Genomic DNA, 230686 nt, shown 5'->3' with positions numbered 1-230686 from the left:
TCCGCGACCCACGCTTCATCGAAGAAATCGAAGAGATCATGAAAGACTTCCGAGCCTTCCGTGATGAACAAGAAACCCACATCCCCGACTGATCCATCATGGAAGATACCTACCGCACCATCAGCGACCTCTCCGAAGGCTACTACACCGAGAAGCGCAGCCGCTTTCTCTCCTTCGCCCTACCCGCCCGCACCCCCGACGAAGTCAAGACCCAGGTCGACGCCTATCGCAAAAAGTACTACGACGCCCGACACGTCTGCTGGGCCTACATGCTCGGCCCCGACCGCACTACCTTCCGCGCCAACGACGACGGCGAACCCTCCTCCACGGCTGGCAAGCCCATCCTCGGCCAAATCAACTCCAACAACCTGACCGACATCCTCATCATCGTCGTCCGCTACTTCGGCGGCATCGAACTCGGCACCAGCGGCCTCATCGTAGCCTACCGCACCGCCGCCGCCGAAGCCATCGCCGCCGCCCGCATCGAGGAACGCACCATCGACGAAACCATTACCATCACCTTCGAATACCCTCATCTCAACAGTGTCATGCGCATCGTAAAAGAAGACAAGCCCGACGTCCTCACACAATCCTTCGAGCTCACCTGCGAGATGACGCTCCGCATCCGACAAAGCCGCATGGACGCCCTAAAGAGCCGTCTACTGAAAGTGGACAGTCTTCGCATCGTCTAAGTCATCACGCATCCATCGCCAATTATTGAAAGAAAAAAGAGAAAGGATGTTTGCAGGATTCGAAAGTGCCTCTATCTTTGCGCTCGCAAAATGAAAACGCGGGCGGTCCTAACGGTCTGATAGGCGTGATTTCTGAGCGAAGAATTGGCCTGTTCGTCTATCGGCTAGGACGCAAGATTTTCATTCTTGAAAGAGGGGTTCGACTCCCCTACGGGCTACCAAATACGAATCAGATAAAAGAAGAAATAGATTAATAGATAACGATGGCAAATCACAAATCATCTATCAAGAGGATACGTCAGACAAAAACGCGCTGCGCACAAAATCGTTACGGTGCCAAGACGATGCGTAATGCGGTGAAGAAATTGCGTGGCACAGAAGATAAGAATGAGGCAACAGCCATGTATCCGAAAGTGTGCGCAATGCTTGATAAGCTGGCGAAAAAGAATGTGATTCATAAGAACAAAGCAGGCAACCTGAAGTCAAAGTTGGCCAAACATGTCAACGCATTGGCTTAACATCTGGGAAAGTGCCTGAAAGAGGAAAAAGAAAAGAAGGACGTCTAAGTCCACTGTTATATTGGTATCAAAGGCCTGTTCGTCTATCGGCTAGGACGTGAGATTCTCATTCTCAAAAGAGGGGTTCGATTCCCCTACGGGCTACATCAAGGCTGAAAGGCGTCAATCGTCTTTCGGCCTTTTTTTCATGCAGTTAGCCATCTCCCAACCCTGCTCTTTCGGAGGGGAACGGCTATATTTGTTTCCGTATTTGATAATGAATAAAGAGAGGAAATCAACATGAGTGACGAAGAAATAAAAGCAGCAAGCGAGGAATACTCTTCCAAGAACATCCAAGTGCTCGAGGGGTTGGAGGCCGTCCGTAAACGCCCAGCCATGTACATCGGCGACACAAGCGAGAAGGGACTCCACCACTTGGTTTACGAGGTGGTAGACAACTCCATCGACGAAGCACTGGCCGGCTTCTGCAAGAATATCGATGTCGTGATCCGTGAGGATAATTCGATCAGCGTGACAGATGATGGGCGAGGCATTCCGGTCGATTACCACGAGAAGGAAGGTAAGTCGGCATTGGAGGTCGTGCTGACTGTACTCCATGCCGGAGGTAAGTTTGACAAGGGCACCTATAAAGTGTCTGGTGGACTGCACGGCGTCGGTGTCTCGTGTGTCAACGCGCTGTCGACCCACCTGAAAGCCGAAGTGCACCGTAACGGAAAAGTCTATGTACAAGAGTTCTCCTGCGGCAAGCCGCTGGCTGATATCCGGATAACGGGTGACAGCGATCGTACTGGGACAACCATAGAGTTCAAACCGGACGCGTCAATCTTTACCGTGACCGAATACAAATACGACATCCTCGCCAACCGACTCCGCGAGCTGGCCTTCCTGAACGCTGGCATCCGACTGACATTGACCGATCGCCGCGAGGTGAAGCCGGACGGGACGTATAAATCCGAAGTCTTCTATTCGCACGAAGGACTGAAGGAGTTTGTGCGCTACATCGACAAGTCGAAAGAGGCGCTGATCCACGATGTGATCCATATCGTCACTGAGAAACAAGGCATCCCCGTCGAAGTGGCCATGACCTACAACACGTCGTACAACGAAAGCGTCTTCTCCTACGTGAACGACATCAACACGATCGAGGGCGGCACACACCTCTCTGGCTTCCGACGCGGACTAACACGTACGCTGAAGAAATATGCCGAAGACTCTAAGCTGCTGGAGAAGGCCAAGGTGGAGATCCAAGGCGACGACTTCCGCGAAGGCCTCACAGCCGTGATTTCGATCAAGGTGGCCGAGCCACAGTTCGAGGGGCAGACCAAGACGAAGCTCGGAAACAACGAGGTGATGGGCGCTGTCGATATGGCTGTAGGCGAGGCGCTCGGCAACTATTTGGAGGAGCACCCGAAAGAGGCCAAAACGATCGTCGACAAGGTGATCCTCGCTGCCACAGCACGTCAAGCGGCACGCAAGGCGCGCGAGATGGTGCAACGTAAGTCGCCCCTCTCGGGCGGTGGACTGCCCGGTAAGCTGGCCGACTGCTCTTCGAAAGACGCTGCCATCTGCGAGCTGTTCCTCGTCGAGGGAGACTCCGCCGGTGGCACAGCCAAGCAAGGACGCGACAGAAACTTCCAAGCCATCCTGCCGCTCCGCGGTAAGATCCTCAACGTGGAGAAGGCCATGGAGCACCGTGTGTTCGAGAGCGAGGAGATCCAAAACATCTTCAAGGCAATGGGCGTTTCAATCGGCACCGAGGACGACCCGAAGGAGCTGAACCTATCGAAGCTCCGTTACCACAAGGTGATCATCATGACCGATGCCGACGTGGACGGTAGCCACATTGCCACCCTGATCCTCACCTTCTTCTTCCGTCGCATGCGCGGACTGATCGAGAAAGGGTACGTCTACCTCGCCACCCCGCCGCTTTACCTCTGCAAGAAGGGCAAGGTGGAGGAGTATTGCTGGACTGAACAGCAGCGCCAGAAGTTCATCGACGCCTACGGCGGCGGCAACGAGAACCAAATCCATACGCAGCGCTACAAAGGTCTCGGTGAGATGAACGATCACCAGCTTTGGGATACGACGATGAACCCCGAAAACCGTACCCTCAAGCAGATCACCATTGACAACGCTATCGAGGCCGACGCCATCTTCTCCATGCTCATGGGCGAGGACGTCGGGCCACGCCGCGAGTTCATCGAGGAAAATGCGACGTACGCAAACATCGACGCATAACACCGACTTCGCATAGCACCACGCTGCGGAGTCTTTTACATAAACCATCAAACGACAGAGGGCAATCGCCATGCGAGGTGCCCTCTTCTTTTTCTCCCATTCAAACCCAACATGTCACTCACTTTAAAAGAACTATTTGCGCAGGTTGACCGCGCCTCAGCTGTCGACACTGCCACCCCCACACGCCCACGCATAGGTATTTCCGTGAACCGACGAGACGGCAAAGAGATGCTCGCCGACCCCTATTTCCAGTCTGTCATCCTGGCCGGTGGTGCCCCCGTACTCGTGCCCGCAACAACCGAGCTGAGCGTCCTCACCACGATTGTCGAAGGTCTCGACGGCCTGCTTCTGACTGGCGGCGGCGACATCAGTCCCGACCTGCTTGGCGAGACGCCCCACCCGTCGATCGAGGACGTCGATCCGATCCGCGACACCAGCGAGCTGCAACTGATCCGCTTGGCCCACCAACGCGGCCTCCCCATCTTCGGCATCTGTCGCGGCCATCAGCTCATCAATGTGGCCTTTGGCGGCACGCTCTACCAAGACCTTCCCTCGCAGTTTCCAAGCCCCGTATTGCCACATAGTCAGGCGGAAGCACGCGATGTTATCACGCAGTCTGTCACTCTCACTGCCCCAGATTCCGAGCTGCAACGCGCAATGGGGCTCGACGCCACGACGCGTACCGCACCCATCCCCGTCAACTCGCTCCACCACCAAGCCGTCCGCGACCTGGCCCCCGGTTTCATCGCCACGGCCGAGGCGCCCGACGGCGTCAACGAGGCGATGGAGCACCCCGAATACCCCATCCTCAGCGTCCAGTGGCACCCCGAATGGCTCGCCACCACCGGCCACGAGGCGATGCTCAACCTCTTCCGTCATCTTGTCAGCCGTGCACGCCGCTACGCCCACGCCCGACGCCTGCACCACACCATGATCACCCTCGACTCGCACACCGACACGCCCATGCTCTTCGACGCCTTCGACCTCGGACGCAAAGAGGGTGGCCGGGTCAACCTGCCGCTCATGCGCGAGGGACGGCTCGACGCTGTCGTCATGGCCGCCTACCTCCCCCAAGACGAGCGCAACGACGAGGCGCACCGCCGCGCTTTCGACTATGCCGTCGAGCGACTCACACACGTTGAGGAGCAGGCCATCCGCTACCCTAACCTCCTCGACATCGCTCGCTCTACGGACGACCTCCGCCGCCTCAAGCGCGAGGGCCGACGCGCCATCATCCCCGCCGTCGAAAACGGTTACGCCATCGGCCGCGACCTCTCCCGACTGCACGCATTCAAGCGTATGGGCGTGGCGTACATGACACTCTGTCACAACGGAGACAACGAACTCTGCGACTCTGCCGCCGGACAAGGCGAGTGGGGCGGCCTCAGTCCCTTCGGGCGCGAGGTGGTGGCAGAGATGAACCGCATCGGCATGATGATCGACGTATCGCACGCTGCTGATGCCACTTTCGACGATGTTATTCGCCTCAGCCGGCGCCCCATCGTCGCCACCCATTCCTCCTGCCGCGCCCTCTGTGACCATCGCCGCAACTTAGACGACGACCGCATCCGCGCCCTGGCCGCAACGGGCGGCGTGATGCAGATCTGCCTTTATGGCGGATTCATCAACCACGACCATCCCGACGGCGCCACCCTCAGCGATGCCGTCCGCCACATCCTGCACGTCGTCCGGCTCGTCGGCCCGAATCACGTCGGCATCGGCTCCGACTTCGACGGCGGCGGCGGGCTCATCGGCTGCCAATCGGCCGGCGAGATGCTCCAAATCACCCTCCGTCTCCTTGCCGAGGGTCTCTCCGACGCCGACATCGCCAACATCTGGGGCGGTAACTTCATGCGCGTCATGGACGCCCAGCGCCTGCCCCTCGCATAGCGCGCACACTGGGGGGTGCATTCCTTCTCGGAAGCCTTCCTAAGCCATCGCGGGCAATGGGCAATCTTGCATCATCCGCACGCAGACCTCAGGGGCATACCTTATATATACAGCCGGCTGGCGCCATCTCATTCTTGCGCCTACTTTTGCCGCCAAACCATAATATTCTGACAGATGAGAATTATTGTATTAGCTAAGCAGGTGCCGGACACGCGTAACGTCGGGAAGGACGCGATGAAGGCGGACGGCACCATCAATCGCGCAGCGCTGCCGGCCATCTTCAACCCCGAAGACCTCAGCGCGCTGGAGCAGGCGCTGCGACTGAAAGAACGCTACCCCGGATCGACCGTCACGCTCCTCACCATGGGGCCGGGACGCGCCGCCGAGATCATCCGCGAGGGGCTTTATCGCGGGGCGGACGACGGGGTGCTCCTCACCGATCGCGCCTTCGCCGGCGCCGACACCCTGGCCACCTCGTATGCCTTGGCCATGGCGATCCGCAAGATCGGCGACTTCGACCTGATCGTCGGCGGACGGCAGGCTATCGACGGCGACACGGCCCAGGTGGGTCCGCAAGTGGCGGAGAAGCTCGGGCTGTCACAGATCACGTATGCAGAGGAGATTGTCGGCGTCACGGACGGACGCATCACGGTGCGACGCAAGATCCCCGGAGGCGTGGAGACGGTCGAAGGGCCGCTGCCCATCGTAGTCACGGTGAACGGATCGGCCGCAGCATGCAGGCCGCGTAACGCGCGACTCGTGCAGAAGTACAAGCACGCGCTGGGTGCGCAAGAGAAAGCCGAGCGCACAAAGGGTGCCTCCCTCCCCTACGCCGAGCTCTACGAATCGCGCCCGTACCTGAACCTCGTCGAGTGGTCCGTGGCAGACGTCAATGGCGACGTCTCCCAGTGCGGCCTCTCAGGCTCACCGACGAAGGTGAAAACGATCGAAAACATCGTCTTCCAAGCCAAAGAGAGTCGCTCGCTGACGGACTCGGACGCTGACATTGAAGCGTTGATGAAGGAATTAATTAGTAATCACACCATCGGATGACGCCCTTTCGGTCTATGGTGCATTCCTTTCTTCCTTTTCTTGCCTTGATGCAAGAAAAGGAAGCGAAAAGAAAATCAAGGCCTCAGGGAGGCCGGCCAACTTGGCCGGATACGAAATCGAATGTGCCGGATGACCGATGAGAGGATTCCATAATCCATAAAGAGAAATAGCACTATGAATAACGTTTTTGTCTACTGCGAAATAGAAGAAGGAACCGTAGCCGACGTCAGTCAGGAGCTGCTCACCAAGGGGCGCGCGCTGGCTGATCAGCTGGGTTGTAAGCTCGAGGCCGTGGCCGCCGGGAGCGGACTGGATGGCATCGAACGACAGATCGTGCCTTACGGCGTCGACGTGTTGCACGTCTTTGACGACCCGCGTCTGGCCCCCTACACCTCACTGCCTCACACGGCCGTGCTCATCAAGCTCTTCAAGGAAGAACAACCGCAGATCGCCCTGATGGGCGCCACCGTCATCGGTCGCGACCTCGGGCCACGCGTCTCGTCGGCCCTCACCAGCGGACTTACCGCCGACTGTACGGCCCTGGAGATCGGCACGTACGAAGACCGCAAGGCCGGCCGCACCTACGAGAATCTGCTCTACCAAATCCGCCCCGCATTCGGCGGCAACATCGTCGCCACCATCATCAACCCCGACCACCGGCCACAGATGGCCACCGTACGCGAGGGCGTGATGAAGAAGGAGGTGCGCGACGCGAACTATCGCGGCGAAGTCATCCGTCACAACACGAGCGACTACATCACCGACGAGGACTGCGTGGTGAAGGTCATCGAGCGACACGTGGAGAAGGCGAAGAACAACCTCAAGGGCTCGCCCATCGTTGTGGCCGGCGGCTACGGCGTGGGATCGAAGGAGAACTTCCAGCTGCTCTTCGACCTGGCCAAGGAGCTGCACGCCGAGGTGGGCGCCTCACGCGCCGCCGTCGACGCGGGCTTCACCGACCACGACCGGCAGATCGGACAGACGGGCGTCACCGTGCGACCCAAGCTCTACATCGCCTGCGGCATCTCGGGCCAGATCCAGCACATCGCCGGCATGCAAGAGAGCGCCATCATCATCTCCATCAACAGCGACCCCGAGGCGCCGATCAATGCCATCGCGGACTACGTGATCACGGGCACCGTGGAGAGCGTCCTGCCGCGCATGATCAAGTATTACAAGAAGAACAGCAAATAATAAGGAAGCATCATGGCAAACTTTTATACCGATACGCCCTCGCTCCGCCACCACCTGCACCACCCACTCATGCGCCGCATCGTGGAGCTGAAGGAGCGTAATTTCAGAGATAAAGACACGTACGACTACGCGCCGGTCGACTTTGACGACGCGATGGACAGCTACGAGCGCGTCCTGGAGATGGTCGGCGAGATCAGCGCCGACGTCATCGCGCCGAACGCCGAGGGCGTCGACCACGACGGCCCGACGGTGGCAGGCGGTCGCGTGACGTACGCCCCAGGCACGCAGGAGAACCTCGACGCCGTGCGCCGTGCCGGACTCATGGGCATGGCCATGCCGCGCCGCTACGGCGGGCTGAACTTCCCCATCGTGCCCTACATCATGGCCGCCGACATCGTCTCGCGCGCCGACGCAGGCTTCGAGAACCTCTGGGGCTTGCAGGACTGCGCCGAGACGCTCTACGAGTTCGGCAACGAGGATCAGCACAGCCGCTACATCCCGCGCGTCTGCGCCGGCGAAACGATGTCGATGGACCTCACCGAGCCCGACGCCGGCAGCGACCTGCAGTCCGTCATGCTCAAGGCCACCTACGACGAGGCCTCGCAGTGCTGGCGACTGAACGGCGTGAAGCGCTTCATCACCAACGGCGACTCGGACATCCACCTCGTCCTGGCCCGCTCCGAAGAGGGCACCCGCGACGGCCGCGGCCTCTCCATGTTCATCTACGACAAGCGCAACGGCGGCGTCAATGTCCGCCGCATCGAGAATAAGATGGGCATCAAGGGATCGCCCACCTGCGAGCTGGTCTTCAACAACGCCCCCGCCGAGCTGTGCGGCGAGCGTCGCCTGGGCCTGATTAAATACGTCATGGCGCTCATGAACGGCGCCCGCCTCGGCATCATGGCGCAGGCCGTGGGCCTCTGCGAGGCCGCCTGGCGCGAAGCCGACAAGTACGCCCACGAACGCCGGCAGTTCGGCCGCGCCATCATCGAGTTCCCCGCCGTCTACGAGATGCTCGCCCTCATGCGTGCCCGCGCCGACGCCACCCGCGCCATGCTCTACGAGACGGCCCGCTACGTGGACATCTACAAGGCCCTCGACGACATCGCCCGCGAACGCAAGCTGACGCCCGACGAGCGCAAGGAGCAGAAGCGCTACGCCAAGCTGGCCGACGCCTTCACGCCGATGGGCAAGGGCATGTCGACCGAGTTCGCCAACCGCAACACGTACGACGCCATCCAGGTGCACGGCGGATCGGGCTTTATGAAGGACTACACCTGCGAACGCCTCTACCGCGACGCCCGCATCACGAACATCTACGAGGGCACCACGCAGCTGCAAGTCGTGGCCGCCATCCGCCACGTCACCACCGGCACCTACCTCGCCCGCCTGCGCGAATACGAAGCCGAGACCTATCGCCCCGAGCTCTCCGACCTGCACGCGCAGCTCCGGGAGATGACCGACACGTACGAAGGGCTTGTGGCCCGCGTCACGGAGCCTAAGGATGCGGAGCTGCTCGACTTCATGGCGCGCCGCTTAGTCGAGGCCGCCACGCATTGCGTCTTCGGCTACCTGCTCCTCCAGAGCGCCAACACGGACGACTCGTTCACGCCCTCGGCGCGCGTCTACGTCCGCTACGGCGCCGCCGAGATCGCCCAGATCCGCAGCTTCATCGAGGACTTCCGCCCCGAGTCGCTCTCGGATTACAAGGCATAAACGATACACAAAGAAGAAGCCCCTCTTTTTACCGGAGGAGATTTCATTTTTATTTAGGTACGCCGGATCTGCTGTGAAGCACGTCCGGCTTTTTTTATGCCCCGACCGGATGGGGGCATCAGGGATGCCTGCCAAGTTTTCCTGGTACCCGTGTAGGGGCGGCCCCTGCCGGGGCAAGGAAGTTTGGCCTGGTACCTCATGTAGGGGCGTATCGAATACGCCCTCCAGACATCCCGCAGGGATGAATGATCAGGCGACCGGGGGCGGGTGTGGGGGTAGCCGAATCGTTCTACATTTGTCGCCGCTGACGCGGGCAGAGGCTCGTTTAATCGCTATTTGAATCACGTTTGAATGCTCGCACGCCGTGCAAAGGGCAAAACCCGGTGAGTTTTGGTACTCGCACGCCGTGCAAGGGGTAAAACCCGGTGAGTTTCGGTACTCGCACGCCGTGCAAAGGGCAAAACCCGGCGAGTTTTGGTACTCGCATGCCGTGCAAAGGGCAAAACCCGGTGAGTTTTGGTACTCGCATGCCGTGCAAAGGGCAAAACCCGGTGAGTTTTGGTACTCGCACGGCATGCAAAGGGCAAAACCCGGCGAGTTTTGGTACTCGCATGCCGTGCAAAGGGCAAAACCCGGCGAGTTTTGGTACTCGCATGCCGTGCAAAGGGCAAAACCCGGTGAGTTTTGGTACTCGCACGCCGTGCAAGGGGTAAAACACAGTTAAAAGGCGCCCGTCATGGATCAGCAACGACATATAACCAATTCACTTTTCAATCAACCAATCACTTACAGAATCAGTATGGAAGAATTTATCGAAGTCAATTCCTTAGGAAAGAAAAAGCTCGACAACGGGCTGCACGTGGGTTTCCACAGAGACGCGTACGATTTGGTCAACGCCTGTGAGGTCGCCAAAATCGGCATCACGGAAGCCAGGAAACAGGAATGGAAAGAGAATCTCGACCTCGAAGGCGACATCAACCAAGAGTCAACGGCTGATTACATCACCAAAGAGATCGACAAAAAGGACGAGGCGCGCGACAAGCTCATCTCCTTCCTCTTTGCCATGATCCGCGATTATCGGCTGTCGCCCGAGAACGACGAGGCTATCGCTGCCGAAAAGCTGGTCCTCCTCATCAAGCCTTACAGCAAGCTACAGCGCGAATCGCTCCGCCGCGAAACGGATCACATCGACGGCCTGATCACAGACCTGAAGAAGCCGGAAAATGCGGCGCTCATCACCACCCTACGGCTCACGCCGATCGTGACGAAATTGGAGGCCGCCAACACAGCTTTCCGCAACCTCTTTATGCAGAACGTGAAGAAGGATCGCCGCAGCAACCTACCCACGGCCGCCGAGGTACGTCCCAAGACCGACGCCGCCTATGACCGCATCATCTTTATGATCCGCGCCGCCTATCTCTCCGGCGCCACCCCCGTGGATCGGGCTGTAATCAAGACTTTGATTCACGACCTGAACAATTTGGTGGATAGGACAGATACGGAGTATCGCCAGAGCCTCGCCCAGCGTAAGGCCGCCGGGGACAAGCAACCCAAGGAACCCAAACAGCCCAAGGAACCTAAGCAACCTAAGGATCCCAAGCCAGCGCCCGACCCGAAGCAACCGGAACAGCCTAAGCAGCCCGAGAAGCCGAAGGATCCGAAGAAACCCGACGACGGCAATCCTGACATCAAGCTGCCGGAGGAATAGAGGTGGTTGTTGGGGGCTGAAGCCCCGTTTAGTCGTTGGTTTGTTTATCTGTTGATGTACCCGTAGTTGACAGCGACTCAGGTAAACAAACACCTAAACAAATCAACAGAGGGCGAAGCCCCCAACAACCCTATGACAAAGCCCCGACCCTTGCTCATCCAAAGAGCGGAGGATCGGGGCTTGCGATTATGTGCCAGAGGATGGCGCTATCGGTCGCCTACTTGAACTGGTAGAACCAGAAGGGGAAGCCGGGCATTTTGATCACGGCGCCGTCGCTGGCCTTACCCGTCTTCGGGTCGTAGGTGTAGAAGCCCGTCTCCTTATCGCCCCAAACGGAGAAGACAATCAGGTCGTTGTAAGTGGAGACGTGTGTGGAGTAGGCGCAGCTGTGGGGGATGGGCAACTTCTTGACCGTCTTGGCGCGGAGGTCGATCTCGACGGAGATCACCGAGCGGTCGCGCAGCCAGTTGGGCTTCGTCTTGTCGGCCCAATAGTTGGGCATGTCGGCCATGCCGTAGAGCTTGCCGTTGCCCGCATAATAGACGCAGGCTAACCACCTCATCTTGCCCGTCTCGCCCTCGATCGCTTGATCGTTGAGCACCCAGTTGTAGGTGGGGTCGATCTCGGTCGCACCCTTCTTGATGCGCACGATGCCGGTCTTGTATTTCGGATCGGTGGAGAAGGAGCCGCTGGCCACATAGTAGACGTCGCCCTGCTCGTCCTTGAAGACGTTCTTCTGCACGCCGTAGGGGTAGCCGAGGCTGGAGAGCCCCGAGGCAGAGTCCTTGATGCGCTTGATCACCTTGTTCGTCTTCAGGTCGATGAGCAGGAGGTCGATGCCCGGATCGCCGATGGGCATGCGTTGGGTGTTGACCTGCCAGAGGGGGACGTACATCGTCTCGCCATCGAAGAAGAGGGAGCCGAACTGCGGCACAGACAAGCCTTTGTCGGCATAGGCGCTGAGGTCGATCTCGCCCGTGAGCTTCATCGTGGTGGGGTTAAAGATGAGCAGCTTGCCCACCACTGTACTGAGGAAGCCCTTTTCGGCGGAGTAGATGCGGCCATGCATGGAGACACTGTTGACGGGTAGCAGCAACTCGGCCACCTTGTTGAGGGCACCGTCGGCGGTGCGTTCCCACTTGGCGAAGATGTTCGACTGGCCATACTGCGGGATGGTGAAGATGTAGTTACCGAGCACATCCATCGGGGGCATGCCGAAGCCGATCTGGCGCGCCTTGGAGTTGTCGATCGTTCGCGGCGTGATGCCGTCGACAAGTTGCATCCAAGCGGTGCCAGACTGTCCGTCGGGGTTAGTGAGCATGGAGACGACGGCCACGTCGCCCTTCGCACCACCAGGCGTCGGCGGGTTCGGATTGGGTTTGGGGGTAGGCGTGTCTTCTTTGCACCCTGTCCAAGTCAGGGTCATTGCGGCAAGCACAGCAAGGCCTGCCATTCGGAATACATTCGTTGTTTTCATCTTGTTATACATATGAATTAGGTTTTACTTGAGTACGTAGCGCAGGCGGAGGGAATAGGTTCGCCCGGGCTGCGGATAGTTGAACTCGCTGAAGAGCTTGGCGCCGGTGGCGTTGCCCACCTTACCGGAGAGGATGATGCGGCCATCCATGAGGCTGTATTCCAGCCCAAGGTCGAGGCGCATGGAGCGCGGGATGCGGCGCTCTTGGTGGATGCTCTGCTCAAAGTCGTAGAAGTATTCCTCCACGAAGGAGGCATCGGCAAAGAGGCGCATGTTGGTGCGCTTCGTGCCGAAGAGATTCTCACGGTGATACTCTAATCCGGCGTTGGCCAGGAAGTAGGGGATGTTGGGCATGCGCAGATGCCGGGTGGGGTTGGGGGCCTTGCTGTCGGGCTCGTATTCACGGACGTCGCGGAGGTCTTGAAAGGTGACGTTGGCGTAGCCGTACAACCAGGGCAAGACGTCGGCCTTTACCTCAGCCTCGACGCCGAGGGTGCGCATTTCGCCGAAGTTCTCGTAGCGCGTCTGCGTATAGTTCTGCGTTTGGCGGATCATGTCGCGGAGGTAATTGCCGAAGAGGTTGACCTCTAACTGGAAGATGCCGTTCGGTATGCGCCGATCCCAAAGCGTACCGAGGTTGACGTTGACGCCGCGCTCGGGCCGGAGGTCGCCCGACGGGGAGAGGAGGTAGCCGTCGCCGATCAGCTCGTTTTCGGTCGGGGTGCGCACCTCGTAAGCCACGGAGAACTTGCCCATCCACTCAGGCATAAAGCGGTAACGCAAGGCATCGCTGATACCCCAATAATGCTTTTCGAGGTGGATAGGTATCTCGTCGTGCCCCCCATAGACTTCGCGAAGGATGGTCTTCATGGAGTAGAAGTAGTACTTACCGGTGAGGGAGTTGAGCAGGCGGTCGTTGTTCGACTTGTAGTCGTAACTCAGGCCGACGACGAGGCTATTCATGCGGCTATCGTAGTTCATCTTGTAACCCATCGCACGGTCTCGGAGGGTGTCCTTGGGATGCCCATTGGCGTATCGCTGGAGCAGGTTCAGGTTGATGGCGTTCCGGGCCGAGAGGATGTAGTTCAGGTTGAGCTTCGTGCCGACGTGAAACTTATCGAGGGTGCTGTTGGAGGGCGCTGCGCCGATCTCGCCGCCCAGTGGATGGACGGGGATGTAGGGCTTCATGTCCCAATCGTAGCGGTGCATGGCGGTATCGATGAAATGGTATCGCGAGAAGGCGGAGGCGCCCTTGAAGTCGAGATCGAGTCCTTCGACAAGGAAGTTTTTCTTCTTCAGCTCCAGCTCCATCACCCCGACTTTCGATCGGCTGTGGGCATGCTGAATGTTGTAATAGACGCCCTGTATCTGCTTGCTATTGATGAGGCCCTCGAAGTTGATCTTCAGCTCGTCGAAATACCACTTGCGGGCCTTGATGCCGATGGCACCAGCGGCAGAGCTGAAGCGGTCGTGATCGCGCTTGATGAGTAGCCCCTTCTGGTAGGGCGACTCCATCGTGTAGTCATTGTCCGAATAGGTGTAGAAGCCGCCACCACCGATCTCGAGGCCTGCGTTGGCCAGGTTACGCTTGACGACGGCTGTGGCTTTGTGAGTATTGAAGGACTCGATGGCATAGGAGAGGTCGAGGTAGCGCGGCGGGTATTCCTTGAGCACGATGTTGATGGCGCCGCCCATCGCGGAGCCGCCAAACTTGGCCGGGACGACGCCCTTGTAGATCTCAATCCGCTCGATCATACTGACGGGAATGTCGTTGATATCGATAAAGTCGGAGTGATCGTTCATGGGCGATTCGTCGATAAAGAAGCCAATGCGTTTACCCTCGAGTCCACGCACGGAAAGGCGTGAAACGCTGCCCACGCCGCCCTGCGAGCGAAGGGTGACGCCCATCGTCTTGCTCAAAATGTCGCTCACATCGCTCACCGAACCGGCCAGCTGATCGGCCGAAAGGACGGTGACGGGCATAGCCTGTTCGCGCAGCTGGCGGGCCTCGCTCTTGGCTGTGACGATCACTTCGCCGAGCGACTTGGACTCGCCCTTGAGGCGCACTTTCAGCCGCCGCGTCTCCCCCTCACGCAGGGTGATCTGTTCGGTGCGGCTCTCGTAGCCCATATAATCGAAGCGTACCGTATAGCTGCCCGCGCGAAGGCCGTCAAGGGTAAAATCACCGTTGCGCCCGGCCACTTCGCCGCGCTTCAGTTGCTCGATATAGGCGCTAGCACCGATAAGCGGCTCCTCGTTAGCGGCATCGATCACGACGCCCGTGATGCGTGCCGTCTGCGCCTCCATCTGTCCCCAAGCGAGGGCAGCGAAACAGGCTATCCATATCCATAAGAAGGTTCTTCTTGTTGTCATCATGCTATTCACGTTAAAAATAGGGCCGCAAAGGTAGGACAGGGCGCTACGCATTCACAATCCCTAATAATTGGGAGGGGGCGTCTGCGGACGCCGGCGAAGTTTGCCGGATAACCCGGGGCCAGATGATTGTACCCGGGTAGGGGCGGCCCCTGCGGGGGCAGCGAAGTTTGCCGGATACATGTAGGGGCGCAAAAGCATACGCCCCCCAGACATCCCGCAGGGATGAATGATTGTCCCCGTGGTAGGGGCGGCCCCTGCGGGGGCAGCGAAGTTTGGCCGGGTACCCGTGTAGGGGCGAATTGCATTCGCCCCCCAGACATCCCGCAGGGATGAATGATTGTCCCCGGGTTGGGGCGCACATTACGAAAGGGCTGCGCAGGTGTTGCGTGGTCGTCTCACACACTACGACGAGGCTGTGCAGGTGGTGCATGGTCGTCTCACACACTACGACGAGGCTATGCAGGTGGTGCATGGTCATTTCACACACTGCGACGACGCTGTGCAGGTGTTGCGTAGTCGTTTCACACACTGCGACGACGCCGCGCAGGTGTTGCGTAGTCATTTCACACATTGCGAAAGGGCTGTGCAGATGTTGCATGGTCGTTTCGCACACTGCGAAGGGGCTGCGCAGGTGTTGCGTGATCGTTTCACACACTGCGGCGGGGTTGCGCAGGTGTTGCGTGGCCGTTTCGCACACTGCAGCGGGGCTGTGCAGGTGTTGCATAGTCGTTTCACACACTGCGACGACGCTGCGCAGGTGTTGCGTGGTCATTTCACACACTGCGACGAGGCTGTGCAATGGGGCGTATGCAATACGCCCCTACCCGGGTACACGTAGGGCGTATGCTTTTGCGCCCCTATATGTACCCGGCCAAATTCGCAGACGCCCGCAGACGGTTACATTTGCGCGCTTTTCACAGTAAATACAGTCAGAGATGAAGCTGAAATTGATCTATCCGAAATGGAAGAAACTAAAGGGCCAAACCACATTCAACCTGCCCCCACACGGGCCGGTCGTGTTTGCAGCCACCTTGCCCGAGGACGTCGACGTGTCGTTCACGGACGAGAATGTCGAAGCGCTCGACTATGACGAGGCGTGCGACCTCGTAGCCATATCCATGATGCTCAGCACGCAGGTCAAACGCGGCTGGGCCATCGCGGACGAATACCGCCGACGCGGCAAAAAGGTGCTCTTCGGGGGCATATCGACCATGCTGCACGCCGAAGAGACGATGGAGCATGCCGACGCCGTCTTCCTCGGCGAATCCGAGGGCCGCATGCAGGAGGTGATCGACGACTTCCGCCGCGGCTGTCTCAAGCGCGTCTATAACTACATGACCCGCCAGCCGGCCATCGAGGACGTCGGCCCCGCCCGCCACGACCTCTACAAGCGCCACCTCTACAACCATAAGGGCGTGCAGATGGTCGACCTCTTTCACGCCTCGCGCGGCTGCCGTTTCAGCTGCTATCCCTGCGCCGTGACCTACCTCGGCGGGCGCATCTTCCGCCCCCGGCCGATGGATAAGGTGATCGAAGACCTCGCCTCGATCGACAACAACCGCCTCTTCATCGTCGACAACTCACTGGCCCAAAACAAGCAGTGGGAGATGGATCTCTTTCGCGAGATGATCCCCTTCAAAAAGAAGTGGATCAGCCACACCATCGAGGACGATCCGAAGGTGCTCGACCTGGCCGCACAGGCCGGCGCCTGGTACGTCTATCAGGCCGTCTACGACACCTCGAACTACATCCGCGAGCGCGTCAAGCGTTACCACGACCACGGCATCGGCGTCGAAGGCACCATCCTGCTGGGCCTCGACAACCAGTCCGAAGACGACATCAAGCGCCTCATCGACTTTCTCCTCGAGATCGACCTCGACCTGGCCGAGTTCACCGTCATGACGCCCTTCCCCCACACCAAGGGCTACGACGACTACCTCCGTCAGGGGCGCATCTTCGACTTCGATTGGGATCACTACAACGCCGGACAGGTCGTCTTCCACCCCAAACAGATGTCCGCCGAACGGCTCCAAGAGCTTTACGAATACGCCTGGGACACGTTCTATCACGACGAGAGTCAGGAGCAGAAGATGTTCCGCCTCTTCACGCAAGTCGTCATGCGCGAGATGGAGGACGGCACCTTCCGCCCCCGCAATCGCGCGTTGGCCAACAAGTCGTTCGGCCGCGACGTAGTCCGCAACATCAAAGCCAGCTGACCGACGGAGACCCACACAGAATGGCACGCACACTCACGGTTGCAGTCTTTTATTACACCCAGACCGGGCAGGCACTCGCCATCGCCCGGAGCCTCTGTGCGCCGCTTGAGGCGGCCGGCTGTCGGGTCGTTACGCAGGAGATCCGCCCCGTGACGGCTTACCCCTACCCGTGGTCGTCGGAGGCCTTCTTTCAAGTCTTTCCCGAGTCGCGCCTCGGCATTGCCTGCGCCATCGAGCCGGTGGATCTGAGCGGTGCGGTGGCCGAGGCCGACCTCGTCCTCGTGGTCGGTCAAAGCTGGTACCTCTCGCTCTCCACGCCGCTGCACGCCTTCTTCCAGTCGCCCGATGTGCGCGCCTACCTCCACGGCCGACCCGTCGTCTTTGTCAACGGTTGCCGCAACATGTGGGTGATGACGCAAAGCGAAACGCGTCGTTACCTGCGCGAGATTGGCGCCCGCTACGTCGGCTTCATCGAGCTGCACGACCGTGCGCCGAACCTCGTCAGCGTGCTGACCATCATCCGCTGGCTGTTCTACGGACGCAAGGAGGCCACTCGCCTCTTGCCCGCCGCGGGCGTCTCGCAGCGCGACGTGGCCGACGCCGATCGCTTCGGCCTCATCCTCCTCCGCACGCTCTACGACGGGCAGTGGGAGCAGCTTCAGGAGCGACTCATGCGCGAGGGCGCCGTCACCTTCATTCCCCAGCTCTACTTTATTGAGCGCAACGGCTACCGCATGTGGGGCCGTTGGGCCCACTTCGTACGGCATCGGGGCGGCGCGGGCGATCCGCGTCGGCAGGGACGGCTGCGGCTCTTCAAGGCCTACCTCTTTTTCGTGTTATACGCCGTCTCCCCCTTCGGCCTACTGTTTTATGGACTCACCTACCCACTGCGCCGCGCCGCGTTAAAGAAGGCCCGCCAAGAAGTATGCTACGAATTGTCCTAATACATGTACCCGGCAAACTTGGCCGGCACCCCTGGTGCCTTGATTTTCTTTTGCCTCCTTTTCTTTCATCAAGGAAAGAAAAGGAGTGGGGCCCGGGGGCAACGCCCCCAACGCCTAAACAGCTAAACATCCCCAACACCTAAACATCCCCAACAATGGAATACATCTATATCACCCACCTCTCCACCTTCTTCCCCAACGCGCCGGTGCGCAACGAAGAGATGGAGGATTATATCGGACTCGTTAATCCGAAATCGTCCATCGCCAAGCGATTGGTTTTAGAGAAGAACGGCATCCGCAGCCGCTATTACGCATTAGACAAGAGCGGCCGCGTGACGCACACGAACGTCGAGATGGCCGCGCTGGCCGTGCGACATCTGCTCGCGGAGGCCGCGATGACGCCCTCGGACATCGACCTGCTGGCCTGCGGCACCGCCTCGCCCGAACAGCTCATGCCCTCGCACGGCGTGATGGTGCACGGCGCACTCGGTGGCGATGGCGGCGCGGAGGTGGTCTCCTTCGCCGGATCGTGTTGCACGGGTATGCACGCGCTGAAGTACGCCTGGCTCTCGATGCGCACGGGCGACGCCCAGCGGGCCGTGTGCGTGGCTTCGGAGCGACTCTCGGCCTGGATGCAGGCGCGTTATTTCGAACGGGAGGCGGAGCTGATCGACCAGCTGATGGAGAAGCCTATCTTGGCCTTCGAAAAGGAGTTTCTGCGCTGGATGCTGTCGGACGGCAGCGCGGCGCTGTTGCTCGGGTACGAACCGCCGACGGACGGTCGGCTGGCCTTCCGCATCGAATGGATCGAGGGCACGTCGTACGCCGATCGGGTGGAGACGTGCATGTATGCCGGTGGGGAGAAGGACGCCGAGGGGCAGCTCGTCGGTTGGGCGCAACACCCCGAGGCCGAATGGCTGTCGCGATCGCTCTTCGCCCTGAAGCAGGACACGCGCATCCTGGAGCGCAACATCATCACGCTGGGCGGCGACTTCCTCCGCCGGGTAATGAAAAAGCGCGCCTTCGATCTCTCGTCGGTCGACTGGTTCCTGCCGCACCTCTCGTCGATGTATTTCAAGAAGAAGATCGAGGCCGAGCTGGAGCGTATGGGATACGACATCCCCGCCGAACGCTGGTACGTCAACCTGCCCGAGATCGGCAACGTGGCCTCTGTCTCGGCCTTCGCCATGCTCGACGGGCTGCGCCAGACGGGGCGACTGCGGCCCGGGCAACGCATCCTGCTGATGGTGCCCGAGAGCGCCCGCTTCTCGTATTCCTACGCGCTGCTGACGGTGGTATAAACCCTCTCGTTAGTCTTCCGAAAACGTTTGCAGCGTTCCTGCAAAGACCCCAAAGGGAAAAATGGAGCTTGCAGAACTTCTGCAAACGCCCAAAAGGGAAAAATGGAGCTTGCAGAACTCCTGCAAATGCCCAAAAGAGAAAAATGGAGCTTGCAGAACTTCTGCAAATGCCCAAAAGAAGAAAATGGAGTTTGCAGAACTTCTGCAAACGCCAAAAAGGAGAAATCGGAGCTTGCAGAACTTCTGCAAATGCTCAAAAGAGAAAAATGGAGCTTGCAGGACTTCTGCAAATGCCCAAAAGAGAAAAATGGAGCTTGCAGAACTTCTGCAAACGCCAAAAAGGAGAAATCGGAGCTTGCAGAACTTCTGCAAACGCCAAAAAGTTTTTCGAGGCACTTGCGGGGTTCCCGCAAACACCAAAAAGTTTTTCAAGGCACTTGCGGAGTTCCCGCAAACGCCAAAAAGTTTTTCGAGGCACTTGCGGAGTTCCCGCAAACGCCAAAAAGTTTTTCGAGGCACTTGCGGGGTTCCTGCAAACTCCAAAAAGTTTTTCGGAGGCACTTGCGGAGTTCCCGCAAACGCTTTCATGAATGATTAGAACAAAACGCATAAGAGATGACGATAAACGAAGTACCCCAAGACTTAAAATACATGGCCGGCGGCGTGATCCGCGACGTGGCGTATGCCGTCGATGAGGACGGGCGCTACCAGAGCGTCGTCAGCGACGGCTGGACGGTGAAGAATGATGTGCTGGAGCTCGTCTGGGACGACATCCGCGCCTCCTGCGAGGCCATCCGCGAGCAGGTGCTCCGCCACGAGGCCAGTCCGCTGGCTTACCACATGACGAAGAACCTGCAAGACGTCAGCATGCTGGCCGCCTACGCCGACATACCCAAACGCAAGGTGAAGAAACACCTCACCTACGACGCCTTTATGCAGCTCGACGACCGCACCCTGGAGCGATATGCCGACGCGCTGCGCATCACCGTGGACGAACTGAGGAGTGTGTGATGGAGGTCTTTGAAAAAGAGCTCCATTGCGGAGCAATGAGAGACTTTGCAGAGTGGTGCAGATGCAAGGCGTCCGAGACCGATGGCGAAGGGAGTGTACTTAAGTACATAACCGAGCCAGAGTGTCGAAGGCAACGCAGCAGATGCGCTGCTATGCAAACGTCTTCGATTGAAATAGCTTTTGACCACCGCCCCAGCGCCCACTGCGAGAATGGCGTCACCCGCAACCTGCTGCATTTCTACGGCTACGACTACTCCGAGCCGCTCGTCTTCGGCCTCTCCGCCTCGCTCTACTTCGTCCATCTGCCCTTCGTCCGCCTGGCCGGCTTCCCCGTGACGTCGTTCCGCCCCCTGCCCGGCATGATCTTCTCACGCACCACGCGCCTGCTCGGCTTCGGTACGCGGCAACACATCTACTTCAACCACTCGCGGGCCGAACGCAAGCTCGACCGCCTGCTGGCCGAGGGCACACCCACGGGCGTCGTGGTGAGCATGTACTTCCTGCCCTACATGCCTGCGGAATACCGCTTCCATTTCAATGCGCACAACATTGCCGTCTTTGGCAAGGATGGCGACGACTACCTGGTCAGCGACCCGATCGCGATGGAGAAGGTGCGACTCTCGGCGCGCGACATGATGCGCGCCCGCTTCGCCCGCGGCACCTATCCGCCCATGGGCAAGCTCTACTACATCCGCTCGCTGCCCCGGCACACGCCCGACCTGCCGCCGCTTGTGCGCCGCGCCATCCTCACGAACTGCAACCGCATGATCCATCAGCCCGGGCCGATGCCTTGGGTGGGCATCAACACGTTCGACTATCTCGGCCGACAAATCCCCCGCTTCCCGCAGCAGTACGGGCCAAAGCGAGCCGCGCTCCATTTGGCGCAACTGATCCGCATGATGGAGGAGATCGGCACCGGCGGCGCCGGCTTCCGCTTCCTCTACGCCGCCTTCCTGCAAGAGGCCGCCGACGTGACTGGCATCCCCGCCCTCAACGAGCTATCCGCCCGCCTGACCGACATCGGCGACCAATGGCGACGCTTCGCCGCCAACGCCGGGCGCGTCTGCAAGAACCGCTCGTCGGCCGACGTTGACTACCGCACGCTCGGCGCCGATCTGAAGGCCATCGGCGGCATGGAACGTACACTCTTCACGGATCTGGAACGGGTAGTGAGAAGTAGTAAAGGGTAGTGAGAAGTAGTTTGAAGTAGTAGAAAGTAGGAGCAGGCCTGTCTGTCCGCCCGATTTTTCACACCCTCTTGGTACCCGGCCAAATTGGCCGGCGTCCCTGACGCCTTGATCTTCTTTTGCTTCTTTTCTTCCACCAAGGGAAGAAAAGAAGACCGTAGAGGCGCATCGTATATGCCCCGGCTCCCGGCACTTGTAACTCGTAACCATTCACTCGTAACTATACATGACATCTGCCATCGACATCCGCGACCTCCGCAAGACGTATCGCGGCGCCGCTGCACCGTCTGTCGACGGACTCACGCTGCACGTCTCCGAGGGCGAATTCTTCGGGCTACTCGGCCCCAATGGCGCAGGCAAGACGACGACGCTCTCCATCCTCGCCGGCCTCCTACCGTTCGACGGCGGCACGGTGCATCTCTGCGGCCTCGACATACGCCGCGACCGTGCCCGCATCCGTCCGCTGATCGGCGTCGTGCCGCAAGACATTGCCCTCTATCCCGAACTCACCGCCGCAGAGAACCTTCACTTCTTCGGTCGCATGCACGGCCTGCCCACCCGCACGCTCCGCGAACGCATCGACACGGATGTGAACCGCCTCGACCTCCGCGCCCACCTGCACAAACGCATCGAACACCTCTCTGGCGGCATGAAGCGCAAGCTCAACCTCCTCGTCGCCTTGCTCCATCGCCCCCGTATCCTCTTCCTCGACGAGCCGACCGTGGGCGTCGATGTGCATTCCCGGCAAGAGATCATCGCGCACCTCCGCGCCCTCAACACCGACGGCATGACGATCATCTACACCTCGCACGATATGGTCGAGGCCGAGCGACTCTGCACCCGCGTAGCCCTCATGAACCGCGGCGCAACCGTCTGCGAAGGCACGCCCGACGCCTTGCTTGCCGAGGCGCGCATGCCCTCGCTCGAAGCCCTCTTTATCGCCCGGACGGAGGAGGCCGGACGCGCATGAAGCTCGCCGCATTATTCCGCAAAGACCTGCTGCTGCTCCTGCGCGATCCGTGGGGGCTCGTCTTACTGTTCCTGATGCCGTGGGCGCTCGTGATCCTTATGGCCAGCTTGCAGGACAGCACCTTCCGCACCCTCGACGAACAGCACATCCCCCTCCTCTTGCTGAACGAAGACGCCGATTCGCTCGGCAACACCGTCAGCCGCGAGCTAGCCGATAGCCACCTCTTCGACATTACCTCCACGGCGCCCGACGGTCAGCCGCTGACAGCCGAGGCGGTGGAAACGGCCGTGGCGCGGGGCGATTACCTGATCGGCGTCGTCATCCCGTCCGGCACCACCGACCGTCTGCGGCAACGCGTAGCGCGAGGCGTCGCACAAGCCTTCGGTGGCGAAGAGGATAGCGTGAGTGAATCCGAGGCAGACACCCTCTCGGCTCAACCGCTTGAGATCCGTCTATGGGTCGACCCGACCGCAAAGCCGTCCTTTCGGGCCACGCTGCTCAGCGCCGTCCGCGAACACATGCTCACGGTCCAGAATCGGCTCCTGCTCGGTGAAATCTCGCGTCACGTCAACCGCCTTATCCCTATGCCCATCGATTTAGAGATGGAGACGGAAGGCTGGATCACGGTCCAAGAGTCCTACGCCCGCACCTCCTCCACCACCGACCTGCTGCCTAACGCTACGCAGCACAACGTGCCGGCCTGGAGCATGTTCGCCGTCTTCTTCATCGTCATCTCGCTGGCCGGGAACATGATCCGCGAGCGCGAAACGGGCTGCTTTGCTCGCCTCCTGACCATGCCCTGTCCCTACGCCCTCTACCTCACGGGCAAGGTGCTCGTCCACCTCCTCGTCTGCCTCTTGCAGCTCGCCCTGCTTCTCCTCACCGGCCTCTACCTCATGCCCCACCTCGGCCTACCGCCCCTCCGCCTCGGCCACGACCATGTCGCCCTCGCCCTGATGTGCATCGCCGTCTCGCTGTCGGCTGTGGGTTACGGCTTGGCCATCGGCAGTGTAGCCCGCACGGCACAACAGGCGAGCATCTTCGGCGCCGTGTCCGTCGTCATCTTGGCGGCCATCGGCGGCGTGTGGATCCCCACGTTCGTCATGCCACCCCTTATGCGCACCGTCGCCCGCATTTCACCCCTGAACTGGGGATTGGAAGGCTTCAACACGCTCTTCGTACGGGGCGGCGGACTGTCGGATGTGGCCCCCTATGCCGCAGCCTCACTCGTTTTCTTCGCCATCATGCTCGGCGTGGCGATCGTCAGACGGAAAATGAAAAGCTAACAGAGAGAAGTGGCCGGTGAACCGGCAAAACGGCCTACCTGCATCGGCGGGTATAACGTGAGTTCGGCCTAAGAACTTGCAAGCCTCCAAGAAATAAGCAACAGGCATTGCGCAGGTTGCGCCAATCCCAAAGCTTTTACCGAGACGGCGGCGCAGGTTGCGCAACTCCCAAAGCATTTGCCGCGACGTCTGCGCAGGTTGCGCAACTCCCAAAGCATTTGCCGCGACGTCTGCGCAGGTTGCGCCGATCCCAAAGCATTTGCCGAGACAGCGGCGCAGGTTGCGCAACTCCCAAAGCATTTGCCGCGACGTCTGCGCAGGTTGCGCAACTCCCAAAGCATTTACCGCGACGTCTGCGCAGGTTGCGCAACTCCCAAAGCATTTGCCGCGACATCGGCGCAGGTTGCGCCGCTATGCGAAGGTCTCCCCTCTGTAATCGATGAACTTGATCAGCTTACGGCTCGTCGGTGGCATCTGCTTGCGGGCGATCAGCTCAGCCGGCGCGAAGACAATGTCCGGCGCAACACGCACTTTGGACCGAAAGAGATCTTTGAGACGCTTCTCGAAGCCTTCGTCAGCCGACTCGCCGGCACCGACCAGGATGCGTATGCCGTCCGTGCCGATGGCGTTGGTGTAGACTTCGACGATGTAGTTCGTGACTTCGGGCACGTTGTCGAGGATGTCGTAGAGGGCGGCCGGATAGAGCGCTGTGCCCTTGAATTTGATCATCTGCCCTTTGCGACCGATGATCGGGCCGACACGTAACGAGTGACGGCCGCAGGCGCAGGGATCTTCGAAATGGCGGCAGACGTCGCCCGTCTTGAAACGGACAACTGGCATACCCTCCACGCCCAGGGTGGTGATGGTAATCTCGCCTGGCTCGTCGGGGCCGACGGGGCGGTTGTCGTCGTCGAGAAACTCCACGATGGTCAAGTCGGGCTTGTGGTGCGAGCCGCATTGATGTTCGCACTCCATGAAGGACGATTGCATCTCGGTGGAGGCATAGTTGACGTGTAGCGACAGCTCGGGCCAGAGATCGTGAATCTTGCGGCCGAGTAGGTTCAGCTCGTGGGTGTCGGTGCGGACTGTTTCGCCGACACAGAAGGCGCGGCGGAGGCTACAGTTCCGGTAATCGATGCCTTGAGCGCGGGCGTAGTCGATCAATTTGAGGATGAAGGAGGGTACGCACACGCAGACGGTCGGGCGGAGACGCCGGATCATGTTCCATTGCAGTTCGGGGATGCCGTTGCCCACGCGGACGATGGCCGACCCGAGGCGGAAGCTGCCCAGGAGGCACGCTTGACCGGCCATGAAGCAGCGGTCGTTGGTGGCCATGAGTTGGATGACATCGTCCGGGCGACAGCCGCAGATCTCGTACGAGAGGTATTCGCTGAGCGCGAGGCGATCGAGGTCGTGGCGGGTGTCGGCGAAGGTGACCGGCTCGCCGAGGGTGCCGGAGGTGGTGACGTAGTCGAGGATCTCGGTGCGGGGGACGCAGAGGAAATCCTCGTTGTGGCGTTGGAGGTCTTCCTTGGTCGTGACGGGGAGTCGCACGAGGTCTTCGAGGCGCCGGATGCTGCTGACGTCGATGCCGGCTTCGGCGAATCGGCGGCGGTAGAAGGGCGACCGTTCATTGACGTAAGCCAGTGTCTCGACGAGGCACTGCTCTTGATAGGCTTTGATCTCCGCCTGAGGGAGATACTGAAAGGCTACACTATCCATGATGTGACACGAAAAATAAAAAGCTACAAACGAGCGATCGGCAGGCGGCCGCCCACCGATCGAAGCCGCCGATGGTTACTGGCAATGCTGCTTCATGAGACGTTCGACCACGGGATCGCCCAGCTCTTTGGCGCGTTCGAAGGCCCGACAGCCCTCGGCCTTCTTTCCGCTGCGGACGAGGCAGAGCCCGAGCAGACGGTGGCCCGCCGAGAAGTCGGGGGCCTGCGCAATGCAGCGCTCCAGGCTCTGTCGGGCCTTGGCGAAGTCCTGCTTGCGGAGGTAGATGGAGCCCTCTTCGGCCAGGTAGAGCGCGTTGTTGGGGTCGCCCTCGAGTGCGAGGCGGATGTCGGAGAGGGCGCCGTCCATATCGTTCGCCCGGAACTTAGCCTGCTCGCGGTAGTAGTAGAAGCGCGGCAAGACTTCGCCACCCGTGAGGGCATAGTAGCGGTCGTACAGCTTTACGGCCTCAGCGAATTGGCCGCGGCGCATGCGCATATCGACGGCGTCCATGATGTACGTGGCCGCGTCGGTCGGGTTGACGCCCGTGGCGCGTGTGATGGCGCTATCCATGAGCATAAACATGCGGGTGGTGTCGGGGGCCTCGAGCTGCTCCTCGGTCTTGGCGGCCATGTAAAACGAAGAGGCCGAGGCGCCGGGGCCTTGATTGACGCGTGCATAGTCGGCGGCCGCCTTGGGGTAGTCGCCGCGGAAAAAGGCGATGTCGGCCTCGAGCTGTCGGTAGAGGGGGCGGTCGTCTGCGGCGATGGCCTTAGCGATCCAGTCGGCGGCGCGGTCCATCGTCCAGCCGGGAGCCGTGAGGGTGGAGTCGGCGGCGGAGACGCCATAGATGAGCTTCGCGTGGTTGTAGTAGCCCTCGGCGACATTGTCTCCGAACAGCTTCTGCGCCGACGCTAAGTCCGCCTCAGCCCGGCTGAGCAGCTGCTGCTCGGTGCCCACGTCGGAGAGCTTTTTCCGCTGGTAGACGTAGTGCGAAGCCCGCGTCAGGTAACCATCCGGGGAGCTGGGGAAGGTGGCGATGAAGTCGTCCAGGGTGGCGAGATAGGCGTGCGCGTCCTGCTGGGCGGCGTAGAGCATGAGGGCCACGAGCGCCTCGTCGGCCGAGCTGGCCCAAGCCGTCCGGATGCCGATGGAGGAGTAGACTTTGTTCAGGACATCGGTTGCCGCCGGCCGCAGACTCATGATGTAAGCCAGATCAATGCCGTACGTCTTGCCCTTGCCCGAGGCGTCGGCCTGCGCCAGGGCAAACGCCTGGCCGCCCTCGTTCAGCAGCGGCGCACTGACCTGTTCGCGCGTGAGGGGCATGTCGACGCGGTAGTAGCCATACTGTTCCTTGATGCGGGTCACCTCCGAGATCGGGCCCACGGCCGGCGCCGCGCCCTTAGCCGACGAGGCGGGGATGAGGTAAGCCCGATCTCCGACGGCGGGCTGGCTCACGGCTGGGGTCAAGCCGGGCAGTTTCTTCTGCGAGCTAACCTTGAACCGGATCACGTCGTACAGATCATCCGCGCCGAGGATGCAGACCACCGGCAGGCGCCCGCCGTCGGCATCGATCACCGTGGCCCGATCGGCGCCTATAAATAAGGTATAGTTAGAGACGGCCTCGCCCTGGTCGCCCACAAAAAATCCCGTGCCGCGCGTGACATTGCCACTCTTGTCCGTGGCCTCAATCGTAAAGACCGACCGCCGCGCCCGTTCGGCCCACTTCGGCGCTTTCTGCGCCAGCAACATTCCGCCGCTCTGAATCAAGATCAAAGCGCACACTAACCAACTCGTCTTATTCATCTTATCCGTATTAAAATTCATGGGCGCAAAAGTACGCCGTCCTTCATTTCCTCTTTCCCATCGCCGGCCGCGGGTCAGTCCGTGCCGTCCAAGCGCGATCCATCGGCGGCCGCCAAGCCCCCGAAGCCGCCAAAAAAATGCACAGATGGGGCGTCTGAGCAAAAAGACGCCTCGTTGGAAACCATTTTGAGGGTGTCTGAGCAAAAAGACGCCCCGTTGGAAACCATTTTGAGGGTGTCTGAGCAAAAAGACGCCCCGTTGGAAACCATTTTGAGGGTGTCTGAGCAAAAAGACGCCCCGTTGGAAACCATTTTGAGGGTGTCTGAGCAAAAAGACGCCCCGTTGGAAACCATTTTGAGGGTGTCTGAGCAAAAAGACGCCCCGTCGGAGTGTCCAACGGGGGCGTCCGAGCAAAAAGACGCCCCATTGGAAACCATTTTGAGGGTGTCTGACCGCCAGCCGCTCCCGTTGGACATTCCGACAAGGGCACCCAAGCGTCAGCCGCTCCCATTGGAAAACATTTTAGGGGCGAATGGGTGTCATCGGCCCATAAAATGGTTTCCGACAAGGGCGCCCAAGCGTCAGCCGCTCCCATTGGAAAACATTTTAGAGGCGAATGGGTGTCATCGGCCCATAAAATGGTTTCCGACGGGGGCGAATGGGCGTCGGGCGCACGTATCGGAAAACATTCCGGGGGCGAATGAACGTCGGCGGCCATTGTCGGACGTCCGTGTAGGGGCGCAAAAGCATACGCCCCCCATATTTCCGGTAGGAAACAATAGCGCCCAACAGGCATCCGCCGCAATTGGATTCCATTTTATAGGCGGATGGGCGTCGACCGCCGCCGTCGGATTTGTCCCCTACGGGGTCATTTGAAGGGGCGTATGCAATACGCCCCTACCCTACCGGCGGATGGGACGCGATGACCTATAAAATAGATTCCGACTGGGGGCGAACGAACGACAGCGGCCATTGTCGGACATCCGTGTAGGGGCGTATTGCATACGCCCCCCATGTTCCCGGTAGGAAACAATAGCGCCTATCGGGTATCCGCCGCCGTCGGAAACCATTTCGGAGGCGAATGGGCGTCGGGCGCCGCCGTCGGATTTGTCCCCTACGGGGCCATTTGAAGGGGCGTATGCAATACGCCCCTACCCTACCGGCGGATGGGACGCGATGGCCTATAAAATGGATTCCGACGGGGGCGAATGAACGACAGCGGCCATTGTCGGACGTCCGTGTAGGGGCGCAAAAGCATACGCCCCCTCATGTTCCCGGTAGGGAACAATAGCGCCCGACAGGTATCCGCCGCAATCGGGAAACATTTCGGGGGCGAACAAACGTCAGCGGCCATTGTCGGACGTCCGTGTAGGGGCGTATTGCATACGCCCCCATGTTCATGGCCGAGAACAATAGCGCCCGACAGAGATCCGCCGCAATCGAAAAACATTTTGGGGGCGAATGAACGTCAGGCGCCGCCGTCGGATTTGTCCCCTGCGGGGCCATTTGAAGGGGCGTATGCAATACGCCCCTACCCTACCGGCGGATGGGACGCGATGGCCTATAAAATGGTTTCCGACGGGGGCGGATGAACGATAGCGGCCATTGTCGAACGTCCGTGTAGGGGCGTATTGCATACGCCCCCGATGTTCCCGGCAGGGAACAATAGCGCCCAACAGGGACCCGCCGCCGTCGGATTTGTCCCCTGCGGGGCCATTTGAAGGGGCGTATGCAATACGCCCCTACCCTACCGGCGGATGGGACGCGGTGGCCCGTGAAATGGTTTCCGACAGAGGCGAATGGACGACAGCGGCCATTGTCGAACGTCCGTGTAGGGGCGTATTGCATACGCCTCCCATGTTCATGGCCGAGAACAATAGCGCCCGACAGGTATCCGCCGCAATCGGATTCCATTTTATAGGCGGATGGGTGTCGACCGCCGCCGTCGGATTTGTCCCCTGCGGGGATATCTGAAGGGGCGTATGCAATACGCCCCTACCCTACCGGCGGATGGGCGTCGGGCGCACACATCGGAAACCATTTCGGGGGCCAATGGATAGCGGTGGCCCGTAAAAAGGTTTCTGACGGAAGCGAATCAGCGTTTTGGGCGCCTATTAGATTCCAAGTTATAAGCAAATGAATGCTGATGGCTTACGAAACAACATCCGACGACGGGCTACTGGAGGCGAAAGTTCAATTTGTAATTTATTTTTCCTCCAACTGAATGAATAACAGAAAGATTCAAGCTATCTTTGCAATGGAAAAGCTGGAAACAAGCAGCTAAAACGGATTTATTTACTCGCAACAATACACGATACACTTATGGGTGAAAGAATGAAAATGAAGCAAGAGAAAGCTGAGGCCTTGAAGCAGACTATCCTGAACGTGGCCTACGAGCTGTTCCTGACGCACGGATACGAAAAGGTCTGTCTGGCAGACATTGAGCAGGGCGCGGGAGCGACCCGCGGAAGCCTCATCTACCATTACCGGAGCAAAGAGACCCTGCTCCTACTCACCTCGGAGAAGTTCATCGCCGACTTTTTCCGCGACACCTGCCCCGACGAGGAGGTGATAAACAGCCGGACGCCGCTGAAGGACTATCTGAAGGCGTTCGTCCAGATGGTAGAAGCGCAGGTCAGGCATTTCAAGGAGAACATAGTCAAAGACACGAAGGTCACGTCGGCCTCGTCGATCAACTTCATGATTCACCTCTGCACCCTGAGTGCCTCCTTCAAACGGGCGCTGCAAGCGTTCCACACGACGCAACTGGGCTACTGGTCGGAGGTCATCAACCGGGCCAAGGCGTGCGGCGAAATCCGCCAGGCGCTCAGTACCGTCACCCTGGGCGACACCTTCGTCCACATCCTTTCCGGTATCATCTTCCAGAGCGCCGTCTGCCACCAAGAGATCCCCCTCGACCAGCTCCAAGACGAGTGGGACAACTTCTACCAGACTACCATCGAGGCGTAGTGTCCGCCCCGCCTCGGCCCGTGCGCCGGCGACAACGTGCACGACGTGGGCCGACGATTGCACACGGCCCCCGAACCTATATGCCCCCTGCGGAAACGTCTGGGGGCATGTTCATTTTCGTCCCTACCCCTACCCGCCGATGGGCGACGGCGGCCGCCGGCGGGGGGTGTCGGCGGGAGCCACGGAGCGAAAGAAGCTCCAGCCATGAAGGAAAATAGACCGAATAGTATGCAGGTTGCTCTCGCCCTGCTTATTTTTGGGGTCGACAAGCCGAACGAGGCTATCCATCTACAACCCTTTAACCCCCATTCAACCATTCCCGCTTATGATCCAGAAAACGAACAAGAACGAACTGAGAAAGACTGAGACAAAAGGCCGCATTCTCTGGGCCGCATTCAAGCTGTTCCTGGCACACGGATACCATGCCGTCAGCTTTATGAGCATCGAACAAGTATCCCAAGTCACCAGAGGGGCCATCTTCTATCATTTCAGAAACAAAGAAGATCTGCTCAGGGGCGTAGCAGAGAAATTCGTCATCGACTTTTTGCAGAGTAGCCCCTCGGCGGACGAGATCATAGACGACCAGACGCCCTTGAGGAGCTTCTTGGACGCACAGATCCGCCAAATAGAACAGCGGGTGCAGCTCTTCCTTGAACAAGTGGGCCCAGATAGTGACATTACGTCGGCCGATTTCATGAGTTTCCTGCTTTTCATCAACAAGTACGTAGCCGGTATCAAGCGGAAGCTCCAGGCGTACGAAGAGGCGCAAGCGCAGTGCTGGTCGGAGGCCATCCATCAAGGTCAGGAACGCGGCGAGATCCGGAAAGAGGTCGACACCGAGACCCTGTACAACGCCTTCCACTCCGTCTATGTCGGCATAGCGTTTCACGGCGCCGTCATCCACCAGCAGTTCGTCCTCGACCAGCTGCGCAAAGAGTGGGACTTCCTCTATCAGTTGGCCGCCGCCCATTAGCCGCCGCCCCCCCAATCGAAGGGGCGGGGCCATCCCATGTTATTTCTATAGATCCAAACACCATAAAACCCCTTCACGTGATGAAAACGAATCGCTTTTTTCGGCAGACAGCTCTCCTGCCGATCCTTGCAGCAAGCCTGCTGCTCACCGTTGCCGCCCGTGCACAACAGGGCATCACCGGCCGACTGACGAACGCCGCCGGCCAGCCCGTGGCACAGGCCGCCCTGATCCTCTCCGCCCCCGATTCCACCTACTTGGAGTCGGCCGTGAGCGAAGACGACGGCACCTTCCGCCTGCTTTCCACGGCCCGTCCCTACCTGCTCAGCGTGCAGCATTTGGCTTACGAGACACGCACCATCGCGGACTCTCGGAGCGACCTCGGCACGATCGTGCTGGAGCTCAAGGCGCAGACGCTCGAGGAGGTCGTCGTGCGCGCCGAACGCCCCATCGTCCGCGTGCAGAACGGCCGCCTGAGCTTTACACCGCAAGGCCTTACAAAATCGAAGATCCTCGCCACCGCCTTCGACCTCCTGGCCGAGACCCCAGGCCTGAAATCGACCGACGGCGAGTCAATCCGCCTCATCGCAATGGACCAGGCGCCCAGCCTGCTCATCAACGGTCGCCCCTCCACCCGCGATGCGGCCGCCACGCTGCTTTATGTAAAGTCACTGCCCGCCGATCGCGTCCTCCGCATCGAGGTGGCCCACACCGCGCCGCCGGAATGGAACGTCAAGGGCGCAGCCGTCAACATCATCCTCAAGGAGGGCCTCTCCGACCGCCTCACGGCGCAAGTCCAGACGCAGTGGGACAACAAACACGCGAACCGCTTCACCCAAACGGCTTCCGTTATGTATGCCTCGGGCAAGTTCTCCGCTGACCTACTCTACCGCCTGAGTTCCGGGCACGAGATCAGTCGGACAAACATGTACGTGCGGCACGCCGTCGGCAGCGACACGACCGAAATCCGCAACCACACCGACTACCGCTCGCACACCCCCGCCACCCATGACCTCTACCTGAACCTCGACTACGCCTTGGCCGACCGCCACCGCCTCAGCGTCTACTACAACGCACGGGTGACGCCCAACGAAACGTTTGACGACCGCTCCGTCAGCACCCTCACCGGCCGCAGCGATCAGCACGGCACCCTCCGTGACCACCTCCAAAGCATCGCAGCCGAATACATCCTCCGCGGATGGCGCGCAGGAGCGGAATACCTCTACTCCAACAGCCGGAGGGACTACACGGGTACCGTCGCCGGTCGCCCCATCGCCTATGATCGCTTCCAACGCATCGACCGACTGCACGGCTACCTCCGCGGGCGCCACGCACTCTCCGAACGGATCAGCCTGCGCTACGGCGCCGACTACACCCGCACCCGCAACCACAGCGAACAGACCGGCGCCGCGCCCGTCACGTCCGACGAAGACATCGCCAACGCCTACGTGGGCACGGACATCTCCTTTGCGGGCGACCGCGCGAACCTCTCCGCCTCCCTCGCCGGCGAAGGCTACCGCATCCGGGACTACCGTCGGCAGTCGATCCTCCCCGACGTTTCCATTAGCTATACCCCGACGGACGACCACGCCCTCACTCTCGGCTGGCAGGCCTTCCACAACTACCCCGCTTACTGGTATCGCCAGACGTACCGCCGCGAGGTGGACGGCTACGAGGTTAACCTCGGCAACCCCGACCTGCGCGTGGCCCGATACAACATCGCAAGCCTGAACTACGTCTACCGCTCGCGCTACGCCTTCAACGTCTACTACTACCACGTCCGCGACGCCTTCTTCACGCAGCTCTACCAGTCGCCCGACCGCCTCGAGCTGATCAAGCAAATCACCAACACAGATTTGTCGCATGTCTGGGTGCTATCGGCTTCCGTCCCGGTCACCATCGGCGGCCGCTGGTTCCTGACCTTCGCCCCCACGGCCTACCACGAGCACTACCGGACGGAGCACTGGCACGATCTTTCCTTCGACGTCGCAGGTTGGGCGGGCGGTATGAACGTCAGCAGCCAGCTCAGCCTCCTCTCCCGCCCCCGCCTGACCTTCACCACCGACGGCTATTACTACTCCGGCGGCCGACAAGGCATACAGAAATCCAGCGAGAGCTGGGGCGTCAATGCGGGTCTACAATTAGCACTGCTCAAGGAGGAATCGCTGCTGATCGCTCTCAACGTGAACGACCTCTTCGAGAGCGCCACGCCGATAGCCCGCACCCGATATCAGTCGCAGTGGAGCGACTACGACTACACAGGCGGGATCAGTCGCTCCGTCATGCTCCGCCTCACCTACCGCTTCAGCCGTTACAAGGAGAAGCAGCGCCGCGAGGCCGATCGCTCACGAATAGGCATCCAGTGAGCGCAAGACGTGGGTCTTGCCCACAAAGAACAAGTCCTGCCGGCGGGAGAAATGGCGTATGCTTTTGCGCCTCTCTTCCCACCGGCAGGACTCGTTCGTTTTTAGTTTTCCGTAGTTAGTTCTTCCTCTTCCCGTGTCGCCACAGCTGATAGCTGTTGATGATGTTTTGCCAGAGGATGTAACCCGACGGTGCGACAGCCGTCAGCGGATGGAGGTACGTCTGGGCCATCCAAATGGCAAGGATCGTATTCTTCTGCCCGAGGCCTTGGCCGGACGAGATCGGATCACCGTAACGACGGCCGATGCACCGTCCGATGAGGAATTGCGCCACGCACAGCACGAGCGAGACGAGGAGTAGCCCCACTACCGTCCTCGGATTCTCGCCGCCGTGCTCGATCAGGAAGCGAACAGTGACCGACGTGACGATGAACAGCGAAAAGGCCCACAGATAAAACGACATGCGGGGCGCACGGAGCATGACGCGCCGCAATCCGGGCGCAAACCGACGGATGGCGAAGGCCGTGAACAGAGGTAATAGGAGGAGCGTAAAGACGCGTTTGCAGACGTACAGGAGCGCCTGAATGAAGGGCAGGTTTTCGCTGCCGTAAATGCCGATCAGGGAGAAGTAGACGGGAGCGACGGGCGCCACGGTGACGTTGCAGAGGATGACGTAGGAAGTGAGGAAGCCCACGTCGCCGCCCAACATACCCGTGACGACAGGCGCGGAGGCGGCCGTAGGCGTCAGCAGACAGAGCAGGGCGCCGCTGGCGATGATCCGGTCGACGGGGTGCAACAGCAGGTAGAGGCCGCCGCTGCCCATCAGTTGGACAAGCAGCAGCCACACGTGCTCACGACGCAGACGGATGTCGCCCGGCTCGATCTTGCTGAAGGTGAAGAGTAGCATGGCGAAGATCAAGTACGGCGTCAGGAAGGCCAGGCGGCTGACCCACGGATAGGTCAGCGCACCGGCCAACATGGCGATCGGCAGCATCCAGTCTTTGAAAAACTTCAGCATCCCTCCGCGCCCTTTCAGTCGATGGGAATGTATTGCACGAAGGCCTCGATGGCTTCGTAAGCCGCCAGCCCGAGGTGCTTGTACATCTCGGCCGTGGCGCGGTTGCGATCCTCGGCGCGCTGCCAGAAGAGTCGCTCGTCGTCGCCGAGGTACGGCGCGCTCTCGGCCTGCGACTGGTGCTTGAGGATGGCGTTACGCTTGTAGCGCAGCTCCTCGGGACTGATGGGCACAGCCATCTCGATATGGTCCATCTCCCACTCGGCCCACGCACCGCGGTACATCCAAATGCGGCAATCCTTCAGCCATTCCTCGCCCTTCATCTCGTCCACGGCGGCCAGGACGGCGTCGAGGCAGACCTTGTGCGTACCGTGCGGGTCGGCCAGGTCACCGGCCACGAACATCTGGTGCGGCTTGACCTCCGTCAGTAGTTGCTTGACGATGTCCACGTCGCGCTGCCCGAGCGGATTCTTCTTCACAAGCCCCGTCTCGTAGAAGGGCAGGTCGAGGAAGTGCACATGCTCATCCTTCACGCCCGAATAACGGCAGCCGTGGCGCGCCTCCTCGCGGCGGATCGTGCCCTTCATGAAGAGCACATCGGGGCGCTCAGGCTGGCCGTCCTCCTTCTTTTCGTAACGCAGATAGCGGATAATCTCCTCAGCCTTCTCACGAATGGGGGTCTCGCCCGGTGCGTAGCGCTCGCTGACGTCGCGCAGATACTCGCAATAGCGGATCACCTCGTCGTCGCCCACGGCAATGTTGCCCGACGTCTCGTAAGCCACGTGCACCTCATGCTGCTGGTCGCAGAGTCGGCGCAGTGTGCCGCCCATCGAGATCACGTCGTCGTCCGGGTGCGGACTGAAGACGATGACACGCTTCGGGTAGGGCTTAGCGCGCTCCGGACGGTTCGAGTCGTCGGCGTTGGGTTTGCCGCCCGGCCAACCCGTGATGGTGTGCTGAATGTCGTTGAAGATGCGAATGTTCACGTTGTAGGCCGAGCCGTAGAGGGCCAGCAGTTCGCCTAATCCGTGCTCGCTGTAATCCTTGTTGGTGAGCTTCAGGATGGGCTTATCGGTCTGCGCACAAAGCCAAACGATGGCGCGGCGAATCAGCTTATTATCCCACACGCACGGCGTGACGAGCCACGGGTGACTGATGCGTGTCAGTTGACCCGCAGCCGAGAGGTCGATCACGACCTTGGCGTTCGGGTGGTGTTGTAGACAGGTGGACGGCACGGCATCGCTCGCGGGGGCCTCGATCGTCTCACGGATGATCCGTGATTTGTTTTCTCCCCACGCCACGAGCACCACTTTGGCCGCCTCCATGAGCGTACCGAGGCCCATCGTGATCACGCCCGCGGGCACATTGTCGATCGACCGGAAGAGCTGCGCTGACTCCTTGCGCGAGGTGTCGTCCATGAGCACGAGGTGTGTACGCGAGCTAACGGACGTACCGGCGCTATTCACGCCAATCGTCCCCGCCTGCCCCACGCCGAGCAGCATGCAGTCGATGCCGCCACACTCGCGGATGCGCTGTTCGTAACGCCGGCAGAAGTCGTAGATGTCGTTCTTATCGATGAATCCGTCGGGGCTGTAGACGTTGCCCTTGGGGATGTCGACATGGTCAAGGAAGACCTCGCGCAGGAGGTGCATGTTGCTGTATGCCTCGTTCGCGAGCGGATAGAACTCGTAGATGAGGAAGACGACCACGTTGCGCAGGCTGAGTCCCTCCTCGCGGTGCATACGGATCAGCTGTCGGAAGATGGGGTACGGCGACCGTCCGCCAGGCACGGCCAGAACAAACTGTTTGCCCTCGCGTTGGCGTTCGCGGATGCTGGTGGCCAGTTCGCGGGCCAACTCTCCAGCGCCCTCCTCCATGGTGGCGTAGATATGCGTCCGGACCTTCTCGAATCGGGTCAGGAGGCTGTATTCATAGGCGTTCTCCGGTTTGTAATACTTCTCCGGGACGCGTGTCAGGGTAATCTGTGAGCTCAGGTTATTTCTCATTGCTGTATATATAAATGTATGATTCGGGCGCCAAAAGTAGCCGCGGGCGGCAAACTTCCCCGGCCCCGGTGTGGCCTTGATCTTCTTTTGCATCCTTTTCTTTCATCACGGGCAGAAAAGGATGTGGAAAGCAGGGATACCCTCGCTTATTCCTTCCCCTATATAAATAGGTATAGCAACCGCGCCACATTTCGGGTCACGTGAGTGCGAGGGCCGCCCCGTCATGCGACATTTTCACGTCGCTGCGTGCCAGCGGGCCCGTCATGCGACATTTTGGAGAGCCTGCGTGCCAGCGGAGCCGTCATGCCGCATTTTGGAGAGCCTGCGTGCCAGCGGCCTCGTCATGCGACATTTTGGAGAGCCTGCGTGCCAGCGGAGCCGTCATGCCGCATTTTGGAGAGCCTGCGTGCCAGCGGCCTCGTCATGCGACATTTTGAGGAGCCTGCGTACCAGCGGAGCCGTCAAGCGACTTTTTGGAGAGCCTGCGTGCCAGCGGCCTCGTCAAGCGACTTTTTGAGGAGCCTGCGTGCCAGCGGAGCTGTCAAGCGACTTTTTCGCGTCGCTGCGTGCCAGCGGAGCCGTCAAGCGACTTTTTCGCGCCACTTACGACCCAGCGGCCCCGTCAAGCGACTTTTTAGCGCCGCTGCGTGCCAGCGGAGCTGTCAAGCGACTTTTTAGCGCCACTTACGACCCAGCGGCCCCGTCAAGCGACTTTTTGGAGAGCCTGCGTGCCAGCGGAGCCGTCAAGCGGCTTGGCGACGTATGAAAGGCAGAAGATGTAGAGCGTCACGCCCACGATTCGTGCCATAATGACAGTGCTACGGCGTTCTGCAACGGGTCGGCACGGGGGCGTGGACAGGCCTCCGGCTCCGAGCGGTCGGTGGAATTGCCGTAACTTTGTGGCATCAAAACAGTAAACAGATACACTCTAACAAGAAAATATCGTCGTTATGGACAGTAAGATTCAGGAATTGACCGAGAAAATTTATCGGGAAGGCGTGGAGAAAGGCAACGAGGAGGCCGGGCGCATCGTGGCTGACGCCAAGGAGAAAGAGGCGAGCATGCTGCGCGAAGCGCGCACGGAGGCCGACGCCATCGTAGAACAGGCACGCCGAGAGGCGGACGAACTGCGTAAGAACACGGAGGCAGAACTCCGGATGTATGCCGCGCAGGCCGTGGAGGCGCTCAAAACGGAGGTGGCCGACCTCGTCACCGACCGCGTGGTGCGGAAGGAAGTGAAGGCCGCCACGGGGGACGCCGACTTCATGCGGCAGATGATGCTCGAAATCGCTCGCGAATGGGCGAAAAACGGCGAGATGACCATCCAAACCTCCGACGCCGACAAACTGTCAGCCTATTTCAAGGCTAAGGCTGCGGAGCTGCTCCAGGGCGGCGTGCGGATCGAGGAGGTGAACGGCCACAAGACTTCGTTTGCCATCGCCCCGGCCGACGGATCGTTCAAGGTGCAGTTCGGCGAGGCGGAGTTCGTGGAGTATTTCAAGGAGTTCCTGCGCCCGCAGCTGATTGAGATGCTGTTCTCGAAATGAGCAAATACTATTACCTGATCGCGGGGCTGCCCGAGGTGGCTCTGGACGACGGAAGGCGCCCCTACACGGTGGCGGACTTCAAGGCGGAGGTGATGCCGATGCTTTCGGCCACGGATCGCCCGCTGTTTTCCTGCTTTTTCCTTCAATATGACAACCGGAACGTGCTGTCGATGCTGCAACACGCGGAGACGGCATGGGACGCGCGCGGAACGGTGACTCGTGACGAAGCGGAGGCGGTGCTGACGGCCCTGAAGACGGAGGAGGCCCTGCCGCGGACGTCGCTGCCGGCGTATCTCGTGGACTTCATGCGGGAGTATCTCCAGGTTGCAGAAGAGGGGCGGGAGATGGACGCAGTGGTGTGGCAAGACCGACTCTCGGCGCGCTATTTCCGCTATGCGATGGGCTCGAAGAACGCGTTCGTGAGCGCATGGTATGAGCTGAATCTGAACATGGCCAACGTGCTGACGGCGATCACCTGTCGGAGGCATGACTTGGACCGCGCGGAGTATGTCGTGCCGGGCAACGAGACGGCCGAACTGCTCCGCACGTCGAATGCGCGCGACTTTGGGCTGGGCGAATCGTTGGACTACCTGCCGGAGCTGATGCGCGTGGCCGAAGAGACGGATTTGCTGATGCGCGAACGGAGGTTAGACGTGATGAAATGGAACTGGTTAGAGGAGGAGACGTTCTTCCGAACGTTCGACTTCGAGAGCGTCTTTGCTTACCTGCTGCGCCTGGAGATGCTTGAGCGGTGGGCAACGCTCGACGCGGCCGCGGGCGAGAAGACATTCCGCAGCATGGTGGGCGCGCTCAAGAAGGGCAGCGCCGCGGTGCTGGACGAATTCAAACGAAATCATACAAAATAGATACTACAGAGAATGACAACAAAGGGAACTGTGAAGGGCATCGTGTCGAACCTGGTCACTGTGGAAGTGGACGGGCCGGTGTCTCAAAACGAAATATGCTACATCACCGTGGGCGGTGTGCGTCTGATGGCCGAGGTGATCAAGGTGATCGGGCGCAACGCCTATGTGCAGGTCTTCGAGAGCACACGCGGCATGCGCGTGGGCGACGAGGCGGAGTTCATGGGCCATATGTTAGAGGTGACGCTCGGGCCGGGTATGCTCTCGCGCAACTACGACGGGCTGCAAAACGATCTGGACAAGATGGACGGCGTCTTCCTCAAACGCGGCGAATACACCTACCCGCTCGACAACGACCGGCTGTGGGACTTCAAGCCGCTGGCTAAGGCCGGCGACACGGTCGAGGCCGGCGCGTGGCTCGGCGAGGTGGAAGAGAACGCGCAGCCGCACCGCATCATGGTGCCGTTCAAGTTTGAGGGTACATATAAGGTAAAGTCAGTGGTAGCTGCGGGCAAGTATCCCGTGACGCACACCATCGCCGTACTGACGGACGAACAGGGTGCGGAGCATGAGGTAACGATGATCCAAAAGTGGCCGGTGAAGCGCGCCATCACGTGTTACAAGGAGAAGCCGCGGCCGTACAAGTTGCTCGAAACAGGCGTGCGCATCATCGACACGGTGAACCCGATCGTCGAGGGCGGCACGGGCTTCATCCCCGGGCCGTTCGGAACGGGCAAGACGGTGCTTCAGCACGCCATCTCGAAGCAGGCCGAGGCGGACATTGTGATCATCGCGGCCTGCGGCGAACGTGCCAACGAGATAGTGGAAATCTTCGTAGAGTTCCCCGAGCTGGTCGATCCGCACACAGGCCGCAAGCTGATGGAGCGCACGATCATCATCGCCAACACCTCGAACATGCCCGTGGCTGCGCGTGAGGCATCGGTCTACACGGCCATGACTATCGCAGAGTATTACCGCAGCATGGGGCTGAAGGTGCTGCTTATGGCCGACTCCACATCGCGCTGGGCACAAGCACTCCGCGAGATGTCTAACCGACTCGAAGAGCTGCCGGGACCGGACGCCTTCCCGATGGACTTGTCTGCGATCGTGGCCAACTTCTACGCTCGCGCCGGCATGGTGGTGTTGAATAATGGAAAGACCGGTTCGGTGACGTTCATCGGTACCGTATCGCCTGCGGGTGGTAACCTGAAAGAGCCGGTGACGGAGAACACGAAGAAGGTGGCACGTTGTTTCTACGCCCTCGAGCAGGCACGCGCCGACCGCAAGCGCTACCCGGCCGTCAACCCGATCGACAGCTATTCGAAATACTTGGAGTACCCCGAGTTTGAGGCCTATGTCTCAGAACACATCTCGCCAGAATGGCTCGGCATGGTGAACGAGGTGAAGACGCGTATGCTGCGCGGCAAGGAAATCGCGGAGCAGATCAACATCTTGGGCGACGACGGTGTGCCGGTGGATTACCACGTGACGTTCTGGAAGTCGGAGCTGATCGACTTCGTCATCCTGCAGCAAGACGCCTTCGACGCCACCGACTCCGTGACGCCGCTCGAGCGACAGGAATACATGATGAAGCGCGTGATCGACATCTGCCACCAAGACTTTGCCTTCGACAACTTCAGCGAGGTGACGGACTACTTCAAGCGACTGATCAACGTGCTCAAGCAGATGAACTATTCGGAGTTCCGCAGCGAACAGTTCGAGAATTACAGCCGGCAGGCCGAGACGCTCCTTCAGGAGGCTGCCGCCGAGTCGAAACAATAAGAATCAAGTGAGATATGGCAACAAAAGCATTTCAAAAGATATTTACGAAGATCACGCAGATCACCAAAGCGACCTGTTCGCTGAAGGCTACGGGCGTGGGCTACGACGAACTGGCTTCAGTGGACGGCAAGCTGGCGCAGGTGGTGAAGATCGCCGGCGACGAGGTGACACTGCAAGTGTTCTCCGGCACCGAAGGCATTCGCACGAACGCCGAAGTGGTGTTCATGGGCAAAGCACCGTCACTCAAAGTGGGCGACCAGCTGGCAGGACGTTTCTTCAATGCCTATGGCGACCCCGTGGACGGCGGCCCCGTACCCGAGGGGCGTGAGGTGGAGATTGGTGGACCGTCAGTAAACCCTGTGCGCCGTAAGCAGCCGTCAGAATTGATCGCTACAGGTATCGCCGGCATCGACCTGAACAATACGCTCGTGACCGGGCAAAAGATCCCCTTCTTCGCCGATCCCGATCAGCCGTTCAACGAGGTGATGGCCATGGTGGCCCTGCGCGCCCAGTCGGACAAGATCGTCCTCGGCGGCATGGGTATGACGAACGACGACTACCTCTTTTTCAAGAACACCTTCAGCAATGCCGGTGCACTCGACCGCATTGTCAGCTTCATCAATACAACGGAAGACCCGTCGGTAGAGCGCATCCTCGTGCCTGACATGGCGCTGGCAGCCGCGGAATATTTTGCCGTAGAGAAGCACGAGAAGGTCTTGGTGCTGCTGACCGACATGACGAACTATGCCGACGCGCTCTCCATCGTGTCGAACCGTATGGATCAAATCCCCTCGAAAGACTCCATGCCGGGCTCGCTCTACTCTGACCTGGCCAAGATCTACGAGAAGGCCGTGCAGTTCCCCGACGGCGGATCGATCACCATCATCGCCGTGACGACGCTCTCCGGGGGCGACATCACGCACGCCGTGCCCGACAACACGGGTTACATCACCGAGGGACAGCTTTATCTGCGCCGTGACAGCGACGTGGGCAAGGTCATCGTCGACCCGTTCCGCTCACTCTCCCGACTGAAGCAGTTGGTGACGGGTAAGAAGACGCGTGAGGATCACCCGCAGGTGATGAACGCCGCCGTCCGACTCTATGCCGACGCCGCCGATGCCAAAACGAAATTGGAGAACGGTTTCGACCTAACCGATTACGACAACCGCGCCCTGGCCTTCGCCCGCGACTACTCCGAGAAGCTCCTTGCCATCGACGTCAACCTCAACACGACGGAAATGCTCGACGTGGCGTGGACCCTCTTTGCCAAGCATTTCAAGCAGGAGGAGGTCAACATCAAACAGGCGCTTGTGGACAAGTATTGGCCGACGGCGAAATGAGCGAACGCTTCGCAGTGAACTGTCATGGCTATTAAATTTCAATACAACAAGACCTCCCTTCAGGGCCTCGATAAGCAACTGAAGGTGCGCGAACGTGCCCTGCCTACCATCAAAAGTAAGGAGAGCGCGCTGCGTATGGAGGTGAAACGAACGAAAGGCGAAGCTGCGGCGTTGGAGGATCGGTTAGAGAACGAGATTCGGAACTATGAGTACATGATGGCGCTCTGGAACGAGTTCCGCCCCGAACTGATCTCCGTGGAGGACGTCCGACTGTCAGCCCGAAAGATCGCCGGCGTGCCCATCCCGGTGCTCGACGGCGTAGAGTTTCGCATCGCCCGCTACAGCCTCTTCAGCGCCCCCTCGTGGTACGCTGACGGCATCGAGCTACTCAAGACAATGGCCGAAACGGGTATCGAAGCAGAGTTCACCAACCTGAAACTCGACATGCTTGAACGTGCCCGCCGACGCACCACACAGAAGCTGAACCTTTTCGAAAAGGTGCAGATCCCCGGCTACAAGGACGCCATCCGTAAGATCAAGCGCTTTATGGAAGACGAAGAGAGCCTCTCCAAATCGTCGCAGAAGATTATGCGCGCCAATCAAGAAAAACGTAACGCGAAGGAGGCAGAAGCATGATTGTAAAAATGAGCAAGTACGCCTTCATGGTGTACCATAAAGAATATGACGCCTTCCTGGAACTGCTGCGCTCCTTAGGCGTGGTGCATATCCGGGAAACAAAGTCGGAGAAAGACGACGCGGGGCTGCAACGCCTCATGGCCGAGCGCAAACGCCTCGAAAGCGAGATGCGCCAGTTGAAGCACACGCAGGAGAGTCGCCTCGAAGCCCTCAAGGCCGACGCGAAAGCCACCGGTAACAAGGCGAAAGTCACGCTGCCCCTCGCCCCTGAGCGACCCGTGACGGCCGACGAGGGCGCCGCTCTGTTAGACCGGATCGACAACCTACGCGACCGGATCGAAAAGGCTCAGGCCGCTGAGCAGGCCACAGAGAAAGATCTCGCCACAATGCAAGTCTGGGGTGAGTTCGACTACGCCAACCTACGTCGCCTCCGCGAAGCAGGCCACGAAGTCACCTTCTTCTCCTGCCCCGCTGCACGCTACGACGAAGCCTGGGAGACGGACTTCTATGCCGTTCCCATCGCCACCGCACAGTCGGCCACCTACTTCATCACCATCACACCCATAGGCAGCCCGATCGAGATCGACGCCGAACGGGTGCGTATGCCAGAGAAGGACCTCCGCGCCCTCCGTGACATGCGCGAGGCACAGCGTCGCCAGCGCGAGGAGTTGAACGCTGAGCTGTTGGCCGTCGCTCTCAACGACTACCGCACGCTCGAAGCCTACGGCCGACTGCTTGAAAACGAGTACACGTGGGACAACGCCAAGGTGCAAACCGAACGCGAGGCTGACGACCGACTCATGCTCCTCGAGGGGTGGATCCCCACGGCTGAGGCGCAGTCGCTCGAGTCGGCCCTCGACCGCGGCGACTACTACTGCCGCAAGCTCAAGATCAGCGATGAGGACGACATCCCCATCGAACTGAAGAACAACCGCTTCAACCGACTCTTCGAGCCTATCACCCGGCTTTACTCCCTGCCCAACGCCCACGAGTTCGACTCCACGCCCCTCTTCGCCCCCTTCTTCATGCTCTTCTTCGGCATCTGTTTCGGCGACGGCGGCTACGGGCTCCTACTCCTTCTCCTGGGCACACTGATGAAGCGGAAGGCCAAAGCCGACATGAAACCGATCCTCTCGCTCCTCCAGTGTTTCGGCATCGCTACGTTAGTCGTGGGCACCCTTTCTGGCTCCTTCTTCGGCGTCAACATCGCCGAGATCCCCGCTCTGGCGAGCGTCAAGCGTTACTTCCTGACGAGCGACAACATCATGACCCTCTCGCTCGTCATCGGCTTCATCCATGTGCTCTATGGCAAGTTTGTGGCCGCGATGAAGGTCAAGGTGCAGCGCGGACTCAAGTACAGCCTCGCCGCCTTCGCGTGGGTCTTCCTCATCTTGGCGCTGGCGCTGGCCGTCGGACTGCCGATGATGAATATCCACCTGCCGCAACCCGTCGTTTACGCCCTCTATGGCGTGGCCGGCGTCGGCGCCCTCATCGCCTTCTTCTACAACTCGCCCGGCAAGAACGTCTTCCTCAATTTCGGTTCGGGCATTTGGGCGACGTACAACACCGCATCCGGCCTTCTGGGCGACACCCTCTCCTACATCCGACTCTACGCCATCGGCCTGACCGGATCCCTGCTGGGTGGTGTCTTCAACACGATGGCCGTCGACATGACCGCCACCATGCCCATCTGGGTGCGCTGGCTACCGATGCTCCTCATCCTGCTCGTCGGCCACGCCCTCAACATCGGCCTGAGCATGGTCAGCTCGCTGGTTCACCCCATGCGTCTGATCTACGTGGAGTACTATAAGAACTCGGAATTTGAAGGCGGCGGCACCGCCTACGCTCCCTTCCGGAAAATATGAATCAATGAATAGAATAATAGAATAATAGAACCTCAAAAACAAAGTATTTAGAATTATGGGACCAGTATTATTAGCGTATGTAGGAGTAGCACTGATGGTCGGCCTGAGCGGCATCGGCAGTGCATTTGGATTGACAATTTGCGGTAACGCCGTAGTGGGAGCGATGAAGAAAGCCCCAGAGAAAATGGGTACATACATCGCCCTGAGCGCCCTGCCCAGTTCGCAGGGACTTTACGGCTTCGTAGCCTATATGATGGTGCAAAAATTCCTCGTTGCTGACATGCCTTGGGTTACGGCCGCCGGTATCTTCGGTGCCGGACTGATCATGGGCTTTGCCGGCTTCTACTCATCCATTCGTCAGGCACACGTTTGCGCCAACGGTATCGCCGCCACCGGCGCCGGCCACAACGTCTTTGCCGCCACGATGGTTATGGCCGTATTCCCCGAGCTCTACGCCATCCTCGCCCTCGTTGTGTCCATCCTGATATCGTTCACCTTCCCCGCTGTGGCAGCCTAATTGCCCTCCAAAAGGAATCATCAGCCCCCTCCTCTCCCCCAAAGAGCGAGGGGGCTTTTTTGTGCAATCAGAGAAAAAATAGGGGTCGAGATTTGGAGAAGTGAATCGAAGCACTACTTTTGCAGCCGTAATCGTTCGACGGAATGATGATTTTTGACTCCGTAGCTCAGTTGGTAGAGCAAATGACTCTTAATCATTGGGTCGAGAGTTCGAGCCTCTCCGGGGTCACACCGAAACAATTTCTTCCGATTGAATAGATAAAAGCAAAGGCTGCGCTGGTTCATCCAGTGCAGCCTTTTTGTTTTCACCCCTTCGCCTCCTGAATCCGATCCGCACCCTCCCGCCGGCGCATGACACCCACCGACAACGCCTCCACCCTCCCCTCCTGACGCAACGCTATCACCACGAATCCCGCAAGGCCATTTCCACTTTACGAAGCCCCCAAACCAAATCTGGTGGCTCCAGATTCAACCCGCGAAGCCTTCATCGCCTTTTCCACAACGTCATTTTCAATCCGCAAAGCCTCCAAACCAAACGCCGCGAAGCCATTTTCAATCTGTGAAGTGTCCACTGTCAAAGGAATCACTAATTCGTGATATCACATGAAGAATAATAGCATCTCCTATAACTTATTCTGCACGCACATACATCTGAGGATATAATATATACGATTACATGCGCTCACAAGAACATAAATCACATTGTAAACGACTCACCATGATCACATATAGATCTATTCAACTTGTTATACTATTCCTCATCCACACATACTCTTATAAATATAGCATTCTTCTATAACCCATGCGCACATGTGTATATTATAAGTATATCATACATGCAATCATGATATCACATAAAGAATAATCATATCTCATGCGATTTATCCTGTATACATCTATATATGAGAATACAATTTACACAGATTGTTGTGTTCACAAGATTATAAATCGTATTATATATAATCATTCGTGATTACACATGAATCTATTTCACTCATTGTACTATATTTTATCCACGCGTGCTATTATGAATATAACACTTATCTTTAATTCATGCGCGCATTCGTATATTATGAGTATATCATCCAGACCTTCGTGACATCACAAAAACATGGGTAAAATCTGGTTGATGTCTTCATTGATTGAAAATGGCTTCGCGGAGGTTTGGTTGAAGGCTTCACGGATAGGAAATGGGGACACCGTGGTTCGGTAGATGCCTTCACGGATAGGAAATGGGGGTACAGCGGTTTGGTTGATGCCTTCACGGATTGGAAATGAGGCCACGGAGGTTCGGACGAGAGGTTCGCATGTTCAAAATGGCTTCGCGGAGGTTTCGGCGGAGGCTTCGCGGGGGCACGACAGAGCCGCAGGATCGGCCGTGGAAGCCGCCGCGCCACAAAGGCCTCTTGAAAGTTTTCCTACTTTTGTCCCCGTCGATCAGCACGATAGCCCCCACTTATCGAAACAAATGAGGGGAGCCTATACGGTTGCCAATCGACCTTTTTCTTTTTTGAAAGATGCACATTCAAACAATCTGCGCAAAAAACAAAGTGGTGGTAAACGGAACGATTAGAAACAAGCTGTGGAGCGTGCTTATCGTCTCCATCCTCTGCACGTTGTGGTGTGCTCCACAGCTGCAGGCGAGTAAGAAAACATTCACTGTGGTGATCGACGCTGGACATGGCGGACGCGATCCCGGCGCCAGGGGGCGCAAAACGAACGAGAAGAACATCAATTTGGCTATCGCCAAAAGGCTGGGCGAGATGATCGCCGAGGGGCACAAGGACGTCAAGGTGATCTACACGCGGACAGGCGACAAATTTGTGGGCTTGGAGACGCGTGCCAACATAGCCAACCACAACAACGCCAACCTCTTTATTTCCATCCATACCAATTCGCTGAAGCACGGCAGTTCTGTCCGGGGCACGGAAACGTATACCCTGGGATTGGCGCAAACGAAGGAGAATCTGGACGTGGCGATGCTGGAAAATTCCGCCATCCTACTGGAGGACAATTACAAGAAGCGCTACGAAAACTTCAACCCCAATTCCTCAGAGTCGTACATCATGTTCGACCTGATTCAGAATAAAAACATGGCGCAAAGCATCGCACTGGCCACTGAAATTCAGCGTGGATTCGAGCAAGCGGGGCGGAGAAATCGTGGTGTGCGGCAGGCTGGATTCTTGGTACTGAAGGCGACCAGCATGCCTAGTGTGCTCGTTGAGGTAGGCTACATTTCAAACCCTGACGAGGAGAGTTACATGGCCTCCGACAAGGGGCGCACAGAGTTGGCGCGGGCTATTTATAACGCGTTCGGACGCTACAAACGCGACTATGAACGCAAGCAGGGCCAGGGCGTAAGCCGTAAAGAGGCTCCGGAAAAGAAGAAAGAGGAGCCGAAAAGCTCGCCCACAAGTCGTAGCTCGTCGTCATCACGGTCGAGTGTGTCGGTGCAGTTTGATGGTCCGGCACGTAGCGTGGTGGGCGAGAGCCGCCATTCGTCAACAAGCAGCAGCGGGGTCGTTTACAAGGTGCAGATCTTGACTTCTGACAAACCACTACCGGACAATGCCCGAGCCTTCAAAGGCCGTCGCACGAGCTATTACCGCGAGGGAGGCAAGTATAAATACACGTGTGGCGAGACGACGGAGTTCAAAGACATACAGCGGCTCCATCGGGAACTCCAGAAGGATTTCCCCAACGCTTTCATTATCCGCATGAAGGACGGAAAGCGGCTGAAATAACCGGAGAGAGACAGATCTATAACAGAAATATGAAGATGAAGTTTTCCAAAGAGGTGACGATCGGCCTTGTGACGATCATCAGCCTGACATTACTTTACTTGGGTGTCAATTACCTGAAGGGGATCAACCTGTTCCGCCCCGTCAACCGCTATTTCGTGGCCTGCACGAACGTGAAGGACGTAACGATTTCCAGCCCTGTCTACGTCGAGGGCTTCAAGGTAGGACTGGTGAGAAACATCTTTTACGACTATTCGACAACGAACCGGATACTCGTTGAGATCAACCTCGAAAAGAGTATGCGCATCAATCGGGGCAGTTACGTATCGCTGGAAAAGACCCTCCTCAGCGGTGCTGAACTGCATATCCAACTCAATAAATATGTGGACGAATACCTGCAATCAGGCGACACCATCGAGGGACGTCAGCCGGAGAGTCTGATGTCGACCGTGCAGGACCAAATGCTGCCGCAGGTGATGGCACTCTTGCCGAAGCTGGATTCGATCCTGGCCGGACTGCAAGTGCTGGTCAACCATCCTGCGCTGACACAGTCGCTGGAGAATATCGAGCGAACGACGGCTGGGCTGGAGCAATCGTCTCGACAGCTGAACCGGCTATTGCAAAGGGATGTGCCGGCCATTGCGGGCAACCTCAACACGGCTTCGGCCAACTTCTCAGCCCTGAGTGGCGATCTGCGCACGCTGGATCTGAACGGCACCGTGCAGTCGCTCAATCAGACCATCGGCAACCTGAATCAGACGACGGCTAAGCTGAACGCGAAAGACAATTCGATGGGGCTGCTGCTCAACGACACGTCGCTCTATCAGAATCTCAATCAGACCGTCGGAAGCGCCAACAATCTGCTGATTGACTTTAAGCAGAACCCGAAACGCTACGTGCGCTTCTCGCTCTTCTGACCTCCGCAACTCGTCCCCCGCATACCAAACAGAAATCCCCCCTTCCACCATCGGCAGAAGGGGGGATTTCTCTATTTAACGGAGAGAGCGGTTTATCGCTCTACGTTCAGTGCGAGCTCTATTTTGGTCGACTTCTCCACCACATTAGCTAGCCCAGCCTGTAGACCTTTCAATACCTGGGGAGGCATACCGCCAGCCATCGAGAAGAGCGCGGGGAGGTAGTTGCGCATGGCCTTGATCGTCTCGGTGTCGAGATAGAAACGGGCGCTGTTGCCACTGATGGCATAGCGTACGGGGACACCGTCCTTCAGCGCAGCCTTGATCTGCGTCAACGTCTGAGCATCGACGTTCTTCAACTCAGAAAAAGTCTTGTCGGTGAAGTAGAGCATCAGGCGACCGTTACCTTCGTCCTTGTAGGTGGCATAGCCCTCAGAGACGGCTGTGGTCTTCTTCGCCGCGTCCGTATAGACGGTGGTTTTCACCTTACCATCGGACGTCAAAGTCACGCCTTGCAGAGCATTGCCAATTAAGTTGCTGAGCATCGGTGTGAGGTAGCCAGAGAGCATACTGGCGGGAAATTTCCGCCCCATCATCTCCAGCGTAAGGTCGCTCGGTGCTTCCCATACAACCTCTGTATGGCCCTTCTCCTTCAGCTTCCATGTGCCAGCTAACTCGCTCGTTTTCGGGTCGTCATTCTTACTGCAACTGCCCAGGAGCAACCCCATGCAGAGGATCAGTGCTCCGTAGATCAAATTCTTTCTCATCATTTCTTTCTTTTCTATTTATGATTAATTAAGTCGGGGCAAAGTTATTACATTTGCCTCCCGAAAAATTATTGCACCATGAAACAGTATGATTTCAATGAGTTTATCGAGAGAACAAACACTGATTCTATTAAGTATGACGCACTGACGGAGAACTTCGGGCGAGATGGTCTGATGCCACTTTGGGTGGCTGACATGGACTTCCGAACGCCGGACTTCATCCTCGATGCGCTGCGCCGACGCTGTGAGCACCCTGTGTTCGGGTATACGTTTCCGTCGTCGGCGTACTACGACGCCATCATTCGCTGGGTGCACGACCTGCATGGGTGGGACATCCGCCGCGAATGGATCTCTTACATCCCGGGGATTGTCAAGGGCTTTGCCTTCGTGATCGATCACTTCACAAAGCCCGGTGACCGTATCATCATTCAGCCGCCCGTCTATCATCCCTTCCGCCTTGTGCCCGAGGGCATGCAGCGCGAGGTGATCACCAACCCGCTGCGGCTGGTTGACGGTGTGTATGAGATGGATTTTGAGCAATTGGAATCCATCATCGACGATCGTTGCAAGCTGCTCATCCTCTCCAATCCGCACAACCCCGCGGGCATCGTGTGGTCTAAGGAGACGCTGCAGCGACTGGCATCCATCTGCGTGCGCCACAACCTGATGGTCGTCTCGGACGAGATCCACGCCGAAATGGCCTTCCCGGGCTTCCGCCATTACCCCTTCCCGACCGTATCGGACGAGGCAGCGGCGTGCAGCATTCTCTTCACGGCCCCGAGCAAAACGTTCAACATTGCCGGCATCGTCTCCTCGTACGCCATCGTACCGAACGACCGTCTGCGGCAGGCTTTCTATTCGTTCCTCGAAGCGGGCGAGTTCAACCATGGGACGATCTTCGCTTACGAGGCTACCAAGGCGGCCTACACCCCGGAAGGCGCCGAATGGCGACGGCAAATGCTGGCCTACGTGTGGGAGAACGTGGCGTTTGTTGAGGCGTACCTCCGGGAGCGATTACCCAAGGTGAAGGTCTATCGACCGCAAGCGTCGTTCCTCGTCTGGCTCGACTGTCGTGGGCTGGGACTGTCGCACGACGAACTGATCCAGCTCTTTGTCGACCGTGCACGGCTGGCACTCAATGATGGCGCCATGTTTGGCCATGAGGGTACGGGCTTCATGCGACTCAACGTCGGCTGTCCGCGTGCCACGCTTCAGACGGCGCTCGACCGATTGACCGAGGCAGTAAACGGGAAGTAATCCCGTGCTCCGACCATCTTTAGCGTGTGTCCCACGATCCGTGTGGGGCACACGCTTTTTTATTCCCTTGGTTGAAAGAAGGAGGGGCGCTTGTTCAGGCTGAGCTGCGGGCAAAATGTCCGCTGAAATACCTTTGCGGCATGGAAAAACGAGAACTAACCCTCTTGGGTAAGAAGACGGACTACCGTCAAGATTATGCGCCCGAGGTGCTGGAGGCCTTCACCAACCGCCACCCGGAGCGTGATTACCGCGTGCACTTCGACTGCCCCGAGTTCACCAGCCTCTGCCCCATCACGGGCCAGCCAGATTTCGCCACGATCACGATCGACTACATCCCGGACGTGAAGATGGTCGAGAGTAAAAGCCTCAAGCTCTACCTCTTCAGCTTCCGCACACACGGAGCCTTCCACGAGGATTGTGTGAACCTGATCATGAAGGATCTGATCCGGCTCATGGATCCGAAGTACATCGAAGTGCGGGGCATCTTCACGCCACGCGGAGGCATCAGCATCCACCCACTCTGCACCTACGGCCGACCTGGCACACGGTACGAGGCACTGGCCGAGCGGCGGCTGTTCGACAGCGGGCCACTATAGTGAGCTAAGGGTGTGCCGTAGTGAGCTAAAAACGAGAAGTCCTGCCGACGGGAGTGCTGAGGTGTATCACATACACCCCCACCCCACGTCCGGCAGGACTTCTTTCCTTCTTAGTTGCCCGGAGGGGAGCTCAGCTCAGGTAGTCCGGTTCCCTCTCGCCCACCAAAGTGCGGAGCGTCTGCTTGACGATGCGCCACTGGGTGAAGAGATCATGCTCGGGCACATGATCGAAATCGTGCATCGGGCTTTTGCAGAAGAACGAGAGCCATGTCTGGATCCCACTCATGCCAGCCCTTGCAGCCAGATCGCTGAAGAGCACCAGGTCGAGGGCTATGGGCGCAGCCAGGATGGAGTCGCGGCAGAGGAAGTTCACCTTGATCTCCATCGGATAGCCCATCCAACCGAAGAGGTCGATGTTGTCCCAGGCCTCCTTATTGTCCCTGCGGGGCGGATAGTAGTTGATGCGCACCTTGTGATAGATGTCCTTATAAAGATCGGGCTGCTCATCGGCGTCAAGGATACTTTCGATGACGGAGAGCTTGCTCACCTCCTTCGTTTTGAAGTTGTCCGGATCGTCCAGCACCTCACCATCGCGGTTGCCGAGGATGTTGGTGGAGAACCACCCGCTGACGCCCAGCAGGCGCGTCTTAAACATCGGCGCCAAGACGGTCTTCATCAGCGTCTGCCCGCTCTTGAAGTCCTTACCGGCGATGGGCACGTGTTTCTGCGCGGCCAACTCCCACATGGCGGGAATGTCGACGCATAGATTCGGCGCGCCCATGATGAAGGGTACGCCCTCGGACAGGGCGGCGTAGGCGTAGCACATACTGGGCGAGATCACCTCCGTATTGTTCGCATCGATGGCACGGTCGAGCGACTCGAGCGAGCGATGCTCGTCGGTCATGGGCAGGAAGATCTCCGTGCTGGCGGCCCAGAGGACAACTGCACGACTGCATTTGTTGTCCGCCATGAAACGGCGGATGTCACCACGCAGGTGTTCAATCATCTCCCGACGCGTAGCACCCTGCAGCGTGTGTGTGCCATGCAGCCGCTTGGCCCAACGCGGGTCAAAGGCAGCGGCCATCGGTCGGATGGCGGCCAGCTCGTCGGCCACGCCCTTCAGATCCTTCTCACTCAGCACCTCGGCGCATCGTGCGGCTTCGAGGGCGTTATCAGGGAAGATGTCCCACCCGCCAAAGACGAGGCTGTCCAGCCCTGCTATGGGGACCATCTCTTTGATCAGTTGCTCGCGACCATCCTGCCTGCGCATACGGCCCATCTGCGTCACTGATCCAATCGGCTTAGCCAGCCCACGTCGGGCGGCCATCACGCCGGCAATCATCGTGGTGGATACGGCTCCGCCCACGCCCGCTATCAGGACGGCTAAGCGTCCATCGGCAGCTTTCAATTCCTGTTTCATTTTATCTATCGTGTGTCTACCTCTAATGAGTTACCTCCATAAAAGACAAAACCGGGATGAAGGCTCCCGGTTTCATTCTGCGTTAGTTCTTCTTCTGCAATAAATCCCTGATCTCCGTCAGCAGTTGCACGTCAGCAGGTGGTGCCTCGGGCGCTGCAGGAGCTTCCTCCTTCTTCTTGTTGAACTTGTTGACCGCCTTGAGCAGCATGAAGATGGCAAAGGCGATGATCAAGAAGTCGAAGATGACTTGGATGAAGTTGCCGTAACGCAACGCGACCTCCGGTGTGACTACGTTCTCACCGTCCATCACGGCCTGTTTGAAGACAATCTTCAGGTCGGTGAAGTTTACACCCCCCAACAGTACACCAATCGGCGGCATAAGTATGTCCTCCACAAACGAAGATACGATCTTCCCGAAGGCTCCACCGATCACGATACCTACAGCCATGTCGAGCACGTTGCCGCGCATGGCAAATTCCTTGAACTCTTTTATCAATCCCATATAACGATGTATAGTTTATTTGGTTCTCAACGCATTGGGACGGTCTGAAGGGGCCGTCTCAAATTGTTGGCGCAAAGATAGAGCGTTTTTGCGCGGTGCAAAAGCAGCGTTCATGGTGCAGATTCCGTCCGCCGCGGCGCTGTGGAAATCACACCGCGGGGGCCTGTTGCGCGATCGGTCCACGTTCCAACTTCATACGGAGTCGGTAAAAATGTGAATCCGCCACGGCCGCCACCCCCTTTTTCTACTTTTGCCGCACGAAAAAATACCCCTGTCATGCTGAATAAGAGTTTAGTTTCCATCGATCAATGTACGAAGGCAGACATTCTGCGCATCATCGGCAATGCCGCCCGGTTTGAAGCACGTCCGAACCGCGACCTCCTGCGTGGGCGCGTCGTTGCCACACTTTTCTTCGAGCCTTCCACCCGCACGCGGCTCAGCTTTGAGACGTCGGTCAATAGGCTCGGCGGACGCGTCATTGGCTTCCAAGACGCATCGACCACCAGCTCCACCAAGGGCGAGACGCTCAAAGACACCATCCTCATGGTCAGTAACTACGCGGACGTCATCATCATGCGCCACTATTTAGAGGGGGCCGTGCGCTACGCCTCGGAGGTGACGGATGTGCCCCTGATCAACGCTGGCGACGGCGCCAACCAACACCCCTCGCAGACGCTGCTCGATCTCTACTCGATCCAGAAAACGCAAGGGAGGTTGGACAACCTGACCGTGACGATGGTGGGCGACCTGAAGTATGGTCGTACGGTCCACTCGCTGATTGTCGGCCTGTCGCACTTCCACCCCACGTTCCACTTCGTTGCGCCCCACGAGCTCTCTATGCCGGAGGAGCAGAAGCAGTTCTGTCGGGCGCACAACATTGCGTTTCATGAGCACACCGTGTTCTCGGAGGAGATCATCAACCAGACCGATATACTCTATATGACCCGTGTGCAACGGGAGCGCTTCACGGATCCTATGGAATATGAGCGTGTAAAAAATGTCTACATCCTGCATCGGCGCATGCTTGATGGATCGCGGGAGAACCTACGCGTGCTGCACCCGCTGCCCCGCGTGAACGAGATCTCGTACGACGTGGACGACAGTCCCAAGGCCTACTACATTCAGCAGGCCCGCAACGGACTCTTCACCCGCGAAGCGATCATCTGCGACGTGCTCGGCATCGAAGTAGACGACTAACCCACCCCACCGCGCTTATACATCTATAATATACATACGACCCATGTCTGAACAGAAGAAAAGAACCGAACTGCAAGTGGCCGCGATCGAGAACGGATCGGTACTCGACCATATTCCATCCGAGCACCTTTTCAAGGTGGCGCAACTGTTAGGTCTTGAACATATGGACCATCGCATCACGATCGGGAATAATCTAAAGAGCTCCAAGATGGGGCATAAGGGCGTGATCAAGATCGCAGATAAATTTTTTGAGGAGGATGAGATTAACCGCATTGCCGTAGTGGCGCCCAATGTGGTGCTGAACACCATCCGCGACTATGAAGTGGTGGAAAAACGTCGCGTGGAGCTACCCGACGAGCTGACGGACATTATTCGTTGCAACAACCCGAAGTGCATCACGAACAATGAACCGATGAAGTCGCGCTTTTACGTCACGGACAAGGAGTGCGGCACGGTGCAGTGTCGTTACTGCGAGCATAAGATTCACCGTGACGAGATCGTACTGAAGTAGCGGCTCGATGAACGGCGGACGAGGCGCACGACGGACCTTGCGGACCATCGGCACGCTGCTCTGGGTCATGCTCTGCATGACCGGGGCACGGGCCCAGACGACGGAGGTCGGTAGCGACCGCCTACGCCTTGGCGTGAAGGTCGGCGTCTGCGCCTTGCAACCGGATCTGACGGCCATCCATCCGGGCGGCGCAGGGACAACCGTAAGCGACGTGGCGGTACACTCCGGTGTGGGACACACGGCGGAGGTGTCGCTGCGCATCGGCATACGGCGCGTCTTCCTGCAGCCTGCCGTGGGGTGGAGCCGGTCGGAGAGCCGCATCGGGTTCAACCTACTCTCCGCCTCCCCGGGCGCCGTGCCGGTGGCCTATTTCCCGCAGTCGATGACGCTGCGCGAGCTTCGTCTGGAGGCCCCCATTGTTATCGGTTGCCACTTGGTGCAGCAGTCGCCCTTCCAACTCAGCCTCATGGGTGGGGTAAAAATGAAGTACAATTATCGGGTACGCCTCACGCCTGACACCCCTGAGACCTCTTTTGACTTCCGCGGTGATGATTCGCCGCGCCATTGGTCGGTCTGCGCCGCGCTGGAGGTGCGCATCGACCGCCTCACCTTCGATGTCGGCTATGAATACGGCATGAATAGCCTGCACGCCGACTTAGGCGCTTACACCTACGGCGCCTCCACCTTGCCCCCTGCACCCATGCGCATCAGTCGACGCACCAGTGGACTCAGTATGTCCGTGGGGGTGATGTTCTGAAACTAAACACAACTGACGACTTACGAATAACGACTGACAGCCATCACTATGAATGAAAATGACCTCTTTTTTTCCCGCACCGAGCTGCTTATCGGGCGGGAGGCCATGCTGCGGATGGAGCGCGCGCGCGTGATTCTGTTCGGCGTGGGCGGCGTGGGTAGCTGGTGTGCCGAGGGCTTGGTGCGCTCGGGTGTCCGCCGACTGACGTTGGTGGACTCTGACCGTGTAAGCCCTACCAATATCAACCGCCAGCTGCCAGCCACGCGGCAGACGGTGGGGCGCGTGAAGGTGGACGTCCTCAAGGAGCGCCTCGCTGAGATCAACCCCGAGGCCGCGATCGACGCCATCGCAGGTGTGTACAATGCCGACACCTCGGCGTCGTTCGGTCTGGAGCAATACGATTACATCATCGACGCCATCGATAGCCTCCAGGAAAAAGTGCACCTCATCCGCACGGCTACACGCCTGCCGCAAGCCACTTTCTTCTCCAGCATGGGCGCCGCACTCAAGGCCGATCCGCAGCGAATCCGCGTGGCCAAATTCCGCCGCGTGGCGGGCTGCCCATTAGCGGCTGCGCTGCGCCGTCAGCTCAAACAGGGCGAACCACCTGCGCGCGACTTCCTCTGCGTCTACAGCGACGAAGTGCTCGAAAATCAGGGTGCACCATCCGCCTCGCTCGACGGCGCCAACTCGGCACCGGTCTCCACTTGGGACGCCCGCAAGGCACGCATCAATGGCACGTTGGCGCACATCACGGCCATCTTCGGCTTCACACTCTCTGGACTCGTTATACAAGACATCATACACAAAACCTCTGACTCACATGTGGGATAAACTCTATTACGGCAATTCGCTCCGAGATTGGGGCATATCGCTGCTGATCATCGTCGGCGTACTAATTGTCAACAAACTGATTTCGATCATCAACCGACGCGTCGTGCGCCGCATTGCGGAACGTAGCCGCACGCGCATTGACGATCTGCTCTCCGATGCACTCGAACCGCCCATCCTGCTCGGCGTGATACTGTTCGCTGTATGGATCTCGCTGGGGAGGCTGGATCTGGGCGTGAAGTTTCATCACTTTTTGCGCAACGCGTACGAGGTGCTCGTCACGCTCAACGTCACGTGGCTCTTCGCGCGTGTCATCGCCCGCCTGATCGAATCCGTGTTTACACCACGCGACGGGTCGGCCACCACGAGACTGAACATCAACACGCATCTCATCCCGCTGATTAAGCGCGGCGTGCTGATTGTTGTGTGGGCCATCGGTATCGTTATGGCCCTACACAATATAGGTGTGACCGTCACCACGCTGATGGGTACGCTCGGCATTGGCGGTATGGCCTTCGCCTTAGCGTCGCAAGACACGATCAAAAACATTTTTGGCGGTGTCACCATCTTCACGGATCAAACGTTTCAAATTGGTGACATCATCCGCATTGGCGACACGGAGGGGACGGTAGTAGACGTGGGTCTTCGCAGTACGCGCCTTCGCACCTACGACGGCCAGTTGGTGATCTTGCCTAACTCGCAACTGATCGACGCGGTAGTGACGAACATCTCCTCCGAGCCCGGGCGCCGCGTGGTGATTGATCTGGGGCTTACTTATGACACCTCTCCAGAGAAAATGCGTCAGGCGATGGCGATCCTCAGCAGCATGGACGACCGTGTACGTGGCGTGGAGCCTGGCAGCATCATAGCGGCCTTTGTCGCCTTTGCCGATTCATCGCTCACCATCCGGCTCATTTACTTCATCCGCAAATCGGCTGACATCTTAGGCACCCAAACGGAGGTCAACTTCGATATACTTTCGCAGTTCAATGCAGCCGGGCTTAACTTCGCCTTCCCCTCGCGTACGGTATACATCGATAAGGGGAGTGATCCATCGTAACGATTCATCCCATTACGTCTATACGTCGAAATAAAAAGAGAGGGAAGGCAGTATTCCACGCGAATACGGTCTTCCCTCTCCACTTTTTTGATAGCATAAAAATAGATCGAGGAAAATAGCAATATGTAAGTAAGATGCACCGATGATTACAATCAAAAGTGCAAACAGGTAACTGCATATAGCTATCGAATAAAATCAAGACATATATCATGCTACACTTTCCCACTTTTGAATGTGATCGAAGCAACAATCGCGCAACATGGTTACATATCGCGCAGTGATCGATGGAGTAAAATTGCAACAGGTTTACACCATATACACCTATCCATAGAGCGGCCTACATGATAAGTAATACGCGCGCAGTGATCAACGATGAGTGCATGCTGCATAATTGTTTATCGCGCAGAGATCAAGAATGGGACCATGCGACAATGTGCGATATACGCAGATGGTCAGAGGAAGCGTCTATCTACTTGCTAACTCGAAAACAAGGAAGAAATGGGCTAAAATCCGTGATTCGGGCCATGTATTTCACCAGAAATGGCTCCCGAAGGCGGTTTTTGGGCGTAAACCCGAGAAGAAACGGGCCTGAAACAGGGCTTTGGGGAGCGTCCGAGGAGCAAAACGGGGCCGTGAGGCGGGCTGTAGGTGCAAAACGAGGAGGCGATGCGCCCCGGGGCAATCGGTGGGAATACCTACTTTTGCGACCTCATCAATAATAGATTAAGCTAACAATGAAGTACAACACTGCCGAGAAACATTTGGCACAGCCTGAGTATGGGCGCAACGTTCAAAACCTGGTCGACTACTGCGTGACGATCGAAGACCGAGAGGAGCGCAACCGCTGTGCAAACGCGATTATCTCGATCATGGGCAACCTGTATCCCCAACAGCGCGACACGAACGACTTCAAGCATATTCTCTGGGATCATCTGGCCATTATGTCAGGCTTCAAGTTGGATGTGGACTACCCTTACGAGGTGGTTAAGGAGGCGGATTTGGAGACGCGGCCGCCGCGCATTCCGTACGTCAGCACCCGCATCCGGTCGCGCCAATATGGCAAGATCATGGAGCAGATGGTGGGCAAGGCGACGGAGATGGAGAACAGCGAGGCGAAGGACTACCTGGTGCGGTCGCTGGCGAACCAAATGAAGCGCTCCTACGTGACGTGGAATAACAAAGACACGGTGAGCGACGCGAAGATCTTCAAGGACTTGGCGCAGCTGTCCGACGGGCTGATCGACCTCAAGGAGGGCGACCTGAAGCTGATCGATGGACGCGAGCTGCAACAGGTGGCCGCAGCGGCGCAGCACCAGAACAAGAGCAAGAAATTCCGCAAGAAGAAATGAGCTCGTTCGTGATTGAGGGGGGGCACCGGATGCGGGGTGAGATCACGCCGCAAGGGGCCAAGAATGAGGCGCTGGAAGTGATCTGCGCCACGCTGCTGACGAGCGAGAAGATGGAGATCCGGAACGTGCCCGACATTCTGGACGTGGCCAACCTGATCCGCCTGCTGGCCGACATGGGCGTGAAGGTGGAGCATGTGGCGAAGGGTGCATACACGTTTCAGGCGGACGCGATCGACCTGAATTATTTGGAGACGGATGACTTCCTGCGTCGGGCGGGATCGCTGCGCGGGTCGGTGATGATGACCGGGCCGCTGTTGGCACGCTTCGGTCGGGCTGTGCTGCCCAACGTGGGTGGTGACAAGATCGGGCGACGGCGCCTCGACACACACATCTTGGGCTTCCGCAAGCTCGGCGCAGAGATGATCTACCATACGGCACGTCGCACGGGAGAGCTACGGGCAGAAAAGCTCCGTGGCACCTATATGCTGCTCGACGAAGCCTCGCTGACGGGAACGGCCAACATCCTCATGGCGGCCGTCATGGCCGAAGGCGTGACGACGATCTACAATGCGGCGTGCGAACCCTACATCCAGCAGCTCTCCGCGATGCTGATCCGCATGGGGGCGAAGATCTCGGGCGTGGGGTCGAACTTGCTGACCGTGGAGGGCGTGGGCTCGCTGCGGGGAACGACACACACCGTGCTGCCGGACATGATCGAGGTGGGCAGTTTTATCGGTATGGCCGCCATGACAGGCTCCGACCTGCGCATCAAGAACGTGAACTACGACCAGCTGGGGATCATCCCCGACGCCTTCCGTCGGTTGGGGATACAGATGACGCAGGAGGGCGACGACATTCATGTGCCGACGCATGAGGCGTACGAGATCGAGACCTTCATGGACGGCTCGATCATGACGATTGCCGATGCGCCGTGGCCGGGATTGACGCCGGACTTGCTGAGCGTGATCCTCGTCGTGGCGACGCAGGCGCGGGGCAGCGTGTTGATCCACCAAAAGATGTTCGAGAGCCGGCTCTTCTTCGTCGATAAGTTGATCGACATGGGCGCGCAGATCATTCTTTGCGACCCGCATCGGGCGACAGTCATCGGGCTGGGGCACCGCTTCCGGTTGCGCGGAGGAAAGATGACGTCGCCAGACATTCGCGCCGGTATCGCCCTGCTGATCGCCGCTATGAGCGCCGACGGAACGAGTCGGATGGACAACATCGAGCAGATCGACCGCGGCTACCAACACATCGACCAACGACTAAACGCCCTGGGGGCCTGCATCACGCGGGTGGATTGACGAACGCGGGAAGAGCTACAAGAGAACGCATGATTCGGAAAGAGGAAGTCACGGCCGTCGGTGAGCTTGTCAAGCCGCACGGCATCGCCGGTGAGATGGTGATGACGACGATGTACGATGGGCTGTTTGACGACATGGAGGATCCCTACCTCATTTGCGACATGGACGGCATCCTCGTGCCATTTTATATCGAGAGTTATCGCCCGCGGGGCGGCAGTTCGCTGCTGGTGAAGTTGGACGATGTGGACGACGATCGAGCCGCGCGGCGATTGGCCCATCACACGGTGTATTACCCCATCGACCGCCTGCCAGAGGATGATCCCGAAGGCGACGAACCGACGTGGGAGCGCTTCGTGGGCTATCAGCTGACGGACGCCGCGGGACACGCGGTGGGTACGGTGGACGGCGTAGATACATCGACGGCCAACGTGCTGTTTAGCGTCGATCGCGAGGGAGAAGAGTTACTGATCCCGGTGGCGCCAGAGGTGGTGCGCACGGTGGATCACGCCGCGCGACGCATCGCGGTGGATATACCCGAGGGACTGTTGGATTTGAACTAACCTGTTATGAAGAAGAGAGAGAAAAAGGCGGCGAGCCATAACGCGAAAAAGAAATCGTTTTGGAAGCGTATCCGCTTCAAGTATAAGCTGTCGTTCATCAACGAATCGACGCTGGACGAGGTGTTCAGCTTTCGAGTTTCGCAGCTGTGGTTTTTCTCTGCCGTCTGCCTGTTTGCGCTCAGCCTGATCATCATCACCTCGCTCATCATCATCACCACACCGATCCGCAACTATCTGCCTGGCTACCTCGACGCCGAGGTGCGTCGTGAGATCGTGCAAAGCGCCGTCAAGGCAGACTCGCTCGACGCGGCGCTGAAGCTACAACAGCGCTATCTGAGCAACGTCACGGCCATCATCACCGGCAAGATGAAGCCCGACTCTATTCACGCCGTCGACTCGTCATCCTACATCAACGCCGACTACAACATTCCCCGCTCGAAGGACGAAGCGGCCTTCGTCAAGAAGTATGAGGAAGAGGAGAAGTACAACCTCAGCTCCACCAACGCTCCACGGCTGACCGAAAACGCCTTCTTCTACAAGCCCGTCAACGGTGTCATCTCGTCGCATTACAACATCGAAAAGCGTCACTACGGCGTTGATCTCGTGGCCGGGATCAAGGAGAGCGTCGTGTCCACGCTGGAAGGCACCGTCATCTACACCGGCAACGACCCGGCCTTTGGCAACGTGATCGCCGTGCAGCACAAGAACGGCTTCACGTCCGTCTACAAACACAACGACATGCTACTGAAGGATGTCGGCGATCATGTAGTGGCCGGCGAGGCCATCGCACTGGTCGGTAACACCGGCAGACTCTCCACAGGCCCGCACCTGCACTTCGAGCTGTGGTATCGCGGCACGTCAGTCAACCCCGAAGAATACATTGCGTTCTGACAAACATGCATAAAAGACAAATTGCCCTGCTGGGCTCCACCGGCTCGATCGGCACACAGGCGCTCGACGTCGTCCGGGACAATACGGATCGCTTCGAGATCTACGCCCTCGTGGCACGACAAAACGTCGACTTACTCGCCCAACAGGCACGCGAATTCCGGCCCGAGGTGGTCGTGATTGCCGACGAACAGTATTACGCGCCGCTCAAGGAGGCGCTTGCCGACCTGCCGATGAAAGTGTGGGCGGGCGCGGATGCCATCGCCGACGTGGTGCAGATGGCGCCGGTCGACGTGGTGCTCACGGCGATGGTCGGCTATGCCGGGCTTCGTCCGACGCTCGCCGCACTGGAGGCGGGCAAGGCCGTGGCGCTGGCCAACAAGGAGACGCTGGTTGTGGCTGGCGAACTCGTCACGGCCACGGCTCGACGCACGGGCGCGCCGATCCTGCCTGTCGACTCGGAGCATTCGGCCATCTTCCAATGCCTCGTCGGACAAGACGCGAGCGCGGTGGAGAAGGTGATCCTCACGGCTTCCGGCGGACCATTCCGCACGACGACGCGCGAGGCGTTGGCCGACGTGACTCCGGCTGAGGCGCTGCGTCACCCGAACTGGTCGATGGGCGCCAAGGTGACGATCGATTCGGCGTCGATGATGAACAAAGGCTTCGAGATGATCGAGGCGAGGTGGCTGTTCGGCCTGCTGCCCGAGCAGATTGAGGTCGTGGTGCACCCGCAGTCGATCGTCCACTCGATGGTGCAGTTTGCCGACGGCGCCGTGATGGCTCAGCTGGGGACGCCCGACATGCACCTGCCTATCGCCTACGCCTTGGCCTACCCGCACCGACTGCGAAGCGCCACGCCACGGCTTGACTTCGCCCAACTCTCGACGCTCACCTTCGAGGCGCCCGACAGGGAGCGCTTCCGCAACTTGGACTACGCCTACGAGGCGGCCCGTCGCGGTGGCAACATGCCCTGCATCCTCAACGCCGCCGACGAGGTGGCCGTCGCGGCCTTCCTCAGCGGAAAGATCGGCTTCCTGGCTATGAGCAACCTCATCGCCGAAACGATGGCCCGCACGACGTTCATCGCCACACCGACGTACGACGATTACGTGCAGACCGACGCCGAAGCTCGGCGCATTGCAACAGAAATAACAGGTAGTCAGAAGTAGAATGGCTTCAAACTACTCCCCCTAACTACCCCCTACTACTTCTAACTACCCTTTGACTACCCAGGGCGAAAGCCCCGCAACTACCGCGGCCGCAGGCCGCATAACTACCCCTAACTACTCAGAGATAAATGGAAACCTTTTTGATCAAAGCCCTACAGCTCATCCTCAGCCTATCGATTCTTGTGCTGGTGCATGAGTTCGGGCATTTCCTCTTCGCCCGCCTCTTCAAGGTGCGCGTTGAGAAGTTCTACCTCTTCTTCGACCCCTGGTTCGCCCTGTTCCGGTTCAAACCCAAAAACAGCGACACGGAATACGGCGTCGGCTGGCTACCCCTCGGCGGATACTGTAAGATCTCCGGCATGATCGACGAATCGATGGACAAGGAGCAGATGGCGCAGCCCCCGCAGCCGTGGGAGTTTCGCTCCAAGCCGGCCGGACAACGGCTGCTGATCATGGTCGGCGGCGTGCTCTTCAACTTCCTCCTGGCCATCTTCATCTACTCGATGGTGCTCTTCACGTGGGGCGACACGTACCTGCCGCTCCGGAACGTCACGGCCGGCATGGAGTTCAGCCAGACGTTCCGCGAGATCGGCTTCCGCAACGGCGACATCCTGCTGCGCGCCGACGAGGAGCCTCTGGAGCGGCTGGACGAACACTGCTTGCGCCAGGTGGTCGGTGCGCGCACCGTCACCGTGCTGCGCGATGGACAGGAGACGGCCATCGCCATCCCTGCCGACGCCATGCAGCGTCTGCTCCGCAACAAGGATGGCTTCGCCAACTATCGCTATCCGGCGGTCATTAACAAGGTCGTTGCCGAGACGGCTCAGCAGGCCGGGCTGCGCGAGGGCGACCGCATAACGGCCGTCGACACCGTCGCCAGCGTGGCCTTCTCCGACCTCCGCGAGCAACTCTACGCCGACCGCGGACGCGAGGCCACGCTGCGCATTGTGCGTGCGGACGGCTCCACGGCGCAGATCATGGTGCCGATCGACTCGGCCGGCCATATCGGCGTGCAGATGCGTTCGCCGCTGTCGCTTTACGAGACCACGACGCGCACCTACAACCTCTTCACGGCCTTCCCCGCCGGCGTCGCCTTGGGCTGGAACACGCTCACGGGCTACGTGGGCGACATGAAGTACGTCTTCACCCGCGAGGGCGCCTCGTCGATCGGCGGCTTCGGCACGATCGGCAACATCTTCCCTGCGGCTTGGGACTCGCGCACGTTCTGGATGCTGACGGCCTTCCTGAGCGTCATCCTGGCCTTCATGAACATCCTGCCCATCCCGGCGCTCGACGGCGGGCACATCATGTTCTTGCTCTACGAGGTGGTGACGCGTCGCAAGCCGTCGGATAAGTTCCTCGAGTACGCCCAGATCGTGGGCATGGTGCTGCTCTTCGGCCTCCTGCTCTACGCCAACGGCAACGACGTGCTGCGCTTCTTCTTCCGAAGTTGAGCCCCCCCTTGCGGCTGCCGGCGAGGCGGCTGCGGGCACCGACGAATAATGCCGGATACATGATGAGGGAGGACGCTCCCCACATGTACCCGGCATTTCTTTGTCCGCCCCCGGCCCAACGAGGGCCAATGGATGCGCCCCAATCGGTGCGTCACCGCCCTCCGTCATTCCTCCGACTGATCGTCGTCAGGCTTCGCCGCGCCCCGCTTCCGCTGCCCGACCTTCTTGTTGTACGTCGTCTTGTAAGCGGCCGTCACCTTGTTCAAATCCTTGATCAGGGCACCGATCGCGGCGCGGTCTTCCTCATTGGCGGCATGCAAGAAAGCGGCTTCGATGTAGCAGCAAACGACGTCGTAAGCCTCGCTCGTCTCGGCGCGTGCCACGCGCGCATTGGGCAGATCTTCCCTCGGCGACTCCACCTGCCGCTGGAGGCGAAGCGCAACGAAGGAGTCGTTCAGGGCGAAAAGTTCCGTAAAGGAGTCGGTGAGTCCCAGCGTGGCGATGTCGTCCGTCAGTGTGCGCACGTCTTCCTTCAACCCTCGGATGTCAGCCGACTCCTCATCAAATGAGGCCCGCTGGATATTCGCGTAAGGCTTCAGCACACGTGCCAAGCGTGCGGCGGCCTCGGCCGTAGACTTTTTGGGCGATAGTTTTTGGCCGCGGACGATGGCAAAAATGCTCGTCAGCATCTTGTCTCGCTCTTTGTCGAGATCGCTCAGCTGCGTGACAAAAGCCGATTCTTTCACCGTCTTATTCACCTTCACCTCCCGGCTCAGCCGCCCGTTCCATATTTCCATCAGTCCAGCGGGAAATTTCAGTTTCGCCTGATCAAAATCCTTGATTCGATTGTATTGCTCATACTGAAACTCTACATGCAGCGCGATGGTAAAGTTCCATCCGCCGCGCTCTTCGATTTTAGCGACCTCTGGCAGGTCATTGCTTGTCGTTGTCATATGTATCTCGTCGTTTTAATGATCCCCAAAGGTCATTTTATTCGTTTGAACTCAAACAGGCGCCTGTTTACCATTGCACAGATTGCGTAGGCTCAAACAGGCGCCTGTTTACCATTACACAAATTGCAGGAGCCTAAACAGGCGCCTGTTTACCATTGCGCAGATTGCGTAGACCCAAACAGGCGCCTGTTTACCGTTACACAAATTGCAGGAGCCCAAACAGGCGCCTGTTTGACTTCGCGCTGGCCTCTGCCGAGGTAGGGAAGTTTTTCCTGGTACCCGGCCAAACTTCGCTGCCCCCGCAGGGGCCCTGTTTACCGTTACACAAATTGCAGGGAGCCCAAACAGGCGCCTGTTTGGCTTCTTAGTGCGTCATTTCTCCGTGTCCTTATACATGGCCTCAATCTCGGCGGCGTAGCGACGGGCGATGGCGCCACGACGGAGCTTGAGGGTGTCGGTCAATTCGCCGTCCTGGATGGTGAAGGGGCGCTGGAGAAGGGTGAAACGCTTGATCTTCTCGAACGAGGCGAAATGCTGCTGTGCCTCCTCGATGAGCGAACGGTAGAAGCGGATGATGTCCTCACGGGCGATGAGATCGGCACGGTCGGTGAAGGCTATGCCGCGGGCGCGGGCATGGGCCTCGAGGGCGTCGAAGGCAGGCACGATGAGGGCGCTGACGAACTTGCGCTCGTCGGCTATGACGGCGCACTGCTCGATGTAGGGGTTGCCGCCGAGGCTCATCTCGATCGCTTGCGGGGCGATGTATTTGCCGTTCGAGGTCTTGAAGAGATCCTTAATGCGCTCTTGGAAGAAGAGCGTGCAGCCGTCCTCCCCGAGCCTACCCGCGTCGCCGGTGCGGAAGTATCCGTCGGGCGTGAAGGCGCGGCGGGTCTCTTCGGGCTTACGGTAATACTCGCGCATGATGGTCTTGCCGCGGACAAGGATCTCGTTGTTCTCCGGATCGATACGGACGTCGATGTCGGGCATGAGGGTGCCAATGGAGCCGAGGGTGTAGCCCACGGTGGGGTAGCAGCAGACGGTGGCGGAGGTTTCGGAGAGGCCGTAGCCGTAGACGATGGGAATGTCGACGGAGAGGAGGAACTCGGCGATCTCGTCCGAGAGGGGCGCGCCGGCCACGGGGAAGATGTTGCCGCGCTCGATGCCGACGGCGCGTTTGAGGGCGCTGTAGACCGTCTTTTGGTAGAAGGCGAACTTGAGGGCCAGCGTGCGGGGAGGCGTCTCGCCCGTACGGCGATAGTTGAGGACATACTCGCGGCCGGTGCGGAGGGCGTCACGCAGGAGGCGCTGCATAGGCCCGGCGGCGCGGGTGAGGCGTTCGTTGGCGCCGGCGTAGACCTTCTCCCAGAAGCGCGGCACGTTGCACATGAGCGTGGGCCGCACTTCGAGCAGCGTCTGGCGGATCATTTTCGGGTCGCGGTTGATGGCGATGCGTACGCCGCGGCAGAGGCAGAAGTTGGTCCAGCCCTTCTCGAAGATGTGGACGAGTGGTAGGAAGCACATGGAGAGGTCACGCTCGGTGACCATCGGCAGACGGAGGGTGTGAATGCGCATCATCTCGCGAAAGTTGGCGTGAGTGATGACGACGCCCTTGGGCTCGCCCGTCGTACCGGAGGTGTAGATGATGAGGGCCACGTCGTCGTCGGTGGCCTCGTTGCGGCGGATGCGCGCGGCGGTTTCGGCGCGGGCGTTGTCACCGAGGCGGACGAACTCCTCGAAGAAGACGCTCGTCTCGTCGGTGGGATAACGGACGACGCTGCGGTCGAAGATGACGATCTTCCGGAGCGTGTCGCCCATCTCCTGTTGCGCCTTGTAGGCGTTGTTGTACTGCTGCTGTTCGCCGACGAAGAGCAGTCGGATGTTGGCGTCGCGGACGATGTATTTGATCTGGTCGGGCGATCCGGTGGGGTACATGGGCACTTCCACGGCGCGAGCGCCATAGGCACCGAAGGCGGTGTAGAAGTACTGGGGCATATTGGGGGCATAGATGCCGATGTTTTCCTGCACGCCGATGCCGTACTCGATGAGTGCCTGCGAGGTGAGTCGGACGCGGTCGGCAAAGGCGTTCCAGGAGATGCCGAGCCACTTGCCGGTGCGTGGATCGCGATGAAGCAGGGCGACGCGTTGGCCGTAGCGTTCGGCCTGATGGTGGATTAGTTCTGCGAAATGGGGAATCATAGTGAGCGAAAAACTAAAAGTGAAAGACTGTGGGGGGGAGAGAATGAGGGAATGAAAAACGAAAGGTGCTACTTGCCGCTGCCACAGATGTATCGCCCTGTGAAGCCGGTGATTTCGATGCCGAGACCTGATCTGGTTACACCATTACTCTTATAAAGGATTTTCCAATTCTTACGAGTGGCGTTTCGGCCGTTCGCGGCCAACACTTTGGGCTTGTCTGGATCGGGGGCGTCATCCCAATCATCTGTCCACGCAGGGAATAGCTCGCCGGGCTCCTTAGCGGTTCGATCGGGCAGGGCGCAATAGATGCGATCGAGAGCGGCGGCAGTCAACTGGTTTCCGTAACACTGCAGCAACTCGAGGGATTGATTGGCGCTCAAATCGAGCGTTGTAAGCCGGTTTTCGGAGCAGCGCAACGACTTCAGCGCCGTGTTCTGACTGAGGTCGAGTTGGATGATTTTGTTTTGCTGGCAATTGAGTTCCTCTAGTGCAGTGTGGGGACGGATATCCAACGCGGTCAGCTTGTTTCCCGAACAGATGAGACGGGTCAAGGCCGTGTTGCGGCTGACATCAATCGACCGGAACTCATTGGCAAAGCAGTTCAAATCAGTCAAAGCCGTGTTTCGGCTGACGTCGAGCAGGGTCAGTTGATTGATGCAGCAATCGAGCGACTTTAATGCGGTGTTTCGGCTCACGTCGATCTGTGAGAGGCCGTTTTCAGAGCAGCTCAACGAGATTAAGGCCGTGTTGTGGCTCACGTCAATCGTCCCCAATGCATTACTCGAACAGTCGAGCACCTTCAGCGCCGTATTACGACTCACATCCAATGTGGTCAAACCGTTGTGTGAACAGTTAAGCTCCTCCAGCCCGGTGTTCCAGCTCACGTCGAGCAGTGAGATCATGTTGTTCGTACAGTCGAGCGTCTTCAATCCCTGATTGTGGCTGATGTTGAGGTTGCTCACAGGGCCCTGCACGCCGCCGTTGAAGTCGAGTGGACCGAAGTCGACAAACGGTTCGTGACCAGCGGCGTAGCAATTCAGTCCGTTTACATTGCCATAGATCGTCATGGTGGACGTCTTCGGTAGGTAGACGTACTGTGTACCTACAGCGTCGCGCTCTCGAGAGTGAACCATAATGGTGCTGCAAATATTACCATAGACGATTTCCACCGGCGTATTGTCGGTGTCGGCTGTGAGATAGAAGTAGGCTCTTTTATCTTCGGGATCTAAGGAGAAAGCCGATTCAGCGTCCGGATCGCTTGTGATGGTGAGGACGATGTAGCGATCCCTATTCACCGTTTGAGCGGAGAGGGTAGCGGAAATGAAGGCTGTAGCAAAAAGGATAGTGAGCCACTGCGCTGTTAATTTGGTGGGGTTCATATAAAGGAGCTAAAAACTAAAAGTGAAAGACTATGGGGGAGAATGAGGAACGAAAATGATCCGGGTACATGGTCGAGATTATTTCCCTGCCCCGGCAGGGGCCGTCAGGGACGCTGGCCAAGTTCTCCTCTGAGATTGATGTAGCGCGTGCGGCCATCGAGTTTGAGGGGTTTGCACGGTTTGCTCTCGTTGTGATAGCGATCGACGGCGGTGACGACGTAGGTGTAGGGGAGCTCGAGGTCGCTGTCGCGAAGCTGGAAAGAGGGCTCGCCGGTGATGGCGACGATCATAGAGGCACGGCTGATGTCGCGGCGTTCGCCGAGGGGGAAGCGATAGACGACGTAACGCATGGGCGTCTTACGGGGTGCGCGAGGATCCTGCGGGGCGATGTCCCACACGAGGCGCGTGGCGCCGTCCGTCTGCGCGATGCGGAGGTTCTGCACGGCGTCGGGTCGGTCGGTGTAGGCTTTGGAGAGCGGCGGAGTGAGCGCGGGGTAGCGGTGCCAGATGCGGCGGAGGCTGTCGGCCACGTGACCGTTGTTGCGCAGCAGTTCGCCGGCGGGCCAGAAGATGTGTCCGTCGACGCGCTTCGCCTCGCGCTCCTCGATCATCTTTTGCGCCAGTTGCCCGGCCTTCATGGTGCGGGCCACGTCCTGCCCGATGTAGAGCGGAGTGCGCGTCTTGAGGCCGCTCCACCAGTGGATGAGCGTCGAGTAGTCGGCCGACTTGTGGCCGATCTCCCAATAGAGCTGCGGGGCGCAGTAGTCGATCCAGCCGTTCTTCATCCACAGCACCACGTCGGCATAGAGGTCGTCGTAGTCTTGCAGCCCGCGCGTGTCGCTGCCGTGGCGGTCGGACGACTTGTTGCGGTAGATGCCGAAGGGGCTGACGCCAAAGCTGACCCACGGCTTGGCCGAGGCTACGGTCATCTTCAGCTCGCGGATCAGGAGGTTGATGTTGTTGCGGCGCCAGTCATCGCGGCGGTTGGCGGAGAAGCCCGCGGGCGGACCGTAGCGGGAGAAGCTCTCCTCGTCCGGGAAGGGCTCGCCGGCGACGGGGTAGGGGTAGAAATAGTCGTCGATATGGATGCCGTCGATGTCGTAACGGGTGACGATGTCGCGCACCACGCCGCAGATGAAGAGGCGGCAGTCGGGGATGCCGGGATCGAAGAGCGTCATGCGGTTATAGCGCACGAACCACTCGGGATGGCGGCGGTAGATGTGCGTTTCGGCAAAGTCCTCAAAGTCCGTTGCGCCGGCGCGATAGGGGTTGAGCCAGGCGTGAAACTCCAGCCCGCGCAGGTGGCAGGCTTCGATGAGGTAGGCCAGCGGATCGAACGCCTCGTCCTCGGGCGCTTCGCCCTGGCGACCCGTCAGCCAACGGCTCCAGGGCTCGTAGCGGGAGGGGTAGAAGGCGTCGGCCTCGGGGCGGATTTGGAAGAAGATGGCGTTGATGCCATAGCGTTTCAGGCGGTCGAGGCGCTGATCCATGAGCGCGCGAAAGTCGTCGGCCGAGAGTCCGCGGTAGTCGTTCTGGTAGATGGTCTGAAACCACGCGCCGCGAAATTCGCGTTTGGGATAGATGCGTTTTTCCTGCTTCACGAGGCGCGATGTGGTGCATGCGCCGAGGCTCAGGAGCAGGGCGAGGGCAAGGAGTAGTTTGTTGCGCATAAGGGTAGATGATTAGTGATTCGTTTCGGCGATGATCTCCTCGAGTCCGCGGCGGAGGTTGTATTCGGGCGTGAAGCCCAGCTCGTGGCGCAGGGGGCTGACGTCGCAGATCCAGTTGCGTTGCTTGAGGATGTGATACTTGTCGGTGTTGAGCGTGGCGGGTCGGCCGGTCATGCGCCCGATGGCCTCGGAGACGGTGCAGACCACGCGCGCCAACCAGAGCGGGATGCGGGCGTGGAGGACGTGCCGACGGTGGAGCAGCTCCTGGATGAGGCCGGCGAACTCGTCGTCGGTGTAGACGTCGCCGTCGGCCACGAAGTAGCTGCGGCCTACGGCCTCGGGGCGCTCGAGGGCCAGCCGGACGACGCGCGCCAGGTCACGAGCGTAGATGAACGTGAGGCGCTGGGGCGTGCGGCCGATCTTGAAGTCGAAGCCCGCGCGGATGCTCTCGATCTCCATTCCATAGTCGCGGTCGCCGGGTCCGTAGACGCCCGTGGGCCGGAGGATGGTGTAGGGGATCGTCGTCTGCTCGCGGACGCACTGCTCGGCGGCCAGTTTGCTGCGGCCGTAGATCGATTCGGGCCGAGGCTCATCGTCGGCCGAGATGGGTCGGAAGGTGCGTTCGTCGCCGCGGCCGAAGGCGCTGAGGCTGCTCATCAGCACAAAGCGATCGGGGCGCGTGGCCTGGCCGCCGGCGTTGAGGGCAGCCAGAAGGCGGCGGGTGTATTCGGTGTTGACCTCGAAGAAGTCGGCCGGGCGGACGGTCTTCGTCACGCCCGCGTTGTGGACCACGCCGTCCCACCGCCCATGCTCGGCCGCATGTTCGCGCACTTGGGCGGCGAGCGCCTCGGCGTCGGCATAACGGAGGTCGATCAGGTGAACGCGGTCTTTGGGCAACCGGCCGATGGAGCTGCTGCGTCGCACGCCCGCCCAGACCTCATATCCGCCCTCCAGCGCCTCCCGGACAAGGTGTCCGCCGATGAATCCGCTGGCTCCAGTGATCAGTATCTTTTTCATGCCCGCAAAGGTAGGATGGCTGCGGCCTTCAGCGAGGCCGGTACACAAGCCTGCAAATCGCGGGGCCGTGTGAATTAGATTTATGGAGATTCCATAGAGTCATTCGGCGGCAGAAAGGCGTTTTGCGAGATTATCCTCCTTTTCCCGCCGCGCGAAACCGATCTCCGAAACTTTTAGACGCCTTCCCGCCGCACGAAGCCGTTTTCCGAGGCATTTTTCCCCTTTCCCGCCGCGGGAAATGACTTTTCGAAGAATTTTCCCCGTTTCCCGTCGCAAAAAGTGACTTTTCGGAGAATTTGATCGATTTCCCGCCTCATTTTGGCGTTTCCAGAAAATTTTGATCGATTTCGTGCGGCGGGAAGGCATTTCGCAAAGTCCGAGATCGGTCTCGCGTTTCATTTTGGCGTTTCGAGAGACCGGAAATCGGCTTTGCATTTCAGGAGACAGAATAACGAAGAGCCAAGCCGTGCCGACCTTCGTTTTTAGAGGCCAAACGGAAATGACATCACAAATAATCGTCCCAATCAATTGTTAGGAGATATCCGGGGTAGGGACGCATCGCATACGCCTATGAGCATGCAAGCCCCCCCAATACACCGAATCCCCGACACGGGCCTTTACGAGGCTGTGCCGGGGATTCTTTTATAAAGGTGGGGCGGACCCTCTCTCAGTATCCACCCACACCCGAGGACACTAACAGAAGCGTCCCCATATGGACTCATGCTTACTTCACAATCACCTTATGAACGGAGCCGTCCTTGAGGGTGATCACGTATGCACCGCGACTCATCGGGATCGACGTGTCGCCTTCGGGCAAGTCTACCTTACGAACAAGCTGTCCAGCTACGGAGTAGATGCTGGCGATGTCAGCACGATCAACGCGGATGTAGATCATCTCGCCGTGCGACCAAACGGCCGTGCCTGCCAACAGTTGGTTGGAGACGTAGTCCGGGCCGATCGACAGCGTGATATCCTGCTGTACGTTCGGAACGACATACTCGTATTCACCGTTGGCATTCTTTGTGCCCGTCAGCATTTCCGGTACACCGTTTACTGTACGGTTCGTGCGTACGGCCAGCGGCTTGGAACCTGAATAGGTGGCCTTGAACTTGAAGTTGCCACGGCTCTTCACATCCCAAATACCTGCGCCTGGATCTGTCTTCACGCCTGATACGGATGGGAGCGTCACCGTGCGATTGATATCTACCGGTTGAGCATCACCAACGCAGACGTAGACAACACCATCCGTTCCAAGGTTCAGGTGCAGCGGATACTCCTCGCCATCGATTTTCACCTTACGTGGATTGAGCTTGAGTTGGTTCAAGCTGTTCGGCGTAACCGACTTGTAATAGATGATCGGATAGCAGCGCTTTTCGATCTTCTCGCAAGGACGAATCTCGATGTTCACGTCTACCGAACCGTAGGTCGTCAGACGATCTACCTCGATGGCGTCGCTGTATTCACCGTTCAGACCCTTCGACGTACCCACGGAGAAGTGCAGCTGTGCACCGACGTCGAGACGAAGATCCTTCATACGTTGCGTACCACACATCTGCTCATAGCACATGCCTTTGAGACGCAGCGAGGTGAAGCCCGCGTTCAGGTGTCCGCCATTCTCTACGTGCACATCAGAGTGGATGAAACCGAAACCACCGAAGATGGACGTCGTGATCACGTCGAGTGCCAAGTCGTCCGAAGTCCAAAGCTCACTATACGGGGTACCGCACGCGCCAATCGGCTCCATGTGCAGGTGCTTGGTATAAATACCGGCATAATCCTTCGAACCCATCTGCTCCTCAGAGATCAGCTCGAGGTGAGCGTCACGCTCGTGCTTCTCGTCGGCGAAGAGGTCTACTTGGTTGCGGATCTTAAACGTATCGGTACGAATCTGTGCGTTCTGTACCGCACCACCCTTCACGTGGTCGAACGAGTCAGTGAGGCAGGTGAGGACGGTATGATCGAAGATAACCGTATTGAGGCGCTCCATATATGCGTCGTCGCCAAACTTGATCGTGATTGTATCCAACATATGCAGCGGATCCTTGCTGAAGCGGATGTAACGATAGCAGGGTACGCACTCGGTGATGGCGTCGCAATCGTCCTTTTTCGCTTCAACGAACGGAGGCGTCTTACGCATGTGACCGAACTTCATAATCGGCAGATCTTTGTGGAGACCACTCCAAGTGGAGAGCTTTATGTTCTTACCTTTCTTGATGAAGTCGCTATGGAAGATCAAACTATCGGCCTTCAGCGTAATTTCAGTCTTAGAGCCCTTATCTTTTTCCGAATCAAGAGTCATATCACCAAACGTCTCTATTACCGGTGACCAAAGCATAACCTCTTGGTTGTGCGCTTCGATATAAGCATCGTCGTGGAAAGTCATACGCGAAACCATATGCAGGTAATCGTGTCCGCAGTTCGTTCCGTCGCACGGTGTGGGGCAAGTCGGCGTATTCTCGAAAATGTTCACGTTCCAGTTACCCTTGTTGGCTTGGGTCTTCATGAAGAGACCGTAGCCCGTGACTGTCTCACCGTGCAGGGTGCCTGTACCCGGTACGCTACCCATACCGTCACCGCTACCACCGAGATACTCAAACCTCTTGTAGACGTCGATGTAGTCCGAAGCCACAGCTGCAAAACCACCCTTGGTGATAGCCGTTCCGTTGGCATCCTTATCAAACTTCATCAAGAACTTACGAGCCTTGTTTTCGCTTGAGATTGCATCGCAATGAAGATCATCACCGCATCCACCAAGTGCTCCGCCAATATATCCTTCGCCTACCTTCTTCAGACTGCCATCATTGCACTTTTCATAATCCTTGCTCAGGAACGGATCATGACGCGTACCAATGTTTTGCAGACCTCCATAGTTCAACTTGATGTTATTGTCTGCACCGACAAATACGCTACCGCTTGCACCGTGTGCTTTGAATTCAAAATCTTGCAGATAGACGTTGTTACGTTCTTCTTTACAACCACAGAAGTCACTGTGCTCCAAATCGGCAATATTTTCGATCTGCGCCAAGAAGAGCAAGCTACCCGTCATCGTATCTACGTTGAACGGATTACGCATATCAATGTCGCCAAAGCGTGTGCGGAAGACTACATTGCCCGTAGAACTCGGATCCTCGAAGCTCAGGTAAGCACCCTTGTTGAAGATGATGTTACCACGGTTACCGGCATCTACCGTCAGATCGCCCTTACCACCACGATAGAACAACCCCCAGTCATGATTATTCGTCGCTATAGTATTGGCTCCGGGATAGGGACGATTACAGTGGTTTACACCGGAGATAATACCTGCATTCTCGTAGTACTGCAAAGCACGCCCGGAGCGATTGTGGAGTATGCTATCGCCTTCATTACCGCAACGCCAAAGACCGGAGAATGGTATTGAGATCACGGTCGGGTGATCACTACCCGTCGGTTGATTAACGGCAATGTGTGAGAAGTAGATATTACCACCAGCCAGTCTCGATCCATCATCCGGTACGGAATTGCGATCCGTTTTCTCTTCCCAACCAGCCTTGATCCACAAGTGACCCTTCGTATTGGTACTTGGAATCGTGTAGATAAACCGGTTCTTATCATATGACACATTGTTTGCCAATGGGTGAATACACGACGCAGACGGTCTCTGCTGCATGATATAGCCATTGTTCATTGTGGCTACGTATTGATAGGGATTCTGCGTCGGGGTATTGTCGTTATATCCAAGATAGATATCGCCCTTGTGCGAGATGATCTCCATCGTATCACCCGTAGAGGCCTCATCCACGTAGTCCAGCATGGCTGTCCAAATATGGTTTTCGGCTTTCAGCTGCGTCATGCCAGCTGCCGTGTTGTTACGATTGATTCGAACAGAGTCGAAGAAGTGGATATTACCACGACGACCGGTAGTAGTAAAGTTCCCTGGAGATGCATGTGTCGCATCATGGCGCCAATCCTCAGCGAGGAAGGAGATTGTGCTATCACTCTTGTAGGCAATCGTTACGGGGCGCTCCGTCTGGATATACCCACCGCGGGAGAGCCATGTCAACGGACCTGCCGAAGTGGCAGCTCCATAGGCAAAGTCTACACGTCCCACCGTATTGATGTTACGTTCAGCCTCCCATAAGGTGATGGTCTTCGATGATTGTGGAACGGAGAACGTGATCGGAGCCTGGCGTGAGTCGCAGGTTCCGTTGGCTGCGTCCTGATTGGAGAGGATGTCATTCTCCGCATAGAGGTAGATCAACGATCCAGCATCCTGACCTTTACCCGTAGGCTCGGTATAATTAAAGGTGTGCTCCACATCGATGTTATTATTCGTATTAAACGTACCACAACCTGCCCAGAGCTTCGTAAGCGCTGCACCGGTATTGCTGCGCTCGAGGTTCACCAATGAGTTGGTCAGGATATAGCCATTCCGTGCATGCAGCACGACCGTGTCATTCACTTCAGTCTCGACCTTGAATTCATTTCTCAGAGACGGATGATTGTTTTCATACTCTCCAGTCACACCGCCCAACGTGATATTTCGGACAGCTAACAGACCAAGGCTGGCCCAGTCTTTCGCATTGCTCGTAAACTGGAAATGTACGGCATTGTGCGTCGTAATGTCCCGTCCGGCTTGCCAGATCGTGCGTCCTGCACCTTCCTGTTTGAAGTTCACACCATTCGTGAGCGTAGATGGATGATTCTTTCCAAGATAAGTATGGATATCATTCCCTGCATACCACGTAATGTTTCCCGACGCAGTGTTTGTGCTTTCAAAGTCCGTCTTGCTGCGGGTAATGATGTCGTGGTTCGCATGCCAGATTACGTCGCCTTCCTTTTCGTTCTTGAATGTAACCAAGAAATGGTCGGAGCCATCCGCACCAGTACCACCGTTGTTCGTCAGAATGTCGTTGCAAGCATGCCATTCCATGTTGTACTTGCTCGCTTGATTGTGGAACTCGATCTTGCTCTTTGTGAGAATGTCGTTTCCTGCCTTCCATGCATTTCTACCTGCAGTGGCAGTTGTCTGCTCAAACTTGATCAGTTCGTTACCTGCACTTGTAATGATATTGCCAGCGGCCAGCCAAGTCATCGTACCCGCACCGTTAGCTTCTGTCGAACTATTGGTAAATGTGATACCGCCACTTCCAGCTTTTGCATCGATGTTACCCTTAGCATGCCAGTTTGTGCGACCCGTTCCAGTCTGTTCAAACTTCAAAGCGTTACTGCCATTTACAACATTGAGCGTAGTGGCCTCCCAGAGCATATTGCCTTTTCCGGTGGACTTCCACTCTACGGTGTTCAACTCATGTCCTGAGCTACCAGCCTGTATCGTACCTATTGCACGCCAATACATATTGCCATCTGAGGTTTCCCACTTAGCCGTGACATCGTTTGTGGTGATATTGCCTCCAGCATTCCAGAAAATGCGATCGCCTGCGGTCGATGTGGCGCTCTTCCAGTTTGTTGTGTTGCCTGTGCCCAGCGTAATGTTTCCATTGGCCAGCCATGAAGCCGTAGCCGTACCGGTGGCGGAAGCACCAACCTCCCACTTAAGCGTTTTGCCGTTTCCGGTAGTGATGTTGCCCATCGCTTGCCAGCGTGCATAACCTGAGCTATTCACCTTTACCTCACTATCATCTAAACTCTTGATGTGTCCGCCACCCATAAAATTAAGAGGCGTACAGTCGCCAGCATAAGGCTGTCCGGTAATAGCGCCCTGTAAGCCATATCTAATGTCCGGCCCTAAGTGCGGAATGCGCTCATACTTTTCCGTTCTACACCAAGAATAGGTGGGCTGTGGGCAAAGCGTTGGCCATGTTAAGGCGGCTAAAGTGGGCGTACTTCCAGCACCATCAAAGCCGAATACATTATAGTTACCGGATCCGTTTACTTTGACATCCTCTTTCACCTTCAGCTCAACTACGCCACCCATCAATGAAGTGTTCCCAGCGGCCATTGTGATCACGTGCGCAGAGCCGGTATTCATCGTAAAGGTACCTTTGGCCATCAGCAAGATATTACCACCTGCACCCGTTGCTGGAATCTTGTTTTTGAAGTCCACGTTGCCCATCGTATTAAAGATTTGCAACTTGCCTGCAGACATCGCAGTTGGGAGGGTCATCGTGGTTTCTACCGTGATGTTATTGGTGCCGTAGTTACCTACGTTAGCCGTTCCAGTAGCAGGAATACATACACCGGTATACACGTTCGCCCCTCTTCCGGAAAATCCGTAAGGGTAAGTATTGGTACCACCTGTAGGCGCTTTGACCGTCATCTTGTTTTGACCCTGAGTGGCTGCGCCCATCAGAATCGTACCACCCGTTGCACTGGTTATGATAGCACTTGCTCCGGGAACGAAATCGCCCTGAATACCCAACACAGCGTCTGTACCTAATTCTGCACCACCGGCTGTACCCCAATTGATCGTACCATTACTTACAATGCTCGCTGCATCAAAGTTCTTATCGTTCATCAAGGTATAATAGGCCGCCGGCAAGTTCAGTGTGGCATGTGAATTAGTATGACCTCCTGCACCCACACTATAGGTACCGATACCTGTCAATCGAACATGGCCTCCAGCTAATAATGTGATTATACCAGGGACGTAGCCACCTTGTGTAGATGCCGTAGAAGTGTATTGAACGGATGGCCAAGAACCAGAACTCTGTAGATGAGAAGTGCCAGACCAATACCAACATGAAGCTGGACAAGTCCCTGGTGTGGAAAGTGTGTAGAAATAATAGTACCAAGGGTTGTCCAAGAATTGAAAGCCTTCCAACTGCCAAGGGGATCCGCTTGATGAGCCTGCATCGACTGTGATATGCGTTGCGGCACTATATACAGAAGCAGGAACGGATGATCCTATATGTCGGACACCAGTACCATCAGGAACTGATGGACCACTTGTAGGGGCAATGAGGGAAGTACTACCTCCAGCATTACAATGAGGAGAGGTCCATGACCCTCCCACGGAAGCCACATTCGCAGCATTTACGACGATATTGTTCGTATTCCCGACTGTGACACGTCCATTTCCAGGGTTTGCCCAGGCCACCGTTCCACCCCACCATCCGGCATTTGCACCACGAGGGGTAATTGTACCAGTCTCTCCCGGGCCAAAGTTATTATCCGGATTGCTCCAGCCGCCTGAACCAATCGTATAATGAGCGCTACATGATGAACTGTTATATGGACCTCCGGTATCGTGCCCATGCATAGTTTGCCCCCACGCGACTCCGCCGCTGCTGCCGAAGAGGAGCGCTGCGGCGATGAGGGGTTTGACTACTGAAATAAGTTGTTTCTTTTCCATACCTGTATCTGTTTTTGAAGTTTGAAAATGAGGTTCCCCCGCGGCCTCTCTACATTCCCCTTGCGGGGCGAAGAGAGGCGTGCGGAGGTGACCCGTTATGAAATTACTTGAGTTATCAATTAGGAATGCGTAAGGGGGAAAGACCGACAGTTCTTCGGAGTGGGCCGCCCCTCGCCTCTGACGAATGTCGCGTCCGGGGGAGGGGGGCGCCATTGCTCCTAACCATCTAATCGTGTGTGTACGTTTACTCTTCGGGCAAATGAATCTCCGGCGTTCCGCCGCCACCCGCTTCGGGCTTTTTCGGAGGCTCGGGAGTGCCACCGCCGCCCGTTTCGGGCTGCTTGGGCTTCTCCGGCGTGCCGCCGCCACCGGCCTCGGGTTGCTTGGGCTTGCCGTCCTCAGGCAGACGAATGTCCGGATCGTTGTCTTTGGGTTTGCGCGGCTTTTTGGGCTCTTTCGGCTCCTTGGGTGCGTTGGGATCGTCGGGGGCCTTGTCGCTGCGGTCGTTGCGATAGGTGGCTGCGGCGGACTTGACCATCTCGTTGATGTCGAGGTAGAGCGTGTCCCAAGTGGGGAGATCCTTCATGGCCTCGAGCAGGTTGAGGTAAGCCGTGAGGGCCTTCTGGAGACGCGCCCGAGCAGCTGTGGCTGGGGGCAGTTTGCGCAGTTCTGCGTTGGCTTCGGCCTGCACGGCGTAGAGGTCTTCGAAGGCGTTCTGACGTTTTTTCAGCTCCTCGTAAGCGGGTTTGAACTTGAGGGCCTCGAAGCGAGCCTCGTTTTCAGGCTTGTCCAACTCCTTGAAGATGACGACCATCTGCGCCGTCTCAGCCACATAATTCATGCGCTCTACGTTGGCGCCATACTGTTCGAACACCTTGTAGAGGGCTGCCGCATCGGCGGCGTTAGGCAGGGGTAGCTCTTTGTAGCCCTTGAGTAAGGTGCGGAGGGCGGTGAACGTCTTGTCGCGCGCCACGTCTGCGGCCACGATTTCGTTGCCCTTCCCGCTGTAGGTCAGTTTGCCGTAAAGGTCTTCGAACTCTTTCGACTCCTTTTCAAGCGACTTGAGCAGTTCGTGCTCCTCAACAATCTTGAATTTTCCGTTCTTGGACGATTTGACTACGCGCTGTGCCAAACCGCCTAAAGCTCTGGTTGATAGTCTTGTTAATGCTATATTCATCGTCTATATCATAAAATAAAATTCTGCTCTGCATTACCCTTCCATACTCCTACGGCAACCTCCCGCAATCTACTGGAAACCTTCGTAAGCCTCCGAAAGCCTCCTGCAACTTGCGGGAGATGTTTGTACCCCTACGGAGTATCTCCTGCAACTTGTGGGAGATGTTTGTACCCCTACGGAGTATCTCCTGCAACTTGCGGGAGATGTTTGTACCCCTACGGAGTATCTCCTGCAACTTGCGGGAGATGTTTGTACCCCTACGGAGTATCTCCTGCAACTTGCGGGAGATGTTTGTAGCCCTACAGTGATCTCCTGCAACTTGCTGGAGACGTCCGTACCCCTACGCTGGTCGCTCGGAGCCGGGCTAAAAAGACATTTGTTAATCGGGACAAGGCAAAAATGTGACCGCCGACGACAGGGTGTAGTTTGCTCTCGTCGACCATCGGATGTCCGGATGCATGTGGTTGCTATGTTTGTTAGGAAGCCCATCTTGTCTATTCCTTCGAGAAGTGACGGGGCAAAGTTAAGTGCATAATAACAACAAAACCAAAAGGATTTTGCGACGAATAAAGATTATGTAACCCTGAGGAGGATTGTATCCTCGCAGAATCAGTACGTTACGAACTGAATTTGGAATATAAAGGTCTGGCTACGGTTCTGGCTTTATGAACCAAAGGAGGTATTTTCTGAACATCGCGTCGGGCTATTCCTGCGGGAGGCGAGGCATAGAAAGGGAGCGAAAGGGTAAGAATCAAGAGAGGCGGACACCTCGGTGGGTGTCCGCCTCTTTTTCCACAGGTTTCTGCGGGCTATACCGCATACTGCATCGCGATAGGTGCAGCGGGGGCAGCTTCCTGCCTTTCGCGCTCCGCAATGCGCCGCAAATCGTTTTCGTAGGCGGCTTGCAGGTTAGTCCAGAGCGTCGCATCGATATGTAGCGCCTGCTCCAGCCTCTGAGCAAGGTCAGGCGTAAAGTCTCGTCGCCCCTTCAATAAAGAAGTCAGTACGGAGCGCTCGATGCCCAGTTGCCCTGCAAATGCCTTCCGACTGATCCGACGAGCCTTCAACTCCTCCCAAAGGATCTCGCCCGGATGGATAGCGATAGCGGGTATGATGTCGTCGTAATTGACCCCCTTGTAATCATCTCTTGTTTCCATAATGCGTGTCGTCTAATTCTATTATGTATATCTCAATCCCATTCTCATTCTCCGTAAAGATCAATCGCTCTACAGCGCCGTTTGCGATTCTGACCGAGCTTTTGCCTTTATAGTCGCCATGCTTCAGCTTTTCATAATGCAGAAAAGAGATCTCAGGCAACAGGCTCACATGACTGGCTGTCTTTAGGGCATTGATAGCCTTTATCAACCCACGGTAGAGGTCTTTCGATCGTTCTATCTTTCTATAGTGTCTATTCTTCTTTGTATGAATAAGCTCCTCCAAGTCCTGGTCTAAAATCACAACATTCATAGTCGTCTATTTTCATTGGTAGTACAAAGATAGTGCTATTCTTTGGGGCCTCTATCTCTGTAAAAGATACCATCCGGACGCATGTAGAAACAAAAACGGGGGTCATATCACAATAGCTTCCCGTGGCGGGAGGGATAGCGCTACGGTCCATGTCTCTCTATGAATGCGTCTGTTTGTCGTCGCTTGAAAAGGTTGTCTGGAGGCATATGCAATCGTTCCTCTCTTCGAAAGGGCACAAAAAAAGATCCTGCCGGAGGGGGGGTAACGCCCGCTTCTTTGCGAGCCGTCCACTCCGGCAGGATCATGGGTCAGGAAGCGGTGCCCTCGAGGGGAGGGAGCGTTCCTTTTTATCGGTGCTTACTTCTTCAGCAACAGTCCGCGAGCCACCTCATCGGCCGTTTCCGAGCCCATCAGATAGTCCACCACGGCCATGCCGAAAGCATAGACCATGCCTGGCTATTTGTTTGACAATAGTTTCTTTTGTGCCAAACTCGCATATTAGTGAGTCTTGTCGTATTAATTGCAGATGCTTTTCCGATACTGATCCCTGCTATTGAATTTGTTACGAGTGTATCGTCGATGGTTCAATTTGTATTTAAAAAGGAGGTCTATATGGATAAGGCAAATTATAAATTGGGCGTGATGGGGAACCTGGCAGCACGATTCCGTCGGATTTTATCTGCATAGTTCGTAAGGCTACAATATATGAGAGTTCCCCAACGCTGCCACCAATAAAGAGGCTCACTAAAAAAGTGAGCCTCTTCTTTTGAAGACATCTATGTTACCACAAAAAAATCCTGCCGGAGGGGGGAGTAACGCCCGCTTCTTTGCGAGCCGTCCACTCCGGCAGGATCATGGGTCAGGAAGCGGTGCCCTCGAGGGGAGAGGGCGTTCCTTTTTATCGGTGCTTACTTCTTCAGCAACAGTCCGCGAGCCACCTCATCGGCCGTTTCCGAGCCCATCAGATAGTCCACCACGGCCACGCCGAAAGCATAGACCATGCCCGGCCCGCGTCCGGTGATGATGTTTTCCTCTTTGACCGTGTCAGCCTCCACCACGGTTGCGCCCGTGAGGTATTGCTCGAAGCCGGGGTAACACGTGGCGCGACGTCCGCGGAGCAGCCCCAGTCCGCCGAGCACGAGTGGCGCGGCGCAGATAGCGGCCACTAATCGGCCCTTCTCGTAATGGCGGACGATAGCCTTCTTCAAGTCTTCATAATCGTTGAGCATGGGCCCACCACCGGGCAGCACGAGTGCGTCCGCGTCGGTCAGGTCGATGTCCTCAAAGAGTGCGTCTGTCACGACAGGGATGCCATGCCCACCCGTAACCGTTCGATCGCCGGTCATTGAAACCGTGACCGTCTCTACATTCCCGCGACGCAGCACGTCCGTCGTGCCGATGGCTTCGGTCTCTTCGAAGCCCGTCGCAAAAAACACATATGCCTTCTTTCTCATTGTTGGTAGATATTATGATGGATGTAAATGAATAGCTGAAGGGCTTACTTCAGTCTGAACATGTAAGTGATTGTTCCGCTCTGATTGTTCGTGCCCTCGATGCTGTTGAACTTGGCGCGACGGGCAGCTTCGACGGCGCTGCGGCGCATGGAAGCGTTGTCGATGTTCGTGCCCTTGCCGATGTCGGCAGCGATGACGTTACCCGCCGGATCGACCACGATGTTGACCACGATGCGACCTTCCTCTTGCACCGTGTAGGCCGGATGCGGCAGGCCTCCCGCTCCGATAGATCGGCCACTTAAGCTGAACCCCGTGCCAACGCCTTTGTTGGCACCCCGATCAGCGTTGCCGAGGGGACTGCCCTGGTTGCCAGTGGTCGTCTTGCCCGTGCCTTGACTTGAATTGTTCTTACCGAAAGCACCCGCCACACGGTCACGAATAGCCTGCTCTTTCTTGCGTTGCTCCTCGGCTTGACGGCGACGCTCGGCCTCGGCTTTGCGTTCTGCTTCGGCTTTCCGTTCAGCCTCTTTGCGTCGGGCCTCGTCTTGTCGGCGGCGCTCCGTGTCTTGACGCTGACGCTCCTCTTGTTGCTTGCGTAGTTCCTCCTGTCGGCGTGCTTCTTCTTTCCGCTTCCGCTCTTGCTCTTTCTTCCGCTGTTGGGCCAAGGCCACGGACTCTTCTTGGTCTTGTGTGATGAGCTTTTCCGGTTGCTTGGGTGTGGGAGGAGTAGGAGGCGTAGGTGGAGCGGGGGGCGTAGGAGGCGGAGGGACGACGGTCTCCTCTTGCACCTCTTCCGTCGGTTCGTCCTGCGCAGGCTCGCCCTCCGGCTCAAACGTTCCGGTGGCCTCGTCTATCGTGCCGAAGTTCACCATCACACCGCCATCTTCCTCCGGCTCCACGGCTTTCAGCACCGTGAAATAGAGGATCAGCAGGATGACGGCGTGGAAAAGGATCGATCCGACAATAGCCAGCAGGTTGTTTTTCTTCAGCTTCATGGCGTGCGCTCCGGTGGACGGGTGGCGAGCACCACCTTATATTTATTCTCGTTGGCCAGGTTCAGCACGCTCACGATCTGACCGTAAGGGACGGTCTCGTCGGCATAGAGGGCGACGAACATCTCCGGGTCGGCCTCGTATTGCTCTTGCAGGAAGGGGGCGATGTCTTCAAAGGCCACCTGCTGCTCGCGTTGGTTGCCTGCCGCGACGTAGAAATTCCCTTCCGCGTCGATTGTCACGCGTGTGATGGGTTTGGCTGCCGTCTGTTTCTGCGCCTGCGGCAAGGTCAGCTTGATCGCGTTCGGCACCACTACCGTAGAGGTCACCATGAAGAAGATCAGCAGCAGGAAGATGACGTCCGTCATCGAGGCCATGCTGAAGGCTTCATTCACTTTCGTTTTTCGTTTCAGTGCCATGACGTCGTTAGTGTGCAGGTTCGTTCAACAGATCCATGAACTCCATCGTGCTTGCCTCAAGTTTATTGACCACGTTCTCCACGCGAGCCACTAAATAGTTGTATGCAAACAGAGCGATGATACCGACCACAAGTCCGCCGACCGTAGTCACAAGTGCCTCGTAGATACCGCCTGAGAGCAGCGTCACGTCCACATTGGTTCCCGCGTTAGCCATGTCGTAGAAGGCGCGCACCATACCCGTAACCGTCCCAAGGAATCCCAGCATAGGTGCACCCGCTGCGGTAGTTGCGATGACAGGGAAGCCACGTTCGAGTTTCGAAATCTCAATGTTGCCCGCGTTTTCGATGGCAGCCAGCACATCAGCGGTAGGCCGACCCAGGCGGAGGATGCCTTTCTCAATCATGCGAGCGGCAGGGGTTGGCGTCGTCCGACAGAGGTTGAGCGCCTGATCGATCTTGCCTTCATAAATGTAGTCGCGGATACGGTTCATAAACGTTTCGTCGTTTCGTCCCGCCTGGCGGATCACGAGCAGTCGCTGAATAAAGAAGTAGATGGCCACCAATGAGAGCACCAGTAGGACGCCCATAATCCATCCGCCCTTCATGGCGAGATCGATGATATTGATTTGAGCCTGTGCTTGTGCGGCGTCGGCCGCGATTTCAGTTGCTGCATCGGCGGCTTCTTCCGTAGCCACTTGCGCGAAGAGGAATAAGATGTTCATATCGTTTCTAATTCTGTGTTGTATGGGGTTACTGTTAAATGCGGCTTCAAGACGGGAAGGACAGAGCGGGGGACTTGCCCTACACTCCCCCCCCGAATAACTATTTCGGTTCTCCTTTCAAGCAGGCCTTGTAGAGGCCAATGGTTCGCTCCAGTCCGTAATAGAGTGCGTCGCAGATCAAGGCATGGCCGATCGAGACTTCCTCAATCCACGGCAGGTGCGAAGCAAAGAAGGCTAAGTTTTGCAGGCTCAGATCGTGCCCTGCATTGACACCGAGGCCGAGGCTTTTCGCCCGCTTTGCCGCTTCCACAAAGGGTGCTATGGCGTGGTCTCGATTGCTGTTATATCCGTTGGCATAGGGTTCGGTGTAGAGTTCGATGCGATCCGTCCCCGTTTTGGCTGCCCATTCGATATTCTCCAGATCCGTCTCCACAAAGAGCGACGTCCGAATGCCGTGGCCTGTGAATGTGTCCACCAGTTCGCTCAGTTGGTTAAAGTGCTCCTTTACGTTCCAACCCGCGTTGGACGTCAGCACGTCTGGCGCGTCGGGCACCAGCGTCACCTGCGTCGGCTTTACGGTGAGCACCAGATCGACGAACGACTGGATGGGATAACCTTCAATGTTCAGTTCTGTTTTGATGATCGGCTTGAGCGCATAGACATCGTTATATCGGATGTGTCGCTCGTCCGGGCGCGGGTGCACGGTAATGCCCTGTGCCCCGTAGGCTTCGCAATCTTTAGCGATCTGCACCACATCGGGCACGTTTCCGCCACGTGCATTGCGAAGAGTCGCTGCTTTGTTGATATTGACACTTAACTTAATCATGTGAAAAAAATCTGGTTCTGCTATGTTCCTTACATTTGTACGTCTAAAAAATGCAGCGCAAAAGTAGGACGATTCGGGAGGGAACGAAACAAAGTCATACAATTAAAAATCAGAATATGAAGATCGGAATATTCGGCTGTGGATATAGGCCGGATAAGCTGCCCTTGTTGCAGCGACTGTTTGAGAAACTGAACCGCTTGGAGGCGGAAATCTTCGTCTCCAAAGACTTCCACGCCTTTCTCACCACAACGCCCCACTTCTGCCCGCCCATCTCTGGCGTGCTGACCGTGGCGCCGTTTGATTTGGACGTTGCCCTGAGCGTAGGGGGCGATGGCACCTTCCTGCGTGCCGCTGAACAGATCGGACGGCAAGACATCCCCATCTTGGGCATTAACACCGGGCGCCTCGGATTTTTAGCCGAAGCCGGACCGGAACAGATCGAGGAGACGCTCGATGAGCTTTTTCGTGGCGATTATCGGATCGAGCGGCGGATGATGCTGCGCTTACAGACGCGCGGTTCCGACGGCTTGACGCGCTCGGAGATCTATTCCGAGACACCGTCCGACTCCGAGGCCCCGTCCTCGAACTATGCCTTGAACGAGGTCGTTCTACTTAAGCGCGAAACCTCGTCCATGATCACCATCCATACCTATTTAAATAAGGAGTACCTCACGTCTTATCAGGCCGATGGACTCGTGATCGCCTCGCCCACCGGATCGACAGCCTACTCCATGAGTGTCAATGGGCCGATCCTCTTGCCCGGAAGTGATAACATCGTGCTCAGCCCTGTGGCGCCGCATAGTCTGAATGTGCGTCCGTTGGTCATTCCAGCCTCGTACGAAATAATCTTAAAGACCGAAAGTCGGAATGACTCCTATCTCGTAGCCCTTGACGGACGGTCACGGAGTCTCTCTACGGATGTCGAACTCTCTGTTTGTAAGGCGGATTTCTCCACGCAGATGATTCATCGTAACAACCGAAATTTCTATCAGACACTGCGTGATAAGCTGATGTGGGGCGCAGATATAAGAGTTAAATAAGCGTAAGTGTAGGCCCTTTTTCGTCGGCGGGTATTGCCAGAATCGGGAACAGGCCTACTTTTGCATCGTGTTTTTCATGGTATTAGATTTAAGGTTAACAATGAAGATTGTGGTTGTCGTGAGACAACCATTTCTTTTTTATACCCACCCGTAGTTTCATCGCACATCTATCCGCTTCATCTCATATACAGCCGTCGGCCCTCGCAAAGGGCCGTTTTTGTTTCTGCATGCGTCTGGAGGATAGGTGCCACAGGAATACGACGAACCTCTTTCTGGGGAAACTGTTCTATTCCGTTCAGAACGAATGCACCTGAAGCGGTAGGGGCGTAATGCTTACGCCCCTAAATACATCGAAGAGGCGAGAGGTGGGGCGGACATTTGAGTCAGCCTGTTCCGATTCTATTTATTATAAGGATGCACGAAATCGTTTCCGTTGGAAACGTCCTGAGGGCGTATGCCGTACGCCCCCTTTTCCCGCCGCACGAAACCGATCTCCAGCAAATTTTACCGCCTTCCCGCCGCACGAAGGCGTTTTTCGAGCGATTTTATCGCCTTCCCGCCGCAGAAAACCGTTTTTCTGAGATTTTTTTCCATTTCCCGCCGCAGAAAACCGTTTTTCTGAGATTTTTTTCCATTTCCCGCCGCGGGAAAGCGTTTTTCTGAGAATTTACCCCATTTCCCGCCGCGGGAAGGCGTTTTCAGAAAGTTTTGATCGGTTTCCCGCGGCGGGAAGGCGTTTTTGAAGGTCAGCGATCGGTTTCGCGTTTCATTTTGGCGTTTCGAAAAAGCATTAACCCCAAATGAGCGAACGACAGGTGGGCCCAAACGCAAATGATCGAATCACTTGAGGCCTTGAGCGGGCTCAAATGATCCGATCATCGGGTCATCGGTGCCGGAACGATTCCGGCCGGGAGGAGGGAGGGTCAGCTCCTGAGCGTTTCCTCGATCGCTTCGACGGTGGAGCGGAAGTTCTTATTGATGTCCATCTGATCCTTGACCGTCTTGCAAGCATGCAGCACGGTGGCGTGATCCTTACCGCCGACCACCTTACCGATGCGTGAGAACGAGGCCGAGGTGTACTTCTTGGCCAGGAACATGGTGATCTGGCGTGCCTGCACGATCTCGCGTTTGCGCGAAGGCGTCTGCACGAGTGACTCTTCGAGGTTAAAGAAGCGGCAGACTTTCTCCTGAATCTTTTCGATGGAAAGCTCCTTGTTTTCCACGCGAACCGTCTGGCCTACGACGCGCTGCGCCATCGCCATGTCGACGGGGCTGTTATTGATCAGCGAATTGGCCATGAGCGAGACCAGCACGCCCTCCAAGTCGCGGATATTCTCCGTCACGTGATCGACGATGTAGTTGAAGACCTCGTCGCTGAGCACGAGCCCCTCGGCCTCGATCTTATTGCGCAGGATGGTGCGACGCAGCTCTGCATCGGGTCGCCCGAGCTCGGCCGTGAGACCCCATTTGAGGCGCGTAATGAGTCGCTCCTCCAATCCCTGCATATCAACGGGCGCCTTGTCGGCCGTCAGCACGAGCTGCTTGCCGAGCTGGTGCAGGTTGTTGAAGATGTGGAAAAAGGCCATCTGCGTCTTGTTCAGGCCGACCAGCTCGTGGATGTCGTCGAGGATGAGCACGTCGAGACTCTGGTAGAAGTTCAGGAAGTCGTTCGACGTGTTTTTGATCACTGCGTCGGTGTACTGGATGCGGAAGCGGTGGGCGGAGACGTAGAGGACACGCTTCTCGGGGTGCATTTGACGGATGCGCAGGCCGATGGCGTGGCAGAGGTGCGTCTTACCGACGCCCGACGGGCCATAGATGAAAAGCGGGTTAAAGGTCGTCTTGCCCGGATCGTTCGACACGGCCACGCCGGCCGTACGAGCCAGCTTGTTGGTCACGCCCTCGAAGAAGTTATCGAACGTATAGCGGCGGTTGAGCTGCGAGTCCAGCTCCTCGGGCGCCACCTGCGTGAAGGGCGTCTGGATCATGCGACTCACGCCCGGACGTGGCGCAGCGGCACGTGTCGTAGCGGCCGATGAGGCGTCGTCGGCACCCTCTTCGCCCATCACGCGGTAGTTCAGCGAGACGCCTTGGCCAAACACCTTCGGCACGGCCATGCGAAGCACGTTGACGAAGTTGGCCTCCAGATACTCGTAAAAAAACGGGCTGGGCACCCGTATCGTTACTTTCTGCTCGTCGAAAGACAGGGGCGTGATGGGCTGGAACCACGTCTTGAACACGGCCTCCGGCACGTTATCCCTGATTATCGACAGGCATTTATCCCATAAAAGTTGACATTCAGACTTCATTGTAGCATATGTAAGTGTGGGGGGTTAGACAGCGTGGGATGATTGTTTTGCGGCGTAAAGGTCTGGCAATAAATCAAAGTCCAAAAGCGGCCTCGGCTCGTGAACGAGGGCTTGCACAGGTCGCGCCCGTTCAGTGCCAAACACTTAGGAGTATTCGTTTCGTTTGCTGGCATTTAGCGAGGCAAAACGCGCTTGGAATGCGGATAATACGCCATTATGGACACCCCACTGATCCATCTGTCCCGAAGCGTCGAATAGCCCCAAAGGCACGGATTTATGGCTTGAAATAATACCCTTCCAACCTTCAACGAAAACTCCAAATCCATTCCAGAAGTTAGAATGGATCCAACATGAAGCCAACAGTCCCCCTCCCTTGACCATCCGCCTGCACATCGGCACATCTAACCCGACGGTGTGGTGTCGCAACGGATGCCCTAGGCCGGGGTCGGAGAAAGACGAATCAGCATCGACAAAAGCCCACGCCTCGATGCCTCCCCCCAAGGCACTCCTACGAATTGGCCTACTTTTGCCGCCCACCATACAGATTTCATCATACACATATATATATCCTTATGAGCGTAACCATCAGGGAGGTCACGACTAAGAGCGAGCTCAGGCGCTTCGTGAAGTTCCCCATCGACCTGTACAAGGGCAACCCCTACTATGTGCCGGGGCTGATCGACGAAGAGATGATCACCCTGTCGCGAGATAAAAACCCGGCCTTCGAGAATTGCGAAGCCATCTACTATCTGGCCTATCGAGGCGAACGCATCGTCGGGCGCATCGCGGGCATCATTGCGCACGCCGCTAACCGCGTCTGGAATCAACACCGCGCTCGCTTCGGCTTCGTGGACTTTATCGACGACCAGGAGGTGGTCGACGCCCTCTTCGCCGCCGTCGAAAAGTGGGCGCGTAAGAAGGGCATGGACGCCCTACACGGGCCTATGGGCTTTACCGACTTGGATCACGAGGGCATGCTCATCATGGGCTTCGACCAGATCGGCACAATGGCCACCATCTACAATCATCCCTACTACCCGCAGCACATGGAGCGCATGGGCTACACCAAGGATCAGGACTGGCACGAGTTCAAGATCTACATCCCCGACGCCATCCCCGAGAAGCACCTACGCATCGCCGAGATCGTCAAGAAGAAATACGGGCTGAAGGTGCTCAAGTTCCGTCGCCGCAAAGACATCATGCCCTATGCCCACAAGGTGTTCGAGACGCTGAACGCCGCCTACACGCCCCTCTACGGCTTCGCTCCGCTGACCAAGCGGCAGATTGATTACTACGTCGACATCTATATCCCCCTGCTGCGACTCGACCTCGTGACCGTCATCGTCCGCGAGGAGGACGACGCCGTGGTGGGCTTCGGCGTCTCCCTACCCAACCTCTCACACGCCCTGCAACAGGCCCGAGGCAGTCTGCTGCCCTTCGGCTTCTTCCCGCTGATGAAGGCGCTCAAGTCGAAGGCACGCGTGATCGATCTCTACCTCACGGGCGTCCTGCCGGAGTATCAGAACAAGGGCGTGAACGCGTTGCTCTTCACCGACCTCATCCCGCAGTATATCAAGATGGGCGCCGAGTATGCCGAGAGCAACATCGAGCTAGAAAACAACACCGCCGTGCAAGCTCAGTGGGACTACTTCAAGCGTGAGCATCACAAGTCGCGCCGCGCGTTTATCAAGCATTTATAGAGGATAGAGGGTAGAGGGTAGAGGGTAGAGGGTAGAGGGTAGAGGGTAGAGGGTAGAGCCGGGTACATGCCAGTCCTACTCTCTACTGCCCACTCTCCTCCCCCCTGTTCTCCTCTCTCTACCCTCTACTCTCTACCCTCTACCCTCTACCCTCTACCCTCTACCCTCCACCCTCTACCCTCTACCCTCTACTCTCTACCCTCCACCCTCTAATTATGGACATCTCCCCCATCACCGCATACGACGACCGCGACATTGTCACCCTCGAAGGACTCGAGGCCGTCCGCAAGCGCCCCGGCATGTACATCGGCAACACGCACGGAGGCGAGGATCGTAACGACGGCATCTACGTCCTGCTCAAGGAAGTGATCGACAACTCCATCGACGAGTTCCGCATGAAGGCCGGCCACCGCATCGACGTCCACATCGCCGACGGCACCGTCAGCGTGCGCGACTTCGGGCGCGGTATCCCCCAGGGCAACCTCGCCAAGACCGTCTCCACGCTCCACACCAGCGGCAAGTTCGGCTCCGAGGCCTTCAAGAAATCCATCGGGCTGAACGGCGTCGGCATCAAGGCCGTCAACGCCCTCTCGACCGACTTCACCGTCGTCTCCTACCGTGACGGCGTGGAGAAGCGCGTCGACTTTGCGCGCGGCAAACTGACGGCCGACCACCCCACCGTGCCCACCACGGAGAAGAACGGCACACTGATCCGCTTCACCCCCGACCCCACCATCTTCGAGGCCTACGCCTACCGCAACGAGATCGTCGAATCGCTCATTCGCAACTACTGCTACCTCAACTCCGGCCTGGCCATCTATTACAACGGCACGAAGTTCTTATCCGAAAACGGACTCGAGGACTTGCTCAACGAGAACATCACCGACGAGATCCTCTACCCCATCGTCCACCTCCGTGCCGACGACATCGAGATCGCCTTCACGCACGTCAACCAGTCGCGCGACGACTACTATTCCTTCGTCAACGGCCAATACACCTCGCAGGGCGGCACCCATCAGGCAGCCTTCAAGGAGGCCTTCGCCCGGACGGTGAAGGAGTTTTACAACAAGAACTTTGAGACGGCCGACATCCGCAGCGGGCTCGTGGCCGCGATCTACATCGGCGTCGAGGAGCCGGAGTTTGAATCGCAGACGAAGATCAAGCTCGGATCGCGCAACATGAGTCCCAAGGGCGACGTCTCCGTGGCCAAGTTCGTGGGCGACTTCGTGAAGAAAGAAGTAGACAACTACCTCCACAAGACGCCCGACACGGCCGACGCTCTGCTGCGCAAGATTCAGGAGTCGGAGAAGGAGCGCAAGGCCATCGCCGGCGTGGCCAAGCTGGCCCGCGAGCGCGCCAAGAAGGTGAACCTACACAACCGCAAGCTGCGCGACTGCCGCATCCACCTCAACGACGCCAAGAGCGAGAACAAGACCGAGAGTAGCCTCTTCATCACCGAGGGCGACTCGGCCAGCGGATCGATCACCAAGAGCCGCGACCCGAACCTGCAAGCCGTCTTCAGCCTCCGCGGCAAGCCGCTCAACTGCTTCGGCCTGACGAAGAAGATCGTCTACGAAAACGAGGAGTTCAACCTGCTGCAGGCGGCGCTCAACATCGAGGACGGCCTCGACGGACTGCGCTACAACCGCGTCATCATCGCCACCGATGCCGACGTGGACGGCATGCACATTCGCCTGCTGCTGATCACCTTCTTCCTCCAGTTCTTCCCCGACCTGATCAAGCAGAAGCACCTCTACATCCTCCAGACGCCCCTCTTCCGCGTGCGCAACAAGCAGCAGACCCTCTACTGCTACAGCGAGGAGGAGCGCGCCGCCGCCATCCGCCGCTTAGGCAAGAACCCAGAGATCACCCGCTTCAAAGGCCTCGGAGAGATCTCGCCCGACGAGTTCAAGCATTTCATCGGTAAAGACATCCGCCTCGACCCCGTGTCGATCAAAAAGGAAGACTCCATCAAGGAGATGCTCGAGTTCTATATGGGCAAGAACACGCCCGACCGGCAGAACTTCATCATCGACAACCTCGTCGTCGAAGAAGACCTCGAGAACAACTGAATAACGAAAAGTGAAAAACGAAAAGTCCTGCCGGCCGTTTTTAGTTTTTAGTCTTTAGATTTTAGTTCTATGCATCGCATCGCCATCTTCCCCGGCACCTTCGACCCCTTCACCATCGGCCACCGCTCGCTTGTCGACCGCGGCCTGGGGTTGGTAGACGAGATCATCGTGGCCATCGGTACGAACGAGAACAAACGGACCTACTTCCCAATCGAGAAACGGTTGGAGTTCATCCGTACCCTCTATCGTGACGAGCCACGCGTCCGTGTGGCCGCCTACGACACGCTCACCGTCGACTTTGCCCACACCGTCGGCGCCCGCTTTATCCTGCGCGGCATCCGCACGGTCAACGACTTTGAGTATGAAAAGAACATCGCCGACGTCAACCGTAAGCTCGCCGGCATCGAGACGTTCATCCTCTTTACCGAGCCGGAGCACACGCACATCAGCTCCTCCATCGTGCGCGAGCTGCTGCACTTCGGCAAGGACATCTCCGACTTTATCCCCCCCGAGATCCGCGACATGGCGCAGACGTAAAACCCGCCTCCTGATTCGGGTCCAACCATTGGTTTGAAGCAAAACCGGCCCCTGATTTGGGCCAAACCATTGGTTTGAAGCAAAACCGGCCCCTGATTCGGGCCAAACCATTGGTTTGAAGCAAAACCGACCCCCGATTTGGGCCAAACCATTGGTTTGAAGCAAAACCGACCCCCGATTCGGGCCAAACCATTGGTTTGAAGCAAAACCCGCCCCTGATTCGGGCCAAACCAGGTGGTTTGAACCCAAACCGACCCCCGAAAAGGGCCAAACCAGGTGGTTTGAACCCAAACCGACCCCCGGAAAGGGTCAAACCAGGTGGTTTGAACCCAAACCGGCCCCTGAAAAGGGTCAAACCAGGTGGTTTGAACCCAAACCGACCCCTGAAAAGGGTCAAACCAGGTGGTTTGAACCCAAACCGACCCCCGGAAAGGATCAAACCAGGTGGTTTGATTATTGACAATACATCGAAAGGGCAGACACCCAGAGGTGCTCTCCCCTCAACAAAACAGATTATGAGAAAGACAATCGTATATCCCCTGCTCCTCATCGGCAGCCTGCTGATGACGGGCCGTGTCCGCGCCCAGCAGCCACAGTGGCCGGACGAGAACGCACGCAAACTCTCCATCGCGCTCTATGCGATCGAGAATCTTTATGTGGACGAGCCCAACAAGAAGAAACTCGTCGAGGACGCCATCCGCGGCATGCTCGACAAGCTCGACCCCCACTCGGCCTACTCCGACGCCGAGGAAACGAAAGACCTCAACGAGCCGCTCCAAGGCGGGTTTGACGGCATCGGCATCCAGTTCAATATGCTTACGGATACGCTCTACGTCGTTCAGGTCATCTCCGGCGGGCCCTCCGAGCGCGTCGGGCTGGCGGCTGGCGACCGGATTATCATGGTCGACGACACGGTCATCGCGGGCGTTAAGATGAAGACGACCGACGTCATGCGTCGTCTGCGTGGGCCCAAGGGCACCGAGGTGCGCGTCAAGGTGCAACGCGGAGGCAGCCCGAAGCTGATCGAGTTCAAGATCATCCGCGGCAAGATCCCCGTGCACAGCCTCGACGCCGCCTACATGGCCGACTCCACCACGGGCTACATCCGCCTGAACCGCTTCGCCAACACCTCGCACGAGGAGTTCCTCGAAGCCCTCACCCGGCTTCGTAAGGAGGGCATGAAGCACCTCGTGCTCGACCTTCAGGGTAACGGCGGCGGCTACCTGCATGTGGCCTGCAACCTGGCCGACGAGTTCCTCAGCAACGGTCGCCTGATCGTCTACACCGAGGGCCGCAACTCGCCGCGCGAGGAGGCCACGGCCACGGCCACGGGCAACTTCGAGGACGGCCGCCTCGTCATCCTCGTCGACGAATCGTCGGCCTCGGCCAGTGAGATCGTCTCCGGCGCCGTGCAGGACTGGGATCGCGGCGTGATCGTCGGTCGGCGCACCTTCGGCAAGGGCCTCGTGCAGCGTCCCATCCCCCTGCCGGATAACTCCATGATCCGCCTCACCATCGCCCGCTACTACACCCCCGGCGGACGCAACATCCAAAAGCCTTACACCGGTGGCGACGCAGCGGCCTACAATCGCGACCTCATCGACCGTTACAACCACGGCGAACTGATGAACGCAGACAGCATCCACTTCCCCGACTCGCTCCGCTCGCGTACGCTCGTCAACCACCGGACGGTCTACGGCGGCGGAGGCATCATGCCCGACCGTTTCATTCCGCTCGACACCTCGCGCTACACGGATTATCACCGCCGGCTCGTCGGCCTGGGCTATATTTACCGCACGGTTCTCAGCTACGTCGACGGGCACCGCAAGGCGCTCCGCAAGCGTTACCCGGACTTCAAGTCCTTCAGCCAACAGTTCACCGTCGGCGACGAGCTGCTCTCCGACCTCTGCGCGCGCGCCACGGCCGACTCCGTGGCCTTCGACTCCGCGCAGTACGCCAAGTCGCGCCCCCTGATCGCCCTCCAACTCAAGGCGCTCATCGCCCGCGACCTCTTCGACGAGACGGCCTACTACCGCATCATCAACGAAGACAACGAGAGTCTTCGCGAGGCCCTGCGCATCATCAACAATGCCGAGGCCTACGAGAAGATCCTCCGCGGCGTGAAGAGCGACAAGTGACCCAAATGCGCGTACCCGTCGGCTACTCCCGGGTACGCGCATTCGGGCCTTTGGCCCAGCCGGGGGGCGTCTGCGGACGCCCCTACCTATGAACTCGAATATTCTTAACTCATTCATTTTTCAAAGCTCATGAACAGATTACATCACTCACTCATCGCGCTCCTGGTAGCCCTGACCACATGGAGCGCCGCGGCACAGACCACCTACCGCGTGGAAGACGTGCCCAACATGCAACTCATCGACTACACACGCTTCGTCTCCGACCCGGCCGACTCCATCGACGCCGCCGACGAGGCCGCGCTGAACCAACGCATTGGCTATCTCCGCGACTCGCTCGATGTGGAGATCGCCGTCGTCGTCCTGCCCGCTATCGACGGCGACAAGTACGGCTCCGCACGCGAGTTCGCCAACGAACTCTTCAACACCTGGGGCATCGGCAAGAAGGAGACTGACCGCGGCCTCCTGATCCTGCTGATCACGAACGAAGACAACCGCGAGATCACCTTCGAAGTCGGCTACGGACTCGAGGGCGAACTGACCGACGGCCTCTGCAAACTGATCCAAAAGCGCCGCATGATCCCCCCTATGAAGGAGGGCCGCTACGGCGAAGGACTCTTAGCCGGCCTCGAGGAGGTGCGTAAGATCCTCACCGGCGAATCCACCCTCGAGGCCGACGCGAAGGCCGAGGATGAAAAGGAAACCAAGGAATTTGTCATCAAGGCCTGCAAAATCTGGTGGGGGATCGGCGCAGTCGTGGTCATTCTCCTGCTGCTTATACAGCTAATGGAAGCCCAGACGTCTAAGTCAGATGCCGAGATAAAGGAGACGAAACACAACTGCAATTTGGCTGTGATCGGCGGTGGGCTGATCTTCTGCCAGTTCCCGTTAATACCGATCTACTTCCTCCTCAAGCTCCTCCTCTGGCCGTTGCTGCGGTCCCGCGTCAAGTGCAAACAGTGCGGCGCCGTGGGGCGCTTCAAGTTAGATGGCTCCCCGCTGAAGCACAAGGAGAAGAACGGCACACGCAGGACCTACTATTATGTCTGTCGCAACTGCGGCTATGAGAAGGAGGAGGAGACCTTCGAAAAAGAAAGCAGCTCGTCAACCATTCGCGATCGCGACGACGACCGCAAAAGCCGTTCGTGGAGCAGCGGCAGCAGTAGCAGCTCGAGAGGTGGCTCCTGGGGCGGCGGACGCAGCGGTGGAGGCGGCGCCAGCTCAAAGTTCTGATGCACCGACCCGCGGGGCGTCTGCGGAAGCCGGCGGGCGTCTACGGACGCCGGCGAAGTTTGCTTGGTACGGGCTTTTGAGGTACCCGGCCAGCTTCCCAGCCTCGGCAGAGGCCGTCTGCGGACGCCCCTACCTATGTTCTCGAATCACTCATCACTCATTCATTGCTCAAGCTCATGAACCGATTACATCACTCACTCATCGCGCTCTTGGTCGCCCTGACCACATGGAGCGCCACGGCACAGACCGCCTACCGCGTGGAAGACGTGCCCAACGTGCAACTCATCGACTACACGCACTTCGTCTCCGACCCGGCCGACGCCATTGACGAGGCCGATGAGGCCGCGCTGAATCAACGCATCGGCCATCTCCGCGACTCGCTCGACGTGGAGATCGCCGTCGTCGTCCTGCCCGCTATCGACGGCGACAAGTACGGCTCCGCACGCGAGTTCGCCAACGAACTCTTCAACACCTGGGGCATCGGTAAGAAGGAGACCAACCGCGGCCTGCTGATCCTGCTGATCACGAACGAAGACAACCGCGAGATCACCTTCGAAGTCGGCTACGGACTCGAGGGCGAACTGACCGACGGGCTCTGCAAACTGATCCAAAAGCGCCGCATGATCCCCCCTATGAAAGAGGGCCGATACGGCGAAGGACTCTTAGCCGGAGTCGAAGAGGTGCGCAAAGTCCTCACCGGCGAATCCACCCTCGAGGCTGAAGAGGGGGACGATACGAACGCCTTCGTCATCATGGTCTGCTCCATCTGGTGGCTGCTCGGCGGCGGCGCCTTTGCTGCCCTGTTTTCTAAAGAGCGGAAGCTGGCCAAAACCGCCACGTCGTACTCCGAGGTAAAGGAGCTCAGACGGGAGCATAACATCTCCGTCATCGGCACCGGACTGCTCGTCTGCCAGTTCCCCGTGGTGCTGTTCTACTTCCTCTTCAGACTCTTCTTCCGGAAGTGGCTGCGCCCCCAAGTCAAGTGCGAGCAGTGCGGTGCCGTGGATCGCTTCACACAAGAGAAGGGCTACCCGACCAAAGAGAAGCGACCGTGGGGCAAGCTGTGGACTTATCACTACGTCTGCACCGAGTGTGGCCACGTGAAGGAGGAGAAGATCTTCAAATATTACTGGTGGGAAGGCCCCGCAAGTAGAAGATCTTCATCCGATAACGACAGCGGTTCTTCATGGAGCAGCGGCGGCGGCAGCTCGAGTGGCGGCTCTTGGGGCGGCGGCTCGAGCGGTGGCGGCGGCGCCAGCTCGCGTTTCTGATGCACCGATCCGCGGGGCGTCTGCGGAAGCCGGCGGGCGTCTACGGACGCCGGCGAAGTTTGCTTGGTACGGGCTTTTGAGGTACCCGGCCAGCTTCCCAGCCTCGGCAGAGGCCGTCTGCGGACGCCCCTACCTATGTTCTCGAATCACTCATCACTCATTCATTCCCCAAGTTCACGAACCGATTACCCCTCTTACTCATCGCCCTCTTGCTCGGCCTCAGCACCCTGAGCGCTGCGGCAGCGCCAGAGGCGTACCGCGTGAAGGACGTGCCCAACGTGCAGCTCACTGACCGCACCCGCTTCGTCTCCGACCCAGCCGACGCCATCCGTCCCGCCGACGAGGAGGCCCTGAACCGACGTATCGCCGCGCTGCGCGACTCGTTCGGGGTGCAGATCGCCATCGTCGTGATCCCCGCCTACGACGGGAGCGCGTACAACTCCGTGCGCGCGTTTGCCAACGAACTCTTCAACACGTGGGGCATCGGTAACAGGGAGACGAACCGCGGACTGCTGATCCTCCTCACGACCGGCACGGACAAACGAGAGATCGCCTTCGAGACGGGCTACGGACTGGAGGGCGAACTGACCGACGGGCTCTGCAAACTGATCATAAACCGCCGCATGACCCCCCTTATGAAGGAGGGCCGATACGGCGAAGGACTCTTGGCCGGAGTCGAGGAGGTGCGCAAGGTGCTGACTAAAGACTCGACGCTCGAGGCCGAGAAAAAGCGAAAAACAAGGAACCGGATACTGATTTGGTGGCTCGTAGGGCTGTTTTATTACGGCTTTTACCTCTACGAAGAGCGGAAGAAGGCGCAATACTCCATACACATCGCCACGATGGATCGGGCGAATCGGAAGGCCAACTCCATGGCGCTCGGTATGGGGATCTTCTTCTTCCAGATCCCGGCCATGTTGATCTACTTCCTCGTCAAATGGATCTTCCGGCGGCAGTTTGTTGCTGAGTGTTACTGTCCGGAATGCGGCGCCATGGGGCGTTTCAAAAGGGTCAAAAAGATCAGGTGCGGGAGGAGACGCTGGTCAAGGTCTACTCCGTCTGGTGTCGCAACTGTCACCATACGGCCGTCTTGGATATACGTCGGAGGCAGAAGCCGGCCCTCTGCCCTGAGTGCCGGTCCATCGGGACTCTTGACCTCGACACCGTGAAAGAGATGCAGCTGATCACGCTGGACGTCTACCACTTCGCGTGCCGCAACTGTGGACATATCGTGGAGGAGAAACTGCCGGCCAGAGTGAAGGAAAAGCACGCCTCATCGGACAGCGGTTACTATTTGGGGGGCAGCAGCGACGGCGACAGCGATAGCGGTGGATCGTGGGGCGGCGGCTCGAGCGGTGGCGGTGGCGCCAGCTCGAGCTTCTGACTCCCCCCTCGGGGCATCTGCGGAAGCCGGCGGGCGTCTACGGACGCCGACGAAGTTTGCTTGGTACGGGCTTTTGAGGTACCCGGCCAGCTTCCCAGCCTCGGCAGAGGCCGGACGCCGGCGAAGAAAGCCGGGTATGCGTTTGATGTAACCGGCTTTCTTGGCTGGTATCCCTTCCGACCCCTCGGGGCGTCTGCGGACGCCGGCGAATCTATCAGGGTACGCGTTTGATGTAACCGGCTTTCTTGGCTGGTATCCCTTCCGACCCCTCGGAAAGCTTCAAACAACCTGTTTCATCATTTCCGAGCCCTCGGAAAGCTTCAAACAACCTGTTTCATCATTTCCGAGCCCTCGAAAACCTTCAAACAACCTGTTTCATCATTTCCGACCCCTCGGGGCGTCTACGGACGCCGGCGAAGTTTGCTTGGTACGGGCTTTTGAGGTACCCGGCCAACTTCCCAGCCTCGGCAGAGGCCGGACGCCGGCGAAGTTTGCTTGGTACGGGCTTTTGAGATACCCGGCCAGCTTTCCTGCCTCGGCAGAGGCCGGAGGCGTCAGGGACGCCAGCCAAGAAAGCCGGGTACATGATGCGCGTACCGGAGTAGGGCGTATCGCATACGCCCTCACCGACGGCCCGCAGGGACGAATTTGAATGACGTTTGAATCGTGTTTGAATGACGATGAAACGGTGTTTGAACACGAGGAACACGCATTCGCCCCTTATACCGGGGCGTGTGGGAGGGCGTATGCGATACGCCCCTACCCTGCCGGCCGGCGGCTTCCGTGAACATAAAAAAGCCGGATACATGCAGAGAATTCCTCCACATGTACCCGGCTTTCTTGGCTGGCATCCCTGATGCCCCCGGCTTTCTTGGCAGGCGTCCCTGACGCCCCGGCTTTCTTGGCAGGCATCCCTGACGCCTCCGGCTTTCTTGGCAGGCGTCCCTGACGCCCCGGCTTTTAGTTTTTAGTTGCCTTATCCTTCAAGCACCTTCTGCAAGAAACGTCGGAGATCGTCGGGCGACTTGCCACGACGTTCGGCGTAATCCGCCAGTTGATCCTCGCCAATGCGGGCGATGCTGAAGTATCGCGAATCCGGGTGGGCGAAGTAGAAGCCCGCGGCCGACGAGGTGGGGTAAAGCGCACCGTTCTCCGTCGGGGTGATGCCGAGACCAGCAAAGTCGACGAGGCGATCAAGCGTGAAGATCAAGTCTTGGTCGGGCAGCGAGGGGTAGCCGACAGCCGGTCGGATGCCGCGGAAGTGCTCCTTGAACAGTTCGTCGAGCGGCAGATCCTCGTCCGGTGCGTAGCCCCAATACGTGCGGCGCACCTTCACGTGCAGACACTCGGCCGACGCCTCAGCCAGGCGGTCAGAGAGCGTCTGGAGCAGCATCAGGCGGTAGCTGTCGCCCTCGGCCTCGTAACGCTGACGGAGCGACTCGGTGCAGTTGCCGACGGTGACGGCGAAGGCGCCGATATAGTCTGTGCGGCCCTCCGTGGCGGGTATGATGAAGTCGGCCAACGAGAGGCACACGCCCCGCTCGCCGTCTGACTGCTGGCGAATGACGGGCACGAGCACATCCTCGCCGTTCGGGCCGGTGATACGGATCGTGTCGCCCTCCGAGACGGCCGGGTAAAGCCCGACGGCGGCGCGGCAATGCGCGTTCTCCGCCATCAGCTCGCGGAGCACAGCCTGCGCGTCGTCAAAGAGTTTCATCGCCTCACTGGCCTTCTCGCGGTCCTCGCCCTCGGCAAATCGCTCGAGCCACTCGGTGCGACACGACGGGCAGTCGTGCAGGCCGGCCAAGTCGGCGTAACGGCCCAGCAGACGCCAGGTGGTGAAGAAGAAGACCCAGTTGATGTACGTGGCCACGTCAGAGACGGGCAGCTCGATGTGTTGCAGACCGAGTGCATGGGGCACGTCGGGCGTGAACGCGGCCCAGTCGATCTTCAATCCCTGTGCGCGCGCTTCGGCGAAGGGTAACACCGGCTTCGGCGCACGGCCCGACTTAGCGCGACGCAGGCGTTCGTACTCGTCCGAGAGTTGCTCCACGTACGCATCGTGCGTATCCGGGTTGAGTAGCTTGGCCGCGATGAGCGGATTCTGCGACGCGTCGACGACGTGGATCACGGGATGATTGTAATGCGGGGCGATCTTGAGCGCCGTGTGCAGCTTCGAGGTCGTAGCACCGCCGACCATGATGGGCGTGCTGAGGCCCGCCTTCTGCATCTCTTCCGTCACATGCACCATCTCCTCAAGCGACGGCGTGATGAGGCCCGAGAGGCAGAGCAGGTCGGGCTTCTCCTCGCGCACGGTTTGGATGATCTTCTCCGCCGGGACCATGACGCCGAGGTCGATCACCTCGTAATTATTACATGCCAACACGATGGAGACGATGTTTTTGCCAATGTCGTGCACGTCACCCTTCACTGTGGCGAAGACCACCTTGCCCGCCTTGGCGGCACCCTCCGTGGACGTCTTTTCGGCCTCAATGGCCGGTTGCAGAATGGCCACCGCCTTCTTCATCGTGCGCGCCGTCTTGACCACCTGCGGCAGGAACATCTTACCCGCCCCAAAGAGTTCGCCGACACGGTTCATGCCGTTCATCAGCGGCCCGTCAATGATGGATACGGCACGGTCGTATCGCGTGAGCGCCTCGGCCAAGTCGGCCTCGAGGAAGTCACCGATGCCCTTCAGTAGCGCATATTCTAATCGCTCCTCGAGCGATCCGTCGCGCCAAGCGTCGCGTTGCACATTGTCCTGCTCGCCCGACACCTGCTCACTGTGGTTCTGTGCATAGGTGATCAGCTCCTCGGCCGCTTCGGGGCGACGCGCCAGGATCACATCCTCCAGCAGCGTGCGGAACGACGGCTCGATATCCTCGTACGTGACCGATGTCGACGGGTTCACAATACCCATATCCATACCCTCGCGGATGGCGTGATAAAGGAAGACGGCGTGCATGGCCTCGCGCACGTAGTTGTTGCCGCGGAAGGAGAACGAGAGGTTGCTGACGCCACCGCTGACCTTCGCCCCGGGCAGGTTCTTCTTGATCCAACCGACGGCGCGAATGAAATCCAGTCCGTAGCCGTTATGCTCGGCCATACCCGTTGCGATGGCCAGGATGTTGGGGTCGAAGATGATGTCTTGCGGAGGGAAGCCGGCCTTCTCGGTGAGCAATCGGTAGGCGCGCTCACAGACGGCGATCTTACGCTCGAAGACGTCCGCCTGACCCGTCTCGTCGAAGGCCATCACGACCGTAGCGGCCCCCAATCGACGCACACGCCGGGCATGACGGAGGAACTCCTCCTCGCCCTCCTTCAGACTGATCGAGTTGACGATGCTCTTGCCCTGTACGCACATCAGCCCCTGCTCTACGACGCTCCATTTCGAGGAGTCGATCATAATGGGCACGCGGGCGATGTCCGGCTCCGAGGCGATCAGGTTGAGGAAGATGCGCATCTCATCCTCGGCCTCCAGCAGGCCGTCGTCCATGTTGATGTCGAGCACCTGCGCGCCGTCCTCCACCTGCTTGCGGGCGATGGTGAGCGCCTCCTCGTACTTCTTCTCCTTGACCAGTCGGAGGAACTTACGCGAGCCAGCCACGTTGCATCGCTCGCCGATATTGAGGAAGTTGTTTTCCGGCTTCACCTCCAGCAGATCCAGTCCAGAGAGCCAGAGCGTGTCGGACTTGGGCGGTGCGGCGGGCACATGTGGCCGTTTGCCACGCGCCAGCTCGGGGAACTGGGCGATGTGTGCCGGCGTCGTTCCGCAGCATCCCCCGACGATGTTCACGAGTCCCTCGTCGATAAAATCCTTGATCTGCACGGCCATCTTCTCCGGCGTCTCGTCATACTGTCCGAACTGGTTCGGCAGGCCTGCGTTGGGGTAGGCGCTGATGTAGAGCGGCGCCAGATCGCCCATCTCCTTGAGGTACGGCTTCATGTCGGCCGCGCCGAAGGAGCAGTTCAGGCCGACGCTCAGCAGCGGGATGTGTTGCACAGAAGCGAGGAAGGCGCCGAGCGTCTGACCCGAGAAGGTGCGCCCGCCCTTGCCCGTAAGCGTGAGCGAAAGCATGATGGGCAGCTCGCGACCCTTGTCGTCCATCGCCTGAACGGCCGCCTCGAGGCCCGCCTTGGCGTTGAGCGTATCGAAAGTCGTCTCGAAGAGGATCACGTCCACGCCGCCATCCATGAGCGCATCGACCTGCTCGTAGTAGGCCCGAAAGAGGTCTGTGTACGTCACGGCGCGATAGGCTGGATCGCTCACGTCGGGACTCATCGAGGCCGTCTTGTTCGTCGGCCCTAAGGAGCCGGCCACGAAGACGGTGCGGTCTGGATGTTCCGCCATATACTCGTCGGCCAGTGCGCGGGTGAGGCGTCCGGCGGCAAGGTTCATCTCGCGGGCGAACTCCTGCATGCCGTAATCCTCCATCGAGATGGCATTGGCGTTGAATGTATTCGTAGAGAAAATATCGGCACCGGCGTCGAGGTATTGCCGGTGGATGTTGCGCAGGATGTCGGGCTGCGTGATGTTCAGTACATCGTTATTGCCCTTGATCTGGTTGGGGAAGTCGGCGAAGCGTTCGCCGCGATAGTCGGCCTCCGAGAGTCGGAAGCCCTGGATCATTGTCCCCATGCCCCCATCAAGGATGAGGATGCGCTCCTGAAGGAGCTGCTGTATGGTTTTCTTCGTCATAATAAGTGGGTGGTGATATATACGTGTAGTCAAATCAGATTGCTGATAGTCCTATCAGCGAAAAAGGGCGGCAAAAATAAGCGCGCGGACGGGCTTGCCTAATGCTCACTCAAACACATCCACCAGCAGGTACTCGATGGCTTGGCGCATGGAGAGGACGCCGCCGGTGTAGTTGTTGGCCATCACGGCCACGGCATAACGCACGCCGTCCTCGTCGTCGACATAGCCGGCGTAGCAGAGCACACGGCTCATGCTGCCGCCTTTCAGGCGTGCGCGGCCGTCCAGATCGGTGTCGCGCAGCATGCGGCGCACTGTGCCCTCACGACCGACCAGCGGCAGGGCCTGATAGAACGCTTCCGAGGCGCGCGACTGCGTGGCCATGTAGGTCAGCATGTCACAGAGGAAGGAGGCCGTCACCTTGCCCGTCACCGCCAGGCCGCTGCCGTCGTACATCCACAGCGAGGAGGCGTCCAGACCGCGATCCTGCCAGTATCCACGGGCCACTTGTGCGCCGCGCCCGAAGGACGACTGTTCGCTCTCGGTGAGGCGTCGGCCGAGCGTCTTGAGCAGGGCGTCGGCGTAGAGGTTGTGGCTGACGACGCAGAGGGAGCGGACGATCTCACGGAGGGGGCGGGAGTGGGTGGTGATGATCGGGCGACGCGGGCGCGACGTCTCACGTCCGGCCTCGGCCTCGATGCGCATGGAGGAGGGGCGCTTGCGGATGCGTATGCCGCGGTCGCGGAGGCGTTCGCTGACGTAACGGGCCACGAAGAGCGGCGGATCGGGCAGGTCGGCGCCGAGGTAAAGCCCCGAACGTCGCGCGGGGAGTGTGCCGAAGAGGGAGCGCTCGTTGGCGAAGGGGAAGCCGACGACGTAGGCGCTGTCTTTCGTTGCGGCGCGGAGGTAGTTGTGAAAGGTGAGTCCCTCGACGCGCGGGGTGACGGCGGTGACTTGCGGCGTGGTGCCCTTGGCGCCGCTGGAGAGCGAGATGCCGATGCGATTATCGAAGATGTTCAGGCCGTAGCAGCCCTGACCGTAGGAGCTGCCGAGGTCTTCGAGGAGCCACTTCATGGATACGCCCTCGTTGTCGAAGATACGTTCGTCGGCCACCACGGCACCGGTGATCTCGCGGATGCCGGCGGCGCGCACGGCGTCGACCCAGGCGTTGACGACGCTGTCTTTGGGGGTGCGCGACTCGGACGAGTTGAGCGTCGGATCGCCACTGCCGCGGATGTAGAGGTTGCCGTCCAAGACACCGTCCGGACGCAGTTCGCCGTCGTACTCCACGGTCGTTTCGAAGCGGTAATCCTCGCCGAGCAGCTCGAGGGCCGTGGCCGAGGTGACGGTCTTCATGACCGAGGCCGGCGTGAGCTGACGGTCGCCCTCGTAGTTATAGAGCGTCTTGCCGTCCTTGACGCGTTTGACGACGAACGAGACCGAGGCGCCGCGCAGGATGGGGCGTTCGATGAAGCGTCGTATGGGTTCCGGGATTTCGGCGGTACGCCCGGCCATAGCGGCGGGCGCGGCTGTGATCATCAGCAGGGCGCAGGCCATTATCCCCAGCGTCGGGGAGCATCGTCTTTGTCTTTTCATTCCTATTATATGTTTCGTGGCCGCAAAAGTACGGGCCTTTGCCCCCTCTCCCCACATTCCTCGCCGCGGAGATGAGGACGGGCGGCAGTAAATCGCTGACGGCCGCAGGAGCCCCGGAGGCCTTTGTTACATTTGCCCGTGAATTTTTCATGTAACTCATAATAACCATATCACTTATCACTCAATTCAAAATCATGGCAGAAGAAATCAAGAGACTGGCTCCTGAAGCCGTCTGGGGTTATTTCTATAACCTCACACAAATCCCGCGTCCGACGGGTCACATGAAACACATAACCGATCACCCCAAAACCTCTAGCCTCTGCACCGTGATAACAAGATGCCTGCTTTTAGCCCTGCTGATTCTCGGCGTTACGATCGAAGGGCATGCGCAATCCCTCTATGTGAAGACTTTCGGAAAGACCGACGGTGTGCCGCTCATCTTCCTGCATGGCGGACCCGGCTATAACGCCGCCGCTTTTGAATCCGTCGCCGCGCAAGCGCTGGCCGATAACGGTTTTCGCGTGCTTGTCTACGATCGACGCGGCGAGGGACGCAGTCTGCACACGGCAGCGCGCTACACCTTCGACGAGGCATTGCACGACATCGACAGTCTGTGCCGCACGTACGACCTCCATCGCCCCGTGCTCCTCGGCCATAGCTTCGGCGGCATACTGGCGCTGCTTTACGCCGACAAACACCCCGAACAGGTCCGTTCGGTCGTGCTGATGAGCGCGCCGCTGGCCCTGCAAGCCTCGTTCGACCATATCCGCAACCGTTGTCGCGCCATTTACGCCTCGCGTGCCGACAGCGTCAACCTGCGCTACATGAACATGCTCGACGCCATGGACAAGGGTTCGATGGAGTATGCCTCTTATTGCTTCATGCACGCGGCCGGGAACGGATTCTATGTTCCGAAAGCACGCACGAAGGAGGGGCAATCCGTCTACGCGGCGTTTGAGACGGACAGTGCGTTGTTTCCTCTTTCAAAACTCTCGGAGTGGCAGGCCCCGCAGGGCTTCCACCGCAACGAACACTATACGACGCTCGACCTGACCGACACCCTGCGCCGCATCTTACGTCGTGGCACGCCCGTCTATGGCCTCTACGGCGCGGACGACGGCCTCTATTCCGCCGCGCAGCTCGATGCCCTCCGCAACCTGCTCGGCCCCGACCACATGATCACGCTCGACTCCTGTTCGCACAACGTTTTCATCGACCGCCGTCACGCTTTTATCGAGGCTCTCACGCGCCATTGTAAAACGAAATAGCTGAGCCCCTCAGGACAGAGAGAGAGAAGAACCGCAGCAACCCCGCAGAGACGTCGCTATGCAAACGTCTCTACATTTGCCCGTGAATTTTTCATGTAACTCATAATAACCATATCACTTATCACCCAATTCAAAATCATGGCAGAAGAAATCAAGAGACTGGCCCCTGAGGCCGTCTGGGGTTATTTCTATGACCTCACACAGATCCCGCGTCCGACGGGTCACACGAAACAAGTAACGGATTACCTCAAGGCCTTCGGAGAGAAGCATGGCCTGGAGACGCACCAGGACGAGGTGGGCAATGTGCTCATCCGCAAACCCGCCACGCCGGGCTACGAGGGGCGGCAGACGGTCGTGCTGCAAGCGCACGTCGACATGGTGCCGCAGAAGAACGCCGGCGTAGCGCACGACTTCCTCCGCGACCCGATCGACGCCTACATCGACGGCGAGTGGGTCACGGCGCGCGACACGACCCTCGGCGCTGACAACGGCATGGGCGTCTCGCTGGCTATGGCCGCCCTGACCGACAAGACGATCAAGCACGGCCCCCTGGAGGGCCTCTTCACGATCGACGAGGAGGTGGGCATGGACGGCGCCGTGGGCCTCAAGCCCGGCTTCCTGAAGGGCACGATCATGATCAATGGTGACTCCGAAGAGGAGGGGCGCCTTTTCGTAGGCTGCGCCGGCGGGGTGGACATGAACATCAGCTTCCACTATCGCGACGGCGAGCCGACGCCCGAGGGCGACGTGGCGCTGCGACTGACCCTGGCCGGACTCAAGGGCGGCCACTCGGGCGTCGACATCCACCTCGGCCGCGCCAACGCCAACAAGCTCTTCTTCCGCTTCCTCAAGAAGGCCGTCAGCCACTACGATGTGCGCCTGGCCACGGTCGAGGGCGGCTCGCTCCGCAACGCCATCCCGCGCGAGGTCTCGGCTGTCGTCACGGTGCCGGCTGACCGCGTGGCCGACGTCGAGCAGCTCGTCCGCGAGCACGAGGCGCTCTACCGCGCGGAGTACAAGGGCGTGGAGGGCGACATCCGCTTCACGGCTGAGCGCACGGCCGAGCTGCCCGCCACGCTCATCCCCGAAGAGATTCAGGACGACCTGATCAACGCCGTCGAGGGTTGCCCGAACGGCCCGATCAGCATGCTGCACGACTTCCCGGGGACGGTCGAATCGTCGTCGAACCTGGCCATCGTCAAGTCTGACGACGCTGCCGGCCGGATCGACGTCAAGATCCTCGTCCGCAGCTCGTCCGAGAGTCGCAAGGATGCGCTCTGCTCGTCGATCGAAAGCGTCTTCTCGCTGGCCGGCGCCAAGGTGGAGCTGTCCAACCCCTACGGCGGCTGGCAGCCCAACATCGACTCGCCCATCCTGCGCACGATGGAGAAGGCCTACGAGTCGCTCTTCGGCCGTAAGCCGGACGTGACCGTCATGCACGCCGGCCTGGAGTGTGGCATCATTCAGGAGGCCTATCCGGACATGGACATGATCTCGTTCGGCCCCGACATCACGCACCCGCACTCGCCCGACGAGGCCGTGGGCATCGCCTCGGTCGAGAAGTCGTGGCGCCTGCTCGTAGCCACCCTCGAGGCCGTGCCGGAGAAGTAAGGGATCACCCCGAACTACACTGTCAATTGAGCTTTTCGGACTTGAAAAACGCCGATCTACACTGTCGATTCGGCTTTTCAGACTTGAAAAACGCCGATCTACACTGTCGATTCGGCTTTTCGGACTTGAAAAACGCCGATCTACACTGTCATTCGGGCTTTTCAGACTTGAAAAACGCCGATCTACACTGTCGATTCGGCTTTTCAGACTTGAAAAACGCCGATCTACACTGTCAACGGCGTTTTTCTGACTTATTACCCGAAAACTACAGTGTAGTTCGGGCCTTGCGCATAGGGATTGGTAGAAACTACAGTGTAGATCTCGCTATCCCTATAGAGCAAGCCTATTTATCACATTATAATAACTCCAAAAACAAATCACATGGAACCATTTACAATGGATTTACCGAGAGTGTTGCGCATTGAGCCAATAAGTACGGATCGATTAACCCTGCCGATCCATGAGATGTTTCATCGTAAACAGTACGACTTGGTCAAGGCCATCGACAACACCAAGCTGAAATTGCCCGCCAACCTCATGCCCAACTAGTATAAAGGGATTGAGGCCGAAGGCGACCTCAGCCGAGAATCAACCTTCTCTCGCCATACGGCCGAGCTACTGAAGAAAGACGAGGAACGCGACGAGCAGCTGGAGAGCATCTTCTTTATTGTTCGCGGTAACAAACTCTCCTCCGTCTCCGCCAATCGTGAAGCCGCCAAACGCATCGACGAAAAGCTTCGCGCCTATTATTCCGACACCCGTAAAGCCCCTTACGACAAGGAGAGCAGCCTGATCTTAGGTATCAAAAAAGACATGGCCGGCTTCTCTGCCGACATTGCCACACTGGGCCTGACCGCTTCCTTCACGCAGCCTTACACCATCAACGACGAGTATATCGAGCTGCAAAAGACACGCAGCCTCGCCGGGGCAGACTCCCAACTGCCTTTAGCCAGTACGGTCCGCCCGCTCACAGACGCGGCCTTCAACATCGTCTGTCAATACATCCTTTCGGCCTATCTCAACGCCACCACCGATGATGACAAGGCCCTCTTCGACCAACTCGTCGACCGCATGAACAAAATCTCGCGCGAGACACGAGCCACCCAGCGACAAATGCATGCGCAGCGTAAACCGAAGGATCCGAAAGAGCCGAAGCAGCCCAAGGATCCGAAGGACCCCAAGAAGCCCGATCAGCCGAAGGATCCCAAGAAGCCGGACAAGCCGGAGCAGCCCCAATCGCCTAAAGAAGGCGGCGACGGCAATCCCGACATCCATCTGCCGGAGGAGTAAACCGTGAAGCGGGGGGAGACCGTTGGTGTCCGTTTCTCCTCCCCTAAAAACAACGCCCCACTGCCATCGTAGGCGGTGGGGCGTTCTTATTCATCCCAAATCGGTCATAAGAGAGAGCACTAGGGCAAGAGTGCGTATCACATTCACCTCTTATGGGGCCTATGAAGAGGCATGATCAGAATCCGGGTACACATGAGGTGTATGCAATACGTCCCTCTCCCACCGACAGAGGTAGCTGTCTTCTCTTGGCCCACCTCAATCCGAATTCGTCCCTAAAAGCCTCCTATTCCGCTCCCAGAGGAGATCTTGATTCCTCTTCGCCCTCTTCTCTTTCTTCCTTCAAGGGAAAGCACATGGGATAACAGCAAAAAAAAGAATCCCTCCGCCGATCTTAATCGATCAACAGAGGGACTTCCCTTTCAAAAAACGGCAGCTACCTACTCTCCCACTTTTAGTTCAGCAGTACCATCGGCGTTACGGGGCTTAACTTCTCTGTTCGGAATGGGAAGAGGTGGATCCCCCGTGCTATAACTACCTTAATATCTTTCTTCTTCTGACATCTTCAGGACAAAACAAAGAGTTAAGACTCCGCTTTACATCGGATATCTACTACTCTTCTTTAAGGGATCATCTGGCCGTAGCGATAAAACGTCTTGTAAACTCTTTTCCGATAAAAAGTTTCGGGCAATTAGTACTGCTCAGCTTTGCCATTACTGACTTTACACCTGCAGCCTATCTACGTCGTAGTCTTCGACGACCCTTTAATGGATATCTCATCTTGAGGAAGGCTTCGTACTTAGATGCTTTCAGCACTTATCCTTTCCAGACTTAACTACCCGGCTGTGCTCCTGGCGAAACAACCGGCATATCAGAGGTCTGTCCGACACGGTCCTCTCGTACTAGTGTCAGGATCCCCGCAAATATCTTACGCCCACGATAGATAGAGACCGAACTGTCTCACGACGTTCTGAACCCAGCTCGCGTGCCACTTTAATGGGCGAACAGCCCAACCCTTGGGACCTTCTCCAGCCCCAGGATGTGACGAGCCGACATCGAGGTGCCAAACCGCCGCGTCGATATGAGCTCTTGGCGGCGATCAGCCTGTTATCCCCGGAGTACCTTTTATCCTTTGAGCGATGGCCCTTCCATACGGAACCACCGGATCACTATGCTCTAGTTTCCTACCTGATCGACTTGTAGGTCTCTCAGTCAAGCACCCTTATGCCATTACACTCTGCGACCGGTTACCAATCGGTCTGAGGGTACCTTTAGAAGCCTCCGTTACGCTTTTGGAGGCGACCACCCCAGTCAAACTACCCACCATACACCGTCCTCCCTTTCCCGGGAGTTAGAAACCAAACACACAAAGGGCCGTATTTCAACAGCGGCTCCACGATGACTGGCGTCACCGTCTCTCAGCCTCCGGCCTATCCTACACATCGCATGCCCAATTTCAATGTAAAGCTATAGTAAAGGTTCACGGGGTCTTTTCGTCCCATCGCGGGTAATCGGCATCTTCACCGATACTACAATTTCACCGAGCTCACAGTTGAGACAGTGCCCAGATCGTTACACCATTCGTGCAGGTCGGAACTTACCCGACAAGGAATTTCGCTACCTTAGGACCGTTATAGTTACGGCCGCCGTTTACTGGGGCTTCAATTCAATGCTTCTCCCTTACAGGATGACATCTCCTCTTAACCTTCCAGCACCGGGCAGGTGTCAGACCATATACCTCATCTTTCGATTTCGCATAGTCATGTGTTTTTGTTAAACAGTCGCCTGGGCCTATTCTCTGCGACCAATATTGCTATTGGCGTCCTTTATCCCGAAGTTACAGGACCATTTTGCCTAGTTCCTTAACCGTGAATCACTCGAGCGCCTTAGTATTTTCAACCCGACCACGTGTGTCCGTTTCGAGTACGGGTGCTTTGTAGATATGTTTAGCGGGTTTTCTTGGGAGCCTGATTACGCTCTTATTACATTGTACAAGTACGCTGCATACTGTCAGGTTCAACTCTTGTCGCGGATTTGCCTACAACAATCAACGTCTACACCCTTTAACCACCTATTCCGTCAGATGGCCGAGCTGTCACTTCTCCGTCTCCACATCACTCCACAAAGCAGTACCGGAATATTAACCGGTTCTTCCATCGGCATCGCCCTTCGGCTTAGCCTTAGGTCCCGACTAACCCTGATCCGATTAGCGTTGATCAGGAACCCTTGGTCTTTCGGCGAGGAGGTTTTTCACCCCCTTTATCGTTACTTATACCTGCATTTGCTTTTCCATCCGCTCCAACAAGAGTCACCTCTCATCTTCAACGCTGATAATGGAATGCTCCCCTACCGATCTTTTCGATCTCACGGCTTCGGTAAACAGCTTATGCCCGATTATTATCCATGCCCGACCCCTCGACCAGTGAGCTGTTACGCACTCTTTAAATGAATGGCTGCTTCCAAGCCAACATCCTGGCTGTCGCTGCGGTCGGACTTCGTTAATGCAACTTAGCTGCTATTTGGGGACCTTAGCCGGTGATCTGGATTCTTCTCCTCTCGGACATGGACCTTAGCACCCATGCCCTCACTCCCGGGATGTTGCTGATGAGCATTCGGAGTTTGGCCGGACTTGATAGGCGGTGAAGCCCTCGCATCCAATCAGTCGCTCTACCTCTCATCAGTACCTTACCCGAGGCTGCACCTAAATGCATTTCGGGGAGTACGAGCTATCTCCAAGTTTGATTAGCCTTTCACCCCTACCCACAGCTCATTGGAACACTTTTCAACGTATATCCATTCGGCCCTCCAGTTGGTGTTACCCAACCTTCAGCCTGGCCATCGGTAGATCACTTGGTTTCGCGTCTGCTCCTTTTGACTTAGTCGCCCTATTCAGACTCGCTTTCGCTTCGGCTGCGCACCTACTGATGCTTAACCTTGCCAAAAAGAACAACTCGCAGGTTCATTATGCAAAAGGCACGCCGTCACACCTTAAAGGTGCTCCGACCGCTTGTAGGCAGACGGGTTCAGGGTCTATTTCACTCCTCTATTCGAGGTTCTTTTCACCTTTCCCTCACGGTACTGGTTCACTATCGGTCTCTCGGGAGTATTTAGCCTTACGGGATGGTCCCCGTAGATTCGGTCAGGATTTCACGTGTCCCGACTTACTCAGGATATCGCTAGGCTTCACAAAAGATTCGTGTACGGGACTTTCACCCTCTATGGCCCTCTTTCCAGCGGGTTCCACTTCCTTTGCCTCTTGCCACATTGCGATCCTACAACCCCATATGATGCCAAAACATCTATGGTTTGGGCTCTTACGCGTTCGCTCGCCACTACTTACGCAATCATTATTATTTTCTCTTCCTATGGGTACTTAGATGTTTCAGTTCCCCACGTTTGCTCATCTTTCGATGTGATTGGTCTTCTACCAATCGGGTTTCCCCATTCGGACATCCCGGCGTCAAGGGTTATTTGCACCTCAACCGGGCTTTTCGCAGCTTATCACGTCCTTCGTCGCCTCCGAGAGCCAAGGCATCCACCGTCTGCCCTTCTTTTACTTTTTATCTTTAATTGATCGTTCATCACTGGACGCACAATCCGTTTTATCTATAGGCTCTTCTTTTCGATTTTTACCTTAATTTCTCTTAGTCTCCTTTGTATCGAACCAATTCCGAGTAAAATTCCCTCTTGAGGATACTTCTTCTCATATTGCTTCAACACGAAGTCTTTACTTTGTTTTGTCCATCAATGTCAAAGATCTTATTCTTATCAATCCCCAAATCTAGGTTCTGATAATTATGTGGAGAATAACGGATTCGAACCGTTGACCCCCTGCTTGCAAAGCAGGTGCTCTAGCCAGCTGAGCTAATCCCCCATATTGTCTCTTAAGTAGTCCCAGGCAGAGTTGAACTGCCGACCTCTACATTATCAGTGTAGCGCTCTAACCAACTGAGCTATAGGACTCTCTTTCAACTTCCGCCGGGAATATGGAAAACTTCTTCTTTAGCCTCATCATGATGATTGTTTACGAACATCTAAGAATCAACTACCCAGCTTCTTTTATTCTTCTATTTATAACATGTAAACAAGAAAGTAGTACATACTAAAACGAAGTACTTGACTATAATACAGAAAATCGGACATCTTCTGAGCTTGCTCCAGAAAGGAGGTGTTCCAGCCGCACCTTCCGGTACGGCTACCTTGTTACGACTTAGCCCCAGTCACCAGTTTTACCCTAGGCCGATCCTCAACGGTTACGGACTTTAGGCACCCCCGGCTCCCATGGCTTGACGGGCGGTGTGTACAAGGCCCGGGAACGTATTCACCGCGCCATGGCTGATGCGCGATTACTAGCGAATCCAGCTTCACGGAGTCGAGTTGCAGACTCCGATCCGAACTGAGACAGGGTTTAGAGATTTGCATCCGATCGCTCGGTAGCTGCCCTTTGTCCCTGCCATTGTAACACGTGTGTCGCCCCGGATGTAAGGGCCGTGCTGATTTGACGTCATCCCAACCTTCCTCACAGCTTACGCCGGCAGTCCCGCCAGAGTCCTCAGCTTGACCTGTTAGCAACTGACAGTCAGGGTTGCGCTCGTTATGGCACTTAAGCCGACACCTCACGGCACGAGCTGACGACAACCATGCAGCACCTACATACCTGCCATTGCTGGAAAACCACTCTCGCAGTTCGTCAGGTACATTTCAATCCCGGGTAAGGTTCCTCGCGTATCATCGAATTAAACCACATGTTCCTCCGCTTGTGCGGGCCCCCGTCAATTCCTTTGAGTTTCACCGTTGCCGGCGTACTCCCCAGGTGGATTACTTAACGCTTTCGCTGTAGAGCTTACACTATATCGCAAACTCCTAGTAATCATCGTTTACTGCGTGGACTACCAGGGTATCTAATCCTGTTTGATACCCACGCTTTCGTGCTTCAGTGTCAGTTATGCCTTAGTAAGCTGCCTTCGCAATCGGAGTTCTGCGTGATCTCTATGCATTTCACCGCTACACCACGCATTCCGCCTACTTCATCCATACTCAAGACCACCAGTTTCAACGGCAATTTTATCGTTGAGCGACAAACTTTCACCACTGACTTAACAGTCCACCTACGCACCCTTTAAACCCAATAAATCCGGATAACGCTCGCATCCTCCGTATTACCGCGGCTGCTGGCACGGAGTTAGCCGATGCTTATTCGCAGGGTACATACAACTACCCACACGTGAATATCTTTATTCCCCTGCAAAAGAAGTTTACAACCCATAGGGCCGTCATCCTTCACGCGACTTGGCTGGTTCAGGCTCTCGCCCATTGACCAATATTCCTCACTGCTGCCTCCCGTAGGAGTCTGGTCCGTGTCTCAGTACCAGTGTGGGGGACTTTCCTCTCAGAACCCCTAACCATCGTAGGCTTGGTGAGCCGTTACCTCACCAACTACCTAATGGCACGCATGCCCATCCACAACCGATAAATCTTTAACAAATAACACCATGCGGTGTCCCTGTTTTATGAAGTATTAGACCGACTTTCGCCGGATTATTCTTCTGTTGTGGGTAGGTTGCATACGCGTTACTCACCCGTGCGCCGGTCGCCAACTTTGTATTGCTACAAATTGCTGCCCCTCGACTTGCATGTGTTAAGCCTGTCGCTAGCGTTCATCCTGAGCCAGGATCAAACTCTCCGTTGTTGATATTGTTTATATCCTTTGCTTCGCTCATAGATGCCCTTTTCTTATTGTATCATTGACGGTACTTTCTATTCTTTCTGTACTACATCTTGTATACATGTAAATCTTACAAAGATCGCTCTTTCGCTGATAGAGGAATCTATTATTGACTTTCCTCATTCTAGCATTTTTTCTTTCTTCCGACCTGCTCTCTCTTGCAGGTTTCGGGGCGCAAAGATAAAACCCTTTATTTCATTCCACCAAATTTTTCGAGAAAAAAATTTTCGAGTGGACTCTCTTGTTGAACGGTGCTTGCTTCTTTACTCACATTTGAGTGGATAACTCTTATCAAGCTTCCCGTCGCTGAATCTTACACTTAAATATATCGACTTCTTCCTATTAACTAAGAAGAAGACTGCTTTCCAAGTTCTTTTTCTTTAACGACTCTTACCGTTCGCTCTTCCAGCATTTCATCTTTATCGTCGCTCCCTCTCTCGAAAGCGGGTGCAAAAGTACATGGACTTTCTTCTCTTCCAAATCTTACCACTACATCTGCTGTGTTAAATTATGCTTGATTGCTGATTTACAGTCTCTACACGAAAACGAGGACCGCTGTTTTTTTTATCAAGACAGCCAATCCAAGAGGCAAAATCTCTATTCATGGTGGTAGGGTTCCCCTTTTATGATCGTCATTGAGCGGTATAGCTGTTCTAAGAAGATCACTCGAACCATTTGATGGGAGAAGGTCATTCGGCTAACGGATAAACGATCTGTTGCACGGGTGTAGACGGCGTCACTGAACCCGTAAGGGCCGCCAATGACGAAAATAAGCCGTCTGGAGGGCTGTTGCAGTCGCTTCGAGAGGTAGACAGAGAAGCCGACGGAGGTGTGTTCGGTACCCTTTTCGTCGAGTAAGATGCATTGATCGCTTGGTTGTAGTGCTTTCAGGATCTGTTGGCCTTCTTGGGCTTTTTGCTGCGATTCGGTGAGGCGGGCGGCGTTTTTGACGTCGGGAATGATGCGTAAGGAGAAGGGTAGATAGTGGATCAGGCGGCGGACATACTCGTCTTGTGCTTCGCGCCAATAGGAGTGGTCGGTTTTGCCGATCATCCAAAGTTCGACGTTCATGATTCGGAGTGCTGCTGGTTTTCGGTTGCGGGAGGGGGCGCTATGAGTGAGTGGTGACGCTTGGCACGGAGGGTCTGGCGGGTGATAAGGGTCGTCTTGTTGCGCTTGATGAGGGCGTTAACGGAGCGCACGAAGGCGGCGTAGGGTGCGTCGCCATTGAGGTGGATGAGGGCGTTGACAGTCGTAATAAGGTTGCGATAGGCGGCGTCGGCAGCGCGGCGTTTGAGTTGGACGAGGCCAATCGTACGGTCGCCCTTAACGTCTATCCAGTGTTGATAAGCCTCTCGATAGGCGTGATCCTTACGCTCCAAATCGTCGATGAAAGGCGTAATACCAGCCTGTGCGAGTGGGGCGGCGCCAATCTCGCGGAGGCTCTGAATGAGGGTATTGAGGCGCCCGGTTTCGTCGGTACGGTTCCGTATGGAGAGGTCGCCGATGTTACGGATCAGTTGAAGGGCGCGGGTTGAAGTGGCGGCCACGTCCGGATCAGGATGGCGGGTGCAGACCTTAACGTAAGCGCGAAGGGTACGCCAGGCATTGTCGCGCGCCTTGTCGTGGCGGGCGGCGATGACGGCTGGAGAGGTGGTTCCAGAGGTTTCGACAGCGTCGTCGAACGCGCGATACACCGCCCGATAGTCCTCGACGGCCGATTTGAGTTTGTCGGAATAGCCTTCATCCGCGGTTTCGAGCGGCAGATCCGGAAGCATCTCCTGTATCAGGGATTGATAGCCAAAATCTTCCATCGAAAGGAGCAGTCCTATGCTCAATCCATCTACTTTCATTTTGTCGTTCTCCTTACATTATATATATGTGTACTTTTTCGAGTTGTCGAGGCCTGACCGCATGCCATTTTGTCACTTCGACAGCGAACAAAGACCCAACTCCTCCTTGCGCAAAGGTATTTCTAAAAGAGAGACGATCGTCATAGGCTATGACAATCCTTCTACATATGAAAAGTATGCATCATAGTCTATGACAATACTTTATGTAATGGATACCATCTGTCATAGGCTATGAAAGTTCTTATACGCATGAAACATAAAAATCATAGCCTATGAATAGTCCTTAGATGGATTATACCTCTCATTATACGCTATGAATACCTCTACACATATCAATAGAAAGAATTATAGACTATGATATATCTTCTTTATACGCATATACTCCCTCATATCCTATGAAAATAAATAACGAACTATATACTTAATATCATAGTCAATAATACTAAACCAATACACTAATATCATCTTTCATAGGCTATGGAGATATACATTCAGATGAAATAATGAGATTATAGGACTGCTTGGAGAGACAGACGAGAGACCAAGCACGGGAATAAGACAAGGGGGCGATCGGACGCAAAACAAGGGGTCGGAATGCGGCATGACGGGCCGTTTGATGGCCCAAAAAGCGCTTCCAAGCGGCGGTGTGGCCGGTCCGTACGACGTAGATCCGCTGATTCGTGCCATTTTGTGCGCTGGGATAATCGTCCGTACCTTTGCCTTAACTTCAAGTGGAAATGGAAAAAAACTCGAGACAGGGATATTTTCTTCAATGGTTGATCGGGGTGGGTGACTTGGTGCTCATCAATGCCCTGTTTCTCGTTTTATATCGTGCGCTCAGCGCTGATTACACGCGACTTATCGGTCACAGCCTCAAGGAAATCATCCTGTTGCTGAACTTCTGTTACTTCTTCGCCCTCTACTTCGTTCCCGTCCGGGTGCACCTCTCGGTGGTCTTCTTGGACAACATCGTCAAACGGTCGTTCATGCTGATTACGTTTCAGATGATCATGTTCACCACATGCCTCATTTTCATGCGTATCGGGCACGGATCGGCGCGCTTTCTGATCATTCTTTATGGCACGCTGTTGGTCGCTTTTTCGCTGTGGCGCGTGGTGATGCGGGTGATTGTAAAGATCTATCGGCGGAAGGGGTACAGCGTGAAAAACGTGATCATTGTGGGGGCCGGAAAGAACGGGCTGGAGCTGTATAAAGTGCTCAAAAACGACATGGCGTACGGCTTCAATGTGTACGGCTTTTTCGATGATAACGAGGCGCTTCGAGGCGAACTGCCGAACTACCTCGGGCGGCTGAAGGAGACGGAAGCCTTCATCGAAACGCACCCCGTGGACGAGATTTATTGCACCATCCCGGGGGCCAATAGCGAGAAGATCTCGGGGCTGCTTTCGTTTGCCGAGAAGCACATGATCCGCTTCTACATTCTGCCTGATTTTTATCGCGACATCAAGAAAAGTATGGTGATGGAAATCATGGAGTACGTGCCCCTGCTGTCGATCCGCAACGAGCCGCTGCAGTCGGCCTCGAACCGGGCCGTGAAGCGGGCGTTTGACATCCTCTTTTCATCGCTGGTGATGCTGCTCCTTTACCCCATGCTCTATCTCGTGATCGGGCTGCTGATCAAGCTTAGCTCGCCCGGGCCGATCCTGTTCAAGCAGAAGCGCACGGGGCTCTACGGCAAGGAATTTGACTGCTATAAGTTCCGCACCATGCGCGTCAACAAGGAGGCCGACGAGAAACAGGCCACGCGCGACGACCCACGCACGACGCCGATCGGGGCCTTCCTCCGACACACGAATCTGGACGAGATCCCGCAGTTTGTGAACGTGCTGAAGGGCGACATGTCCGTCGTCGGGCCGCGGCCGCACATGCTCAAGCACACCGAGCAATACTCGAAGCTGATCGACAAATACATGGTGCGCCATCTGGTCAAACCCGGCATCACGGGTTGGGCGCAGATCACGGGCTATCGCGGCGAGACGAAGACGCTGGAGCAGATGGAGGGGCGCGTCAAGCGCGACGTGTGGTACATCGAAAACTGGTCCTTCTTCCTCGATCTGAAGATCATCTACGTGACGGTGATCAACATGTTTCAAGGCGAAAAAAACGCGTACTGACGATGGGACGAATCCTAGCCGTGGACTACGGCGCAAAGCGTACGGGGCTGGCCGTCACCGACACGCTGCAAATCGCAGCCGGCGGGCTGACGACGGTGGCCAGTGCGGAGGCCGTAAACTATATCGTGGCCTATGCCGCACGCGAACCATTAGAACGGGTCGTCGTGGGGCTGCCCAAGCAGATGGACAATCGGCCGTCGGAAAATATGGCTCGGGTGGAGGCCTTCGCCCGTCGGTTGGAGGCCGCACTGCCGGCAGGTGTGGAGGTCACGTTTTACGACGAACGCTTCACGTCTGTCATGGCACATCGGGCGATGATCGACGGAGGACTCGGTCGGAAACGTCGGCAAGACAAAGCCCTGGTCGACGAGATCAGCGCCGTGCTCATCCTGCAGGGCTATATGGAATGGATGAAAAGTCCCGGCGCTACCGGTCATCCACACCTACTTTGACTACTTATAACAACCCTATAACGACTGTGGGCATCAGGCCCACATAACTACTTATTACTACTAATGATACTACCGATTTATACCTACGGCCAAGCCGTACTAAGAGAAGAAACGAAGCCCATCGACAGCAGCTATCCTGAGCTGCAACAGCTGATCGCCGACATGTTTGAGACGATGTATAATGCTGACGGCATCGGGCTGGCCGCACCGCAGATAGGGCGCTCCATCAAGCTGCTTGTGATTGACGGCACACCGCTGGCTAACGATCATCTGGACTGCAAAGACTTCAAACGCGTGCTGATCAACCCCGAGATCGTGGAGGAGAGTCCGGAACGCGTGACCTATGAGGAGGGCTGCCTCAGCTTCCCCGGCGTGCATGAGCGCGTAACGCGGGCCGAGCGCATCCGCGTGAAGTACCTGAACGAACGCTTCGAGCCGGTCGAGGAGGCGCTGGGCGGATTCGCCGCGCGCATCGTGGAGCACGAGTGTGAACACCTGGCTGGAGAGCTCTTCATCGACAACATCTCGCCCATCCGCCGGCAGCTGAACAAGGCCAAGCTGAACAACATCATCAAGGGCAAAGCGTCGTGCCGCTACCGCATCAAGCCGGCCAACAAAAAGTAAGTCGCCATGAGACGGGCACTGACATACCTCTTCTTCCTGCTCGCGATCGCGGTGCACATGCAGGCGCAGGTCAACACCGACCGGGTGATGGCCATCGGCCGTAATGCGCTCTATTTCGAGGATTATGTCCTGTCCATCCAGTACTTCAACCAGGTGATCAAGGCCAAGCCATGGATGGCTGAGCCGTACTTCTACCGCGCTGTGGCGAAGCTGAACTTGGATGATTTCCAGGGCGCCGAGGAAGACTGTACGCTCAGCCTCGAGCGCAACCCTTTCCTGGCGCAGGCCTACTATGCGCGCGGCATCGCCCGGCAGAGCCTCGAGAAGTATGCCGGAGCGATCGAGGATTACACGAAGGGGCTGGAGTTCAAGCCGGGCGACCGGGCGATGATGTCGAACAAAGCCATCGCATATGTACAGAAGAAGGATTTCACGGATGCCGAGCAAGTCTTCGAGGAACTGATCCGCGCGCACCCGAAGCAGTCGCTGGGCTACCTCACGCGCGCCGCCATGTATCTCGAAAAGGGCGACACGGCGAAGGCGCTTTCAGACTACGATCGGGCCATCGCCCTCGATTCGTTCTATGCACCGTGCTACGCCAACCGCGCCCTGACGCTTTACCAGTCCGGCCGCTACACCGAGGCGCTCAAGGATCTCGACCAAGCCATCCGACTCAACACGCGGGAGCCCGGTTATTACATCAACCGCGGACTGGTACGCTACGAGCTGAACGACCTGCGCGGCGCGATGGCCGACTATGATCAGGTGATCGAAATGGACGCCGACAACCGCATCGCCCGCTTCAATCGTGGACTGCTCCGGGCGCAGGTGGGCGACGACAACCGTGCCATCGAGGACTTCGACGTCGTGCTCCGACTGGAGCCTGACAACGACATCGCCCGCTTCAACCGCGCCACGTTGCTCTTCAAAACGGGCGACTATCGGGCCACGATCCGCGACCTCGACGCCGTGCTTCGTCGCTACCCCGACTTCGTGCAGGGCTACTATTACCGCGCCGACGTGAAGCGACGACTGAACGACCTCAAGGGTGCCGATCGCGACTATATCGCAGCAATGAAGATCGAGGACGATTGCCGGCGCGGGCGCCGCAGCGTCACCTCCACGGCGGCGAAGGACAGCACCCGGTCGGGCGCCAACGATCGCACGCGCGAGGAGTCGGACCGCAACATCGAAAAGTTCAGCCGCCTCGTCGTCTACGACCGCAAGGAGGAGCAGAAAAGCAAATATCAAAGCGAGATCCGCGGTCGCGTGCAGGACCGCAACGTGCAGGTGGAGCTGGAGCCGATGTTCGTCCTTACGTACTACGAGCGGCAGGCCGACGTCCGCGAGCGCGTTTTCTACGACCGGCTTGTGGAGCGCTTCAACGACCGTCGGGTGCTGGCCTGGCGACTGCTCCTAACCAACCGCGAGGCGGCCCTGACCGAAGAACAGATCGCGGCCCACTTCGCTTCCATCGACAGCTACTCCAAGCGCATCGAACGCACGCCCGGCAACGCCGATCTGCACTTCGGGCGCGCCCTGGACTACCTGCTCGTGCAGGATTTCACCGAGGCCTTGCGCGACCTCGACCGCACGATTGAGCTGGCCCCGGACGCTGCCCCCCTCGCCTACTTCGCCCGCGCCGTGGTGCGTTACAAGCAGCTTGAGTCCGCGCGTTCGCAACAGCCTGACGTCACATCTGCCGCCGCCTCGCCCTTCCGATTCGGCGCCGCCACGCGACCGTCCACCTCGGCCGACGCCCGCGACCCCTCCCCCGCCGACGAGGCCCGACGGCATGAGCACGAGCTGATCTTGCGCGACTATGACCAGGTCATCCGCCTCGCTCCGGACTTCGCCTTTGCCTACTTCAACCGCGGCAACCTGCGCTGCACGGGCCGAGACTTCCGCGCCGCCATCGCCGACTATGACGAGGCCATCCGCCGCGACCCCGAGCTGGCCGAGGCCTACTTCAATCGTGGGCTGGCCGAACTCTCGATGGGCAACGCCACGCGCGGCATCGTCGACCTGAGCAAGGCCGGCGAGTTGGGTCTGCCGAGCGCCTACAGCATCATCCGTCGCATGACGGAGGAAAGCAAGAGCAACGAGTAGCCACCCGTTCGGTGCCCCCCTCATACCCACGAAAAAAGGCCGTTTGACGAAGTGTCGAACGGCCTTTCTGCTTTTTGGGCAGACGTATCGCCCCCCTCGAAAGCGCATCTTTTCGCCCGAAACGGCTAAAAAGTAGTTTGCAGCCATTTCGGGTGACCAGAAGCGACCAAAAAGTAGTTTGCGGCCATTTCGGGTCACCAGTTAACGGTTTCGAGGGCTGGAAAGGTCATTTCATGCGACATGAAACGGCTTCGACGGTCGGAAATGTCATTTCATGTCACATGAAACGGCTTCGACGGTCGGAAATGTCATTTCATGTCACATGAAACGGCTTCGACGGCCGGAAATGCCATTTCATGCGACATGAAACGGCTTCGACGGTCGGAAATGTCATTTTATGCGACATGAAACGGCTTCGACGGTCGGAAATGCCATTTCATGCGACATGACGCGGCTTCGGAGATCACCGACGTCTTTTCAAAAGATGCGCTTCCCGATCTGCATCCGGTCCGGACAAAAAAAGAGCCGCCGCCCGAGTTAAGCACTCTGAAGGCGACGGCTCACGTCTAATGTTGATGACTTATGAAAAAGAAAAATCGCATCAAGTGCGGCCGGCCTTAGCCGACCTTACGAATCAGCTCCATGCCCTTGCGGATAGCCTCCTCATTGACGGGGATCAGCTTGTGATGCCGCTCGGGGAGCGTCTTCTTCAGCCCACGCAGGACGCTCTCCATCTGTACCATCGGCACCACCTTGAGGAGGCCGCCGAGGACGATCATGTTGAACGTCTTCTGCATGTTCAGCTCCGTAGCCGCGTCCATCGCGTCGATACGATAGACGTTGATATCGGTGCGTGTGGCGGGGCGCTGTATGCCGTAGCCGTCGTAGATCAGGACGCCGCCCGGCTTCACCTTCGGCTCAAACTTGTCCAACGAGGGCTGATTGAGCACGATGGCTATGTCGTACGAGTTCAAGATCGGCGAGCTGATCCGCTCGTCATTCAGAATCACGGTCACGTTGGCCGTACCGCCGCGCTGCTCCGGGCCGTAGGAGGGCATCCAGGTGACCTCCTTGTCTTCCATCAGCCCCGAGTAAGCCAAAATCTTACCCATCGAGAGCACTCCCTGTCCGCCGAATCCGGCGATGATAATCTCATGTTGCATGGTTGTATCTTCTTTATCGGTTAAACGGATCGGGATCAGATATTCTTCAGGTCGCCCAGCGGATAGGCGGGGAACATGTTCTCTTCCATCCAGCGGTTGGACGCCGTGGGCGACTTCTTCCAGCCTGAGGAGCAAGTCGAAACGACTTCCACAACGGAGGTGCCTTTGCCGGCCATCGAGTTCTCGAAAGCCAGTCGGAGCATCTTCTTCGTCTTCCTTACAGCGGCGGGTGTCTGGACGCTCTGGCGAGTCACGAGGCAGGTGCCGTCGAGTTGAGCCAGGATGTTACCAATCTTGAGCGGGTAGCCATTCAGGGCCACGTCGCGGCCGTAGGGGCAGGTGGCGGTAGGCATACCGATCAGCGTGGTGGGGGCCATCTGTCCGCCCGTCATGCCGTAGATGGCGTTGTTGACGAAGATGATGACGATGTTTTCCCCGCGATTGGCGGCGTGGATGGTCTCAGCGGTACCGATGGCGGCCAAGTCGCCGTCGCCCTGATAGGTGAAGACCAGCTTGCCCGGGTTCACGCGTTTGAGGGCCGTGGCTACGGCAGGCGCACGTCCGTGGGCCGCTTCCACCCAGTCCACATCAATATAGTTGTATGCAAAGACGGCGCAGCCCACAGGTGACACGGCCACCGTCTTATCCTCCATGCCCATCTCGCCGATCACTTCCGCAACCAGTTTATGGATCACGCCGTGGCTACAGCCGGGGCAGTAGTGCATGGGGGTATCGTTCATCAGTGCCGGCTTCGTGTAGACGAGGTTTTCCGGTTTGATGATATCAAAGTCTATCTCATTGGGTTCGGTCAGCGTTTCCACCAACTCAGTTTCGGTTTCGATCAATTCTAATGTTTCCATTTTATGCAGGTGTCTTTTATGATTATCGACTTATCGCCCGCCCATTCGTAGGAAATACTGCACCAGTCGCAGCAGGATAGCCGCACCACCGCACAGCATGAAGGGCAGGCGATTTCCTTTTACCGTAAAATAGAGGATGCCGGCCGCGATGGCGAGCAGCATGAATAGTAACGTGAATAGTTCGTCCCATCGGTCTCCGCGTCTCATCTTGTCTGGTCTCCTTTCAATGTTTACGGTATAAGCGTCACATCAGTTTCTCCTTCACCGCGGCGATGATCTCGTCCGGTGTGAAGACAATTCCGCCCAAGCGGCCGAAGTGTTCCACTTTCACGCGTCCGTTGACGGCCAGCCGAACGTCTTCTACCATCTGGCCCGCGTTGAGCTCGACGGAGAGGATGCCCTTGACTTTGTCCGCACGGTCTGAGATGGCCTTCGTGGGAAACGGCCACAGGGTGATGGGCCTAAGCAGGCCCAGCTTCAGTCCCTCGCCACGCGCCACTTCCATGGCCTTCTGGCAAATGCGAGCCGACGAACCGAAGGCAACCAACAGATAGTCGGCATCCTCACAGCCGATTTCTTCGTAGCGCACCTCGTTCTCTTCGATCTGGCGATACTTCTCTAACAGGTGCAGGTTGCGCTTCTCCATGATGGACGGATCGAGCTCGAGCGACGTGATGATGTTCGGCTCGCGCCCGCCCTTGCGACCCGTCGTGGCCCAAGGCGATTCTTTCTCGATTTCTTCGTCCGTCTTGCGTGGGCGGAAAGGCGGCAGCACCACCTTCTCCATCAGCTGCCCGATCATACCGTCAGAAAGCACCATGGCCGGCGTCCGATACTTGAACGCCAGGTCAAAGCCCAGCGCCACGAAGTCGGCCATCTCCTGCACCGACGAGGGCGCCAGTGTGATGAGGCGGTAATCGCCATGCCCGCCGCCTTTGACGGTTTGGAAATAGTCTGCCTGACTCGGCTGGATCGTTCCCAGACCCGGGCCGCCACGCATAACATTCACCAGCAAACAGGGCAGCTCGGCACCCGCGATGTAAGAGACGCCCTCCTGCATCAAGCTCATGCCCGGGCTGGACGAAGAGGTCATCACTCGTTTGCCCGACCCCGCAGCACCATACACCATGTTGATCGAGGAGACCTCGCTCTCAGCCTGCAGGACAACCATACCGGTCGTTTCCCAAGGCTTCTCAGCCATCAATGTCTCCATTACCTCGGACTGTGGCGTGATCGGATAACCGAAATAGCCGTCCGCACCGGAGCGTATCGCAGCATGTGCGATCGCTTCGTTTCCCTTCATTAATCTGACATCTTCCATGGCTCGTTCATCCTACTTTAGCCCTGTAAATCGTCAGACAGGCGTCTGGGCACACCCAGCCGCAGCTACAGCAGCCAGTGCACGCCTTAGGCGTCTTCATGTACACATAATGGTATCCCTTGTTGTTGACCTCTCGCGGATGCAACTCCAAGACGTCACTGGGACACGCTACTACACATAAGTCGCAGCCTTTACACCTTTCGGTGTTTACGACTACCATTCCTTTTACTCTTGCCATAAGCTATTGTTTTTTAGGTATCCGTCGCAAAAATAGAAAAGCTTATCACAGCAGCAAATAACTTTCAAATTTTCTTTACCACGCAGGCCTTTGCTTACATCTATATAGGAGCAGACGGAACAGAGTGAAAACCTCTAACGAAGGCCATCCGAAGGTGGATCCGTGCGCCGATCCCTCTTGCGTATCTCCGATATCAAGGAATAGGGAGCCACTCCCAGCGCGTGGTTTTAATGTCTGTACCTCTACGGAGATCAAAACCACGCGTGGTTCTAATCTCTGTACCCCTACGGAAAGCAAAACCACGCGTGGTTTTAATGTCTGTACCCCTACGGAGATCAAAACCACGTGTGGTTCTAATGTATGTACCCCTACGGAAAGCAGAACCACGTGTGGTTCTAATCTCTGTACCCCTACGGAGATCGGAATCACGTGTGGTTTTAATCTCCGTAGGGATACAAGGTTTTGACGCAGTTGCCCTGCCTGCGGCGGCTACTTCACAAGAGCCACCGTCCATTTTAGTTTACATTTGCGCGCCTATTTTCAAAGGGGGGGATTAGCTATATAGTCGGTTACCCCTATACCTATTATATATAGTGATACGGAGGCCGGGCACTCCCCCAGAGGCTGCATTTTTACTACCTACTTATTTATAAGCAATGAATATATCGTACAACTGGCTAAGAGATTATCTGCCGTTCGACCTGACGCCTGACGAGGTGGCGGCGGCGCTGACGTCCATCGGACTCGAAACGGGCAGCGTAGAGACGGTGCAGTCCGTCCGTGGTGGATTAGCTGGACTCGTGACGGGTCGCGTGCTGACCTGCACGGCGCACCCCAATTCGGACCATCTGCACCTGACTACGGTCGATGTGGGCAGCGACGAGCCGCTGAAGATCGTCTGTGGCGCGCCCAATGTGGCGGCCGGACAAATGGTCGTCGTGGCCGTGATCGGCGCAAAGCTCTATGACGGCGACAAGGAGTTTGTAATCAAGAAAAGCAAGATACGCGGTGAGGAGTCGTTCGGCATGATCTGCGCCGAAGATGAGATCGGCGTCGGTGTGAGCCACGACGGCATCATTGTCCTGCCCGCTGACACGCCCGTGGGCCTGCCCGCGGCGGAATACTATAAGGTCGAGACGGACCACGTGCTGGAGGTCGACATCACGCCGAACCGCGTCGATGCAACGTCGCACTACGGCGTGGCCCGCGACTTAGCCGCCTACCTCCAGCAACGGGGCACACCCGTTGCGCTCCAACGCCCATCCACCGAGGGCTTCGGCATGGACGACCCGTCGCCGGCCATCGTCATCGAGTCCGTCGACTCCGAGGGCTGCCCACGTTACTCCGGCCTGACGATCCGCGGCGTGACCGTCCGCGAGAGTCCCGAGTGGCTGCGCCGTCGATTGACGGCCATTGGCCTCAGACCGATCAACAATGTGGTGGACGTGACGAATTACGTCCTGCACGAGCTTGGTCAGCCGTTGCACGCCTTTGACGCGGCGAAGATCGCCGGCGGCCGGATTCAGGTTCGCACCATGCCCACGGGCACGCCGTTCACGACGCTCGACGGCATAGAACGCACACTCACAGCCGATGATCTGATGATCTGCGACGCCGAGAAACCGATGTGTATCGGCGGCGTATTTGGCGGACTCGATTCGGGCGTGACAGCGTCCACGACGGATATCTTCCTCGAGTCGGCTTGCTTCAATCCCACATGGATCCGTCGCACGGCACGGCGCTTCGGACTGAGCACAGATGCCTCCTTCCGCTTCGAGCGCGGCCTGGATCCGAACGGCACGATTGAGGTGCTCAAACGCGCCGCATTACTCATCCGTGAGGTGGCTGGCGGACGCATCACGGGTGAGATTCAAGATGTCTATCCGAACAAAGTCGAGCCGTACGCCGTTGACATCACCTACCGCAAGATTGATGAGACAATCGGGCAGACCATCCCACCCGAGACAGTGAAGAGCATCCTCCGCTCGTTAGAAATAGAGATTGCTCATGAGACACCCGAGGGCCTCTCGCTGCGTGTGCCCGTCTACCGCATCGACGTCCGCCGTGACGTGGACGTAATCGAAGACATCCTTCGCATTTATGGATACAACAACGTGGCCTTCGACGACCGCGTGCAGTCCACGCTGAGCTATCGCACGCCGACGGACCGCAGCCAACGCTTAGAGTCGCTCATCTCCGAGCAGCTCTGCGGCGCAGGCTTCCACGAGATCATGAACAATTCGCTCACGCGCCGAGCCAACTACGAAGGCCTCGCAACGATGCCTGCCGACGCCTGCGTGACGCTCATGAATCCGCTGAGTGCCGACCTGAACGTAATGCGCCAAACGCTCCTCTTCGGCGGCTTGCAGACCATCGCGCACAACATCAACCATAAGCAGCGCAACCTCCGCTTCTTCGAGTTCGGCAATTGCTACATGCGCCGCGCTGAGGGACCGTCTGCGGAGGCTGACACACCGCTTAAAGGCTTCGAAGAGGAGCATCGACTGGGCCTTTGGCTGAGTGGCACACGCACGGAAAACAGTTGGCTGCACGCCGACGAACAGACCTCTGTTTACGAGCTGAAGGCTTATGTGGAGAACATCCTCCGGCGCCTCGGCGTAGATGAGAAGAAAACCGTGCGACGCACATTCACCGACGAGATTTACTCCTCCGGCATGACCATCGAGACGGCCGCGGGACGCACACTGGCCACTTTCGGCATCGTCGACCGACGCATTGCTCGACAGGCAGACATCGACACGGAAGTCAGCTTTGCCGAACTATCGTGGACGGCACTGATGAAAGAGACACGTCGGGCGACAACCGTCTTCAGTGAGATCCCGAAATTCCCCGAAGTGCGGCGTGATTTGGCGCTGCTCGTCGACACCGCTGTGACGTTCGCCGAGATCGAACAAACAGCTGCCGAGACGGATCGCAAACTGCTCCGCCGCGTCGTTCTGTTCGATGTCTATGAGGGCAAGAATCTACCGGCCGGCAAGAAGTCGTACGCCGTGAGCTTCTACCTGCAAGACGCTGAACGCACCCTCACCGACCGCCGTATAGACGACCTCATGGCTAAGCTTCGTCGCAACTTGGAATCGAAGCTGGGGGCACAACTGAGATAACTGTAAACTGCAAACCGTAAAACAATAAGATAAAAGAGACAGACTATGGGAAGAGCATTCGAGTTCCGCAAAGCGCGGAAATTCAAGCGTTGGGGCAACATGGCCCGCGTATTCACGAAGTTGGGTAAGGAGATCACCATCGCCGTCAAAGCCGGTGGACCGGACCCGGGCAGCAACCCGAGGCTGCGCGTACTGATGCAGACAGCCAAGAAGGAGAACATGCCCAAGGACAACGTCGACCGCGCCATCAAACGAGCCAGTTCAAAAGATTACACGGACTACAAGGAGATGAACTACGAGGGCTACGGCCCGTTCGGCATCGCCGTCTTCGTGGAGACTGCCACGGACAACACCACACGCACCGTGGGCAACGTCCGCAGCTATTTCAACAAGGCCGGCGGCACACTGGGCACGACCGGATCGCTGGAATTCCTCTTCGATCATAAGTGCGTGTTCCACATCCTCAAGAAGGACGGCGTGTCGCTTGACGACCTCGAACTGGAGCTGATCGACTACGGCGTTGACGAGCTGGAAGAAGACGAGGGCGAGGTGATCCTCTATGGCGACTTCGCGCAGAACGCCGCCATCCAGAAGTATCTCGAAGAGAACGGCTACGAGATCACCTCCAGCGAATTTGTCCGCATCCCCAACGACCTCAAGGACGTGACGCCCGAGCAGCGCGAGACGATCGACAAGCTCATCGAGCGACTCGAGGAGGATGAAGACGTGCAGAACGTCTTCCACAACATGAAGGAGAGCGAAGAGGAGGAATAACCCCTCCTCTGCCTCGCCCCAGAAGGAAAATGAAGAGGGGGTGCCGACATCTGCTGTCGACACCCCCTCTCTCTTTCTCTCTGCGTGCGGCTGAAGGGACTCGAACCCCCACGCCCGGAGGCATCAGATCCTAAGTCTGACGTGGCTACCAATTACACCACAGCCGCCTGTTTCGGGATTATCCGGGTTTGTATCCGCCCTGAGGTGGGCGATGCGTTAACGGGCGGCAAATATAGAAGCAGTTTGCAATTCCGCATCAGAAGAAGGCCGTCAAGCGCAAGCCGGCGGAGAGATAATCGAAGGTGCGCACCTGACTGACAGACCGGATTTGATCCTCGGGGCGGTCGGGATCGGTGTAAGTAATGCGCACCGAAGGGCGGGCGTAATGGTAGTCAGTGTAAAACGTCACGCCCAGCTCGTCGCGAAATTTGTATGTCATCGACGCCCCCACGCCACCCATCCAGGCCGTCTGTGGCTCGTAGGTGTAGAGCGAGAGTTCGCGTTGTAGATCCCTGGTGTCGTGCGCCGGTTCGGCCGTCACCGTCCCCTTGGCGGCAAGGGCCAGCCCCACGTTCGCCTTGGCCATTAGCACCCAACGCTCGCCCGGATCGACGGCGAAGTAGGGGCCCACGCTCATGTTCACCGTCCCCACGGACTGCGCCTGCAACCGCATGTGTCCACGCTCAGGCCGTGCGGCGTCGACCGCCATCTCTTCCGACGGATCGACAGCGAACGTCACGAAAGCACACTCGCCGCCCACTCCCCAGCGTGGCCCAGTAAACCACGCACCCTCGAAGCCCGCCTCCAGCCCCGGGCGCGTCGGCGCATCGGCACCCGTACCCGGATAGGCCAGCAGATTATGCATGGCCACGGCGCTGCCCACGCGCACGGTTAGGAACGACGGCGTGCCACTACTCTCGAAGCGCGAGAAGAGGCTGAGGTTGTCGCCGCGGTTGTGATAGATCTTATCGATGAAGAAATAGCCGAGCTGCGTGGAGAGGATACCAATACCAGCACCGGCCAGAATGTCAGGCACCCAATGGCGGTTGTTCAGGCTGCGCCCGAAGGCCACGAAGGTGGCGCTGGCATAGCTCGAGATGCTGTAGATGGGATTCACATCGCCATACTCCTTGTGCAGTAAGGTAGCGTTGGCAAAAGCCGTGGCCGTGTGCCCCGAGGGGAAGGAGTTGCGCGTCGAGGCGTCGGGCCGCTCCACGCGGGCGGTGTACTTGATGGAGTTCACCACGGCCGTCATAATGGCTAGGCTCGCAGCGTGCGAAAGCAGCGTCCGGGGCCACTTGTTACGCCCACGGACACCCGCCAGTTTCAATCCATAGGTCGCCACCGCTGGCGCATATTGCAGGTAGTTGTCGAACGTATTGCGAAAACCCGGCACATAACGATTGCGGATATGTCGGATATGTTCGCGCTCGCTCCACGTCAGTGCCGAGGCGGTAAAGAAGAGTGCCGGGGCAAAGCCAATGCGCATAGCGTCATGGTCAAAGACAGTGTGCATACGACGACGGGGAACGATGGTCGCACTGTCAAGCATATGTCGCATCCCGTAGCCGCCGACTGTCACCGTATCAGGCGCCGCTGGCGGATAATGGGCGTATTGCGCCGCCGTATGTGGGGCAAAAAGGAGGATCAGTAGCAAAGCGATCACGCTGTGGATGGGTTGTCTTTTCATGCTTACGAGTCAAAAATCATGGGCGCAAAGATAGACCGGGGCACTTTTCACGCCGATCGGCCTTCCTTTCGCCTCTCATCCCTTCCGTGCAAAGCCAAACAGGCACTCGATTGCTTCAGCGAAAATGTTTGGGCCCAAACAAGTACTCGATTGGCTTCGCGCAGTGTGCGCGGCCTCAAACAAGTACTCGATTGGCTCCGCGCAGTGTGCGCGGCCTCAAACAAGTACTCGATTGGCTTCGCGCAGTGTGCGCGGCCCGAAACAAGCACTCGATTGGCTTCGCGCACACTGCGCGGCCCGAAACAAGCGCTCGATTGGGGCGGCTGCGGCCGCCAGCGAAGTTTGGCCGGGTACAAAGCCAATCCCACCTCATTCTTGTACCAAGCATACTTCCCCGGCCTCGGCAGAGGCCGGCCGCCAGCGAAATCTGGTCTGTTACGAGACAAAATCCCACCTCATCATGTACCAAGCATACTTCCCCGGCCTCGGCGGAGGCCTGCGCGGCCTCAAACAGGCACTCGACCGGCTTCGCACAGTGGCCCGGATAAGCAGCGTAATTCGGGCGCCAACAAAAGGCTTCAGCAGACGGTAAACAGACGTGAGTTCAACAAAAGAATGAGATACCCTTATTCATAGAGGATGTCATTGATAGCATGTTGTAACGGCCAACAAGTTCTCCGAAGCACTTGCGGGACTCCCCGCAAACGCCAAAGCAAATGCCGAGAGACCTGCGGGACTCCCGCAAACGCCAAAGCAAATGCCGGGAGACTTGCGGGACTCCCCGCAAACGTCAAAGCAAATGCCGCGAGACTTGCGGGAGTACCCGCAAACGTCAAAGCAAATGCCGCGAGACTTGCGGGACACCCCGCAAACGCCCAAAAGTTCTTCGAGGCACTTGCAACAGTGTTGTAGGTATTTCCAAAAACGTTTTGGTCGGGCTTCCGTAGAAACTCTCTGCGAGCTTTATTCTTACACCGAACTCACGTTAAACAGGGGGTATTTCATGGCTCTACCGGCCGTTTCCAGCCCGACCGGCCGGCTTGCTGCAATCAAAAATGGATTTACATTTGCGCCCTGAATCCACGGATAATCATAACAATAACAGATAGATCAAATGAAAAGAACATTCCAACCCTCCAACCGAAAGAGAAAGAATAAGCATGGTTTTCGCCTGAGAATGTCGACCGCTAACGGACGCCGCGTATTGGCCGCACGTCGTGCAAAGGGACGTAAGAAACTGACCGTATCCGACGAATATCCGAAGGCCTAAAAGCCCCCATCGGGAATAAAAAGCCACAGAAAAAACTGTCTGGCCCCACACATGAGAAAGTAAAAGTTTGAAGGAAAAGACTTTTACTTTCTTCGTTTTAAGCCCCAAACAAAACGCACACGCAGCCTTATGGAAAAGAAAAAAGACGCCGAAGACATACGGGAATGGTTCATGCGCCTACCGGTGGTAGTGCACATCTTCCTAGCTGCCATCGCACTCTGGCTCCTTTCACTCATGGTGCTGAAGTCCCTGGACGTATACACCCGCCACAACGAGTCCATCGTCGTGCCCAACGTGAAGGGGAAGACGCCCGAAGAGGCCCATCGGGAGATCCGAAAAATAGGGCTGCGTTACATCGTACTCGACTCCATCTATTCCAAGGATATGGCTCCGGGAGCCATCGTCGAGGTGGTGCCCGCCATCGGATCGAAGGTCAAGAAAGACCGCATCCTCTACCTGACTATCAACGCCCGCACGGCACAGATGGCCATCGTACCGGACGTCACCGACCTCTCTCTGCGCCAAGCCTTCGCCCTGCTGCAATCGCACGGATTCACGTCCATCGACGTCGTCTACGTCAGTGGCAGCTACCGCGATCTGGCGTTGGGCGTGCAGTTGCGCGGTAAGACGCTGAGGGCAGGCGATCGCGCACCCATCGCAGCCAAGATCGTGCTCCGGGTAAGCGACGGCGGCGAAGGCGGCACAGACTCCACATTCTGGTCGCCACGCTCCGAATCGGAATGGCGAGCCTCTCGCAGCAGCGATGACTCAGACGACGACGAAGAACGAGGAACCGACGACGAAGAATGATCCCCAACGAAGTAACTACCGACCACCGACCTATGACCCTCCAAGATGCCATGGCAGACGGCCTCTTCAATGAAGAGGACGACGACGAGGCTCCCGAAGTGCTCTATGAGCATTTCCGGTTTACGGCCGACCCGAACCAATCTCTGCTCCGCGTCGACAAGTTCCTCATCGACCGCATGACGCATACGAGCCGCAACCGCATTCAGCTGGCTGCCGATGCAGGCTATGTGCGGGTGGACGGGGTGCCGGTAAAGAACAACTACCGGGTGAAGCCGGGCGACGTGGTCACGATCGTCATGGCGCGTCCGCGGCACGCCTTCGAAGTCATCGCGGAGGATATTCCCCTCAATATCGTTTATGAGGACGAGGACCTGCTGGTGGTCAATAAGCCGGCGGGTCTTGTTGTGCATCCCGGGCACGGCAACTACACCGGCACGCTGGTCAATGCTCTGGCTTACTACCTCCGCAACCTGCCGAATTACGACCCCAACGACCCCCGCCTGGGACTCGTGCACCGTATCGACAAAGACACGTCCGGACTGCTCGTCGTAGCCAAAAACATCGACGCGAAGGCCCACCTCAGCCGCCAATTTTTCGAGAAGACTACCCAACGCTGCTACCAGACACTCGTCTGGGGTATCCCCAAAGCGGACGAGGGGCACATCGAGGGTAACATCGGCCGCGACCTACGCGACCGCCTCCGCATGGCAGTCTATCCGCCCGGAAGCGAGGAGGGAAAGTGGGCCGCCACAAACTACCGCGTCACCGAACGGCTGGGATACGTCAGTCTCCTAACTTGCCAACTCGAGACCGGTCGCACGCACCAGATCCGCGCCCACATGAGCCACATCGGCCATCCCGTCTTCAACGACGCCCGCTACGGCGGCGAACGCATCCTCAAGGGACGCCCCACGGGCAGCTACCGACAGTTCGTGCAGGAGGCCTTCGACACCTGTCCGCGTCAGGCTTTGCACGCCGAGACGTTAGGCTTCGTGCATCCCACCACGGGAAAGGAGCTCTTTTTCACGGCTCCCTTGCCCGACGATATGCAGGGGCTGATCAATAAATGGCGCACCTACTGCGCCAACAACACCTAACCCTTACCACCCATAGACGAACAATGAAAAAGCAGATTGCACTGGTAGCCGGGGGCTACTCCGGCGAGTACGAAGTCTCGCTCAAGAGCGCCGACGGCCTCTATTCCTTTATCGATCGAACGCGCTACGACCTCCATCGCGTCCTCCTGACCCGTGAAGCCTGGAGCGTACTTCTGGCCGACGGATCCCAGATGCCTATAGATCGCAATGACTTCAGCTACCGCACCCCTGACGGCCGACAAGTACACTTCGACTTGGCCTACATCACCATCCACGGCACGCCAGGCGAGGACGGTCGGCTGCAGGGCTATTTCGACATGATCGGCCTCCCCTACTCCTCCTGCGGCACGTTGGCCTCGGCCCTCACCTTTAATAAATACACCTGCACGCAGTTCCTACGGAGCCAAGGCCTACGCGTCGCCGACGCGATCCGTCTGCGGCGCGGCGAGCAGGTCTCCGAGGACACGGTCGTCAAGAGCCTCGGCCTGCCCGTCTTCGTCAAACCCAACGCGGGGGGGAGCAGCCTCGGCACGACAAAGGTGAAGGTGGCCGACAAGATCGAGGAGGCCGTACGGCGAGCCCTCACCTGCGACGACGAGGTGATCATCGAGCGCTTCGTGGCCGGTACCGAGGTGACGTGCGGCTGTTACCAGGCGAATGGGCGCATGACGCTGCTGCCGCTGACGGAGGTCGTGACCAGTAACGACTTCTTCGACTTCGACGCCAAATACAACGGACAGGTGAGCGAGATCACCCCCGCGCGGATCTCAGACGAGATGACCCGGTGGGTCCAAAACTTGACGCAAAACATCTACCGCCTGATCGGGGCCAAGGGAATCATCCGCGTGGACTTCATTATCCCCCCGGACGGCAGCGAACCCGTCGTGCTGGAGGTAAACACCACCCCGGGCATGACCACAACGAGCTTCATCCCGCAGCAGATCCGCGCCGCCGGTCTCCAAATCTCCGAGGTGATGACGGAAATCATTGAGAACGAGCTGAACAACCGCTGAACAACGCCCCACCTCACCCTTCCTATCCACATAAACACCGAGACATCGCAATGGAAACGACCTACCCCTCCCCCGCATTCGACGACATCCGCCCCGTAAACGACGCGGAAGTGCCCCAAGCCGTCGAGGATCTGATCTCGTCCGACGGACTCTGGCGCGCCCTCAGCTACATCGCCCCGGATGCCGACCGCGCAGCCCTCATCGAGACGATGCGCTCCTGCCGCACCAAGGCGGAATTTAAGCAGACCATCGGCTACAAGACAGTCATGGCCATTGCACGGCGGAGCACCTTCTCGCTGACCATCTCCGGCCGCAGCCGACTGCCCGAAGGCAAAGCGCCCTGCACCTTCATCTCCAACCACCGCGACATTGTCCTCGACGCCGCCTTCCTCAACGTCCTACTCTACGACGTGGGCTACGACATGACCCAAATTGCCATCGGGGACAACCTCCTCATCTATCCCTGGATCCGACTCCTGGTGCGGCTCAACAACAGCTTCATCGTCAAGCGCAACCTATCGGCCCGGCGACTGCTCGAAAACAGCCGCATCCTCTCGGCCTACATCCGCCACACCCTCCGCCAGACGCACGAGTCCATCTGGATCGCCCAGCGAGAGGGTCGCGCCAAAGACTCCAACGACCAGACCCAGACTTCAGTCCTCAAAATGCTCTGCATGGCCGGAGAGGGCGACGAGGGCCTGCTCGACAACCTGATGGAGCTCAACATCGTGCCCATCGCCATCTCCTACGAGTACGACCCCTGCGACTACCTCAAAGCCCGAGAGTTCCAACTGAGGCGCGACGACCTGAACTACGTCAAGAGCGAGCGCGACGACCTGCTGAGCATGGAGACCGGCATCATGGGCGACAAAGGGCGCGTGCATTTCACCATCGGCACGCCCCTGAACGACACCCTCCGACAGTTCGACCCCGCCATGCCCCGCCACGAGCTCCTCGCGGCCGCCGCAACGGCTATCGACCGCGACATCTACGCCCATTACCGCTTCTACCCAAGCAATTACGTGGCCTACGATCTGCTACACGCCACGCTGCGCTTCCGCATGAACTACGACCTCCGCGACAAAGCCCGCTTCGAGGCTTACCTCCAGCGACAACTCGACCGCATCGACCTGCCCCAAAAAGACGAGCCCTACCTGCGCACCAAAATGCTCGAGATGTACGCCAACCCCCTCAAGAACCACTGGGACACGAAACCCGAATGACCGCCTCCGACGAACGTCCCCGCCACGAACGCCTGCCCGAACCCACACTCCGCCGCCTGCCCTGGTATCTGGCTTACCTCAAGCTGATCCGCGGGCGTGGCGAAACGGTCGTCTCCTCCACCCGCATCGGAGCGGAGACGGGCGTAACCCCCGTGCAGGTGGCCAAGGACCTCTCCTACATCAACATCTCGGGTAAAACCCGCGTCGGTTACGAGGTGGACGCCCTGATAGGCATCCTCGACGACTTCCTCGGCTTCTCGCACGCCCACCGAGCCCTACTCTTCGGCGTCGGTCAGCTGGGGGCCGCCCTCATGCGTGACGCCGGTCTGGGGCAATACGGACTCGACATCGTTGCCGGCTTCGATGTCCGCCCCGAGCTGGTGGGCACCGAGATCGAAGGCATCCCCGTCTACCACATCGACGACCTCCCGGACCGCTGCCCCACGCTCGACGCCACCATTGCCGTCATTACCGTGCCGGTAGAGGAAGCCCAGCGCGTCACCGACCAAGTCCTGGCCTGCGGAATCCGCGCCCTCTGGAACTTTACCCCCTTCCGCATCCGGGTACCCCACAACGTCGTGGTGCAGAATACCTCCATCTATGCCAATCTCGCCGTCATGTTCAATCGCCTAAACAGCCTCACCACCCGATGAAGATTTTCGCCGTCGGCATGAACTACGCCGATCACAATAAAGAACTACAGCACACGTTTTTCTCCCCGGAGCCTACGATCTTCATGAAATCCGATCCCGTGCTGAAAGATGGCAAGCCCTTCTTCCTCCCCGACTTTACGGACGAGGTGCACTACGAGACGGAGCTCGTCATCAAGATCAACAGGCTGGGTAAAAACATCGACGAACGGTTCGCTGCTCGATACTATGACGAGGTGACCGTCGGCATAGACTTCACCGCTCGCGATCGGCAGCGAGACCTGCGCTCCAAAGGTCTTCCCTGGGAGCTCTGTAAGGCCTTTGACAACGCCGCAGCCGTCGGCCGCTTCGTCCCCTTGCAAGAGGTGGGCGGCGAAATCGGCCAAATCACCTTCCGTCTCGACCTCAACGGTCAGACAGTGCAACTGGGCCGAACGGCCGACATGCTCTTCCCCGTCGACCGCATCGTTGCCTTCGTCAGTCGATTCTTTACCCTGCGCATGGGCGACTTGATCTACACCGGCACCCCCTCGGGCGTCGGCCCCGTAGCCATCGGCGACCATTTAGAGGGCTTCATCGGCGACAAGCGGTTGCTCGATTTCTACATTAAGTAATTTGGGTTTCCCCCATCTCCCGTTGTTTCAAACAGTGGGAAACGTCTGCGACTGGGATCTCTTATTGTCTCAAACAATGGGTAACGTCTGCTCTCGGAACCGCTCATTATCTTGAACAATGACGCGTTTCCACCACAGGAAAATCCCGTTGTCTCAGACAATACTAAATACCTGATCCGGGTATTCAATAATGTCTCAGACAATAGCAAACGTGCGCGAAAAGAATCTACGATCGTCTCAGATAGTCATAAATGAGATGACTGTTGTTTAGTGCTGTCTCAATCAATCACGAATACCTCGATCAGGTATTTAGTATTGTCTGAGACAACGGTTCTCGTAGGCACTCGTTTCCTCCTATTGTTTCGGACAATGAGACCTTCGGGCAAAAGGTGTTTTCTATTGTTTCGGACAATGAGACCTTCAGGCACGAGGCATTTCTTATTGCTCAAAACAGCGAGAGATGGGTACATTTTTCGAACTTCTTCGTTTGAATCCATGGCGCGTTATCCATAGATTCGCCCCACTTTTTCGCTCATGTCTACATCTAACTTCTACATATGACACGTATACTGACCACGATATGCTGCGCCCTCGCCCTCTGGGCCCTTACCGCCACGGCCGCGCGCGCAGACGCCAAGCTCTATGCCCGCAGCTCTGCGCTGGCTGAGGGACGGTGGGTGAAGGTCCGCGTTGCCGACGACGGCATCTACAAACTCACCTACGACCAGCTCCGCGCCATGGGCTTCGCGGACCCGACCAAGGTCTCTGTCCACGGCTACGGCGGCTACATCCTCGACGAGGACTTCTCGCACGGCGGCTATGTCGACGACCTGCCCGCCACACCCGTCTACCGAGGCGCGGACTACATCCTCTTTTACGGGCGCGGCCCCATCAAGTGGACCTACGACCGCAAGGCCGGCACCTTCACCCACGAGGTGAACCCCTACGCCACGCACGGTTACTACTTCGTGACCGACGCCACGCCCACCGCCGACGCGGGCACGACCTCCGCCGACGTCACGGCCGCACGCGACGTGACCGTCTTCGACGACCACCTGCTGCACGAGGTGGATCGCGAGTTCCTTCAGAAATTGGGGCAGACCGGATCCGGCCGTGACCTCTTCGGCGAGAGTTTTTCCAGCACCCTATCGCAGACTTTTCCCTTCTCCGTGCCGGGCATCACGGCCGAAGAGGGCAAAGTCACGCTCCGTTTCGTGGCCTACACCGGGGTGACGGGCGCCGGCACAGTCACGCTCGCGATCGACGGCACGCAGCTGCTCCGCGGCACGATCCCGTTCGACAACGAGACCTACACCAAAGCCCACGAATACGTCGGCACCAGCTCCTGGCGCGGCGAAAAGAGCGAGGCGCCGAAGGTGACCGTGGCCTACGACAAGGCAGCGGCCGCCAACAGCTTCCTCGACTACATCCGCCTCCAGGTCCGCCGCACGCTCCGCGCCTACGACGCGCCCTTCACCTTCTTCCGCGACTTGACCTCGATGCGTTCCGCCTCCCGCTTCGTCATCTCCGGCGCCACGGAGGCGATGATCGTCCTCGACGTCACCCACCCTCAACGCGTCAGCCGCATGGCGACACGCCGCGACGGCTCCGCGCTCACGTTCTCCATCCCCGCCAGTGGCGACACCCTCCGGGAGTTCGTGCTGATCGACCCCACGAAGACCTTCCCCACCCCCGAGACCGTCGGGGCCGTGACGGCGCAAAACCTGCACGCCCTTCCGCAAACCGACATGGTGATCCTCTCTCCCCCGGCCTTCCTCAGCGAAGCCGAGCGGCTGGCCGCCAAGCACCGCACGAAGCGCGACTCGATCAGCGTCACCATCGTTACTCCCGAGCAGGTCTACAACGAATTCTCGAGCGGCACGCCAGATGCGACCGCCATCCGTCGCTTCATGAAGATGTTTTACGACCGTCGCTCCTCGGAGTCCGACGCCCCGAAATATCTGTTGCTCTTCGGCGATGGGTCGCACGACAACCGTCAGCTTTCTTCGGCCTGGAAGGGCATCGACATGACGAATTTCCTCCTCACTTACCAGTCCCACTTCTCCTTAGGTGGCAATTGGACGGGCGGCGGCGAGGAGCACGAGACCTTTGTGACGGATGATTACTTCGGTTTCCTGGACGACGGCGAGGGATCTCGCATCGGCACCTGCAACCTGCGACTCGGCATCGGCCGATTCCCCGTCCGCACAGTCACCCAGGCACGCGCGGCCGTCAACAAGGTCGTCGGCTACATCGATAACCCCTCCTTCGGCGCCTGGAAAAACAATCTCTGCTTCATCGGCGACGACGGCAACTCCACCGACGGCTACAAGACGCGCCACATGAGCGACGCCAACCGCCTCTCGCAATTCGTGGAGCAGAATTACCCGGAGTACATCAACCACCGCCTCCTTTTCGACGCTTATAAGAAGAGCAGCTCGGGCGGAGGCGGCAGCGGCGCCTACCCCGACGTGGTCACCGCCCTCCGAAACCTGCAGCGCGAAGGCACCATGCTGATCAACTACAATGGCCACGGTAACGCCCAGGCCCTGAGCGATGAGCACGTCATCACCCAGAGCATGATCCAGCAATATACCTACTCCCACCTGCCGCTCTGGATCACGGCTTCGTGCGATTTCACGCCCTTCGATCATACGGTCACCTCTGCCGGAGAGGATGTCTTCCTCAACGAGAAGAGTGGCGGCATTGCGCTGATCACCACCTCGCGCGTGGCCTACGATGAGCCTAATTTCAATATGAATGGCATCCTCCTCGAGCAACTTTTCAAACGCCGCGCGGACGGTCGTCGGGCCACCCTTGGGGAGGCACTGATGGGGATGAAAAACGGCTACTTGTCGTACCTCAACCGCTGCTTCGTCCTCATCGGCGACCCGGCCCTGACGCTCTCCTTCCCCACCTACGGGATCCGTGTGACAGAGATCAACGGCAAGTCCGCCACCGAGGGGACGGTGAACCTCCGGGCCCTCGACCGAGTGACGATCAAGGGCGAGGTGATCGGATTGGACAGCGCGCGGCTCACGGATTTCAACGGCGCCCTGACGGCCGTCGTCCTCGACAGCGAGAAAGAGATCACCACGCTCAACAACAACCGCACGGGCCACACCTACACCTACACCGATTACCCGAACACCATCCACCGGGGTAACACCGTCGTCACCAATGGCCAGTTCACGCTCAGCTTCACCGTCCCTGCCGACATCTCTTACTCCAATCGCAACGGGAAAATGAGCCTCTACGCCTACGACGCCGCGCAGCAGCGCGAGGCAAACGGCGCCTACCGTCGCTATACCGTGGGCGGCACCGCCACCCAGATCGAACGCGACACCGTCGGCCCGGACATCCGCCTGCTCTACCTCAACGACAGCACCTGGAGCGAGGGCGACAAGACGAACGAGACGCCCTTCTTCGTCGCCCACCTGCGCGACGCCTCGGGAATCAACATCACCGGCAGCAGCGTCGGGCACGACATCACGCTGACCATCGACAACAATCCCGCCCTCAGCTACAACCTGAACAGCTACTACGCCGACCGCACCGACGTCGCTGGTGAGGGCGTGGTGCGCTTCTCCATCCCGCGCCTTGCCGAGGGGACGCACACGGCGGAGTTCAAGGTGTGGGACATCTTCAACAACTCCACCACGCGCACCTTCACCTTCCAAGTCGAGAAGGGACTCCGACCGTCCATCACCGAGCTACGCGCCGGCCCCGTGCCAGCCCGCGACCAGGTGACCTTCTACCTCGACCACAATCGCCCGGAGTCACGCATGGAAGTCACGATCGGCGTCTACGATCTGGCGGGTCGCCTGCAATGGCAGCACACCGAGCAGGGATCGTCGGAGCTCTTCCACGCCTACACCGTCACGTGGGACTTGACCAACGGACGCGGCGCCCGTCTGCGCCCCGGCGTGTACATCTACCGCGCGGCCATCCGTACGGCGGGCTCGTCAGAGGCCACCCGCGCCCAGAAGATGGTGATCCTCGGAGCGAAAAACTAAAAACGAAAAGCCGGGTACATGATGGGATGCGTTCCCTCGTGTACCCGGCTTCAGTTTTCAGCTTTTCGCTTACACGGCCTGCTTAGTCAACACGTAGTGGTCGGCCAACTCACCGGTGACGCGGTGGCCGTCCTGATCGAGCATGATGAGGTGGTCGCCCTCGACGATGTAAGAGATCATATCGTCGCCTTCGCCCACGGTGATGCAGGCGTTAGCGGCGTCCCACTGGAACTTCCCGCTGGACTCGAATCGGCCGTCCTTCTTGTCCTTGTAGATCTCGGTCAGGCTGTAGGTGCCATCGGCACGCAGCTCGAGGGTCGTCTCGATGCCGCCACAGTCGGCGCAGGGGATGACGCCAGTGTAGACGCCCGCCTTGTCGAAGGCGGTGGATTCCGGTTGGGCCTCGGCCACGGCGACCGTGCTATCGGTCGGCGCCTCGGCGTTGTCGTTCACTTTTCCGGCCGAATTGCATGACGCCAAGCTCAGCGTCAGCGCGGCGACCGTACCGCAGAGTAAGAGGTTCTTCTTCATTTCTCTATAATCAATAATGATGGTGGATTACCGGCCGATGCAGTGATAGGTGAAGCCGGCTTCTTCGATCTCGGCGATGTTGTAGATGTTGCGGCCGTCGAGGATGAGGGGCGTCTTCATGAGGCTGCGGATGCGGGCCCAGGCGGGCAGGCGGAACTCCTTCCACTCGGTGACCACCATGAGCACGTCGGCGCCTTCGACGGTCTCGTAGATGTTCTTGGCGTAGGCGATGCGATCGCCGATGCGGCGGCGCGCCTCGGGGATGGCCACGGGGTCGTAGGCCGTAATCTGGCAACCGGCCTCGAGCAGACGGTCGATGAGTACGAGCGAGGGGGCCTCGCGCATGTCGTCCGTCTCGGGCTTGAAGGCCAGGCCCCACATGGCCACTTTGCGGCCTTGGAGATCGCCGCCGAAGTGGGCCGAGAGTTTGCGGAAGAGGAGGGTCTTCTGCTCCTCGTTCACGTCCTCCACGGCCTGAAGGATGCGCATCGGGTAGCCGTGATCGGAGGCGGTGCTGATGAGCGCCTTGACGTCCTTGGGGAAGCACGAGCCGCCGTAGCCGCAGCCGGCGTAGAGGAAGCTGCTGCCGATACGGGTGTCGGCGCCGATGCCCTTGCGCACCATGTTGACGTCGGCGCCGATGATCTCGCAGAGGTTGGCCATGTCGTTCATGAAGCTGATGCGGGTGGCGAGCATGGCGTTGGCAGCATATTTGGTCATCTCGGCCGAGGGGATGTCCATATAAATGATGCGGAAATTGTTGAGCATAAAGGGGTGATAGAGCTTCTCCATGAGCCGTCTGGCGCGGTCGGACTCGACGCCGACGACGATGCGGTCGGGGTGCATGAAGTCCTTCACGGCGGCGCCCTCCTTGAGGAACTCGGGGTTGGAGGCGATGTCGAAGTCGATCGTGACGCCGCGGCGGTCGAGCTCGTCGGCGATGGTCTGGCGGATGCGGCGAGCGGTGCCCACAGGGACGGTGCTCTTGGTCACCACCAGGAGGTATTTGTTCATCGCCCGGCCGATGGTGCGGGCCACGTCGAGGACGTACTTGAGGTCGGCGCTGCCGTCCTCGTCCGGCGGCGTACCGACGGCGCTAAAGACGATCTCGACCTGGTCGAGCACCTCGGTCAGGTCGGTGGTGAAATGGAGCCGGCCCACTTCGTAGTTGCGGATCACCATCTCCTCGAGGCCGGGTTCATAGATCGGCACGACGCCGTTCCGGAGGTTCTCAATCTTTTGGCGATCGATGTCCACACAGAACACCTCGACGCCCATCTCAGCAAAGCAGGTGCCGGTGACGAGACCGACGTAGCCTGTTCCAACGATTGCAATCTTCATTCGTTACGTATATAATAGGTAAGTGATTTGGGGCGCAAAAGAAACGATTTGCAGGGAAGCGGGCGGAGGGCGCTTCCCGCGGCGGGGACGGCGGCTTCTTGAAAATGCTCTTCGCGCGGCGGAAAGCGTTTTTCGGAGATTTTGCCCCATTTCCCGCCGCGGGAAACCGATCTCCAGAAAATTTTACCGCCTTCCCGCCGCACGAAACCGTTTTTCGGGAGATTTTATCGCCTTCCCGCCGCGGGAAACCGTTTTTCTGAGAATTTTTCCCATTTCCCGCCGCGGGAAGGCGTTTTTCGGAGAATTTACCCCATTTCCCGCCGCGGGAAGGCGTTTTTCGGAAGTTTTGATCGGTTTCCCGCGGCGGGAAGGCGTTTTTGGAAATCAGCGATCGGTTTCGCGTTTCATTTTGGTGTTTCACGGGAGCAGAGATCCATTTCGTGTTTGAGGACGACCTTTCTGCTTCAAAAACATCTTGCTCCAATTCAGGGGGAGCATCGAATCTTTTGGCATTTCATGCACCTTTGCATGGTTAATAAACACCCTGAGAGAAATGAAAATACTCGAAGTGACCTTGCCCCGGGTCATGAAATTTGAAGGGGGCAACAGACAGATGTTGAACATCTCGCTCCACACCCAGTTTCACTACCTGCAATACGGACTGGTGAAGGCGGTGGATCAGACAAAGCTCAAAATCCCTGTCACAGTGATGAACGCTTGGGACACGACGATCGGCGCGCAGACGAAGCTCGTCGAACAATCGGCCGTTTCCGAGCGTACCGCCAAAATGCTGGCTCTGGACAACGAACGCGACAACCTGCTGGACGGCATCTTTCATGTCGTTAGCGGTTTGAAGTACTCGCCCACGGAAGATACCCGCGAAGCCGCGCTACGCCTCGAGGCCAAACTGAAACCGTACAGCAACCTCCGCAGTCGCCCGTTCGAAATGGAAAGTGTGGGTATACGCGGCTTGGAAGACGACATGAAGACAAAGACGGCGGACATTGCAGCCGTTGGCCTCACCGACGTTCTGACGCGACTGCATACCGTCAATGAGGAGTACGAAAAGCTCCGCACCGATCGCCGTATCCAAACCTCCGACGAGAAACTCCCGACAGCTCAGCAGGTGCGTCCGCTGACTGACGCCGCCTACGATGTAGTCTGCCAGTACATTCAGTCAGCCTACCTCACCGCTACGGCCGAGGAGGACAAGGCGATGATCGAGCAGCTCGTCGATCGTATGAATAAGGTTGTGATCGACATTAAGGGCAACCAGCGTCAGATCTTGGCCAGTCGCAAGCCTAAGAATCCGAACGCTCCCAAGCAACCCAAGGAACCGAAGGCCCCCAAGGATCCGAAAACTCCGGAGCAGCCGAAGGAACCGAAGCAGCCGGAGACGCCTCAGCCGCCGAAACCGGGTGGCGAGAAACCGAAGGATCCGAAGAAACCGGGTGGCGACGATGGCAATCCGGACATCCATCTGCCGGAAGAATAAAAGGAGCACGAGGCTAATGATTATCCGGGGACGGCCCCAAAGGGACTGATCCCCGGGTGATCATCGGCCCACCCCCATTGATCACAGAATCATCCGAGACCACATGCCCCTCCCCCTCCGCCGCCTGCACCACGTAGCCGTCATCGCGAGCGACTATCGCCGATCGCTACAGTTCTATACCGACGTCCTCGGGCTCACCCTCCGCGCCGAACATTATCGCGCCGATCGGCAGTCGTACAAAGCCGACCTTGCACTGGGTGACACCTACGTCGTCGAGCTTTTCTCCTTCCCCTCCCCGCCCCCGCGGCCGTCGCATCCCGAAGCCGCAGGATTGCGTCACCTGGCCTTTGAGGTCGACAACATCGACGACGCCGTCCGTCACCTCGACCGCCTCGGCGTCCCCCACGAGCCCGTCCGCACCGACCCTTACACCGGCCGACGGTTCCTCTTCTTCACCGACCCCGACCGCCTCCCCCTCGAACTCTACGAAAAAGACTAACCCCCAAACACCTCACAGGAATATGAAAACCTCACTCTCCACCTATCAAGAATCCGCCGACTTCCTCGCCGGCCTCATCCCCGACATACCCCAGACGGCCATCATCCTCGGCAGCGGCCTCGGCGCCCTAGCCGACCGCCTCACCGACGCCACCGCCATCCCCTACGCCGCCATCCCCCACTTCGCGCGCTCCACGGCTACGGGCCACAAAGGCAACCTCCTCTTCGGCCGCCTCGGCAGTCAGTCGGTCATGGCCATGCAGGGCCGCTTCCATTATTATGAAGGATACACCATGGAGCAGGTCACCTTCCCGATCCGTGTCATGGCCCTCCTCGGTGTCCGCCGCCTGCTCGTCTCCAACGCCGCCGGTGGCATTAACAACACCTTCCACGTCGGCGACCTCATGATCATCCGCGATCATATCAACATGATGCCCAACCCGCTCATCGGCCCCAACGACGAACGCTTCGGCCCACGCTTCCCCGACATGACCCGCGCCTACGATCGCGACCTCATCCGCGCCGCCGAAGAGATCGCCCTCGAGCAAGGCATCACCCTCCGGAAAGGTGTCTACGTCGGCCTCACCGGCCCCTCCTACGAGACTCCCGCCGAATACGCCGCCTACGGTCGCCTCGGTGGCGATGCCATCGGTATGAGCACCGTCCCCGAAGTCATCGTCGCCCGTCACGCCGGCCTACGGGTCTTCGGCATGTCCGTCATCACGAACGAAGGCTACCACTTCGCCGACGATTTCGTCAACGACGCCGATGAAGTCGTCCGTGCCGCCAATCGAGCCACCGACGTCATGACACGCCTCTTCACCGCCCTCATCGAACGCACCGAGTAAAGCGCCCCTCCCTCCATGATCGGCCCCGCCCCACTCTACGCCCTCCTGCGACGTCTCGACATCCCCTTCGACTACATCGAGCATCCCCCACTCCCCACCCTCGACGTAGCCCGCGAAGTCCTCCGTGACCGCGACGTCCACCTCTGCAAGAACCTCTTCTTCCGCAATCACAAGGGCAACCGTCACTACCTCGTCATCCTCTCCGGCGACAGCTCGATGGACATCCATGCCATCGAGCATCGCCTTCACGAGGGCAAGCTCACCTTCGCCTCCGAGCACCGCTTGCTACGTTACCTCGGTGTCACGCCCGGCTCCGTCACCCCCTTCGCCCTCATCCACGACACCGACCACCATGTACGCGTCTTCCTCGACAAGAACCTCCTCCAATCCTCTCACCTCAGCTTCCATCCCTGCCTCAACACAGCCTCCCTAACTCTACCACTTGAGGGCTTCATTCGCTTCATGGATCACACCGGAAACGCTTACGAATGGATCGATCTTTATCCCGACGAGCCACAGCAGACAGACTCAGAATAAGTAAGATAGCCTGCTCCGCCAGCGATTCTCCTCAGAAATCACGAGAAAAAAATAATCGCAGAACGTTTGGACGTTTGGAAAACGGCTCTATCTTTGCGCCCGTCAATCGAGAGAGAGAGACAAAAAACATAAGCGGAAGTAGCTCAGTTGGTAGAGCACAACCTTGCCAAGGTTGGGGTCGCGGATTCGAGTTCCGTCTTCCGCTCTTTTTTATAGACGAGTAACACCTCCAATCACTGTAGCCTCATAGAATACAAGAAGAAAGAGATACAGCAAAAGAATAAAATGAATGAACGCTCGTCTTTCCAGCAATAGATGAATAGGCCCAGGTGGCGGAATTGGTAGACGCGCACGTTTCAGGTGCGTGTGTCGAGAGGCATGCAGGTTCGAGTCCTGTTCTGGGCACCCCTTTCATAATGCGCAGGTGGTGAAATTGGTAGACACGCTACTTTGAGGGGGTAGTGCCGGTAACGGTGTGTGAGTTCAAATCTCATCCTGCGTACAAGAAGTGGAAGAAGATAAATAGAAAAGAGAAGCGATTCTCTTTTTTTTCGTCTCCACATCACCGAATAAACAAGATAGAAAATACGAAGCAATGTCTAAGAGTTGTCAGATTACGGGAAAGAAAGCGATGTCGGGAAACAACGTCGCTCATTCTAATGTGCGAACAAGGCGCAAGTTCAACGTGAACCTCTTCGCAAAGAAGTTCTATTGGGTAGAGCAGGATTGCTGGGTTACATTGAATGTCTCAGCCGCAGGATTACGGCTCATCAACAAAATAGGACTCGATGCAGCAATCAAAAACGCAGCCGCTCAAGGTTTCTTGAGCTGACTATAACGCACATATAAAAGGAGGAAACAAGCGATGGCAAAGAAGGTAAAAGGCAATAGAATACAAGTGATTCTCGAATGCACAGAGCATAAAGAGAGCGGTATGCCCGGAATGTCGCGTTACATCACAACGAAAAATCGCAAAAACACTACACAGCGACTTGAGTTGAAGAAATACAATCCGATTCTGAAAAGAATGACAGTACACAAAGAGATAAAGTAATCAATAAGGAGATCGTAGATCATGGCAAAAAAGACCGTCGCAACGTTTAAGTCTGGAGAAGGCGGACGTACTTACTCGAAAGTGATCAAAATGGTTAAGTCACCAAAAACTGGAGCCTACGTTTTTCAGGAAGAGATGATCCCGAATGACGACGTAAAAGAATATTTCAAGAAATAGTCTTTTTGAATAAGAATCGCAAGTAGTAAAAGCTCTTACTCAATATCTTATTGGGTAAGAGCTTTTACTATTTAGTTAGACCCTCCGCGAAATCGAACCCGGCCAATGCCACATTGCTATATCTCACTTAGCTGTACAAAATCAAAAAATATAGACCCTCATGAAATTCGATGTATCAAGCTCAGCACTATCATTTCACTTACAGGCAATCAGTAAAGTAATCGCTTCAAAGAATACGGTTCCCATCCTTGATTGCTTCTTCTTTCGTCTGGATAAAGAAAGACGTAGACTCCTCATCACCGCCTCGGACATTGAGACGCGCTTAGAGACCTCGATCACTGCGCTGAACGTGGAAGGAGAAGGCGTATTCGCCATACCTGCTAAAATATTATTGGATCCGTTGAAGGAATTGCCGGAGCAGCCGCTAATGTTTGACGTTAACGACAACAACCTCTCAACAGTCATGCTATACGAAAATGGGAAGTATGAATTTGTTGCACAACGAGGCGACACCTACCCACAGCAAAAGGAAATGAAGAGCGACGCCGCCACATTCTCAATAGAAGCACCAGTACTGCTTAACGGCGTCAGCCGAACACTCTTTGCTACGGCCGAGGACGAGCTCCGCCCGGTAATGAATGGCGTTTTCTTAGATATCCAGCCGAACAGTGTCACATTCGTCGCTTCTGATGGCCACAAGCTGGTGCAGATTAGCAATCTGGCGACGAGGAGCGGAACCCATGCGTCGTTCGTGCTACCGAAAAAATCGGCAACCCTTCTGAAGACGTTGCTAGCCAAAGAGACAGAAGAAGTGAGTATTCGCTTCGACGAAAACACCGCCTCTATCAAGGCCTCCCATTTTGAGATGGTTTGCCGCCTGATTGAGGGACGTTATCCCAACTATAGCAGTGTGATTCCGAAGGACAATCCGAATCGTGTAACGGTCGATAGGCTCTATCTGCTAAACGTTCTCAAGCGTATCTCTCTCTCCTCCAATCCCGCCAGCGGACTTGTGCGATTGCAGCTAAGTCAGGAGGACGGGCTCACCATTTCAGCACAGGATATCGACTTCTCCACCTCGGCCGAGGAGATCGTTAAGTGCCAATACGACGGTACCAACTTAGACATTGGCTTTAAGGGGACGTTCCTAATCGAAATGTTGAACAACATCAACGCCACCGAGATCTGCATCGAACTGGCCGATCCGTCGCGCCCGGGCGTCATCGTACCCACAGAAAACGAGAAGGACGAACAGCTGCTTGCCCTACTCATGCCCATGATGCTGAACAATTAAGAAGCTGTTTGGAATTTATTTCGGAGGATATCGGAAGTATGTTTCTGATGATTTTGTTTCATCATTAGACGAGCATAGTAAGCTATGTGAGGATTAATGATGGAACAAAAAGGCAGAAACAGGCCCCGATAGACCCGAAATAGAAAGGAGAATGACCCGCCCAAACAGTTCCATAAAACAATCGCTCAATAAATTCCAAACAGCTTCTAAGTCATGCAACTGAACTTAGCCAACCCTATCGTCTTCTTCGACCTCGAGACCACCGGCGTAAATATCAGTAAGGATAGGATCATCGAAATTTCTCTCCTGAAAGTCGCCCCCAACGGTAAGGAGGAAAGTAAGACTCGTCGTATCAATCCGGGCATACCCATCCCACCAGAGGCGACGGCTATTCACGGTATCAGCGACGAAGATGTCAAGGACTGTCCCACCTTCAAAGAGATCGCCAAATCACTCGCTGCACAGATTGAAGGCTGCGATTTAGCGGGATTTAATTCCAACCGATTTGATATTCCCCTCCTTGCCGAGGAATTTCTGCGGGCGGACGTCGATATCGATCTCTCCAAACGCAAATTTGTCGACGTGCAGACCATCTTCCATAAGATGGAACAGCGCACACTGTCTGCCGCATACAAGTTTTATTGCGGAAAAAGCCTCGAGGACGCCCACAGTGCCGCGGCAGATACCTTCGCTACGTACGAGGTGCTCAAGGCGCAACTGGACCGTTACCCGGACCTCAAAAACGACATCCGCTTCCTATCGGAGTTCTCCTGCTTCACGAACAACGTGGACTTTGCCGGCCGTATGATCTACAACGACAAGGGCGAAGAGGTGATCAACTTCGGCAAATACAAGGGGCGCCTCGTCACGGAGGTCTTGAAGGCCGATCCGGGCTATTATGCGTGGATGATGAGCGGCGATTTCCCGCTGAACACCAAACAAAAACTGACCGAGATACGCATGCGCCTCAAGTAGCCTGCGAATCACACCGCTTATCCCCCAACCCAAGCACGATGAATAGTCAATCCCCCTCCCCAAGACTCGCGGAGCGGAAGATCATCCTCGGCGTCACGGGAAGTATAGCCGCGTATAAGGCGGCCTACCTCACTCGTGCCCTCATCAAGGAGGGCGCAGAGGTGCAGGTGGTTATGACGCCCGCAGCCAAGGAGTTCATCACCCCGCTCACCCTCTCTACCCTCAGTCGAAAGCCCGTCGTCAGCGAGTTCTTTTCCCGACGCGACGGCTCGTGGCACAGCCACGTCGATCTGGGTCTCTGGGCCGACGCCATGCTCATCGCGCCCGCCACGGCGGCTACGATCGGCAAGATGGCTCAGGGCGTGGCTGACAATATGCTCGTCACCACTTACCTCTCGTGCAAGGCGCCCGTTTTCGTGGCCCCTGCAATGGATCTCGACATGTATGCGCACCCCGCCACACAGGCAAACCTCGCTCGCTTGCGCACCTTTGGCAACCGGATCATTGAGCCCGCTGAGGGAGAGCTGGCCAGCACACTCGTGGGCCGTGGGCGGATGGAGGAACCGGAGCGCATCGTCGACATACTGGCCTCTGCACTCAACGAGGTGGGCGATCTGCGCGGGCGTACAGTCTTGATTACCGCCGGGCCGACCTATGAGAAGATCGATCCGGTCCGTTTCATCGGCAACTACTCCTCCGGCAAAATGGGGTTTGCCCTCGCCGAGGCCTGCGCACGCCGCGGCGCAGAGGTGCGACTCGTGGCCGGCCCCGTGGCGCTGGGCACGACACACCCGCACATCACTCGCACCGATGTCGAGTCGGCCGACGAAATGTATGACGCCGCCACTGCACTCTTCCCGGGGTGCGACATCGCCATCTTGGCCGCCGCCGTCGCAGATTATCGGCCCCACACCCCCGCGGAGGTGAAAATCAAACGTGAAGAGACGGGCCACCTCACCCTGCCGCTCGTCTCCAACCGCGATATTGCCGCCGCGCTCGGCCGTCGCAAACGTCCCGACCAGCGCCTCGTGGGCTTCGCACTCGAGACGAACGACGAGCGCGCGCACGCTGAGGAGAAGCTCCGCCGTAAGCGCCTCGACCTCATCGTCCTCAACTCCCTGCAAGACGCGGGCGCCGGTTTCGGCGTCGACACGAACAAGATCACCGTGATCGACACCCTCGGGAACGCACGCGACTTCCCTCTCAAAAGCAAGACAGAGCTGGCCGACGACATCATCGACTGCCTGCTCCCCTTCCTCCCCCCAAAAAACGAGTAAACAATGACGAAGCACAGCATCCGAGCCACGCTTTTCTTGGTTTTTACCCTTCTCACCGCCGTGGCAGCCCCCGCACAAGTCTCCGAATTGAATGCCCGCCTGACGATAAACAGCGATAAGATCCAAGGCACGAATAAGGACATCTTCAAGACCCTTCAAACCGCGCTCAACGAGTTCATCAACAACAGGAAATGGACTAACGCGCGCTTCGCGCCCAATGAGCGCATCGATTGCACCTTCACGCTCATCGTCAACACGATGGAAAACGATAGGTTTAGTTGCGAACTCCAAGTCCAAGCCCGCCGCCCCGTCTATAACTCCGCCTACACCACGACCATTCTGAATTTTCGCGACACGAAGCTCGATTTCACTTACACCGAGCACGAGCCGCTCGAGTATAACGAGGCCACGCTCCAGAGTAATCTCACCGCCACCATCGTGTTCTATATCTACACCATCCTCGGGTTGGATTTCGACAGCTTTTCCCCCAAAGGTGGCAGCCCATTTCTGAGCCAAGCACAGCAGATAGTCACCCTCGCGCAGTCCGAGCCCTCCTGGAACGGCTGGAAGGCCTTCGACAACACGGCCAATCGCCACGCCCTCATCACGGCACTCACCGAACCGCAGGGCGAGGGCTTCCGGCAGTTCTGGTATGACTATCACCGCAAGGGGCTCGACGAGATGGCCGCCAATCCGGATCGCGGGCGCACGAACATCATCGCCGCGCTCCCCGCGCTGACTGCGCTCAAAAGCGCACGTCCCACCTCAGTCCTGTTGAACCTCTTCTCCGACGCGAAACTCGACGAGCTGACCGCCATCTATGCCAAGGCGACCACGCAGGAAAAGCAAGAGGGATATAAGCTGCTCTCCAACCTCTTCCCCGGATCCACCAGTCGCTTCGAGTCGCTCCGTAATTGACTGGGCATGACTCACACCACGTGCACCCCAACAAAGGGCTCATCACCCTGCACGACCCGCAAAGCCTGAATCCTCTAAATCATGTGAGTTCGACGCGTACGAGCCCACGTGAAATACCCTTCGGAACGTGGTGAAATACCGTTCGGAGGTGGTCGTCGATACGTTCCGAACCTCATTAAATACCCTTCAGAGGTGGTCACAACCACGTTCTGGACGTTATTTAACCACGTTCCGAGGGGTATTTAATATGGTTTAGAGGGGTATTTAATGACGTCCTGAGGGGTATTTAATACCGTTTCGAAGGGTATTTAATACGGTTCGGCGGGGTATTTAATCACGTCCTGAACCAACTATTCCCCTCAAAAGCAGAAGTCTCGATGTCGGAGTAAGTGGACTGATAATTAGGCAGAAAGGGGTCGATATGCTTCCGATTGCGTCGAGCGTAAAAGGCAGAAAAGTGCGATTTTAGGCAGAAGTTCAGTTACCAAAGCATTACCCCGCCCCGCGACAGGTAACGAGGGTGCAAAAGCAGGTAACTGAGTCTTTCTCGCACACGGTTCTTTTGCATTGATATACAGGATTCTGCACAGGTAACGGACGCTTTGAACCGGGTAATTTTGCCCACAGTTTTCAAAGCGTATGGATGACATGAAAATGAAGGTGTTGCTCTACCTCAAAAAGAGCAGTCGCGACAGGTCGGGCAAGGCGCCGATCATGGGACGGATCACGCTGGGGCGTTCCATTGCACAGTTCAGTTGCAAGCTGTTCTGCAATCCCGATTTGTGGAACCCGCGCGAAAGTCGGGTGGACGGGAAGAGCCGTGAGGCGGTCGAAGTCAATGGACGATTGGACAACCTCCTTCTTGCCGTTCAGTCTTCCTATCAGTCCTTGCTTGCCAAGGGATCTCCATTTGACGCAACCGACATCAAGGAGCATTTCCAAGGCAGCGTGCAGAGTCGAACCATGCTTTTGGAGCGGTTTGACGGCCTGATCGAGGATATGGAGGAGCACGTCGGGATAGACATCAAAAGAGAGTCTTTGGTCTTGTATCGTCAGACAAGAATGAGGCTGCAACAGTTCATTCGGGCGAAGCATAACGCTTCGGACTTGACCTTTTCGCAGCTCACGGAAGACTTCGTCAAGCGGTTCGAGCAGTTCGCAACCGGAGAGGTAGGGCTAAAACAAAGCACCTGCTACAACATGGTCGTCCTTGTCAAAAAGGTCTGCAAGCTGGCGTATCGAGAAGGCGCGGCAGACACCTTGTTATTCGACAATGTGCATGTAGACAAGGGAGACAGTCGACTGCCCAAAGCGCTCGATAGGGAAGCGTTGGACATGTTAAAGGCGCTCTGTTTTGACGGCTGGGAGGCTGACTTGGAGACAGCGCGCGATGTGTTTCTTTTCGCCTGTTACACCGGCGCCGCCTATTGCGATCTAATGGCACTGAACCGTGGGCATCTTGTCTGCGACGACGAAGGCGCCCTTTGGCTGAAGTTCAACCGGCAGAAGACGGGTGTCCTCTGCCGTGTAAAGCTGTTGCCCGAGGCCCTTCAACTGATGAACAAATTGCATGATGAATCGAGGGATACGTTGCTTCCTCACATCCATTACATAACCTATCAATCGCATCTGAAAGCCCTCCGACTGCGGGCCGGTATCACGCTGCCCTTCACCACACACACCGCTCGACACACCTTCGCTACGCTCATCACCTTGGAACAGGGCGTGCCCATCGAGACCGTCAGCAAGATGCTTGGACATAGCACAGTGCGCATGACCGAGCGATATGCGAAGGTGACACCGCAGAAGTTATTCGAGGAGTTCGATCGCTTAATCGCCTTCACCGAAGATTTGCACCTAACCATTTAACCACAGACCAACATGAGAAGTACATTCAAGATCCTGTTCTACATCAACAGGCAGAAGACAAAAGCAGACGGCAAGACAGCCATCTTTTGCCGCGTCACTATCGATGGTAGGAGCACAGCTATTACCACAGGTGAGGAATGTCTGCCGGCCGAATGGAACAGCAGACAGGGGACAGCCGGCGAAAAGAAAATCAACCAACGCCTCGCAGCGTTCAAGGAGCTTGTGGAAAAGACTTACGCGGAAATGCTCACGAAGGACGGCATAGTCAGTGCAGAACTGCTCAAGAACCGCTTGCAGGGCGTTGCCGCCGTACCGACCACCCTTTTGGCCATGAGCGAGGCGGAACTGCAATCTGTGAAGGCATGCGTAGGCAAGTCGAAAGCTGAAAGCACCTACCAAAACCTGATCTATTCGGACAAGCTGCTTCGGGCGTTCATGAAGGAAAACGGAGGGCGAGACATCCCCCTCGTAGGCATTACGGAAGATCTGTTTGAGGACTTCCGCTTCTTTCTCAAAAAACGCGGTTTGGCGGCATCGACCATGAACAAGCACCTCTGCCGATTGAGTCGATTGATGTATCGTGCGGTAGACTTGAAAGTCATCCGCTGCCATCCTTTTGAAGATGTCACCTATGAAAAAGAGGAAAGGAAGATTCGATTCTTGCAAAAGAGCGACGTGGCCAAGCTCATGGCGCTGAAAGTGAACGACAGGGACGCAGAGCAGGCCCGGCAGATGTTCCTCTTTTCCTGCTTCACCGGACTGGCCATTGCGGATATGGAACGCCTGAAGTTCTCGCACATTCAAACAGCTGCCGATGGCGGGAGGTATATCCGCAAGGAACGGCAGAAGACAAAAGTCGAGTCTGTCGTGCCGCTACATCCGATCGCGGAGGAGATCCTTAGCAGATGCCGGGAGAATCAGGCGGTGAAAGGAAAAGGCGAGGACCTTATCTTTCCACGCAGTTGCAGCCGCAGTGTGATGAATAGCAAACTGAGTACTGTGGGACTGGCGTGTGGCGTCAGGCAACGACTGTCTTTCCACATGGCACGCCACACGTTCGGAACCCTGTCGCTCAGCGCAGGCATCCCGATAGAGAGCATCGCCAAGATGATGGGACATGCCTCCATCTCCAGCACGCAGATCTATGCGCAGGTGACGGACAAAAAGATCTCGGAAGACATGGACAAGCTGATCCAAAAGCAACAAGCGGCTTCAGTGTGATTCCTAGGACGGCTGTCTAACGTAAAACGGCATACTTTTTCCCTTTCACTGATTCTATCTTACTACATGACTACAATGGGGGTAATACAGTGAAAGAAGAGGGGTTGAGGTGTAGTCAGGATAGATGAAACCATTCTGACTACACCTTACTCCCCTTCTTTTTCATTCCTCTTTCATGTGATATGCCTTTGTGTAGAGAGAGAGATTCAACTCTTCACTCGCAGTGTCCGCATGGCATTGAACACGGCTAAGACGGTGACGCCGACATCTGCAAAGACGGCCATCCACATCGTGGCGATGCCAAATCCGGCCAAAAGGAGTACGAGCACCTTGATCACAATAGCAAACCATGCGTTCTGCATGGCCACACCGATGGTCTTGCGAGAGATGGATATGGCTCCTGCCACCTTCGACGGACGATCGTCCATCAATACCACATCGGCAGCCTCTACTGCTGCGTCCGATCCGAGGGCACCCATAGCCACGCCTACGTCCGCACGGGCTAGTACAGGCGCATCGTTGATGCCGTCGCCGACGAAGAGCAGACTGCCTCCGGCTTTCTTCTCCTTCATCAATCGCTCAAGGTGGCTCACCTTATCGGCCGGTAACAATCCGGTCTGCACCTCGTCGATTCCGATCCGCTTGGCCACATCCTCACCCACCTCTTTGCGGTCGCCGGTAAGCATGACGGTCTTTCGTACGCCCAAGGCTTTAAGCGCATCAATGGCTTCGCTGGCGTCGTCTTTGATCTCGTCAGAGATGACGATGTGCCCCATGTATGTGCCATCCACAGCCAGATGTATGATTGTACCTATCAGCTTGCAAGGCAGCCATTGGGCGCCAATGCTGTCCATCATTTTCGTGTTACCCACGCTCACGCTGCGGCCATTGACTTGAGCGCGGATGCCATGTCCGGCTATCTCCTCCACATCCTTCACCGTGCAGTCGTCCGACTCTTCGGGGTATGCCTCACGCAGCGACTGTGCGATGGGGTGCGTGGAGAAACGCTCTACGTGAGCGGCTAAATGGAGCAGCTCCCGATCGCTGATTGCCTTGGGGTGTATGGCGTTTACGCTGAACACGCCCCGCGTGAGGGTGCCCGTCTTGTCAAACACCACCGTGTCCGCCTTGGCCAACGTGTCCATGTAGTTTCCGCCCTTGATAAGGATGCCTTGTCGCGAAGCCCCACCGATGCCACCAAAGAAGGTCAGAGGGATGGATAGCACCAAGGCGCAGGGGCAGGACACAACTAAGAAGGTGAGTGCGCGATTCAGCCAAAGCGGGAAGACGGCTACAAAGTCGCCCGAGAGCAGTGGCGGCAGGATGGCCAGCGCAAGAGAGATATAGACCACGATGGGAGTATAGACCTTCGCAAAACGGGTGATGAAGTTTTCGCTCTTCGACTTGTTCTCTCCGGCGCTTTCTACCAGACGAATGATCTTGGAGACGGTAGATTCGCCGAAGCTCTTCTCCACCCGCATCTTGATCATTCCGCTGACATTGACGCAGCCCGAGATGACCCTGTCGCCGCGGCCCACTGTGCGCGGAACACTCTCGCCCGTCAGCGCCACGGTGTTCAGGCTTGATGTCCCTTCGATGACGATGCCGTCCATCGGCACTTTGTCTCCTGGTCGCAGCACAAGCAGCTCTCCCACGGCTACAGTCTCGGGGTGCACCGCCTCGGTTACACCGTTACGCTCCACCGTGGCCGTATCCGGACGGATGTCCATCAGCTCGGCGATGGAGCGTCGGCTGCGATCCTCGGCATATTCTTCAAACAGTTCGCCCACCTGAAAGAAGAGCATCACAAAGACAGCCTCGGTGAACTCCGGCTCGGCGCCGGGCAGGAAGCCGATCAGCATAGCGCCAAGCGTAGCTATGCTCATCAGCAGATGTTCGTTGAATGGATCTCGTTCCATAATGCCCTCCCAGGCTTCAGCCAAGATGTCGTAACTCACGAGCAGGTAGGAAGGCAAGTAGATCAACAGTAGTTGCCATACGGGCAACACGGCGTTTCTCTCCACCGCCACGGCTGCGATGAGTAGGAGTGCGGAGAGGATGATTCGCTGTAATTTCTTGTTCTTTATCATGATGATGTGATTGGATATGCAATTCTTATGCAGTAATGATTCGACGTATGCCAGCCACCTTCTTCCCCAAGCCTCAAAGGAATCCAACCTTCGGGAGAGGCCATTCCCGAGCCTCGGAAATGGGTCTAACCTTCGGGAGAGGGCATTCCCGAGCCTCGGAAATGGGTCCAACCTTCGGGAGAGGGCATTCCCGAACCTCGGAAATGGGTCCAACCTTCGGGAGAGGGCATTCCCGAGCCTCGGAAATGGGCCCAACCTTCGGGAGAGGCCACTCCCGAGCCTCGGAAATGGGCCCAACCTTCGGGAGAGGTCATTTCCCGACTGAGGAAATGGGTCCGACCTTCGGGAGAGGCCATTTCCCGAGTCAGGAAATGGGTCCAACCTTCGGGAGAGGCCATTTCCCGACTGAGGAAATGGGTCCAACCTTCGGGAAAGGCCATTTCCCGACTGAGGAAATGGGTCCAACCTTCGGGAGAGGTCATTTCCCGACTGAGGAAATGGGTCCAACCTTCGGGAGAGGCCATTTCCCCATCGAGGAAAGGAAGGCTTTATCGCCTCTGCTACTCCTCGCCGGTCTCTCCTTTTTTCATTTCGGAGAGTAGATAGTAAGCCCCAGAAAGAGCCACCGTTCTTCCCTCCATCTTCAAATCTTCTTGGACGGGCTTTACTGCCACCATGCCATTCTCTTCTTTGATTTTCGTCACAGCAATGGGGGTAAACGTCCATTTGTCACCGACTCTTACCGCCGCGAAGATGTACGACTTATCCTCTTCATCCACCACGGCTTCTGCCGGTACAGCTTTCATCGTCGAAACGCCTGCTGCAATTTGCGCTTCCACATAGAGACCTGAGATGAGTGCATCCTTAGCCCCATCCATATCCACCCTTACGGGGACGGACTGCATGTTGCTGTCAAACGTTTTCCCGATGGCGTAGATTTTACCCTTGAAGACCTTTCCTCCATCTCCGGCAGCCTGCACCTGCAGATCGACTTCTTGCCCTTTTTGCAATCGGGGCAGATCGCTCTGATAGACCTGCAATTCGGCGAAGAGGCTTTGCGTGTTTATGATTCTCATCATAGGCGTTTCAGGGGCGGCATACTGCCCCGTCTCCACATCGATCCGCTCCACGGTTCCGGCTATGGGGCTGGTTACGGCAATGGCCGAGACTGCCTTTCCGGCCCTTAGGGATGAGGGTGCGATTCCCAATTGTTGCAGTTGTGTCGTCAGCATGCGAATCTCGCTGTTGATGATTTGCAGTTCCGATTTTGTTCTGTCGTAGTCTTTGCCGGCGCCTACCTTTTCGTCCATCATCTGAGTTTGTCGCTGGTACTCTTTACTGAGATAATCGCGACGGTTAACCGCCGTGAGATAACGCGACTGGATCTCTAATAAGTCTGGATGAGACAGGTAGGCCAACACTTGCCCCTTCGTCACCTCTTGCCCTTCCCTGACCAGCACGCGCTCCACATTGGCCCCCATCTTGGGCGCTATCGAAGCCTCGCCTTGCGGCGAGGTGGTGAGCCGCCCACTTGCTTGAATGGTTCCGGCAAAGGTGTGATCGGCCAATGCACCGGTCGTGATGTTCAGCTGTTGCATTTGTTTGTCGGTAAGCTCCACGGTGTTCTTTTCGGGCAAGTCCTCGCTTCGGCCTTCTTCCTGTTCATTCTTTGTGCCGCATGATGCTACGAGCAGGGCTGCGGCGATATATAAGCATGCTTTCTTTTTCATTGTCGTCATAGGTTGAGATATTGTAAATCGATTTGTGTTTGAAGTAACTGTTCGTAGGCCGTCCAATAGTCGAGTTCTGTTTGGACGGCATCGCCCATAGTCTGAATGAATCCGATATAGTCGGTGGCCCCTAAGCGATAAGCCGCTGCGGCCCCTTTCTGCTGCTCGCGTGCGGTGGGTAAGGCCGTTTGATGATAATACATCAGCAAACGTTTCCACTTCTGATACTGTGCCATGAGGCTGTTCTCCGTTGCGCGGAGTGCTATTTGAGCCGCCTCGAAGTCAGCCGTAGCCATATCACGCTCGATGCGTGCTGCCTTCTCCCGTGCCCGATAAGACTTTCTGAACAGGGGAACGCTCACCCCGACGTCGATGCTCCAATAGCCCATGCGATTTCCCATCATTTTCGTTCCTCCTTCTACGAAGAACGTGGGGAGTGATTTCGATTTTTCCAAAGAGATATTCTCAGTTGCCAGCTTCACTTTCTCGGCGTAAAGTCTCGACAGTGGGCTATCGGCTACGCTGTCTCTATCCGCGACCTGCAAAGGCTCTTCCGGGGCAACCGTCGGCTCGTAGACACCATCGCCTAACCACAGCGAGAGCTGCATCACGGCTATGCGATAGTCATCTGCAGCCTGCCGCTTTTCTTCAGCCGTCTGTATGGCCTTCTTCCTGGCCGTGAGGTATTCCAGATAGGAGGTTTCTCGGGCATCGTATTTCGCTTTTGCCGCCATTTCAAAGCTACCATAGATAGAGTCTATTGTCGCATAAACCTCCATTCGTTGGCCGGCGACATAGGCTTGGACATAGGCCTGGCTGACCCTCTTCTGCAACTGCTTGCGGGTGAGTTCTGCCGCAGCGCTGGCCGTGGACACCATTTGAGATTGATGGCGACTGCGCGCCTTGTTACCCAAAAAGTGAAGGTTTTGCCGCACACTGAGCAGGGTGAAAGTGCCCTCATTTCCCCTACCGATTTCGTCTGCACCGGCAGAGAATTCGGTCGTCCCAATGTCGTTTACGCCGGCCTTCATCGCCGTTTCATGATCTACGGACAATTGCGCAGCTTTCATCGTCGGGTAATACTGCTCGGCCAACACAAGGGCTTGTTTGAGATCTACTTTCTGTTGAGAACGGGCTTGGACGGGAGCACCTACCCCAAATGCTATGATTAACAGCGTAAGGGGAAGCGACCGTTTGAACGATAGCCGCCCCGATTTCTCTTCCAAAGCATATAGCACAGGGACGATGATTAACGTGAGTAACGTGGCTGTAAAAAGGCCACCGATTACAACCGTAGCCAACGGACGCTGCACCTCTGCACCGGCAGAAGCAGACACCGCCATCGGCAAGAAGCCCAGCATGGCCGCCGTAGCTGTGAGTAAAATAGGGCGGATGCGCTCCTTCGTACCCAAGATGATCCTTCTATTTATGTCGGTCACACCTTCTTGTTTGAGAGCGTTGAAACGATTGATAAGCACAAGTCCGTTAAGCACAGCCACACCGAACAACACGATAAAGCCAACACCGGCCGAGATGGAGAAAGACATTCCCCGTAAGGCCAAAGCAAAAACACCGCCTATCGTGGCCAGCGGAACAGCCATGTAAATCATCAGGCTTTGCTTAAGCGAATTGAGAGCGAAATAGAGGAGCAAGAAAATGAGCGATAAGGCGATTGGCAGTACAACGGCCAGGCGCTCTTTAGCTTCTTGTAGATTCTGAAACTCTCCGCCATAGGTCAGATGGTAGCCGGGAGGCAATTCGAGCTGTCTCTCTAATTGCTTTTGTATGTCGGCCACCACTGACGCCACATCACGCCCACGAACATTCACCCCAACATATATGCGGCGCGAAGCCTGGTCGCGCGAGATCTGCATAGGGCCTGATTGATAGCTGATGTTGGCCACCTCACCAAGCGGAATCTGTCTACCGTCAGGAAGATCGATGAACAGATACCTCAGATTGTCGATGCCTTTGCGATAAGTATCGCTCAAGCGTAACACAAGGTCAAAGCGCTTTTCACCCTCGAAGACGACTCCGGCCGGACCTCCTGCAAAGGCTGCACTCACATAGCGATTGAGCTTATCTACCTCCAACCCGTACTGAGCCAAGCGGCGACGGTCGTACTTTACAGTGATCTGTGGTAGTCCGGCTGTGCGTTCAAGAGCCACATCACCTGCCCCCGGCACCTTACTGATGATATTTACCATCTGTTCGCCCAGCTTATTCAATTGTTCGAGATCATCACCGTAAAGTTTTACCGCGACATCCTCGCGTACCCCGGTCAGCAACTCATTAAAACGGAGCGCTACGGGCTGAGAGAAAGCGAAATTGAGTCCGGGTAACGTTTGCAGTTTCGCCTTGATCTTTTCTATCAGCTCTTCTTTGCTTTTGGCTGATGTCCACTTGCTCCTATCTTTTTCCAAGATGATAAAGCTGTCTGTATAATCAAAGCCCATTGGGTCCGTGGGGATGTCAGCCACACCGATCCGGGCACATACGGTCTTGATCTCCGGAAAGCTCCTTAACAAAAGCCTTTCCACCTCTTTCTCCCTTTCAATAGTCTCTGAAAGTGAGCTGCCCGGTCGCAGAAACGTTTGCATGGCAATGTCTCCTTCATCCAGCTCGGGAATAAACTCTCCACCCATTTTCGAGAAAACAAAGACAGCCACCCCAAACAGTCCTATGGCGGAGAGAATAACACTCCGTTTATGCCGCAAAGCGAAGGTAAGCATCGGCCTGTAAACACGGATTATGGCCCCGATAAAACGATTGCTCAGCTGCTCTAATTTTTGTTCTGCACGTGCCATATAACTATCCGCATGGCTTGAAGGGTTCATCCATAATGAAGACACCATCGGCACATACGTTAGGCAAAGTATGAGAGCACCCAGTACAGCAAACGAGAAGGTGTAAGCCATAGGCGCAAACATCTTTCCACTTACGCCGGCGAGGAATAAAATAGGGGTAAACACAATGAGGATGATGAGTTGACCGAAGAATGCGGAATGCATCATCGTGGAAGAGGCCTTATAACTGATCTCATCCATATCCGTGCGACTAAGGGAATCTTGCTGCTGACGAATGCGGCACTCTATTTCGAAAACAACGCCTTCGACAATAATCACAGCGCCGTCCACTATAATGCCGAAGTCTATGGCACCAAGGCTCATCAAGTTGGCCCATACGCCGAAGACACGCATTAAAATGAAAGCAAAAAGCAGTGATAGTGGTATGACAGAGGCCGTGATGATTCCGCCGCGTACACTGCCTAACAATAAGACGAGCACAAAGATGACAATGAGCGCACCTTCAATCAGATTACGAGCGATGGTGCTTGTGGTGCGGCCTATCAGATTGGATCGATCGAGGAAAGGTTTCAGCTCAATGTCCGACGGAAGGGACTTTTGTACTTGCCTCATCCTTTCCTTCACAGCGGTTACCACTTTGTCTGAATTAGCTCCTTTGAGCATCAGTATCATTCCACCCACAGCTTCTCGCCCATCTTGCGTAAATGCGCCATAGCGGACCTGTGATCCATAATCCACCTTGTCGGCTATGTCGCGAATGAGCATCGGTCGGCCGTTGTTGTTCTTTACGACAATGTCTTTTATATCGTCTAATGACTTCACCAAGCCTTCACCTCGAATAAAGTGGGCCATATGGTTCTTCTCAATGTATGCACCGCCTGTATTGGCATTGTTGCGGCTCAAGGCCTCATACACGTCGCTAATGCTTACACTCATTGCTTTGAGCTTTTCCGGATTAAGGGACACCTCGTATTGCTTTACACTTCCGCCGAACGAATTGACCTCTACTACGCCGGGGAGCATGGATAAGCGCCGCTTCACAAGCCAGTCTTGCATTGTGCGTAATTCTTGTGCTGTATATCGGGCCGAATCCCTGGGTACGAGCGTGTACTGATAGATTTCGCCAAGTCCTGTAGTAATGGGGCCCATTTCGGGTGTGCCGAATCCTTCGGGTATATCTGCGCGGACTTCTTCGAGTTTTTCTTGAACCAACTGTCGTGGAAGATAAGTCCCGAAATCATCCTTAAAAACAATCGTAACGACCGAAAGGCCGAAACGGGAAACAGAACGAATATCTTCTACGCCCGGCAGATTTGACATGGCCAGCTCTACTGGATAAGTGACAAACTGCTCTATATCGGCCGCAGAAAGATTTTCTGATACAGTGATGACTTGCACCTGATTGTTGGTAATATCCGGTGTTGAGTCGATGTTGATGGTGCTCATCGAGTAAAGGCCGCCTCCAATAATGGCAACTAATAGCAGCACCACCAAAAACTTATGTTTGATGGAGAAGAAAATAATTCGATTGATCATGTTTCTATACTGTGAATTATATGTGTGTGAAATTGCCGGAATCCGCTTCTTGCAGATCCCGAGAAAAACAACGAGATATAATTACAGTATGGGAGGTGCACGCAATCCACCCGATGAAATACAACAATCTAAAAAGCGGATTAGCGGCTCTTGGAATGCTTTTTCATAAGGTGAAACGTCGGCTTGAGGTATTGCGAGAATGGACAATACCACAGCATACAGCATATGTGCCTGTTGTGAAACAGCCTGCTTGAGTTGTTGCAGGCCCTTTTCTCCTATAAATATTTGCTTGATTTGGTCAATAGAGCAGTCTTCTGAGTTTGATTCCTGCTCTGTAGCGTGATGTGCCGTGTGCTGATCGTTGATGTTACCGTCAACATCACAGATTTCCTCCGTAAAGCACACCGCTTTCAAATGGTGGTGATGAGGCAAAAAAGTAACTGACAGCACCAACAGTGTTGCCAGCCACAGATTGAATAAATATGCCTTTTTCCTTATCACGTTGCAAAGATGACGATTTGATCTCATCTGTCCGATGTAACATGCTGATATTGCATATTATTTGCAGAATCCTCTATTCGCTTGGACGGTTGTTCATAAGGAGCTTCTCCCTTTGTAATCCTCCTCCAAGATCTTTTCAAGATCCGAGACCTTGTAAAGGATCTTACCGGCGAACTGCGTGTAGGGGGATGATCTTTCGATCGCGATAATCCTGCAAAGTGCGAGGGCTGATGTAGAGTCGTTCGCAAAACAGTGAGGAAATGGCTGGCATAGCATGGGTGCAGCTGCCGTTCATTCGGAAAACAGCGGCATTTGAATGCAGATATCAACCTGCGAATCGTCTCTAAGCTCTTTTCCTTTCAATGCCATTTTGTCTTATCGGATGGGCGAATCACTTCCTTGCAAAGCCTATTCTCTGAAGAAATCGGCAGCAAACAGACGCAACATCATGCCGGAATGCGCTGCATGCTTGGATGCCGGGGATGCTCATCACACTTTCACCCCCCGAAAACTCATCCAAACCAACCAAACAGGCAGATAGAAGCAACATAAATGACTTCAGTGGATCACTGAACTCCCCTCCTTCAAATCTGTAGTAGCAACATGTAGTCAGCCGCGTAGTGACTTCGATTTGCATGGATGCTATTGGGAAACAGTCGATTATGGCGATTGTAGTTTGTAGTAAGAAGAAGCCAAAAAGTACGGGCGTTTGATCTTAAATCACTTGCATTCCAATAAAACACCACACCATTTCATTCCCCATCTCAATGTTTGATCAGTATGAAAGAAGAAAACCTATCGACCATCAGGCGGTACCCCATCACGGCGTACTTGGAAAGTAAAGGCATCACGCCCGTCCGACGGCTGGCGGCCTATGCAATGTACCGTTCACCATTGCGGGATGAACGCCACCCCAGCTTCAAGGTAGACACCGAGAAGAACCTGTGGATCGACTATTCCGAGGGCCGTGGAGGTAGCATTATTGACCTCTATATGCGGCTCGAGGGGTGCACCCTTCCGGAGGCCATCCGCTGTTTGGGGAAGATGATTTTCGGTCGCACGACGAGCGATTACCCGCGGACGGAATCCCACCTTCATAGCCCCGAGAGAACAGACGGAGGAAGAAAATTGATCGGCATATCGGATGACCTTCCGCCACATTTGCAAGACTACCTGACAAAAGAGCGGTGTATCGACCTCGGTCGGGCCTGGCCCTTCCTCCGATGCGTCCGCTACGAAGTGAGGGGACGGGAGTACGAAGTCATCGGCTTTGCCAATGCCTCGGGCGGCTACGAACTACGGGGCACCGGGCTGTTCAAGGGTACACTAGCGCCGAAGGACATTACACCCATCTTTCCCGACAGGCGGCAGCCAGTCTGCCTCTTCGAAGGCTTCATGGACTTCCTCTCCTTCCTTTCAATGAAAGAAAAGGTCGGTAACCATTGCCTCGTGATGAACTCTGTGGCTAATGTCGGGCGGTGCATCCGTTACTTGCGCGAGCGGCACATCACGGTCCTTCGTGCGTTCCTCGATAATGACGACGCTGGAAGGCGAACCTTGGGCACGTTCATCGAAGCTGGGTTTCTGGTGGAAGACATGGCCGTACACTACCAAGGATGCAAGGATCTCAACGAATTCCATGTCAACCGCATCCGTCGCCTACGAGAACAACATGGACAAGCTCCAATCACAACCAAACCAACCCACACAATCAAACTAAAAAGGAGATAGCAACCATGAAAGAGAAAGACACCAACAAAGCAGATCGGGAGTTTCTCGACGTCTATTTGGGAGAAACGCATCCACAGGAAGCAGAGCCATCCGGGCAATCCGTGCATGCCGAGAGTGCACTCACACCGAAACGCATCAGCGCCAAAATGAGACGAGGGACGCTGGAGGCTTACAAGCAGACCTTCCTCGTCCCCGCCAAGCTGACAGATCGTCGGGCGGTCTACCTCAGTCGGGCGACTCAGGAGCGCGCCGACTTCGTTGTCCGTCGATTGGGAGATCGAGGCGCCAACCTCTCGAGCTTCGTGGAGCGCATCGTGCGTGCCCATTTGGAAGACTACGACGAGGAGATCGAGGAGTGGCGAAAGCTGTAATCCAAGTACACAGATTCATCAAAGAGTTCACGAACGATAAGCACGTCAAGCAATCAACAACTGCCTGAATGCACAGCAAGCTGTGATTGTAAGAAACATTATAGGGTATGTAACGGAGCGTGACGACGGTAATGCAAGACGTCAGTTTGTTCCCACAAACTGCGCTTGCTCCCCCGCCCCTGTCGGTCGGTGGAGAGGGCCGTAATCACATCCGTTCTCATCGGCCCGAACCATAGAATAAGTACCACAGAAAAGACCTATCCACATGAAAAGACACCCCCAAAAGGAAGACAAGAAGCCGAACAAGACCGCCTTTATCAAGGTCAGATGCACGGCCGAGGAGAAGGAGCGGATCCGTTCGAGAGCCACAAACGCGGGGCGGAAATACTCCGACTACTGCCGCGAGATGTTACTGGGTGGATCCGTCATCGCCGTCCCTCCGATGGGTGACAACGAGAAGGAAGCGCTCGCCATCCTCCGTCAGACAGCGCTATTCTACGCGCACATTTCTAACCTGATTAAGGTCAAGGACGTCTCCTGGGTAGACGCGACGAAGGCACTCGCCACCTATGCCAAGATCGCTTTTAAGCGGTTCTTCAGCTCCCGCTATCGGGTCCCCGAGGAGGTATTTAAGCGCTTAAATATTGAAGACCATGATCGCAAAGTGTAAGGCCATCGCACACGGAGGCAACGCGCTGGAGTACATCTTTCGCGAGGGAAAGCTCGGCCGGCTTCTCGCCCTCCACAACCTCTGTGGCGAAACGCCAAAGGAGATCCACGAGGAGATGAGGCTGATTGGCGACTACAACAGTCGCTGCAAAAACAAGTTCCTGCGCATCGAGATCGGCATCGCCCCGCAGGACGAGCCGCAGATGACGTTCAAGACCCTGAACCGCCTCGCACTGCTCTTTGCCAAGCAGATGGGGCTGGACGACCATCAATGGGTGTCCGTCACGCATAAGGACACTGACAACCTGTACATCCACATCATCGCCAATCGGATCAGTCTCGGTGGGCAGGCCTACAACACCACATTCGTGAGCAATCGTGCGGCGAGAGTGGCCGAAGAACTCAGCCGCAAGTACGGGCTGACCATCGCCAACGAAGTCCACTCCGCGCGACCGCATCGAAAAGCCCAAGCCAATCCGGCAAGAGACCGCACGAAGCAACAAGTGCGGAGCATCTGCTACACCCTACTGGACAAACACCGCGGAAAAGGCTTGTCGGGTCACTCCATGTTCCTCTACGAACTCCACCAAAGCGGCGTCACGATCGACCGCATGAAAAACAAACAGGGCAAAGTCTACGGGCTGAAGTTTACCTACGGCGAGCACAGTTTCAAGGCCTCCGAGATCGGTCGTGAGTTTGGTTTTCGCACCCTGCCGAAACAGTTCGAAATCGGCAATGCGCAGAAGCCCATCATCCCCTTCGCCCATTCCTCCATGAGCCCTACGAAAGACAGTACCTCTATCATACAAGTCACAGGTTCCGTTGTAAACACCGCTTTAGACACCGCGGAAAGCCTTCTTTCGAAGACTGGAGAGGTCACAGCTCTACAGACACACGGCGCAGACTACGCCGAGATCGCATGGCAACGGCGCTTAAGAAACCAAACCGGGAAAAAGAAGAAGCGAGGGAGGGGGATATGATGTTTGACATTCATCCGCTCCATCCATCCCGACCTTTCCCAAACCGAAAGAATTACATCAAAAACGCCTGTTTTTCAAATAGTCATAGTAACATTGCACCCTCAAATGACAAGCGCCCTTTGTTTGTGCAGATTCTAGCAACCCCAAGCGCTTCGCTCGTTTCTACTTCGTTACCTATCCAATGTCTACGACCGACTAACTTCTTCTTTTACAGAGGGATATTTCTAAATAGTTTTCTCCCGAACCATATTTAATGACGTTCGGAACGTGATTATGACCACCTCCGAACGGTATTTCACCACGTTCCGAAGGGTATTAAATATCCCGAGGAACGGCTCCAAAACACACTTCATTTTGAGGCCCTCGCCTATGGATCGGCCAAAAATCCCCGAATTTTCAGACTTTCGCTTCGTGTTTCTCCCTCAAAAACACACATTTTTAGATCATCACTATTAGTTTTTAGTTCACATAGCCCTCATGCTTAAATCGCTTCACATACGAAACTTTGTGCTCATCGACCGACTGGATATCACCTTCGATCAAGGCTTCTCCGTCATCACCGGTGAGACCGGCGCCGGCAAGTCAATCATCCTCGGCGCACTCGCACTCGTCCTTGGCGGGCGTGCAGATGCCAAAAGCGCACGCGCGGGAGCCGACAAGTGCGTTATTGAGGCCGAGTTCGACATCTCGGCCTATGGCCTCGAGGCGTTCTTCCAAGAAAATGACCTCGAATATGATCCCACCTCCTGCCTACTTCGTCGCGAGCTGAGCGCAACGGGCAAGTCACGCGCGTTCATTAACGATACGCCCGTTTCGCTGGCCACGGTCAAGGAGCTGGGTGGGCATCTCATTGATATTCACTCCCAGCACCAGAACCTGCTTCTGGCCGACACGCGTTTTCAGCTCAACGTGGTCGACGTGATGGCGCAAACGGTGGATCTTCAGCGTGCGTACGCCGAGCGATTCCGGGCTTACCGCGACGCGGAGAGCCGGCTGGACGAGCTAAAGGATGCCGCTGAGCGAAATAATCAGAACGAGGACTATCTCCGTTTCCAAGTCGAGGAATTGACGACCGCGCGACTCAAGCAGGGTGAGCAAGCGGAGCTCGAGGAGGAGCTGAAGACGTTGTCGCATGCCGAAGAGATCCGCGAAGCACTCTTCCGCACCGCGAGCATGCTGGGCGACGACGACGCGGGGGCCCTGATCCGCCTGCATGAGGCGCTCGGGCTGATGGAGGGAATCAAGGACTACCTGCCGGGAGCGGCCGATTACGCCGAGCGGATCCGCACCGCAAGGCTTGATCTCGAAGACTTGTACGCGGATATCGATCACCTCAAGGAGGATGTCGACTTCGATCCCGAGCGCATGACGTACGTCAATGATCGTCTGAACATCATCTACAGTTTGCAGCGCAAGCACCGAGTGGAGTCTGTCGAAGCGCTCCTCAGCCTTCAGGCCGACTTCGAGGCCCGTCTCGCGGCCATCGATTCGTTCGACGAACGCCTTGCAGCCCTCACCCGCGAGCGCGACGAGGCTCTGCAAGACGTGCTGACCCAGGCCGACGCGCTCACACGGCGCCGCACCGAGGCGGCGGCTGGTGTCGAGCGAGAAATTGCGGAGCGGATGCGCACGCTGGGTGTCCCCAACACACGTTTTCGGATCGACTTCACCCGGCGCGCCCGTCCCGCGGCGGACGGTATGGACGAGGTGGCCTTCCTCTTTTCGGCCAACAAGAACGAAGCCCTCAGTCCGGTGGCGCAGACCGCTTCAGGCGGAGAGATTTCGCGCCTCATGCTCTGTATCAAGGCCATGATCGCGGGATTTGCGGCCTTGCCCGCCATCATATTCGACGAAATCGACACCGGAGTGTCCGGCGACATATCGGATCGTATGGCCGACATCATGCAGACCCTCGGACACCGCATGCAAGTCATCACCATCACGCACCAGCCCCAGATCGCAGCCAAGGGAGCGGCCCATTACTACGTTTATAAGGAGGATACGGCCGATCGCACCCTGACTCGCATCCGCCCATTAACCCCAGACGAGCGTGTCGGTGAGATCGCGCGCATGCTTAGCGGTGCCTCACTCACGGATGCAGCCATCGCCAACGCACGAGAGCTTCTCGACATGAAATAAGCATTTCCCAGCCTACCTATCCACCAGATACTACTTCCCTATTATTTCCGACAAAATGACCGACAACCACATCATCTTCGGTACTCGCGCCGTCATGGAGGCCCTGCAAGCCGGGCGAGACATCGATAAAATCCTCATCAAGAAGGATCGACAGGGTAACGAGCTCCTCCGCGAGCTCCACGACCTCCTGCGCGGCAGGCTGATCCCCGTGCAACACGTTCCTGTGGAGCGCCTCAACCGGATCACCCGAAAAAACCATCAAGGCGTTATCGCGTTCGTGGCTGAAATCACCTACCAACGGATCGAGGACATCGTCCCCGCGGTCTATGAGCAGGGGCGCGACGGTTTATATGTCCTGCTCGACGGGGTGACCGACGTCCGCAACTTCGGAGCCATCGCGCGCACGTGTGAATGTGTCGGCGTCGACGCGCTTGTGATCCCGACCGAGGGGAGCGCCTCCGCCACGGCCGACGCGATGAAGGCGTCAGCCGGAGCACTCAACGTCGTCCCAGTTTGTCGGGAGCGGAGCCTACACAGCGCCCTCCGATTCCTGCGCGACAGCGGCGTGCGCCTGGTGGCTGCCACCGAAAAAGCGAGCACGACGTACACCGACATCACGTATACCGGTCCCACGGCGATCGTGATGGGCGCCGAGGACACAGGAGTGGCGCCCGCGCACCTCAAACTGTGCGACGAGTGGGTGCGCATCCCACAACGCGGAACAATCGCCTCCCTGAACGTCTCTGTGGCCGCCGGCGTACTGCTCTACGAGGCCCTGCGACAGCGTGGATAGGCTGCACCGCGGCGCAGAAACGACAAGCCCTGCCTGCCAAGTCCGAGGTATTCACACCTCAGGGCTTCGCAGGCAGGGCTTACTGGTTAGAAGAAGCTGTCTTACTTCCCCTTCGTGAGATCGTTGATGGGCGCGTTGCCGTAATTGAGGGTAATCACGCGGGGGTAATAGGACAAGGTGGCGCCGAAAAAGGTGACATAGATCATCTTCTCCCGCGTGTCGATGGCGTAGATGTTGAACGTATTATTCTGGGTGCCGCGCGGCTGACGTTCGATAGGCGACAGGGGATTCTTTTCCGACGGCGACATGTTGTTCGCCACCAGCACCTGCTGCTTGGGCAGCGCACGGTTGATGTTCGACATCCACGAGACTTCGTAATTCAAATAGGTATGAACATGGCCACCCATATAGCAAATGAATTCCCCCGGTGCCTGGGTAAAATCGGCATCCACGGTGAGCGTATCCCCGGGGACGACTTTATTCGGGTATCGCTTCTGGAAGTGGGTTTTGCTGCGGAAGGCTTCGATGATTTCCGGGATCATGTACCACGAATAAACGTGCTCGTTGGCGATGTAACGGCGCGCCGTGGCGTTGTCCGAGGGGAGCGAATGATGCAAGAGGACGATCACGCTATGCCCTGCCGTCATTCCTTGCTTTAGCGCCACGTGCGTGAGCCACTCGATCTGGCGCGGGGAGTATACCGCCATGCGCTGGGTGTTCTCGGCGTTGTAGGTACGATCCATCTCGTCGAGGGCGATGATTCTGATCCGGCCGCCACGGCTGTCCGGCAGGTCGGTGTAGTAATAGTTGCTGCGCCCGTCGGTATAGACGGGGTAGTTGATCCTCGCGGTGACGGCGGAATAGAAGTCCTCGCGGGTGATCCACTCCTCGGGCGCGGGATTGATCATGTTACCGTCATGGTTGCCGGTGCAAACGAAGGAGGGGACGAGGTTCGCGTTGAAGTAATGGGTGGCAAAGGCGCTCAGATAGGCCAAGGCCGTCTGTCGGGGTGTCTTTGGCGAGTTCGAAATGAAGTCGCCCGTGGCAACCATGGCGTTCACTTTGGTCGGCGGACGGTTGACAAAGTTGACAGCCTCGATCAGATTCTCCGGACGGCGCCACGGATTGTTGCTCGACCAGCTCGAGAGGTGCGCGTCGGAAATGTGCACCAGGATAAACCGATCTTCTCGCATCAGATCCGTCGCTATACCCAAAAGGAGCCTCGCGCTATTGCGCCGATTCAGTTCGTAAGAGTTGCGCGGTGGTGCCTCTTCCGTTTTTTCCTCGCAGCCCGAGGTGAGCCCTGCCAATAACGCGCAGGAGAGTAGCATCCATTTAATGTTCATCTGTTTAGCAGTTTGTTTTGGGGTCCCTCACGCCGTCGTTGCCGCGTGTGTGGGGCGCTTGTTCATTTTCATTTATCGTGTAGTGTGATGGTGCGCGGTGAGCATCCGCTGCATCGGTAGTCCGACCCGTGTCCACAGCCACGCGACCGAACCACCTCTACTGCGGGCCATTTTCGGCGCGCAAAAATAGACCTGGCCAGCAAAGTAAAAAGCTAAAAATCACGACATGATGGTCTTGCTCCTCGTGTGCCATTTTGTCGCTTCGATCCGAACCTCCCGCTAAGGAACGCGAAGCCTTCATCTGTCCTTTTTTTGAGGCTTACATGTCGTGATAGTTCGATCATCATGTGGCACGACGGCGTCTCAACGACCATTTAGGTCCCATCGTGCGACACGACGGTGTCTCAATGGCCATTTTGGTCCCATCGTGCGACACGATGGCGTCTCAACGACCATTTTGGTCCCATCGTGCGACACGATGGCGTCTCAACGACCATTTTGGTCCCATCGTGCGACACGATGGCGTCTCAATGGTCATTCCTGTTGCAGGCATTTCCAGTTTACCCCTTACGCTTGGTGCGGGTACGTTTCGAGGTGGATTTTTTGGCCTTGGACGACTTGGCCTTTGTCGCTTTCGCCTTCTGTCGGTCCGCTCCGGACTTCGACTTTGTGACTTTCGTCTTCGACGGGGCCGACTTGGCTTTTGACTTCGTCGATTTCGCTTTCTGTCGGGCCGACTTAGCCTTTGACTTTGCTGCCTTCGTCTTTGATGGGGCTGCCTGATCGGGCGTGGCCTTCGTCCCGACGGGTGCGACGGCCTTCACGCCGTCCTTCTTAGCTGACGATCTGTCAGTCGCAGCGTCCTCGGCGGGGTAATACTTCCGGAGGATGCGATCGAAGGTGCCATCGGCGTGCATGCGGGCAAACCAAGCGTTGATGCTATCGCGCAACACGGGTGAGGTCCTACGGACGGCCCAGGCATGGAGTTGCGTGAAACCGATGTCGGTATTGATGTCGATTTCGGGGTAGAGCTCGAGGGCCGCAGCGGCCACACGGCGGTCGCAGACCGTGTAATCGATGTCGCCAGCCGCAACCATAGCGATTAGTTGCTCAGACGAATAGAGCGGATCTTCAACGATGCGGAACGTGTCGGCCATCTCGCGTCTGAGATTCTCCAACCGCAAGATGGCGGGGGATTCACGGGGTACGACGATGGTGTGGCCCGCGAGATCGAGCTGGTTACGGAGTAGGCGGGCCGTATCGCGCCGTTGCACGAGCACCTGACGGTCTGTCAGGATGGGATCGGTCAAGAAATAGTCAGCCTTCAGCTCGTCGGTGGTGGGCAAATTGCGAGCGACGATATCGTAACGCCCATCACGGAGCCCGTCGAAACTGTTTTCGAGGCTCATCTCGAAGTGCATCTCCATCTCGAGCCCAGCATAACGGGCAATGGCACGACTCAACTCGTACTGGAAGCCTTGCAACGCCGTGTCATCGACAGCCACATAGCTCCCGGGGCGTTCATATTCAGCCACGAAGCGGAGGATGCCCTCACGACGGATGTCAGCATAATCGCGCACCACCTCCGTGCGCTTATTCATAGCGCGATAGACACCAATAAGGCCCATCGTGCCTACGGCTACGAGGAGAAGTCCGATGTAGACTTGAAGCATTCTGCGAGTTCTCATTTTTTATGAACGGTTGCGGGGGTGAAATACAAAAAGAATGGGTCGTATGGGGTGCGCGCCCTCTGCACGCCTCAATTGTTGAAGGTCACAGCAATGCCAAGCTTGATGACCATCGGATTGAGCGGGTAATGGGGCATGGAGAAGTAGCGCGGGTCGGTGAAGAGGCGGCCGAGATTATAGGCCATGACGAAGAAGCGCGCTTGGCGCAGGTGAAAATTGGCGTAGGCGTTGATGAGGGGGTAATTGCCCACTTTTATCTCGGTTTGATTCTGAAACTGCTGGGTCGCGGGCTCGTAATAAGGGGCATGGTAGGCGGTGAAATAGCGAACGTCAGCGCCAAGTTGGAGGGTCAGGACACGCACGGGGTGAATGACGACGTAGGCGTTGGAGTAAAGTGCAAGCCGGGGCAGCGGAACGATGTCATCGTGGCCAGTCGCCTGGTAGATGATCTCGTTGTCCCAGCCGAAGGCGCGGTAACGGAAGTCCTGGCGGAGACGTGCGGTGACAATTTGGAGGCTACCGGTGTGCTGGGCCGGTCGGCCGTCGGTGCCGAAGTAGACATAATTCGTGACATTCTCCACGCCGGCGGAAATGCGGGTGCGCGTCTGTTCCCACTCGGCCACACCACCTACATAGATACGTTGCGTATTGTGCAAATCGTTGTCCCACATGAAGTATCGACTGTGAAAGTGGCGCTGATAGAAAGGTGCTCTGAGATTTTGGAATGCGCCCTCGGCACGGATCGACGCTTCACGTCCGAAGACGCGAAAACGGGACGCGACATGCCCCATGAGGCGGATTTCACCGATGTCATTGCCGAGCAGACCGAACTCTCCCCGGGCGCGGAAGGTGAGCCACTCGGAACGGGTGCGCGAGAGTTCAGCACCAAGGAAGGCCGCGTATTCGTCGGTCTTCGTGCGCCCTTGGAAGACACCACGCGCGGTGTCACCGGGCATTTCGAAGCGTCGATTTTCGAAGGAGATATAGGCCGTGAGGCCTATTTGCGCCCATTTCTGGAAGCCCTCGCGAAGAGAGAGGGCGAATGTGTTGCGAAACGTACGGGCCGACTGGAGATCGTCGGGATGTGCCGTGGTCGTATCGAATCGATGGGTGTAGCAGGTGTCAATCCCCGCGTCGTTGGAGATGAATCGGCGACGGAAATCCTCCCATTCAAAGGTGTGGATGATGCTCGCGACAGGCACGAACACCTCGTCCGCGTGAAGTCCACCGTCGTCGTCTGGCACATCATCTTGACTCCGAGGAGTGAGAGGCCGCACGTCGGTCGTGCCCTCTTTCTCCGCGTTCAGCTGACGGATCTTCTCTCGTCGCTCGTCACGTTTTCGTTTGCGATCGGCCTCATCGGCGGTCATGCGCCGATAGAAACCGAGATTATAGCGGTGCGTGAGGAAAAAGTCGCGGCCGCGCAGGCGATTATAGGTCTCCGTGAATCGCGTGGGGAATGATTTGCTGTCGATACCACGCCGACCGTCCTCAAAATTGTCCGGGTCGGTGATGTAACGGTCGTCAGTCAGGCCACCGTTTTCGTTGGTAACGAAATTCAGGTTACGGATGTGGGCGAAAGCCTCGTAACGGTCCGAACGATAACTGCCAAAAAGGCGGTAGGAGAGCAGTTTGTTGTTATTCGAGGTGTACTGGCCACGGCTGTAGGTGTAGTTGAAATCTGCGCCCAAGTTGATCTTCCGCCCGAAGTTACCGGTGATGACACCACGCAGCTGCTCCTCGCGTTTGGTCGATCCGCCGGCACGGGTGTAGAGGATGTTGGTGTAGGGCACTTTAACGTCATAGAAATAGGCGTTCGTGGGCGTGAGAATATCTCCATCGAAGGCGTCAGCAAAGATGAAATCGCGCGCCTCGGACCGTTCGCTGAAGATCCGAGACTGGAACGGTGCACCCATATTAGCCGTATATGCACCCGCCAGACTCCGACTTTCCATCAGGGTATGATCTGCGGTGTTGAGTCTGTCCGTATCCATCGGTGCGATGTATGGATCGCCGAGCTTATCGGTGAGACGGTAGGCGTTGATACGCGCGACACCGATGCGCGCGCTGTCTGGGGAAAGGAGACTATCGGCTGCTTGAGCGGCATTACGCATAGCGAGTGAGAATCTACGCCCGCCGCGATCGCCCCGGCTCCGAGTGCGATCTTGCGCGGATACGGCCGTGATATACAGGATTCCCAAGAGGAAGGTGAAGGTGTATATGCTGTACTTCATTTCGGGCGCCAAAGATAGAGACTGCTTTGTATCACACTGAGTGGCAGGGCTGACCACTCTAAGGCCACCGCACCCAAATAGCTGCGGGCCTGAGGCGCTTTTTTACTCTCCACGGCCCTACGGAGATCCCACCCACGCGTGGTTTTAATGTCTGTACCCCTACGGAAAGCAGAACCACGTGTGGTTTTAATGTCTGTACCCCTACGGAAAGCAGAACCACGCGTGGTTTTGATGTCTGTACCCCTACGGAAAGCAAAACCACGCGTGGTTTTGATGTCTGTACCCCTACGGAAAGCAAAACCACGCGTGGTTTTGATGTCTGTACCCCTACGGAAAGCAGAACCACGCGTGGTTTTAATGTCTGTACCCCTACGGAAAGCAGAACCACGTGTGGGTGGGATCTCCGTAGATAAGCAGACGACTGGGACGACTGGGACGTAGGTATGGTTTTGATGCGGTTGCCCTAGCTGTGACCACTATGCAGAGGTATATATCGACAAGAAGGCAACCCGCTTACGCGGATTGCCTTCTTCATTTTCTTGCCAGAAATAAGGGTAGAACTTACTTCTTCTCCTGAGCTTTCTTAGCGGCCTCAGCCAGCTTCTGCATAGCTTCCTGATACTTCTGCGTCTGCTCCGGTGTCAGGTTGGCTGCTTCGTTCTGAAGACTCGGAGCCAAGTCCTGCATCTTCTGTCCCAGCTCTGCCAGCTTCTGATTAGCCTCAGCTTCACCGGCAGCTGCCTTCTCATACAGAGGAAGCATCTCGTCAACAAGGCTCAGATACTGATCGAATGCGCTTCCACCCTCAGCAGGAGCGGCCTCAGCTGCGGGAGCCGGAGCTTCTACAGCCGTAGAATCTGTCGTTTCACCTTCAGTTGCTGCACTCTTGTTGTTGCAAGCAACCATCATTACCATGGCCGAAGCCACCAAAAACATTGAAATCTTTTTCATCTCGTTTGAATTTAAAATCTGATTGGTCTAATTCGCCGCAAAGGTAGCAGAAAAATGTTTCGCAACACGAAAAACGTTTTTTTTCCCAAATAAGAGTGACGCCTTGCGGGCTATTTGCTTAGTATTTATCCACGATTAAATCGCCATCCAGCAGCTCTCTTACCGCTTCAGTAAAGGCTTTGAAGGCCTCTGATGAGGCGTGGGCAGTTACCGCAACGGCATCCTTATACTCCTCGTAAAAGATGAAGTTCTCTGGCTCCGTAACGGAGCGATAGAAGGAATAGCAGAGGTTACCGGGCTCAGTGCGTGCCATATCGGCCAGCTTCTTTGCGGAGTCGATGAAAGCGTTCTCTCTGCCGACTTTCACCCGGGCGCGTGCTATGATGATCTGTTTATGCATCTTCTTTTCTCTTATTATTTGCTCTGAAAGAGCGGCGCAAAAGTAGACGAATCGGCATACGGCGTATCGGTATGCGCAAATATTTTTTCACGCCATGTGCCCCAGAACGTATTACGGAGCAGTTCTGAAGCCGATGATTCGGCGAACTTCCTTGATGGTACTCGAGGCGCTCTCTGCCGCTTTCTCTGCGCCTTCACGAGCTACTTTGTCGAGATAGGCTTCATTGGCGGCGATGTCGAGTATGCGTTCGCGGATGGGGGCACAGAAGGCGTTGATGTCGGCGGCGAGCTGCTTCTTCATGTCGCCGTAGCGGATGGCGCAACGGTTGTATTGGTCGTTGAAGAAGTCGTAGGTGTCGCGAGAGGAGACGATCTCCATCATCGTAAAGAGGTTCTGAATGGGCTCGGGTTTGGGACTGTCAGGGGTGGTGGGGCCGGAGTCGGTGACGGCTTTCATGACCTTTTTGCGGATCGTCGCTTCGTCATCGACGAGATAGATGGCGTTGCCTTCGCTCTTGCCCATCTTGCCGGAACCGTCGAGGCCGGGCACCTTGACGGCACGCTCAGTAAGGTGGAAGGAGGCAGGCTCGGGGAAGAAGTCGGTCTCGTAGATCATGTTGAAGCGGCGGGCACACTTGCGGGCCATCTCCATGTTCTGCTCCTGATCCTTGCCGACGGGCACCTTGACGGCACGGTGGATGAGGATGTCGGAGGCCATGAGGGTAGGATAGGTCAGGAGACCGGCGTTGACGTTGTCGGGTTGCTGGCGGACTTTCTCCTTGAAGGTGGTGACACGCTCGAGCTCGCCGAGGTAGGCGTTCATGTTGAGGTAGAGGTAAAGCTCAAGCACCTCATGGACGTCGCTTTGGATATAGATGGCGGCTTTGTCGGGGTCGAGGCCGCAGGCGAGGTATTCGGAGAGGATGGTGCGGACGCTGCGCCGGATGTCGACGGGGCGCGGGTGGGTGGTCAGGGAGTGCCAGTCGGCAATAAAGAAGAAGCAGCGATACTCGTCCTGCATGCGCAGAAAGCTCTTGACGGCTCCGAAATAGTTGCCCAGATGCAGATTGCCCGTGGGGCGGATACCGCTCACGACGGTCTCCAGTTTCTTTTCTTCAGTCATTCTATAATAGGTCTCTTGATGTGTGTATGCGATTATTTCTTGATAATGAGTAGCCCCACGATGGCGGCGATCACCAGAGTGATGAGGGCCAGGAGGAAGGCCAGCGTGGCGAAGCGGCCACGTTCGTTGGGCAGGGAGTTTCTCTCCAAATGGATGCGACGGTTGGAGAGTCCGTAGATGTCGTCTTGCGCCTTGACCCGATAGCTTTCTGAGAAGCGCTCGAAGCGTCGGCGGTTGCGATTGTGGGCTTCGTGGCCACAGGTGCCGGCGATCGACTCCTCGTAACCGGTAGCGATGTTGCGATCGAAACAGTCGAGGGCGCGGAGGAGACTATCCTCAAACTGGCTGAGGGTGGGATAGTAGAGGCTGACGCTGTAGAGGTCGAGATAGATCTTCATATCCGAGAAGTCGGAGATCTGGAGGAAGTAGATCCAGTCGTCGAAGAGTCCGAGCCAAGAGGCGAAATGTCGCTCCAGATAGGGGCGCCGGATGGTGGCCTGCATGAGGGCTTGCAGCTTGTCGAGGCGGAGGGTGGCGTGTGAAGGTGAGGTTCCGGCAGCGATGAGCCGGCGCATGCGTATGCAGTACAGCTCGACGTCCTCACGGCCGAGCAGCATGAGCCAAAAGAAGGGTAGCGGGTTCCCCCCCTCGAAAAGGGCAACGTCCTCGCCGTCGCTTTGGCGAGCGTAGAGGCGGGCGCTTCGGTTTTCTCTCATATATATAAGGTAAGGGCGGGCGTCAATTGGCAGCCATGACGGCCTTGACCGCGGCGTCGTTGCGCTGCTTGAGGGCGTCGATGGTGGAGGCGTTTTGATAGGCCATGTAGTAGGCCATGCTCAGCAGGCGCTTCTTGATGAGGAGGCAGTTGGCGGCGCTGACGACGGTCGATTCGGAGCCGTTCTCCTGACGGTATTTCATGAGGATGATCATGGTCAGGACGCCTTCCTGCGGGCTATACTTCTGGAGGATGGCGGGCTGACCGACCATGAGCGTGTTGTAGGCGTCTTCCGTGCGTCGGCCCTGCTCTTGCCAGTTGGTGCCGACTAAGCTGCGCTCGAGTTGCTCCTGCATGAGGGGGAGGTCAGCGGGTGTAGCGTCGTAGTTCTCGCGGTTATAGTCGCCGTAGATCATGAAATAATTGTCGAACGTGATCTGTCCTAGGCTATCGACACGGGAGTAGGTGGCGTCGTCGAGATAGTAACCCAGGATGGGGCCACTCTGGCGATAGCGCTCGGTGAAGGCCATGACGCGGGGGTGGGTGTGGCATTCGTGCATGCCCTCGATGTGCGGTAGGCGGATATTGACGTAGCCGTAGAGTTCGGAGCCGTCGGCCCCGCCTTTGTCAGCTGTACGATTGCAACCGACCACGAGAAGGCTCGCGGCGATGCAGCATAGGGTAAGGAGTTTCTTCATTCTCTCTCTTGTTGATTCTCTTTTCGTGAAACGCGGGCAAAGGTAAAGTCAAATCATTCTTTAGGCCATTGCGACTTTTTCGTCCGCTCAAGTCGGCCTACGGAGGCGGGTGTGCCCCTGCCCTACTGGCGGAAAAATCGATCTGGGTGTCTTGGTTTCTTCTGCCCCTTGAGTAAGGGCCAAACCAGGTGGTTTGAAGCAAAACCGACCCCTGGAAAGGGTCAAACCAGGTGGTTTGAAGCAAAACCGACCTCCGAAAAGGGTCAAACCAGGTGGTTTGAAGCAAAACCGACCCCTGGAAAGGGCCAAACCAGGTGGTTTGAAGCAAAACCGACCCCTGAAAAGGGCCAAACCAGGTGGTTTGAAGCAAAACCGACCCCTGAAAAGGGCCAAACCAGGTGGTTTGAAGCAAAACCGACCCCTGGAAAGGGTCAAACCAGGTGGTTTGAAGCAAAACCGACCCCTGGAAAGGGTCAAACCAGGTGGTTGGATGAAAGGGGCGCCTCGGCTTGGGGCGGACGCGCCTTTACACCCACGCAATCGGGGCCTGCCTCTCTTGATGTTTCCGAGAGACAGGCCCCGAAGGTGGATGCACTACGTGCGCGGCTTTAGAAGGGCAGATCTGACGAGGCGTCAGACGGCGAGGCGAGCAGCTCGGGCGGGGGCGGCGGCACGTTGTCCGCAAAGCGTCCCGCGGGTTCGGAGGGCACGGCGGGTGCGGCCTCCGTATCCGGCTCGACCTTCCAGGCGCGGATGTCGTTATACCAGCGACCGTTGTAGGCGCGGCAGTCGATGTCGAAGTATATCTTCAGCTCCTGCCCTTCTTGGATGTTGTATTGGTCGATCTTGTCGCCCCAGAGGACGAACATCATCTTGCGCGGATACTGCGCCTGACGGTCGTACTCGACGACATACTCTTGTTTTTTCCACGTGCCGTTGCGGCCCTCGCCCGTCTGGACGGGCTGCACGGCTACGATTCTTCCTGTGAGTTCCATTTGTTTATCTATTATGTGTGTTGTGTTTGAGCGGGATGATGACTGGCGTCCGGCTGACTTCTATCTTCTTTTCTTGCCTTGATATCTTCCTTTTCTTGTCTTGACACAAGAAAAAGGAAGCGAAAAGAAGGTCAAGGCGTCAGGGACGCCAGCCCAGTTGGCCGAGCACCGATTTAATACGCTCGGGCGAAGAGGACGCGGCGGGCGGAGGGGCGGCCGGTGACCATGCAGCGGCCGGGCTCGGCGTCGGTGTCGTCGAGGGGGATGCAGCGGATGGTGGCCTTGGTCTCGTTCTTGACGCGCTCCTCGGTCTCGGGTGTGCCGTCCCAATGAGCCATGATGAAGAGGCCTTCCTCGATGCGCTCCTTGAACTCGTCGTAGGTGTCGACCCGGACGGTGCGGCGGGCGCGGTGGTCGAGGGCTTTGCGGAAGATGCCGGACTGAATCTCTTCGAGCAGGTCGCGGACGTATTCCTCGAGTCCGGCGCAGGGGCGCGTCTCTTTCTCGAGCGTGTCGCGGCGCATGATCTCAACGGTGTCGTTCTCCAGGTCGCGACCGCCCATCGCGAGGCGTACGGGGACGCCCTTGAGCTCGTATTCGGCGAACTTCCATCCGGGCTTCTTCGTGTCGTCGCTGTCGAACTTGACGCGGACGCCCAGCTCGCGGAGTCGGGCGGCGATGCGGTCTACCTTTTCACTGATCGCAGCCAGCTGCTCGGCGGAGCGGTAGATGGGGATGATGACGACCTGCACGGGCGCGAGGTGCGGCGGCAGGACGAGGCCGTTGTTGTCCGAGTGCGCCATGATGAGCGCGCCGACGAGGCGGGTAGAGACGCCCCAGGATGAGGCCCAGGCGTAGTCCGTCTTGCCATTGCGATCGATGAAGGTGACGTCGAAGGCGCGACCGAAGTTCTGTCCGAGGAAGTGCGAGGTGCCGGCTTGGAGAGCCTTGCCGTCCTGCATCATGGCCTCGATGGTGTACGTCTCTACGGCGCCGGCGAAGCGTTCGCTGGCCGTCTTGACGCCGCGGATGACGGGCACAGCCATATAGTTCTCGGCAAAGTCGGCATAGACGCCTTGCATCTTAATGGCCTCGGCCTCGGCCTCCTCGCGGGTGGCGTGGGCCGTGTGACCCTCCTGCCAGAGGAATTCGGCGGTGCGGAGGAAGAGGCGCGTGCGCATCTCCCAACGCATGACGTTGGCCCACTGATTGACGAGGATCGGCAGGTCGCGGTAGGACTGGATCCAGTTCTTATACGTGTTCCAGATGATCGTCTCGGAGGTGGGGCGAATGATGAGCTCCTCCTCGAGTCGGGCGGCTGGGTCGACTATGACACCGCTCCCGTCCGGGGCGTTCTTGAGCCTGTAATGCGTCACGACGGCGCACTCCTTGGCGAAGCCTTCCACATGGTCGGCCTCGCGGCTGAGGAAGGATTTGGGGATGAGCAGGGGGAAGTAAGCGTTCTCGTGGCCCGTCTCCTTGAATTTGTCGTCCAGGATGCGCTGCATGCGTTCCCAGATGGCGTAGCCGTAGGGTTTGATGACCATGCAACCGCGGACGGCTGAGTTTTCTGCCAGCCCGGCCTTGATGACCAGGTCTTGATACCACTGCGCGTAGTTCGCGTCTTTACTGGTGAGTTCCTTTAATTCTTTTGCCATGAAGGTGATGTGATAGGTGTGGGGGCGGGCTTTGTGCCTGCCTGGTTCTTTCTTTGATCGATTCTTCTTTTCTCTGGGGGGCTTCTTTTCTTGCCTTGAGGGGACCTTCTTTTCTTCTCTTGAGGGGGGGGCCTTCTTTTCTTGCCTTGATGCAAGAAAAGAAGCAAAAGAAAATCAAGGCCTCTGCCGAGGCCGGGGAAGTTGGCTGGGTACCTGACTATACTTCGTGGGTGCCTAATACTGTTCTTTTTCGTTAGGGAAGTCGCGCGTTTTGATGTCGCCGATGTAGGCTTGGACGGCGTCGGTGATGACGGCGTTGAGGTCGGCGTAGCGACGCAGGAAACGGGGCGAGAAGTCTTGGTTGATGCCCAGCATGTCGTGCATGACGAGCACTTGTCCGTCTACTCCGCCGCCGGCACCGATCCCGATCACTGGGATACGCAGCTCGCTGGCTACGCGTGTGGCCAACTCGGCGGGGATCTTCTCCAAGACGAGGGCGAAGCAGCCCAGCTCCTCGAGCAGTCGGGCGTCTTCAACGAGCTTGGCGGCCTCTGCTTCCTCGCGGGCGCGGACGGTGTAGGTGCCGAACTTGTTGATGGATTGCGGTGTAAGGCCGAGGTGACCCATAATGGGTATGCCAGCGCAGAGGACGCGCTGGATGGACTCGCGGATCTCGGCGCCGCCCTCCATCTTGATACAGTCGGCGTGCGTCTGCTTCATCACGCGGATGGCCGAGGCGAGGGCCTCTTTGGAGTTGCCCTGGTAGGAGCCGAAGGGCAGGTCGACGACGACGAGGGCGCGGCGGACGGCCTTGACGACCGACTTGCCGTGGTAGATCATTTGATCGAGCGTGATGGGCAGCGTGGTGATGTTGCCCGCCATGACGTTGGAGGCGGAGTCGCCGACGAGGATGACGTCCATGCCGGCGCAGTCGATGATCTGCGCCATCGAGTAATCGTAAGCCGTGAGCATGGCGATCTTCTCGCCGCGCTGCTTCATCTCGTAGAGCCGGTGGGTGGTGACCTTGCGGCTGTCGTCTGCTATGGCTGTGGACATGACGGTGCGGAGTCGTTCTAATTCGTTTCGCCGCTGCCGACGCCACCGAGGTAGCGCAGGAGTTCTTCCAGCTCGTCGAGGTTATTACCGGCGTAGAGCACTTTGCCCGCGTTGTCGACGACGTAGACGGTCGGGATCCAGCGGATACCGTACTGGCGGGAGATCTCGGTCTCTTTCCACTTCTTGAGCTCGCTCACCTGAGGCCACGTGATGCCGTCTTTCTCAACCGCCCGGAGGCAGGCCTCGCGATCGGTGTCGAACGATACGCCGAGGAAGCTGATACCGACGGCCTCGTCCGCGTAGCGCTTGTAGAGGTCCACCATGCGGGGATTAGCCTTGCGGCAGTCGGGGCACCAAGAGGCCCAGAAATCGATGACGAGGTAGCGGCCGGCGTAGTCCGAGAGTGCGATGGTAGCTTCACCGTCGACAGTGGGCAGGCTGAAGTCCGGCGCCTCTGTACCGACGGCGAGGAGGGCCGAATTGTCCGGTTTCTCGTGTTGCGCATGGAGCGCCAGTGGGGCGACGAACGCGATAAACGCTAAGAGTATCGCCGCAAAAGGGAAGCGTTTCGTTTGCATTGCGTGTATGTGTTTGGGGGTTATGTGCATATATAAAACTACTCGATGATGTAGGGCGTGGGGTAAAGGCGTTGCTCGAAGGTGAAGCCGTGAGATTTGATGATATGGGTCGCCTTTTTTATGGGTTGGCGTGCTACGGCGATCGGACTCTTTAGCATGATCTCCATGTTCTTCAATGCTTTCTTGCTAAGCCTTTCGCTGCCTGTAACTCGATATGCAAACAGCGCGACCTTCTTCTCATATCGATCGAAGAACTTGTCCTTCTCGTAGAACCGTTGAATGCTTCTTGCGAGCTGCTGGGCGGCATGAGTCAATTTGCTATCTCGGATGTTTTTGCTTGTGCTTTGGGTCAATTCAACGAAGAGGATAAAGGGATCGCCTTCTGTCGGGCCGATAATGAAGTCGCATTTGCAATTGACTTGATCGTCTTTTCGGCCTTGCTCTTTGGCTTCCTCGGGGAATTGCTCGATGTAATCTTCTATGTCGACAACTTCGAGCGGCACGTTCGTATCGTTTTGAATCACGACCTCTCCCTTGTCTTTGTAGCAAAGGATGTCCGCCAACTTCTCTTTGTCGTCGTGTAGTTCGAATGTCTTCTTGTATTGGGGACACTCTCTTCGGAGTGGTTTCATCTGCTCGGCCTTCTTATGGCGGTGTGCAGGGTAATCCACCAGCAAGAACTTCACCAGTGCGCTGTCCATATCAGTCATCAGTCTACGCTTTCGTATTTATCGAGGATCCACTCCATCGTCTCGGAAAACTTGTACGTGTCGATGATGCGTTCGCCTGTTTCCTCATCGTCTTCCACCAGCGAATGCACCTCTCCGTCATGCAACCGATACACCGCAATCTCGTCCGGGTTGATATAGGGATAGTGCTCACGGGCCTTTTCGTTGTAGGACGCTTTGAGGAGCACGTTGAGGTGGTTGAGGATGTAGGGGCTGTGGGTGGCGAACATCAGACCGAGCTGCCGACCGTCGTCCGGGCGTTTGTTATCCCCGCGATAGAAGGCTTCGCGGATCAGGTCGTTGATGAAGAGGCATTGCGTCTTCGGATCGAGGCTCAGCTCTGGCTCCTCGATATGAAGATGGATGTACTTCTTGAGGTCTTTCAAGTTGATCTCGGGGCGGAACTGCGAAATATCATCATCGGAAAGTTGATCCAACACAGAGCGACGAAAGGCGTTAGTGAACGAAAATTTATGAGCGAAGTAGCGCACGATGGTCATTAATGGAACAGAAGCCTGTATGCCGGACGAAGTGTGTTCCAACTCGAACACTTCATGGCTTTCGTCATTCGGAGAAATCAGAAAGTGCTTGCGTGTAAGCTCGGTCTTCACTTCCATCTTCATTCCTATATAATCCAACGATTGTTCTTTGATGCGATCGGTAGCCTCAGAGAAGTCACGAAATGTCTCATTGAAATAGTAGCCTAAATCGGCTCCCGGGAACCTTGCACCACGCAGAGACCATAAGGGGATAATGCTACGTGTTTCGGATACGTATGATTCTTTGAAGAAAACCAAGTCCTCATTACCTGAGTTATAATCAACTGTCAGCCGGTTCTCATTGGAATTGTATTCGACAGTATACATCAACCTACTATCCATCTGCACGGTGTATACGATCTCGGTATCTAAGCTAACCATTGGTTCCAGCTCATCTTTGAAAAAAGGCTGGGTACTTATGGAAACATCGATATTCGCCTTTTTCAAGTAGGCTCTAACGTTGCCCTTTTTGTACATGTATCGCATAAAAGCAATCACCTTCATCAACGCACTTTTGCCACTGGCCGAGTCGCCGATAAGGACGGTCAGGGGCTTGATGTCGTCGATCCGCACGTCGCGCAGCGGGCCGAAGTTCTGGATATGGATGGATTCCTTCATCTTGTTGCTGTATATAATACGTATAGGCCACCATGGCCTTGCCGCGGGCAAAGATAGGCCGGCCGCGAAAAGTGAAAACGATCATTCGGGGGCAGGCGATTGTACGATACAATGAGAGGTATTGACTGGAGGCAATTGTACGATACAATCGGCCGAAAAAAACTTTTTCACGTGATTGTACGATACAATGGGCTGAAAAAAACTTTTTCATGCGATTGTACGATACAATCGGCCGAAAAAAACTTTTTCACGTGATTGTACGATACAATCGGCCGAAAAAAACTTTTTCACGCGATTGTACGATACAATCAGCCGAAAAAAACTTTTTCATGCGATTGTACGATACAATCGACCATAGGAACATGCAATGAGGCCAAAACGGACGCTTTGAGGATTGGAAAAAACGTGTAGTTTCGCCGTGGTTTTCAACAGAGATCGAGCTAAATCATCAAACAAGACCCATTATGGAACAAGTCAAATTGGACATCCCCCGCGTGCTAATCTTCACCAAAGTGAGTAGCACAAGATTGAACAACACCCTCCACGTGCAGTATCATCGCAAACAGTATGAGCTGGTTATGGCTGTGGACAAAACGAAACTCAAACTCCCCCTCGGACTGCCTGAGGCGTGGAACAAGGGTATCGACTACGAGACAATGATCGACCAAGAGGCCACCATCTCGGACGATACCGCCCTGCTCAAAGTCAAGGATGCAGAGCGCGACGAACAGCTGACGAACATCTTCGGAATCATTCGCGCGCAACGCCATTCGCACAAAACCAACATCCGCGAGGCCGCCATCCGCCTCTCCAACACGCTCAGCCCGTACGAAAACATTCGTTCGCTGGCTTACGAGATGGAAAGTGGACGCCTCGAAGGCATGAAAAAAGACCTCACCAAACGCACCGCCGAGGTCGCTACGCTGGGCCTGAACGACGAGTTCGACAACCTCTTTAAGCTCAACGAAGAGTTCGAGAAGCTGCACGTCGGCCGCCGCGTCGAAAACACGGACACGAAGCTGCCCCTGGCCTCCGCGATCCGCCCGCAAACGGACGCCGCCCTGGAGGTCGTCTGCCAATACATCCAGGCGGCCTACAACAGCGCCACCTCGGCCGACGACAAGGCCCTCCTCGAGCGCCTGGCCGACCACATGAACGCCACCTCGAACGACTTCAAAACGATGCAGCGCAACCTCGTCGTGCCACGCAAAAAGGACACGCCCAAGGAGCCTAAAACGCCGAAGGAGCCCAAGCCCAAAAAGCCAGGTAAGGACGACGGGAAGCCGGACATCAAACTGCCCGAGGAGGAGCCCAAAAAGCCCGATCCGAAGCAGCCTGACCCCAAGAAGCCCGATCCCAAGAAACCCGGCGAGGGCGGCGGTACGGGCGGTACGGGAGGCTCAGGCGGCGGCCCGGAGATCCATCTGCCAGAAGAGTAATCCTATATACTCCTATCATTTGTTCATTGATGAACGGCCCGCGCCGGATGCCTCGGCCATACGGGGTGTCCGGCCGCCATTCATCCCTCTTTCCTCATCATTCACGCATTCACAACCTCTCTCTTTATGAAAACTAAGACGCTCCTTTTCCTCGCCCTCGCGGCCCTAAGCCTCACCACAGCCTGCCATAAAGCGGCTCACGAAGTGCCCAACATCACGCTCACCGTCGATCCCGGGCGCAAAATCTTCCTCAGCTTCGCCGGCAAGACGGACACCACGTCCATCCGCATCCAATGCGGAAAGCTGGACACCAGCTTCGTCATCGGCAAGAAGCGCACGCCGGCACGCTACTTCATCGCCGACGCGGAGAAGATGACGATCCACGGCGAGGTGGCGGCCTTCAATTGCAGCACCAACGGCGGCGGCATCACAGCCATCGACTGCAGCCGCGACACCATGCTCCGCAGTCTGGAGTGTCACGACAACGCGCTGACCGAGCTGAACGTCGGCGGCTGTTCCGGGCTGCGCATCCTCGAGTGCTACTCCAACCGCCTGACCACCCTCGACGTCTCGCGCTGCCCCTCCCTGGAGCGCCTCAATTGCAGCGACAATCTGCTGACAGCCCTCGACCTCTCCAAATGCCCCAAACTGGAGATGATCGCCTGCATCAACAACGGTCTTACGAAGCTCGACGTGACCATGTGCAGCAAGCTGTCCGTCCTCTACTGCTACCGCAACAAGCTCACCGAACTACAGCTGCGCGGCTGCGCCTGGCTCACCGAGCTGAGCTGCGGAAAGAATTACCTCCCCAACCTCGACTTCTCCGGCTGCAACTCCCTCCGCACCGCCTACTGCTGCGACAACGACTTCAGCTACGCCGCCACCGAAGATCTCTATCGCTCCCTGCCCGACCGCACCACCGAGGAGGAACCGGGCCACATCTTCATCCTCAACGAAGACGCCCTGCCCCCCGGTCGCACGGGTGCCGGCAACGAAGGCATCGCCACCCAGAAGCATTGGGAAGTGCTCTGGTGCCGCGGAGATTGGTGATCTTTCTTCCATCAAGAGGGCTACTGCGGCCGCCAGCGAAGCCAGATCTGGCACCCCGCCTATTTCGCCGGCGTCCCTGACGGCCCCTGCCGGGGCTGGGAAAATGGGCCCGGTACATTACATAGACGAATTCCGTACCCGCCCAATCTGGCCGGTGTCCCTGACGCCTTGATTTTCTTTTGCTTCCTTTTCTTGCATCAAGGCAAGAAAAGGAAGTGGGGGTTCGGGGGCAACGCCCCCAACTACACCATAGACATGATGATTATGGCACAGAAAGTGACGATACAAGTAGAAAAGCAGCCGGGCGACGAGGATTTCTTCGCCTGCTATATGCTGGACGATATACCGGGCTTTGGCCTTGCCGGCTACGGTGACACGGTTCAAGAAGCCATTGACGATCTCTACATTGCTCAGGAAGAGATGAAGGAGCTCTTTCACGAAGAGGGAAAAGCATTTCCCGAATTGGCATTTGAATTTCGCTTCGATGAAGACACCCCCGTACCCGAAGGCTTCCAGATGCAAGCCGAGATGGTTGCTTCATAACCATCGCATCAGATAGGCCCATACACCACACAAACCAAGCGGGGAGCGCGTTCCAACCGTCGGAACACGCTCCCCGCTTTTCGTTTTAGAACTATGCGTCGCGAGACGTCAGCTATCACATCGCCGCCAACCGTCGCGCGATCTCCGGCACATATCGCCGCACACCTTCGGGCAAGAAGAATCGCACGTCGTGTCCCGCACGGATGGCCTCGCGGATGAAGGTGGACGAGACGTCCATCATCGGCGCCGCCACAGCCCGCACGTCGGCCTTCTCGTCCGCAGCGATCTCTGGGGCGGGATAACCAGGACGTGGGTAGACCACGAGCGAGAACTCACGCCGGAGTGCCTCCGCATCGCGCCATCGCCCCATGTCCGCCCAGCTGTCGGCGCCAATGATGAGCGAGAATCGGCAGTCGGTGTGCGCCTCGCGCAGCGTGCGCAGAGTGTGGATCGTGTACGACGGTCGCGGCAGGCCGAACTCCACATCGCTGACCCGAAACCGCGGATAATCCCCCACGGCGGCCCGCGTCATCTCGAGCCGGAAAGCGTCGTCGAGCAACACGTACTCAGACTTGAGCGGGTTGCGTGGTGTGACCACAAACCACAGTTCGTCCACACCGCCGTACTCGCACATCCAGTTGGCGAGCATCAAGTGGCCCATATGAATCGGGTTGAACGACCCGGAAAAGATCCCCACGTGACGCATCATCCGTCGGCCCCTCCCCTACCCTTCGATAAACTCCCGCACCACGCGCACTACCTCGCGCTGCGCTGTCTCGAGATCGTCGTTGAGGATGACCACGTCGAAACGCGGAGCGAACGTCAACTCAAACTCCGCCTTCCGCAGCCGATCCTCGATCACCTCCGGCGCGTCCGTGGCACGCGTCACGAGCCGCTCCCGCAACGCCTCCACCGACGGCGGTCGGACGAAGATCGAGAGCGCCTCACCAGCGTATTGCTCGCGGATGTTGCATCCGCCCACCACGTCCACGTCGAAGACCACCGTCTCGCCACGCTCGCGAATGCGCTCCACCTCGGAGCGCAGCGTGCCGTAGAACCGATCGCTGTAGACTTCCTCGTATTCCAAAAAGTCGCCCGCAGCAATGCGCCGGCGGAACTCGTCGGGCGAGAGGAAGTAGTACTCCCGTCCGTCCTGCTCCTCACCACGCGGCGGCCGACTGGTGGCGGAGATGGAGAATCGCAGCGGCAATCCCTGCTGCAACAAGTGCCGAATCAGTGTCGACTTGCCCGACCCCGACGGCGCGGAGAAGATGATCAGCTTACCTCGTTTCATCGCTTACAGTACGTTGAGGATTTGCTCCTTGATCTGCTCCAGCACGTCCTTCATACGTACCACGATGATCTGCATCTCGGCGTGGTTACTCTTCGACCCGAGCGTGTTGATCTCGCGGCCGATCTCCTGCGCAATGAAGCCGAGCTTCTTGCCCTGTCCGTGCTCACTGTCGAGCGTGCGGAGGAAGTAAGTGAGGTGGTTCGCCAATCGATCCTTCTCCTCGTTGATGTCCAGCTTCTCGAGGTAATAGATCAGCTCTTGCTCGAGGCGGTTGCGATCGTACTCCACCTCACTGATCTTTTTCAAGTTCTCCGTCAGCCGACCGCGGATCTTCTCCACGCGTTCCTGCTCGTAAGGCTCCACCTCACGGAGCAGATCGCCGATGAGGCCGATCTTCTGCTCAAAGACACGGCGGAGCATGGCGCCCTCCTGCGTGCGGAAGTCGATCAGTCGCATGACGGCCTCACTGACTGCGCCGTGCACCGCCTGCCATTCCGCCTCACTCACCTCGCCGGCCTCACTGCGCACCGTCTCAGGCAGCCGGAGCAGCGTAGCGAACCAGTCCGTAGGCTCGGGCACACCAAGGCGACCCGCCAGCTCGTGAATCTGCTCGTAGTAACCCGTGACGGCCGCCGCGTTGATCCGCGCGGAGGTGTCCCGGCCGATGTATTCCACGTTGATGTTCAGATCCACCTTGCCACGCTCCAGACGTTGCAGCAGCTCGTTGCGTAGCTGCATTTCGCGTTCACGATAGACCGCGGGGATACGCACGGAGAGGTCGAGCTGTTTGCTGTTGAGCGATTTGATTTCTACGGTCACCTTCTTGTCGGGCAGTTCGGCGGTGACTTTACCGAAGCCGGTCATTGATTGAATCATATAATAATAGGTAGTTATCGGCCTGAGGCCGGGAGTTACAAATCGAGGAGACGTTGTGATGCGTAGTGGAAAGTGGTTATGAGGGAGGTGTGTCACCTCCGACGGCCGCAAAGGTAGGCGCTCGAGCCCCAACGTCTCTATTTTTGCCGCCCACATCAACAAACCTCAAGAGAAATGAACTTGCTGCATATCGAAACATCGGGCAAACTCTGCTCCGTCGCCTGGTCGACGGACGGCGAAGTGATGTTTGCCAAAACCATTTTTGAACCGATGAGCCACTCGGCCTACGCCGGCGCCATCGCCGAGGAAACGCTGACACACATGGGCGGCACCCCGCCGGACGCCGTGGCCGTGAGCGCCGGACCGGGATCGTACACGGGTCTGCGCATTGGCGTCTCGCTCGCCAAGGGACTGTGCGTCGGTTGGGGCGTGCCACTCGTCGCCGTCCCCACGCCGGAAGTGATCGCGGCCATGGCGCAGAAGGTGCACCGGCGCACAGACTGCCTCTATTGCGCCCTCATTGACGCCCGTCGGATGGAGGTCTACGCGACGCTCTTCGACGGCAATCTCAAGCCGCTCTGTGAGACACGTCCGGAGATCATCACGCCGGAGAGCTTCGCCACGGAGCTGGCCGACGCGGACGTCTGCTTCTGTGGCGACGGTGCGGAGAAATGTCGCGACGTGATTCGCTCACCTCGCGCCTCGTTCCTCGGGCAGATCACCCCTGTGGCGGCTGAGATGGTGCCCATCGCCGAGCGTGCATATGCCGAGCGTCGCTTCGTGGATACGGCCTACTTCGAGCCATTTTATCTCAAGGAATTCGTGGCTACCACGCCCCGAAAGAAGATCTAATCGGTGGGTAGACGATCGGGGAGGATGGGGTAGCCAATGGGGATACAACAGGGGGACGATGGGGATGCGATGGGGATAAAGGGGAAAAATCTTACGCCCTGTCCACGGAAGGGTAAAAATCGACAGGAATCGAGTTGTAGAGCCACTTATAAGGGTATAGACACCCCCTAATCGGCCCTGTTTATTGCCTGTCCACCCAAAAATTTTTCACCACCCATATCCCCATTATTGGGGATTCGTCTATCTTTGCCCCCGACTTACAAAAACAGAGAAGAAATATGGCTTACGTAATTAATGACGATTGTGTTGCATGCGGTTCATGCATTGACGAGTGCCCCGTAGAGGCGATTTCAGAAGGTAAGATCTACCTCATCAATCCACAGCTCTGCACCGACTGCGGTTCGTGCGCAGCAGTTTGCCCCTCAGAGGCTATTCATCCGGCAGCGGTATAATCCCACTGCAGCAACACGATCAATCGATCGTTGACGTGGAGTTCGGGAAGGCGAAAGACGCCCCCAGCTCCACGTTTTTTTTATGCCCTTACTTTCGGCTTTGGGCACCCCCATCGAGTATGCGTTTGGCTTGCGGCAGGCCTCGGCAGAGGCCGAGGAAGTTTGCCTGGTACAAGAAATGACAGGGATTTGTCCTGTACCCGGCCAAACTTCGCCGGCGGCCGCAGCCGCCCCCAAACAGGCGCCTGTTTACCATTGCGCAGATTGCGTAGCCCCAAACAGGCGCCTGTCTACTCTCGCGCAGATTGCGTAACCCCAAACAGGCGCCTGTTTACCATTGCGCAGATTGCGTAACCTCAAACAGGCGGCTGTTTACCACCGCGCAGGCTGCGTAGACCCAAACAGGCGCCTGTTCGGGGTTACAAAAAACTGAAGCGAAAACGCAGGCCAACTTTGAGGTACCCGGCCAACTTCGCTACCCCCCGCAAGGCCCTGTTTGCCATTGCGTAGATTGGAGTGAACCGGCAGGGGCCCTTTCTTTGCCCCCCCGGAGCGCGTGAACACGCGACTCCAACCCGATTACCCCTAACGATTTCAGAACGGATGGAAACTGCACTTTATCTGATCCCCGTCACGCTGGGCGATACGCCGCATGAGCGGGTGCTGCCGGAATACAACCGCGAGGTGGTGCGCGGCATTCGGCATTTCATTGTCGAGAATCTGCGCACGGCGCGCCGCTTCCTCAAGCGGGCCGACCCGGCGATCGACATCGACGCGCTGCATTTCAGCGAACTCAATAAGCACACGCCGCCCGAGGCCGTGGCCGCCATGCTGTCGCCGCTGGCCGAGGGGCAGCCCGTGGGCGTACTGTCCGAGGCTGGCTGTCCGGCGGTGGCCGATCCGGGGGCGGACGTGGTGGCCGTGGCGCAGCGCAAGGGGCTGCGGGTCGTGCCCCTCGTCGGGCCGTCGTCGATCTTGTTAGCCGTCATGGCCTCCGGGTTCAACGGCCAGCGATTCGCCTTCCACGGCTACCTGCCCATCGAGGCCGACCGCCGCACGCGCCGCATCAAGGAGCTTGAAGCCCGCATCTATGCCGAGGATGAGACGCAGCTCTTCATCGAAACGCCCTACCGCAACCAGCGACTGCTGGAGGAGCTGGTCCGCACCTGCCGCCCCTCGACGCGGCTCTGCGTGGCCGCAAACGTGACGTGCGCCGATGAGTTTATCCGCACGCGGCCGGTGAAGGAGTGGGCGCACAAGGCCCCGGACCTGAGTCACCGGCCGACGATTTTCGCACTGTATAAATAGCCCCCGAACGACCTGCACGGATGAAAGATCTGCTTCTGATCGGGCTCGGCAGCTGTCTGGGCGGCATGGCGCGCCACTTGGTGGGCCTGTGCGTGCGTCATTTGGGTGTGGCCTCTTTGTGGGGCACGCTTGCGGTCAACCTGCTCGGGTGTCTGCTGATCGGGCTACTGGCGGGACTCTTCGCGCGCCATCCGAACGTCTCGCTGGCGGCGCAACGCTTCCTGACGATCGGTGTGTGCGGTGGCTTCACCACGTTTTCCACCTTTTCGCGCGATGGCCTGACGCTTTGGCAGGAAGGCCGGTTACCGGCCTTTGCGCTCTATGTCGGCGGCAGCGTGGTGGCGGGCCTCGTGGCCGTCGCCGCGGGTTATCGGTTGGCGGGCGGCCACGCGTAGCGCATAAGGCCTTTTTCTGGATCTCATTTTACCTCTTATACTTTTTGTTTTTCGTTTATGGATAAAGAATTTCAGGCCCACGAGACGGCCGTGATCGACGCCGGATGCCGCATTGGGCGCGGTACTGTGGTGTGGCATTTTTCGCACCTCATGTCGGGATGCATCGTTGGCGAGCGTTGCTCGATTGGGCAAAACGTTGTCATCTCGCCGGGCGTCGTGCTGGGCAATGGCGTGAAGGTGCAAAACAACGTCTCGGTCTACACGGGCGTGACCTGCGAGGACGACGTCTTCCTCGGGCCCAGTTGCGTGTTTACGAACGTGATCAATCCGCGCAGCGCCGTGCCGCGCAAGGATGAGTTCCGCCCGACGCGTGTCGAACGGGGCGCCTCGATCGGGGCCAATGCCACGATCGTTTGCGGACATACGATCGGTGCCTATGCCCTGATCGGAGCGGGCGCGGTGGTGACGCGGGATGTCCCGCCGTATGCCCTCGTGGTGGGTAACCCGGCGCGGCATATCGGTTGGGTGAGCGAGTATGGTCATCGCCTCCGCTTCGATACCGACGGACGTGCCACGTGCCCCGAAAGCGGTGCGCGGTATCTATTGCAGGAAGGAAAGGTGGTGCGGGTGGATGAGTAACCTCCGCTTCTTGTCTTGACACGGAGAAAGGGACGAGAGAAGTTAGCCGGGTACATGTATGGAGAGATCCATCACGTACCCGGCTAATTTGGCTGGTGTCCCTGACACCTTAGTGGTTCTGATTGAGCAGCGGCAGGCTGACGGTGAAGCCGACGGATCGATAGCGACCATTCTCCCATCCGACGAAGACGCCGAGGCGCCCCACGTCGTCGAGGCCAAGGGAATAGCCGGCTTCGATGTGGTTGAAGCGGGGCCGAAGGAGCGCGTGCACATGCAACGCCTCGTTGAAGAGGGCGGACTGTAGGACGGGGAGCTGCTTCAGCAGGAGGTAGTCGGACGAATAGGTCAAGTGCGCCTGCAACCAGCGATCGTCGGCCGACTGCGCGTAGGGATCGAGCAGCTGGAAGGTGGCCGACATCGGGCGGTCGGAGACGTGCAGCGGCGAAGCGGCGAAGTGGCGACGGTCGGGCCGGTAGACGCGTCGCGCTGTGGGGAAGAAGCCGCCCTCCACACCGTAGAAGAAGCGCCCGAAGAGACCGACGCGCACCGTCTGCACGACAGACGCCGAGAACATGGTGAAGTCGGCCGCCTCTCCACCGCCGATGGGCAGTCCGCCGCGATAGCGCAGCATGAACGTAGGCCGCGGCGTTTCGGCATAGAACTTCTCTCCGAACCGTACAGAATACGGCCGCCGGGGCGTGTACGTCACGCGGACGTCGGCGATCCAGGCCGTATGGGAGGGCATGGGCGGATCGTTCGGATCGCCGGGCACGTTCGGGGCAGGTCGGCCGCCGAAGACGCTGTACGAGGTGGCATTCGCGAGCGCGGATCGTCGCTCGACGTGCAGCCCGGCCGAAAGACGTAGCCCGTGGGCCACATCGATGCGGTGCGTGAGTCCGACTGTCTGGCGGCGATAGAGTCGGGAGGCGTTCTCGGCAAAGAGTAACGAGGAGAGGGCATTGATCAGGCGTGCCGTGGCATACTCACCGGCATAATCCACCGTTGCATCGGAGGCCGTGAGGGTCAGCTCGCCGTGGCGCAGGGGATTGTAACGGAAGGTGGCGTCGAGTTGGCCGATGAAGGCACGACGTGCCGTAGCGTAGTAAGCCGCAGGCGTGATCTGCAGTGAGCGTCTACTGTCAGGGCGACGATAGGAGAACATCAGCCGTTGCCCGATCCAAAAGCCATCCACGAAATTGTATTCCGGCACGGCCCCGCGCAGTCCCTCGTAGCCGAAGGAGACGCTCGGACTGAAGCGCACCGTCTCGCCCACCAAACCCGTCCCAAGCCACCACACCCAGGAGCGCCGACGGACCGAATCGCGCGCCTGCTCCGACCGCACCACGGCGCGGAAACTGTCGCGGCGCTGATAGCTCACCGTTTCGTCGGGCTGGAGCGGCTGCGTACGGACAGCCTGCCAGTAAGCTGTGTCGCGGAGCAAGGCCAGCGAGTCGCGCGTGATGTGCACCATCGAGTCTCGCGGCTGTCGCTCCAGATCCGTCCCTCTCTGTTCGTCCTCCGACACCTGTTGCATGAGCTGCGCCATGCGATACGCGTCGCGCGTCGTCAGCTCCTCCTTCGCGGCCAGCTCCTCCAGCTTGCGGCGCGCCTTGGCCTGTCGCTTGGTCAGTGAGGGTCGCGCGGCCGGAGCCGTGGGGAGCGGTGGGATGTAGACCGTCGTCGAGGCCTCGTTGGCCACCACATTGCGGTAACGGACGGACGAGTAATAGCGCCCGTCGGCCTTAATGCCCATCACGCTGAGGTGTATCCGCGTGTCATAAGCGGTGGGCATCCAGACGTCTTTCCGCACCTCGTGAAAGACCATGCGATGGCTGACGGTGACACCCGGGCGGCGGATGTTGAGGTCGACCTGCTGCAGGCTCCAGGTGTGATCCAAGATGTAGATCCAGCCATCCACCAAGCGGCTGTCGTTCCGCCGGGGCGTGACGTAGATCTTATTGATCACGTGCCCATTTTCGTGCGTTACGCCGTCCAACCGGAAGCGGTAATAGCTGAACGCGCCCGGTGCCAGCGGCGAAACGCAACCCATGATCTCCGGGTCGTAGACGTTGGTGGTGAGGGCCGCGGCGGCGGCATCGTCGTCGTCCAGCTCGGCAGGCACGGTGGTGGAGAGCGCCAGGACGCGTTGGTCGAAGCGACGCGGCGCGGTGAAGCGCACCTCGTTATGAGACTCCAGGAGGAAGGTTTTATTCGAGAAGGTCTTGAGTTTGACGTTGCGCCCGTCGATGTTCACGGAGCCGATGCCGGGCAGCTTGCCGGTCTTGACGGTCCCCTTGATGTAGACGTCGGCTGTGTAGCTACGCACCATGTAGCGGTGTTGCGGCGCGTGGGCGATGGCGCGGCGCATGATGGCATAGGCGGGGTCTTCGGCGCCGGCGCGGACGACGACTTCACGGAGCGCATAAGCCATCTCTCGCAGCTCGACGCGCAGGCGATCCTTCGCGGCGTCGCCCGTAACGGTGAAGGGCACCACGACCTTCTCATAACCCAGGGCGGAGAACTCGCCCGTATAGTCGCCCTGCCCGAGGTGCGAGATGAAGCGGCCTGCCTCGTCAGCCACGATGCCCGTGGCCGTCTCGCGGACATAGATCGTGGCGTATGCGACGGGGCGCCCCCGATCGTCCACCACCTCGCCTTGCAGCGTCTGCGCCCTGAGGCTGGCCGTAAGGCTAAGGAGCAACCCGAAGACGAGCCCCAACGCCCGGACACAACAACGCCTCCCCCGCTGGTGGCTGAGGAGGCGAAAACGGCTCATGGATATGCGCTCACGTGCCATTTACTCGATGCGAATCGTTTGCATAAGCGCCCGTCCGTCCTTGAGGACGTAGGTGATATTCACGCGATACTCGCGGCTGGCGGTCTGCAACTTGCCGACCACAAATCCGCCGCCGTTCTTATCGGCCTGATGGACGACGGTGAAGCCCGTCGGCGGGTTACCCTGAAAGAATCGGCCGAGGATGGCTGCCGCCTCCGCCGCGCTCGCCCGCTGCGAGACGCCAGGCACGGACACGTCGGCCTCCGTGTACATCGATCCCGACAGGGCGCCCGTGTTGCCGCTCTTCATCGCCTCCGTGATGGGCGTGATGTCGGCCGCATACACTCCCCAGGCCGTAAACAGCGCCAGGATCATTGTCTTCAATTTTCTCATCATTCGTTCCTCCTATAATTAATGGGTTGGTTGTATTTTGAGAGATAGAAATCGGTGCGAGAGGGGGAGAAAAACCGCTGCACCGCGCTCTATCCGTAGCAAAAATAGATCCAATAGGCTTTACACGACAGCCGTTTCGCATTTATTCCGAAGGAAGATCCCAAGCGAAGCATCCGGCCGCACCGTTTTGCGCCCACCTACGGCACCCTTCGAAATCAACCGAATCAGATACACTTCAGATTGCACGCCATCTATCCCCAAACTTATCTGATCGACACCGTATGACATCACCTTTTATATCATCCTATTTTGTATTCGCCCGAATGGTATTCCATACCTATCGATACGTATTTGATCCACTCAAGATGGCGTGCCATCTAACCTAATTCAATTTTGTATCACATGGGATTGCGTGCAATCTAAAGCGAATCAATTCTGTTTTACATCGGATTGCATGCAATTCATAGTAAATCCATTTTGTATCGAATCGGATTGCGTGCAATCTGGAGCGAATCAATTTTATATCTAATAGAATGGCGTACAATCTGAAGCAAATCCATTTTGTATCAAATCGGATTGCGTGCAATCTGGGATGAATCAGTTTTGTATCGGATCGGATTGCGTGCAATCTGACCCGAATCAATTTTGCAAATGATCCGAGAGGATGGCATACGGCATAAAACAATCGTGCACCACGTCATAGGTTATCCCATCTGACGTAGTGCACGATTACTTATTCTTGAATATCTTTCTCGAGAGGCTGCGGACGAACGGAAACGACGCCGCGATGCCGTCACCCGAACGGCTCCCAGTGGGAGTTCATTTTTCCGCCGCTAACCCCCGCTCGATACGCCGATGATGGCACACGAGCAACTGCCCATCGGAGCCGTGGAGGTGCATGCCGTTGCCCTCGCAGTAACGAAACAGTTGGCAGTCGGCGCACTCGCCCTGACGCGCCCACTGGCGATCGCGGTAGGGCCGGAAACGGTTCTCCCAGACGTCCATGAAGCGGTCGCGATAGATGTTGCCCTGGTAATAGTCGGCCCGGATGCTGGGACAACCCGAGATGGAGCCGTCGGCCAGGACGGAGGCGGTGGAGACGCCAGCCGAGCACTCGTAGAAGTGGTCGCGGACGTCCATCTCGTAGCCGCCTAAGAAGCCCTCGCAGCCGTAAGAGACGTCGATCTGGCCCTCGCGGCGCGTCTCACGGAGGAAGCGCATGAGGCGGACGAACTGCTCGTCGGTGAGCTGCAATTCGGGCACATGCGCCGCGCGGCCAACGGGGAAGACGGTGAAGATGCGCCAGTGGCGAACGCCGAGGTCGATGAGGTAGCGCTTGAAGCGAGGCAAGTCGTCGAAGTTGCGGCGGTTGGCGCAGGTGACGACGTCCCAATTGACGTCCGTCGTCTGCGCTAGGCCGCGAATGGAAGCCGTGGCTGCGCGGAAGCTGTTGCGGTGGCCACGCATCCAGTTGTGATCGTCCTCAAAGCCGTCCAGGCTGATGGTGGCCGACCGCATGCCGGCAGCCAGCAATCCCGGCAACCGCTCGGCGAAAAGCAGTCCGTTGGAGACGATGCCCCAGGGAAATTCGCGGCGGTAAAGCTCGCGGCCACAAGCCTCAATGTCCGGGCGCACGAGCGCCTCGCCACCGGTGAAGATGATGAGCACCTTGTGCGGATTGACGTGCGGCCGGATCTCGTCCACCACGCGGAGGAAGTCGGCCATCGGCATGTCGGGCATGAGGGACGAGACGCGACAATCGCTGCCGCAGTGCCGGCAGGCCACGTTGCAGCGCAGCGTGCACTCCCAGAAGAGCGTGCGGAGCTCGTGCAGCTTGACGCGGTTGCGGTGCAGGCGGCGGAAGGTCTCGAGCGCGAGCCGTTTCTTGAGGTTGATCTTGATGTCGTTCATCTCTTCTTACGCTTGAGCGTGACGTTGACCTCCTTTTCCGCCGCGCCTTCAAACCAGCGATTGTCACCGCCCTTCAGGTCGCCCTTGGCAAAGCCGACCGTGACGCTGTCCGAGTCATAGGCGGGACGCGCGGTGGGATCCTCATACTTCAGTTTGACATACAGAGAATCCGGTGCCCATCCTGCGTTGTAGCGGTACGTGTACTTCCCGTCCGGATCGGTGTAGGTCGTGTCGTGAGGCGAGGGGTCGCTCTGCTTACCCCACTTCCCGTCCACGTTCGGCGCTACGATGCGCACCCCGGAGAGCGGTCGGCCCTCCTCGTCGGTCACGCGTCCCGTCACCTTAAAGTCGGCGCTCGGGGATCCGTATTCCATCTGAAATATTTTGTCGCAACCGGAGAATCCCAGCAGCGACAGCAGCCCCGCCAGCGCCCAGTTGGTGCCGCGGATCAATTTGCGATTCAGCTTCTTCATGATTGGTGTCTCCTTTCTATGATTTCTTCTTTAACTTCAGCTTCACGTCGATCACCTTCTCGGCCGCGCCCAAGAACCAGCTCCCGTCGGCACCCTTCAGGTCGCCCTTGGCAAAGCCGACAGCGATGCTGTCCGAGTCGTAAACGGACGGTTCAGTCGTGTCTTCAATCTTCATATGGATGTAGACCGAATCCGCGGGGAAGAGGCTGTACTCCCGAACGAATGAGCCGTCTGACGCGGTGTAGACCGTGTCACGCAGGAGGCCGGAGTAACATTGTTCGGGGCCTTTGCCCCAAATCGTCGTCACCTCCGACGCCACGACACGCATACCTCCCAGCGGCTGTCCCTGCTCGTTCGTCACACGCCCCAGCACCTTGAAGTTGGCGCTCGGGACTCCGTATTCTACACTGATCTCTCCGTCTCCGTTGTTGTCTTTGCCGCATCCGGTGAATCCCAGCAGCGACAGCAGCCCCGCCAGCGCCCAGTTGGTGCCGCGGATCAATTTGCGATTCAGCTTCTTCATGATTGGTGTCTCCTTTCTATGATTTCTTCTTTGCTTTCAGCTTCACGTCGACCTCCTTCGTTGCCTCGCCTTTGAACCAGTGGTTGTCGCCGCCCTTCAGGTCGCCCTTGGCAAAGCCGACGGTGATGCTGTCCGACTCATAGGCCGATCGCGCCGCGGGGTCTTCAAACTTCAGCTTGAGGTACAACGAATCGGGCGCAAAACCGGCGTTGTAGCGGTATTTGTAGCTCCCGTCGGGAGAGCTATAGACGGTGTCGTGCGGGCTCGGATAGTGGTCTTTCGGGTTGGTCGGCACGACGCGGATCCCGGAGAGCGGCTCCCCCGCTTCGTCGGTCACACGCCCCGTCACCTTAAAATCAGCATGCGGAGTACCATACTCCTCCACCTGATTGCCACAGCTGGAGAATCCCAGCAGTGACAACAGTCCCGCCAGTGCCCAGTTGGTTCCGTGGATCAATTTGCGATTCAGCTTCTTCATAATCTCTTTTCCTTTCTATCGGGTTACTTATACTTCTTACTACTTGTACTTCCGCTTCAGCGTAACGTTGACCTCCTTTTCAGCCGCGCCTAAATACCAGCCTCGGTCGCCGCCCTTCAAGTCGCCCTTGGCAAAGCCGACGGTGACGCTATCCGACTTGTAAGCGGGGCGCGCTGTAGGATCCTCATACCTCAGTTTAATGTACAACGAATCCGATGCCCCTACTGAATTGTAACGATACGTGTACTTCCCGTCCGGACCGGTGTACGTCGTGTCGTGAGGAGAGGGATAGTCCTGCCTGCCCCATTTCCCGTCCACATTCGGCGCTACGATACGTACCCCAGAGAGTGGTCGGCCCTGCTCGTCTGTCACATAGCCCGTCACCTTAAAGTCGGCATTCGGCGATCCGTATTCCAACTGAAATATCTCGCCACAGCCGGAGAATCCTAACAACGACAAGATGCCCGCCAGCGCCCAGTTGGTGCCGCGGATCAATTTGCGACTCAGCTTCTTCATAACCTGTTTTCCTTTCTATTCTATGAGGGTTCGTTCTTTCGAGTGCTCTATTCTTTTCTGCTTATCTGTGGGCAAAGATGAAGAATGCACGTCTGGCGCTGCTTCGCTACTAAACATTTCTAATTTTGGCGCCGTTCACTCACAGAAAGAAATACTGATGGATAAACAGAATCTGAGAATTCTATTCATGGGGACGCCCGACTTTGCCGTGGCTTCCCTCAAGGCCTTGGTAGAAGGCGGGTACTGCGTCGTGGGCGTGGTGACGATGCCCGATAAACCCATGGGCCGGCATGGCAGTATGCTGCAAGCATCGCCCGTCAAGCAATACGCTGCTGCGCACGGCCTACGCGTGCTGCAACCCGAACGCCTCTCTGACCCCGCCTTCGTCGACGAACTCCGCAAGCTCCGCGCCGATCTGCAAATCGTCGTTGCCTTCCGCATGCTGCCGCGCGTTGTTTGGGAAATGCCACGCTTGGGCACGTTCAATCTGCACGCCTCTCTGCTGCCACAGTACCGCGGCGCGGCGCCGATCAACTGGGCCGTTATCCATGGCGACAAGGAAACAGGCGTCACCACCTTCTTCCTCCGCCATGAGATCGACACGGGGCGCATCATCCTGCAACGCCGCGTGCCCATCGCCGAGACTGACGACGCGGGCACGGTGCACGACCGACTGATGGCTATCGGTGCCGCATTGGTTGTCGAGACCGTAGACCGAATCATCGACCATGATGGACATGTGGAGACGACGGAGCAGGAGTCGCTCACGACCGACACCGCCCCGCTGCGCGACGCCCCGAAGATCTTCCGCGATACGTGCCACATCGAATGGTGTCAGCCCACCGAACGCGTCTACAACTTCATTCGCGGCTTGGCTCCCTATCCCGCGGCCTGGACCGAGATCCTCTCGGCCGACGGACGGCGGATGGCGCTCAAAGTGTTCCGCAGCGAGCGCATCGCCGAGCCACACGCACTCTCGCCCGGAGCGATCCGCACCGATGGCCGACGCCACCTCGACGTGGCCACCGAGGACGGCTTCCTCCGACTCCTCGACGTGCAGCCCGCCGGCAAACGCCGCATGACGGCCGACCAGTTTCTCAACGGCACCGACGTCTCCGCCTGCTGCATGGCGTAAACCTTCCAAACACCATTCGAACACCACTTCAACCGCCACTTTCCAACCACTTAATATTACAGTCACATGAACGCATTAGACTACGTAAAGCAATTCAACGGGTTCCTCTGGAACGATTTCCTGATGTACGTCCTCCTGGCCGTCGGCATCTTCTACACCATCTACCTCGGATTCCCGCAGATCCGACACTTCGGACTCATGTTTAAGTACGCCTTCGGGCCAGCCTTCAAGCGACGCAAGAAGCGCGACAAGCACGCTAAGCAGGACGAGGCCCACAAGGTCAACTCCTTCCAAGCCCTGGCCACAGCCGTGGCCGCACAGGTGGGCACGGGCAACATTGGCGGCGTAGCTACGGCCATCGCCACCGGTGGTGTGGGCGCCATCTTCTGGATGTGGGTGTCCTCGCTGCTGGGCATGGGAACGATCTTCTCCGAGGCCACACTGGCGCAGAAGTACCGCGAGGTGAAGGATGACGGCGTCTCCGGTGGGCCCGCATACTACATCTCCAAAGGCCTCAAATGCCACCCACTGGCCGTCTTCTTCGCCCTGGCCATCATCCTCGCCCTTGGTTGCGTGGGTAATATGGTGCAGGCCAACTCCATCTCGATCGCCATCGTCAACTCCCTCGGCACCGGGCCGGACACCATGGCCTACCTGCCCTACCTCATAGGTGTCGCGTTGGCGCTGCTCGTGGGCGTGGTCATCATGGGCGGACAGAAGCGCATCACAGCCATCGCCGAGCTCGTTGTCCCCTTCATGGCGCTGATCTACATCCTCGGCTCGCTCGTCGTGCTCTTCCTTTATATCGGCGACGTGCCCCACATGTTCCAAAGCGTCGTCAGCGAGGCCTTCTCCACGAAAGCCGCGGCGGGCGGTGCAGCCGGTACGGTGATGAAATACGCCATCCGCTACGGCGTAGCGCGCGGCCTCTTCTCCAACGAGGCCGGTATGGGCTCCACGCCGCATGCCCACGCCATGGCGCACGTCAAGGACCCCGCCATTCAGGGCTTCGTGGCCATGGCCGGCGTCTTTGTCGACACGATCCTGATCTGTAGCTCCACGGCCTTCGTTATCATGCTCACCGGCGCTTATCAGGGCACCGACCTCAAGTCCGTAGCCATCACGCAAGAGGCCTTCAACCGCGCCTTCGGCTCCGGCGGCGTCACCTTCCTGGCCATCGCCCTCTTCTTTTTCGCCTTCACCACCATCATGGGCTGGTACATGTTCGGCGAGATGAACGTGCGCTACCTCTTTGGCAAATACGGCGTCCTGCCCTTCCGTCTGATCGTCTGCGGCTGCATCTTCTGCGGCTGCATCTTCGCCGCCGACCTTGTCTGGGAGCTAGCCGACACCTTCAACGGCCTCATGGCCATCCCCAACCTCATCGCCATCGTCTGTCTTGCCCCACAGGTGCGCAAGATGTACACTCACTTCTTGCAGCGCCGCCGTTCAGGCGAGCTCTGACACCCGCTCTGATCTTCAGATCATCCGTTTGACTTCATATCTATATTGTTCGACTCGTGCGTTGAGCTGCTTCGGCTCGCGCACGAGTTTTTTTGTCCCCTATGCTAGCGAAATCCAATGGCGCTTGATCAAATTTTGATGACGCAGAAAACCATTCGGAAGTATTCCGCTGAAAAAGAAGAAGTTAGTCGGTCGTAGGCATTGGACGGGTAACGAAGTGGAAACGAGCGAAGCGCTTGGGGTTGCTGGAATCTGCACAAACAAAGGGCGCTTGTCATTTGAGGGTGCAATGTTACTATGACTATTTGAATTACAGGCGTTTTTGATGCGATTCTCTCTATTTGGCTTTCGGCTTAGGGCAGTTCGGAATGAACGACCAAATGAGCGTTAAAGCTCACATCCCCTGACCCCGCTTCTTCTTTTTCCCGGCTTCATTCCTCAATCGTCGTTGCCATGCGATCTCGGCGTAGTCTGCGCCGTGTGTCTGCAGGGTTGTGACTTCGCCAACCTCCGAAAGAAGGCTTTCCGCGGCATCTAAAGCAGTGTCCACAACAGAACCTGTGACTTGTACGATAGGGGTACTGTCTTTCGTAGGGATCATGGAGGATTGGATGATGGGCTTCAGTATGTTGCCGGGCTCGAACTGTTTCGGCAGGGTGCGGTAGCCGAACTCACGACCGATTTCGGAGGCCTTGAAACTGTGACCGCCGTAGGTAAACTTCAGCTTGTAGACTTTCCCCTACTGGTTCTTCATGCACTCGATTGTGACGCCACTTCGGTAAAGTTCGTAGAGGAACATGGAGTGACCCGACAGGCCTTTTCCGCGGTGCTTGTCGAGTAGGGCGTAGCAGATGCTCTGAACTTGTTGCTTTGTCACCTCTCTTGCGGGATCGGCTTGAGCTTTCCGGTACGGTCGCACGGCGTGGATCTCTTTGGCGATGGTTAGCCCGTACTTGCGGCTGAGTTCTTCGGCTACTCTCGCCGCCCGATTGCTCACGAAGGTGGTGTCGTAGACCTGCCCGCAGAGGCTGATCCGATTGGCGATGATGTGGATGTGCAGGTTGTCGGTGTCCTTGTGTGTGACGGCTACCCATTGGTGGTCGTCCAGGCCCATCTGTTTGGCGAAGAGCAGGGCGATGCGGTTCAGCGCCTTGAACATCATTCGCGGCTCGTCCTGCGGGGCGATGCCGATTTCGATGCGCAGGAACTTGTTTTTGCAACGGCTGTTGTAGTCGCTGATGAGCTTCATCTCCTCGTGGATCTCCTTCGGCGTTTCGCCGCAGAGGTTGTGGAGGGCGAGGACGCGGCCGAGCTTGCCCTCGCGAAAAACGTACTCCAGCGCGTTGCTTCCGTGTGCGATGGCCTTACATATTGCAATCATGCCGCTCGATATTTAAGCGCTTAAACACCTCTTCGTCGACCCGATAGCAGGGGCTGAAGAACCGCTTAAACGCAATCTTGGCATAGGTGGCAAGCGCCTTCGTGGCGTCCACCCAGGAGGCATCCTTGACCTTGATCAGGTTGGAGATGCGCGCGTAGAACAGCGCCGTCTGACGGAGGATGGCGAGGGCCTCCCTCTCGTTTTCGCTCATCGGGGGCACGGCGACGACGGATCCGCCGAGCAACATCTCGCGGCAATAGTCGGAGTATTTCCGCCCCGCGTTCGCGGCCCTCGAACGGATCCGTTCCTTCTCCTCGGCCGTACATCGGACCCTAATAAAGGCCGTCTTGTTCGGCTTCTTGTCTTCCTTTTTGTTGTGCTTTTTCATGTGGATAGGTCTTTTCTGTGATACTTATTCTATGGTTTGGGCCGATGAGAACGGATGTGATTACGGCCTTCTCCCTCGGGCCGCAAGGCCAGGGGAGCAAGCGCAGTTTGTGGGAACAAACTGACGTCTTGCATTACCGTCGTCACGCTCCGGTACGATCCCGGTATGTTTCTTATAATCAATACATTCCGTGCATTCAGATGGCTACTGCATGCCTGGTGTGCACGTCATTCATGGACTCTTCAACGAATCCGCGTGCTCGGATTACAGTTTGCGCCACTCTTCGATCTCCTCGGCGTAGTCCTCCAAATGGGCGCGCACGATGCGCTCCACGAAGCTCGACAGGTTGGCGCCCCGATCGCCCAAGCGACGGACAACAAGGTCGGCGCGCTCCTGCGTCTCCCGGCTGAGATAGACCGCCCGCCGATCTGTCAGTTTGGCAGGGACGAGGAAGGTCTGCTTGTAAGCCTCCAGCGTCCCCCGCCTCATTTTGGCGCTGATGCGTTTCGGTGTGGAAGCACGCTCGGCATGCACGGATTGTTCGGATGGCTCTGCACGCTGTGGTTGCGTTTCTCCTAAATAGGCATCGAGAAATGTTGCTTCCTCTTTGTTGGTGTTTTTCTCTTTCATGGTTGTTATCTCCTTTTCAGTTTGATGGTGTGGGATGGTTTGGTTGTGTGTGGCGCCTGTTCCCGCCCCTCCTGCTGGCAACGGACGCGGCTGACATGAAACTCGTTGAGATCCTTACATCCTCGGTAGTGCACGGACATGTCTTCCACCTGGAACCCGGCTTCGATGAATGCACTCAGGGTTCGCCTTCCGGCCTCGTCGTTATCGAGGAAGGCACGGATGGCGGTGATGCGCTGCTCGCGCAGGTAACGGATACACCGCCCGACATTCGCCACGGAGTTCATCACGAGGCAATGGCTGCCGACCCTCTCTTTCATTGAAAGGAAGGAGAGGAAATCCATGAAGCCCTCGAAGACGCAGACCGGATGCCGCCCATCGGGGAAGACCGGCGTGATGTCTTTCGGCGCCAGCGTCCCCTTGAACGGCCCGGCGCCCCGCAGTTCGTAGCCGCCCGAGGCGTTGGCAAAGCCGATGACTTTGTACGTCCGCCCCTGCACTTCGTAGCGGACGCATCGAAGGAAGGGCTGAGCCCGGCCGAGGTCGATACACCGCACTTTTGTCAGGTAGTCCTGCAAATGTGGCGGAAGGTCGTCCGATATGCTGATCTGCTTTCTGCAACTGGACACGCTCTCGGCGGCATGGCTGTAGGATTCCGTCCGTGGATAGTCGTTCGTCGTGCGACCGAAAACCATCTGCCCCAAACGGCGTATGGCCTCCGGGAGGGTGCACTCCTCCAGCCGCATACAGAGATCGATGATGCTCCCGCCGCGGCCCTCGGCATAGTCGAGCCACAGGTTCTTTTCGGTGTCCACCTTGAAGCTCGGGTGACGATCATCCCGCAGCGGCGAGCGGTACATCGCGTAGTTCGCCAACCGTCGGACAGGCGCGATGCCCAGACTTTCCAAGTACGCCGTGATAGGGTACCGCTTGATGGCCGATAAGTCTTCTTCTTTCATGGTTCGGAGGTATGAGATTAGGTAATGAAATGGCGCGGTGTTTTATCCGAATGCAAATGATTTGCGATGAATCACTTCGGTGTTTGATCTTATTCCAATGAAATGAGATCAACTACACTTGTGTTTTATTACGCTTCATATGATTTCTAATCAACCACACTGGTGATTCTTTCTATTCCAGATGCATTGTAATGATTGCTTGCGGTGATTCTTCGCATTTCAAATGAAATTTGATCAAACTCTGCGGTGATTATTTATACTCCATACGTATTACAATGAATTCCTATAGTGATTTGTCTCATTTCAAATGAAATGAGATTAAATACGATGGTGTTTCTTCTTGATTTCATTGTTTTCCGATCAAACACTTGGACTTTTTAGCCCCCTTCTTACTACTTACTACAACCGTAGTAAGTGCCTGTTTTCCAATGGAAATTGGTCGAATCGATGTCACTACACAGTTGACTACATGTCACTACTACAGGATCGAAGGAGGGGGCAGGGTAGGATCTTTCGGACTTTGTAGACATACAGCGGGCTGCCGCCGTTTCGCCGCCGGCTGACCTTGATGTATCCAACCCTTTTCAGCGCCTCGCCCATGCGTTTGGCCGTGAGCGGCTGGCGCGTGTAGGCGCCGAGGTAAGTCAGGATTTCGGTCGTCGTCAGGTAGGAGCAATCGCTGTCGGTGGTTGGCAGCTCGAAGCAGCGCAACAGGAGCTCCATCTCCGCGGTCTGCACTTGGAACGCCTCGCTTTCGCGGTACAGCTCCGCGATCTCCTCGTCGTTGAACCAATACCGATAGCCCGATTGCAGCAACCATTTCGCCTCCGCATAGACGGCGTCCATCGAGACGTTCCTTGCCCGATCGATGTCGATGGAAAGTGCCTCGAAGGGTAGAAAGCGCCTGCTTCCAGTGGGGTCGGTGAGGAAGTCGTTACCGTTCACCGAGGCCACGAAGCTCGCCATGTGGGGGTGCTCCTCCACGTGCTTATCGTAAGGCATACGGTACTTGACCATCGGACAGGTGATTAGGTTCTTCAGTTCGTTTTCGTCCCGCTTGTTGAGCGCCTTGAGCTGGTCGTCGATGTTGATGATGAGGTTCTGCCCGACGTAGGTCAGCGTGTCTTTTTCCTGTGGATAGATCTTGCCGGTATAGCTGTAATCGTGCAGCTTAGGCGGGCAAAGCAGGTCGAGAAATGTTGTTTTGAATCGTCCCTGTTCGCCGGTTAAGACTAGGCAGGTGTGGTTACGGCACGCGTGGTCGTCCATCGCATTGGCTACTACAGCCACAAGCCATTTTGTTAGGTACGGCAGCCATTTCTCCGGGTTACGGACGACGACGCAGTCGGCCAATTCATGGATGGCGTGTGCATTTGGGGCATCCAATGCAGCGCTGGGTAAGGCTTTGAAATATTCCTGTATGGGATTGATGCGCGGAGAAAAACTGCTTTCGATGATCGAGTAGAGGTTATCCGGGGAGGTCATGATCCCGGCTTCGCTATCGAGTTCGCGGCGCAGCGTGTTGATCTCATAGCGGCCGACCTTCACGAATCGGCTGTCCTCCCGGCCGCGATATTCCGCCCGTCCCCAAACGGTGTTGTATCGGAATACGTAATGCTGAGAGAGGTAAGTCTCGATCTCCCCGTTCTTGGATGAGCGTCCGCCACTGTTCGGTGTTTTGCTGGTGTTTATCTTGCTTTTATCTGCCTGTTTCTTCATGGTTGGTTTGGATGAGTTCTCGGGGGTGAAGGTGTGATGAGCATCCCCGGCATCCAAGCATGCAGTGTATTCCGGCATAATGTTGCATCTGTTTGCGGCCGATTTCTTCAGAGAATAGGCTTTACAAGGAAGTGATTCGCTCCTTCGATAAGACAAAATGGCAGTGAAAGGAAGGGGAAGGGGGATGATTCGCGGGCTGCTATCTGCTTTCCGTTGCGGCTGTTTTCCGAATAAGCGAAAGTCGCCCCTTGCTGCGCCGGTTGTATCCCTGCTGTTCCATTTGCATCCCTCCTGTTCCCGATTGCGTTGACAGCATTTTGCGTGCAATTACGTTTGCCGCCGAAAACAGTAAAACCTAAATACCAACCAGAAAACTAATAAGTGAGACCATGAAGTACTTAGTTATTACGGAGGCCGATTGGCTCTGCCTGCGGAACGAGGTGCTGAGCCTTGCGGAATGTTACCTGAAGGCTTTCGGAGAACCATCTAAACACACGGATTGGTTGCATAACGGAGACGTTTGCCGACTGCTCGGCATCAGCAAACGCACTCTGCAACATTACCGGGATACGAACGTGCTACCTTTTGCGCAGATCGGGCATAAGTGCTATTACAAGCGGGAGGACGTGGAGCGACTACTCTGCGTAAAGTCTGACAAAACGACAAACACGACGAAGCGATGATGAAAGCAATTCAAGAATTGAGTATGGAAACGGGTGAGATGCAGGTGGTCCTCTCCGCCTTGCGACGCGTCAGGGAACGGATTCGAGAAGTGTCTGAGACGCACCGGCCGCTTTTCAGCGGTGAGCACTTTCTCACAGGCAAGGAGGTTTGCGAACAGCTTTATATCAGCCCCCGCACCTTGCAGGATTATCGCGATCGAAAGATCATCCCCTACACACAGTTTGCCGGCAAGATCCTCTACAAGGCCTCAGACTTAGCAAGGATCCTGGAGGAGAATTACAAGGGAGGCGGGAAACGGTAAGACGCGAAAGGCGCATAATTGAATTGAAAACGGCACTTAGGCAGGGACCTCTCTGCATTAAGTGCCGTTTCTTGTTAACGTAAGCTCGATATAAGTGCACTTTTTTTTCGCTGGCGAGTCGCTTGCCGGGAGTATCTTACGTAGGACCGACGTTATCGTTATGGCTGTTTTGTCACCTCACTTATTCTGCCGAACAAAACCATCTATGATCTGTACAAAAATAGGGCCGATTCTGAAAACAGGATCAAAGAAATCAAGAACGATTTTTCTGCAGACCAGTTAAATTCCAGAGACTTTTGGGCAATCAAATTCTGTGAATCCTTTATCATCATAGCCTACAATTTCATCAGTTTGTTTCGTCACTACATCATCAATTCAAAACAGCAATACTTTCTAAAAACGATCCGGTGTCAGATCCTCTCCATACCGGCCTCTCTCGAAAAAGAGGAAGCAAAAATGTCTTACGTCTTGTCCGGTCAACCAAGCAACGGTAGGCCTTTCTCGGACTATGGAAAACGGCCGAAAATTTTGACTTACAGCGCACCCTTCTTTCCGAATGACCGATTTGGGATAATCTTGCGTCCAATTTGTGTGATGGCTCAGTCAATCTTTCCACTCTGTTTGATATGGTTGGCGGTAGAAAGACTATACTCAAAGAGTCAGGCAAGTCCAGATGAAGCGTCTTTGTTCTTTGGTGGGAGGTTTCTTTGCAGTGGCTCCCTCTGCGTGCGCCAGCCCGTGCTGAGCGAGGAAGAGAAGTTCTTCGCCAATCATCGGCCACACAGGTTTGTCGAGGAGTTTGTGTAGTGTCATCGCGTATCGATGTTTAATAGTGTGTTGATATTGAGCTATGCGTTACGATGTCTTGCGAGCTGTAGAGATAGCCCTTGAATAGCTCTAACACTGTAAAAGTAATGGCCAAATCAATGTACTTGAATGCCTTAGGAATGGCAGAGAGATATCGGGAAAGAGTGGACGATCAAGAGGTGTCAAATAGGCGATTTCATAGTATATCTCTTTCGCTTGGTATCTTTGTAGGGGAAAAGGGGCCTTGCAGAGCAAGGTCTCCGTAGGACAACTATTATTATATGGCGAAGAAAGTAAACAAAACACTAGAACCCAAGCCAATTGAGGTTAGTCTCTGGGAGAGTGCTAACAAGCTCCGTGGAGCCGTCGAACCCAGCGAGTACAAGCACGTGGTGCTGAGTCTCATCTTCCTCAAATATGCCAACGACAAGTTTGAGGAGCGAAGACAAGAACTGATTGCCGAAGGTCGGGAAGCCTTCGTGGACAATGCCGTCTTCTACACGGCCAAGAATGTTTTCTACATCCCCGAAGTATCCCGCTGGTCGAAGCTCATGCAGGAAGCTAAGCAAGCAGATCTGGCCTTGCACATCGATGCGGCACTGGCTGCCTTGGAGCAGGAGAATGAGTCGCTACGTGGTGCCCTGCCGAATAACTACTATGCTTCGTTGGGATTGGACCGCACGAAGCTCGCCACACTCCTCGACCGCATCAACGAGGTCGATACGCTCACAGCAGCCGATGGCGACCTCATGGGGCGGGTCTATGAATACTTCCTCGGCAAGTTTGCCATCGCTGAGGGCAAGGGTAAGGGTGAGTTCTATACGCCTAAGACCATTGTACGGCTGATGACGGAGCTTATCGAACCGTATAGTGGACGCATCTATGACCCTTGCTGTGGCTCGGGCGGTATGTTTGTGCAGAGCCTCAAGTTCATCGAAGCCCACCAAGGGAATAAGCTCAATATCTCGGTCTATGGGCAGGAATATACTAACACCACCTACAAGCTGGCGAAGATGAACCTCGCCATTCGTGGTATCACCTGTAATCTTGGGGAGCAAGCTGCCGACACCTTCCATCGTGACCAGCATCCCGACCTCAAGGCCGACTTCATCCTCGCTAATCCGCCCTTCAATCAGAAGGCGTGGCGTGGTGTGAATGAGCTGGTGAACGACCCTCGCTGGATGGGTTTCCCCACACCACCCACAAGCAATGCCAACTACGGCTGGATACTCAACATCCTCTCGAAGCTTTCGCACTCTGGGACGGCTGCCTTCCTCTTGGCTAATGGCGCCCTCTCGGGCGATGGTACGGAGCAGGAGATACGCAAGGAGCTGATCCAGCAAGGCGTCGTGGAAGCCATTATTCTCCTCCCAAGAAATATGTTCTACTCCACCGACATCAGTGTGACGCTGTGGATACTCGCTCGTGACCGGTCAGCACATACTGCCGAGCAGAACGGACATATGATCCGCTATCGTGACCGCTGTGAGGAGACGCTATTCATTGACCTTCGGGCGGTGGGCGAACCCTTTGAGAAGAAGTATATCCAGTTCAATGCTGAGCAGATCGCCAGCATTGCCTCCACCTATCACGCTTGGCAACGAGAGGGCTACGACCAACCTTACGAGGATATCCCCGAATACTGCTATTCCGCCACACGCGCAGAGATCGCAGCGAAGGGCTATTCGCTTGTACCTAGTAAGTACATCCCTTTTGCTAGCCGTGACGAAGCTGTGGACTTTGCCTCGGAGATGCAGACTATACAGAGCAGACTCTCTACATTGATGGAGCAAGAGGCGAAGAACACTACTGCACTCAGTGCGCTCTTTGCCGAACTGGGCTTCCCCCTCAATACCTCTGCCGATGCATAAGCACTATCCTCACCATCCCCTCGGTAACTTCATCCGTGCGGTAGATGAGCGCAACCGTTCGGGCGCGGTCTCTCGCCTCCTCGGTGTAAGCGTAAACAAGAGCTTTATCCCCTCCGTAGCCAACACCATCGGCACGGATATGACCAACTATAAGGTTGTACGAAAAGGACAGTTTGTCTATATCTCTGATACTTCTCGTAGAGGAGATAAGATTGCGCTTGCTCACTTCCAAGAAGAAGAGTGCATCGTGTCGCAGGCTTATACGGTCTTTGAGGTCATTGAAGGAGCAGGGCTGTTGGCAAAGTATCTCATGCTATGGTTCTTGCGCCCCGAGTTTGACCGCTATGCACGCTTCCACTCGCACGGCAGTGCCCGAGAGGTTTTTGACTGGGAGACGCTCTGTGCTACGCTTATTCCCGTACCCCCGCTAGCGGAGCAGGAGCGCATCGTCTCGCAATTCGCCACCATCGAGGAGCGTATGCGTCAGTGTCAGTCACACATAGCCCTCTTGGAGCGCACCGCCACCGCGCTCTATCGCAAGACCTTCGTCGAGGGCATCGATAGAATCCACTTACCCGAAGGCTGGCGCATGGGCACGCTGGGAGAGGTGGCAGCTTTCTGCTATGGTAAAATGCCACAGGTAGATAAACAAGGAATAGTTCCTGTATTTAGTGGCTATGGTATTGTTGGCTATACGCATCAAGAAATGTTCAAGTACCAGCATATCATTGTTATTGCTCGAGGAGACTCTGGCTCTGGTAAAGTAGTTCTATCTCCTGAGTCGTTCTTTTTGACAAATCTCTCAATCGCTGTATTATTAGGACGGAATGCAGGGATGCGGTACTACCTCTATCATCATTTGAGAGAGCTTGATACTCTATCTCTTCGCTCAGGCTCTGCACAAGCTCAGATAACGATAAGTAGCTTAGAGGGTTTTGGTGTAGTTATACCTCCTCTTGCTCTTTGTTTGAAGTATGAAGAGCTTGTCAAGACGCTCAATAAATCAATGGATAATAACCAACGTCAGCTCGCCTGCTTAGAAAAACTCAAGGCGGTGCTGCTGACACAAATCAAGTAAAGAAGGGCAATGGAAAGAATGTATGCATTTATTGATGAGTCTGGAGCTTTTGGCTTTGACTTTGATAAACCAGGATGTAGCCAATACTTCATCATCTGTGCTGTTATAGTTAAAGAGTCTGAGCTCCCGATTTTGGAGGCTAGGGTGGAGGAGGTAAGGGCTAAGTACTTCCAAACAGGAGAGATGAAATCAAGTAAGGTGGGTAAAAATAATCAACGTCGAAAAAGAATACTTGATGACCTTAAAGACCTACCTTACAAGTTCTATGCCTTTGTTTGTGACAAGAAAAAGATTGGCGAAAACTCAGGCTTGCATTACAAAAAGTCGTTCTATAAGTTCTTGAACAACCTCGTGTATGAGGAGCTTAGTATTGTTTTTCAACGATTAACCATAGTTGCAGATGGAGTAGGAGGTAATGATTATCAGCAGTCTTTTAGTCAATATATGACCAAAAAGGCTCGAGCTACCGATCTCTTCGGAAAAGGTTATCGTAATATAGAAGATAGCAAGGAACAAGTTCTTATCCAACTTGCAGATTTTATATCGGGTTCTTTGTCTTTTAATTACGAACCGAGTAAGATTACTCAGGCAGAAGGCTACAACTACAAGTCAATACTTAAAGCAAAGACTTTATTACTTAGGAACTATCCTAGAGATTTCAGCTCATATACACCGCCAGAGAGAACCTTAACAAGCGGTTACGATCGCACCATAGCAGAGATAAGCTATAGGCAAGCAATAACATTCAGAGAAAAGAACAGTGGAACGACTGATGAGTTTGTGCAAAGACAAATAGTCGTGCTCGATTATCTTCTCTTTCGATTTATGAATCTTTCTCCAAGACATTATATACCCACTGAAGAGTTGAAAAAACAGTTGCAATTTAGGGGGTTTGAAAAAATATCTACCCAAGTCTTCCGAACAAAGATAATAGCTAGACTAAGAGATGAAAGAGTTATTATCTCTAGCAGTAAAGAGGGTTACAAATTGCCTTCAACTCATCAAGAGTTGCGTGATTTTATATCTTTGGGCAAGAGTATTGTCACACCTTTACTTTCCAGATTGCGAACGTGCCATGATGTGGTAAAGTTAGGGACAGATGGAGATTTTGACTTATTTGATGAGTTTCGGTTTGTCGAAGATGTAAACAAAGCAATAGGAAATGAGTTATAATCCTTTTATCGAAGCCAGCTTAGAGACAGCCATTGCAGAGCTCTTCACCCAACAAGGCTATACGCATCAGTTGGGGAGCGACCTTGTGCGCAAGAATAAGCGCGAAGTCGTCTTGCAGGAGGAGCTGAAGCAGTTCCTCCGCTGTCGTTATGCCGATGAGGGCATTACCGAGAGCGAAGTAGGGTGTGCCGTGGCAAGGCTTACCGCAAGTACTGAGGGAAGCGACTACGAGCGCAATCGGGCGACACATCACTTGCTCACGGAGGGCTTCTTTCTCCCAAGAGAGGATAGCAGTCTGCCCGACTTATATATCTTGCCCATTGATTGGGACGAGACGGAGCGCAACAGCTTTCTCCTCACGACGCAGCTAGAAGTGCAAGGCACAGAGCTACGCCGCCCCGATGCAGTGATTTATGTCAATGGCTTACCGCTGGTGGTCATCGAGCTGAAGAGTGCCGTGCGTAAAGAGACTACTCTGGGTGAAGCTTACCGCCAAGTGACAGTGCGCTATCAGCGAGACATTCCTGAGCTAATGCGCTTCGCTGCCTTTGTGGTGCTGAGTGATGGGGTGAACAGTAAGTATGGCACGCAGTTCTCTCCCTACGAATATTTCTACGCTTGGCCTAAGCTACAGTCAGGAGACAAAGCGGCTGAAGGCATTGCGAGTTTAGAGACGATGGTCGGAGGCTTACTCAGTAAGGAGCGGTTGCTCCCCGTGGTGCGTGACTTCATATTCTTCCCCGAGGGCGGTAAGAAGGAGGTGAAGATCATCTGTCGCTATCCGCAGTACTTCGCTACCGAGAAGCTCTACCAGAATATCCTCCATCATGCACGCTTCGTCACTGGGAGCGATGGCAAAGGGGGTACGTACTTCGGCACTACGGGCTGTGGCAAGAGTTTGACGATGCTTTTCCTCACAAGACAACTGATGCGCTCACGGCAGCTCGCTAGCCCAACGATTATCCTCATCACCGACCGTACCGACCTCGACCAACAACTAGCGGGGCTGTTCGCAGGAGCCAAGAGTTTCATCGGTGATGATAGCGTCGTCTCCATCCAAAGCCGCAGAGAGCTTAGGACGCTACTCGGAGGACGGCGGTCGGGAGGAGTTTTCCTCACCACCATTCATAAGTTTAATGAGGATACGGAGCTGTTGAGCAAACGCAGTAACATCATCTGCATCTCGGACGAGGCACATCGCTCGCAGACGAACCTATCGGAGAAAGTATCCTTGACGGATGAAGGCGTGCACCGAAGTTTTGGCTTTGCCCATCATTTGCACCGCTCGTTGCCGAATGCCACTTATGTGGGATTTACAGGGACGCCCATCGATGCCACCCTGGAGGTCTTTGGCAACATCGTAGACACCTACACGATGACAGAGTCTGTGGCGGATGGCATCACTAGGCGCATCGTCTACGAGGGGCGAGCCGCCCGAGTGCTACCTGAGCCTGAGAAGATACGAGAGATCGAAGCCTACTATAAGCAATGTGAGGAAGAAGGGGCTAACCCCGAAGAGATTGAGGCGAGCAAACGCGCAGTGACACAGATGGAGCGTATACTGGGGCATCCTAAACGCTTGCAGATGGTCGCCGAAGACCTGCTCAGGCACTACGAGACGAGAGTCGAGGAGGGGAGTAGCGTACGAGGCAAGGCAATGATCGTCTGCATGAATAGACGTATCGCCCATACGCTCTATCAGCGACTCATCGCCCTACGCCCCAAATGGAAGGAAGAAGGGGCACTTCGTCTCATCATGACACGCCACAAGGACGATGCCCCCGAGCTCTATCAGCTCCTCAGTACGGACGAGGATAGGCAAGCGTGGGGGACGCTCTTCAAAGACCCTTCCTCAACCTTTAAGCTGGCCATCGTCGTAGATATGTGGATTACAGGCTTTGATGCTCCCTGCTTAGACACAATGTATATCGACAAGCCCCTCCAACGGCATACGCTCATTCAGACCATCTCACGTGTGAATAGAGTGTTCCCAGGTAAAGAGAAGGGCTTGGTGGTGGATTACATCGGCATTAAATCTGCCCTCAATGATGCGCTAAAGCAATACGCCACAGGTGGAGAAGAGGAGCAGGGACTGGAGTCGATACAGCAGTCTATCCGTATGGTCAAAGATGAGCTGGATATCTTGCGTCGACTCTTCGTGAAGTTCAATCGCAAGCCCTTCATCGAAGGCTCGCCCTTGGAGCAATTGCAGTGCCTGAGACTAGGTGCTGAGTATGCGCAAGGCGACAAGCAACGTGAGACGCTCTTCATGGGACATACACGTAAGCTCCGCTCTGCCTTTAGCCTTTGCAGTACAAGCGAAGCAATCAGTCCTGAGGAGCGTGAGGATATTCACTTCTTCTCAGCTGTAGCGACTATCCTCCGAAAGCTTACTCGTGGCGACGCCCCCGATGCTGAGCAGATGAATAGACGTGTGGAGGAGATGATTAGTGAGGCTCTGCGCTCTGATGGTATTGAGGAGGTCTTGCAGATAGGTCAGGAGGGTGAAGAGTTGGACTTGATGAGCGAGGCTTATATGGAGCGTCTCTCTCGCTTGGAACTACCCAACACCAAAGTCAAGCTTATGGAGCGACTCTTGAGACAAGTCATCCGTGCCTTCCAACGCGTGAATAAAATCAAGGCCATTGACTTCACTAAGCGACTCAATGAACTCATAGACCGTTACAACGACCGCAGAGATAGTGTAGCCTTTGCGGATGATGTGGTGACAGAGGTAGCGCATCAGATGACAGAGCTATTGAAGAGCCTACGCGCCGAGAAGAATAGCTTCGCCACAATGGGCATCACCTATGAAGAAAAGGCCTTCTATGATATCCTCAAGACGATCGCTCAGCAATTTGGCTTTGACTATCCTGAGGATAAGCTACTAGCCTTAGCTGCTCGCATCAAGAGTTTGGTCGATGATAAGTCTCGCTACACAGACTGGGCTACACGTGGTGACATTAAGGCAGAGCTGAAAATGGATCTTATCGTCGTGCTTGCAGAGTATGGATACCCACCAGTTACGAATGATGCTGTCTTCAAAGAAATCCTAGAGCAAGCCGAGAACTTCAAGCGTAGCCAAGATAAGGCTACGTGAGTTCGACAATCTATTATCAGCTTTCTCCTTCTTCGATAGAAAATCCCCTCCATCAACATCGTCGGGGAGATTGTGCATTCCTCTTTTCTGCGCTCATTATCGATTCGCAGGAACTACATCGACTACACCCCAACCTCTCTTCTTTCACCGCATTATCCCCGTTGTAGTCATGTAGTAAGATCTAATCGGTGAAAGGAGACCTCTGCAAAACCATTTGCCGGCTTCATTTCGTATCTCCATTATTTTTCGTAGCTTATAGCATGAAACAAGAGCCTTCTTCCCCCAGTTTTGCCGATATATTCCTCGGCCAGCGCAAAATCAAGCGCACCTTCCTCTCACAGATAGACAAGATCATTGACTGGACTCCAGTCCGTGGTATCATCGAGGTTGCTTATACCAAAGGCAACAAGTCCACAGGTCGCCCCAGTTACGACAGCCTTGTGCTGTTCAAGACAGAGCTTCTTCGTACTTGGTATGGTCTCGAGCGATGGTGAGGTGGAGGAACAGGTAAATGACCGCTTGTCCTTCAGCCGCTTTGTAGGTCTTGGTATGGAAGACTCTGCCCCGGACAAGTACCACGGTCTGCCGGTTCCGAAATATCCTAGTAGAGGCAGATCTCTATGATCGAGTACTGGACGAAATCAACAGGCAGCTCGAAAGCAGGGGTGTCGTCGTTAGGCGCGGAGCCATCATTGATGCAAGCATAACGGACACCCCTCGTCGTCCTCGTGGACGCAAAGCGTATGAGGTTGTTACGGACAGAGAAGAGGAAGATGGTAAGGAAGCATCAGAGAAAGCTATGCTCAAAGAAATTACTAAGCCTAATGTAGATGCGGAGGCTAGGTGGGTAAAGAAGGCGGGGAAGTTACACTTCGGCTATAAGCGCCATACGGTTACGGATGTGAACGGACTCATCCTCGCCGAGGAAACCACCTCTGCTAATGAGAGCGACATCAAACATTTCGAAGCCCCTTTGAAGAAAGCAAAGCTACCCAAGGGGGCTCCTGTCTTTGCAGACAAGGGATACGATTCAGCCGAGAATAGGAAGACCCTCAGCCGGATGAAGCTGAAAAGCCGCATTATGCATAGAGGAACAAGGGCACACAAGATTACCGAGAGGGAACAGCGGGTGAACGTGGCCATCAGCCGGATCAGATACAAAGTGAGACCTCTGCAAAACTCCCCACACAAAGGTTCTAAGAAATACAACTTGCTGGTAATCAATAATGGATCTTTTGAGCGAGTAGAGTTTTGCAGAGGTCTCAAAGTGGAAAGAACCTTTGGCTCCATCCACCGATGGTTTCGATCGAGAGTCGCCCGATATGTGGGGCTTGCAAAGACGCATGCCCAGCATATGATGGAAGCAATGGCTTATAACCTCCATCGGGCTCCAGGGATCATTGTGTCCAATTCTCTCAAATAAGGGGGGAAATATCCCCTAAAAGGGGCTTGAAAGCCAAGAGAAACCACCCATTATAGCCCTTTATTGAAAGCATTTCTACGAAAATGAGCCATCAATGAGCCATCACATAGAAATCACGTGAAAACGTGCTCGTTTTACAGAGGTCTCGAAAGGAGAAAAAGACCTGTCTGGACAGCCGTACAGGGATCACGCAGACGCAGCTTGTTGCTTTCGGATCAGCTTGTCCATGTCCTCCGAGATCTTTTTGTCCGTCACCTGCGCATAGATCTGCGTGCTGGATATGGACGCGTGCCCCATCATCTTGGCGATGCTCTCTATCGGGATACCAGCACTGAGTGACAGGGTTCCGAACGTGTGACGAGCCATGTGGAAAGACAGGCGTTGTCTGATTCCACATGCCAGACCCACAGTGCTCAGTTTGTTGTTCATCGCGCTACGGCTGCAATCGTATGGAAAGACAAGGTCGTCGCCTTCTTCTTTCACTGTCTGGTCCTCTCGGCATCTGCTAAAGATCTCCTCCGCGATCGGATGTAACGGTACGACAGACTCCACTTTCGTCTTCTGCCGTTCCTTGCGGATATACCTCCTACCGTCGGCTGATGTTTGGATATGAGAGAATTTCAGGCGCTCCATGTCCGCAATGGCCAGTCCGGTGAAGCAGGAGAAGAGAAACATTTGCCGGGCTTGCTCTGCTTCCCTATCGTTCACCTTTAGTGCCATGAGCTTGGCCACATCGCTCTTTTGCAAGAAGCGAATCTTCCGTTCTACCTTTTCATAGGTAGCGCCCTCAAAAGGATTGTAGCGAATGATCCTTTTGCTGACCGCACGATACATCAATCGACTGAGCCAACAGAGATCTCGATTGACTGTCTTTGCTGTAAATCGCTTCTTTTTGAGGTAGAAGCGAAACTCCTCAAACATCCCATCTGTAACAGCGTCGATGGGCATGTCCTTTTGCCCTTTGCTTTCTATCCACTCGCGAAGCATCTTGTCTGAATAGGTGTGATTTCGATAGGTGCCTTCTGACCTCGACCTACCCACGCATGCTTTTACAGATTGCAGCTCCGCCCTACTCATGGTCAAAAGGGTAGTCGGTGCCGCGGCGACACCCTGCAAGCGATTCTTGAGCAGTTCTGCACTGACCACGCCGTCCTTCGTGAGCATTTCCGCGTGAGTCTTTTCCACAAGCTCCCTGAACACTGCGAGGCGTTGGTTGATTTTCTTTTCGCCGGTTATACCCTGTCTGCTGTTCCATTCGGCTGGCAGACATTCTTCGCCGGTTGTCATCACCACACTTCTGCCATCGATGGTGACGCGGCAAAAGATGGCCGTCTGGCCGTCTGCTTTTGTCTTCTGTCGATTGATGTAGAACAGGATTTTGAATGTACTTCTCATATCGGTTTCGGTTAAATGGTTAGGTGCAAGTCTTTGGTGAAGGCGATCAAGCGGTCAAACTCTTCAAATAGCTTTTGGGGAGTGACTTTCGCATATCGCTCGGTCATGTGCACCGTGCTATGCCCAAGCATCTTGCTGACAGTCTCAATGGGCACGCCCTGTTCCAAGGTGACGAGTGTTGCAAAGGTGTGTCGGGCCGTGTGCGTGGTGATGGGCAAAGACAGTCCGGCCCTTAGCGAGATCGCCTTCAGACAAGACAAATAGGTGGAATAATTCATATAAGGGAGCAGTGTCTCCCTGGCATCGTTGTGTAGCTGTTCCAGCAACCGAAGGGCTTCAGGCAAGAGCTTCACGCGACAGAGGACGCCTGTCTTCTGCCTGTTGAACTTCAACCAAAGGGCGCCCTCATCGTCGCGGACAAGATGCTCGCGGTTCAACGCCATCAAATCGCAATAAGCCGCGCCGGTGTAACAAGCGAAAAGAAACACATCGCGGGAGGTTTCCATATCCTCGTTCAAACCGTCAAAACGCAGCGTCTTCAACTTGTCTAATGCATCCTTATCAAGCGCCTTGGGTAATCGGCGGTCTCCCTTGTCCACATGTACATTGTCGAATAGCAAGGAGTCTGCCGCTCCTTCGCGATAAGCCAGCTTGCAGACCTTCTTGATAAGGACGATCATGTTATAGCAAGTGCTTTGTTTCAGACCAACTTCTCCTATCACATACTGCTCGAATTGTTTGATAAAGTCCTCCGTGAGCTGCGAAAAGGTCAAGTCGGAGACTTTGTGCTTCGCCCGAATGAACTGCAGCAATCGCACTCTTGTCTGACGATACGAGGCCAAAGAATTTTCTTTGATGTCTACACCGACGTGCTCCTTCATTTCCTCGATCAAACCATCAAATCGCTCTAAAAGCATAGTTCGACTTTGCATGCTACCTTGGAAATGCTCCTTGATGTCGGTTGCGTCAAACGGGGATCCCTTGGCAAGCAAGGACTGATAGGATACCTGAACGGCGAGAAGGAGGTTGTCCAATCGTCCATTGACTTCGACCGCCTCGCGGCTCTTCCCGTCCACCCGGCTTTCGCGCGGGTTCCATAGATCGGAGTTGCAAGACAGCTTGCAACTAAACTGTGCGATGGAACATCCCAGTGTGATCCGTCCCATGATCGGCGCCTTGCCCAACCTGTCGCGACTGCTCTTTTTGAGGTAGAGCAACACCTTCATTTTCATGTCATCCATACGCTTTGAAAACTGTGGGCAAAATTACCCGGTTCAAAGCGCCTGTTACCTGTGCAGACTCCTGTATATCAATGCAAAAGAGCCGTGTGCGAGAAAGGCTCAGTTACCTATCACTGCACCGTCGTTACCTACCACCAGACTGGGTAATAATTTGGTAACTGAACTTCTGCTTAAGACCGCACTTTTCTGCCTTTTACGCTCGACGCAATCGAAAGCGTATCGCCCCTTTTCCGCCTAACAATCAGTCCACTTGCTTCGACATCGGCTCTTCTGCTTTTAAGGGGAATAGTTGATGACACGCGAGCAACAACAAGCTGATGCGTGATCAAATTTTGTTCACGCATGAGCTTTTTTACCTCTTACGTGATCAAATTTTGATGACGCGCGAACAAACTTTGATCACACAATTTGCTTTTTACCTGGTGCATGAGCTTACGAATCTATCCGACTACCCCCGGCCCTTCTCTGGCCACAAAGAGGCACCCTCGGGATTCGCGTACTTTTGCACCCATGAGTCCAAGAGTATTATTGATTCATGGATATGATTTCTTCTTCTACTCTAAAGAGGAAAACAGAAAGCATATTCATGTGGAAAAAGGAGATCATGAAGCGAAAGTTTGGTTGGAACCAATGATTGAAGTGGCTTACAACTACGGATTCAGTTCAAGAGAGATCAAGTTTATTCTTCAAATAATAGAGAGATATGAAAGAGAAATCCATGAACGATGGAGCAAGCATTTTGGAGACGCAGAATAAGCCCACCGTCGAAGTGACTGGCATCTCGCGCAAGGGCCTGATCCTAATGGTGCGGGGAAAAGAATACGCGCTGCCTTACAGCCGGTTCCCGTGGTTCGAACAGGCACGGGTCAGCGACGTGTTCGACGTTGAAATGCGCGGCAGGAGTCGCATTCGATGGGAAGCCTTGGACGTCGACCTCAGCCTATCCATCCTCGAAAACCCGGACGCCTACCCGCTCACCGCCCGATAACCCGACATTCAAACAGAAACAATGGCCAAAACAAAATCAGTCTACGTCTGCTCTCAGTGTGGGGCGGATTCACCCAAATGGGTGGGCAAATGCCCCGCGTGCGGCGCATGGAATACGTATGTGGAGGAGATCGTCCGCACCGAGCCGGCCGCCCGACGCGCCGCGGCTGCCATCAGTCGCTCCGACCCCCGACCGCAACTCCTGCGCGACATCACCGCCGAGGAGGAGGTGCGCATCGATATGCACGACGCGGAGCTGAACCGCGTCTTGGGCGGCGGACTCGTCCGCGGATCGCTCGTCCTCGTGGGCGGCGAACCCGGCATCGGCAAGTCGACGCTCGTCCTCCAGACCGTCCTCCGCCTCACCGACCTCCACACGCTCTACGTCTCCGGCGAGGAGAGCGCCCGCCAGCTCAAGATGCGCGCCGACCGCCTCTCCTCCGACGGCGCCGAAGGCATGGCGCACTGCCACGTCTATTGCGAGACGCACCTCGAGCAGATCCTCGCCCATGCCGACCGACTCAGGCCTGACCTGATGATCATCGACTCGATCCAAACGATGTACACCGAGGCGGCCGAGTCGTCGCCGGGCAGCGTCACGCAGGTCAGGGAGTGCAGCGCGGCCATCCTCAAGTTCGCCAAAGAGACGGGCACGCCGGTCCTCATGATCGGGCATATTAATAAGGAAGGGAGCCTGGCCGGGCCGAAGGTTTTGGAGCACATCGTGGACACAGTGCTGCAATTCGAGGGCGACAGGCAGTATATGTACCGCATCCTGCGCAGCATCAAGAACCGCTTCGGCAGTACCGCCGAGTTGGGCATCTACGAAATGCGCCAGGGCGGCCTCCGCGAGGTCGACAACCCCTCGGAGCTGCTCTTGACGCAGAACCACGAAGGGCTGAGCGGCGTGGCCATCGCCGCGGCCGTCGAAGGTGCGCGGCCGTTCCTCATCGAGACCCAGTCGCTCGTCAGCAGCGCCGTCTATGCCACGCCGCAACGCAGTGCCACGGGCTTCGATCTGCGACGCATGAACATGCTCCTGGCCGTACTCGAGAAGCGCGCCGGGTTCAAGCTGATCCAGAAGGACGTCTTCCTCAACATCGCCGGCGGACTGCGCGTCAGTGACCCGGCCATCGATCTGCCCGTCATCAGCGCCGTGCTCTCCTCCAGCATCGACCTCTCCATCGACCGCGGCACATGCCTCGCCGGCGAGGTCGGTCTCTCGGGCGAGATCCGGCCCGTGCACCGCATCGAGCAACGCATCCGCGAGGCAGCCAAGCTCGGCTTCCGTCGCATCATCGTGCCGCAGATGAAGGGTCTCGAGTCCGTCTCCGACCTCATCGAGCTCCACCAAGTGCGCAAGGTGGAGGAAGCCTTCCGATTGTTGTTTGGGTAAAGCATAAAGGATATGAACACAGTAGATCAAGCGATGGCAGACAAACTGTCTGCATTCTTCCGCACACAGCCGACGGTGGATAAAGCATGGCTGTTCGGCTCCTGTGCACGCGGCGAGGCTACTCCCGAAAGCGACGTAGACGTGCTGGTACGTTTTCAGGGTAATGCCCGGGTAACGCTCTTCTCATATGCGTCCATGCAACACAAGATGGAGCAGCTGTTGAACAAGCGTGTGGATCTCGTGGAGGACGGCCGATTAAAAGACTTCGCCCGCGCAAGCGCCGAGGCGGATAAAGTGTTGATATATGAGAGAAAAGATTAGAGACGAGGCGCGTTTGCGCCATATGATCGAAGCAATAGACAACATCTTCGAGTTTACGAGTAGGGACACCTTCGAGAGCTATCAGCAAAATAAGATCTTGCGGTTTGCGGTGATTAAGAATCTGGAGATTGTCGGTGAAGCCGCCTATCTGCTGACAAAAGCGTTCAAAGAAGCACACCCAGAGATCGAATGGAATGCAGTCATAGGGATGAGACACATACTGGTGCATGGTTATTATCAGATAAGGGACGAAATCGTCTGGGCAACCATAGAAACCGACCTTCTGCCGCTAAAGGCAAGTATTCAATTGATATTAGAAAGCGAATTCAAAACCTCATGACCAAACAGACAGATAATCCATCCATGCACCACATCACCATCCAGCCCGGGCTGAGCGACCGGGACCGAGCAACGCTCATCGGATGGACGAACCGCAAGGGGGCGAACTTCTTACGCCAATGGGCCGGGCCGACGCCGCACTTTCCGTTGACGCCTGAGCAGGTCGACGACTGGAGCGACCTCTACACCATCTTCCGACAGGGGCGATTCGTCGGCATCATTCAAGAGATCAGAAGGGAGCAAGACAACGTGCACATCGGGCACTTCGTCTTAGATCCCGCACTGACCGGGCGAGGGATCGGACGCGCTGCCCTGCTCATCTTTATGGACATCCTCTTCCGCGACGACGCCATTCGATCCATCACCCTTAACGTGTTCGACTATAACCTCGCGGCTCGAAAGCTCTACGAGCGGGTCGGATTTGTAGTCCTCCGAACTATCGAGTCGCCAGAGAAGAAATACACGATGATTAAGCATAAACCCACCCCATGACCAAAGACCTCCAGCTCCGACTGCTGCCCGAAGAGGCGGCCAATGACGACACACTGCGCGCCGTCGTAGCGCGCGAGACGGGCGACGCGCCGCGCGCCCTGCGCATCCTTAAACGATCGATCGACGCCCGACAGCGCACGGTCTACGTCAATATCACCCTCCGCGCCTTCTTCGACGAGGAGCCGACCGAACCGCTCTTCCCCGAGGTCGAACTGCGTGACGTCTCCGGCCGACCCGCCGCCATCGTGGTCGGCGCCGGACCGGGCGGACTCTTCGCCGCCCTCCGACTCATCGAGCTGGGCATGCGCCCCATCGTCGTGGAGCGTGGCCGCGAGGTGAACGAACGCAAACGCGACATCGCCGACATCGTCCGCCGCGGCACGATCGACCCGGAGTCGAACTACTGCTTCGGCGAGGGTGGCGCGGGCGCCTTCTCCGACGGCAAACTCTACACCCGCAGTAAGAAACGCGGCTCGGTGGAGCGTATCCTCATCCGCTTCTGCCAGCACGGCGCCAACCCCGCTATCCTCTACGACGCCCACCCGCACATCGGCACAGACAAGTTGCCCGGCGTGATCGAACGCATGCGCCGCCACATCACGGGCTGCGGCGGCGAGGTGCACTTCGGCACCTGTATGAACGGGCTGCTCATCCACGACGACGAGGTGACGGGTATCACCACCCGCACGGGGCAAGAGTTCCGCGGCCCTGTGATCCTGGCCACCGGCCACTCGGCGCGCGACGTCTACCGCATGCTCACCGACCACGGCGTGACGCTCGAGGCTAAGGGCATCGCCGTCGGCGTACGTCTGGAGCATCCGCAACCGCTCATCGATCGCATCCGCTACCACCGCCGCGAGGGGCGCGGCCCGCACCTGCCGGCGGCCGAATACACCTTCGTCTCGCAGGCCGAGGGGCGCGGCGTCTACTCCTTCTGCATGTGCCCCGGCGGCTTCGTGATTCCTGCTTCGACGGCGCCGGACGAATGTGTCGTCAATGGCATGTCGCCCGCCAATCGCGGGTCGAGGTGGGCCAACGCTGGGTGGGTCGTCGAGCTGCGGCCGGAAGATCTTGCGTCGCTCAGCCTGCCGACCACAGGCGGCGAGCCTGTGCCCGAGGTGCTGGCCATGATGGACTTTCAGGAGCGGCTCGAGCGGCTCTGCCGCATCAACGCCGGGCAGGGCGTCAAGGCGCCGGCACAACGCATGGCCGACTTTGTGGCGCGTCGCAACTCGTCCGCCCTACCTGCATCATCATTCAGCCCCGGTCTGCTGGCCTCGCCACTCCACTTTTGGATGCCCGACTTTATCACGAGCCGACTGCGTGAGGGCTTCCGCTCGGCCGACCGCGTGTCGCGAGGTTTCCTGACGAACGAGGCGGTGATGATCGGCGTGGAGACGCGCACCTCGTCGCCCGTGCGCATCCTCCGCGACCGTGAGGCGCTTCGCCACGTGACACTCCGCGGGCTCTACCCCTGCGGCGAGGGCGCGGGCTACGCCGGTGGCATCGTCTCGGCCGCCATCGACGGCGAACGCTGCGCCGAGCAGTTGGCCGCCGCCTACGGGAGGTAAACAACGGCCTGCGGATCACCTTCTGAGCCTCAGGTCAGACTTTGCAAGCGTGTAAAACGCAATCTGAGCCTCAGATCGGACTTTGCAAGCGTGTAAAACGCAATCTGAGCCTCAGATCGGACTTTGCAAGCGTGTAAAACGCAATCTGAGCCTCAGGTCAGACTTTGCAAGCGTGTAAAACGCAATCTGAGCCTCAGGTCAGACTTTGCAAGCGTGTATAACGCAATCTGAGCCTCAGATCAGACTTTACAAGCGTGTAAAACGCAATCTGAGCCTCAGATCAGACTTTACAAGCGTGTAAAACGCAATCTGAGCCTCAGATCAGACTTTGCAAGCGTGTAAAACGCAATCTGAGCCTCAGATCGGACTTTGCAAGCGTGTAAAATGCAATCTGAGCCTCAGATCGGACTTTGCAAGCGTGTAAAATGCAATCTGAGCCTCAGATCAGACTTTACAAGCGTGTAAAATGCAATCTGAGCCTCAGATCAGACTTTGCAAGCATGTAAAGTGCTGTCTGAGCCTCAGGTCAGATGTCCCCGGCCCGACTTCCCCGCCCCCGGCAGGGGGCTTGATCTTCTTTTGCCTCCTTTTCTTCCATCAAGGGAAGAAAAGGAGGATGTGAACTCGGACGGACGCCGAGAAATCCCCCCCCTCCCTAACGAAAAATGGCCGGATACATGACGATGTACCCGGCCATTTTCATTGTCGCGCCTTCGGCAACTTACTTGAACGTCATCAGTCGGCTGATGTATTTGCCGATGATGTCGAACTCGAGGTTCACCACCGTGCCTTTGACGATGGCGTTGAAGTTCGTGAGGTCGTGCGTATAAGGGATGATGGCCACCTCGAAGCTGTCCGCGCGGGAGTTGCAGACGGTGAGGCTGACACCGTTGACCGTGACGGAGCCTTTCTCGACGGTCATGTATCCCTGCCGAGCCATCTCCGGGTCGGCGGTGTAGCTGAAGGTGTAATACCAACTGCCGTCAGCCTCGCGCACGTCGGTGCAGACGGCCGTCTGGTCGACGTGACCCTGCACGATGTGGCCGTCCAAGCGGCCATTCATCAGCATACTGCGCTCCACGTTCACGCGGTCGCCGACATGCAAGTGTCCGAGGTTGGAGCGCTCCAGTGTCTCGCGCACGGCGGTGACGGTGTAGGTGTCGTCCGTCCGACGGACGACGGTCAGGCAGACGCCATTGTGGGCGACGCTCTGATCGATCTTCAATTCATTCACGAAGGAGCAACGCAGCGTCAGGTGCAGGTTGCCCTTGTCTTGTTCCAGCGCAACGA

General features: G+C 56.9%; 184 protein-coding genes, 9 tRNA genes, 3 rRNA genes and 6 pseudogenes (2 of these 202 only partly in view). 122 read left to right on the top strand and 80 right to left on the bottom strand.

The annotated features are described in order from the left end of the window. From C7123_RS10220 to C7123_RS10165, 11 genes are all read left to right on the top strand, one after another. Nucleotides 1–92, top strand: partial view of a hypothetical protein gene (locus C7123_RS10220; RefSeq protein WP_037985282.1) — the end only. The gene continues 127 nt to the left of window position 1, outside the view; 92 of the gene's 219 nt are visible here — the last part of the coding sequence; its start codon lies beyond the left edge, outside the window; the stop codon is at nt 90–92. A 3-nt stretch (nt 93–95) separates the two neighbouring features. Further along, entirely contained in the window at nt 96–692 is a 597-nt protein-coding gene (locus C7123_RS10215; protein ID WP_069174961.1) for an IMPACT family protein, read from the top strand. 146 nt (nt 693–838) lie between these two features. Beyond that, nucleotides 839–913, top strand: a tRNA-Glu gene (locus C7123_RS10210). A gap of 42 nt (nt 914–955) precedes the next feature. Further along, the gene (gene rpsT / locus C7123_RS10205) at nt 956–1210 is read left to right on the top strand and encodes a 30S ribosomal protein S20 (RefSeq protein WP_037985280.1); all 255 of its coding nucleotides are present in this window, start codon (nt 956–958) and stop codon (nt 1208–1210) included. 72 nt (nt 1211–1282) lie between these two features. After that, nucleotides 1283–1354 (top strand) — tRNA-Glu (locus C7123_RS10200). A gap of 135 nt (nt 1355–1489) precedes the next feature. Then, complete coding sequence (gene gyrB, locus C7123_RS10195) at nt 1490–3448, top strand: DNA topoisomerase (ATP-hydrolyzing) subunit B (RefSeq protein WP_069174960.1); 1959 nt, start codon at nt 1490–1492, stop codon at nt 3446–3448. 111 nt (nt 3449–3559) lie between these two features. Further along, nucleotides 3560–5338 (top strand): membrane dipeptidase, encoded by a 1779-nt coding sequence (locus C7123_RS10190; RefSeq protein WP_069174959.1) that lies wholly within the window; start codon nt 3560–3562, stop codon nt 5336–5338. Nucleotides 5339–5512: 174 nt separating this feature from the next. Beyond that, entirely contained in the window at nt 5513–6391 is an 879-nt protein-coding gene (locus C7123_RS10185; protein WP_069174958.1) for an electron transfer flavoprotein subunit beta/FixA family protein, read from the top strand. A gap of 174 nt (nt 6392–6565) precedes the next feature. Further along, nucleotides 6566–7585 carry an electron transfer flavoprotein subunit alpha/FixB family protein gene (locus tag C7123_RS10180; protein WP_069174957.1) on the top strand — a complete coding sequence of 340 codons (1020 nt, stop codon included), beginning with the start codon at nt 6566–6568 and terminating at the stop codon, nt 7583–7585. Nucleotides 7586–7597: 12 nt separating this feature from the next. Next, the gene (locus tag C7123_RS10175) at nt 7598–9301 is read left to right on the top strand and encodes an acyl-CoA dehydrogenase family protein (protein ID WP_069174956.1); all 1704 of its coding nucleotides are present in this window, start codon (nt 7598–7600) and stop codon (nt 9299–9301) included. 799 nt (nt 9302–10100) lie between these two features. Next, nucleotides 10101–11009: a DUF6261 family protein gene (locus C7123_RS10165; protein WP_069174954.1), complete on the top strand. Its 909-nt coding sequence runs from the start codon at nt 10101–10103 to the stop codon at nt 11007–11009. A 217-nt stretch (nt 11010–11226) separates the two neighbouring features. On the opposite strand, the gene C7123_RS10160 is transcribed toward C7123_RS10165, so the two are convergent. Together C7123_RS10160 and C7123_RS10155 are read right to left on the bottom strand one after the other, a co-directional pair. Further along, nucleotides 11227–12486 (bottom strand): hypothetical protein, encoded by a 1260-nt coding sequence (locus C7123_RS10160; protein ID WP_069176336.1) that lies wholly within the window; start codon nt 12484–12486, stop codon nt 11227–11229. A gap of 24 nt (nt 12487–12510) precedes the next feature. Next, nucleotides 12511–14793 carry a TonB-dependent receptor gene (locus tag C7123_RS10155; RefSeq protein WP_083206825.1) on the bottom strand — a complete coding sequence of 761 codons (2283 nt, stop codon included), beginning with the start codon at nt 14791–14793 and terminating at the stop codon, nt 12511–12513. A 448-nt stretch (nt 14794–15241) separates the two neighbouring features. Between C7123_RS10155 and C7123_RS12990 the strand changes: the two genes are divergently transcribed. The 9 genes from C7123_RS12990 to C7123_RS10110 all read left to right on the top strand — a co-directional run bounded on the left by C7123_RS12990 (nt 15242) and on the right by C7123_RS10110 (nt 23777). Further along, entirely contained in the window at nt 15242–15700 is a 459-nt protein-coding gene (locus tag C7123_RS12990; RefSeq protein ID WP_159049901.1) for a hypothetical protein, read from the top strand. 97 nt (nt 15701–15797) lie between these two features. Next, nucleotides 15798–17078, top strand: a complete 1281-nt coding sequence (locus C7123_RS10150; RefSeq protein ID WP_069174952.1) for a B12-binding domain-containing radical SAM protein — start codon at nt 15798–15800, stop codon at nt 17076–17078. A gap of 20 nt (nt 17079–17098) precedes the next feature. Next, entirely contained in the window at nt 17099–18022 is a 924-nt protein-coding gene (locus C7123_RS10145; RefSeq protein WP_069174951.1) for a hypothetical protein, read from the top strand. Nucleotides 18023–18177: 155 nt separating this feature from the next. Further along, nucleotides 18178–19323, top strand: coding sequence for a beta-ketoacyl-ACP synthase III (locus tag C7123_RS10135; protein WP_069174950.1), 1146 nt, complete (start codon nt 18178–18180; stop codon nt 19321–19323). A 143-nt stretch (nt 19324–19466) separates the two neighbouring features. Further along, the gene (locus tag C7123_RS12985; protein ID WP_159049900.1) at nt 19467–19913 is read left to right on the top strand and encodes a hypothetical protein; all 447 of its coding nucleotides are present in this window, start codon (nt 19467–19469) and stop codon (nt 19911–19913) included. 25 nt (nt 19914–19938) lie between these two features. After that, nucleotides 19939–20334, top strand: coding sequence for a hypothetical protein (locus tag C7123_RS10125; protein ID WP_069174948.1), 396 nt, complete (start codon nt 19939–19941; stop codon nt 20332–20334). A gap of 152 nt (nt 20335–20486) precedes the next feature. Then, nucleotides 20487–21524 carry a BtrH N-terminal domain-containing protein gene (locus C7123_RS10120; protein ID WP_159049899.1) on the top strand — a complete coding sequence of 346 codons (1038 nt, stop codon included), beginning with the start codon at nt 20487–20489 and terminating at the stop codon, nt 21522–21524. A gap of 223 nt (nt 21525–21747) precedes the next feature. Further along, a complete protein-coding gene (locus C7123_RS10115) occupies nt 21748–22491 on the top strand; it encodes an ABC transporter ATP-binding protein (protein ID WP_069174947.1) in 744 nt (247 codons plus the stop codon). Beyond that, complete coding sequence (locus tag C7123_RS10110) at nt 22488–23777, top strand: ABC transporter permease (protein ID WP_069174946.1); 1290 nt, start codon at nt 22488–22490, stop codon at nt 23775–23777. The genes C7123_RS10115 and C7123_RS10110 overlap by 4 nt, the downstream gene beginning before the upstream one ends. 411 nt (nt 23778–24188) lie before the next feature. On the opposite strand, the gene C7123_RS10105 is transcribed toward C7123_RS10110, so the two are convergent. Then, nucleotides 24189–25499: a phenylacetate--CoA ligase family protein gene (locus C7123_RS10105; RefSeq protein WP_069174945.1), complete on the bottom strand. Its 1311-nt coding sequence runs from the start codon at nt 25497–25499 to the stop codon at nt 24189–24191. A 75-nt stretch (nt 25500–25574) separates the two neighbouring features. Further along, a complete protein-coding gene (locus tag C7123_RS10100) occupies nt 25575–27302 on the bottom strand; it encodes a trypsin-like peptidase domain-containing protein (RefSeq protein ID WP_159049898.1) in 1728 nt (575 codons plus the stop codon). A gap of 2340 nt (nt 27303–29642) precedes the next feature. Here C7123_RS10100 and C7123_RS10090 point away from each other — a divergent pair. From C7123_RS10090 to C7123_RS10080, 3 genes are all read left to right on the top strand, one after another. Beyond that, a complete protein-coding gene (locus C7123_RS10090; RefSeq protein ID WP_159049897.1) occupies nt 29643–30272 on the top strand; it encodes a TetR/AcrR family transcriptional regulator in 630 nt (209 codons plus the stop codon). 325 nt (nt 30273–30597) lie between these two features. Continuing rightward, entirely contained in the window at nt 30598–31245 is a 648-nt protein-coding gene (locus C7123_RS10085) for a TetR/AcrR family transcriptional regulator (protein ID WP_069174941.1), read from the top strand. Between the two features lie 80 nt (nt 31246–31325). Continuing rightward, nucleotides 31326–33608, top strand: a complete 2283-nt coding sequence (locus C7123_RS10080) for a TonB-dependent receptor (RefSeq protein WP_069174940.1) — start codon at nt 31326–31328, stop codon at nt 33606–33608. 115 nt (nt 33609–33723) lie between these two features. On the opposite strand, the gene C7123_RS10075 is transcribed toward C7123_RS10080, so the two are convergent. Further along, nucleotides 33724–34623 carry a transporter gene (locus tag C7123_RS10075; RefSeq protein WP_069174939.1) on the bottom strand — a complete coding sequence of 300 codons (900 nt, stop codon included), beginning with the start codon at nt 34621–34623 and terminating at the stop codon, nt 33724–33726. Nucleotides 34624–34637: 14 nt separating this feature from the next. Then, nucleotides 34638–36626, bottom strand: a complete 1989-nt coding sequence (locus C7123_RS10070) for a glucosamine-6-phosphate deaminase (protein WP_069176334.1) — start codon at nt 36624–36626, stop codon at nt 34638–34640. A 950-nt stretch (nt 36627–37576) separates the two neighbouring features. On the opposite strand from C7123_RS10070, the gene C7123_RS10065 reads away from it, so the two are divergent. From C7123_RS10065 to C7123_RS10020, 10 genes are all read left to right on the top strand, one after another. Then, a complete protein-coding gene (locus tag C7123_RS10065; protein WP_037985167.1) occupies nt 37577–38173 on the top strand; it encodes an ATP synthase subunit E in 597 nt (198 codons plus the stop codon). After that, nucleotides 38170–39039 carry a DUF2764 family protein gene (locus tag C7123_RS10060; RefSeq protein WP_069174938.1) on the top strand — a complete coding sequence of 290 codons (870 nt, stop codon included), beginning with the start codon at nt 38170–38172 and terminating at the stop codon, nt 39037–39039. Before C7123_RS10065 ends, C7123_RS10060 begins: the two co-directional genes overlap by 4 nt. A 12-nt stretch (nt 39040–39051) precedes the next feature. Beyond that, nucleotides 39052–40818 carry a V-type ATP synthase subunit A gene (locus C7123_RS10055; RefSeq protein ID WP_069174937.1) on the top strand — a complete coding sequence of 589 codons (1767 nt, stop codon included), beginning with the start codon at nt 39052–39054 and terminating at the stop codon, nt 40816–40818. Between the two features lie 14 nt (nt 40819–40832). Next, nucleotides 40833–42158, top strand: a complete 1326-nt coding sequence (locus C7123_RS10050; RefSeq protein ID WP_037994707.1) for a V-type ATP synthase subunit B — start codon at nt 40833–40835, stop codon at nt 42156–42158. A gap of 24 nt (nt 42159–42182) precedes the next feature. Further along, nucleotides 42183–42794 (top strand): V-type ATP synthase subunit D, encoded by a 612-nt coding sequence (locus tag C7123_RS10045; protein ID WP_037984910.1) that lies wholly within the window; start codon nt 42183–42185, stop codon nt 42792–42794. Further along, the gene (locus tag C7123_RS10040) at nt 42791–44659 is read left to right on the top strand and encodes a V-type ATP synthase subunit I (protein ID WP_069174936.1); all 1869 of its coding nucleotides are present in this window, start codon (nt 42791–42793) and stop codon (nt 44657–44659) included. Before C7123_RS10045 ends, C7123_RS10040 begins: the two co-directional genes overlap by 4 nt. A gap of 55 nt (nt 44660–44714) precedes the next feature. Continuing rightward, on the top strand, nt 44715–45176 hold the full coding sequence (locus C7123_RS10035; protein WP_069174935.1) for an ATPase: 462 nt from the start codon (nt 44715–44717) through the stop codon (nt 45174–45176). A gap of 155 nt (nt 45177–45331) precedes the next feature. Further along, nucleotides 45332–45404, top strand: a tRNA-Lys gene (locus C7123_RS10030). Between the two features lie 1288 nt (nt 45405–46692). Further along, nucleotides 46693–47919 carry an N-acetylmuramoyl-L-alanine amidase family protein gene (locus tag C7123_RS10025; protein ID WP_083206822.1) on the top strand — a complete coding sequence of 409 codons (1227 nt, stop codon included), beginning with the start codon at nt 46693–46695 and terminating at the stop codon, nt 47917–47919. Between the two features lie 29 nt (nt 47920–47948). Continuing rightward, nucleotides 47949–48833, top strand: coding sequence for an MlaD family protein (locus C7123_RS10020; RefSeq protein WP_037984914.1), 885 nt, complete (start codon nt 47949–47951; stop codon nt 48831–48833). Between the two features lie 92 nt (nt 48834–48925). Here C7123_RS10020 and C7123_RS10015 read toward each other — a convergent pair whose 3' ends face one another. Then, nucleotides 48926–49597: a hypothetical protein gene (locus C7123_RS10015; protein ID WP_159049896.1), complete on the bottom strand. Its 672-nt coding sequence runs from the start codon at nt 49595–49597 to the stop codon at nt 48926–48928. 78 nt (nt 49598–49675) lie between these two features. Here C7123_RS10015 and C7123_RS10010 point away from each other — a divergent pair, with 78 nt between their 5' ends. Together C7123_RS10010 and queF are read left to right on the top strand one after the other, a co-directional pair. Further along, nucleotides 49676–50854, top strand: coding sequence for a MalY/PatB family protein (locus tag C7123_RS10010; RefSeq protein WP_069174933.1), 1179 nt, complete (start codon nt 49676–49678; stop codon nt 50852–50854). A 140-nt stretch (nt 50855–50994) separates the two neighbouring features. Beyond that, a complete protein-coding gene (gene queF / locus C7123_RS10005) occupies nt 50995–51450 on the top strand; it encodes a preQ(1) synthase (RefSeq protein ID WP_037985179.1) in 456 nt (151 codons plus the stop codon). A gap of 130 nt (nt 51451–51580) precedes the next feature. Here the strand turns inward: queF and C7123_RS10000 are convergent, their stop codons facing one another. Together C7123_RS10000 and mscL are read right to left on the bottom strand one after the other, a co-directional pair. Further along, nucleotides 51581–52870 (bottom strand): inositol-3-phosphate synthase, encoded by a 1290-nt coding sequence (locus tag C7123_RS10000; protein WP_069174932.1) that lies wholly within the window; start codon nt 52868–52870, stop codon nt 51581–51583. Nucleotides 52871–52952: 82 nt separating this feature from the next. Continuing rightward, nucleotides 52953–53372 (bottom strand): large-conductance mechanosensitive channel protein MscL, encoded by a 420-nt coding sequence (gene mscL / locus C7123_RS09995; protein ID WP_037994690.1) that lies wholly within the window; start codon nt 53370–53372, stop codon nt 52953–52955. A 276-nt stretch (nt 53373–53648) separates the two neighbouring features. Between mscL and pyrB the strand changes: the two genes are divergently transcribed. From pyrB to rseP, 11 genes are all read left to right on the top strand, one after another. Next, complete coding sequence (pyrB, locus tag C7123_RS09990; protein WP_069174931.1) at nt 53649–54569, top strand: aspartate carbamoyltransferase; 921 nt, start codon at nt 53649–53651, stop codon at nt 54567–54569. Nucleotides 54570–54612: 43 nt separating this feature from the next. Next, the gene (gene pyrI / locus C7123_RS09985; RefSeq protein ID WP_037984922.1) at nt 54613–55080 is read left to right on the top strand and encodes an aspartate carbamoyltransferase regulatory subunit; all 468 of its coding nucleotides are present in this window, start codon (nt 54613–54615) and stop codon (nt 55078–55080) included. A gap of 7 nt (nt 55081–55087) precedes the next feature. Beyond that, on the top strand, nt 55088–55837 hold the full coding sequence (locus C7123_RS09980) for an outer membrane beta-barrel protein (protein WP_069174930.1): 750 nt from the start codon (nt 55088–55090) through the stop codon (nt 55835–55837). A gap of 48 nt (nt 55838–55885) precedes the next feature. Then, nucleotides 55886–56671: a tRNA threonylcarbamoyladenosine dehydratase gene (locus C7123_RS09975; RefSeq protein ID WP_037997230.1), complete on the top strand. Its 786-nt coding sequence runs from the start codon at nt 55886–55888 to the stop codon at nt 56669–56671. Continuing rightward, the gene (locus C7123_RS09970) at nt 56661–57728 is read left to right on the top strand and encodes a mechanosensitive ion channel family protein (RefSeq protein ID WP_069174929.1); all 1068 of its coding nucleotides are present in this window, start codon (nt 56661–56663) and stop codon (nt 57726–57728) included. Before C7123_RS09975 ends, C7123_RS09970 begins: the two co-directional genes overlap by 11 nt. Nucleotides 57729–58462: 734 nt before the next feature. Continuing rightward, nucleotides 58463–59077 (top strand): DUF4290 domain-containing protein, encoded by a 615-nt coding sequence (locus C7123_RS09965; RefSeq protein WP_069174928.1) that lies wholly within the window; start codon nt 58463–58465, stop codon nt 59075–59077. Continuing rightward, a complete protein-coding gene (gene murA, locus C7123_RS09960; RefSeq protein ID WP_069174927.1) occupies nt 59074–60381 on the top strand; it encodes a UDP-N-acetylglucosamine 1-carboxyvinyltransferase in 1308 nt (435 codons plus the stop codon). Before C7123_RS09965 ends, murA begins: the two co-directional genes overlap by 4 nt. A 29-nt stretch (nt 60382–60410) precedes the next feature. Next, nucleotides 60411–60941, top strand: a complete 531-nt coding sequence (gene rimM, locus C7123_RS09955) for a ribosome maturation factor RimM (RefSeq protein WP_069174926.1) — start codon at nt 60411–60413, stop codon at nt 60939–60941. Between the two features lie 6 nt (nt 60942–60947). Beyond that, nucleotides 60948–61832 carry a M23 family metallopeptidase gene (locus C7123_RS09950; protein ID WP_037985203.1) on the top strand — a complete coding sequence of 295 codons (885 nt, stop codon included), beginning with the start codon at nt 60948–60950 and terminating at the stop codon, nt 61830–61832. A 5-nt stretch (nt 61833–61837) separates the two neighbouring features. Continuing rightward, nucleotides 61838–63001 carry a 1-deoxy-D-xylulose-5-phosphate reductoisomerase gene (locus C7123_RS09945; protein ID WP_069174925.1) on the top strand — a complete coding sequence of 388 codons (1164 nt, stop codon included), beginning with the start codon at nt 61838–61840 and terminating at the stop codon, nt 62999–63001. Nucleotides 63002–63129: 128 nt separating this feature from the next. Beyond that, nucleotides 63130–64455, top strand: a complete 1326-nt coding sequence (gene rseP, locus C7123_RS09940) for an RIP metalloprotease RseP (RefSeq protein ID WP_069174924.1) — start codon at nt 63130–63132, stop codon at nt 64453–64455. 164 nt (nt 64456–64619) lie between these two features. Here rseP and C7123_RS09935 read toward each other — a convergent pair whose 3' ends face one another. From C7123_RS09935 to C7123_RS09870, 14 genes are all read right to left on the bottom strand, one after another. Then, on the bottom strand, nt 64620–65408 hold the full coding sequence (locus tag C7123_RS09935; protein WP_069174923.1) for a DUF6261 family protein: 789 nt from the start codon (nt 65406–65408) through the stop codon (nt 64620–64622). Nucleotides 65409–65780: 372 nt separating this feature from the next. After that, nucleotides 65781–67604 (bottom strand): AMP-dependent synthetase/ligase, encoded by a 1824-nt coding sequence (locus tag C7123_RS09930; RefSeq protein WP_037998429.1) that lies wholly within the window; start codon nt 67602–67604, stop codon nt 65781–65783. A gap of 68 nt (nt 67605–67672) precedes the next feature. Then, nucleotides 67673–68983, bottom strand: a complete 1311-nt coding sequence (locus C7123_RS09925; protein ID WP_069174922.1) for a leucine-rich repeat domain-containing protein — start codon at nt 68981–68983, stop codon at nt 67673–67675. Between the two features lie 104 nt (nt 68984–69087). Further along, complete coding sequence (locus tag C7123_RS09920) at nt 69088–70653, bottom strand: glycoside hydrolase family 10 protein (RefSeq protein ID WP_069174921.1); 1566 nt, start codon at nt 70651–70653, stop codon at nt 69088–69090. Between the two features lie 12 nt (nt 70654–70665). Further along, on the bottom strand, nt 70666–71670 hold the full coding sequence (locus tag C7123_RS09915; protein ID WP_069174920.1) for an NAD-dependent epimerase/dehydratase family protein: 1005 nt from the start codon (nt 71668–71670) through the stop codon (nt 70666–70668). Nucleotides 71671–71769: 99 nt separating this feature from the next. Then, a complete protein-coding gene (locus C7123_RS12980; protein WP_159049895.1) occupies nt 71770–72069 on the bottom strand; it encodes a hypothetical protein in 300 nt (99 codons plus the stop codon). Nucleotides 72070–72394: 325 nt separating this feature from the next. Next, nucleotides 72395–78961 (bottom strand): hypothetical protein, encoded by a 6567-nt coding sequence (locus C7123_RS09910; RefSeq protein ID WP_159049894.1) that lies wholly within the window; start codon nt 78959–78961, stop codon nt 72395–72397. Between the two features lie 244 nt (nt 78962–79205). After that, nucleotides 79206–80138 (bottom strand): DUF6261 family protein, encoded by a 933-nt coding sequence (locus tag C7123_RS09905; RefSeq protein ID WP_216820853.1) that lies wholly within the window; start codon nt 80136–80138, stop codon nt 79206–79208. An 809-nt stretch (nt 80139–80947) separates the two neighbouring features. After that, nucleotides 80948–81295 (bottom strand): HigA family addiction module antitoxin, encoded by a 348-nt coding sequence (locus C7123_RS09900; protein WP_069174917.1) that lies wholly within the window; start codon nt 81293–81295, stop codon nt 80948–80950. Nucleotides 81296–82513: 1218 nt separating this feature from the next. After that, nucleotides 82514–83059, bottom strand: coding sequence for a DJ-1 family glyoxalase III (locus C7123_RS09890; RefSeq protein WP_069174915.1), 546 nt, complete (start codon nt 83057–83059; stop codon nt 82514–82516). A gap of 44 nt (nt 83060–83103) precedes the next feature. Next, nucleotides 83104–84054: a cell envelope integrity protein TolA gene (gene tolA / locus C7123_RS09885; protein ID WP_037997608.1), complete on the bottom strand. Its 951-nt coding sequence runs from the start codon at nt 84052–84054 to the stop codon at nt 83104–83106. Beyond that, nucleotides 84051–84470, bottom strand: a complete 420-nt coding sequence (locus C7123_RS09880) for an ExbD/TolR family protein (RefSeq protein ID WP_037985230.1) — start codon at nt 84468–84470, stop codon at nt 84051–84053. The genes tolA and C7123_RS09880 overlap by 4 nt, the downstream gene beginning before the upstream one ends. A 7-nt stretch (nt 84471–84477) precedes the next feature. Beyond that, a complete protein-coding gene (locus tag C7123_RS09875) occupies nt 84478–85191 on the bottom strand; it encodes a MotA/TolQ/ExbB proton channel family protein (protein ID WP_037985232.1) in 714 nt (237 codons plus the stop codon). Between the two features lie 100 nt (nt 85192–85291). Beyond that, nucleotides 85292–86017 (bottom strand): pyridoxine 5'-phosphate synthase, encoded by a 726-nt coding sequence (locus tag C7123_RS09870; protein ID WP_037995100.1) that lies wholly within the window; start codon nt 86015–86017, stop codon nt 85292–85294. Between the two features lie 116 nt (nt 86018–86133). Between C7123_RS09870 and C7123_RS09865 the strand changes: the two genes are divergently transcribed. Then, nucleotides 86134–87057 carry an NAD kinase gene (locus C7123_RS09865; RefSeq protein WP_069174914.1) on the top strand — a complete coding sequence of 308 codons (924 nt, stop codon included), beginning with the start codon at nt 86134–86136 and terminating at the stop codon, nt 87055–87057. Nucleotides 87058–87471: 414 nt separating this feature from the next. Further along, complete coding sequence (locus C7123_RS09860; protein ID WP_069174913.1) at nt 87472–87720, top strand: hypothetical protein; 249 nt, start codon at nt 87472–87474, stop codon at nt 87718–87720. A 260-nt stretch (nt 87721–87980) separates the two neighbouring features. Here C7123_RS09860 and dnaA read toward each other — a convergent pair whose 3' ends face one another. Continuing rightward, a complete protein-coding gene (gene dnaA, locus C7123_RS09855; RefSeq protein ID WP_069174912.1) occupies nt 87981–89366 on the bottom strand; it encodes a chromosomal replication initiator protein DnaA in 1386 nt (461 codons plus the stop codon). A 572-nt stretch (nt 89367–89938) separates the two neighbouring features. Between dnaA and C7123_RS09850 the strand changes: the two genes are divergently transcribed. From C7123_RS09850 to C7123_RS09815, 8 genes are all read left to right on the top strand, one after another. Further along, a complete protein-coding gene (locus C7123_RS09850; protein ID WP_037985238.1) occupies nt 89939–91066 on the top strand; it encodes a protein-tyrosine phosphatase family protein in 1128 nt (375 codons plus the stop codon). 215 nt (nt 91067–91281) lie between these two features. Further along, nucleotides 91282–93138, top strand: a complete 1857-nt coding sequence (locus C7123_RS09845; RefSeq protein WP_037985240.1) for a DNA topoisomerase IV subunit B — start codon at nt 91282–91284, stop codon at nt 93136–93138. 69 nt (nt 93139–93207) lie between these two features. Continuing rightward, nucleotides 93208–93675, top strand: coding sequence for a pantetheine-phosphate adenylyltransferase (gene coaD / locus C7123_RS09840; RefSeq protein WP_037997596.1), 468 nt, complete (start codon nt 93208–93210; stop codon nt 93673–93675). 563 nt (nt 93676–94238) lie between these two features. Further along, on the top strand, nt 94239–95813 hold the full coding sequence (locus C7123_RS09835) for a S41 family peptidase (RefSeq protein WP_394365941.1): 1575 nt from the start codon (nt 94239–94241) through the stop codon (nt 95811–95813). Nucleotides 95814–95942: 129 nt separating this feature from the next. After that, nucleotides 95943–97043: a TPM domain-containing protein gene (locus tag C7123_RS09830; protein WP_069174909.1), complete on the top strand. Its 1101-nt coding sequence runs from the start codon at nt 95943–95945 to the stop codon at nt 97041–97043. A 176-nt stretch (nt 97044–97219) separates the two neighbouring features. Beyond that, the gene (locus C7123_RS09825; protein WP_069176332.1) at nt 97220–98314 is read left to right on the top strand and encodes a TPM domain-containing protein; all 1095 of its coding nucleotides are present in this window, start codon (nt 97220–97222) and stop codon (nt 98312–98314) included. A gap of 209 nt (nt 98315–98523) precedes the next feature. Further along, complete coding sequence (locus tag C7123_RS09820) at nt 98524–99483, top strand: TPM domain-containing protein (protein WP_069174908.1); 960 nt, start codon at nt 98524–98526, stop codon at nt 99481–99483. Between the two features lie 5 nt (nt 99484–99488). Beyond that, nucleotides 99489–99698 carry a hypothetical protein gene (locus tag C7123_RS09815; RefSeq protein ID WP_159049893.1) on the top strand — a complete coding sequence of 70 codons (210 nt, stop codon included), beginning with the start codon at nt 99489–99491 and terminating at the stop codon, nt 99696–99698. A 976-nt stretch (nt 99699–100674) separates the two neighbouring features. On the opposite strand, the gene metH is transcribed toward C7123_RS09815, so the two are convergent. Next, nucleotides 100675–104397, bottom strand: a complete 3723-nt coding sequence (gene metH / locus C7123_RS09805; RefSeq protein WP_069174906.1) for a methionine synthase — start codon at nt 104395–104397, stop codon at nt 100675–100677. Nucleotides 104398–104502: 105 nt separating this feature from the next. Then, nucleotides 104503–105990 carry a D-alanyl-D-alanine carboxypeptidase/D-alanyl-D-alanine endopeptidase gene (gene dacB / locus C7123_RS09800; RefSeq protein WP_237269308.1) on the bottom strand — a complete coding sequence of 496 codons (1488 nt, stop codon included), beginning with the start codon at nt 105988–105990 and terminating at the stop codon, nt 104503–104505. A gap of 281 nt (nt 105991–106271) precedes the next feature. On the opposite strand from dacB, the gene C7123_RS09795 reads away from it, so the two are divergent. The 4 genes from C7123_RS09795 to C7123_RS09785 all read left to right on the top strand — a co-directional run bounded on the left by C7123_RS09795 (nt 106272) and on the right by C7123_RS09785 (nt 110159). Then, a complete protein-coding gene (locus C7123_RS09795; protein WP_069176331.1) occupies nt 106272–107258 on the top strand; it encodes an alpha/beta fold hydrolase in 987 nt (328 codons plus the stop codon). Between the two features lie 138 nt (nt 107259–107396). Continuing rightward, nucleotides 107397–108869 carry an aminoacyl-histidine dipeptidase gene (locus C7123_RS09790; protein WP_069174904.1) on the top strand — a complete coding sequence of 491 codons (1473 nt, stop codon included), beginning with the start codon at nt 107397–107399 and terminating at the stop codon, nt 108867–108869. Nucleotides 108870–109265: 396 nt separating this feature from the next. Continuing rightward, complete coding sequence (locus tag C7123_RS12975) at nt 109266–109418, top strand: hypothetical protein (RefSeq protein WP_159049892.1); 153 nt, start codon at nt 109266–109268, stop codon at nt 109416–109418. A 9-nt stretch (nt 109419–109427) separates the two neighbouring features. Then, nucleotides 109428–110159: a DUF6261 family protein gene (locus C7123_RS09785; RefSeq protein ID WP_317046614.1), complete on the top strand. Its 732-nt coding sequence runs from the start codon at nt 109428–109430 to the stop codon at nt 110157–110159. Nucleotides 110160–110583: 424 nt separating this feature from the next. Here C7123_RS09785 and rrf read toward each other — a convergent pair. The 7 genes from rrf to C7123_RS09750 form a co-directional block, all read right to left on the bottom strand. Next, nucleotides 110584–110698 (bottom strand): 5S ribosomal RNA (gene rrf / locus C7123_RS09780). A 130-nt stretch (nt 110699–110828) separates the two neighbouring features. Further along, nucleotides 110829–113719 (bottom strand): 23S ribosomal RNA (locus C7123_RS09775). Between the two features lie 237 nt (nt 113720–113956). Next, a tRNA-Ala gene (locus C7123_RS09770) sits at nt 113957–114030 on the bottom strand. A gap of 15 nt (nt 114031–114045) precedes the next feature. Next, nucleotides 114046–114119 (bottom strand) — tRNA-Ile (locus tag C7123_RS09765). Nucleotides 114120–114317: 198 nt separating this feature from the next. After that, a 16S ribosomal RNA gene (locus C7123_RS09760) occupies nt 114318–115845 on the bottom strand. Together the 16S, 23S and 5S rRNA genes with 2 tRNA genes alongside form the textbook arrangement of a ribosomal RNA operon. Nucleotides 115846–116478: 633 nt before the next feature. Beyond that, nucleotides 116479–116952 carry a 23S rRNA (pseudouridine(1915)-N(3))-methyltransferase RlmH gene (gene rlmH, locus C7123_RS09755; RefSeq protein WP_069174902.1) on the bottom strand — a complete coding sequence of 158 codons (474 nt, stop codon included), beginning with the start codon at nt 116950–116952 and terminating at the stop codon, nt 116479–116481. Next, the gene (locus C7123_RS09750; protein ID WP_159049891.1) at nt 116949–117734 is read right to left on the bottom strand and encodes a DUF6261 family protein; all 786 of its coding nucleotides are present in this window, start codon (nt 117732–117734) and stop codon (nt 116949–116951) included. Before C7123_RS09750 ends, rlmH begins: the two co-directional genes overlap by 4 nt. Before the next feature lie 737 nt (nt 117735–118471). On the opposite strand from C7123_RS09750, the gene C7123_RS09745 reads away from it, so the two are divergent. The 4 genes from C7123_RS09745 (at nt 118472) to C7123_RS09730 (ending at nt 123054) form a co-directional block, all read left to right on the top strand. Beyond that, nucleotides 118472–119869, top strand: coding sequence for an undecaprenyl-phosphate glucose phosphotransferase (locus C7123_RS09745; RefSeq protein WP_037983458.1), 1398 nt, complete (start codon nt 118472–118474; stop codon nt 119867–119869). Nucleotides 119870–119871: 2 nt separating this feature from the next. Next, nucleotides 119872–120321 carry a Holliday junction resolvase RuvX gene (gene ruvX / locus C7123_RS09740; protein WP_069174900.1) on the top strand — a complete coding sequence of 150 codons (450 nt, stop codon included), beginning with the start codon at nt 119872–119874 and terminating at the stop codon, nt 120319–120321. 63 nt (nt 120322–120384) lie between these two features. Next, complete coding sequence (def, locus tag C7123_RS09735; protein ID WP_037985527.1) at nt 120385–120945, top strand: peptide deformylase; 561 nt, start codon at nt 120385–120387, stop codon at nt 120943–120945. Nucleotides 120946–120951: 6 nt separating this feature from the next. Continuing rightward, on the top strand, nt 120952–123054 hold the full coding sequence (locus tag C7123_RS09730; protein WP_069174899.1) for a tetratricopeptide repeat protein: 2103 nt from the start codon (nt 120952–120954) through the stop codon (nt 123052–123054). Between the two features lie 617 nt (nt 123055–123671). Here C7123_RS09730 and C7123_RS09725 read toward each other — a convergent pair. From C7123_RS09725 to C7123_RS09710, 5 genes are all read right to left on the bottom strand, one after another. After that, a complete protein-coding gene (locus C7123_RS09725) occupies nt 123672–124217 on the bottom strand; it encodes a 2-oxoacid:acceptor oxidoreductase family protein (RefSeq protein ID WP_037998765.1) in 546 nt (181 codons plus the stop codon). A 35-nt stretch (nt 124218–124252) separates the two neighbouring features. After that, nucleotides 124253–124957: a thiamine pyrophosphate-dependent enzyme gene (locus C7123_RS09720; protein ID WP_069176330.1), complete on the bottom strand. Its 705-nt coding sequence runs from the start codon at nt 124955–124957 to the stop codon at nt 124253–124255. Nucleotides 124958–125107: 150 nt separating this feature from the next. Beyond that, complete coding sequence (locus C7123_RS13150) at nt 125108–125284, bottom strand: hypothetical protein (protein ID WP_173897008.1); 177 nt, start codon at nt 125282–125284, stop codon at nt 125108–125110. A gap of 37 nt (nt 125285–125321) precedes the next feature. Next, nucleotides 125322–126398, bottom strand: coding sequence for a 3-methyl-2-oxobutanoate dehydrogenase subunit VorB (locus C7123_RS09715; protein ID WP_037978780.1), 1077 nt, complete (start codon nt 126396–126398; stop codon nt 125322–125324). A gap of 7 nt (nt 126399–126405) precedes the next feature. Then, entirely contained in the window at nt 126406–126636 is a 231-nt protein-coding gene (locus C7123_RS09710) for a 4Fe-4S dicluster domain-containing protein (RefSeq protein ID WP_083206817.1), read from the bottom strand. Between the two features lie 656 nt (nt 126637–127292). Here C7123_RS09710 and pheT point away from each other — a divergent pair. Continuing rightward, nucleotides 127293–129761 (top strand): phenylalanine--tRNA ligase subunit beta, encoded by a 2469-nt coding sequence (gene pheT / locus C7123_RS09705; RefSeq protein ID WP_069174898.1) that lies wholly within the window; start codon nt 127293–127295, stop codon nt 129759–129761. Nucleotides 129762–129806: 45 nt separating this feature from the next. Then, entirely contained in the window at nt 129807–130535 is a 729-nt protein-coding gene (locus tag C7123_RS09700; RefSeq protein ID WP_037979388.1) for a YebC/PmpR family DNA-binding transcriptional regulator, read from the top strand. 85 nt (nt 130536–130620) lie between these two features. On the opposite strand, the gene C7123_RS09695 is transcribed toward C7123_RS09700, so the two are convergent. Together C7123_RS09695 and C7123_RS09690 are read right to left on the bottom strand one after the other, a co-directional pair. Next, a tRNA-Leu gene (locus tag C7123_RS09695) sits at nt 130621–130702 on the bottom strand. Nucleotides 130703–130791: 89 nt separating this feature from the next. After that, entirely contained in the window at nt 130792–132225 is a 1434-nt protein-coding gene (locus tag C7123_RS09690) for a phosphatase PAP2 family protein (RefSeq protein ID WP_069174897.1), read from the bottom strand. A gap of 1114 nt (nt 132226–133339) precedes the next feature. On the opposite strand from C7123_RS09690, the gene rpmH reads away from it, so the two are divergent. The 8 genes from rpmH to porU all read left to right on the top strand — a co-directional run bounded on the left by rpmH (nt 133340) and on the right by porU (nt 142918). After that, nucleotides 133340–133495, top strand: a complete 156-nt coding sequence (rpmH, locus tag C7123_RS09685; RefSeq protein WP_083206816.1) for a 50S ribosomal protein L34 — start codon at nt 133340–133342, stop codon at nt 133493–133495. Between the two features lie 129 nt (nt 133496–133624). Continuing rightward, nucleotides 133625–134305, top strand: coding sequence for a PASTA domain-containing protein (locus C7123_RS09680; RefSeq protein WP_083206815.1), 681 nt, complete (start codon nt 133625–133627; stop codon nt 134303–134305). A 50-nt stretch (nt 134306–134355) separates the two neighbouring features. Next, complete coding sequence (locus C7123_RS09675) at nt 134356–135402, top strand: RluA family pseudouridine synthase (protein ID WP_037985521.1); 1047 nt, start codon at nt 134356–134358, stop codon at nt 135400–135402. 23 nt (nt 135403–135425) lie between these two features. After that, the gene (locus C7123_RS09670; protein ID WP_107490646.1) at nt 135426–136415 is read left to right on the top strand and encodes a D-alanine--D-alanine ligase; all 990 of its coding nucleotides are present in this window, start codon (nt 135426–135428) and stop codon (nt 136413–136415) included. A gap of 50 nt (nt 136416–136465) precedes the next feature. After that, nucleotides 136466–137638 carry a 1-acyl-sn-glycerol-3-phosphate acyltransferase gene (locus C7123_RS09665; RefSeq protein WP_037998760.1) on the top strand — a complete coding sequence of 391 codons (1173 nt, stop codon included), beginning with the start codon at nt 136466–136468 and terminating at the stop codon, nt 137636–137638. Further along, nucleotides 137635–138291 (top strand): redox-sensing transcriptional repressor Rex, encoded by a 657-nt coding sequence (locus C7123_RS09660; protein WP_107490645.1) that lies wholly within the window; start codon nt 137635–137637, stop codon nt 138289–138291. The genes C7123_RS09665 and C7123_RS09660 overlap by 4 nt, the downstream gene beginning before the upstream one ends. Beyond that, entirely contained in the window at nt 138288–138902 is a 615-nt protein-coding gene (locus tag C7123_RS09655) for a fumarylacetoacetate hydrolase family protein (protein WP_037979373.1), read from the top strand. Before C7123_RS09660 ends, C7123_RS09655 begins: the two co-directional genes overlap by 4 nt. Nucleotides 138903–139459: 557 nt before the next feature. Then, nucleotides 139460–142918 carry a type IX secretion system sortase PorU gene (porU, locus tag C7123_RS09650; protein WP_107490644.1) on the top strand — a complete coding sequence of 1153 codons (3459 nt, stop codon included), beginning with the start codon at nt 139460–139462 and terminating at the stop codon, nt 142916–142918. Between the two features lie 69 nt (nt 142919–142987). Here porU and C7123_RS09645 read toward each other — a convergent pair whose 3' ends face one another. Both C7123_RS09645 and C7123_RS09640 read right to left on the bottom strand, forming a co-directional pair. Further along, on the bottom strand, nt 142988–143449 hold the full coding sequence (locus C7123_RS09645) for a copper resistance protein NlpE (RefSeq protein WP_069174891.1): 462 nt from the start codon (nt 143447–143449) through the stop codon (nt 142988–142990). A gap of 27 nt (nt 143450–143476) precedes the next feature. Continuing rightward, the gene (locus C7123_RS09640) at nt 143477–144790 is read right to left on the bottom strand and encodes a UDP-glucose dehydrogenase family protein (RefSeq protein WP_107490643.1); all 1314 of its coding nucleotides are present in this window, start codon (nt 144788–144790) and stop codon (nt 143477–143479) included. A gap of 553 nt (nt 144791–145343) precedes the next feature. Here C7123_RS09640 and C7123_RS09635 point away from each other — a divergent pair. From C7123_RS09635 to C7123_RS09560, 16 genes are all read left to right on the top strand, one after another. Further along, nucleotides 145344–146285, top strand: a complete 942-nt coding sequence (locus tag C7123_RS09635; RefSeq protein WP_107490642.1) for a DUF6261 family protein — start codon at nt 145344–145346, stop codon at nt 146283–146285. A gap of 103 nt (nt 146286–146388) precedes the next feature. Then, nucleotides 146389–146784 carry an SMU1112c/YaeR family gloxylase I-like metalloprotein gene (gene gloA2 / locus C7123_RS09630; RefSeq protein WP_037998748.1) on the top strand — a complete coding sequence of 132 codons (396 nt, stop codon included), beginning with the start codon at nt 146389–146391 and terminating at the stop codon, nt 146782–146784. A gap of 22 nt (nt 146785–146806) precedes the next feature. After that, complete coding sequence (locus C7123_RS09625) at nt 146807–147631, top strand: purine nucleoside phosphorylase I, inosine and guanosine-specific (RefSeq protein ID WP_069174888.1); 825 nt, start codon at nt 146807–146809, stop codon at nt 147629–147631. Between the two features lie 15 nt (nt 147632–147646). After that, nucleotides 147647–148168 carry a prolyl-tRNA synthetase associated domain-containing protein gene (locus tag C7123_RS09620; protein ID WP_069174887.1) on the top strand — a complete coding sequence of 174 codons (522 nt, stop codon included), beginning with the start codon at nt 147647–147649 and terminating at the stop codon, nt 148166–148168. A gap of 132 nt (nt 148169–148300) precedes the next feature. Beyond that, a tRNA-Gly gene (locus C7123_RS09615) sits at nt 148301–148373 on the top strand. 118 nt (nt 148374–148491) lie between these two features. Further along, a tRNA-Leu gene (locus C7123_RS09610) sits at nt 148492–148573 on the top strand. 13 nt (nt 148574–148586) lie between these two features. Then, a tRNA-Leu gene (locus C7123_RS09605) sits at nt 148587–148670 on the top strand. A 93-nt stretch (nt 148671–148763) separates the two neighbouring features. Continuing rightward, nucleotides 148764–149000 (top strand): 50S ribosomal protein L28, encoded by a 237-nt coding sequence (rpmB, locus tag C7123_RS09600; RefSeq protein ID WP_037982555.1) that lies wholly within the window; start codon nt 148764–148766, stop codon nt 148998–149000. Nucleotides 149001–149033: 33 nt separating this feature from the next. Continuing rightward, nucleotides 149034–149222 carry a 50S ribosomal protein L33 gene (rpmG, locus tag C7123_RS09595; protein ID WP_037982558.1) on the top strand — a complete coding sequence of 63 codons (189 nt, stop codon included), beginning with the start codon at nt 149034–149036 and terminating at the stop codon, nt 149220–149222. A 21-nt stretch (nt 149223–149243) separates the two neighbouring features. Beyond that, on the top strand, nt 149244–149399 hold the full coding sequence (locus C7123_RS09590; protein WP_083206814.1) for a DUF4295 domain-containing protein: 156 nt from the start codon (nt 149244–149246) through the stop codon (nt 149397–149399). A gap of 160 nt (nt 149400–149559) precedes the next feature. Next, on the top strand, nt 149560–150693 hold the full coding sequence (gene dnaN / locus C7123_RS09585; RefSeq protein WP_069174886.1) for a DNA polymerase III subunit beta: 1134 nt from the start codon (nt 149560–149562) through the stop codon (nt 150691–150693). Nucleotides 150694–150906: 213 nt separating this feature from the next. After that, nucleotides 150907–151668 carry a 3'-5' exonuclease gene (locus C7123_RS09580; RefSeq protein ID WP_069174885.1) on the top strand — a complete coding sequence of 254 codons (762 nt, stop codon included), beginning with the start codon at nt 150907–150909 and terminating at the stop codon, nt 151666–151668. Between the two features lie 38 nt (nt 151669–151706). Next, nucleotides 151707–152945: a bifunctional phosphopantothenoylcysteine decarboxylase/phosphopantothenate--cysteine ligase CoaBC gene (coaBC, locus tag C7123_RS09575; protein ID WP_069174884.1), complete on the top strand. Its 1239-nt coding sequence runs from the start codon at nt 151707–151709 to the stop codon at nt 152943–152945. 3 nt (nt 152946–152948) lie between these two features. Further along, the gene (gene porD / locus C7123_RS09570) at nt 152949–153863 is read left to right on the top strand and encodes a type IX secretion system protein PorD (protein ID WP_038011666.1); all 915 of its coding nucleotides are present in this window, start codon (nt 152949–152951) and stop codon (nt 153861–153863) included. A 639-nt stretch (nt 153864–154502) separates the two neighbouring features. Next, nucleotides 154503–155732 carry a site-specific integrase gene (locus C7123_RS09565; protein WP_069174883.1) on the top strand — a complete coding sequence of 410 codons (1230 nt, stop codon included), beginning with the start codon at nt 154503–154505 and terminating at the stop codon, nt 155730–155732. A 12-nt stretch (nt 155733–155744) separates the two neighbouring features. After that, entirely contained in the window at nt 155745–156953 is a 1209-nt protein-coding gene (locus tag C7123_RS09560; protein WP_069174882.1) for a site-specific integrase, read from the top strand. Between the two features lie 206 nt (nt 156954–157159). Here C7123_RS09560 and C7123_RS09555 read toward each other — a convergent pair whose 3' ends face one another. The 5 genes and pseudogenes from C7123_RS09555 to C7123_RS09535 form a co-directional block, all read right to left on the bottom strand. Next, a complete protein-coding gene (locus tag C7123_RS09555; RefSeq protein WP_069174881.1) occupies nt 157160–159043 on the bottom strand; it encodes a heavy metal translocating P-type ATPase in 1884 nt (627 codons plus the stop codon). Nucleotides 159044–159603: 560 nt separating this feature from the next. Further along, a complete protein-coding gene (locus C7123_RS09550) occupies nt 159604–160773 on the bottom strand; it encodes an efflux RND transporter periplasmic adaptor subunit (protein ID WP_069176327.1) in 1170 nt (389 codons plus the stop codon). 5 nt (nt 160774–160778) lie between these two features. Continuing rightward, a complete protein-coding gene (locus C7123_RS09545; protein WP_069174880.1) occupies nt 160779–165116 on the bottom strand; it encodes a CusA/CzcA family heavy metal efflux RND transporter in 4338 nt (1445 codons plus the stop codon). Nucleotides 165117–165197: 81 nt separating this feature from the next. Then, nucleotides 165198–165617, bottom strand: coding sequence for a DUF6769 family protein (locus tag C7123_RS09540; protein ID WP_069174879.1), 420 nt, complete (start codon nt 165615–165617; stop codon nt 165198–165200). A gap of 93 nt (nt 165618–165710) precedes the next feature. Next, nucleotides 165711–165864: pseudogene (locus C7123_RS09535) on the bottom strand (helix-turn-helix domain-containing protein); the annotation flags it as partial. 533 nt (nt 165865–166397) lie between these two features. Between C7123_RS09535 and C7123_RS09530 the strand changes: the two are divergent. The 6 genes from C7123_RS09530 (at nt 166398) to rlmB (ending at nt 172300) form a co-directional block, all read left to right on the top strand. Continuing rightward, the gene (locus tag C7123_RS09530; protein ID WP_069174878.1) at nt 166398–167348 is read left to right on the top strand and encodes a toprim domain-containing protein; all 951 of its coding nucleotides are present in this window, start codon (nt 166398–166400) and stop codon (nt 167346–167348) included. A 5-nt stretch (nt 167349–167353) separates the two neighbouring features. Further along, nucleotides 167354–167719: a DUF3408 domain-containing protein gene (locus C7123_RS09525; RefSeq protein ID WP_069174877.1), complete on the top strand. Its 366-nt coding sequence runs from the start codon at nt 167354–167356 to the stop codon at nt 167717–167719. A gap of 265 nt (nt 167720–167984) precedes the next feature. Then, nucleotides 167985–168389, top strand: coding sequence for a plasmid mobilization protein (locus C7123_RS09520; protein ID WP_069174876.1), 405 nt, complete (start codon nt 167985–167987; stop codon nt 168387–168389). After that, nucleotides 168373–169368, top strand: a complete 996-nt coding sequence (locus tag C7123_RS09515) for a relaxase/mobilization nuclease domain-containing protein (RefSeq protein WP_069174875.1) — start codon at nt 168373–168375, stop codon at nt 169366–169368. The genes C7123_RS09520 and C7123_RS09515 overlap by 17 nt, the downstream gene beginning before the upstream one ends. Before the next feature lie 477 nt (nt 169369–169845). Further along, nucleotides 169846–171507, top strand: coding sequence for a DNA repair protein RecN (gene recN, locus C7123_RS09510; RefSeq protein ID WP_069174874.1), 1662 nt, complete (start codon nt 169846–169848; stop codon nt 171505–171507). Between the two features lie 55 nt (nt 171508–171562). Further along, complete coding sequence (rlmB, locus tag C7123_RS09505; protein WP_037981345.1) at nt 171563–172300, top strand: 23S rRNA (guanosine(2251)-2'-O)-methyltransferase RlmB; 738 nt, start codon at nt 171563–171565, stop codon at nt 172298–172300. 101 nt (nt 172301–172401) lie between these two features. Here rlmB and C7123_RS09500 read toward each other — a convergent pair whose 3' ends face one another. The 14 genes from C7123_RS09500 to C7123_RS09430 form a co-directional block, all read right to left on the bottom strand. Beyond that, the gene (locus C7123_RS09500; RefSeq protein WP_083206812.1) at nt 172402–173646 is read right to left on the bottom strand and encodes a metallophosphoesterase family protein; all 1245 of its coding nucleotides are present in this window, start codon (nt 173644–173646) and stop codon (nt 172402–172404) included. A 560-nt stretch (nt 173647–174206) separates the two neighbouring features. Then, nucleotides 174207–175334, bottom strand: coding sequence for a transporter substrate-binding domain-containing protein (locus tag C7123_RS09495; protein WP_083206811.1), 1128 nt, complete (start codon nt 175332–175334; stop codon nt 174207–174209). Nucleotides 175335–175405: 71 nt separating this feature from the next. After that, nucleotides 175406–177568, bottom strand: a complete 2163-nt coding sequence (locus tag C7123_RS09490) for a putative porin (protein ID WP_069174871.1) — start codon at nt 177566–177568, stop codon at nt 175406–175408. A 561-nt stretch (nt 177569–178129) separates the two neighbouring features. Beyond that, nucleotides 178130–178519, bottom strand: a complete 390-nt coding sequence (locus tag C7123_RS09485) for a hypothetical protein (protein WP_069174870.1) — start codon at nt 178517–178519, stop codon at nt 178130–178132. 118 nt (nt 178520–178637) lie between these two features. Next, the gene (locus tag C7123_RS09480) at nt 178638–178919 is read right to left on the bottom strand and encodes a putative quinol monooxygenase (protein WP_069174869.1); all 282 of its coding nucleotides are present in this window, start codon (nt 178917–178919) and stop codon (nt 178638–178640) included. Between the two features lie 111 nt (nt 178920–179030). Then, nucleotides 179031–180023, bottom strand: coding sequence for a tryptophan--tRNA ligase (trpS, locus tag C7123_RS09475; protein WP_037981414.1), 993 nt, complete (start codon nt 180021–180023; stop codon nt 179031–179033). Nucleotides 180024–180073: 50 nt separating this feature from the next. Beyond that, entirely contained in the window at nt 180074–180757 is a 684-nt protein-coding gene (locus C7123_RS09470) for a hypothetical protein (RefSeq protein ID WP_069174868.1), read from the bottom strand. A gap of 22 nt (nt 180758–180779) precedes the next feature. After that, nucleotides 180780–181454, bottom strand: a complete 675-nt coding sequence (locus tag C7123_RS09465; RefSeq protein ID WP_069174867.1) for a hypothetical protein — start codon at nt 181452–181454, stop codon at nt 180780–180782. A gap of 608 nt (nt 181455–182062) precedes the next feature. Beyond that, nucleotides 182063–182449, bottom strand: coding sequence for a DUF3127 domain-containing protein (locus C7123_RS09455; protein WP_038011652.1), 387 nt, complete (start codon nt 182447–182449; stop codon nt 182063–182065). A 173-nt stretch (nt 182450–182622) separates the two neighbouring features. Continuing rightward, nucleotides 182623–184107: a proline--tRNA ligase gene (gene proS, locus C7123_RS09450; RefSeq protein ID WP_069174865.1), complete on the bottom strand. Its 1485-nt coding sequence runs from the start codon at nt 184105–184107 to the stop codon at nt 182623–182625. A 234-nt stretch (nt 184108–184341) separates the two neighbouring features. Then, nucleotides 184342–185163: a 3-methyl-2-oxobutanoate hydroxymethyltransferase gene (gene panB, locus C7123_RS09445; RefSeq protein WP_069174864.1), complete on the bottom strand. Its 822-nt coding sequence runs from the start codon at nt 185161–185163 to the stop codon at nt 184342–184344. 17 nt (nt 185164–185180) lie between these two features. Then, a complete protein-coding gene (locus tag C7123_RS09440; protein WP_069174863.1) occupies nt 185181–185741 on the bottom strand; it encodes a peroxiredoxin family protein in 561 nt (186 codons plus the stop codon). Nucleotides 185742–185779: 38 nt separating this feature from the next. Then, nucleotides 185780–186451: a hypothetical protein gene (locus C7123_RS09435; protein ID WP_159049890.1), complete on the bottom strand. Its 672-nt coding sequence runs from the start codon at nt 186449–186451 to the stop codon at nt 185780–185782. Beyond that, nucleotides 186451–187626: an AAA family ATPase gene (locus C7123_RS09430; RefSeq protein ID WP_069174861.1), complete on the bottom strand. Its 1176-nt coding sequence runs from the start codon at nt 187624–187626 to the stop codon at nt 186451–186453. The genes C7123_RS09435 and C7123_RS09430 overlap by 1 nt, the downstream gene beginning before the upstream one ends. A 464-nt stretch (nt 187627–188090) precedes the next feature. On the opposite strand from C7123_RS09430, the gene C7123_RS09425 reads away from it, so the two are divergent. From C7123_RS09425 to C7123_RS09415, 3 genes are all read left to right on the top strand, one after another. Next, the gene (locus C7123_RS09425; protein ID WP_083206809.1) at nt 188091–189065 is read left to right on the top strand and encodes a DUF6261 family protein; all 975 of its coding nucleotides are present in this window, start codon (nt 188091–188093) and stop codon (nt 189063–189065) included. 126 nt (nt 189066–189191) lie between these two features. After that, nucleotides 189192–190115: a leucine-rich repeat domain-containing protein gene (locus C7123_RS09420; protein ID WP_069174860.1), complete on the top strand. Its 924-nt coding sequence runs from the start codon at nt 189192–189194 to the stop codon at nt 190113–190115. Between the two features lie 264 nt (nt 190116–190379). Further along, on the top strand, nt 190380–190658 hold the full coding sequence (locus C7123_RS09415; RefSeq protein ID WP_159049889.1) for a hypothetical protein: 279 nt from the start codon (nt 190380–190382) through the stop codon (nt 190656–190658). Nucleotides 190659–190773: 115 nt separating this feature from the next. Here the strand turns inward: C7123_RS09415 and nadD are convergent, their stop codons facing one another. From nadD to C7123_RS09400, 3 genes are read right to left on the bottom strand one after another with little or no spacing between them, the layout of a single operon-like run. Then, nucleotides 190774–191367 (bottom strand): nicotinate (nicotinamide) nucleotide adenylyltransferase, encoded by a 594-nt coding sequence (gene nadD / locus C7123_RS09410; RefSeq protein ID WP_069174858.1) that lies wholly within the window; start codon nt 191365–191367, stop codon nt 190774–190776. Between the two features lie 15 nt (nt 191368–191382). Further along, nucleotides 191383–191952 carry a guanylate kinase gene (gene gmk, locus C7123_RS09405; RefSeq protein ID WP_069174857.1) on the bottom strand — a complete coding sequence of 190 codons (570 nt, stop codon included), beginning with the start codon at nt 191950–191952 and terminating at the stop codon, nt 191383–191385. 3 nt (nt 191953–191955) lie between these two features. Then, entirely contained in the window at nt 191956–192828 is an 873-nt protein-coding gene (locus C7123_RS09400; RefSeq protein WP_069174856.1) for a YicC/YloC family endoribonuclease, read from the bottom strand. 174 nt (nt 192829–193002) lie between these two features. Here C7123_RS09400 and tsaB point away from each other — a divergent pair, with 174 nt between their 5' ends. From tsaB to C7123_RS09370, 5 genes are all read left to right on the top strand, one after another. Continuing rightward, on the top strand, nt 193003–193680 hold the full coding sequence (gene tsaB / locus C7123_RS09395) for a tRNA (adenosine(37)-N6)-threonylcarbamoyltransferase complex dimerization subunit type 1 TsaB (protein WP_069174855.1): 678 nt from the start codon (nt 193003–193005) through the stop codon (nt 193678–193680). A 278-nt stretch (nt 193681–193958) separates the two neighbouring features. Continuing rightward, on the top strand, nt 193959–194132 hold the full coding sequence (locus C7123_RS09390; protein ID WP_083206808.1) for a 4Fe-4S binding protein: 174 nt from the start codon (nt 193959–193961) through the stop codon (nt 194130–194132). 603 nt (nt 194133–194735) lie between these two features. Continuing rightward, nucleotides 194736–195440, top strand: coding sequence for an SAM-dependent methyltransferase (locus C7123_RS09380; protein WP_069174853.1), 705 nt, complete (start codon nt 194736–194738; stop codon nt 195438–195440). Between the two features lie 20 nt (nt 195441–195460). After that, nucleotides 195461–195835: a fluoride efflux transporter CrcB gene (gene crcB, locus C7123_RS09375; protein ID WP_069174852.1), complete on the top strand. Its 375-nt coding sequence runs from the start codon at nt 195461–195463 to the stop codon at nt 195833–195835. A gap of 57 nt (nt 195836–195892) precedes the next feature. Continuing rightward, the gene (locus tag C7123_RS09370; protein WP_069174851.1) at nt 195893–196474 is read left to right on the top strand and encodes an acyltransferase; all 582 of its coding nucleotides are present in this window, start codon (nt 195893–195895) and stop codon (nt 196472–196474) included. A gap of 109 nt (nt 196475–196583) precedes the next feature. Here C7123_RS09370 and C7123_RS09365 read toward each other — a convergent pair whose 3' ends face one another. From C7123_RS09365 to C7123_RS09335, 7 genes are all read right to left on the bottom strand, one after another. Next, a complete protein-coding gene (locus tag C7123_RS09365; protein ID WP_069174850.1) occupies nt 196584–199271 on the bottom strand; it encodes a DUF5686 and carboxypeptidase regulatory-like domain-containing protein in 2688 nt (895 codons plus the stop codon). Continuing rightward, nucleotides 199272–199643: a DUF4783 domain-containing protein gene (locus C7123_RS09360; protein ID WP_037981423.1), complete on the bottom strand. Its 372-nt coding sequence runs from the start codon at nt 199641–199643 to the stop codon at nt 199272–199274. Nucleotides 199644–200462: 819 nt separating this feature from the next. Beyond that, nucleotides 200463–201554 carry a TIGR04133 family radical SAM/SPASM protein gene (locus C7123_RS09355; RefSeq protein ID WP_069174849.1) on the bottom strand — a complete coding sequence of 364 codons (1092 nt, stop codon included), beginning with the start codon at nt 201552–201554 and terminating at the stop codon, nt 200463–200465. Then, a complete protein-coding gene (locus C7123_RS09350) occupies nt 201551–202027 on the bottom strand; it encodes a radical SAM-associated putative lipoprotein (RefSeq protein ID WP_069174848.1) in 477 nt (158 codons plus the stop codon). The genes C7123_RS09355 and C7123_RS09350 overlap by 4 nt, the downstream gene beginning before the upstream one ends. Nucleotides 202028–202043: 16 nt before the next feature. Beyond that, the gene (locus tag C7123_RS09345) at nt 202044–202550 is read right to left on the bottom strand and encodes a radical SAM-associated putative lipoprotein (RefSeq protein WP_069174847.1); all 507 of its coding nucleotides are present in this window, start codon (nt 202548–202550) and stop codon (nt 202044–202046) included. A gap of 16 nt (nt 202551–202566) precedes the next feature. After that, nucleotides 202567–203028, bottom strand: a complete 462-nt coding sequence (locus C7123_RS09340) for a radical SAM-associated putative lipoprotein (protein WP_069174846.1) — start codon at nt 203026–203028, stop codon at nt 202567–202569. Nucleotides 203029–203067: 39 nt separating this feature from the next. Continuing rightward, nucleotides 203068–203544 (bottom strand): radical SAM-associated putative lipoprotein, encoded by a 477-nt coding sequence (locus C7123_RS09335; RefSeq protein WP_069174845.1) that lies wholly within the window; start codon nt 203542–203544, stop codon nt 203068–203070. A 157-nt stretch (nt 203545–203701) separates the two neighbouring features. On the opposite strand from C7123_RS09335, the gene fmt reads away from it, so the two are divergent. After that, complete coding sequence (gene fmt / locus C7123_RS09330; RefSeq protein WP_069174844.1) at nt 203702–204679, top strand: methionyl-tRNA formyltransferase; 978 nt, start codon at nt 203702–203704, stop codon at nt 204677–204679. A 66-nt stretch (nt 204680–204745) separates the two neighbouring features. After that, the gene (locus tag C7123_RS09325) at nt 204746–206143 is read left to right on the top strand and encodes an alanine/glycine:cation symporter family protein (RefSeq protein ID WP_069174843.1); all 1398 of its coding nucleotides are present in this window, start codon (nt 204746–204748) and stop codon (nt 206141–206143) included. A gap of 394 nt (nt 206144–206537) precedes the next feature. Here C7123_RS09325 and C7123_RS09320 read toward each other — a convergent pair. From C7123_RS09320 to C7123_RS09300, 5 genes and pseudogenes are all read right to left on the bottom strand, one after another. Then, nucleotides 206538–207524 (bottom strand): annotated as a pseudogene (locus tag C7123_RS09320) (relaxase/mobilization nuclease domain-containing protein). After that, nucleotides 207508–207912, bottom strand: coding sequence for a plasmid mobilization protein (locus C7123_RS09315; protein ID WP_069174842.1), 405 nt, complete (start codon nt 207910–207912; stop codon nt 207508–207510). Before C7123_RS09315 ends, C7123_RS09320 begins: the two are co-directional and overlap by 17 nt. 264 nt (nt 207913–208176) lie before the next feature. Further along, the gene (locus C7123_RS09310; RefSeq protein ID WP_069174841.1) at nt 208177–208542 is read right to left on the bottom strand and encodes a DUF3408 domain-containing protein; all 366 of its coding nucleotides are present in this window, start codon (nt 208540–208542) and stop codon (nt 208177–208179) included. A gap of 5 nt (nt 208543–208547) precedes the next feature. Next, nucleotides 208548–209498, bottom strand: coding sequence for a toprim domain-containing protein (locus tag C7123_RS09305; RefSeq protein ID WP_069174840.1), 951 nt, complete (start codon nt 209496–209498; stop codon nt 208548–208550). Nucleotides 209499–209963: 465 nt separating this feature from the next. Next, nucleotides 209964–211295, bottom strand: coding sequence for a VapE domain-containing protein (locus C7123_RS09300; protein ID WP_083206806.1), 1332 nt, complete (start codon nt 211293–211295; stop codon nt 209964–209966). Between the two features lie 311 nt (nt 211296–211606). Between C7123_RS09300 and C7123_RS09295 the strand changes: the two genes are divergently transcribed. The 3 genes and pseudogenes from C7123_RS09295 to C7123_RS13635 form a co-directional block, all read left to right on the top strand. Then, nucleotides 211607–211900 carry a helix-turn-helix domain-containing protein gene (locus tag C7123_RS09295; RefSeq protein ID WP_069174838.1) on the top strand — a complete coding sequence of 98 codons (294 nt, stop codon included), beginning with the start codon at nt 211607–211609 and terminating at the stop codon, nt 211898–211900. Further along, nucleotides 211900–212202, top strand: a complete 303-nt coding sequence (locus C7123_RS09290; RefSeq protein WP_394365918.1) for a helix-turn-helix domain-containing protein — start codon at nt 211900–211902, stop codon at nt 212200–212202. Before C7123_RS09295 ends, C7123_RS09290 begins: the two co-directional genes overlap by 1 nt. A gap of 180 nt (nt 212203–212382) precedes the next feature. Continuing rightward, nucleotides 212383–212667 (top strand): annotated as a pseudogene (locus tag C7123_RS13635) (transposase); the annotation flags it as partial. A gap of 137 nt (nt 212668–212804) precedes the next feature. On the opposite strand, the pseudogene C7123_RS09280 reads toward C7123_RS13635, so the two are convergent. Beyond that, nucleotides 212805–213015 (bottom strand): annotated as a pseudogene (locus tag C7123_RS09280) (DUF3853 family protein); the annotation flags it as partial. A gap of 275 nt (nt 213016–213290) precedes the next feature. On the opposite strand from C7123_RS09280, the gene C7123_RS09275 reads away from it, so the two are divergent. From C7123_RS09275 to C7123_RS09250, 6 genes and pseudogenes are all read left to right on the top strand, one after another. Further along, complete coding sequence (locus C7123_RS09275; protein ID WP_069174836.1) at nt 213291–214880, top strand: type I restriction-modification system subunit M; 1590 nt, start codon at nt 213291–213293, stop codon at nt 214878–214880. After that, nucleotides 214873–215958 (top strand): restriction endonuclease subunit S, encoded by a 1086-nt coding sequence (locus tag C7123_RS09270; RefSeq protein WP_069174835.1) that lies wholly within the window; start codon nt 214873–214875, stop codon nt 215956–215958. Before C7123_RS09275 ends, C7123_RS09270 begins: the two co-directional genes overlap by 8 nt. 9 nt (nt 215959–215967) lie before the next feature. Next, nucleotides 215968–217131, top strand: a complete 1164-nt coding sequence (locus C7123_RS09265; RefSeq protein ID WP_069174834.1) for a DUF3800 domain-containing protein — start codon at nt 215968–215970, stop codon at nt 217129–217131. Beyond that, nucleotides 217121–220231: a type I restriction endonuclease subunit R gene (locus C7123_RS09260; RefSeq protein WP_069174833.1), complete on the top strand. Its 3111-nt coding sequence runs from the start codon at nt 217121–217123 to the stop codon at nt 220229–220231. Before C7123_RS09265 ends, C7123_RS09260 begins: the two co-directional genes overlap by 11 nt. 260 nt (nt 220232–220491) lie before the next feature. Beyond that, nucleotides 220492–221390, top strand: a pseudogene (locus C7123_RS09255) (IS5 family transposase); the annotation flags it as partial. 105 nt (nt 221391–221495) lie between these two features. After that, nucleotides 221496–221654: pseudogene (locus tag C7123_RS09250) on the top strand (transposase); the annotation flags it as partial. A gap of 186 nt (nt 221655–221840) precedes the next feature. Here the strand turns inward: C7123_RS09250 and C7123_RS09245 are convergent. Next, nucleotides 221841–223049, bottom strand: a complete 1209-nt coding sequence (locus C7123_RS09245; RefSeq protein WP_069174832.1) for a site-specific integrase — start codon at nt 223047–223049, stop codon at nt 221841–221843. A gap of 11 nt (nt 223050–223060) precedes the next feature. Then, entirely contained in the window at nt 223061–224290 is a 1230-nt protein-coding gene (locus tag C7123_RS09240; protein WP_069174831.1) for a site-specific integrase, read from the bottom strand. A 426-nt stretch (nt 224291–224716) separates the two neighbouring features. Here C7123_RS09240 and C7123_RS09235 point away from each other — a divergent pair, with 426 nt between their 5' ends. The 7 genes from C7123_RS09235 to C7123_RS09205 are packed head-to-tail and all read left to right on the top strand — an operon-like array spanning nt 224717 to nt 229396. After that, entirely contained in the window at nt 224717–225046 is a 330-nt protein-coding gene (locus C7123_RS09235) for a DUF4160 domain-containing protein (RefSeq protein ID WP_317046580.1), read from the top strand. Further along, on the top strand, nt 224994–225278 hold the full coding sequence (locus C7123_RS09230; RefSeq protein WP_083206804.1) for a DUF2442 domain-containing protein: 285 nt from the start codon (nt 224994–224996) through the stop codon (nt 225276–225278). Before C7123_RS09235 ends, C7123_RS09230 begins: the two co-directional genes overlap by 53 nt. A 21-nt stretch (nt 225279–225299) precedes the next feature. After that, complete coding sequence (gene radA, locus C7123_RS09225) at nt 225300–226673, top strand: DNA repair protein RadA (protein WP_069174830.1); 1374 nt, start codon at nt 225300–225302, stop codon at nt 226671–226673. Between the two features lie 12 nt (nt 226674–226685). Next, nucleotides 226686–226994, top strand: coding sequence for a nucleotidyltransferase family protein (locus tag C7123_RS09220; protein ID WP_037985932.1), 309 nt, complete (start codon nt 226686–226688; stop codon nt 226992–226994). Beyond that, nucleotides 226978–227334: a HepT-like ribonuclease domain-containing protein gene (locus C7123_RS09215; protein WP_069174829.1), complete on the top strand. Its 357-nt coding sequence runs from the start codon at nt 226978–226980 to the stop codon at nt 227332–227334. The genes C7123_RS09220 and C7123_RS09215 overlap by 17 nt, the downstream gene beginning before the upstream one ends. Then, the gene (locus C7123_RS09210; RefSeq protein ID WP_216820852.1) at nt 227331–227825 is read left to right on the top strand and encodes a GNAT family N-acetyltransferase; all 495 of its coding nucleotides are present in this window, start codon (nt 227331–227333) and stop codon (nt 227823–227825) included. The genes C7123_RS09215 and C7123_RS09210 overlap by 4 nt, the downstream gene beginning before the upstream one ends. Then, on the top strand, nt 227822–229396 hold the full coding sequence (locus C7123_RS09205) for an NAD(P)/FAD-dependent oxidoreductase (RefSeq protein ID WP_069174828.1): 1575 nt from the start codon (nt 227822–227824) through the stop codon (nt 229394–229396). The genes C7123_RS09210 and C7123_RS09205 overlap by 4 nt, the downstream gene beginning before the upstream one ends. Before the next feature lie 721 nt (nt 229397–230117). On the opposite strand, the gene C7123_RS09200 is transcribed toward C7123_RS09205, so the two are convergent. Beyond that, nucleotides 230118–230686, bottom strand: the 3' portion of a protein-coding gene (locus C7123_RS09200) for a riboflavin synthase (RefSeq protein WP_037996970.1). 34 nt of this gene lie beyond the right edge of the window; only the last 569 of its 603 coding nucleotides appear in the window; its start codon lies beyond the right edge, outside the window — the gene reads right to left on this strand; its stop codon occupies nt 230118–230120.

This window comes from Tannerella serpentiformis, from assembly GCF_003033925.1.
In the GTDB taxonomy this organism is placed as follows: Bacteria; Bacteroidota; Bacteroidia; order Bacteroidales; family Tannerellaceae; genus Tannerella; species Tannerella serpentiformis.
Note: the sequence above shows the minus strand (reverse complement) of the source record. Positions and strands in the feature narration are given on the sequence as shown.

Bases quoted from the DNA above. Each gene is read 5' to 3' on its own strand.
- C7123_RS09875 (WP_037985232.1), bottom strand. From the start codon at position 85,191: ATGAACATCTTATTCCTCTTCGCGCAAGTGGCTACGGAAGAAGCCGCC.
- metH (WP_069174906.1), bottom strand. From the start codon at position 104,397: ATGACGAAGAAAACCATACAGCAGCTCCTTCAGGAGCGCATCCTCATC.
- C7123_RS09745 (WP_037983458.1), top strand. From the start codon at position 118,472: ATGGAAAAAAACTCGAGACAGGGATATTTTCTTCAATGGTTGATCGGG.
- C7123_RS09435 (WP_159049890.1), bottom strand. From the start codon at position 186,451: ATGACTGATATGGACAGCGCACTGGTGAAGTTCTTGCTGGTGGATTAC.
- C7123_RS09440 (WP_069174863.1), bottom strand. From the start codon at position 185,741: ATGCAAACGAAACGCTTCCCTTTTGCGGCGATACTCTTAGCGTTTATC.
- pheT (WP_069174898.1), top strand. From the start codon at position 127,293: ATGAATATATCGTACAACTGGCTAAGAGATTATCTGCCGTTCGACCTG.
- rpmG (WP_037982558.1), top strand. From the start codon at position 149,034: ATGGCAAAGAAGGTAAAAGGCAATAGAATACAAGTGATTCTCGAATGC.
- C7123_RS10075 (WP_069174939.1), bottom strand. From the start codon at position 34,623: ATGCTGAAGTTTTTCAAAGACTGGATGCTGCCGATCGCCATGTTGGCC.
- C7123_RS09340 (WP_069174846.1), bottom strand. From the start codon at position 203,028: ATGAAGAAGCTGAATCGCAAATTGATCCACGGAACCAACTGGGCACTG.
- C7123_RS09300 (WP_083206806.1), bottom strand. From the start codon at position 211,295: ATGCCGGAATACACTGCATGCTTGGATGCCGGGGATGCTCATCACACC.
- C7123_RS09675 (WP_037985521.1), top strand. From the start codon at position 134,356: ATGGCAGACGGCCTCTTCAATGAAGAGGACGACGACGAGGCTCCCGAA.
- C7123_RS09645 (WP_069174891.1), bottom strand. From the start codon at position 143,449: ATGAAGAAGAACCTCTTACTCTGCGGTACGGTCGCCGCGCTGACGCTG.
- C7123_RS09415 (WP_159049889.1), top strand. From the start codon at position 190,380: ATGGCACAGAAAGTGACGATACAAGTAGAAAAGCAGCCGGGCGACGAG.
- C7123_RS10090 (WP_159049897.1), top strand. From the start codon at position 29,643: ATGAAGCAAGAGAAAGCTGAGGCCTTGAAGCAGACTATCCTGAACGTG.
- C7123_RS10025 (WP_083206822.1), top strand. From the start codon at position 46,693: ATGCACATTCAAACAATCTGCGCAAAAAACAAAGTGGTGGTAAACGGA.
- C7123_RS09700 (WP_037979388.1), top strand. From the start codon at position 129,807: ATGGGAAGAGCATTCGAGTTCCGCAAAGCGCGGAAATTCAAGCGTTGG.
- C7123_RS09325 (WP_069174843.1), top strand. From the start codon at position 204,746: ATGAACGCATTAGACTACGTAAAGCAATTCAACGGGTTCCTCTGGAAC.
- C7123_RS09670 (WP_107490646.1), top strand. From the start codon at position 135,426: ATGAAAAAGCAGATTGCACTGGTAGCCGGGGGCTACTCCGGCGAGTAC.
- C7123_RS09795 (WP_069176331.1), top strand. From the start codon at position 106,272: ATGAAACACATAACCGATCACCCCAAAACCTCTAGCCTCTGCACCGTG.
- C7123_RS09365 (WP_069174850.1), bottom strand. From the start codon at position 199,271: ATGGCACGTGAGCGCATATCCATGAGCCGTTTTCGCCTCCTCAGCCAC.
- C7123_RS09520 (WP_069174876.1), top strand. From the start codon at position 167,985: ATGAAAAGACACCCCCAAAAGGAAGACAAGAAGCCGAACAAGACCGCC.
- C7123_RS10020 (WP_037984914.1), top strand. From the start codon at position 47,949: ATGAAGATGAAGTTTTCCAAAGAGGTGACGATCGGCCTTGTGACGATC.
- C7123_RS09425 (WP_083206809.1), top strand. From the start codon at position 188,091: ATGGAACAAGTCAAATTGGACATCCCCCGCGTGCTAATCTTCACCAAA.
- C7123_RS12985 (WP_159049900.1), top strand. From the start codon at position 19,467: ATGGAGCTTGCAGAACTTCTGCAAATGCCCAAAAGAAGAAAATGGAGT.
- C7123_RS10150 (WP_069174952.1), top strand. From the start codon at position 15,798: ATGAAGCTGAAATTGATCTATCCGAAATGGAAGAAACTAAAGGGCCAA.
- C7123_RS09565 (WP_069174883.1), top strand. From the start codon at position 154,503: ATGGATGACATGAAAATGAAGGTGTTGCTCTACCTCAAAAAGAGCAGT.
- C7123_RS10110 (WP_069174946.1), top strand. From the start codon at position 22,488: ATGAAGCTCGCCGCATTATTCCGCAAAGACCTGCTGCTGCTCCTGCGC.
- C7123_RS09845 (WP_037985240.1), top strand. From the start codon at position 91,282: ATGGACATCTCCCCCATCACCGCATACGACGACCGCGACATTGTCACC.
- C7123_RS10055 (WP_069174937.1), top strand. From the start codon at position 39,052: ATGACAACAAAGGGAACTGTGAAGGGCATCGTGTCGAACCTGGTCACT.
- C7123_RS10035 (WP_069174935.1), top strand. From the start codon at position 44,715: ATGGGACCAGTATTATTAGCGTATGTAGGAGTAGCACTGATGGTCGGC.
- C7123_RS09635 (WP_107490642.1), top strand. From the start codon at position 145,344: ATGAAAATACTCGAAGTGACCTTGCCCCGGGTCATGAAATTTGAAGGG.
- C7123_RS10060 (WP_069174938.1), top strand. From the start codon at position 38,170: ATGAGCAAATACTATTACCTGATCGCGGGGCTGCCCGAGGTGGCTCTG.
- C7123_RS09910 (WP_159049894.1), bottom strand. From the start codon at position 78,961: ATGGAAAAGAAACAACTTATTTCAGTAGTCAAACCCCTCATCGCCGCA.
- C7123_RS09390 (WP_083206808.1), top strand. From the start codon at position 193,959: ATGGCTTACGTAATTAATGACGATTGTGTTGCATGCGGTTCATGCATT.
- rlmB (WP_037981345.1), top strand. From the start codon at position 171,563: ATGACCGACAACCACATCATCTTCGGTACTCGCGCCGTCATGGAGGCC.
- C7123_RS09530 (WP_069174878.1), top strand. From the start codon at position 166,398: ATGAAAGAAGAAAACCTATCGACCATCAGGCGGTACCCCATCACGGCG.
- C7123_RS09730 (WP_069174899.1), top strand. From the start codon at position 120,952: ATGAGACGGGCACTGACATACCTCTTCTTCCTGCTCGCGATCGCGGTG.
- fmt (WP_069174844.1), top strand. From the start codon at position 203,702: ATGGATAAACAGAATCTGAGAATTCTATTCATGGGGACGCCCGACTTT.
- crcB (WP_069174852.1), top strand. From the start codon at position 195,461: ATGAAAGATCTGCTTCTGATCGGGCTCGGCAGCTGTCTGGGCGGCATG.
- C7123_RS12980 (WP_159049895.1), bottom strand. From the start codon at position 72,069: ATGAAACGCGAGACCGATCTCGGACTTTGCGAAATGCCTTCCCGCCGC.
- C7123_RS09915 (WP_069174920.1), bottom strand. From the start codon at position 71,670: ATGAAAAAGATACTGATCACTGGAGCCAGCGGATTCATCGGCGGACAC.
- ruvX (WP_069174900.1), top strand. From the start codon at position 119,872: ATGGGACGAATCCTAGCCGTGGACTACGGCGCAAAGCGTACGGGGCTG.
- C7123_RS09310 (WP_069174841.1), bottom strand. From the start codon at position 208,542: ATGAAAGAGAAAAACACCAACAAAGAGGAAGCAACATTTCTCGATGCC.
- radA (WP_069174830.1), top strand. From the start codon at position 225,300: ATGGCCAAAACAAAATCAGTCTACGTCTGCTCTCAGTGTGGGGCGGAT.
- C7123_RS09930 (WP_037998429.1), bottom strand. From the start codon at position 67,604: ATGATTCCCCATTTCGCAGAACTAATCCACCATCAGGCCGAACGCTAC.
- C7123_RS09545 (WP_069174880.1), bottom strand. From the start codon at position 165,116: ATGATCAATCGAATTATTTTCTTCTCCATCAAACATAAGTTTTTGGTG.
- C7123_RS09235 (WP_317046580.1), top strand. From the start codon at position 224,717: ATGAGCTTACGAATCTATCCGACTACCCCCGGCCCTTCTCTGGCCACA.
- C7123_RS09560 (WP_069174882.1), top strand. From the start codon at position 155,745: ATGAGAAGTACATTCAAGATCCTGTTCTACATCAACAGGCAGAAGACA.
- C7123_RS10070 (WP_069176334.1), bottom strand. From the start codon at position 36,626: ATGAGAAATAACCTGAGCTCACAGATTACCCTGACACGCGTCCCGGAG.
- porU (WP_107490644.1), top strand. From the start codon at position 139,460: ATGACACGTATACTGACCACGATATGCTGCGCCCTCGCCCTCTGGGCC.
- C7123_RS09465 (WP_069174867.1), bottom strand. From the start codon at position 181,454: ATGAAGAAACTCCTTACCCTATGCTGCATCGCCGCGAGCCTTCTCGTG.
- C7123_RS09490 (WP_069174871.1), bottom strand. From the start codon at position 177,568: ATGAAGTACAGCATATACACCTTCACCTTCCTCTTGGGAATCCTGTAT.
- rpmH (WP_083206816.1), top strand. From the start codon at position 133,340: ATGAAAAGAACATTCCAACCCTCCAACCGAAAGAGAAAGAATAAGCAT.
- C7123_RS10085 (WP_069174941.1), top strand. From the start codon at position 30,598: ATGATCCAGAAAACGAACAAGAACGAACTGAGAAAGACTGAGACAAAA.
- C7123_RS09865 (WP_069174914.1), top strand. From the start codon at position 86,134: ATGAAGATCGGAATATTCGGCTGTGGATATAGGCCGGATAAGCTGCCC.
- C7123_RS09265 (WP_069174834.1), top strand. From the start codon at position 215,968: ATGGAAAGAATGTATGCATTTATTGATGAGTCTGGAGCTTTTGGCTTT.
- C7123_RS10135 (WP_069174950.1), top strand. From the start codon at position 18,178: ATGGAATACATCTATATCACCCACCTCTCCACCTTCTTCCCCAACGCG.
- C7123_RS09660 (WP_107490645.1), top strand. From the start codon at position 137,635: ATGACCGCCTCCGACGAACGTCCCCGCCACGAACGCCTGCCCGAACCC.
- C7123_RS09455 (WP_038011652.1), bottom strand. From the start codon at position 182,449: ATGGAACTCACAGGAAGAATCGTAGCCGTGCAGCCCGTCCAGACGGGC.
- C7123_RS10120 (WP_159049899.1), top strand. From the start codon at position 20,487: ATGCAAACGTCTTCGATTGAAATAGCTTTTGACCACCGCCCCAGCGCC.
- C7123_RS09825 (WP_069176332.1), top strand. From the start codon at position 97,220: ATGAACCGATTACATCACTCACTCATCGCGCTCTTGGTCGCCCTGACC.
- C7123_RS09830 (WP_069174909.1), top strand. From the start codon at position 95,943: ATGAACAGATTACATCACTCACTCATCGCGCTCCTGGTAGCCCTGACC.
- C7123_RS13150 (WP_173897008.1), bottom strand. From the start codon at position 125,284: ATGAGACGCGGAGACCGATGGGACGAACTATTCACGTTACTATTCATG.
- C7123_RS10000 (WP_069174932.1), bottom strand. From the start codon at position 52,870: ATGAAACAGGAATTGAAAGCTGCCGATGGACGCTTAGCCGTCCTGATA.
- C7123_RS10045 (WP_037984910.1), top strand. From the start codon at position 42,183: ATGGCTATTAAATTTCAATACAACAAGACCTCCCTTCAGGGCCTCGAT.
- C7123_RS09305 (WP_069174840.1), bottom strand. From the start codon at position 209,498: ATGAAAGAAGAAGACTTATCGGCCATCAAGCGGTACCCTATCACGGCG.
- C7123_RS09480 (WP_069174869.1), bottom strand. From the start codon at position 178,919: ATGCATAAACAGATCATCATAGCACGCGCCCGGGTGAAAGTCGGCAGA.
- rpsT (WP_037985280.1), top strand. From the start codon at position 956: ATGGCAAATCACAAATCATCTATCAAGAGGATACGTCAGACAAAAACG.
- gyrB (WP_069174960.1), top strand. From the start codon at position 1,490: ATGAGTGACGAAGAAATAAAAGCAGCAAGCGAGGAATACTCTTCCAAG.
- C7123_RS09495 (WP_083206811.1), bottom strand. From the start codon at position 175,334: ATGAGAACTCGCAGAATGCTTCAAGTCTACATCGGACTTCTCCTCGTA.
- C7123_RS09860 (WP_069174913.1), top strand. From the start codon at position 87,472: ATGCACGAAATCGTTTCCGTTGGAAACGTCCTGAGGGCGTATGCCGTA.
- C7123_RS10015 (WP_159049896.1), bottom strand. From the start codon at position 49,597: ATGAGAAAGAATTTGATCTACGGAGCACTGATCCTCTGCATGGGGTTG.
- C7123_RS09625 (WP_069174888.1), top strand. From the start codon at position 146,807: ATGAAAACCTCACTCTCCACCTATCAAGAATCCGCCGACTTCCTCGCC.
- proS (WP_069174865.1), bottom strand. From the start codon at position 184,107: ATGGCAAAAGAATTAAAGGAACTCACCAGTAAAGACGCGAACTACGCG.
- pyrI (WP_037984922.1), top strand. From the start codon at position 54,613: ATGTCTGAACAGAAGAAAAGAACCGAACTGCAAGTGGCCGCGATCGAG.
- C7123_RS09870 (WP_037995100.1), bottom strand. From the start codon at position 86,017: ATGATTAAGTTAAGTGTCAATATCAACAAAGCAGCGACTCTTCGCAAT.
- C7123_RS10190 (WP_069174959.1), top strand. From the start codon at position 3,560: ATGTCACTCACTTTAAAAGAACTATTTGCGCAGGTTGACCGCGCCTCA.
- C7123_RS09720 (WP_069176330.1), bottom strand. From the start codon at position 124,957: ATGAACGATACCCCCATGCACTACTGCCCCGGCTGTAGCCACGGCGTG.
- C7123_RS09655 (WP_037979373.1), top strand. From the start codon at position 138,288: ATGAAGATTTTCGCCGTCGGCATGAACTACGCCGATCACAATAAAGAA.
- C7123_RS10145 (WP_069174951.1), top strand. From the start codon at position 17,099: ATGGCACGCACACTCACGGTTGCAGTCTTTTATTACACCCAGACCGGG.
- C7123_RS10100 (WP_159049898.1), bottom strand. From the start codon at position 27,302: ATGAATAAGACGAGTTGGTTAGTGTGCGCTTTGATCTTGATTCAGAGC.
- C7123_RS09270 (WP_069174835.1), top strand. From the start codon at position 214,873: ATGCATAAGCACTATCCTCACCATCCCCTCGGTAACTTCATCCGTGCG.
- C7123_RS09620 (WP_069174887.1), top strand. From the start codon at position 147,647: ATGATCGGCCCCGCCCCACTCTACGCCCTCCTGCGACGTCTCGACATC.
- C7123_RS09970 (WP_069174929.1), top strand. From the start codon at position 56,661: ATGTGGGATAAACTCTATTACGGCAATTCGCTCCGAGATTGGGGCATA.
- dnaN (WP_069174886.1), top strand. From the start codon at position 149,560: ATGAAATTCGATGTATCAAGCTCAGCACTATCATTTCACTTACAGGCA.
- C7123_RS10105 (WP_069174945.1), bottom strand. From the start codon at position 25,499: ATGGATAGTGTAGCCTTTCAGTATCTCCCTCAGGCGGAGATCAAAGCC.
- murA (WP_069174927.1), top strand. From the start codon at position 59,074: ATGAGCTCGTTCGTGATTGAGGGGGGGCACCGGATGCGGGGTGAGATC.
- C7123_RS09290 (WP_394365918.1), top strand. From the start codon at position 211,900: ATGAAAGCAATTCAAGAATTGAGTATGGAAACGGGTGAGATGCAGGTG.
- C7123_RS09950 (WP_037985203.1), top strand. From the start codon at position 60,948: ATGAAGAAGAGAGAGAAAAAGGCGGCGAGCCATAACGCGAAAAAGAAA.
- C7123_RS12975 (WP_159049892.1), top strand. From the start codon at position 109,266: ATGGATTTACCGAGAGTGTTGCGCATTGAGCCAATAAGTACGGATCGA.
- C7123_RS09640 (WP_107490643.1), bottom strand. From the start codon at position 144,790: ATGAAGATTGCAATCGTTGGAACAGGCTACGTCGGTCTCGTCACCGGC.
- C7123_RS10010 (WP_069174933.1), top strand. From the start codon at position 49,676: ATGAAACAGTATGATTTCAATGAGTTTATCGAGAGAACAAACACTGAT.
- C7123_RS09790 (WP_069174904.1), top strand. From the start codon at position 107,397: ATGGCAGAAGAAATCAAGAGACTGGCCCCTGAGGCCGTCTGGGGTTAT.
- C7123_RS09430 (WP_069174861.1), bottom strand. From the start codon at position 187,626: ATGAAGGAATCCATCCATATCCAGAACTTCGGCCCGCTGCGCGACGTG.
- C7123_RS09400 (WP_069174856.1), bottom strand. From the start codon at position 192,828: ATGATTCAATCAATGACCGGCTTCGGTAAAGTCACCGCCGAACTGCCC.
- C7123_RS10155 (WP_083206825.1), bottom strand. From the start codon at position 14,793: ATGGAGGCGCAGACGGCACGCATCACGGGCGTCGTGATCGATGCCGCT.
- C7123_RS10125 (WP_069174948.1), top strand. From the start codon at position 19,939: ATGACGATAAACGAAGTACCCCAAGACTTAAAATACATGGCCGGCGGC.
- coaD (WP_037997596.1), top strand. From the start codon at position 93,208: ATGCATCGCATCGCCATCTTCCCCGGCACCTTCGACCCCTTCACCATC.
- dnaA (WP_069174912.1), bottom strand. From the start codon at position 89,366: ATGAAGTCTGAATGTCAACTTTTATGGGATAAATGCCTGTCGATAATC.
- C7123_RS09335 (WP_069174845.1), bottom strand. From the start codon at position 203,544: ATGAAGAAGCTGAGTCGCAAATTGATCCGCGGCACCAACTGGGCGCTG.
- C7123_RS09205 (WP_069174828.1), top strand. From the start codon at position 227,822: ATGACCAAAGACCTCCAGCTCCGACTGCTGCCCGAAGAGGCGGCCAAT.
- C7123_RS09555 (WP_069174881.1), bottom strand. From the start codon at position 159,043: ATGATAAAGAACAAGAAATTACAGCGAATCATCCTCTCCGCACTCCTA.
- C7123_RS10040 (WP_069174936.1), top strand. From the start codon at position 42,791: ATGATTGTAAAAATGAGCAAGTACGCCTTCATGGTGTACCATAAAGAA.
- rimM (WP_069174926.1), top strand. From the start codon at position 60,411: ATGATTCGGAAAGAGGAAGTCACGGCCGTCGGTGAGCTTGTCAAGCCG.
- C7123_RS09905 (WP_216820853.1), bottom strand. From the start codon at position 80,138: ATGAATATAGCATTAACAAGACTATCAACCAGAGCTTTAGGCGGTTTG.
- dacB (WP_237269308.1), bottom strand. From the start codon at position 105,990: ATGAAAAGACAAAGACGATGCTCCCCGACGCTGGGGATAATGGCCTGC.
- C7123_RS09850 (WP_037985238.1), top strand. From the start codon at position 89,939: ATGAGCGTAACCATCAGGGAGGTCACGACTAAGAGCGAGCTCAGGCGC.
- C7123_RS09210 (WP_216820852.1), top strand. From the start codon at position 227,331: ATGACCAAACAGACAGATAATCCATCCATGCACCACATCACCATCCAG.
- C7123_RS09920 (WP_069174921.1), bottom strand. From the start codon at position 70,653: ATGCGCAACAAACTACTCCTTGCCCTCGCCCTGCTCCTGAGCCTCGGC.
- C7123_RS09350 (WP_069174848.1), bottom strand. From the start codon at position 202,027: ATGAAGAAGCTGAATCGCAAATTGATCCGCGGCACCAACTGGGCGCTG.
- porD (WP_038011666.1), top strand. From the start codon at position 152,949: ATGACGAAGCACAGCATCCGAGCCACGCTTTTCTTGGTTTTTACCCTT.
- C7123_RS09715 (WP_037978780.1), bottom strand. From the start codon at position 126,398: ATGGAAGATGTCAGATTAATGAAGGGAAACGAAGCGATCGCACATGCT.
- tsaB (WP_069174855.1), top strand. From the start codon at position 193,003: ATGAACTTGCTGCATATCGAAACATCGGGCAAACTCTGCTCCGTCGCC.
- C7123_RS10175 (WP_069174956.1), top strand. From the start codon at position 7,598: ATGGCAAACTTTTATACCGATACGCCCTCGCTCCGCCACCACCTGCAC.
- C7123_RS09680 (WP_083206815.1), top strand. From the start codon at position 133,625: ATGGAAAAGAAAAAAGACGCCGAAGACATACGGGAATGGTTCATGCGC.
- C7123_RS09380 (WP_069174853.1), top strand. From the start codon at position 194,736: ATGGAAACTGCACTTTATCTGATCCCCGTCACGCTGGGCGATACGCCG.
- C7123_RS10080 (WP_069174940.1), top strand. From the start codon at position 31,326: ATGAAAACGAATCGCTTTTTTCGGCAGACAGCTCTCCTGCCGATCCTT.
- C7123_RS09500 (WP_083206812.1), bottom strand. From the start codon at position 173,646: ATGAACATTAAATGGATGCTACTCTCCTGCGCGTTATTGGCAGGGCTC.
- coaBC (WP_069174884.1), top strand. From the start codon at position 151,707: ATGAATAGTCAATCCCCCTCCCCAAGACTCGCGGAGCGGAAGATCATC.
- C7123_RS09880 (WP_037985230.1), bottom strand. From the start codon at position 84,470: ATGGCACTGAAACGAAAAACGAAAGTGAATGAAGCCTTCAGCATGGCC.
- C7123_RS10180 (WP_069174957.1), top strand. From the start codon at position 6,566: ATGAATAACGTTTTTGTCTACTGCGAAATAGAAGAAGGAACCGTAGCC.
- C7123_RS09665 (WP_037998760.1), top strand. From the start codon at position 136,466: ATGGAAACGACCTACCCCTCCCCCGCATTCGACGACATCCGCCCCGTA.
- C7123_RS09750 (WP_159049891.1), bottom strand. From the start codon at position 117,734: ATGAAAGTAGATGGATTGAGCATAGGACTGCTCCTTTCGATGGAAGAT.
- C7123_RS09515 (WP_069174875.1), top strand. From the start codon at position 168,373: ATGATCGCAAAGTGTAAGGCCATCGCACACGGAGGCAACGCGCTGGAG.
- C7123_RS09835 (WP_394365941.1), top strand. From the start codon at position 94,239: ATGACGGGCCGTGTCCGCGCCCAGCAGCCACAGTGGCCGGACGAGAAC.
- panB (WP_069174864.1), bottom strand. From the start codon at position 185,163: ATGTCCACAGCCATAGCAGACGACAGCCGCAAGGTCACCACCCACCGG.
- C7123_RS09890 (WP_069174915.1), bottom strand. From the start codon at position 83,059: ATGAGAAAGAAGGCATATGTGTTTTTTGCGACGGGCTTCGAAGAGACC.
- C7123_RS09965 (WP_069174928.1), top strand. From the start codon at position 58,463: ATGAAGTACAACACTGCCGAGAAACATTTGGCACAGCCTGAGTATGGG.
- C7123_RS09220 (WP_037985932.1), top strand. From the start codon at position 226,686: ATGAACACAGTAGATCAAGCGATGGCAGACAAACTGTCTGCATTCTTC.
- C7123_RS09295 (WP_069174838.1), top strand. From the start codon at position 211,607: ATGAAGTACTTAGTTATTACGGAGGCCGATTGGCTCTGCCTGCGGAAC.
- tolA (WP_037997608.1), bottom strand. From the start codon at position 84,054: ATGAAGCTGAAGAAAAACAACCTGCTGGCTATTGTCGGATCGATCCTT.
- C7123_RS09580 (WP_069174885.1), top strand. From the start codon at position 150,907: ATGCAACTGAACTTAGCCAACCCTATCGTCTTCTTCGACCTCGAGACC.
- gloA2 (WP_037998748.1), top strand. From the start codon at position 146,389: ATGCCCCTCCCCCTCCGCCGCCTGCACCACGTAGCCGTCATCGCGAGC.
- C7123_RS09420 (WP_069174860.1), top strand. From the start codon at position 189,192: ATGAAAACTAAGACGCTCCTTTTCCTCGCCCTCGCGGCCCTAAGCCTC.
- nadD (WP_069174858.1), bottom strand. From the start codon at position 191,367: ATGATGCGTCACGTGGGGATCTTTTCCGGGTCGTTCAACCCGATTCAT.
- C7123_RS09935 (WP_069174923.1), bottom strand. From the start codon at position 65,408: ATGACAACGACAAGCAATGACCTGCCAGAGGTCGCTAAAATCGAAGAG.
- C7123_RS09315 (WP_069174842.1), bottom strand. From the start codon at position 207,912: ATGAAAAAGCACAACAAAAAGGAAGACAAGAAGCCGAACAAGACGGCC.
- mscL (WP_037994690.1), bottom strand. From the start codon at position 53,372: ATGGGATTGATAAAAGAGTTCAAGGAATTTGCCATGCGCGGCAACGTG.
- C7123_RS10185 (WP_069174958.1), top strand. From the start codon at position 5,513: ATGAGAATTATTGTATTAGCTAAGCAGGTGCCGGACACGCGTAACGTC.
- C7123_RS10160 (WP_069176336.1), bottom strand. From the start codon at position 12,486: ATGAAAACAACGAATGTATTCCGAATGGCAGGCCTTGCTGTGCTTGCC.
- C7123_RS10115 (WP_069174947.1), top strand. From the start codon at position 21,748: ATGACATCTGCCATCGACATCCGCGACCTCCGCAAGACGTATCGCGGC.
- C7123_RS09245 (WP_069174832.1), bottom strand. From the start codon at position 223,049: ATGAGAAGTACATTCAAAATCCTGTTCTACATCAATCGACAGAAGACA.
- gmk (WP_069174857.1), bottom strand. From the start codon at position 191,952: ATGAAACGAGGTAAGCTGATCATCTTCTCCGCGCCGTCGGGGTCGGGC.
- C7123_RS09275 (WP_069174836.1), top strand. From the start codon at position 213,291: ATGGCGAAGAAAGTAAACAAAACACTAGAACCCAAGCCAATTGAGGTT.
- C7123_RS09485 (WP_069174870.1), bottom strand. From the start codon at position 178,519: ATGAAAAAGATTTCAATGTTTTTGGTGGCTTCGGCCATGGTAATGATG.
- C7123_RS09215 (WP_069174829.1), top strand. From the start codon at position 226,978: ATGAGAGAAAAGATTAGAGACGAGGCGCGTTTGCGCCATATGATCGAA.
- C7123_RS09900 (WP_069174917.1), bottom strand. From the start codon at position 81,295: ATGGAAACAAGAGATGATTACAAGGGGGTCAATTACGACGACATCATA.
- C7123_RS09230 (WP_083206804.1), top strand. From the start codon at position 224,994: ATGAAAGAGAAATCCATGAACGATGGAGCAAGCATTTTGGAGACGCAG.
- C7123_RS10050 (WP_037994707.1), top strand. From the start codon at position 40,833: ATGGCAACAAAAGCATTTCAAAAGATATTTACGAAGATCACGCAGATC.
- C7123_RS09925 (WP_069174922.1), bottom strand. From the start codon at position 68,983: ATGAACCCCACCAAATTAACAGCGCAGTGGCTCACTATCCTTTTTGCT.
- C7123_RS10065 (WP_037985167.1), top strand. From the start codon at position 37,577: ATGGACAGTAAGATTCAGGAATTGACCGAGAAAATTTATCGGGAAGGC.
- C7123_RS09345 (WP_069174847.1), bottom strand. From the start codon at position 202,550: ATGAAGAAGCTGAATCGCAAATTGATCCGCGGCACCAACTGGGCGCTG.
- C7123_RS09945 (WP_069174925.1), top strand. From the start codon at position 61,838: ATGCATAAAAGACAAATTGCCCTGCTGGGCTCCACCGGCTCGATCGGC.
- C7123_RS09980 (WP_069174930.1), top strand. From the start codon at position 55,088: ATGAACGGCGGACGAGGCGCACGACGGACCTTGCGGACCATCGGCACG.
- queF (WP_037985179.1), top strand. From the start codon at position 50,995: ATGGAAAAACGAGAACTAACCCTCTTGGGTAAGAAGACGGACTACCGT.
- C7123_RS09975 (WP_037997230.1), top strand. From the start codon at position 55,886: ATGAATGAAAATGACCTCTTTTTTTCCCGCACCGAGCTGCTTATCGGG.
- C7123_RS09370 (WP_069174851.1), top strand. From the start codon at position 195,893: ATGGATAAAGAATTTCAGGCCCACGAGACGGCCGTGATCGACGCCGGA.
- recN (WP_069174874.1), top strand. From the start codon at position 169,846: ATGCTTAAATCGCTTCACATACGAAACTTTGTGCTCATCGACCGACTG.
- C7123_RS09690 (WP_069174897.1), bottom strand. From the start codon at position 132,225: ATGAAAAGACAACCCATCCACAGCGTGATCGCTTTGCTACTGATCCTC.
- C7123_RS09725 (WP_037998765.1), bottom strand. From the start codon at position 124,217: ATGCAACATGAGATTATCATCGCCGGATTCGGCGGACAGGGAGTGCTC.
- rseP (WP_069174924.1), top strand. From the start codon at position 63,130: ATGGAAACCTTTTTGATCAAAGCCCTACAGCTCATCCTCAGCCTATCG.
- pyrB (WP_069174931.1), top strand. From the start codon at position 53,649: ATGCTGAATAAGAGTTTAGTTTCCATCGATCAATGTACGAAGGCAGAC.
- C7123_RS09710 (WP_083206817.1), bottom strand. From the start codon at position 126,636: ATGGCAAGAGTAAAAGGAATGGTAGTCGTAAACACCGAAAGGTGTAAA.
- C7123_RS09240 (WP_069174831.1), bottom strand. From the start codon at position 224,290: ATGGATGACATGAAAATGAAGGTGTTGCTCTACCTCAAAAAGAGCAGT.
- C7123_RS09550 (WP_069176327.1), bottom strand. From the start codon at position 160,773: ATGAAAAAGAAAGCATGCTTATATATCGCCGCAGCCCTGCTCGTAGCA.
- C7123_RS09815 (WP_159049893.1), top strand. From the start codon at position 99,489: ATGCAGCTGATCACGCTGGACGTCTACCACTTCGCGTGCCGCAACTGT.
- C7123_RS09525 (WP_069174877.1), top strand. From the start codon at position 167,354: ATGAAAGAGAAAGACACCAACAAAGCAGATCGGGAGTTTCTCGACGTC.
- C7123_RS09360 (WP_037981423.1), bottom strand. From the start codon at position 199,643: ATGAGAAAATTGAAGACAATGATCCTGGCGCTGTTTACGGCCTGGGGA.
- C7123_RS09355 (WP_069174849.1), bottom strand. From the start codon at position 201,554: ATGAACGACATCAAGATCAACCTCAAGAAACGGCTCGCGCTCGAGACC.
- C7123_RS09590 (WP_083206814.1), top strand. From the start codon at position 149,244: ATGGCAAAAAAGACCGTCGCAACGTTTAAGTCTGGAGAAGGCGGACGT.
- rpmB (WP_037982555.1), top strand. From the start codon at position 148,764: ATGTCTAAGAGTTGTCAGATTACGGGAAAGAAAGCGATGTCGGGAAAC.
- rlmH (WP_069174902.1), bottom strand. From the start codon at position 116,952: ATGAACGTCGAACTTTGGATGATCGGCAAAACCGACCACTCCTATTGG.
- C7123_RS10165 (WP_069174954.1), top strand. From the start codon at position 10,101: ATGGAAGAATTTATCGAAGTCAATTCCTTAGGAAAGAAAAAGCTCGAC.
- C7123_RS09470 (WP_069174868.1), bottom strand. From the start codon at position 180,757: ATGAGAGAAAACCGAAGCGCCCGCCTCTACGCTCGCCAAAGCGACGGC.
- def (WP_037985527.1), top strand. From the start codon at position 120,385: ATGATACTACCGATTTATACCTACGGCCAAGCCGTACTAAGAGAAGAA.
- C7123_RS09260 (WP_069174833.1), top strand. From the start codon at position 217,121: ATGAGTTATAATCCTTTTATCGAAGCCAGCTTAGAGACAGCCATTGCA.